The following is a 230,686-nucleotide window of genomic DNA, read 5'->3' on the forward strand; positions in this document are numbered from 1 at the left end:
CGGTAATCGCGGTGCTGCAGGCCATGGTGGTGCTGATTCTTCTGTTGGTTGGCCGGCAGGCGGAACTGGGCAGCGTTTACTATCTCGGCGTAATCGTCATGGCCTGCCTGTTTGTTTTCCAGCAGCACCTGGCCCGTTTCCGTGACCGGGAGGGCTGCTTCAAAGCCTTTCTGAACAACAACTGGGCGGGTTTTGCGGTGTTTCTGGGCCTACTGATCGACCGGGTCCTGGCGTGAGCTTGCCAACGCCCGGGCGCAACCTGTCATATACTTGTAACATGAGCCCGTTGTAATAGGACGCATCTTGATAGGGTCTGACACAGGTTAATGCTCATGACTGGAAAAACTGTCCTCATCGTTGATGACGAGGCGTCCATCAGAGAAATGATTGCTGTTGCTCTGGAAATGGCCGATTACAACTACCTGGAAGCGGCGGATGCGCGGGAGGCCCACTCCCTGATCGTCGACAAACAGCCCGACCTGATTCTGCTGGACTGGATGCTGCCCGGCACCAGTGGCGTCGAGCTCGCCCGTCGCCTTAAGAAAGAAGAGGCAACGTCGGAAATACCCATTATCATGCTGACGGCGAAGGTCGAGGAAGACAACAAGATCCAGGGCCTGGAAGTGGGCGCGGACGACTACATCACCAAACCGTTTTCACCCCGGGAACTGGTCGCCCGTCTGAAAGCGGTGCTGCGCCGCACCACGCCTCCCGGCGTTGAAACGCCGGTTGAAGTGGATGGACTGACCCTGGACCCCATAGGCCATCGCGTCACCACAACCCAGGGCGCCCTGAACATCGGCCCCACGGAATATCGCCTTTTACAGTTTTTCATGACGCACCAGGAAAGGGTCTACACCCGGTCGCAGCTGCTGGATCAGGTATGGGGTGGCAACGTTTATGTTGAGGAGCGCACCGTGGATGTCCACATCCGGCGATTGCGTAAAGCCCTTGGTGAGCAATATGATCACCTGATCCAGACCGTGCGTGGCACCGGCTACCGTTTTTCGACCCGCGCCGCCTGACCCACCCGCGCACGGCAGGCCTGTAGACGGCAAAACGGTTAACGAGTCTACGCAGTAAAAACTGCCAGAAACGGTTGGGAAAGCAATCAATGCAGCATAACTGGTCAAAGTACCTGCGGTGGATCATTGTTTTTATTCTGGGCGCAACCCTGGCCGGTCTGTTTTTTGGCCAGCCCCTTTATGGTCTGACCCTCGGGCTACTGATTTATATGGTCTGGACCCTGGTTCAGGCCAAGCGTCTGTACTTCTGGCTGCACAACCCCAGCGCCAGTGATGAGGCGCCCCAGAGCATTGGCCTCTGGGGCGATCTGTTCGATGGCCTGCACCGCCTGCACCAGAACCATCTCAAGGAAAGAGACCGACTTATGGCCCGGATAAACCGGGTGCAGGAATCTACCAACGCCATGCACGACGGCGTGGTCATGACCGATTCCAATGGCGCCATGGAGTGGTGGAACGGCTCGGCCGAGCATTTGCTGGGATTTCGCCAGAGCTCGGATCAGGGGCAGTACATCCAGAACCTGATCCGCAATCCGGCGTTCAAGGCCTACTTTGATGCCCGTGACTACCGCGAACCCCTGGAACTGAATTCCCCGGCCAAGCCCCATATCCGCCTGCAGATGCAATTCAGTCTGTTTGGCGATAACGACCGGTTGATTGTCGCCAAGGATGTTACCCGGCTGTATCACCTGGAACAGATGCGGCGGGATTTCGTGGGCAACGTATCACATGAGATGCGCACACCGCTGACCGTCATCAGTGGCTATCTCGAAACCCTGGTCGATCACGCCCAGGAACTGCCACCGAAATGGCGTCGGGCCATCAACACCATGGCCCAGCAGTCATCCCGCATGGAAGCGCTGATTACCGACCTGATTCTGTTGTCCAAGATCGAAACCGGCGAGCAGACCCTCAATGATTCGGTGACCGACGTTAACAGCATGATCCGCCAGATCTGTCACGATGCTGAGGTGCTCAGCGGCGACAAGAAACATGACTTCCGGGTCAGCGTCAGCGAGCGTCATTGGCTCAAAGGTGACGAAAGCCAGTTGCGAAGTGCCTTTTCAAACCTGATCTTCAATGCCGTCAAGTACACCCCGGCGGGCGGGACCATCACTGTCGACTGGAAAACCGATCGCGATGGGGCCCATCTGTCCGTCCGGGACACCGGTATCGGCATTGACCCCGTACACATACCGCGCCTCACCGAACGTTTCTACAGGGCCGACCCGAGCCGCCACCAGAAAACCGGTGGTACCGGCCTCGGTCTGGCCATTGTCAAACACGTACTGATCAACCACGACGGAAAGCTGGACATTCGCAGTCATATTGGCCAGGGCAGCGAGTTTATCTGTCATTTCCCCCGGGAACGGCTGACCGAAAAACAGCCTGCCCTCACAGCGCGATAACGGCGATTTAACGGCCTGCGCGGAAGCGGGCGATAAAGCGGGACAGGTCCTCGAGCTTGGTCGGGTCCTCATCCACAAAGCGGATGGTCACGCTGACAAAATCGGTGTCCTGACGCTTGTCCACGGCCTGAAGCTGATGAACGTAACCGTTCAGCCTGGCCATCTGCCCGTCCCCGACGTCGATGTCCACCACCGCCTGATCCAGAATACCGGGGAAGGACTGGTCGCGTTTGGCAATCACCCGCACTTCAGTCAGGTTAATGTCCCTGACCACTGATTTGAGTGTGCTCTCCGCAAACCGCACCGATGCCACGCTCGGCGAGGGTTTGCGGGCGGTGGCCTTGTCAGCCGCAGCGCTGGCCGCCTGCGTCAGCAGAGACGAACCGGAATCCGGTGCAGGGGACGCCAACGGCAACTCCTCCTCAGGGGGGCTTTCCCGTTTCCGGGTCAGCAAATCAGCGGACTCACGCAGGGCATCCACAGGGCTTTCCATTGACTTGCCGCCACGTGCCATGGCATCCCGCAACTGGCTGCCCATCACCTTGATGATCTTGTTGCTCAGGCCCTCCGGGCTGAAGGGTTTACCCAGGTACTCGGATACGCCACCTTTAACCGCCTCAACCACATGATCCTTGTCGCCACGGCTGGTAATCATGATAAACGGCACGCTGGCATACTGCGGCTGGGCCCTCATCCACTGCAGTAGTTCGATGCCGGACATCTCAGGCATTTCCCAGTCGCAGAGAATCAGATCGAAACGGTTTCTGGACATCAGCGACTGGGCACGGCGCCCGTTCTGAGCATCCGTCGTCTCAAAAACCGGGAAACGCTGCCGGATCGTTCGCTTGACCAGATCCCGGACAAAGCTGGCGTCATCAACAACCAGCGCCTTGAGCATTGCCATAGTGATGCCTTTCTGAAGTTCATCGGTCGGTGTGCTCAGACAACTATAGAACAAACCTCAATTATCGGCCTTTCTGGCGTTAAGGAACTGTCACATAAAACGCTGATTTCCGGTGTTTCACTGGCACCAAAACAGGCTACCATGGGGCTGGTGAAAAACACTCCATACCGAGGTTTCGCGTGCTCTCTCAAGCGCTCCAGATAGGTTCAGCAAAATCCAAACGCACCCCACTGATGGCCGCGGGCCTGATGCTTGTTGGTGCTCTGTCCTTCCCGGCCCAGGCCCAGACACCTGAAGAGTTTGCTCAGTGCGTTGCGCAACTGGGTAAGACCGCCATTGAGGCAGGCGTATCGGAACAGACCGCAAACCAGGTGGTCGCCGGCGTCGAGAAAATTGAGCGGGTCATCGAGCTGGACCGGCGGCAGCCGGAATTCACCACCACCTTCGAGGACTACCTCAACCGCCGGGTGAACCAGGACCGCATCGAGAAAGGTCGCGAGCTGCTGCAGACCCACCGGGACCTGCTGGACCGGGTTACCCGTGAAACCGGCGTTCCCGCGCCCTACCTGGTGGCGTTCTGGGGTCTGGAAACCAATTTTGGTTCCTACTTCGGCAAGATGTCCGTGCCCGACTCCCTGGCCACCCTTGCCTGTGACCAGCGGCGCAGCCGGTTCTTTACCGAGCAGTGGGTAGCCGCGCTGCAGATCATCGATGAAGGCGCCATACCAGTGGAACAGATGGAAGGTTCCTGGGCCGGTGCCATGGGCCATGTCCAGTTCATGCCAACGGTCTTCCTGAAGCATGCGGTTGACGCCGACGGCGACGGCCGCCGCGACCTCTGGAACAGCCTGCCTGATGCCATGATGTCTGCCGGCCATTTCCTCGAGTCCATGGGCTGGGACGGCGACTATCGCTGGGGCCGGGAGGTTCTGCTACCCGATAATTTCGACTATGAACTGTCTGACGGCCGCAAACTGCCACTGACCAAATGGCGGGAACTGGGCATCACCGATGCGTTTGGAAAGCCGCTGGCCCAGGAAAACATCAGGGCGTCACTGATTATCCCGACCGGGCATCGCGGCCCTGCTTTTCTGGTGTACCAGAATTTTGGTGTAATCATGGGCTGGAACCGCTCGGAGTTCTACGCCATCGCCGTTGGCCACCTGGCGGATCGTGTGGCTGGTGCCGGTGGGCTACAGGTGCCGCCACCGTCAGATTTGCCGGCCCTGTCGCGGCAACAGATTCTTGATCTGCAACAGGCGCTGGAAGACCAGGGTTTTGACCCCGGCCCGGTCGACGGAATACTGGGTTCTGGCACCCGTTCGGCAATTCGGGAGTTCCAGAAAGCCAATGACCTGGTTGCGGATGGTTACCCGGGCACCGAGGTTCTCAAGGCGGCAGGTATCGAAACCTGATCCAAACCCGGGCCTGCCCCCTATACCTGACCATTCCAGATGATTGAGGTCTCGCGGTTTTATGGATTCCATTACTCAGGCGGCGCTCGGGGCGTCGCTGGCAGGTGCCGTTGGCGGTAAAACCCTGGGCCGCTCGTCATTACTGATCGGTGCCGCCTTGGGCACACTGCCCGACCTGGACGTGGTCATCGACTACGGCACCGCCATTGCCAATTTTTCCCAACACCGGGGCTTCAGTCATTCCCTGCTGGTGCTGTTTCCACTGGCCATTCTTCTGGCCTGGCTGCTGAACCGCTGGCGTCCGGCTCTGGGTTATCAACGCTGGCTATTCCTGACCGGTCTGATCCTGATCACCCATCCACTGCTGGACGCTTTTACCACCTACGGGACCCAGATCTTCTGGCCCTTTGGCGAGCCGGTCGCTATCAGCAGTATTTTTATTATCGACCCGCTCTACACGCTTCCTCTGCTGGTGGGGATTCTGCTATTTGTGGTTCGCAACCATGCGACCCGGGCGGTAACAGTCGGCCTGGCTTTATCTACCCTATACCTGGGCTGGACCCTGGCGGCCCAGCAGATCATTTCCAGTCGCGTTGATCCGGCACTGGCCGAGGTTGGCCTGGAAGACGCTCCCCGGCTGGTCCAGCCAATGCCTTTCACCACAATGCTCTGGCGTATCACGGCCCAGAATGACGACCAGCGGGTGGAAATCATTACCGGCTTTCTGGATGACGATGCGCCCTTGCTGCCCGAGTTCTTCCCTCGCCGCCCCGACCTTGCAGCGGTTGGGCAGTCGACCCCTGAAGGCCAGCGCCTGGAATGGTTTACCGATGGTTTTACGGCCTACGGTCTGGACGGAAGAACGCTGACCGCTACCGACATCAGGCTGGGAATTCCTGGCGCCCACCCGTTCGTATTTACCCTGGGCAAATACGAAAATGGCACCCTGACAGCGGAACCCAGTGGCCGTCTGGACCGGCCGGAAATTCAGGGTGAGGCACTTGGTCTGCTATGGCAGCGCATCACGGGCCAGACCACCCGGCTCTGCCTGGCCAGCCTGAGCATTCCTGAACCCGGTGCAAGCTGCTCCTGATCATGCGACTGGATTATTTCATTGCCAACGCCACCAAACTGTCACGCAAGGATGCCAAACGCGCCATTGGCAAAGGCCAGGTTGAACTCAATGACCAGCCATGCCGCAAGGCCTCGGTGCAGGTAGAGGTCAAAGACCGGATAACGCTGGACGGCGTTGTGCTATCGCTGCCGGGGGAGCGCTATCTGATGCTGTTCAAGCCTGCCGGTGTCATAAGCGCGACCACCGACAGCCAACAGCCCACCGCCATTGACCTTCTTCCCGTCGAAAGCCGACGGGGCCTTCACATTGCCGGCCGCCTGGACCGGGACACCACCGGTCTCTTGCTGCTGACCACTGACGGCCAATGGTCGCATCGGGTTACCTCACCCCGCGCTGACTGCCACAAGGTCTATCGCGTTGGCCTTGGCGAACCCATAACCGAAACCGCCATTGAAATGCTGGAGGCCGGCGTTCAGCTCAGGGACGAGTCTTCAACCACGCGCCCCGCTGGCGTGAGGGTGGTTGCGGACCAGTTGATAGAACTGACCATCGGTGAAGGCAGGTACCATCAGGTGAAACGGATGCTGGCGGCCGTCGGCAATCATGTTGTGAGCCTGCACCGGATTCAGATCGGGGAGATTAAGCTGGACACTTCGTTGGCGCCGGGGGAATTCCGGGAACTGACGCCCGAGGAAAGAAACAGCGTCAGCTGATTGCCCCTTTCAGGCTCGCTCGAAACGCTTCGCCTTGAGATTCTTGCGCACGGCACCGGCTTCGAACACCTCACCGTTCATGGCAATGTAGACTCCTTCCGGCAGCAGGCTGACCGCCGCCCAGGCAAACCCCAGATTGAACACTGCATCGCTGCGGCGCATTCGCGCCGGCTGCATGGCGCCGAACAATACAATGGTCTTGCCGGCAATGCTTTTAAGAGCCTGGGCGGTCTCCGCCATAGTGTCGGTGCCATGGGTAATCAGAACGCGGTTAGCGCTGGTCTGGCTGACGGCTGCCGCGATCATCTCCCGGTCTTCATCGGTCATTTCCAGGCTGTCTTTGCGCAACAATTCCCGAAGGCTGTAGCCGTCATGAATATTGGCTTCGGCCAGCAATTCCGGCAGCAGGGAGTCACCGATTTCAAAATCACTGTTGGCATCGAAATAGATCTTATCAATGGTGCCGCCAGTGGTCAGAACGTGAATCATGGGTTGCCTCCGATTGGCCGCTCAATTCGAGGATACGGACGTTTCAGACTCAGCGTAAGCCTCGTTTTTCTGACGGGCGTAGTCCCTGGCAGCGGCGGCTACCGTACCGCTGTTGCCGGTACTGAGCCAGCGGCGGATTCGCCCGGCGTCGCCCATGGGTGAGCGGGTGCCCAGCGAGTCCAACAGTACCGTTACCAGTTGCCGACCCTCGAACTGATGAAGCATGACCAGGCAGCGACCGGCCTCGGAAAGGTAGCCGGTTTTGCTGATACCCACACCCCAGCTATCCCGGTGAACCAGAGCGTTGGTATTGCCGAAGGGTAACCGGTAACGGGGTTGACGAAAGCTCGCAGTAAAATAGCGGGTGGTGGAATAATTCCTGATTTCCGGATATTTGTTGGCCGCAACCACCAGCCGCACCAGATCGGCGGCCGATGCCTGATTGGCCACTGACAGTCCGGTCGGGTCCACAAACACCGTGCTCTCCATGCCCAGTTCTGCGGCTTTGTCATTCATCGCAGTGACAAAGCCGTCATAGCCCCCGGGGTAATGCCGGGCCAGGGTATAGGCAGCAAAGTTTTCGGAAGACATCAGCGCAATGCGCAGAATATCCCCTCGTTTGAGCTCTGATCCAACGCGAATGCGGGTATAGGCGTTCGCAGGGGCTGGAATGTGACGCTTGCGGAATTCCAGCCACTCATTGAGCGACTGGCCGGAGTCCATCACTACCAGAGCGGTCATCAGCTTGGTCACAGAGGCAATGGGCACCTGGCGATCGGCATTCTTGCCGAACAACAGCTTTTCACCGTCAGCGTAGGCGACCGCCGCATTGACGGATGCCAGCTGCAAACCGCCGGGTGCTTTCACTTCGTGAGCCTGGGCGGGCAGCCATGAATGGGCGATAAAAACCAGAACAACCAAACCAAACCGGAGCATCTACAAACCCTGAAATTGCGATCTGAACAAGGGCCTGCAGCCCCAACTTAATGTCTTACTATAGCAGCCTCGGGCACTGTGTGCGCCACCGCACAGTGCCCGCCGGATTACCACTTGTTCAGACTGGGCGGCGCGACTAGGGCTTATCGGTCACCGCGCCCTCAGACGCAGACCCCACCACACGGGCGTACTTTGCCAGAACGCCACGGGTAAAGCGCGGCGGCGGCGCCACCCAGGACTGACGACGACGCTCGAGCTCTTCTTCGGATACGTCTAGCTCGATGCGGTTGGCAACCGCATCGATGGTCACCGTATCGCCGTTCTCAACCAGCGCCAGCGGCCCACCATCCGCTGCTTCCGGGGTGATGTGTCCGACTACGAAACCATGGCTGCCACCGGAGAAACGTCCATCGGTAATCAGCGCCACATCATTGCCCAGACCCTTGCCCATAATGGCGGAGGTGGGGGTCAGCATTTCCCGCATACCGGGGCCGCCTTTCGGGCCTTCATAGCGGATAACCAGCACGTCGCCGGCAACAACAGTGCCATCCATGATCCGCTCCTGGGCTTCTTCCTCGGAGTGGAATACTCGCGCCCGACCAGTGAAGTGAGTGCCCTCTTTTCCGGTGATCTTGGCCACCGCGCCGGTCGGCGCCAGGTTGCCATAGAGAATCCGCAGATGGCTGTCTGCCTTGATCGGGTTATCAAAGGCATGAATGATGTCCTGACCTTCCGGATAAGGATCCACGCCTGCGAGGTTTTCCGCCATGGTCTGGCCTGTGACCGTCAGGCAGTCGCCGTGCAGCAGCCCACGATCCAGCAGCATCTTCATCAACGGCTGGATGCCACCAATCGCCACCAGTTCCGACATCATGTAGTGACCGCTGGGCCGCAGGTCCGCCAATACGGGCACCCGCTTGCCGATTTCCGTGAAGTCCTCCAGGGAGAGCTCCACTCCGATGGTGCTGGCCATGCCAAGCAAATGCAGCACGGCATTGGTTGAGCCCCCGAGGGCGATGACCACGGTAATGGCATTTTCGAAGGCCTTACGGGTCATGACATCGGATGGCTTGATGTCCTTTTCCAGCAGGTTGAGTACCGCAGCACCGGCGGCCCGGCAATCTGCAGCCTTGCTGTCGGAGATGGCGTTCTGAGCCGAACTGCCCGGCAGGCTCATACCCATGGCTTCAATGGCCGAGGCCATTGTGTTGGCAGTGTACATACCACCACAGGACCCCGGTCCGGGAATGGCCGTTTCTTCAATTTGCTTGACCTCGATCAGGTCCAGGTCACCCCGGGCGTGGGCGCCTACCGCTTCGAACACGGAAATAATGTCGGTGTGGTTCTCACCCGGCATGATGGTGCCGCCGTAAACAAACACTGATGGCCGATTCAGCCGCGCCAGCCCCATCATGCATCCCGGCATATTCTTGTCGCAGCCGCCAATCGCCACCAGGCCGTCAAAGCCTTCACAGCCGGCAACAGTCTCGATGGAGTCGGCGATGACTTCACGGGACACCAGGGAATATTTCATGCCCTCGGTGCCGTTGGCGATACCGTCAGACACGGTGATGGTGTTGAAGGTCAGGCTTTTGCCACCGGCATCGTCGGCACCGGCGGCCGACTCCTTCGCCAGTTTGTCGATGTGCATGTTGCAGGGGGTCAGGTTGCTCCAGGTAGAGGCAATACCAATCTGGGGCTTGCGGAAGTCTTCATCCGTAAAACCAACGGCGCGGAGCATGGCGCGGCTTGCGGATTTTCCCAGGCCGTCCACGACAGGCGCGGAATGTCGACGTCGTTTGTCGTCTGTCATGTTGTTTCTCCAGTTCACTGCAAGATGGAAAAACGGGCGATCTTTTCAGACCGCCCGCTCAAGATTCTATAGGAAGGATCGGGCGACATCGCCCTAGCCATTCTGGTAGACGGGGCCGAAGCCATAGTTCCACAGGATAACGGAACCGACCCGGGTAGACACCAGTATCACCAGTGCCACAGTCAGCAGGGCGCCGGAATACATCAATGCCTGATCCTTGGGAATACCCATAACAATGGGCAGGCCATCGAACATCAGCCAGGCGCCATAGCAGGCCGCAATCATGAAAATAATCACGTTGAACCAGGGGCTCGGGTAAAGCAGGGCGAAACCCGCCAGGAACAGCGGCGTACAGGAGTAGGATGCCAGTGCAATGCCGTTCGATGGCACCTGCTCTTCCCTGGCGCCATAGGTTTTTGCCATCCAGTTCACGGCATAGCCAAGCGCAAATACACCCACCAGGATTGCCAGGTAGGTCAGAATGCTCAATTGCATGGCGCTGATTTCAGTGAACTTGATCAGCCGGTCGTTACCGACCGTCCAGCCGAAATGAGAGGTAGAGATATAGGCGCAGATCGGGCCAATCGCCGCCAGAACAAAGACATAGGCAACGTAGAGCCTGCGGGGGGGTGCATGTTCCTTGCGAATCTCGGCCCACTCATTATCCGGGTTCTTAAATAATCCAAAGGCGTGATTCAGGAGCATTGCCAGATCCTCGTAAAGTCTTGTTGTGTTGTCTTGTTATACGACAACTATAACGAAATTGATGCGGGTAAACACCGGGTAGCGCAAAATTCTGTACGCTGATTGTGTGGAGTTGCACAAGCACCTCCTGAGCCCTGTAGGTATTGACTGCGCCATGAACCGCTGCCGATACAACGCCCATCATCTAGAGTATGTTAAACAGCGTCATGACCAACCGTGATCATTAAATGCATCGGTTAACAGAAACCGGGCGTAAATCAGCTTCATAACAGAAGAATCCACCAAAGGAGCGATAACTGATGAAGACCCATCAACATGCAATGGTAATCACCCCACTTTCTCTTGCCGCAGCCCTGACACTGGCAAGCGGACAGCTGTCTGCCGAGCTGAAAACGCAAACCATGGAATATCAGGTAAATGGCACCACCTTTACCGGCTACATGGCCTACGACGATGAAACCGAAGGCAAACGCCCCGGTGTCCTGGTCGTTCACGAGTGGTGGGGACACAACGAGTTTGCCCGTGAACAGGCAGAGCGTCTGGCAGAAGCCGGCTATACTGCTTTCGCCCTGGACATGTACGGTTCCGGCAAACTGGCTGAACATCCGGAAGACGCACAGGCGTTCATGAAAGAAGCCACCAAGGATATGGATCAAGTCAAGGCCCGGTTCATGGCCGCCAAAGAGCTGCTTCAGGCCCACGATACCGTGGACAGCAGCATGATTGCCGCTCAGGGTTACTGTTTTGGCGGCGCTGTGGTACTGAATATGGCCAGACTGGGTGTGGATCTGGACGCTGTTGTCAGCTATCACGGCGCCCTGGGCAGCCCGATCAAGGCAGAGCCGGGTAATGTTAAGCCGCGAATTCATGTATATACCGGCGGCGCCGACAAGATGGTGCCATCGGATCAGGTATCCGGGCTGGTCAAGGAAATGCAGGATGCTGAGGCAGATCTGACGCTGGTCAACTTCCCCGGCGTTCTTCACTCATTTACGAATCCGGGCGCCGACAAGGTAGCCGAGGAGTTCAATATGCCCATCGCCTATAACGAGGAAGCGGCGAATCGCTCCTGGGAAGGCACCATGCGGCTTTACCAGGAAGTGTTCAGCAACTGAGCCGGTAAAATCCGGGCATAAAAAAAGGCAGCCTTGGCTGCCTTTTCACGTTAACGACTATTTAACTGATAACAGTTAAATAGCAGTTACGTTTTCTGCCTGAGGACCTTTCTGGCCCTGGGTAACGGTGAACTCGACCTGCTGGCCTTCTGCCAGAGTCTTGAAACCGCTGCCCTGAATTGCGCTGTAGTGAACGAATACGTCCGGGCCGCCTTCACGAGTGATAAAGCCAAAACCTTTAGCTTCGTTGAAGAACTTAACAGTGCCGGTAGTAGTAGACATATCTTAAACTTCCTGAAATCAATCAATTATTCTGCCGCCAAACATCAGTATGATGGTTGATCAGCGTTTACGGAAAAACAGAAATCGCGGAATCAAAAACAGGACGTTCACTACTTACTGCGGAGATTCGTCTTGATCTGAATGCTTTACTAATCTTTCCTTCAAAACCGACTCTACTCCTGAACAGCTTTGTTGCCAAGTGTAATCTGAAAGTTTTTCATAAGTAGTGATACCAACGGCTTATCCCCTGAGGGCGCCAAAGGTGTAGATGCCCAATAGTGTCATGGCGATGGAGCCGACCACGTGGGCCATGATACCGGCCACAGCCATGCCCCACTTGCCATCCTGAAGGGCGGTGAGCATTTCCAGTGAGAAGGTCGAGAAGGTGGTCAATGCACCGCACATACCGGTGATGGCGAACAGCCGCCATTCCGGGCTGAGTGAGCTACCCTGGGCGAAATAGCCGATCAGCAGGCCAACCAGCCAGCCTCCGGAGAGGTTGGCGGCCAGGGTGCCATAGGGGATGACCTGAGAGCTGCTATTGAGCCACAGCCCCAGGGCCCACCTCAGGTTGGCGCCTATGACCGCTCCGGCGCTGACCGCCAGTACTGATAGCCACATTGTCTGACTTACCTCATCTACGGTGCATGCCGGCTGTTGTCATCCCTTTCCGGAAGACGCTTCAATTACATCCATGTACGCTTGGGTTCCGCCATCCATGGCTCCACACACTTCCGGAAAGGCATGACAACAGCCGGCTTTTAGCTTGTGAGTATGCCGTCAAAAAGCTCTTGAGTTAAGTCGCCGTCCTTCCCCGGAAACTCTATAGCCAAAAAAAGGGGCGCCAACCGGCGCCCCTGAGTTTCCAACCTTTCGCCTGCTATCAGGCCGGGTTGTGATTGATAACCGTGTCTTTATTGGCTGCAAACGCGTCGAACGGGAAGTCGTCGACGGTCAGCATTTCCAGCACCACTTCTTCGTACTGGCGCATGAAGTCTGCTTCTTCCTTGGAGAAAATGTCCGCCTTGAGGGCTTCCTCAAAGCGCTCTTCCGGATGCAGCGCTGTCATTGGCAGCTGGCCTTTGGCGTAGGCCTTGGTGACTTTGCGGTACAGCACCTCTGCCTTGTCGTAGTCCTTCAGCAAGCCGTTGTAGCGGGCCACCGGGTTTTCTTCGGTGCCCACTTCGTTGGTGGTCCAGATGCTGGACAGCAGCTTGGTGCGCACGGCGCTGTCGGTGGACACGGCCCGCGCCACGCTTCTGGCCAGGTCGTCGTGGGGCTTATCCCAGCGGCGGCCCAGGGGCATGGTGACCGCGCGAAGAACGACGGCCACGGCGCGGTTCGGCAAATTCTGCAGGAATTCGTCCAGTGCGTTTTCTGCGCGATGCAGCAGCACAGACAGGCTGTATTCCATCAGATCCCGCTCGCCGTCGACCGGCTGGGTTTCGTGCCAGTGTTTCAGCACCATGGACGCCAGATACATATTGGCAAGAATGTCGCCCAGACGGGCCGAGATCAGCTCGCGCATTTTCAGCTCGGACCCCAGGGTGGTCATGGCGGCGTCAGCGCACAGGCCGAAGGCCGCGCTGAGACGGGCCACGCCCTGGGCGTACTTGCGGGCAGCGCTGTCGAACGGTACGTCCGCCTTGCCGATGCCGAAGGCCAGGGTCAGAGCCCGGGCGGCATTGCCGAAGATCAGGCCGGCGTGGCCAAAGAAGGCTTCGTCGAACGCCTTGATGTCGTCGTTATCCTTCGCGGCCAGCTCTTTAAGCACGTACGGATGGCAGCGAATTGCACCCTGGCCGAAGATCATCAGGCTGCGGGTCATGATGTTGGCGCCCTCAACCGTGATGGATACTGCCGCACCGCTGTAGCCAATGCCCAGATAGTTACGGGGGCCCAGGGTCACGGTTTTACCGCCATGGACGTCCATGGAGTCGGTCAGAACACCGCGCTGCATTTCGGTCAGGTGATATTTCATGATGGCCGAGGGAACGGCGGGCTTTTCGCCCTTGTCGATCATGTTGGCAGTCTGGTTAACCGCGGCCTGGGCGATGTAGGTGCTGGAGGCAATGCGCGCCAGCGGCTCCTGTACGCCTTCCATATCCGCCACCGGGGTGTTGAACTGGCGACGGATGCGGGTGAAGCCACCGGCTGTGCCAGCGGAATAGGCCGCAGCACCGGCTGCGCCTGATGGCAGGGTGATACAGCGACCAACCGACAGACACTCAACCAGCATGCGCCAGCCCTGACCGGCCATTTCCTGACCGCCGATGATGTAATCCAGCGGAATGAACACGTCCTTGCCCTTGATCGGACCGTTCAGGAACGGGCTACCAATCGGACAATGACGACGGCCGATTTCCATACCCTTGGTATCGCGGGGAATCAGCGCGCAGGTTATGCCGTAATCCTTGGTATCGCCAAGCAGTCCATCGGGATCGAACATGCGGAAGGCCAGGCCAACAACCGTGGCGATCGGCGCCAGAGTGATCCAGCGTTTTTCGAAGTTCAGCTTGATGCCGACCGTTTCTTTGCCGTTGAACTTCTGCTTGCAGACAATACCCGTGTCCGGCAGCGAAGTGGCATCGGAGCCAGCACGTGGGCCAGTCAGGCCGAAGCAGGGAATCTCGCGACCATCGGCCAGACGCGGCAGATAGTGGTTTTTCTGCTCTTCCGTACCGTATTTGACCAGCAGTTCGCCCGGGCCGAGGGAGTTGGGAACGCCCACGGTCACCATCAAGGTTTCATTACAGGCCAGGCGCTGCAGAACCGCACTCTGGGCTTTCGCCGAGAAATGCAGGCCGCCATACTCTTCGGGAATGATCATACCGAAGAAGCCTTCTTTCTTCAGATATTCCCAGACCTCGGCGGGCAGGTCAGCGCGTTCAACCGCTACGTCCCAGGCGTTACACATGGAGACGGCTTTTACGCACTGGTTGTCGATGAACGCCTGCTCTTTTTCGCTCAGGCCGGTGTTGCGGTTGATCAGCAGGTTGTGCCAGTCAGGACGACCGGTGAAGAGCTCGCCATCCCAGCCAACAGTGCCTGCTTCCAGGGCCACTTTTTCGGTGTCCGATACTTTCGGCGCGACTTTCTTGAACATCGCGAAAATGCGCGGGGTCAGCCAGCTCTGGCGAAACCCTGGAAGGCCGGCGACGGCCGTCGCACCAGCGCCGGCAAGCAGAACAATTCCAAGAATGGCGGAAGCGAAAATCAGCGACAGCAAGCCGGTAATGCCCAGCAGGCCGATTACAGGCTTTGCCCCGGATTCGTTGCGCATCAGGGCCAGGAGCCCCACGACAGCAACCACAAGCAGAATAATCGTCATTATAAGCGCTCTCTGTTTTCAATAAACTGAATAGAAATGACAGTTAACAACTACGACTAAAGTACATGATCAGATGATGATTGAATACCAACCGTTTCACTTTCAGGCAGTTACAATCACGCGAATTCCCTCCAGCGACAGGCTGGCCTGACCAATCGCTGATCGGGCGGCGGCGAGCTGCTCACGGAAGAAGGTGATCTCTTCTTCCCGGATCGCGGGATTGACCTGTTTCATCGATTCCAGGCGCTGGATTTCAGGCTCAAGATGCTGGCGCAGACCCTCAAGGGCCGCGGCTTTCAGAGGTTCGAGATGCGGTTCCGCCAGGCGTTCGGCGTGGTCCACCATAGTTTCCACCTGGGGCCGTATCTGCGGCACGATGGATTGCGCCGTGCGGCGACGGATATTGGAGCACATGTCGTTCAGGCGATCATGGGGCAGGGTCGCGGACAGATCGCGGCCGTTCACATCAACCAGCAGGCGCACCGGCGACACCGGCAGGAAGCGTGACAGCTGAAGCGATTCCGGCGCCGGGCAGTGCACGGTGTAAAGCGCCTCAAGTAACAGAGTGCCCGCCGGAAGTGCCTTGACAGACATGGTGGCCAGTGCCGCCTTGCCAAGCCCGGAGCTGGTCACTGACTCCATGATGCCGCTGACCAGCGGATGCTCCCAGCTCATGAACGCCATATCTTCTCGCTCCAGCGCCTGCTGGCGGTTCCAGGTGACGGTCAGGCCATCCTCGGGAAGCTCGGTCACGTGGCCCGCCTGGTACTGTTCGCCAGGGCGGAGGATATCGGCGTGCTCTGAATGATCTTCAATGTCCACACCCAGAATGTCGCAGGCGTCCAGCATGTATTCCCGGACCGGATCGCCGGCTTCTTCCAACTCAATGGCCGCTATCAGTGTGCTGGCCACATCGGGGCGACAGGAGTTCAGTTCGATCAGCGCGTCGCGGCCGTTACGCAACAGTTCCCGCAACCGGTCCGCTTCGGCGCGGGAGGCAGAGATCAGGGATTCCAGCCCGGCGGCATCGCCACCGTCGATCACCTGCTGCCATTGCCCGGCAACTGCGTTCTGCACGGCAACGCCGACGGAACAGCTTTCAGCGAAGGCATTCAGCCCTTCATCAAACCAGCGGAACTGGGATGCCTGTGCGGTGCCCTCCAGGTAGGGAATGTGAATGTCGATGGTATCGGTCTGGCCGATACGGTCAAGACGGCCGATGCGCTGCTCCAGCAGATCCGGATTGGCAGGCAGATCAAACAGCACCAGATGATGGGCGAACTGGAAGTTGCGGCCTTCGCTGCCAATTTCGGAACAGATCAGGGCATGGGCGCCCTGCTCGTCGTCGGCAAAATAGGCGGCGGCCCGGTCCCGCTCCACCAGGCTGAGATGTTCATGGAAGGCAGTACTGCGGATACCGGCCCGCAGCTGCAGATAATGCTCCAGCGCCACGGCGGTGGAGGCATGGGCACAGATCACCACGACCTTGGCCGGTTTTAATCTGGTCAGCGTCTGTTCCAGCCAGGCTACCCTTGGGTCCTCCGCCAGCCATCGCTCCTCATCCACTCCGAACTCCGGCGACAGGGCATCGCGGCCGTGTCGGGCGTCGGGCTCATAGAGCGCAGGGCAAGGCAGCGGCACCGCGACCGGTTTGCGTTCCGGAAAGCCCTCAATGGCGGCGCGGGTATTGCGGAACAGCACCCGGCCGGTGCCATGACGATCAAGCAGGGCGTCGGTGATGGCCTGGACCGGGTCCGATTCGGACATCAAACGGTCAAGGTCATCTCCCAGCCAGCCCTGTAGAGACGATTGGGCAGCTTTGTCCAGGTCCGCGCCCTGTTCCCGCAAACGGGTGACGGCATTGTTGATGGCTTCGTACTGTTCTTCTTCCTTGCGGAAGGCTTCCAGATCGTGGAAGCGCGCCGGGTCCAGCAGTCGCAGGCGGGCAAAGTGACTGGCGATACCCACCTGTTCCGGCGTGGCCGTCAGCAGCAACAGGCCATTGCTGGCTGCGGAAAGCTGTTCAATCAGCCGGTATTCCGGGCTAGGCGCTTCTGGGCTCCAGGCCAGGTGGTGAGCTTCGTCGACCACCATCAGGTCCCAGCCAGCGTCCTGCGCATCCTGCTGGGCCTGTTCATTGCTCATCAGGAAATCGAGGCTGCACAGGGCGAGCTGTTCGGCCTCAAAGGGGTTGGCTGCTGCGTCATCGATTACATCTTCGTCGTCCTCCGGGAATTCAGCGAAGGCCGATTCTGCCTCGTAGCGGCCCTGATCGATGATCGAGAAGCGAAGATTGAACCGCCGCAGCATTTCCACCAGCCACTGGTGAATCAGCGAGTCAGGCACCACGACAAGTGCCCGCCGGGCGCGCTGGGTATGCAACTGGTAGTGCAGTATCAGCCCTGCTTCGATAGTCTTACCCAGGCCTACTTCATCCGCCAGCAGAACCCGAGGGGCGAAGCGGGTGGCCACTTCATGGGCAATGTAGATCTGGTGTGGCAGATGCTGGGTGCGGGCGCCGATCAGCCCCTGGGCGGCGGAGGCCCGCAGCCGGTCCTGGTGGCCAGCCGTGGCCATTCGCAGACGGAAGGCACCGTTGCGGTCGAACTGGCCGGCAAACAGCCGCTGATGTGGCGCCGAGAAATCCACCGCGCTGCTGAGCTTCACTTCGGAAATCCGCGCCAGGTCGTCACTGCCGTCATCGGCGTAGTACATCAGCACTCCGCCAAGGTCCTCCACAGCACGAACAGTAAAGCGCTCGCCGTCGAAGGTCTCTATCTCTTCACCGATCTGGTACATGATCCGAGAAAGCGGCGCATTATCGATAGCGTAGGTTCGCTCCTCATCAGCCGCGGGAAATCCCAGTGTAACCCTGCGCCCGGAAAGGTCCGTGACGATACCCAAACCAAGCGCGGTATCACTGTGGCTGACCCAACGCTGGCCGATAACGAATTCCGATGTATCCAAGAAGCCTCCAGAAGGTGGAATAATTTCAGACGTTCTGTACGTCAGACGGGCGATTTTCGCGCACCCAGAAAGCCGCAGCACCGCAGACCGCTGCAGGCACAACTATCAGGTTGAGTACCGGTACCATGGCTGCCAGGGCCACTGGCAGACCAAAACCAAGAGCCGACAGCCGGGATTCCCCCATCGACCGGCGCAGATCCGGAAAGCTGACCCGGTGGTTATCCGCAGGATAATCCACATACTGAAGCGCCATCATCCAGCTGTTGAAAACGAACCACAGCACAGCAGCAAGCAGGTTAACGACCGGAATCAGGCCGATGATAAACAGGCCCGCCGCCCTGGGCAGGTAATAGAGGATCTTGTGAACCTCCCGCATCAGCGACCGGGGAATGTCCCGGATAATCTGGGCCCAGCTGTCGTCTGTGTTGATTTCCTGGCCCGTAAGGTGCTTTTCGGTCAGCTCTGCCAGATAACCATAAAAGGGTGAACCGATCAGGTTGGCCACAATGACAAAACCATAAGCCAGCATCAGCAGGATCACCACGCCGTAGAGCAGCCAGAACAGCCAGTCCAGGCTTTGCAGCCACGCCCAGTCAGGCAGCCAGCTCATGGCAGCGGCGATCATTGCGGAGAAAAGCTCGGCCAGAAAGTAGAACAGGAGGCCGAATAACAGAATATTAATAATCAGAGGGATAACCACGAACAATCGCAGGCCAGGCTGCCGTATCAGCCGGAAGCCTTCCCCAAGATAACCCAGGCCGCGGAAAAAATTGCCTTTTACCATAGCTCGCAGCACCTCAGCTTCAATGACAGTAAGGGTTGCAGAGCATATCATGATGCAAACTCCACCACAGCCCGACAATTTTCATGGCTTTACTTAAAAACAGCCTTCGCGCGCTTTTGATGTATCAACCGTTTTGGCGGGCAATCCTGGTGCTTTCAGCAGTTGCGATCGTCTTCCTGGCCACCACCAGCGAGCCCTACCCGATTCCGTCAGCACCCAGCGACAAACTCAACCACATACTGGCCTTTATTCAACTGACGATTGTTACCCGGCTGGCGTGGCCCGAACTGTCACGGCTCTGGATCGCGCCGGGGATGATGCTGTTTGGCTTCGCCATTGAATTGACCCAGGCACAGCTGCCCTACCGTGATTTCTCCCTGCTGGACCTGGCCGCCGATGCCGTTGGCACGGCCATCGGCCTGTTACCCTGCGCCCTGCTTTTCAGCCGCAAAACCGCCTGAGAGCGACTGCTGATGCCGACAACACCGCTAGATTTGCGATATTCGCTATCCGCCTTGTGAGATATTTCCTACATTTGCGTAGGATTCTGAAGCTCTCTGGCGTACGAGCAGCCGCCAGAAACCGCCTGACGCCGCTCAACTCACTGTTTTAAAAGCCAGAATTCTAGAAACGAGAACGCGACACATCACAATGCCGAACTGGTTCACACGAATGACACTTAGCCATTGGTATAGTGAACACATCAAGGATGACAGGGAAAGGGACCACGCACTGGATGCACCCCTGCACTGGACGCGGGGAGAGGCAAGGACACAGGGACGCCTCGCTTAAGGGACACTAATTGGATTGTCGGCTCGGAGGCTGACTCCACGGACGGGTTACAGGAATTACGGATAACTTCGGCAACAGGGTGGTTGTCGACACCGCAGGGATGCGATGACCTGTTCCGGAAAGGGCAACTTCACAGTTGCCCTTTTTTTATGCCTTCACGGGCCGTCTGACGGTTATGCCAGATAGATTCTTACCTGGTTGAACTCCTCGAATTCGTGCAGGTCTGGCCAGGTCCGTGACTGCCGAATGGCCTGCTGGTGATAAGCACCGTTACCAAGATCCTTCAGCCGCGAATCTGCCAACAGTACCGCTGGCACTGCCTGGCGGAACACCTCAAGCAATGGACGATTGTCGGGGTCATAAAGCACATCTGCTGCGGTCAGCAGTTCAACGCCTGCAGGCCGTTGCCCCCAGTCATTACAGAGCGTCAGGTTCACCTTATTGAGCTCGGCATTTGCGGACGCGGCATCCAGGGCGGCAGGGTCGGTGTCACAGGCAATGGCTTCACTGGCACCCGCCATGGCAGCGGCGATTGCAACCACACCAGAACCTGAACCAAAGTCCAGAATTCGCTTGCCCCGAACCAGCTCGGGGTGTTCCAGAATGTAAGCGGCCAACACCTGGCCGCTGGCCCAACAGAATGACCAGTAGGCGGGCTGAGCCACGACCGCCTGGGCCTCGTCGTGGCTGATTGGCCCTTCCAGAACGGTCGGATCAAACAGATAGAGGGAAATGTCGGGGCAACCCGCCGGGCGTGTAACCGCCACTCTCCCGCGGCTCAGTGTTTGTGCAAGATGGGCATCAAGAACATCCGCAGACGCCATTAGTGTCTCCCGACTGGATTAACGACGACGCTAACCGAGCGCACTTATTCACGTCATTGTAGCCCGCCAAGACTGCTCAGGCATCCGCTTCAGGCAAGCCCTGTTGAGTTCCGTTATACTGTCGCCTCATTTTTACCGACGATATTCATCATGCGGTCCAGAGCCGACACCGACGATTACCTAGCGATATTCCTGAACGACAGCCCTTTGCTGGACGTGCGGGCGCCGGTGGAATTCCAGCGTGGCAGTTTCCCTACCGCCGTCAACGCACCCCTGATGAACGACGACGAGCGCCACGAGGTGGGCATCTGCTACAAGGAAAAAGGGCAGGATGCCGCCATTGAGCTGGGCCACCAACTGGTGTCCGGCGATCTGAAAAAGCAGCGCATTGCTGCCTGGCAACAGTTTGTACGCGAACACCCGGACGGCTACCTGTTCTGTTTTCGCGGTGGCCTGCGTTCGCGCCTGACCCAGCAGTGGATTCAGGAAGCCGGGCTTGATTACCCGCTGATCAAGGGCGGCTACAAGGCACTCAGGCGCTTCCTGATTGACCAGCTGGAAGAACGCATTGCCAGTTCGGAATTCAGGATTGTCAGCGGTCGAACCGGCACAGGCAAAACCCGAGTGCTAAACCAGCTTCCCAATCCCGTCGACCTTGAAGGCCTGGCTAACCATCGTGGCTCAAGCTTCGGGCGCGAAGTTACACCACAGCCAACCCAGATTGATTTTGAAAACCGCCTGGCCATCGCCATGCTCAAAGCCCACCACAAAGTGGGCGGCCCGGTTTATCTGGAGGACGAAAGCCGGCTTGTTGGCCGCTGCGCCCTGCCCCACACCCTGCGAGAGCGGATGTCGCAGGCACCCCTGCTGGTACTGGAACAGACCATGGCAGAACGGGTGAGGATCATCCGTGAGGATTACGTGGTGAAAATGGCCGCCGACTATGCCCGGCGTGATGGCGACGAAGCCGGGTGGCACAATTTCGAGGACTACCTGCTGAGCGCGCTGGACCGCATTCGCAAGCGCCTCGGCGGGGAGCGCCACCAGTCCCTGCGCCAGTCTATGCTCGGCGCCCTTGAGAACCAGCGCGCAACCGGTGACGTAGGTGGCCACGATCAGTGGATTCAGTCCCTGCTCGAGAACTACTATGACCCCATGTACGACTATCAGCTGGAACAGAAAGCTGGCCGGATTCTGGTCAGAGGCGGCCCGGATGTCATTCGTGAATTCGCCGCTTGATGCACTCAAGTCGCAAACTTCTGCTATAACCAATCGCAGACGAACTGTATTCAGAAGAAACATTTTCAGAAAAAAGGAGCGAACCGATGGAAGACCTTGTAGGCAACATTAACGTGCCGGAACTCTATGAACAGGCCAGTAGCCTGATCATGGCCTACGCCCCCAAGCTGCTTCTGGCCATTGTAACGCTCGTTGTCGGTCTCTGGCTGATCAACCGCATGATCGGTGTCATGGACAAGAAGCTGGGCGCGAAAGACCCGACCCTGAACAAGTTCCTGTGCGGACTGATCAGCGCAATCCTGAAAGTCATGCTGCTGATCTCGGTTGCCTCAATGATCGGCATCGAGACGACATCCTTCATTGCCGTTATTGGTGCCGCCGGCCTGGCCATTGGCCTGGCCCTGCAGGGCAGCCTGTCCAACTTCGCCGGAGGCGTGCTGATCCTGATTTTCAAGCCGTTCAAGGTGGGCGATACCATTGAAGCCCAGGGCTTCCTGGGTGCCGTTGCAGAAATCCAGATCCTCTACACCGTGGTGAACACCTTCGACAACCGTCGTATCGTTATTCCCAACGGCAGCCTGTCCAACGCCACCCTGGTCAACGTCAGCATCTACGATACCCGTCGCTGCGACATGACCTTCGGTATTCACTACGATGACGATATCGACAAGGCCAAAGCTATCCTCCAGCGCCTGTTCGATGAAGACGAGCGCTCGCTGAAAGACCCGGCGCCCCGCATCTGCGTTGGCAGCCTGGGCGACAACTCGGTCAACCTTATGTTCCGCGCCTGGGTACCAACCGATGATCTCTGGCCCTACTACTGGGATATGCATGAGAAGGTCAAGAAGGCCTTTGATGAGGCGGGCATCACCATTCCGTTCCCACAGCGGGATGTGCATGTCTACAACAAGGCGAGTGACTGAGCGCTCATTTACACAATCTGTTACTCGCATTCTCAAGAGCCTCAACTAAGCTGACCAATGATGGCGGTGGCAATTTCATGCATGCCACCGCCAGGTCATTGAAGCCAGTGGTTTCAATACCGCTGTCATTGCTGGTTAGAGGTCATCACTATGCCGGTACAGCAGTTGAAGAAGCATCTTGATAAGGCAGGCATTGAGTACATGTGCCTGTCCCACCCGCCCGCATTTACCGCCCAGGAACTTGCCCATCACGTAAAAATCGCCGGAGACCGTGTGGTCAAAACGGTGATCATCGAGCTGGACGGCAAAATGGCCATGCTGGTCATGCCGGCAACCTGGCGGATACGCTGGGACCGATTGACCCGGATACTGGACACGGATTTTGTTGACCTGGCCGACGAACAGGAATTCCAGGACCGCTTTCCCGACTGCGAAGTCGGCGCCATGCCACCCTTCGGCAACCTGTTTCACATGCCGGTTTACTGCGCCGAAGCCCTGACCAGGCAACCGGAACTGGCGTTTGCCGCCGGCACCCACACTGAATCCATTCACATGAAAACCCGTGATTTTCTTGAGCTGGTGCGGCCTATGGTGCTTGAGCAGGGGTTCGTGAAACCGGGCACCCAGAAGCCTGCCTGGCTGGCCCGCAAGCGCGCAACCGGCGGCGAAAGCCTGGCCGAGGGGCATGCCGCCAACCTGGCCGGATACTGAGCTGTCAACAGGCTAAAGCCTGCCTGGGGTCGTATTGTTTGTCTGAGCAGGTTCTTTGCGTAAACTGAGGACCTCAGACAGGATTCCTCTATGACTCAGGCATTTGATGTAGTAATTGTTGGCGCCGGCATGGTGGGTGCAGCCCTGGCCACCGGTCTCGGACGCAGTGGCTTCAAGGTAGCCCTGATTGATCAGGCAGAGCCGGCCACCTTCGATGCAGACCTGCCACCGGATATACGGGTATCCGCCATCAGCGCCGGTAGCGAACGCTACCTGGCAGAACTCGGCGCCTGGCCCGCCATCAAAGCGATGCGTACCACTGTCTATACCCGCCTTGCGGTATGGGACGAAACCCGCCACCCCCTGAGCAACCTTCTGCCGCGCAAACTGGCGGAGGTCACCTTTGATGCCTGTGCTCTCGGCGCAAGCCACCTCGGTCACATTGTCGAAAACGCCGTCACCCAGCGGGCGCTCTGGAACTCGGCCAGCAGCGAGCCCGGCGTTACCTGCTTCCCCGGCCGCACCCTGACGGCCCTGGACAACGGAGCCGAGGCGGCACAGGTAACGCTGGATAACCATGACATTCTGGATGGCCGGTTAATCGTAGGCGCTGACGGAGGCAACTCCGGAGTCAGGGCTCTTGCAGGCATAGGCGTTCGACGGGATCAATACCAGCAGCAGGCCATGGTGATTTCAGCCCGCTACCGTGGGCCAGTGAAAGACATTACCTGGCAGGGTTTCTACCCCAGCGGGCCCCGGGCATTTCTGCCGCTACACAGTGCTGATGGTGACCAATGCTGGGCATCGCTGGTGTGGTACGACTCGCCGGACACCCTCGCGCGACTCAAGGCCCTGAGTAACGAACAACTGCTGCAGGAAATCACCCGTGCTTTTCCGCAAGAGTTGCCCCCGCTGACCCACATTGAGGCAAAAGCCAGCTTCCCGATTGCCCGCCAGCATGCCAAACGCTACGTAAACCAGCGAGTGGTGCTGGTTGGCGATGCCGCCCACACCATCAACCCGCTGGCTGGCCAGGGCGTCAACCTTGGCTTTCAGGATGCCCGCTGCCTGCAGACCCAGCTACGGGAAGCGCAGCGGGCGGGCAAGGACCTGGCCGATCCTGGCTTACTCGCCGCCTATGAGCATCAGCGGCGCCCGGCCAATCGGCGGATGATGTTGGCCATGGATCTGTTCTACCACCTGTTCAGCAACCGCACTCCGCCGCTGCACCTGCTGCGGAATCTGGGCCTGGGCGCTGCCAGAGCCATGCCCTTTGCCCGCAACCAGGTTGCCCGTTACGCTATGGGCATCGACGACGAACTGCCACCCCTGGCCAGCCAGATAGCCCGGCGACGGCCAGGATTCAAGACTCTTTAAAGAACAGTCAGAACAAAAGGAAAGCCCATGTCCGGAACCATATTCACCAAAATCATTAACCGCGAAATTCCCGCGGACATTGTTTTTGAGGACGACATCAGCCTGGCGTTCCGGGACATTAACCCACAGGCTCCAGTGCACCTGCTGATCATTCCGAAAAAAGAAATCGCAACGATCAATGACGTTGAAGAAGGCGACCGCGAACTTGTCGGCCATTTATACTGGGTTGCCGCCAGACTGGCGAAAGAGATGGGCTTTGACGATGACGGCTACAGGGTGGTCATGAACTGCGGAGAGAACGCAGGGCAGACGGTATTTCACATCCATCTGCACCTGCTGGCGGGCAAACCCCTTGGCTGGCCGCCCTATACGGACCGGATGAAGCAGGGCTGAAATTTCAGCGCCCGACCACCTTTTCGGCTTCTTCCACCGGCGTGTGTCGGACATCCTCACCCTTGACCATGAAGATCACGTTCTCGGCAATATTGCAGGCGTGATCCCCGACTCGCTCAAGGGCGCGGAGAATCCACATCACCGACATACAACGGGAGATGTTGCGGGTATCTTCCATCATGAAAGTCAGCAAAGTGCGGGTGGCCGCCTGGTATTCCTCGTCTACCCGTTTGTCTTCTTTCATGATCCGCAGTGCCTGCTCCGAATCAAGACGGGCAAAAGCGTCCAGAGCATCGTGCAGCATGCCCAGCACATGATTGCCAATGTGCCGGACCTCGACATAGCCTCTTGGCGCCTGGCCTTCCTCTGACAGCTTGATGGCAAATTTGGCGATCTTTTTCGCTTCGTCACCGACCCGCTCCAGATCAGAGACCATTTTGATCACCGCTACCACCAGCCGCAGATCCCGGGCGGTGGGCTGGCGGCGGGCGAGAATCAGTGTGGCTTCCTCGTCCAGCTCGATTTCCATCTGGTCGACTTTCTTGTCGGTGGCCCGGACTTCATCCGCAAGATGGCCGTCGTTGTCCACCAGTGCATTGATCGCACGGTCGACCTGGGATTCCACCAGCCCGCCCATTTCCAGGAATTCACTCTTCAGAGCCATCAGCTCGTCGTTGAATTTGTGCGAAATGTGATCGCCGTAAACATCGTCCTTTTTATCTGGCATAGCTATATTCTCCAGTGTTCAACCGTACCGGCGTTAACCAAAACGACCGGTGATATAGGATTCAGTGAGCTCGTGCTGTGGCGACGTGAACACCTTGTTGGTTTCATTCACTTCAACCAGATGCCCCAGGTGGAAATAGGCTGTGCGGTGAGACACGCGAGCCGCCTGCTGCATGGAGTGAGTTACGATCACAATGGTGTAGCTTTCCGACATCTCGGCAATCAGTTCCTCAACCCTTGCGGTGGCGATCGGGTCCAGCGCTGAGCATGGCTCGTCCATCAGAATCACTTCCGGGCTGACAGCAATGGCGCGGGCGATACACAAGCGCTGCTGCTGGCCACCTGACATACCGGTTGCGGTGGCATCCAGACGGTCTTTGGCCTCTTCCCAGAGCCCGGCTTTGCGAAGGCTGTTCTCAACAATGTCATCCAGCTCTGATTTGCGGTTCGCCAGACCGTGAATCCGTGGCCCATAGGCGACGTTGTCGTAGATCGACTTCGGAAAAGGGTTGGGCTTCTGGAACACCATGCCCACTCGGGCTCGCAGTTCGACCACGTCGCGCTTGGGGTCATAGATGTCATGGTCATCCAGCGCCAGAGAACCTTTCACCCGGCAGATATCAATGCTGTCATTCATCCGGTTCAGGCATCTCAGGAAGGTCGACTTACCACACCCGGACGGACCAATGAATGCAATCACTTCATTACGCCCGATATCCAGGCTGATGTTCTTGATGGCACGCGCCTGGTCGTAGAACACTTCCACATTGCGAAGCTTGAATTTGGGATCATCGGAAAATGGCTTACCAACGGTTTTGCCTTCTTCAATGACCGTGTCTTCGGGCTTGTGCTCGGCTACCGAGGCAGCACGCGGCTCATCCTGGTTCTCGGCTTCTGCAGAAATACCGGAGTTCATCGTGTTCATATCATTCTCCTTACCAGCGACGCTCAAGCCGCTTGCGCAGCCAGATCGCCAGTGCGTTCATACTCATCATGAAGGTAAGCAGCACCATGATCCCGGCAGACGCCAGTTCCACGAAGCCCTGCTCAGAGCTGCTTGCCCAGAGGTAAATCTGTACCGGTAGCACGGTGGCCGAACTGAAAAAGCCGTCCGGAATATCCACGATAAACGCCACCATGCCAATCAGCAGCAGCGGTGCTGTTTCACCCAGCGCCTGCGCCATGCCGATGATTGAGCCGGTCAACATACCCGGCATCGCCAGCGGTATCACATGGTGCAGCACCACCTGCATCTTGGAGGCACCAACGCCCTCGGCGGCCTCACGGATAGACGGCGGTACACTTTTGATGGCAGCGCGGCTGGAAATGATTATGGTCGGCAGCGTCATCAACGCCAGCACCAGGCCACCCACTACCGGAACCGAACGGGGCATGCCAAACAGGCCAATAAAGACCGCCAGGCCCAGAAGACCGAAGATGATCGACGGCACCGCAGCCAGGTTATTGATGTTGACTTCGATAAAGTCGGTGATCTTGTTCTGGGGGGCGAATTCTTCCAGATAGACCGCCGCCGCAATGCCCACGGGAAACGATATGATCAGGGTCACCAGCATGGTCAGCAGGGAACCGACAATCGCCCCAAGAACACCCGCATTGGCAGGTTCCCTGGAATCCCCCCGGCTGAACAGAACATCGTTGAAGCTGGTATCAATCACGCCTTTTTCAACCAGTTCATCCACCCAGCGCTGCTGCTGTTCAGACAGCTTGATGGTGTAACGGGGGTTATCCGCATGTTTGACATACACCGACACCCGGTCGTGTGCCGGCAATTCGATGGTCTGCGTAGTGTTCAGCAAGTCTGGATTGTCGATCAAGAGATCACGGACCTCGCTGGCCGCATAGGTACCAAGCAGACTACCCAACGCGCGCCTGTCGCTCGCGCTGTCGGCCGTCGGGAAGTGTTCCTGCAGTGAGGCAATGATCGGCGCCATGAAATCGGCCATGGACCGCTGATCTTCATCGGTCGGATCATCGAGATACATCATCCCGGAATCGAGCGTCACATCCAAAGTAATCGTGGTTTTGATAAACCCTGTGTGTCCCTTGTTGATAATGTCTGCAAAAAGGGTGAACAGCGACGCCAGCGCAATGGAGATTGCCAACAGGCCGTACAGCCTGAAACGGCGCTCTTTGCGATACCGGCGCTTCAGCGAATTACGGACGATTTCCGCCTGAGAACGTTGATCAGTCATACTGTTCCCTATATTTGCGTACGATCTTAAGGGCAACCACGTTAAGCAGCAGCGTGACGATAAACAGCAGCATGCCCAGGGCAAATGCGGACAGCGTCTTGGCGCTGTCAAACTCCTGGTCGCCTACCAGCAGTGTCGCGATCTGCACGGTCACGGTGGTCACCGACTCCAGGGGGTTGGCAGTCAGGTTAGCGGCCAGGCCGGCGGCCATTACCACAATCATGGTTTCACCGATAGCGCGGGACGCCGCCAGCAGAATGCCGCCGATAATGCCCGGCAGGGCCGCCGGGAAGATCACCTTTTTCATGGTTTCCGACTGGGTGGCGCCGAGCGCCAGAGAGCCATCCCTCATGTTCTGGGGAACGGCATTGATCACATCGTCAGACAGTGAAGAGACAAACGGCACGATCATGATCCCCATCACCAGCCCTGCGGCCAGCGCACTCTGGGAAGACGCTTCAAGGCCCACCATTTCGGCGAGGTCACGGATAAACGGCGCAACGGTCAAAGCCGCGAAGAAACCGTAAACCACCGTGGGAATGCCTGCCAGAAGCTCAAGTATCGGCTTGATGGTCGAACGCATGCGCTTGCTGGCATATTCGGAGAGATAGATCGCCGACAGCAGGCCCACGGGCACGGCAACCAGCAATGCTATGGCGGAAATCAGGAGCGTACCGGTAAACAGCGGAATGACACCGAAAGCCCCCTCAGAGCCCACCTGATCGGCGCGCAGGGCCGTTTGTGGGCTCCAGCTGGTACTGAACAGGAATTCGGTAATCGGCACCCGGTCGAAGAATCGCAGGGTTTCCAGAATCACCGAGAAAACAATGCCCGCCGTGGTTAAAACCGCCAGGGCGGCACACACAAAGAAAATCCGCCGCAGGGTGGTTTCCACATTCTTCCGGGCGTTAATGTGGGGCGCAACACGGGTCCACGCAAAAGTGGCGCCCAGTACGGCGATCAGCACAACCAGAATTGCCTTGAAATTCTCGCTTCGGCTTTCGGTCGTCTCAAGCAGGGAGGCGGCACCAGCAATATGATCCGGCACAAAATCGGGGTTCAGGTTTCCCGCCGCGACGTTGCTGATCTGGGAAAGAATCAGGCTGGCCTGCCCCGGGGAGTCCGGCCAGGTATCCTGAGGCAGGGACGCAATCACAATACTCTGGATAACCTTGCCTTCAAATCCGGACCAAACGGCCAGCACGATCAACGCGGGAATCGCACACCAAAGCGCTGCGCGGGCCGCGTAATAAAAAGGTAGAGCCTTGAGATTCCGGATACCGCCAAGGGGCGCTGCCACAGCCCGGGATCGCATATAGGCGAGGCCATAGGCAACCAGGGTGAGAACCAGAACCAGTGGCAGAAGATTGGCCGTCTGCATAAAAGTCTCTGTTTTGATGGCTTTGATGAAACTGTGCGTCTATTTTGCCAGCTTGGCGCGCAAAAATATTCATGCGACTGCAATAAAGAAGCGCGAGCCTTCTGGCCCGCGCTCCTGTTTCGTCATCCATGACGTTCCTGACCGGAGATTAAAGCTCGTTACCAGTCATCGGTTCCAGGTCCTTGACACGCTTGGCCACCTGCATGCGCTGGTTGCGCGGCAGCGGGATCAGGCCTACGTCCGCCAGGTAACCGTTGTCACCCCAGGTGCCTTCGCTGGTGAACTCGGCCACGTATTCCTGGATGCCCGGTACAACACCTACGTGGGCGTGCTTGATGTAAAACCACAGTGAGCGGGCCACTGGATACTTGTCGCTGGAGATGTTCTCCGGAGTCGGCTCAACGCCGTTTACGGTAGCTGCCTGGATCTGGCCGCTGTTTTCCATCAGGAAGCTGTAACCGAAGATACCCAGAGTTTCCGGATCCTGGGCAAGACGCTGAACGATCAGGTTGTCGTTTTCACCAGCTTCAACAAAGGGACCGTCTTCGCGCATGCTGTGGCATACGGTTTCAAACTGATCTTCGTCCATATTTGCAATCATTTCGAACTGCTTGCAACCGCCTTCCATTGCCAGTTCAACAAAGGCGTCACGGGTGCCGGAAGTCGGGGGCGGGCCCATTACGCTGATTTCAAAATCTGGCAGGCTGGAATCGATGTCGCTCCAGTTCATGTAAGGGTTGGCAACCAGCTCGTTGCCGCCGTCAGGGTTGGGAACTTCCTTGGCCAGGGCCAGGAATACCTGCTCGAGGGTCAGGTCCAGCTTTTCCGCATCCTTGGAGTTGGCCATAACGATACCGTCAGCGCCGATGCGTACTTCCGTAATACCTTCAACGCCATTGGACTGGCAAAGCTCAAACTCGCTGGGCTTCATACGGCGCGAAGCGTTGGTGATGTCAGGGTGCTGGGTACCAACACCTTCACAGAACAGCTTCAGCCCGCCGCCGGAACCGGTAGATTCAAGCTTCGGGGTCGGAAAATCAGTGTTACGGCCAAAACGCTCGGCCACAACCGTCGCAAAAGGATAGACAGTAGAGGAACCGACAATATTGATGGTGTCGCGAGCCATGGCCGGTGTAGACACAGCAGCAATGCTGCCGGCCAGTGCCACGGTAGTGAGGGCTGTTTTAAGTCTGATCACGTTGTATCTCCATTCGTCACTTTGACTTTAATGTCGGGTTGCTTCACCGATGAGCAAACAATAAAGGCGTTTTGTGACAGCTTTGTGACAGCCCCTGAAATATACAACAGGTCAGCGAATTTTTCTTGCAGACGTCCGGAAGGGCGCTACCATGCGAGGACTAAAAACAATTCCAGAGCCACAAGGCAGTGCCCATGACAGCCCTTAATGATGACAACCCCGCGCCTCGCGGTGAACTGATTACCCAGATTGTTCCCCTGCCCTCAGACACCAACCCAAATGGCGACGTATTCGCCGGCTGGCTGGTTCGCCAGATGGATATTGCCGCCGCGACCCTGGCGGGACGGATATCCCAGGGCCGTAATGCCACCGTAGCCATGGACCGGATGGAGTTCCTGTCTCCTTTAAGAGTGGGCTCACAGGTAGGCTGCTACGGAGAGTTAAAAGAGGTCGGTCGCAGCTCGATGAAAATCAATGTGGAGGTCTGGACCCTGGACCGCACCGCAAAGTCCCCCCGCAAAGTAACCGAGGGCCTCTTTATCTATGTAGCCATTGATGAACATGGCCGTATCCGCGAGGTACCTGATCAGTAGCAGGTTCCGGGCGGAGACGCTGTCATAAAACCGTCATCGGATGGTCTTACGGTCGGGGTTGTATCTTCCCCGAACCGGATGGAGTCCGACGATGAACATGAACAAGCTTTCCGTACTTGCCTGCGCCGTCATGCTGGCACCTGTTTCAGCTCAAGCCTTCAGTCTCGATGACCGTTACCAGGATAAAGACGGCGACCTGATTGCTGATATTCCTGAAGATTCCGCCCAGCTGACAGATCCTTCTACCCTGATCTTCGCCTATACCCCCGTTGAAGACCCGGCGGTTTACCGGGAGGTCTGGTCAGAGTTCCTGGCCCACCTGTCAGATGCCACCGGCAAGAAAGTCCAGTTCTTCCCGGTGCAGTCCAACGCCGCCCAGATTGAAGCCATGCGCGCCGGGCGCCTGCACATTGCCGGGTTCAACACCGGGTCCAACCCACTGGCGGTTGCCTGCGCAGGCCTGCGCCCGTTTGCCATGATGGCGGCGGCCGATGGTTCCTTCGGCTATGAAATGGAAATCATCACCCACCCGGACTCTGGCATTGAAGAGGTTGAGGATATCCGCGGCGGTGAACTGGCGTTTACCTCCCAAACCTCGAACTCTGGTTTCAAGGCCCCGTCTGCCATTCTGAAAGCCGATTACGGCATGATCCCCGGTGAAGACTTCGAACCGGTCTTCTCTGGCAAGCATGACAACTCCATTCTGGGTGTTGCCAACCAGGACTACCCTGCTGCCGCCATCGCCAACTCGGTGCTTGCCCGCATGCTGGACCGTGATGTGGTGAGCCAGGACCAGATCGAAACCATCTACACATCACAGACGTTCCCGACCACCGCTTATGGCCTGGCGCACAATCTGAAACCTGAGCTACAGGAAGATATCCAGGAGGCCTTCTTCTCATTTGACTGGGAAGGCACGGCCCTGGAAGAAGAGTTCTCCAAGTCTGGCGAGGCCCAGTTCATTCCCATTACCTTCAAGGAGCACTGGGAAGTGATTCGCAAGATCGACGCGGCCAACGGCGTTGCCTATAACTGCCAGTAGTGGTGACTCTTGAACGTATTAAAGCTGGATAAGCTGTCCAAAACCTACGCCACCGGCGACACCGCCCTGAACCAGGTCAGTTTCGAAGTACCTGCAGGCCAGGTACTCGGCCTGATCGGGCCCTCCGGGGCGGGAAAATCCACGTTGATTCGCTGCATCAACCGGCTGGTTGAGCCCACTGCGGGCTCTATCACGCTGGGCGGGACGGATCTGGCGCAGCTCCAAGGCGCTGCCCTGCGCCGGGCCCGGCGGCGGATCGGCATGATTTTCCAGGAATACGCACTGGTTGAGCGCCTGACCGTGATGGAAAACGTGCTGTCGGGCCGTCTTGGCTATGTGTCGCTCTGGCGTTCTTTCCTGCGCCGCTATTCCCCAGACGATGTTTCCAAGGCGTTCTCGTTGCTGGAGCAGGTCGGCCTGTCCCAGCACTACAATAAACGGGCGGATGCCCTCTCCGGGGGCCAGCGCCAGCGAGTGGGCATTGCCCGGGCACTGGAGCAGGACCCGGAGCTGCTGCTGGTGGACGAACCCACCGCTTCGCTCGACCCCAAAACCTCCCGCCAGATCATGCGGCTGATTGGCGATGCCTGTCGGGAGCGGCACCTGCCCGCCATCATCAACATCCACGATGTGATGCTGGCACAGCAGTTCACCGACCGGATTATCGGCCTGCGCGCCGGCGAGGTTGTTTTTGATGGCCCGCCGTCCGGACTGACCGATGAGGTGCTGACCCGTATCTACGGTGACGAGGACTGGACCCGGATGCGAGGCGAGGAAGCCGGGGCTGACGAACCCCGGACCCCAGCCGTGGACCTGGCAGAGGGAATCTAGATGGACCAACCCTCTGTTCACCCCGTGACCTGGAAACGCCCGCCGGTTCTGTTCACCCACACCGGATGGCGACGGGCAATCTATGCCGGCGCCCTTATCTATCTGGTTCTTGCGATGCAGAGCATCGAGGTGGACTGGCAACGGGTCTATCTGGGCCTGGATCGCGGCTGGAAATTCGTGGAAGGCTTCCTGACCCCGGACTTTACCACTCGCTGGCGGGACATCAGCGAGGGGCTGATTGAGAGCCTGACCATGACGGTAACGTCCACGGTCGCGGGCATCCTGGTGTCTGTGCCAATTGGCATTGGGGCCGCCCGCAACCTTGCCCCGGCACCGGTCTACCTGTTCTGCCGCGGCATCATTACCCTGTCCCGCTCGTTTCAGGAAGTCATTATCGCCATCCTGCTGGTGGCCATGTTCGGTTTCGGGCCTTTTGCCGGCTTCCTGACACTGGCCTTCGCCAGTATCGGTTTTCTGTCAAAGCTGCTGGCGGAAGATATCGAGGCCTGTGACCGCAGCCAGATCGAGGCGATACGCGCCACCGGCGCCAGCTGGTGGCAAGTGGTCAACTACGCCGTCCAGCCCCAGGTGATGCCGCGGCTGGTGGGCCTTTCGCTGTATCGGCTGGACATCAATTTCCGGGAATCGGCGGTCATTGGTATCGTCGGCGCCGGAGGTATAGGTGCGACCCTGAACACGGCCATTGACCGCTATGAATACGACTCGGCAGGCGCGATTCTGATCATCATCATCGCCATCGTACTGGTCGTGGAATACTCCTCTTCCTACATCCGCAGGTGGGTACAGTGACCACCAACGCTCCCACACCCGTCTGGCATTACCGCACCCGCAAACAGACCCTTCTGGGCTGGCTGGGCTGGTTCTCGCTCGTCGCACTGACGGTCTTCTGCTGGCAGTTGATGAACGAGAACACCATCTGGGCCTTTGTCAGCGATGCGCCGGAACAGGCGGCGGACATTGGCGGGCGCATGTTTCCGCCGGCCTGGAGTTACATCGATCAGCTCTGGGAACCGCTGTGGGACACCATCAACATCGCCACCCTGGGCACCCTGATCGGCGTCGCGGTTGCGGTACCCGTGGCGTTTCTGGCGGCCAATAACACCACCCCAAGCCGGCGCTTCGTCCGCCCACTGGCGCTGCTGTTAATCGTCACCTCACGTTCCATCAATTCTTTGATCTGGGCCTTGCTGCTGGTTGCAGTGATCGGCCCCGGGCTGCTGGCAGGGGTGATTGCGATCGGCCTGCGCTCCATCGGTTTTATTGCCAAACTGCTTTATGAGGCGATTGAAGAGATCGACTTCAATCAGGTAGAGGCCGTGCGCGCGACGGGTGCCAGCGGGGCCCAGGTGATCGACTACGCCATAGTGCCGCAGATACTGCCGGCCTTCTGGGGCATCAGTGTGTTCCGCTGGGATATCAACATCCGCGAATCCACCATTCTTGGTCTGGTGGGCGCCGGCGGCCTGGGGATTCAGCTCAGCGCGTCACTGGCGACCCTGGCCTGGAATCAGGTGGCAATGATCTTTGTGGTGATTCTGGGCACGGTCATTGTTTCCGAGTGGGTATCGGCGCGGGTCCGTCAGGCGGTAATCTGACAGGATGAAAGACACCCACCCCACCTGTTTTGACGGTCTCACGCCAACGCCCACCTGGGCGTTTGAGCAGTACCAGCGCCTGCAATACCAGTTGCCATACGCCGAACCCAACCAGAATTCGCCTCAGCGAATAGAGTCCCTGGAACCCCTGACGTCGCAATTCGACGCGTTTGTATTTGACGCCTTTGGGGTATTGAATGCCGGCGCCGACGTTATTGTCGGGGCGCCCGAGCGACTTGCGTCTTTGCAGGCGAACGGCAAGCCGGTGCTGGTGCTGTCCAATGCGGCCACCGTCAGCCAGAAGAGCCTGACTGAAAAGTACCAGGAAATGGGCTTTGATCTGATCGAAGATCAGATCATCTCCAGCCGATGGCTGCTTGAGGATCATCTGGCCGGCAAACCGTCACCGGGTATTTGGGGCGTCATTGCCCCACCCCACTCTGGCAGCCAGTCCCTGCCTGGTATTGACCAGAAACCGGTAAGGCCGGGCATCAGCGACGAGGATCTGGATGCGTTTGATGGTTTTATCTTCATGAGCAGTGAAGACTGGACCGAAACCCTGCAGACACAGCTCACCGCGAGCCTCTGCCGCCGGCCACGGCCGCTGAGGGTGGCCAACCCGGACCTGGTAGCACCAAGGGGCGACAGCCTGACGCTGGAACCGGGTTACTTTGCTCACCAACTCCGCAGGTCGGCCCCGGTCCATCCAGAATTTTTCGGCAAACCCTACAGCTTGGCCTTTGACGCCGCACTTGGCCGGCTTGGCAATCCGCCCCCGCATCGTGTGCTGATGATCGGGGATACGCTACACACCGACATTCTCGGCGGCCGCGCCTCCGGCATGGCCACGCTTCTGATCTGCAACCACGGCTCACTGAAGGGAATGGACATCGACAGCTGCATCCGGCAATCTGGAATTTCACCAGATTTTATCGCCCCCTCGATCTGAATCACCAGCGGAGACTGGCAAACATGGCTGTCGCTGACTCACTCGAACTACTCAACGCGACACTCATCAACGCATCGATCGTGATTGTGGTGGTTCTGATCCATAACGAAGCATTGCTTCGCCTGAGCCATCAGCTATCTGGAATGCACCAGAGTCACCATTTTCGGCTGGTTACCGGTGTGTTGGGCATCCTGGCGATCCATACCCTGCAGGTCTGGATTTTCGCCCTTGCCTTTTACTTCATGCACCATTCAGAGGCCTGGGGGGAACTGTCCGGAAATTTCGGCGGCACCATGCTGGACTGTGTCTATTTCTCGTTCACCACCTTCACCACCCTGGGCTACGGCGATATCGAGGCTACCGGCGTACTTCGTTTCCTGACCGGCATTGAAGCCCTGACCGGCCTGGTGCTGATTACCTGGAGCGCCTCCTTCCTGTTTGTTGAAATGCAGCGTTATTGGCCTAGCCGCTGAGCCTGCCCAAAGCTAACGGTAGCGCCTCTGGTCCAATGTGGTCAGTCGATCCGGGTGAAACACCATCAGGCCGGTTACGAAAGCACCGTTGGCAAATCCCTCGGGAACCATGAACAGCGGCAGGTAGCGCAGATATTCATGGATCAGCTCGCCAAAGGTATAGACACCGCTGGCCCAGAGCATCAGGCACATAACCGTGCCGGCGGCGGCCACCGAAATACCGGCGCCAAAAAAGCCGCAAAAGAAGATATAGGCAAAGAAACTGCGGAAGTCCTTACCGCGCTCCCACAGCATGATCCAGTGGCTGACCAGCGCCGGAACCATCACGGTAATCAAACCGTTGGCGGCAAACATCATCAGGGGCTCGCGCCCGGTAATCACCGTGATCACCAGGGCCAGAAGGCCCGCCAGAACCGCCAGCCCCCACCCCAGCATCAACGTCACGACTGTGATACCAAAAATATGAATCGACAGGCCCGGAGACAGACCGGCCCGCAGGTGCCACAGAAATCCCAACACTACCGCAACGCCAAAAAATGTGTGTTGAAGCGTTTCGTCTTTCCGGAAGACTTTCCAGTCAATTGTCCGCCATGCCCGGGCCAGTACAGCCAGAAACAGCAGCAGCGTGATAATCCACTGGCTGGTGGATAACAGGTTTTCGGTCATGCCCATAAATCAGGAACCGCGTGAATGTGCCGATTTTACGGAGACAATTGCAAACGGGATGGAAAAAGCGCAGTTAAAGGCGAAAGGTTCCGGAAGCATCGGTAAGGCAGTCGCGCCCCGCCTGCTTGGACTGATAAAGCCGGTTATCGGCCAGTGAAATCATCGCATCCGGGGTTGGTTGGCCTTCGGCGAATTCTGCAACGCTGGCCATGCCAACGCTGACGGTGACATCGACAGGCTCGCCATTGAATATGAAAGTGTCGTTGCGCACGGTCTCAAGCATTCTGAGCACCAACTGACGAACATTACTTCGATCAACCGCATTGAATATAACGATGAATTCCTCGCCGCCAAAACGGGCCACAATGTCCATCGGTCGGGTTTTCTTCATTAGAATGCCGGCAAACTTCTGCAGCACATAATCACCACCCAGGTGTCCGATAGAATCGTTGATCCCCTTGAACTGATCAATATCAAACATCGCCAGGGTAAACTGCTCATCAAGCCGGCTGTTGCGGCCCAGCATTTCGCCCAGCCGCGGCATCAGATACCGGCGGTTATGCAGGCCGGTCAGAGGGTCCCGTATGGACTGATTGAGCAGCTCATCCTCAAGGCGGAAGCGATCCAGGGCGCCGGAAAGCAGGCCGGAAACAATAATCAGCAGGTCGGCCTGATCCTCCCTCCAGCAGCGCCTGCGCAGAGAGTCCACACCGAAGAACCCGGTCACCTTGCCGCGCACCCTGATGGGCACGCAGAACATCGAGCAAACGCCCTGGGTCTTGAGCAGTGATCTTTCTGGGGTCGCCTCGGATGGCAGTTGGTCGACATCTTCAATAAACACCACGCGATTGTCCGTCACCATGCTCCCAATCTGCTGATGCCACCAGTGAAAGTCCTCGATAGGCACCGCCTGCTGGTCGCCGATGATCGAGGCCACACCGTCCCCGCACCATTCGTGGGTGTTGTTCATGAACTGGTAATCGTCGGAGAACTCATAAAGATAAGCCCGATCCACCGCGAAAAACTCGCCGATACTTTTAAGGACTTCTTCGATGCACTGATCGATCGTGCCAAAGCCCAGATTAATAAATTCCGTGGACAGCCGGGCCATGAGTTTCTGGAAACCCGCCTGGAATGAAAATTCGGCCTCGCTCTCGCGCAGGTTCTGTTCCAGGTCCTTGTAGTGCTGGATATTGTGGAACTGGCCGTAGAAGACGGTACTGCCATCGGGCTGACGCTCTGGCCTGGCATGCACCTCAAACCATTGGTATTCACCGTTGATCAGCTTCAGGCGGGCGCGATATCGCCAGGGCACAAGAGTCTGGGCCGAGTCCTGAATGGTCTGCACCAGGTCACCGGCATCCTCCGGGTGAATGATGGAAAACACCGCATCGGCGGTTTCATTCAGGGTTGAGGAATCAACGCCGAAAAGGGCCAGAACCTGATGGCTAACAAAAGGATAGTGATGAGAACTGCCGTCGGCGCTGAGCCAGTAGGTAAACAGAACACCCGGCACGCCGGAGGCCAGTTTCTGGAAGAAGCCGTCGGACGATACAACCTGCTGTTCGCTATTGAAACTGGTGGTCATGGCCAACGCATCTCCCTGGGAAAGCATTTCCCGGTTTTACCCCATGAGTGTAGTCCACCAGCTCCAGCATTCGCCATTTCCAGGGCGTATCCGTTGACGCCTTACGCCTAGTCAGAACCCGGCTCTGCTTTCCCCTTGCCCAGCGACCAGAGCCCAAACACTGGCCCCGGAACAAGCAAAAGGGCCACCCAGACCCCCAAGTCGCTCCACAGCGCGCTGGTCAGCCAGATAGCGGGTAGGGTCAGGCCGAAACCGACAGCATTCATGACGGCCAGCGATGAGCCAACGGACTCGCGTGGTGCCGTGGCCGCCGCAAGCGCTGAGAACTGCGGCGAATCTGCCACCACCGCAACACCCCACACCAGCAACACCAGCACCAGAAGCCCCGGTGCCAGTCCACTGATTAACGGGTAGACAATGCAAAGAGCACCGGACGTCGTCAGCGCTAACCGGGCCACCCACTCGCTACCCCGGGTGCGACTGAACCAGCCGCCGCCGATACAACCGGCGGCGCCTATGCCGATAATGGCAAAAGCCAGCCAGGGCACAAGGTCCTGGGCTGAGCCCAGGCGGTCAAGTTCCCTGGCAGCCAGCAGCGGCACCAGGGTCCAGAAAGCGTAAAGCTCCCACATATGGCCGAAATAACCACCTGCCACAGCCCGGAACCGGGGCATTCGTAATGCCGCCAGACCCTGCCGGAGCGGCAAAGGCCCACTGCTTCTGGGCAGATGCGGGCCGTCACCAAGCGCCCACACCATAGCGCCGCCAAGCAGCGTTAATACTGACGCCGCCAGTAACGGCCATTCCCAGGGCAGGCCGAGCGTCGCGCCCCGCATCAGATGAGGCAGGGCGGTACCCAGTGTGAGCATACCCACCAGCCAGGCCAGGGCTGCACCGGAATGCCGAGGAGTCCAGGCAATCACCATCTTCATCCCCAGCGGGTAAATACCCGCAAGGCAGAGGCCAGTGGCAAACCTCAGCACAGAATCCAGGGGCGTCAGGTTGGCGGCGAAAACAAACGCTCCATTGACCAGCGCACCCAGAAGACATGCCACGGCAAAAATCCGGCTGGCGCCAAACCGGTCCGCCAGACCTGTCACCGCGATGGTCAGGGTACCGGTAATGAATCCCGCCTGTACGGCCAGCGTCAAGCGGCCCAGATCGGTTTCAGTCAGCCCCAGCTCTGCCGACAGCGAGAGCCAGATACCGTTTACGCTGAACCAGAGTGAGGTCCCGAACAACTGGGCCAGCACGATCACGGCCAGCGGATATCGCCGGAATAATTCAGTCATTTTTATTATCTTTGGGTGGCGGTATTGTCACCGAAGCGTAGCGCCCGGCCTCGTTTGCGGCAACATCAGCGACAGCAGCGCGGCCGCGGCCACCAGTGCAGACGAAATCCAGAGGCAGGCCGCCAGCCCGAAGGCCTGATAGACCCAGCCAGACAGCACCGTTCCCAGCAGCCGGCCCGCCGCATTCGACATATAGTAAAAGCCAACATCCAGCGACACCCCATCGCCCCTGGCATAGCTGACAATCAGATAGCTGTGCAGGGATGAGTTGATCGCGAACAGCACCCCAAACAACAACAGACCACCAATCACCACGATCTTTGGTGACAGGCCCACCACCAGCCCGGTAGCAATAGCGGCAGGGATCAATGCAAGCACTGCAGCCCAGATGACCGCTCGCTGCTTACCTTCGTTATTGCCGGTGATGCGGGGCGCAACGGTCTGAATGAAGCCGTAACCAATAACCCAACTGGCCATGAAACCGCCCACCTGCCAGTGGTCCCAGCCAAAGACCGTACTCAGGTAGACCGGCAGCGCCACCACGAACCACACGTCCCGGGCGCCGAACAGGAACATCCGAGCGGCAGAGAGCACGTTAATAGCGCGGCTTTTTGACAGAATCTCGCTGAATTTGGGCTTGGCTTTGCTTTTGCCAAGCTCCTGCTTGAGCAGGAACAGACTGGCCAGCCAGACAGCAGCCAGGGCCAGCCCCATGATGATAACGGCACCGGTAAAGCCTGCGGCCATCAGCAGCACGCCACCCAGGAAGAAACCCACACCCTTGAGCGTGTTTTTTGAGCCGGTAAGAATCGCCACCCACTTGTAGAGAGTGCCCTGCTGCTGATCCGGCACCAGCAGTTTGATGCCGCTTTTGGCGGACATCTTGTTCAAATCCTTGGCAATGCCGGACATCGCCTGCGCCGCCATCACCCAGGGCACCGTAAGCATGGCCGCCGGTACCGCCAGCATGGCCAGCGCTACAATCTGCAGGAAGAGCCCGATATTCATGGTTCGGTTCAGGCCCATGCGGGCGCCCAGGTAGCCACCCACCAGGTTGGTCACCACCCCGAAAAACTCATAGAAGATGAACAGCAGCGCAATTTCCAGCGGCGAATAACCCAGCTGATGGAAATGCAGCACCACCAGCATCCGCAGAGCGCCGTCGGTCAGGGTGAAGGCCCAGTAGTTGCCGGTAATGACCAGGTACTGTCGGATGGCGGGGCTCATATCAGGCAGAGCCCACCCGGCGCGCCAGTTCCGCGGTGCGGTTGGCGTAGCCCCATTCGTTGTCGTACCAGGCGTAGATTTTCACCTGGGTGCCGTTGACCACCATGGTGGACAGGGCATCCACGATGGATGAACGGGGGTCGGTCCGGTAATCAATGGATACCAGCGGGCGTTCTTCGTAGCCCAGAATGTCCTTAAGTTCGCCCTCGGACGCGTCTTTGAGTAACTGGTTTACGGTTTCGCGATCGGTGGGGGTTTCCACTTCAAATACGCAATCAGTCAGTGAAGCATTGGTCAGAGGCACCCGAACCGCGTGACCATCCAGCCGGCCTTTCAGCTCCGGAAAGATCTCAATGATTGCTGTGGCAGAGCCAGTACTGGTTGGAATCAGCGAACTGCCACAGGCCCGGGCCCGGCGCAGATCCTTGTGGGGCGCGTCGATGATGGTCTGGGTGTTGGTCAGGCTGTGGATGGTGGTGATGGAACCGTGCTTGATGCCCAGTTTCTCGTGAATCACCTTCACCACCGGCGCCAGACAGTTGGTGGTGCAGGACGCCGCCGTCACGATGCGGTCGTTGGCGGGATCAAAAATATCATCGTTCACGCCGACCACAATGTTCTTGGCGCCTTTTTCCTTTACCGGCGCGGTCACAACCACCCGCTTCACGCCCTGCTTCAGATAGGCCTGGAGCACTTCCACGGTCTTCATCTTGCCGCTGGCTTCAATCACTAGGTCGCAGCCGGACCAATCGGTTTCGCCGATGGTTTTATTGCGGGTGACCCGAATCGATTTGCCCTCAATGACAATATGATCGCCGTCTGCATCAGCCTCATGGTTCCAACGCCCGTGAATACTGTCGAAGTTCAGCAGATGCGCCAGGGTGTGGGCGTCCGCACCCGGGTCGTTAATGGCGACAAATTCCATCTCCGGCCACTGCCAGGCTGCACGCAGTGCCAGGCGCCCAATGCGGCCAAATCCGTTGATGCCGACTTTTATCCTGCTCATTGTTCACTCCTGTTTAATTTGAAAGTATTCCGATGGTACGCCGAGCAAGAGTAGAGGGCCTTTCAGAACCGTGCGGAGCCATGGATGGCGGAGCCCGAGCGTACACGGACGTATTTACAGCGTGTTCTGGAAGGCCCTCTACTCTTGCTCCGCCCCCTCAACTATCCGATAAACCGAATAACCGGCCTATCCGGCATTGCCGCCAGGCGCTCTAGTTCGGTGTTGATCCGGCCCTGACTGCCAGAGGCGGTTTCTTCTAGCACCCGCGACAACCACAGAGGTAAACGGGGATTCACCGAATAGTACGTCCACTGCCCATGGCGTTCGGCATCCAGCAGCCCGGCGTCTCGCAGGACCGCCAGGTGGCGGCTGGCCTTGGGTTGGGGAATATCCAATGCCGCCGTCAGTTCACAGACGCACAGTTTCTTTTTCTCCCGGATCAGCAACATCGCCGCCAGCCGCAGCTCGTCGCCCAGGGCCTTGAACACGGTCACCGGGTCGAAGCTTTCGGGCTTCAGGCCGGTTTCCTTGCGGTGGACCAGAGTAAACAGCCCGATACGCTCGCGGATTTCTTTCAACGTCAGTGCGAAGGTGGCGTGTCGGCCTGCAGGCACCGGATCCGGGAAATCCCAGGCAATCTGTTGGGCGGGCTGGCAAACGGTGCCGCACTCCTGTGACGCTTTTTCGCACAGGGTGATCACGTAATCCCAGTCCTCGCTTTCCAGGTCAGACAGGGATTTGCTGCTCAGGCCGTCGACCGGATAACCCGCTTCCTGAAGAACCTGGATGGCCATGGGGTGGGGTTTGTCCGGCTCAGTGCCGGCGCTGGCCACTTCAAATTGGTCACCGGCCATCTCCCGCAGCAATGCTTCAGCCATCAGCGACCTTGCGCTATTGGCGGTACAGACAAACAGAACCCGGCGTCTCATATCCAATTATCCGCATATTCGTTTTTTCGCATATTTATTTTAGTGCATAATAAGTCGATCAAAAACATGAGTAAAGCGACGGTTTCATTACAATGAGCATTCCAAACATCCCAGAAGACGAACTGCCCAACGTCAACGCCGAACAGTTCAACGCGCCGACGGCAGATCAGCTGTTCGCCGCAAGGCCATCGACCCATCCGCCGCGGATTCTGCTGCTGTACGGCTCCTTGCGGAAAAGATCCTTCAGCCGGCTCGCGGTGGAGGAGGCGGCCCGCCTGCTCGAGGCTATGGGTGCTGAAACCCGGGTATTCAGCCCCCGCGGCCTACCCCTGGCCGACGCTGAGGACGCGACTCATCCCAAGGTTCAGGAACTGCGGGAACTGGCCCAGTGGTCAGAAGGTATGGTGTGGTGCTCGCCGGAACGCCACGGTGCCATGACCGGGATCATGAAAACCCAGATCGACTGGATTCCCCTGTCCATCGGCGGCATGCGCCCGACCCAGGGCAAGACCCTGGCAGTGATGCAGGTGTGCGGCGGCTCGCAATCCTTCAATGCGGTGAACCAGCTGCGAGTGCTGGGCCGGTGGATGCGGATGGTGACCATCCCCAACCAGTCTTCAGTGCCCAAGGCGTTTCTGGAGTTTGACGACAATGACCGGATGAAGCCGTCGCCCTTCTACAACCGCATTGTGGATGTGATGGAAGAGCTGGTTAAATTCACCCTGCTGATAAGGGACCGCAGCGACTACCTGACGGACCGTTATTCTGAGCGGGTAGAAAGTGCTCAAGAGGTTTCAAAGCGGGTCAACCAGAAATCCATGTGAGAGATAACAGATTAGCAGCACAGAAATCACTGGGGACGAAGACACCCGTGAAGGCATGGATCTATTCAGCCGATACCTGTCTGTCTGGGTAGCCCTGGCCATAGTCGCCGGAATCGCTCTGGGCCAACTTGCCCCAGCCGTCCCCGAATCCCTGTCCCGCTTCGAATACGCCCAGGTATCTATCCCCATTGCCATTCTGATCTGGGCCATGGTCTTTGTCTGGAGCTACCTCACCAAAGGCGACGCCGCTTATACCCTGGTTCAGGTGTCCCTCAACGACCTGATCATGCTGTTTGCCTTCGCGCCGATTGTGGTATTCCTGCTTGGGGTCTCCGACATTCAGGTGCCCTGGAATACGGTCATCCTGTCGGTGGTGCTGTACATCGTTATTCCGCTGGCCGCAGGTTATCTGACCCGGCGCACCCTGATCGCCCGCCGGGGACAGGAATGGTTCGATAACGTATTCATGAAACGAATCGGTCCCGTCACGCCCGCTGCGCTGATCGTCACCCTTGTTCTGCTGTTCGCCTTCCAGGGCGAAGTAATCCTGCAGAACCCGCTTCACATTGCCCTGATCGCCGTGCCGCTGATTATCCAGACCGTGCTGATTTTCTTCATCGCCTACGGCTGGGCACGATTGTGGAAAGTACGCCACTGCATCGCCGCCCCCGGCGCCATGATCGGTGCCAGCAACTTCTTTGAGCTGGCGGTAGCAGCCGCCATTGCCCTGTTCGGCCTGCAATCTGGTGCGGCTTTGGCAACCGTGGTTGGGGTTCTGGTGGAAGTACCGCTAATGCTTGCCCTGGTGCGGATCGCCAACAAGACCAGGGACAGGTTCCCGGCCTGAACGATGCCCATTTCTGGCCGCATTGGCGATTGTTATCTAAGCTAACCAGATTCTACCAACACCAGACACTATCCAGAGAAGGTTCAGTAATGAGCGGTTCAGAAACCGATAGCAGCAGTACTTCTCAAACTCACGAGGCAAACAAAAAAAGGCACGAAAGTCCGAACATCAGCAACCGGGAGCGGGTGTTTGTGGTTGGTGGCTTCAACGTAATCCAGAAGCTACTGCTGGTCGTGACGGGGCTGCTGACGCTGGGCGCTGCCGGGGCAGAAATCCTGGGCGTTTATGAACGGGGCGTGATTGAGCTTGCCGATATCCTGTTGCTGTTCCTGTACACCGAAGTCGTCGCCATGGTGATCGTGTCCTACACCGGGCAGGGCTCGGTCTTTGTCTATCCGATTTTCATCGCCATGACCGCACTGGCCCGACTGATCGTGCTGCAGGGCAAGGATATGGACCCACAGAACATTCTGTTCGAGGCCGCGGCTATTGTGCTGCTGGCTCTGTCAGCCCTGATCATTTTGCGTTTGCCGAAGCACTAACGACCAACGTGTTGCGGCCTGCAACGCAGATTGGGGCGCAGGTTGGGAGGGATGGTTTAAAACTGTGCGGAGCCATGGATGGCGGAGCCCAAGCGTCACATGGATGTGCCGAAGGAGCGTGTTTTAAACCATCCCTCCCAACCTGTGCTCTCCCCCAAACTCAGCAGGCTTCAAGAGGAGCATAGGCCAGCACCAGCCACTTGGCGCCTTCATCAAAGTTTACCTGCACGCGCGTATGATGACCGTTGCCCTCGCTGTTCATGACGATACCCTCGCCAAACTTCGGGTGACGTACCCGTTGGCCCAGGCTGAATCCGGATTGCTGAGCGGAGTCCTCGCTGAACAGGCTTTCATTGGGGCGTGACACCATCGCCGGCCGACTGACCGTGTTACGCAAACGCACTTCCTGAATGCAGTCACCCGGTATTTCGCGAACGAAGCGGGATAACGCATGGAATTTTTCCTGGCCGTATAAACGGCGGGATTCCGCGTAAGTGAGCACCAGCTTCTGCATGGCACGGGTAATGCCTACGTAAGCCAGGCGGCGCTCTTCTTCCATCCGACCGGGCTCTTCCAGAGACATGCTGTGGGGGAACAGGCCCTCCTCCACTCCGGCCAGGAACACCAGCGGGAACTCCAAACCTTTGGCGGAGTGCAAGGTCATCAGTTGCACGCAGTCTTCGTTCACCTCAGCCTGGGCTTCACCGGCGTCCAGGGCGGCCTGAGCGATGAATTCTGACAGCGGATCAACGCCCTCCTCGGCTTCGAAATCCGATAATGCATTCACCAGCTCGTCCAGGTTTTCCGCCCGGGCCTGGCCCTTTTCGCCTTTTTCGTTGGCGTGGTATTCCCGCAGGCCGCTCAGCTCCAGGGTAGTTTTCATCAGACCGTGCAGGGTGGCGTCGTCTACCATGGCCGTCAGCTGTTCGATAATACTCATAAAGGACTGCAGGCCGGTTTTGGCGCGACCCTTGACCTGGCCGGCTTCCAGCAGCCGCTCTGCGGACTCCCACAACGAGATACTCTGTTCGGTAGCGTAGGCCCGCATATCCGCCAGGCTCTTTGCGCCAATACCGCGTGCGGGAATATTCACGACCCGCTCGAAGGCCGCGTCGTCCCGGCGGTAATGCACCAGGCGCAGATAGGCGATGGCGTTGCGGATTTCCTGACGGTCGTAGAAACGCAGGCCGCCGTAAACCCGGTAGGGAATGCCCTGGCGGATCAGGGATTCTTCCAGCACCCGGGACTGGGCGTTGGAACGGTACAGAATTGCGGACTCGCTGCGCAGGTTGCCTTCACTGACCCAGCTGCTGATGGTGTCGGCGATGTAGTTGGCTTCGTCCTGCTCATTGAAGGCCGCATACAGATTGATCGGCTCACCATCGGCGCCGTCACTCCACAACTCCTTGCCCAAACGGCCCTGATTGTTGGCGATCACCGAGTTGGCCGCTTTCAGGATCAGTTGGGTGGAGCGGTAGTTCTGCTCCAGCCTTACCAGTCGGGCATTGGGGAAATCCCGCTGGTACTCCTGAATATTTTCCACTTTGGCACCCCGCCAGCCGTAGATCGACTGGTCGTCGTCACCGACCACCGTCATCGGTACACGGTTCCCGGCCAGGAGCCGGAGCCAGGCGTATTGGATGGTATTGGTGTCCTGGAACTCGTCTACAAGAATCTGCTGGAAACGGCTCTGGTAATGCTTCAGCAGTTCCGGGCGATGCAGCCACAGTTCGTGGGAGCGCAGCAACAACTCACCAAAATCCACGAGGCCGCCCAGGTTGCAGAGCTTTTCGTACTGACGGTAGACCGTCAGCATGGTGCTGGTGAAATGATCACCGGGGTTTTCCTGGATGTGGTCCGCCCGTAGCCCTTCGTCTTTCTGTGCACTGATAAACCACTGGGCCTGCTTGGGCGGCCAGCGGCTTTCATCGATCTGCAGTTCCCGCATCACCCGCTTGATCAGGCGAAGCTGGTCGTCGCTGTCCAGCACCTGGAAGTTTTCCGGCAGGCCGGCATCCTTGTGATGGGCCCGTAGCAGCCGGTGGGCGATACCATGAAAGGTGCCGAACCAGAGGCCCCGGGCCGGAATATCCATCATCTGCTCGATGCGATAACGCATCTCTTTCGCGGCCTTGTTGGTAAAGGTGACCGCCAGGATGCCGGTGGGCGGCACATTATCGACCTGCATTAACCAGGCGATCCGGTGCACCAGCACCCGGGTTTTGCCGCTGCCTGCGCCTGCCAGCACCAGCAAATGGTCATTCTGGGCCGTGACCGCCTCGCGCTGGGCGTCATTCAGGGGGTCGATAATCGTGGATACATCCATGGGCAAAACCGCTGTGCTCGGGTGAATTGACTGAAAAATGGGCTGAAAATAAAGCCCCGACAGCCGCCGGATTATAACAGGGGAAAGCGCCGGCAGCAGGTTTGATAAAACGCTGGCAAGAGATTGCCAAAATACGAACCCGAGCCATTTTTTGCCGTTCGGGCTTGGGAAATTCCCGGCGACATCTGTATACTTCGTGTCGCATTGCACACACCGGGGCCGAAACCCGCCCTATTAAAGCCAGGATGGCGCACGATCAGTCGCGATCAGACATCAAGGAGATGATGTATGAAGTACTCCCTATTCCGTTTCAGAAAGTCCACCCCCGCCATTCTTCCGGTAACTCTGCTTGCCAGCTCTCTGTCCCTGCCTGCATTCAGCCAGGATCAGCAGCAGCGACTGGATCAGATGGAAGAACGCCTGAACACCATGCAGAAGCAGATGACCGAATCTGCTCTTGAAAAGGTCCGCTTCAACGGCTTTTTCAGCACCGGCTACACCCGCGCCACCAATGACGCAGGCTACGATGATGCCACCGAGCAATCCGACCTTCAGACCCTGAGCCTGTTCGGCCTGCAGGGCACCTTCGCCCTGGGCCGCAACACCGATGCGGTGCTTCAACTGGTTTCCCGGGGCAATGAAGACTGGGACACCGAGCTTGAGTGGGGCTACCTGCGCCACCAGTTTCGTACCGGCACCGAAGTCCGCGCCGGCAAGATGCGCCTGCCCCTGTTTATGGAATCGGAAACCCTGGAAATCGGCTATGGCCAGACCTGGGCCCGCCCGCCGGAAGCGGTTTACGACCCGGTACCGGTGCGCAGCTACCTGGGCGGCGATCTGGCCCACACCTTCAACTTTGACAGCTCGTCGCTCCAGACCCGCCTGTTTGCCGGCCATCTGGACGATGAAGCCGACTCGCTCGGCACCGTTGTAGACGTGGAGCTTCGCAACCTGAACGGTCTGACCGCCAACTGGACGAACTATCTGTGGACCTTCCGTGGCGTCTATGCCCGGGCAGAGTCGTCTGTGGGTTCAGTCGGCGGGCCGGTTGATCTGGGCCAGGATGAAAAAGCCGAGTTCATGGGCCTGGGGCTGTCCTACGATGACGGCGCCTGGCTGCTTATGTCCGAGCTGACCCGAATCGAAGTGGACGGCGAGTTCCAGGATACCGATTCCGCCTACATTACGGTCGGGCGACGCATCAGCGAGGTGACCCCTTACCTGACCGCTTCCTGGATCGAGAGCCAGGACAACTATGAACGCGACGGCACTCCCCTGGAAGTTCTTGACGTTCGCCGACAGGCCTACAGCCTGGGTTTTCGCTGGGACATGATGCCTTCGGTTGCGATGAAATTTGACTGGACCCACGCCCGCGGTTTCAGCAGCACAACCGGTGGACTGACCGGCAACCAGCAGAAGGTTCTGAATGGCAATCCGGGCGACGTGTCTGATACCACCGACCTGTACACCATCAGGCTGGACGCGGCATTTTAATCCGGACCCATTTGATCAGGAGCAAAAGGATGCGGATTCTCTCAAGAAAAGTGCCCGGGCGGCTGACTCTGGCGCTGGCGACATTGATGATGCTGAGCCCGATCGCCAGTGCCGAACTGGTGATCATCGTCCACCCCGGTGGGCCGGACAGCATCACCCGACAACAGGTGCGGGATATCTATCTTAATCGAAGTTCCCAGATGCCGGACGGCCAGCGGGCAGTGGCTTTTGAGCTGGCACCGGGCAACAGTATGCGGGATGAATTCAATGACCTGATTACTGAACGCTCGGATGCCTGGCTGAAGGCGTTCTGGTCCCGCCAGGTGTTAACGGGCAAGGGTCAGCCGCCGACCGAGATGTCCTCGGCCAGTGGCATGAAAAGCGTGGTGTCATCCACCCTGGGGGCCATCGGTTATCTCGATTCAACGCTGGTGGATGACAGCGTCAAGGTTGCGCTGACGCCGCAACCCTGACCCACAGCCGCCCTCAGAAACCCCTCGGGATAGTCTGGGCTTCGACAAACTCGAACAGACCTTCCAGGCCACCTTCACGACCGATACCGGACGCTTTCATGCCGCCAAACGGCGCTTCCGGTGTCGGGCCAGTGCCGGTGTTCCAGCCAACGTGCCCGAACCGCAGCCCCGCCGCTACACGCTGGGCACGGTCGGCGTCTGCCGTGAACACATAGGATGCAAGGCCAAATTCGGTATCGTTGCCGGCTTCGATCACTTCCTCTTCACCCCGGAAACTGGCCATGGGCACCAGCGGGCCGAAGGTTTCCTCGCGGGAGCAGGCCATGTCTCGGGTCACGCCCGAAATCACCGTGGGCGGGAAGAACAGGTGGCCGTCGCCAATGTCGCCGGGCTGCTTGCCCGCAACCAGGGTGCCGCCCTTCTGCAGGGCATCCTCAACATGGCGTTTGACCTTGTCAAAACCGGCCTTGTTGATCAGCGGCCCCAGGTCGACGTCTTCCGTCAGGCCATTGCCGACGGTCATGCGATTGACCCGCTCCGCCAGTTTTTCACTGAAGGCATCAACCACTTTTTCGTGAACAAAAATGCGGTTGGCGCAGACGCAGGTCTGGCCGCCGCCGCGGAATTTGTTGGCAATCAGGTTGTCGGCGGCCGCATCCAGATCGGCGTCGTCAAACACGATGAAAGGCGCGTTACCGCCCAGCTCCAGAGCCAACTTCTTCACCTGCTCGGAGGTATCAATCAGCAGTTTGCGGCCCACTTCGGTGGAACCGGTAAAGCTCAGCATCGGCACGTCCGGACTTTCGCACAGCACCTTACCGATGACGCTGGCCTTGCCCATCACCAGATTGACCATGCCATCGGGCATGTCGACGTACTTATCCATCAGCGCAAACAGGGCGATCATGGTCAGCGGTGTCTCACTGGCAGGCTTGATCACCGAAGGACAGCCAGCGGCCAGCGCAGCCGACAGCTTCTTGGCGATCATCCCGATTGGAAAGTTCCAGGGTGTGATCAGCCCGGCCACACCAATCGGACGGTAATGAACGGTCCAGGTGCAGTCTTTGGGCTTTTCCGCAATGGTGTGGGCGTCAAGCGCCTGAATATGCTTGGAGCAGTAGTCGAAGAAACCGGCCGCATAATCCACTTCGCCCTGGGCTTCCTTCAGCGGTTTACCGTGCTCCATGCACAGGATACGGCCCACTTCCTCTTTATTCGCCTTGAGCGCGTCACGGATATCTTCCAGCCATTTACGGCGGGTTTCGATGCTGTAAGGCTGGGTCAGGCGCAGGGCCGACTTTCCCGCCTTGATGGCGTCGTTGACTTCACCTTCAGACATGGACGCAACCCTGGCAACCACCTCGCCCGTGGCCGGGTTGTAAACGTCAAAAGTGTCTCCGACTGGTGCATCAGACCATCGACCGCCAATGTAGCCGGTCAGCTTGGGAAGGAGTGGTGACTCGATCATCTGGGCTTCTCTCCAATTTATGTTCTGAACGTGTCCAGAATCTTTGAATTCGCATTTGCGTCAATGTGAGATGTCTCTCATAGTGGATGCAGAAACTGCCACTGTAAAGTAAGGAAGAGCTGTTTTGATCTGCGCGCATGCGCCTCTATACTCGATTTTTCAACGCATTCAGGAGGCCTGAAGATGAAGGCATTTTTTCACCCCTCGCAAGACCAGCACCTTCCCAAAACCTACTTTACCCGGGGGCAGATGCGTCAGCCCCAGGAAGTCCCGGACCGTACCGGGCAGATGCTGGAAGGGCTGAAAGAACTGGGCATTCAGGTACTACAGCCAGCGGATCAGGGCGCCGCACCGATTTCGAAGGTTCATGACCTGGGCTACCTGCGGTTTCTGGAGTCTGCGCATCGTCGCTGGGCAGCCATGGGTGACTGGGGCGATGAAGTGATGTCGAACATTTTTGTGCGCTCACCGAACGCCACCAAAGGCATTCTGGCGGAAGCCGCGCGTTACCAGGCCGACGGCAGTTGCCCGATTGGCGAGAAAACCTGGGAGGCGGCCTACTGGTCAGCCCAGAGCGCCCTTGGCGCGGCTGACGCACTGATCGCCGGTGATCGCTCGTCCTACGCCGTATGCCGCCCACCGGGGCATCACGCCCGGAAAGACGCAGCCGGTGGCTTCTGCTACCTCAACAATGCCGCGATTGCCGCCGAACATCTGAAATCCCGCTACGGCCGGGTTGCCATTCTTGATACCGACATGCATCACGGTCAGGGCATCCAGGAAATCTTCTATGACCGCAGCGACGTGCTCTACGTATCGGTTCATGGCGACCCCACCAACTTCTATCCGGTAGTGGCGGGCTATGAAGAAGAACGCGGCGAGGGCGATGGCTATGGTTACAACATCAACCTGCCCATGCCCCACGGCTCGTCAGAGGAAGACTTTTTTGCCCGGCTAGATGAAGCACTGGCGGCGGTCCGGCTCTATCAGCCCGACGTGCTGATTCTGGCGCTGGGTTTTGATATCTACCACAACGACCCGCAGGCGAAAGTGTCGGTGAGTTCAGAAGGCTTCTGCCGTCTGGGCGCCCACGTGCGCACCACCGGGCTGCCAACCCTGGTCGTTCAGGAAGGTGGCTACGACATTGAGGCGCTGAGCAGAAACGTTCAGGAATTTTTCAAAGGCCTCAACGGCTGAGACTCAACAGGCCGGATGAACCCAACCACATCAGGAACATTTTCGCGAATGAGCGATTCCAAGATTAACGCCCTAGTGTCCCCAGAGGGGAGCCTTGAAATTCTCTCAACTTTTGAGGTCAATCGGCTCAAGGATAGGAGCGAGGGCGGGCTTTACCAGCTTTTCCGCCAATGCGCCCTGGCGGTACTGAACACCGGAGTGGAAACCGACGACTGTAAAACGCTTAACGAAGCTCATGCGGACTTTGATGTACGCCTGGTGCCCCAGCCACGGGGCCTCAAGCTGGAGCTGATCAATGCACCCGCCCACGCCTTTGTGGACGGGGAGATGCTCCGGGCCATGCGTGAACACCTGTTTTCAGTATTGCGGGATATTATCTACTCCTATTCGATCCCTCTGTCTGCGGCCGGCTTCAAGCGGGACGAACCAGAAGGCATCACCAACCTGGTGTTTCACATCCTGCGTAATGCCAGGGTACTCCAGGCGGGCCGCCGCCCGGACCTGGTGGTTTGCTGGGGCGGCCACTCAATCAATGAGCGGGAATACCAGTACAGCAAGGAAGTCGGCCACCAGCTCGGATTACGCGGCCTGAACATCTGCACCGGGTGTGGCCCGGGTGCCATGAAAGGCCCGATGAAGGGCGCCACCATCGGCCATGCCAAGCAGAGGGTAAAAGATGGCCGTTATATTGGCCTGACTGAGCCTGGCATCATCGGCGCCGAAGCGCCCAACCCTATTGTGAACGAACTGGTGATTCTTCCAGACATCGAGAAACGCCTGGAAGCTTTCCTGCGCACCGGGCATGGCGTGATCGTTTTTCCCGGCGGTGTGGGCACGGCAGAAGAAATTCTCTACCTGCTTGGCATTCTGCTACATCCGGAAAACGCAGACCTGCCCTTCCCGGTGGTGTTTACCGGGCAAGAAGAAAACGCAGAATACTTCGAAATGATTGACCAGTTCATCCGTAACGCACTGGGCGACGAAGCCGCCAGTAAATATGAAATCATCATTAACGACCCGGAGCGGGTGGCGCAAACCATGAAGCAGGGTATGCACGAAGTGGAAGTTTTCAGGCGCGCCAAGCAGGACGCCTACTACTTTAACTGGATGCTGAAAATCGACCCGGTGTTCCAGATGCCCTTCGAACCCACACACGAGCGTATGCGCAATCTGGAGCTGCATCGGGACCAGCCCGCCCACCTGGTAGCGGCCAATCTCAGAAAAGCGTTCAGTGGAATTGTGGCAGGAAATGTCAAAGAAAGCGGCATTCGGCAGGTTGAGGAATTCGGACCCTTCGAGATTTCCGGCGACCCGACTCTGCTTGAACCGCTGGGCGCCATGCTGACCGAGTTCGTAGCCCAGAACCGGATGAAGCTACCCGGTTCCGGAGCCTACGAGCCCAGCTATCGAATCACCGACCGCGAGGCCTGAGAGCAACAACGCTTTTGATCAGTTGCTACCACCGGCAGGAAGGCTGGCGTAAAAAGCGGCAAGGTTGGCGATCTCTTCATCGCTCAGCCCCGTGGCCTGGCTCTGCATGATGGTGGCCTGGCCACCACTGCGCTGCTTGTTCTTGTAAGCGTTCAGGGCAGACACCAGATATTGCTCGTTCTGGCCAGCCAGGTTGGGGTAACCCGGAATCTGAGCGATGCCATCTTTGCCATGACAGGCTGCGCATACAGCCGCCCGGGCTTTGCCCGCCTCGACATCCGCCGCCGCAGACAGAGCGGGAACGGAAGAACCCAGAACAAACAGACCAGCAATGGTGTAGCGTTTAAGACTCATTGGTTTTACCCTCTCATTGTTTTATTGGTGTCCGAAAAGACACGCTTTCTGGAACCGACACGATCGCACTGAAACCCGTGCCCTGACTTATAGCACAGCATGTCGCCCGGCGACATACAGGTACAAATACACTAATTGCCTATGTGATACGCCCCGCGCCTGATTTCATACCAACGCCCGTATCGCCATTTACATCGACCGGAGATCTGCCCATGTCCATTCAGGTTCAGGAACTTCCCTGCCAGGAGGGCTCTATCGGCCTGATCACCCTGAATTCGCCAAAGACCCTGAACGCGCTGTCCGGCGCCATGATTGATGACATCCAGCAAACCCTGGACGGCTGGGCGGAATCCCCTGACATCTGCATGGTGGTTCTCAAGGGTGCGGGCGAGCGGGGCTTCTGCGCCGGTGGCGATATCCGCGAACTGTACGATGCCCTCTCGGAAGGTCGCGACGGGGCTAAAGCGGCCGACTATTTTGTCCGGGAATACCGCCTTGATTTCAGCGTTCACCGGTTTCCCAAACCGGTTATCACCATCGCCCACGGTGCAGTCATGGGTGGCGGCCTGGGGCTGCTCACGGCCAGCCGCTATCGCCTGGTGCTACCAGATATCACCATGGCCATGCCGGAGATTACCATCGGCCTGTTCCCCGACGTGGGCGCCAGCTGGTTTCTGAACCGCCTGCCGGGGCGCCTGGGACTGTTCATGGGCCTTACCGGAGCGCGGCTGAACGCCTCCGACGTGATGCGGGTTGGGCTTGCCGACATGGTATTGAAACCCGAGCAGGCTGAAGACCTGCTCGCCCGGCTGCAGCAGGAGCGCTGGAGCGGTGATTCGGCGGTGGACGACAACCGCCTGTTCCGCCTGGTCAAACAGCTGGAACACCCGGACTACCGCGCACTGCCGGACAGTGAACTGGCCCGGCACGAGCAGACCATTGCGCAACTAAGCGCCGGCGAACAGCTGCCGGATATTGTGGAGCAATTGCTTGGCGCGGAAGAAAATTCGGACTGGTGGCAGGCCGCCATGAACAACCTTCGCGGCGGCTGCCCGGTCACGGCCTGGCTGGTCTGGAACCAGTTGAAGAAAGCTCAGCAGATGTCGCTGAAAGACATTTTCCGGATGGAGCTGACCATGGCGACTCGATGCACTCAGCGACCTGACCTGAAGGAAGGCATCCGGGCCCGGATCATTGACCGGGACCAGTCACCCCAGTGGTCATACGCGTCCGTGGCTGACGTACCGGCAGAGGTGGTTGAATCCCACTTTACGCCGGAGCTGGATGATAGCAACGATCCGATGGGGCTGGATTGAATCGAGGTTGAGCCGGGAAGGAAACCGCTCAGATCTCAGCGCCCGCCTGGATCAGCAGCATTTCCAGATCGCGTTTATGGCCAGCGCGGGCGAGGTCGAGCGCCGACCGACCATCTTCGTTTCGGTAATTCACATCGGCACCGGCAGCAACCAGCATCTCCGCGGTCAGAAGATCCCCGCCCTCCACAATCTGCATCAGCAGCGACCGTCCATCCTGGCTGACATTGACGTTGGCACCGGCGGCTAGCAGGACTTTCACCACCGTCAGATGGCCATTGCGGGCCGCCAGCATAACCGGCGTGGTGCCTTCCGCATCCCGGGCATTCACATCCGCGCCGGCCGACAGCAGCAGGCGAACTAGGCGGCGCTGGCCATCCGCAGCAGCAATCATCAGCGGGGTGTTGCCATCGGGATTCGCCCGATCCGGAGCAGCACCCTCGCTCAGCAGAAACCAGGCGATACGATCCTCCCCAGCCCGAACAGCCGCTTCCAGGGGCGTGCCCTTCTCGGTCAGCGTATTGAGGGAAGCGCCGGACTCGGCCAGGCTTTCAACTTCATCCTGGTCCCCACTGCTGACCGCCTGAATCATCGGGGTATCGGCAGCCTTTGCTTCGCTCTGGGCCAGGTTGGAAGGCTGCTTGCTGGCGCATCCGGCGAGGAAAACGCCGGTTAAAAAAATCAGCAGAACAGTTCGGAGTGTGGTGCCGGTTCCCTGGGCCATGATTCTCTGGTCTCTGTTAAAACGTGAAAACGCCTATTCTGTTCACCTGCTACCGTGAATTAAATCGAGCTGATCACAACTCAGGCCGGTTCTGTAAAAGTTTCTCCAGCAGGGCCCGCAAGCGGGCCTCACCTTCCTCACGGCCCAGACACAACCCATCGCGCCTGAGTTGCGACCATTCCCAACCCTGAAGCACCGCCCTTGCCCAAAGCTCAGCTTCGGCGTTGAGCATCAGCCACGCTGCCACACCGTCACTCATTGAAAGGTTGCGCAGCACCGGCAGAGTCAGATCAAAGCCGCGATAACCATGGGCAAAGCTCAACAGATCCCGGCGGTCATCCTCGTTCAGGGATTCCACTCCAGGCAGGCTGGCAGTCAGTTGCAGCAGCAGGCGTGGGTTCAGATCCCGCCAGTTATCCGGCACCAGCATCAGCCAGTGCCGCGCCAGACGCCGGCGCAGGTTCTCCACCAACTGCCGACCGGGCTCGGATGTGCCGCTCAGCATCTGCAGAGGCAATTCGCCGCTGCTGGCCTCCCGGGACAACCCCAGCCGAACCGGCATCAGCCCGCAGCCTTGCCAGAACGTCACCAGCTCGGGGTTGCCACCAAAACTCGTTCCCAGACCGTCCAGCCCCTGTGCTTCAGCATGGCCCTGCGCGGCCCGAACCAGTGAACGACCCACACCCTGCCGACGGGCACTGGCGTTAACGGCGATTCGCACAACCCGCAATAACCGCTGCCGGGCGGCATCCGCAAACCCGCTGTGAGACGCCAGGGACTGGGGCAGCAGATGACCGCGAACACGCCGCTGGCCCAGCATGACTTGATGCGCCAGCCCTTCATCCAGCCCACCTTCCACGGTGGCCCAGAGGACGCCAACCACCACCCCGTCGATGGTCGCTCGCCAGCTGACGGCGGCCGGATCATCCATCCACTGCCGCAGATCCGACGGCGTGGTGCGGTAATGGGCGTCCACCAGCAGGCCGAAACTCTGCTGCAACTCCGGATCACTGGCATCGGCCGGATACCAGCGCTCAATCACCACCTGGGGTTCACCGCCGGACGCATGTTCAGGCAGCTCAGGGGCCTCGGCATCAAGCAAAAACATCCGGCTGATCAACGGCTCCAGCGGATCCGATTCCGCCCAGCGAATCGGCGCCTGAAGCGACGCCTGCTTCCAGTGCGGCGTTTCGTTGTCCAGCACACCGCGAAACCGCACCGAAAACCCCCTCCCGGCGCCCTCGTAGCCATGCACCGTGGTCGCAAACACCACCCGCGGCCAGCCCAGCAGAATCTGCCGCAGGCGATAGGGCGGCACCGCGGCTGCCTCATCGACCATGATCACTTCCGCTTCCGGGCGCTGCTCCAGCAAATCATCAACCGACAGATACCGGACCCTGCCCTCACCGACCGCCGGTTCCGCATGGCGAAGCAGCGTCTCAACCGCCGCCGGTTCATTGGCTGTCACCACCACCTGCTGCCGACCCTCGGCAACCAGCCGGGCCGCCGCCATGCCCAAAGCCGCCGACTTGCCACGGCCACGGTCAGCGGTAATCACCAGCGGCCTGCGCCGCCGACCAAGCCCGGTTTTCACAATGCGTTCAACCAGACTGGTCTGCTCAGACGTTGTGCCCGGACGGAACGGAGGCTCTACCGGCTTCGGACCGGAGGGCAAGGGAGCAGACGGGTTTCCGGGCTGAACCCGCATAACGGACGAATCCTTGCCAAGCACCCTGGCCAGTCGCGCGAGAAACGGATGATCTCCCATTCCATCCAGCCCCAACCGCCGATAATCCGGATCCTCAAACCCGGACCAGTTAGCCAGCGGCGGCATCAACCAGAAAAACAGCCCACCGGCCGACAGCGTACCCGCCAGTGCAGCCAGCCCATCCGGCGGATTCCCCTGCCAGCCATCCCAGACCACACAGCTCAGGTCCTGCCCGAGCCAACGCCGGGCGTTTTTTGCGTGGATGGCAGTTATACCGTCAATGGCAGAAGCATCGTCGGTTCCGACCCAGACTCCAGGGGCGACCGAAAGCCCCGGAAGAACCGCGCGAAGCCAACCCCGCGAAGCCTCGCGGTCTCCCTCCAGCACCACCAGTCTTCGGTGACCAGCGCTTCGCAGGCGGTCCTGAAATTGCTGCCAGGCATCAATATCCGGCAGTTCCGTTTGATTCGTCAAAGCCTCAGCTCAGGTCCATGGAATGACGTTTAAGGTCTTCAAGCGTTGAATATTTCAGAGCAGAACGGTGAGTCGCTTTAAGCTTAACCCTCGGCGCACAACCTGCCTCAAAAGCCTCCTGCCAACGGGAGGCACAAAGACACCACGAGTCCCCGCCTTTCAGACCCTCAAAACCAAATTCAGGACGCGGTGTACTGAGGTCGTTACCTTTCGCTTTCGAGTACTCCAGAAATTCATCTGTCACGACAGCACACACAACGTGTGCACCCAGATCATCCGGCCCTGTGTTGCAACATCCATCCCGATAAAACCCGGTCTTCGGGTCAGTCCCGCAAACCTCAAGCTTTTCCCCGAGTACATTCACAGCTTCTGTCATCGTTGCCATAAAATCATTCTCCTGATTCTGATTGAGCGGATTTGGAGGGGGGCTTTCAAAAATGTGCGGAGCCATGGATGGCGGAGCCCAAGCGCCACATGAATGTGCCGCAAGGAGCGTGTTTTGAAAGCCCCCCTCCAAATTCGCCAGCACCCAACGAGCGGGCCAAACGAATTACTAGGCAAACGCAAGTATGTAGGAGCGCTATCTGAACCGCCAATTGCTCCGTACAATACCGCCATGCTGAATCCAACCCTAACATCTGCGCCAGACCAACTGCCGGACTTTCTGACCGACGAACAGCGCGCAATCATCACCGCCGGTTTCGAACACGCAGTAATCACCGCGGTAGCGGGCAGCGGCAAAACCTCAACACTGGCCTGGCGCATCCGCTATCTGCTTCAGCAAGGCCATGACCCTGACCGCCTGTTGGTGCTGATGTTCAACCGCAGTGCAAGAGTCGATTTCGAGCGAAAACTCAGGGAAATCACCAGAGACACCGGGCTGAGACTGCCGGAAATTCGCACCTACCACGCCATGGGATTCCGGCTCTACAAACGGTTCGTACGGGAAGGGTATCTCCCCGGCTTCGCCGAAAAAATACTCACCGACCAGGAAATCAGCTTCCAGGCCTGGCAGCTGACCCGGCGGCTGGCACCAGAAGACCTGACTGAAGAGATCAAACGCAACAAAAAAGACTTTGTCGAGACCGCCGTCAACTTTATCGACCTGGTAAAAACCACCCTGTCCCCCGCCGAGATCGTATTCGAAGAACTGGGCTACGCCGACAAGCACCGCTACCTGGTCGACCTGTTCCACAGCTTTGAGCAATGGCGTAAAAGCCAGAGCCGGATCAGTTACGCCGACATGCTGTACGAACCGGTCATGGCCATCCACCAGAACCCACCGCTGCAACGGCTGGTGGGCAACAAGATGGACATAATTCTGGTGGACGAATACCAGGACACCAACGAAATCCAGCATCTGCTGCTGCGCTATGTGGCCGGTGACCGGGCGCGGGTGACCGTGGTGGGCGACCCGGACCAGACCATTTACGAATTCCGCGGCGCCAAGCCCGAGTTCATACTTACCCGCTTCAGCCAGGAATTTGACCAGCCGCTGGAACAGACCCTGAGCTACACCTTCCGCTACGGCCATCAGGTGGCGTTACTGGCCAACCATCTGATTGGCCACAATACGGGGCGCAAGGACGTTCAGTGCCACTCGCACCCGACCACGCCGGACACAGGTATCACCCTGCATGAACAGGAAAATGACAGCGATAGCGTGGTGAATCTGCTCCAGCCAATGGACCACGCTGCCCTGTCCAATACCGCCATTCTGTTCCGGGTCTGGAGCCAGAGCGTGCCCATTGAGTTGAAGCTGCTGGCAAAACAGATTCCCTACCGCATTGATTCTGGTAAGGGCGCCCTGTTCAGCCGTGAGGTTCAGGCCATCACCAGCCTGCTTTTGGTGGTGTCCAATCGCCTGCAGAACCTGCCTGACGAGGACCGGCTGGATGTGGCCCGGCAACTGATGCGGTTTCCCCACGTCGGCCTGAAAGAGCCGGAGCTGGAACAGCTAGCCCGCTTCCTCTCCCGCTTTTCGGAAGGCTGGCATGAACGGTTGATGGCGCTGGACTTCGACGCCCTGGCGCCCATGGCGGGGCGTAAGCTGCGTATACTCGGCGAAGTCCTGGCGCAACTGAATGGCCACAAAGGCCCGGTATCAGACGTGATCAGCCGGTATGCGGAAGCTACGGAGCTGAACGAAGGCATTCGCAGCCTGGCGCTGACCCACGAATCCGCGGAAGAGCGGATCGAGACGGTTCAGGGTTTCAGAGCCTATCTCGCCTCGCTGAAAGTGGATGCCTCCGGGGCGCTGGATCATCTGAAAGCACTGAAACAGCAGGCGGGTGAGAACACCTCCGGCGGTGTGCTGCTGTCCACCATTCACCGCACCAAGGGTCTGGAATGGTCGACGGTGATCCTGCCGGGGCTACAGGAAAAATACCTGCCCTACAGCCCCCGATCGCGGGACGACGTCAACGCGTTTCTGGAAAGCGAGCGGCGGCTGTTATACGTGGCCATGACCCGGACCCGGCACCAGTTGCATCTGATCACCCGGCCCTTTAGTGGGCAGCCGCATCTTGACGGCGACCTTGGCCCCAGCCGGTTTGTGCATGAACTCTGCTATGAGCTTTCCCGGGAACTGGGGACCTGGCTCGAACAACGAACCGAAAACCGGACCCAGCTCGCTGTCACGGCGCCGCTGACCAAAACCGCAGAGCGCTACGCCGCCCACGAATCGGTCACACTGGAAGGCACCCACACGCCACTGGCAACTGCGAACCAGCCAGTCTGGACCCTGGAGCGGATCAACCATGCGGTTCTGGGGCCGGGCGTGGTGGTTGGTGAGGACCAGCAGTCCTTCGAGGTTCGATTTGATTCCGGCGATACGCTCAACTTCAGCAAGAAAAGCGCCCATCTGTATTTCAACGCTTTGTCCAGAGAGGCCTGAATACGCCCTTTCCGAAACTTCCGAGGTTTTTAACGGTCACAGTTTCGGCAAGTAAAAGCCCATCGCAACAAGAGGTTTGTGTGATGAAGTACCTTTTGGCGGTCGCAGGCCTCCTGTTTTTGCTACCAGGCTTTTCAGCCGCGGACATCTACCGCTGTGAATCGGCCGACGGGGTGCGCTACGCCGATGAGCCCTGTGGCGACCAGGCCGAGAAAATCAATGTGCAGGACAATCGCATCGGCGGCAGCTTCGGCCAGAATCTGCCGGAACAAGCCGAGCCTGACCCAGCCCCAGAACCCGAGCCGGAAACCGCCAACAACGAAACCGACACCTGCCGGTTTATCAACTCCACCGATCTGCGCCGCTACCTGATCCGCGAACAGGTGGTGAAAGGCATGACCAAAGATCACGTTCTCAGGGCATTTGGCCGCCCGCCGGAAACCTACCCCACGCCCCAGGAAACCTGGGTCTACCAGACCAAATACTACGGCGCCCTCTACGAGCTGACCTATGTGTATTTCAAGGACGGCTGCGTGGCGGACGTGGTTTACCGCAAGCCCTGATCAGCCCCGGTTCGCGCGGGTCGCGTCGATGAGCAGGTTTCTGGGGGTCAGGCTCCGCTGGCAGAAAGTGCCCAGCCGAACCGAATAGTCCTGTTCTTCCAGGAAAACGGCGTAATCCAGCACCAGCCACAACTCCAGAGGGCGACGGAACAGGTGCCGGACCAGTTCGTGACGCCGCACCTGCGCCAGACGCTGAATACCGTAGGCGTTCCAGGCGGCATAATCGGTATCGTCCGGAAGCGTCAGCCCTTTTTTATCAGCCGCCCAGCCACAGAACTGCCTGAAGTCTCCCTTTGCCACCCAACCAGGGTGGGACGGCACTGGCAGGTATTCATCCTGCTGGCGCAGTTGCCTCTGCAAGCCATCAAACCCCAATCGCCACTGGCTGAAGGTCTGAACCTGCTTTCGCACCCGGGCGGGAGCGGTCACCGTTTCTTCGACTGCTAGCTTGAGGTCGGCCCTGTTCACCTTCAGACAGTCATTCCATTGCCGGGCAAACCCGGAAAGCGGCTGATAATCTTCCCTGGCAGACAGATGAAAACAGCAGGGTGCAAGGCTTACCCTGGGCAGCGACTGTTGCGACGCCTGGATGATCAGCTGCCTATGCAGGTCGCCGCAGGCATGCAATGCAACGCCGTGTGCTCCGTCAGGCAAATCGAGGCCCTCTGCCATCACATCCTGACAATGAATGGTCAGCGCATCGCCGGCCCTCCGCGCCAGCCGGTTGCCATCTTCCACCAGTGCCGGATCCCACTCATAACCGGTGACCGGGGCTTCGGATAACGGCAGCAGCGTGCGGGACAGATGACCCTTGCCGCAGCACCAGTCCACAACCGGAGCATTCAACGGCTTTACGGCCGCTGCAAAGGCACCTGCTTGCAAGCGCTTGCGTCCGGGCATGTCCCGGGCCCTGACTTCTCGCAGGGTGCAGGCGCTGGCAGCGATCGCGTCAGTGAATTCCGGGAGCGCCGTCAGACACTCCAGCTCTGCCAGTGCGGGCAGCCAGTTCGCCAGGCTATGGGCCAGGACCACCGGGTCGTTTTCAAAACGCTGACACTCATCCCCGCTGAAGGCATCAACCTTCGCGGACAGTTCCGGCCAGCGTCGGGTCCAGACCGGGTTGGGCTCGGTAAAAGGCGTGGGCTGCCAGAATTCCCGGTGTGCCTGCAGCCAGTCATTCAACTGCCGCCAGTGGGCGTTGTATGAGTTGCAAGCCAACAGGGTCACTCCCGGAACCGGCCCGGCCTGAACGGATCCAGGCAGATGGCTGTGGGCTCACCATCAATCAGCTGCGCGATCACATCAGCGCTGCCTGCTGACAGGGTCCAGCCGAACGTGCCGTGGCCGGTGTTGAGAAACAGGTTATCCCGAGGGCCACGGCCAATAATCGCCGGGCCATCCGGCGTCATCGGGCGAAAGCCGGTCCAGGTTTCGGCGGCCATCAGGTCGGCACAGCCGGGAAAACGGGACTCCACGGATTTACGAATGGTGGCCAGCCGCGCCTCCGGAATGTCCCGGTTGAAGTCAGCCATTTCCACAAAGCCGGTGGCGCGCAGGCGGTCGCCCAGCCGGGTCGCGACCACTTTGAAGTTGTCGTCATGAACGGTGGAAACCGGCGCGCGATTGGGATCTTTCAATGGCACGGTCAAGCTGTAGCCCTTGACCGGATAGATTGGCAGCTTCAGGTTCAGGGGCTGAGTCAGGCTGTTCGACCAGCAGCCGGCACAGACGACCACTGCGTCCACGTCCAGAACCTGAGTGCTGCCAGCAGCATCACGGATGGCGATGCGGGTGACCCGTTGATCATCCGCCATCAGATGGGTGGTTTCGGTGTTATAGCGGAAGTTCACGCCATTGTCTTCGCAGGCTTTCGCCAACGCCCGGCTGAACAGATGGCAGTCGCCGGTGCCGTCAGTATCGTAGCTAAGTGCGCCATAGAGCGGGCCATTGCCGGTCATCCCGGGCTCGGCTTCACGAACCTGCTCCGGCGTGAGCAGGCGCGAGGCAATACCCAGCTCGTTCAGCAGTTTCTGGGTCTGTCGATAGTTCTCAAGGGCCTCCGGGGTGCTGGCCAGATGCAGCAGGCCCCGGTGGTTGCCGTCAAATTCCAGATCCACCTGCTGTTCCAGCTCCATGAAGCGCTCGCGGCTGTGCATACCCAGGCGCAGCATGGCGCGCTTGTTCAGACCGTAAAGCCCCGGCGACCAGGCGTAGCGCAGGGTTGAAAACATGAATCTGAGGGTGTCGAGGGACGGCGGCAAGGACATTTTCAGAGGGCCGTCCTGCTTCAGCAGCCAGGGAATGGCCCGCATTACCATGGCTGAATCAGCCCAGGGATAAACCACGCCGTAGGAGCGCTGGGCGGCATTGGCTTTGCTGGTTTCATTACCCGCCTGGCCATGACGCTCCAGCACGGTGACCTGATGGCCCCGACGATTCAGTTCCCAGGCGGTGGTCACACCGACCACGCCGCCACCGATAACGGCTATATGCATGATCAGGCAACTCCATTCTCAGCCAGCAGGCGCCGGTATTTTTCCAGAACGTCAGAGCGCTCCTTCGGATAGGCCGGCGCCATGGTTTTCAGGGTGTCGGCCAGTATGCCAGCCACAATTGCCCTGGCCTGGGGTTTGCGGTCACCGGGCACAATCAGCCAGGGCGCTTCATCCGTATGGGTGGCGGCGATGGCCTCTTCGGCATAGGCCTCGTACTCTCGTCGCTTCTCCCAGCCATCGATATCAGACTCATCAAATTTCCAGCGCTTTCTGGGTTTGTCCAGACGCATCAGCAGTCGCCTTCGATGTTCATCTTCGGAAAGATTCAGCCACACCTTTACCACAGTCGTGCCCTCTTCGATCAGATAGCGCTCGAAATTCCGGATCGACCGGTACCGGTTTTCCCAGTTGTAGCTGTTGGGGGCATGCAGCGGCCAGACCCTCTCGGCGATGACCGCTTCGTGGTGACTGCGATTGAATGCGACCATCTCCCCAAAGCCGGGCAGCAGGGGCGTCACCCGCCAGAGGAAATCATGCCGTTTTTCGGCGCCTTCAGGCCGCCCGAAAGACCAGGCGTGAAAACCCGCTGGGTCGGCATAGGTAGCCAGAGTGCGGATCAGACTGTCTTTGCCGCTGGTGTCCGGGCCCTGAACAATAAACAGCAGGGCTTTCTCACGGTTCGCCCATAATCGGCGCTGGTACTCACCGATGTCATTCAGACTGGATTCAAGCCCGGGTAGGCCTTCCTCGTTCGCCAGAAGGGTCGGATAGTCCTGGAAACGGGGCTTTGCCGGATCGAAATACCAACCCTTGCTCCGGTTTTCAGTGGCGTCGTTTTTATTCATCCAGAGCCCCTATTGAAGTGATGCAGGTCAATAATCGAACAAGCTGTTAAACTGCGGTGACAATGCTGTCAGAATAGCAGCCAATGCCATGGTTGCGATGGAGTCCAGAAGCCGATAATGAGCAAGAAACGTCGTGAAATTCCCGTTTTTGACCAACCAATCATCGAAACCCACTGCCACCTGGATTATCTAAAGGATCGCCCTCTTGAAGATACTCTGGCGGAAGCACAGAGAGTCAATATTGAGCGGGTAATCACCATTGCCGTGTCGCCGGAAAATCTGGCAACCGTGCGCGAACTGAGCCAGACCGCAAGCTGGGTCTACGGAACCCAGGGTGTGCATCCTCACGATGCCGAGAAATACTCGGACGCCGCCGAAGCCGAAATCCGCGCCCATGCCGGCGACGAAAAAATCGTGGCGGTCGGTGAGATCGGCCTGGATTACTTCTATGACAACGCCGACCGCGACGTGCAGCGCGAGGTCTTTCGCAGACAGTTACAGATTGCCTGCGATACCGACCGGCCTGTAGTGATTCATAGCCGTGATGCTGACGAAGACACCATCGAGATTCTCAAAGAATTCGAGGACAGCCTCAAACGCCGGGGGGTGATTCACAGCTTTACCTCTGGCCCGGGGCTGGCCCGCTATGCACTGGATCAGGGCTGGTGTCTTGGTTTTAACGGTATCACCACCTTCAACAAGGCCGAAAACGTGCGCGACATCGTGCGTATGGCGCCCATCGGGCAGATCCTGCTGGAAACCGATTCACCGTTTCTGACACCGGTGCCCTATCGGGGCCGGGAAAATGCCCCGTTCTACATTCCTTTTGTGGCGGAGAAGATCGCCGAGGTGAAAGAACTGCCTCTTCAGGACGTACTGGCAACAACCTATAACAACAGCCTGAGAACCTTTTTCCACGGACAATGATCAAGCGCATCCCCATTGGGGCACTGAAGGTCGGCATGTACATTGCCGACCTGAACAATGACTGGATTCCTCACAATACCCAGCGCAAACGGGGAGTGATCAGGACCGACGAAACCATTGATAAAATTCGGGCGATGGGCGTCAGCCATGTTTATATTGATGTTTCCAAAGGCCTTGATTCCCAGGACTCAGAGCCCGCCCACGAGGTTGATCAGCGCAATGAAAAGGCCCTGCACAGGGCCGGCGAACTGAGCCCCGGCGCCGACAAACGGGTGTCCGTAGCGGAAGAAATGGGCCTTGCCATGCAGGTCCATACCCAGGCTCAGGGCCTGGTGGGCAACCTGATGAACAGCGTGAAAATTGGCGGTGCCATTGATATTGCGCCCATCCATCAACTGGCTGACGAATTGCAGAACTCAGTATTCCGTAATGCCAACGCCCTGAGCTGCCTGGGGCGCATCCGCGAAAAAGACAACTATCTGCTGGAGCATTCGGTCAACCTCAGTGTGCTGATGTCGCTGTTTGGCAACTATCGCAAACTACCCGCGGATGCTTTGCACCAGACTATTGTGGGCGCCCTGCTGCACGATATTGGCAAGATACTCACCCCTGACGACATACTCCACAAGCCCGGCCGGCTCAGCCCCGAGGAATTCGAGGTGATGAAGGCCCATGCCCGGCATTCACGGGATATTCTGCGGTCAACCGAAGGCATTGGCGAACTGACCATCATGACGGCGGCAGAGCACCACGAACGGCTGGACGGCAGCGGCTACCCGGAGGGCCTGAAAGGCGAAGAGATTTCCGTCTACGGCCGGATGGTTGCCATCACCGACGTGTACGACGCCATTACCGCCGACCGGGTGTATCACCAAGGGCTTACCCCGACCCAGGGGCTGAAAAAACTGCTGGAGTGGAGCGGGGACCACCTGGACCCGGTGCTGGTGAAGGAATTCATCCGCTGCGTTGGCCTTTACCCCATCGGCTCACTGGTGCTGCTGGAAAGCGGAAAACTGGGCGTGGTAATCGAAACCAATGACGCGGACCAGCGCCTGCCGGTAGTCCGGGTAATGTATAGCACCAAATTCCGCATGCCGATCACTGTAGACAGGCTGGACCTGGCAAAGCCGGCCACCCAGGACCGGATCGTGCGCTCGGTAGACCCGGACGATTACAAAATTGATGTGAGGAAGTTCCTGGTCTGACTCTGCTAATCTGGTGACGACACTCTCTCACTACCCGGGGCATGTGGCTTCATCATGACGGCATCGGCTTTTGAAATACTCGGTGGTCTGGCGCTGTTTCTTCTGGCCATGGAGATGATGACTGACGGCCTGAAAAGCTTCGCAGGCCAGCAGCTGAAACACCTGCTTGGCCAGTGGACCCGCACCCCAGTACACGGGCTGGCGGCGGGGGTGCTGATCACCGGCGTGGTGCAGTCATCCAGTGCGGTAACAGTGGCCACCATCGGTTTTGTCAATGCCGGCCTGCTGAACCTGACCCAGTCCCTGGGCGTCGTCTTCGGTGCCAATGTTGGCACCACCATGACCGGATGGCTGGTCAGTTTCGTCGGCTTTGGCTTCCGCATTGAAGCCTTTGCCATGCCCATGCTGGCCCTGGGTGTTGCCCTCAAACTGGCGGCCACGTCCTCGCGCTATCGGGCCCTAGGCAAGGCCATCGCCGGTTTCGCGCTGTTTTTCCTCGGGCTGGCGCTGCTCAAGGAATCGCTGGACGGTTTAACGGCGGGGCTGGGCAGCGACGCTTTTTTTGCCCGGAATTATGGCCTTCCGGTTTTTATTCTCGGCGGTTTTCTCGCAACCCTGCTAACCCAGTCTTCCAGTGCCGCACTGGCCATGATTCTGACCGCCGCCGCAGGCAATCTCCTGACCCTGGAAAGCGCGGCGGCGGCCGTCATCGGTGCCAATCTTGGAACCACCTCCACCGCTGCCATCTCCGTACTCAAGGCAACTGCCAATGCCCGACGGCTGGCACTGGGGCATATTCTTTTCAATGCCGTGACCGGCCTGCTTGCCGTGATGATTCTTCCGGCGATGCTATGGCTCGTCGACTGGCTGGCGGATGCGCTGGAGCTTGAGGCCAACCCTGCCCTGTCGCTGGCCCTGTTCCATACGCTGTTCAACGTCCTGGGCGCAGTGCTGATGCTGCCGTTTACCCGCCAGCTGTCTCACTACCTGAGCAGACTGTTCCGTGGGCGGGAAGAAGACAACGCAGAGCCCCGTTACCTGGACAACACCCTGGTCACCACCCCCGATCTGGCACGGTCAGCAACACAGCTTGAGATGAAACGATTATTCGGCATGACGGCTATTCTGCTCAAGGCCAGCCTGGAGCAACCGGAACTTCCACCCGCCCAGCTGCGATCACAAGCAGAGGCCGCGCAGCGGCTCAACGATGCCATCATCGATTATATCTCCAGGGTGCGCACCGGCAGCATGAGTGAAGAGGCGGTGAGCACGCTGGCCACCAACGTTCGAACCTGTCGTTATCTGGCCGAGGCTGCCAGCCTTGCGCCGGACCTGTTGGCACTTCGCACCGACTACCGGACAGGCACGCCCGGTGCGCTGGTGTCTGGCATTGACCGTTACCTGGCCGCCGTTCGGGAACTGGTCAACAGCAGTGCCAACGAACAACCGCCAACAGACAGAACCGCTGATGAATACCAACGGCTGAAATCGGCCGTGCTTGCAATGATGGTTCAGCACACGCTGCCAGTAGCAACCGCCGACCAGTTGCTGGATGCGCTGAGCGCCGTGAAACGGTTGTGCGATCAGTGGAACAAAGCGGTGACTCTGTCCGCAAAGGTACCTTTCAGGCCGCCAGGGACAGAAACACCGCCATCAGCACCGGTGACAGAAACGAAAGAATGAACCCGGAAGCAATGGCCACAGGCACACAGGCCAGGCCACCGCTGCTGCGGATGACGGGCAGGGTAAAATCCATCGCCGTGGCGCCGCCATACCCAATGGCCATGGCGGGTCGTTTGCTGATCAGCAGCGGAATGATGGCAAGCGCTATGATTTCCCGGATGACGTCATTGAGAAACGCCACACCACCCCAGGCCGGACCCAGCGCATCACCAATCACGATCCCTGATAGTGAATACCAGCCAAAACCGGAAGCCAGCGCCAGCGACTGATACAGACCGGTATCCAGAACCGGCACCAGAACCAGGCCAGCAACCAGTGAGCTGACCGCCAGGGCCAGGGCAATGCCCAGTCCATGGCGATTGAACAGCAACCGGCGTAGAGACAGCCCGGCGTTACGCAGCTGCAACCCGATCAGTAACAGCAGCAGCATCAGCATGGCAGTCGCCAGATCCTCAGCCAGGGGCAGGTCCGGCAACAGCCAGTAGCCGGCGACAACTCCAGCCAGGACTGCCAGCAGCGGCTTCAGCCCTGCCAGAAACAGCCGACGATAACCCGAGGACACCGCCGGGGCAGACTGGTCCGGCGTCATAGGCTGGAACTGGTGCAACAGCCAGAGCCCTGCAAGATTGGCAACCAGCAGCACCAGCACCAGCAGCGACACCTGCACCGCCATACCGGCCAGTTGATCCGCCAGCCCGCTCATCTGGCCAAGACCCAGCCCCAGCAGGCCAAGTATGAAATACACCAGGCCTTCAACCAGGTAGTGAATCACCGTCATGGCCCGGCGATTTTCCAGGCGAAGGGCGAATCCTAAGAAGAGTGGCGCCAGAATCAGCAGCGCCCCGGTCAGCATGAACGCATCAGCCGACCATCAGTGCAGGATGTGGTCATTGCGGTCCTGAACCAGTACCCAGGGCGCTACCACCACAGCCCATAACTCCGAATCCTGTTCGTACCAGTGCCGGGCATGATCCGGGGTGACCTCGCCCACCTGGCCGGCGGACATCCACTGCTCAAATTGGACCTTGTTGTCCGCCGTCAGCTCAGCCGCAACGGCCAGCAGGTCCAGTGCCGGGGCTACCCGCACCACATGACCCCGGGCGAAGTAGGTTTGCAGGTCTCGCCATTTTATCTGCGAAGTTTCGAGATTGAGCTTGGCGAGGAGCTCTTCCCGGGACTCATCGGAAACCATAGGCTGAACCTTTCATACGAAATATGGGGGAAACCAGCTAAAGAAACCGCGCTAGCTTAACCGATGAATCGGGATGATCGCCAGATCTCCAGAATCTGCGACGCCAGGGTCATGGGGTCAAAAGGCTTGGGAATGACATCCACGGCGCCTTCGGCCAGATAACTGGCAATCTCGTCGGACTGGACTTTGGCCGTCATGAACACCGCTGGCGTTCCAGCAAAATCCGCAAGCTCGCGAATGCCCCGCAAGGTTTCAGGGCCATCCATACCGGGCATCATGACGTCCAGTATCACCAGCTGGGGTGCAAACTTTTCAATGGCTTCCAGAGCCTCGTGTCCGCTGGAGCATGTTTTCAGAGTAAAACCGCCCACCGATTCCAGGGCCACTTCGGCCACCGCCCGGATATCCTCTTCGTCCTCGACCAGCATGATCCGCTCCAGAGCTTCAACCTGCATCATCTTTGTCCTGTTCGTCAGATTCGGCAAATCCCAGACGGCGCATCAGCCGGCGGCACTGCTCAGTATTTTCCTCACCAGCGGCTTTCAACGCTGCCGCCCTCATGATCAACCGGTCTCTGGATACCGCGTCGCTCTGCAGAAGATAGATGGCGCCCACCAATTCACGCAGCGAGAGCGACAGGCGCCACTGGATTTTCACCCGGTTACCGAGGGTCTGGGACCAGCCACTCACCGCCTGGCGTATCTGGTCATCACTCAAGGATTCGCCGGATTCCAGATGCTGCTGGATCACTCGAAGCACCACCATTTCGCCAACCCGGCTTAAAAGCCCTGCGGTAAAATGCAGTTCGCCACGCTCGCCCAGTCTTGCCGCCAGCTGCTGAGCCTGAAGCGCTACCTGTTCGGCCTGCTGCTGATAGTCCCGGGCGAGTGTTTTCAATCGCCCATCCGGAAGCTGACCCGCCATGTCCATAGACAGCGCCAGCGCCTGGTTCAGTGCCATCGGCACGCCGATCGTTGTAATCGCATCTTTCAGGCTCTGAACCGGCTGGCCGGAACGTTTCAATGAGGAGCGGCTGGCCACGTCCAGCAGTTTTGCCGTAAGCGCAGCGTCCTGTTTCCAGCGCTCTGCAAGCTGCCCCGGCGTCAGGTCATCTTGGCGTTGAAACAGGGCCAGCACCGTTCCAGCGTCAACCGAACCCGACATCTGAACACCCGCTTCGGCCGCAGACGCCAACCGCTCCTCGAGCGTCGGCAGGCCGATATCGGTTACCGAGGCGGGATCAATGAGCTTTCCCAGCCGTTGATGAACCAGCTCAACAGTGAACGGTTTGCTGATATAGCTGTTGATGCCAAGATTGGCTGCGGCCAGAATCGACTCCCGATCGGCCCGGCCCGAAATCATGACCACCGGTACCGACTGACTTACACGCCTTACAGCCTTGATAAGGCTGAGCCCGGAACCATCGGGCAGGTTCCAGTCGGCAATAACCAGATCGGCAGCCGCTTTCTCCCAACAATCCAGTGCGTCTGATAACTGGCCTGCAAGCTGGATTTCCGCGCCCGCATAAAGACCAGACACAACAGTCTCGAGCAGATCCGCAATCAGCTCGTCATCTTCCAGGATCAGAACTTTCATTGGAAAGCCACTGTCACGCCATTTCTCCCGGACCGTTTACGTTCGTAAAGCGCCCTGTCGGCGGCTTCAATGGCCTCTTCCGGGTGACCGTAACTGGCCAGACTTGCCAGGCCTACGCTCAAGGAAACATTGAATTCACCGGACTTGCCCTCAAACGCGATTTTTGAAAAGTCTTTGCAGACGTCGTTCAAGAGCAGTTCAGCCTGGCCCATGGGGCAATCCGGAAGCACAACCATGAATTCCTCGCCACCATAACGGCCGATGACGTCGGTCTTCCGCAGGCGGCGCCGCAACAGGTTCGCAAGACCCTTGATCACGACGTCTCCCGCCCGGTGGCCATGGGAATCGTTCACCCGCTTGAAATGGTCGAGGTCGAGCATCGCAATTGCGGAATCGTAGCCCATGCGCTCGCAGCGGGCATGCTCACTTGCCGCCTCGGACTTAACCAGCGAATGTTTGAGCAACCCTGTCATGCTGTCACGGGACACCAGATTATTCAGCTGTTTGGCCCTGTAACAGCGAACGCGGATGGTCCTTAACAGAAAGGAATCCGACAAAGGTTTGGTCAGAAAATCGTCGCCACCCCGGGCCAGAGCTTCCAGCTGTCTCTCACGGTCGCTTTCTGCGGATAGATAAATGATTGGCAGACTGAGCCATTCGGGCTCAAACCTGAGCATGCGCGCCAGGGCCATGCCCGAGATGTCTTCCATTTGCAGGTCCATTAACAGAATATCGGGCCTGAACTCTGACAGCGCCGGTAACAACAGGCCTGGATCCCCGATGACCGTCTTTACCCGAATGCCTCCAGCGGATAACACGAGACTGTAATGCTCCATCAACTCTTGGTCATCATCAACAATCAACACCCGACCGCTCTCAGCGTCGGCCCGATCGGTAAGCAAATTGTCCAGATGGTTGGCAAACAGAGGCAAATTCAACGGTTCACAGAAGAAGGCATCGGCTCCCTCATTGGCCAGAGCGTAACGGTGACGATAACAGTCGGTGGCACCAATACAGACGATTGGCAGATCGGCGAAGGTCTCGTTGAGCCGGCCGCCTCCGGCGAGAAATACCTGATCTCGAACAATGACCAACGGCGGTGTCGGCGCAGAGCCCGCCTGCCACTGTTGTAGATCCTCGACCAGCTGTACCCGGTATCCATAAAGACCCAGGCCAGAGACAAGATTGTCAGCTTGCGCTGCATCGGGCTCAATCACCAGCACCAGAGGCTCGTTAGAGGCACTCTCGGGGGGCTTGGCAACAACCCGTGTGGTGGGCTCCCCTCCAGCGTCGAGAAAATCCTGCAAACTCTGCAAACGCTGGCCGAAGTCTCGGGCCATTTCGTCGTCCAAATTTGCCAGGCCCGAATCGGCGCCAGTTTTACAGAGATCGACAGCCGGTTTAACAAGCAGTTCAAGCCGTCGGGCTTCTTCGCCCAGACTGGAGAACCCGAAAGTGCCTGCAGAACCCGCCAGACGATGGAGGCTGTGATCGGCATGGGCCAATTGCTCACAATCGGCTGTCTGTGATGCCACAGCCTGACCGATGCTACAGAGCACCTCAAATTCGTGGACAGCCTTTTCTCTGAACCTTTGCCGCAGACCATCCAGTTTTGCGCTGACGTTACTGGTTATAACATCGGACATGGCAACTTTTTAGACACCCAATTTTACAAACTATTCACTAGCTTTCGGCTATTCTGCGATGAAAGCAACTTTTTTCTGTAAGCGCTATCGGGATACCCGGAATTGCAACGATTTTCGATCAGTGTCAGCAGCCGCCTGGCCATCATCAGCACCTGTTTCAGCCTGGCCATTGTGCTGGCCGTGGCAATGACCGCCTATCGGGCCCTGAGCCAGGACTTTGAAACCACCCTGATTGAACAACAAACTTACCAGGCAGAGCGCGTTTCCAGCCAGGTCAGCCAGAGCCTACAAATGCGCCTGTCCATGCTGGAAGCCTTCGGTACGTCACTCACAGATGGTGAAAACCTGCTATCCCAGAAACGTCTCGAACAGTTGCTCGGGCGCCAGTCTGCCCTAACTGCATTGTTTTCAAACGGCTTGTTGATTCTTGATAGACAGACCACTGCGATTGCCGAAGATACCTTTGTACCCAATCGAATCGGCACCAATTACGCCGACCGTGATCACTTTAAACAGGCCATAAGAACCCGGCAGCCGGTCATCAGCAAACCGATCATCGGGCGTACAACCGGGGTGCCGCTGCTATCGTTTGTCGCTCCCATCCAGAGCGATGCGGGTGATCTGCTGGGTTTTATATCCGGCAGTATTGATCTGAACGAAACCAACCTTATACCGCCTGACGCTTTGCGCATGAGCCGCCGCCAGAAAGCAGAGCTTCTGGTCATCGATACCCAGAACTTTCTGTACGTAGAGTCACCGGAACACAGGGCCATCGGCGATATTCAACCACTTCCGAACCCCGGTGAAAGCCCACTCATTGACGCCGCCATGTCAGGCCTTGGTCTTGGTGAAGTCACGGCGGAAAGCGGTGACCCGCTTATCTTCGCCACCAGCCATCTGGAGCGCCTGGGCTGGCTGTTTATCCGGGTGGTGCCCAAGGAGCTTGCCAAGGCTCCGGCCATCGACTCCTTCAACCGGTTTCTGGTCGCCAGCCTGCTGATCGTTTGCCTAATGGTTCCGCTGACGTACCTGGTCACCCATTCAGCCATGAGACCACTGGACCGCATGACACAGCGTATCCGCACCATGTCGTCGGCTGGCACCACATCGGCCCGGGTGGAGGAAACCGGGCCGCCGGAGGTTCGCAACCTGGCGCAGGCATTTAATCGTTTACAGGATGAACGTGATGCCACGATCCGGATGCAGGACGACTTTATCTCCAACGTCAGCCATGAACTGCGCACGCCCCTGACATCACTGAACGGCGCGCTCAAGCTGATCTCTTCCGGGACCCTGGGCAGCGTGCCGGATAAGGTCGCTGAGATGATCGCACGAGCCTTACGCAATGGTCAGCGCCTTCAACTGCTGATTTCCGATCTGCTCGATTTCAACAAACTCAACGCGGGTGAAATGCAACTGACCATGAAGGCCCAGCCCCTGGCGCCAATTGTCACGCAGGCAATTCATGAAAACCAGACCACGGCACAGGTGCGCAAAGTAACGCTCGTGGCACACTGTGATTCAGGGTTGAACATGGCGACCGACGCCCACCGGCTGCGACAGATTCTGGACAACTTCATCAGCAATGCCATTAAACACTCGCCCCCTGGGGGACAAGTCCGGTTGGAAGCTACCGAAAAAGAAGAAAACCGAATCCGGTTGACGGTCACCGACCAGGGCGACGGAGTACCGGAAAATTTCCACGCGCATTTGTTCCATCGCTTCTCACAAGCCGAAGCCGGCACGAAACGGGCCTCAAAAGGAACCGGTCTGGGGCTGGCCATCTGCCGCGAGCTGGCAACGCTAATGAACGGCCAGATCGGCGCCTACAACGATCACGGCGCACATTTCTGGGTAGAGTTCCCAGTCGAAAAGACCGGAGGATCGAAGGAATGAAAACACCGGATTGGCCTGCAAACGAATTAGACCGACAGTCAGCCGTCGATGCCACCAGACTTCTGGACACCCAGAGCGAGGAGCGCTTCGACCGTTTTACCCGAATGGCGACAGCTGCGCTTCGAACTCCGATTGCTCTGGTCACGCTGGTCGACCGGGATCGTCAGTGGTTCAAGTCGTGTGTGGGACTTGCGGTGGCAGAAACGCCAAGGGACATCTCGTTTTGCGGCCATGCAATCAATCAGTCCGAACTCCTCGTCGTTGAAGATACCCATGAGGACGACCGATTTCGCGACAACCCTCTGGTCACAGGCGATCCTTCCATTCGCTTTTACGCGGGCGCTCCCCTTCGCAACAGAAGCGGGTTCCGACTGGGCACCCTTTGTGTCATCGATCGCTCGCCAAGACGTTTTGACAAAGAAGAGCAGCGAATGCTGCGGGATATTGCCGACTGCATCGAGCTGGAGATTGAGAATCAGGAAGCATCCGAATACCTGACCGAGTTAAAAAAAAGCGAACGCCGGAGCCGCGCTGTTATTGAGGGCACGAGGATCGGCACCTGGCAGTGGAACGTTCAGACGGGCGACACCGTTTTTAATGAACGATGGGCCAATATCTGCGGTTACCGGCTGGAGGAGCTGGAACCCGTCAGCATTCAAACCTGGCTGGCCCTGGGCCATCCCGATGATCTTGCCGGGTCGGAGCACATGCTGAATGAACATTTCGCCGGACGCCTACCCGAGTATGACTTCCAATGTCGGATGCGACATAAAGACGGTCACTGGGTATGGGTGCACGACCGCGGCCAGGTAATGGAATGGACCGACAAAGGTGAGCCCCTGATGATGTTTGGCACCCATGCCGACATCACCAAAGAAAAAGAAAACCTGGAGCGGATTCAACAACAGAATTCGGCCTTCGGGATCCTGAACGAGCTGGCACTGGATCAGGAACCAGACGACGATATCCGCATTGGGAAAGCACTTCGGCTGGCGTCCGAGTTCCTGAAACTGCCCATAGCGATTGTCAGCGAGATCACCAGCCGGGTCTATTCCGTGCGTTATTTTATCGCGCCAGACGATTCCGGCCTGGCGCCGAACGTCAGCTTTCCTCTTGAGCACACCTATTGCTCATTGCTACTTCAGACACGCGAGAGCCTGGCCATCAACCACATGGCCGAATCCATCAATCGACACCACCCCTGCTACGATCATTTTGGCCTCGAAAGCTATGTTGCTGCCCCCATCTTTGTTCGGAATCAGCTTTTCGGCACGCTGAATTTCTCATCACCTGAGCCGCGTAAAACGCCGTTTACCGATACCGAAGTCACGTTCGTCACACTCCTCGCCCGCTGGGTCGCCGGTGTTCTTGAGCGTAAACAGAGTTTTCAGATGCTGACCAAACTGGTGGATCAGACCCCTGGCATGCTCTATCAATTTCAGCTCTGGCCGGATGGACGTTCTGCGTTTCCGTTTTCCAGCCCACACATCCGGGACATTTACGGCGTGGAGAGCCACGAAGTCCGGGAAGATGCGTCGGCAGCGTTTGACCAGATTCACCCCAATGATGTCGCTGATGTCGCGGCTAGCATCGACCACTCTGCAAAAACGCTGTCCATCTGGCAGGATCAATACCGGGTTCGGTCCCAACACTCGGCTGGTGAATGGCGCTGGGTCGAGGGCAAAGCAGTGCCTGAGCGCATGCCGGATGACAGCATCATCTGGCACGGATACATCGCGGATATCGACAATCAAAAACGGGTAGAACTGGCTTTGAAGGAAAGCGAGGCCCAACTGCGTCGCCTGTTCGAACTCTCGCCCATTGGTATCGCCCTGATCGACTACGAGTCAGGAACCTTTCTGGACGTAAACGATGCATTACTCAAACCTACCGGTTTCAACCGTCAGGCCCTGATGTCCCGGGGATTTCATGAGCTGTTGTCCGAAGAGTTCGACAACAGCCGCGGAGCGCTGATTGAAAACCTTGAACGGGACGAACGTTTCGGCCCCCTGGAGCTGCAGATCAGGAATTCAAAGGGCAGCGGTTTCCCCGCCCTTGTTCAGGGAGTTCGAATACGGGACAGTCACGGACGGCGCCTGGTCTGGACCCTGGTCGAGGATATTTCCGAGCGAAAAAAAGTGGACCGGATGAAGAACGAGTTCATTTCCACCGTCAGCCATGAACTGCGAACGCCGCTTACATCGATCACCGGGGGACTCGGCCTCATTGCCGGTGGCGCCTTTGGAAACCTGCCGGATAAAGTCGGCCAGATGGCGTCGATTGCCTACCGCAACGCCACTCATCTTAAGCACCTGGTAGACGACCTGTTGGATATGGAAAAACTGGTTTCAGGCAAGCTGGTGATGACTATCCAGCCAGAGCCGCCTCTGGCACTCATAGAGGAGTCGGTGGAAAAATTCAGCTACGCGAATGACCCGCAGATTTCAGTCAATATAAAAGACAGCGTCAAGGAAGCAAAAGTGAGGGCTGACCGGGTCCGGATAAATCAGGCTTTGACCAACTTACTGTCCAACGCCGTCAAGTTCTCGCCCAAAGGCGGCGTTGTTAAGGTGTCCGTTGAACCATGGGGGCAAAAGCTGCGCATTTCCGTCACTGACCAGGGGCCAGGTGTGCCTGAAGCCTTCAAACCACGGCTATTCGAGAAATTCGCGCAGGCCGACGGCTCGGCAACCCGCAGCAAGGGCGGGACTGGCCTGGGACTGGCCATTACCAGAGAAATCATGGCACAGATGGGCGGTGATGTCGGCTTCGAGTCAATTGAGGGCGCCGGTGCAACATTCTGGCTGGAGCTTCCCATCGAAAAAACCCGGTGAGCACGCCCACCGGGTTTCGGATGTGACGGCCAACATCAGGCCGACTTGAGCATCTCCCGCACCACATAGTGCAGAATGCCGCCGTGCTTGAAGTACACCGCCTCATTGGCGGTATCAATCCGTGATTTCAGATCACAGGTTTGGGTGGAGCCGTCCTTGTATTTCACGGTCATTTTCAGGGTCTGGCCGGTTTCGATTTCCCCGGACAGTCCTTCAATACTGATGGTTTCCTCACCGGTCAGCTTCAGGCTCTTGCGATCCGTTCCTTCGGGAAACTGCAGAGGCATTACGCCCATGCCAATCAGATTGGAGCGATGAATCCGCTCGTAGGATTCGGCCACCACAGCGCGTACACCCAGCAAGCGGGTGCCCTTTGCGGCCCAATCCCGACTTGAGCCGGTGCCGTATTCCTTGCCGGCAATAACCACCAGGGGCGTATTCTGCTCCTGGTACTTCATGGCTGCATCGTAGATCGGCATCTGTTCGCCAGTGGGCACGAATTTGGTGTAACCCCCTTCCACGCCGTCCAGCATTTCGTTCCTGATGCGCACGTTGGCAAAGGTGCCGCGCATCATCACTTCGTGGTTACCACGGCGGGAACCGTAGGAGTTGAAATCCTTGGGCTCGACACCGTTTTCCTGCAGGTACTTCCCTGCCGGAGAATCCGGCTTGAAGGAACCGGCCGGGGAGATATGGTCAGTGGTCACTGAATCCCCCAGCATCGCGAGAATATTCGCGTCCTTGATGTCCTCAATGGCGTCCGGCTCTTCCTTCAGGCCTTTGAAGAAAGGCGGATGCTGGATATACGTGGACTTGTCGGACCACTCGTACACCTTGCTTTCCGGCACCTTGATGGCCTGCCAGGTTTCATCGCCGTCGAACACCGCGGCGTATTCCTTGTGGAACATGTCGGTCTTGACCTTCTCGACCGCTTCGGCGATTTCCTGCTGGCTGGGCCAGAGGTCTTTCAGGTAGACCGGGTTGCCGTCTTTGTCCGTGCCCAGAGGATCCTTGGACAGGTCGATGCGGACGTTACCCGCCAGCGCAAAGGCCACCACCAGGGGCGGTGACGCCAGCCAGTTGGTTTTCACGTTGGGGTGCACCCGGCCCTCGAAGTTGCGGTTACCGGACAGCACCGAGGCGACCGTCAGGTTGCCATCGTTGATGGCTTTTTCCACCTCGTCCGGCAGGGGGCCGGAGTTACCGATGCAGGTGGTGCAGCCGTAGCCCACCAGGTTGAAGCCGAGCTTGTCCAGATCATCCTGGAAGCCGCCGACCCGCAAGTAATCCGTCACCACCTTGGAGCCGGGCGCCAGTGAGGTTTTGACCCAGGGTTTGGTGTTCAGACCCTTTGCCACCGCTTTCTGGGCAATCAGGCCGGCGGCCATCATCACGCTGGGATTGGAGGTGTTGGTGCAGGACGTAATCGCGGCGATCACCACTGCACCCGGGTCCAGCCGGGTTTTCTGGCCTTTCATTTCCAGCGGCTGGCTGGCGGCATGCTCGTAACTTTTTTCAATGCCGACCGCAGTCTGCCCGCCTTCTGATGACAGCTCGCCCTCTCTAGAGGTGGCCGGGCCTTCTGCGGTTTCCATCAACAGCTCGAATGAGGATTTCATATCCCGAAGTGCAACCCGGTCCTGAGGGCGCTTGGGCCCGGCAAGGCTGGCTTCCACATCATCCATATTCAGTTCCAGGGAATCGGTGTACACCGGTTCATGGCCGGGCTCGCGCCACAGGCCCTGGGCTTTGGCATAAGCCTCCACAAGCTCCAGCTGTTCTTCCTCACGGCCGGTCAGGCGCATGTAATCTATGGTCTGCTCGTCTACCGGGAAGAAGCCGCAAGTGGCGCCATACTCGGGCGCCATATTGGCCAGGGTCGCCCGATCAGCTACCGGCATTTCTTTCAGGCCGTCGCCGTAGAATTCAACAAACTTGCCCACCACGCCTTTCTTGCGCAGCATTTCGGTGACAGTGAGCACCAGATCGGTGGCGGTGATGCCTTCGCGCAGCTTGCCGGTCATCTTGAAGCCGACCACTTCGGGAATCAGCATTGAGACGGGCTGCCCCAACATGGCCGCTTCGGCCTCGATGCCGCCAACGCCCCAACCCAGAATGCCCAGGCCGTTGATCATGGTGGTGTGGGAGTCGGTGCCTACCAGGGTGTCCGGATAGGCGATGTTTTTGCCCTCGATTTCCTTCTGCCACACGGTTTTGCCCAGGTATTCCAGGTTCACCTGGTGACAGATGCCAGTACCTGGCGGCACCACGCGGAAGTTATCAAACGCCTGCTGGCCCCAGCGCAGGAACTCGTAGCGTTCCTCGTTGCGGTCCATCTCGATGTCGACGTTATCCCGGAACGAGCTGGGATCACCGTATTTGTCCACCATCACCGAGTGGTCAATCACCAGGTCCACCGGCGACAGCGGGTTGATCATGGCGGGGTCTTTGCCCGCTTCCTCCACCGCTGCGCGCATGGCGGCCAGATCAACCACGCCCGGCACACCAGTGAAATCCTGCATCAGTACCCGCGCCGGGCGGAACTGGATTTCGGTGTCCGAGCGCCGGTCTTTCATCCACTGCACCATGGCGTCGATGTGCTTGCGCTCGACGGTCGTGTCGTCTTCGTTGCGCAGCAGGTTTTCCATCAGAACTTTGAGTGAAAACGGCAGCCGGTTCAGATCACCCAGGGTTTCTGCAGCCTTTGGCAAGCTGTAGTAATGAAAAGTCTTACCACCAGCGTCGAGGCTGGACAAGGTACCGAGACTGTCTTTGCTGAGAGTGGGCTTCGACATGGGATGCCTCCTGTGATTTCTTCCGTTCCTACAACTATTGCACCGAATGATGAGAGTTCAACTACAGGCGGTGAATGTTCGTTATAGGTAGAATGAATGGCGGTCAGGCCTGGCGATCACCGTATAGCTGCGCATACAGACCCTGACGGGCAATGAGTTCGTCGTGATGCCCTTCTTCACTAATATACCCGTCTTCGAAAACATAGACACGGTCTGCCTGTTTTACCGCGCTCAGCCGGTGCGCAATAATCAGGGTTGTGCGCTGGCTCAGGAAGGCTTCCAGATCCTTGTGCAGCTGATATTCCGTTTCCGCGTCCAGGGCGGAAGTGGCTTCATCCAGAATCACCACCGACGGGTCCGACAGTACCATGCGCGCAATGGCCAGGCGCTGGCGCTGGCCGCCGGAGAGGCGCACGCCCTGTCGGCCGATCATGGTGTCCAGGCCATCCGGCATATCCGCGACGGTCTGGTCCAGTTGAGCAATCGCAAGAGCCTGCCAAAGGGCTTCGTCGCCCTTCTGACGGCCGAGCGTCAAATTCTGACGGACGGTGTCGTTGAACAGCGCGGGATGCTGAAGCACCGTGGCCACATGCTCCCGCAGGCAGGGCAAACCGATGCGCTGTACCGGCACGCCGCCGAGCAGTATCTCCCCCTGCTGGGGCGTGTAGAGCCCCAGAATCACCTGCACCAGCGTGGACTTGCCGCCGCCACTGGCGCCGACAACGGCAACTTTCTCGCCAGCCCTGACGTGCAGATCAATGCCGTTTAGCACCGATTCCTCGCCGTAGCTGAAATGGATATTCCGCAGTTCCAGATCCACCGTGTGCTTATCGCGAAACGGGTTTTCCAGGGCGGGATAGCGCGGTTCCTCTTTCAGGTCCAGCAGCCGGTTGATCCGGCCAAGCGCGGCGTTGGCGGCGAACCAGGCGTACTGCATATTCAGCATTTCCTGAACCGGCGTCAGCATGAACCAGAGATAGCCGAAAATGGCGAACATCATGCCGATGCTCAGATCACTGAGCAGCACCGTGACCATGGCCGCCGCCCGGAAGGTGTCTACCCCGAATTGAAACAGCGCAAAACTGGCCCGACTGGCCGCGTCGCTACGCCATTCGAACTGGACAGCATGATCACGCACTACCCGGGCCCGGGATACCAGGTGCTGGAGGTAATGGCCTTCCCGGTTGGCGGCGCGAAGCTGATGGATAGCATCGAGGGTTTCGGTCAGGTCGCCCTGGAAATCTTCATAGGCGCTGTTCTCCTGGCGTTTGAGCTCTTTTACCCGTTTGCTGATCAGCATGGTCAGGAAAATCACCAGTGGGTTGAACAGCAGTATCAGAAGCCCTAGTTGCCAGTGTACCCAGACCAGCACGCAGGCCGTGCCGGTGACGGTCAGGCTGGCGACAATGAAGCGGCTGATGGTGGTGCCCAGAAACTGGTCGATGGTGTCCAGATCGGTGATGAAGTGGCTGGTAATGCCACCGGAGCCCCGGGTTTCATATTCCGACATGGCAACCCGGCGAAGGCGCCCCAGTAGCCGGGATCGAATGCGGAACACCACGTCCTTGGAGATCTTTGAGAACTCCCGGGATTGCAGCACGTTGAAGCTGAGAGCCAGCAAACGCAGTAAAAACGCCGCAAGCACCATCAGGCTGATGTAGACAACAGGCGTGTGCCAGGCTTCGGGAAGAAACGCCTGCATGAAGGGCAGCACCGGGCCGGACTCATCCAGCAGCACTTCATCAACCAGTACCGGAAGCAACAGCGGAATCGGGACGCTGACAGCCGTCGCCAGGATCGCCAGCAGATTGGCCCTGACCAACCTTGGCTTGTGCTTAAGGGCCAGCGATAGAATACTTCGCCAGGTGTATGGCTGTTCTGTTTCGCCAGCAGCCTGGTCCCGGGGTCTGCTCTGTTCTGTTGCCTGTTCCAAACAGCCTCCTGTTCATAAAGTCAGGCGGAAAGATACGACGGCCATCCCGCAGCGGACCGCTGGTGGCTGGTGACCGGGCCTGCCATCTGCCATCATTGCAGTTCAGGACCCAAAGACCCATTCGAGCCGGACCCACTGTGAAACACGATTGCGATTACCACCCGGGCGACCCCGCAAAATGGCATTGCGGCGAGTGCCAGATCCACTTCTGTTCCCGCTGCATGCCCGATGCAGACCAGCGTAAACAGCACGCCCTGTGCCCGAAATGCAGTCGCGCCATGCGTTACCTTGGGGCGGCGACCGAAGCCGTACCTTTCTGGAACCGGATCGGCGCCTTTTTCCGATATCCGTTCCACACTGACCCGCTTCTGGTTATTGCCATCTGCACCCTGGTGCCACTACTGATCACCAACAGTATTGTAGGGCTGATTGTCTGGCTGGTGCTGGCCATTGCCCTGCTGAAATATACCTACGCGGTGATCAATCACACCGCTGAGGGGCATATGAAACCGCCCCCGGTGTCGGTTGCCTTCAGCGGCAGCGGCTTCGACATTGTCATTCTCCAGCTACTGGTCTTCATCCTGATGTTTGCGCTGGTCAGCGCCGCCATGATGGTCGGCGGGCCAGTGCTGATGCTGGTTGTTCTGGCGCTGGTGGTGCTCGCCCTGCCCGCGAGCGTCATGGTGCTGGCGATGGAGCATTCGGTGGCTGCCGCCGTCAACCCGATGAACCTTGCGGTGCTGATCTCCCGCATCGGCAGCCCTTATTTTCTGCTTTACGGCTATCTGATTCTGCTGTCCGTTGCTTCCGGCGCTGCCCAGGAATTTGCCTTCAACCACTTCGCACCGCAGATGGCCAACATCGTGGCAGGCTTCCTCAACAGTACCTTTACGCTGATGCTGTTTCACATGCTGGGCTATCTGTTATTCCAGTACCAGGAAGAGCTGGGCTTTGCCAGCGATCATCAGGATGAAGAAAGCGTGGCTGAGATGCAGGGACGGGACCGCACCCACCGGTTTGACGCTGATATCGACATGAACCTGAAAGACGGCAATTACGACCGGGTACAGTCGATGCTGAAGGAAAGCCTGAAACGTGACCCATCGAATGCTCACAGGCTGGAACAGCTTCACGCTCTGCTGAGCGCCCGCAACGACCAACAAGAGTTATACCGCTACCACCCGCGCCTGCTGACCATGCTGGCCGACCGGAACGATGGCGACACCATGGCCGGGCTGCTAACAACCCTTGAAAAAGTGGAGCCCGGTTTCCGGCTGGACGATCCCCAGCTTGCGGTACACTGCGCCCAAACACTCTACCATCGCGGCCAGTTCAAACCCGCGCTGAAACTGCTACAGGATTTCCACAAGCGCTTCCCGGAAAGCGAAAGCCTGCCACAGGCCTATCTGACTGCTGCCCAGGCCCTGGCCAATGGCCTTGGGCAATGGGAGAAGGCGACAGCGTTTCTGACCTTTGTCAAAAAACGATGCGGGAACCACCCGCTGCACGAACAGATTGATGTTTATCTTCAGCAGGCGCAGAACCGGGAGCCATTGAAAGGACCAAAAGCCTCGTTCAGCGTTGAATGATTCAACGTCAGACCCCGTTAGCCATCAACTGCCGGTAATGACGGGCTTTCGGGGTTACCTGGCGCTTCTCGAACTCCTCTGCCAGCAGTCGGCACGCTTCCCCCGCCAGGGCTTTGTCGCCAGCACTGCGAAGGCGCTCAAAAGCCCGTTCGGCAGATTTGAGGTCATCGTTCTTCAGGCAGGTAAACAGAACCCGGTTGTGGTCCTCAGGGTCCAGTGGGGCGTGGCTCTCACCTGCCTTCATGTATTCGGCCCACACTTCAATGGTGCGCTCCGGCTGGCGCCGGGTCAGTGATTCGTTCATCAGTTCCCGGGCGTAGTCGCGATAGGCCGGCAGGTCCGGGCGCAACCGGGACAGCTTGTAAAGGTGTTCCAGCAGTACCGTGCGGTCCGGGTAATGCGCCCGCAGCGCCTCGAACTGGCGCCGGGCCAGGTCAAATTCCATCCGGCCCAGGCTGGCCATGGCCTGGGCATAGCCGGTGGTGAAGCGTTCGTCCTGCTCGGTTTCCGCGGGTTCGTAAAATTCCTCTTTGACCTGCAGCCAGCTTCTGCCCAGTAGCCACACCAGCCCCGCGCCGGCCACCAGGCCACCGGCATGGGCCATATAGGCAATACCGGTAGCACCGGCAAACCAGTAGTCATAGATTTCCTTGCCCAGCCAGACCGGCAGCATGGCCAGCGCGGGGGCGCGGAAATAGTTGAAATACACCCCCACGAAGTAGAAAAACCGTATCTTCTGCAGACCGTAAATGGCGACATACATGCCCATCAGACCGGAGATCGAACCCGAAGCGCCTACCAGCGGCACCGCACTGCCCAGTGAGAAAGCGGTAAACACCAACCCGGAAACCGCACCGCAGAACAGGTAGGCCATCAGAAAACGGGCGCTGCCCAGCGCTTTTTCGACGGTAAAGCCCAGCAGGAACAGAAAAACCAGGTTACCGATCAGGTGCCCCCAGCCGCCATGCAGGAACTGGTAGGTGATCAGGGTGTACAGGGAGAGTTCAGCGGGAATCAGCCCCAACTGGTTGCTGCTCAACTGGTCAACGTACTGTTGCTGAATCTGGCTGCGCTGCTCGGTCCACGCCTGTCGCTGTGCTGGCGCCCAGATTACATCGCGGTTACTGAGAAGATACTGGTAAAACTCGGCATCAAAGAGCAGAGTGACCGCAATCCAGCCCTGTTCGTTCTGTTCCTGCAGGGCATTGAAGTCCTGCAATCTGGAAACCAGGTCGTCCTGGCCGTCCAGGCGGATCTTCCGTTGCAGGTAATCCTCGTAGGCCGGGGCTTCAAGGGACTGCAGATCGGCTTCAAGGTAAGCCTCGATTGCTTCGCCATACAGCCGCTCGTCGTCGCTCTGGTAAAACACGAACATCAGGAAGCAGGCAAGCATCAGCCCCAGGGTCATCCAGGGAGGGCGCTTCCAGTTAATGGCATTTTCAGCAGGGATCAGCAGCATGGGTTGTCACAATTCATCATTATTCGCCTCAGCAGAACAGCTTTTTACCACAGCATGGCCTGTTTTTCGCGGTGTAATAAATATGAAGCGAAAGCGTAAGAACATTGGGCGCTCCGACACACTAACCGGACAGACCCCATAATCTTTCGACCAATCGCTTATTGCGGTTGTCCCGGGCAGCACTAATGATGCCCGGGACAATAAGAAGAACAGCCTGAGTCTTAAAGGAATTTACCATGACTGTACTTGTACTTGATCACCCGGAACTGATGTCGCGAACCGGCTTTGCGGCGGGCATGGATATGCCAGCAAGCGAGTTACCTGATACCGGCACTGATAGCCTCCCGAAACGTCCGCATCGCCTGCGCTTTCATTACGGATTCAACCAGCACCGCCTGAACCCGGAAGATCAGGCTCTGCTCCGCCAGCATGCACTCTGGCTCAAGCACAACCCGGGGGCCTGTGTTCACATTCACGGCCACGCGGATGTGTTCGGTGTTGGGGAATACAACGAGTTTCTATCAAGACTCAGGGCCAGCAGCGCGGCCAAACTGATGTTGAACGAAGGCGCCAGGGAAAATCAGATTGTCATCAGCGGCTGGGGCAGCGAACGGCCACTGGCCAGGCCCGAAGACCACGCCGCCAACCGGCGCCTTGAACTGCAATACCTGAACATGGATATGGCACAGGCCCTGTAAAACGGGCCCGTACAGACTCTAGCCGTAAACCTGATAAACGTTCCAGATCAGTAAGACGGCCAGGACCACAATGGCGAGCCACGTCAGCAGAATGCCGACCATGCGCGCCATGTGGGGCCCGCCACGACCATTCACCATGCCGAATGCATGCAGCAGGCGCCCAACCACAAAGCCCAGACCCGTCCAATAGATCCAGGTGCCGGACACCCCATTCAATTCGGCTATTGCCAGCATGATCAGACCAGTGGGGGCGTATTCCACCAGATTGGCCTGGGCGCGGACCGCGGCCTGAAAATCAATATCCTCGCTCACCCCAAGCCCCTGTTTGAACTTCAGGCGGTAGCGGACAACAAGCAGGGAAAGAACCAGCAGCAACAGCCCGAGGGCCGCTGCAAATACAGCAGTAACAGGAACGATCATTATCAGGCCTTCTTGATAGCGCTCACCACAGCAAGCAGAAGTACCGCACCAACCGTCGCGGTTACCAACTCACCCACTGCGCCCTGCGCAGCCAGCCCGAGCAGGCGGAACACGAAACCGCCCAGAACAGAACCGACAATACCGATACCGATATTGGCCAGCACGCCAAAGCCCCGACCTTTCATGATCAGTCCCGCAAGCCAGCCTGCGACACCGCCAATAATCAGAAACAGAATCAGATTCATAGCCTTCCCCCTTGAGTGACCAGCAAAGACTGCCCGTTTTCAGACCCCGCATCAAGCTATTCAGCCCGCCCTTGCGTGTTATCGGGCGGCCGGAGAGATGGAGTCGATGGTTGCTGCCATGGCGTCATGGCATTCACGGATCAGCCGGGGAATGTCGTCGGCGGTGAGCCCGGCGGTCTCAACAGGCGGCAGCACGTGAATAGCAACGGGCTCCCGGCGACCGCTCCAGCCGATGGTTTTGTCCTGGTACTGGCTGACACACACCATGGTGATCGGAGCCCCGGCGGCTACCGCGGTATGAAAGGCGCCTTTTTTGAACGCCTGCAAACCGCGACCTCGGCTGCGGGTGCCTTCCGGAAAAACCCAGAGGCTCTTTCGTTCTTTACTGATGGCGTTAGCAGTCGCGCGCATAACAGCAACGGCCTTGTTGGAGCGGCTACGGTCAATAATGACATTACCACCAAGCCAGAAGACCTGGCCAAAAAAGGGCACCCAGATCAGCGCTTTCTTGCCAACCGTGACGGTACGTGGGGGCAACAGCCCTCCCAGCATGAACAGATCGTCATTGTGCTGATGGTTGGCAATGACCACGGTGGGCCTGTCCCGTGGAATATTCTCTCTGCCGGTGACCGTGCACTGCATCCCCAGCAGGGCACGGCCGACCCGGGATATGACCCACGCCAGATAACGATTGTTATCGGGGTTAAAGGGGCGCACAAGATAAAACAGGAGACCGAACAGGCAGATCACCAGAACGCTCAACCAGGCCAGAAATTTCCTCAGCAATCCCATTAGATTCTTTCCACCAGACTCTACCCTGCCGCAGTTTCAGGCGCACAAGTGTACGCAATTTTCAGCGTTCGACAACTGCCGCCACCAGCTCTTCAGGGACGGCCTTTGCCTCTACCACATAGCGTAGTGGGCCATTCGCCTCCAGGCCATTAAAGGGATAGCAGGTGACCAGAAGCAACGCATCCCTGGGCAGCGCACTGGTGTTGATCTGTTCAAAACGGCTGTCTACCACCCGGGTGTCGGTCACCCGGAAACGACGCCACTGCCCATCACGGCTCTGCAGTTCCAGTGAGCTGCCAGGGCCCAGATGTCTGAGATGGCTGAAATGCGTGTCCCGGTGACCGGCGATGACGGTTGGCCCGGCATTCATCTGGTCGCCAAACACCTGGCCAGGCCCGAAGGCCAGGCTTTCACCGTGGGCGCCGTCGAGCACGATCAGGGACTGCAGGCTATCGCTCTGGAAATTAAGCCGCGCTACAGGCCAGGTGTCCGCCCAGGGCCAGGGACGAACCTGCATCTGCCGCGCCTGGGTTTCGGCCCAGGCCAGTGCCAGCAGTTCCTGGGCGACCAGAGCCTTGAATGGAATCCACAGGCCAAACGCCAGAACGGTAAACGATAAAACGGTGACCAACAGACCAAGGTGTTTCATGGGCAAACCCTCCTCTTCAGCAGAGTGATGGCTGCGCCAAACACCAGCCCCAGAAGCCCCAGCGCCTGCAGGAGTGGCGCCACGGTGGCAGTTTGCGGGTAGCGCAGCATGCCCGCGTCGGAACCGGCAGGCAGCAAGGTGGGGACGTTGTCCGAGGCCAGCAACGAATCCACCGGCCTGGACGGCGTTTTATCCACCGCCAGAAAGCTGGTGTAGGGGGTTATTAACTGGTGCTGAATACCCAGGTCGGTCACCTTTTCTTTGGTCTGATCCTGGCCGTCTTCACTCTGATCCCTGCCCAGTGTGCGCGCATCCAGTAGGCCATCAATTTTCTGCCGGGCCCAAACCCGATGCAGCCCCTTGCCACTGGCCGCCTGTTCCAGATCGAGCGACTGCTGCCAGACACTGCCATTCGGCAGGCGCCCGGATACCCGCACTTCCCCCTGCGCGGCCTGGCCGCGAACCACCTGAATCATCGGCTCGCCGCGGAACAGATCGCCGATACGTTGAGGCTGTGCGCTCTGATTGGCGCCAGCGTCCGGCCAGTCCACCTGAATATCAGTGAGCACCGCCGACTGCATCTTGCCGAACAGCTCGTCCAGCGGCCGTTCGACGTCCGAGGTGCTGTTGATCGAGGTATAGGTGCCCCGGCCAAAACGGGCGGCTTCGCGCATGAAGTGCATATTGGGGGCAGACCCAATGCCCACGGTGAACAGCCGGGTGTCTCCCAGTTGCTGCTTGATGCGCTGGAACAGCGCTGACTCGTTACCAACCGATCCATCGGTGATGAACACCACCTGCCGCAGGCGCTGCACACCGTCGGCGGTTTCAGAACCGCGACGGTTCAGGGCGGCGTCCAGCGCTGGCGCCATTTCGGTGCCGCCATCCGCTGCCAGATTGCCCACATAGCGGCGGGCACGGGCCAGGTAGTTGCCGTCGGCAGGCACCGGGTCAATGAACAGGGAGGCGGTCTGGCTGTTGAACTGGATGACATTGAAGGTGTCGTCCGGACCCAGGGTTTCCAGCCCGCGTAGCAACGATTGGGTTGCCTGGCGTATGGATTCCCCCGCCATGGAGCCGGATGTGTCGATCACAAACACAAGCTCCCGAGCTACCTGCTGCTGGGTCTCCAGACCCGGAATCATCATCGCCATCAGATAGTTTTCCCCCTGCCACTGCTCCTGAAAGACTGCGGCAGAAGGGGCCATGCCCCGTGTCGGCGCCCAGCGCACGATCAGGTCACGGTCCATGCTGAAGTGCCCGTTTTCGGCTTTTACCTCCACGGTATTGCCATTCCAGGTGTTGGTCAGCCGATGACTGGGGCTGCTGACGCGGCTCACCGGCAGGCCGGCTCTGATACTCATGGACACGGTTGCCTGATGACTACCAGGCCCCAGATCCTGTGGCAATACCGTGTACGGACTGATTTGATCCGCGTCTGGTACGTCGGTGGTAGGCATTGCCCATCCGCTCTGCCAGCTTTTCGGGCCGTCGTGAACGATTTCACCCGGCATGTAACGTGGCGTGATGGTGGTGGGAATGCGCAGGTCGAATTCGCCGGACTGGTAGCGCACCGGTTGCTGATAGCTGAGCTCAATGGCTATGGATTCCCCCGGCGGAATGTTGGCGAGGTGGGTGGTAAACAGGTTGGGACGCTGCTGGTCCACCCGGGCCACTTTGCGGCCCTCACTCTTGGCCGTGTCATACTCTTTCTTGGCCACCGACTTTTCCCGGATTTCGCCGACAATGCGACGTTCACCGGAGGTCATAGTCATGCCGTAAACGCTGGCCTTTTCCGGCAGCGGGAAAACGTACACCGCTTCCCGCCATTGCTGGCTGGTGTTCTGGAAGGTCTGCTTCAGTTCTACATCCGCCACCAGGCCAGTCACTTTCACCTGATAGTCGGCATTCATCAGGGTCGCCGATTCCAGATGGCGACCCTGGTCGTCCACAAACCTCAGTTCGCCCGCGTTCTCACGACCAGACTCGGAAGCCTCCGCATAGAGTGGATGCACAAACAGCAACAGCAGCACCGCCAGCCAGAGCGAAATCCCCTCCATGATCCGGCGCGCATGCCTTGATGAAATCCCTGGTGCAGGTCTGGACCGTCCTGATAATGAGTATGTTGGCAACATGGATTCAGTTCCTTATTGAGCCAGAAAACGAATGCTCGGATGCAAGAGCGACTGTTTGCTATTTCAACGTCAGGAAAGGACCATCCGGTGCCAGAAACGGGCAGATTGCCCGATGAATAATGATGAATTGTGGCGAAGGGGCTGGTTGCCCTTGTTCTGGCACCGCACCGTGGTTAAATGGAGCCTGTCATCAAAAGAGGTCAGCCAGGGGTTATGAAACGTCATATCGTGCTAATCGAAGATGAACCGGCGATTCGGGAAAACTACCGGGATGCGTTCGAACGTCGGGGTTATCAGGTCTCCGCCTACGGCGACCGCAGCAGTGCCTACCAGGCCATGCGCACCCGGCTGCCGGATCTGGCCATTATCGATGTGGGCCTGGGCGACGAGCCGGAAGGTGGCTTTACCCTGTGTCAGGACCTGCGCCAGCTGTCCCCCACCCTGCCCATCATCTTCCTGACCGCCAGGGACAGCGACATCGATTCGGTACACGGGCTACGCCTGGGGGCTGACGATTACGTCACCAAGGACATGAGCCTGGACCACCTGTTGGCACGGGTGACCGCCCTGCTCCGGCGGGCCGACGCCTGGGCCGAGGCGCTGAAGCAGCCGGACGAAGTACTGAATCGTGGCCGCCTGACATTGAACGTGGACCGCATGACCGCCCACTGGGACAACCAGGCCATCGAACTGACCGTCACCGAATTCTGGATGCTGCATTCCCTGGTGCAGCACCCCGGCCATGTGCGCAGCCGTGACCAGCTGATGGACGCCGCCAGCACTGTGCTGGACGACAACACCGTGACTTCCCACATCAAGCGCATTCGCCGGAAATTCCAGGGCGTGGACAGTGATTTCGATGGCATTCACACCGCCTATGGCATGGGTTACCGCTGGAACGCCCATGAGGCCTGATTCGTGACCCTCAAGCGCCAGCTTTTTATCGCCAGCCTGCTGATGCTGATCATCCCCTGGGCAGGCCTGCAGTTTGTTCTGGAACTGGACACCGCCCTGCGCCAACAGGCAGCCACCGGGCTCGAGCAGCAGGCTGGCAAACTGGCCAACCTGATCGATAACCAGGCCAGCGTGCTGGACCGCCAACCGGCCCCCGGACCAGTGACCTATGCCCCGACCCTTAACCGCCCCCTGAATCTGGATGGCTTCGGTTATGACTGGCCCGACTATGACGAAGAGCATGACCACCAGCCCTGGCAGGGAACGGCAAGCCTACCCGGTGATGGCACCCTGAACTGGCGGGTGGCCGTGCAGGGTGGAAATCTTTACCTGCTGGTCCGCATTTACAACCGCAGACAGCATATTTACGACCCCTCACGGCCAGGCCGGCCTTTCGATGAGCTGCAGATTTTTCTGGAACAAGAGCAAGGCGTTATCGAACGGCGCCTGCCCAGCACCGGCCGGGGCAATGTAAACGCCCTTATTCCCGGCCTGGACGGCGAACGGGACTACCGTATCCGCGGAAAATGGGAATCTGCGAGCAACGATGGCCACCAGCTGGAACTGCTTCTGCCTCGCCCCGACCAGGGCGCTGTCTTTGGCTTTCGCCTGACCGGCCCAAAGAATATCGGGACCGACCAGGCAGGGGAGGCAAATCCGGTGTTGTATGAATACACTCATTCCCGGCTGATCAGCCGTATTGCCTCACTGGAACAGACACTTGAACAGTTGATTGCCCCCGGCCAGAACGCCTGGATTCTGGAACCGGAAGGCTGGGTAATCGCCCGGCAGACCCAGCCGCCCACCCGGGAGATTCCCGACTTTGACAGCCTGACACCAGTGCAGATTCTCGAGCGCATCAGCCTGAATGGCCTGCGGGCACTGGTCAGAGCCTACCAGCCTGACCCGGTTCTGATTCGCGACCAGGCGCGCCAGTTCGCGCCCGGTGACCTGCCCAGCCAGGGCCTGGTGCGACACGACAACGGCGACCTTTATCTGCTGGCGACCGAACGCCTGGCCAATGGCCGCACATTGGTGCTTGAAGAATCCCTGGACCAGATGCTGACGCTCTCCGGCAGCACCCTGGGCTCGGTGATCGCCCGCAGTTCGCTGCTGCTGGTAGGCCTGATGCTGGTGCTGCTTGGGTACGCCAGCTGGCTGTCCTGGCGCATTACCCGGCTGCAAAGAGCCGTCAGCGCCAGCATTGACGAAGACGGCCGCCTGCTGCGAACCCTGCCACCGGTCAAGGCCAAAGACGAGCTTGGCGACCTTTCACGCCAGTTCACCCACCTGACTGAACGGCTACATGGCTACACCCACTACCTGGAAAGCTTTTCCCAACGCCTGTCCCACGAACTTAAAACCCCAATCGCTGTGGTGCGCTCGTCCCTGGAAAACCTGAGCCAGAGCACCCGCGAGGAAGACCGGGACAACTACCTGGCCCGGGCAAAAGCCGCCACCGACCGCCTGAGCCAGATACTGCATGGCATGAGCGAGGCCGCTCGCCTGGAACAGAGCCTGGACCACGCGGAAAAAGAAGCCTTTGATCTGGCGGATGTGTGCGCCCAGACCACCCAGGCTTACCAGAGCCTGGCCCCGGATTTCCGGGTTTGTTACCAGGGCCCGCAGGAAGGCGTTCGCTACAATGGTTCACCGGAGCTGCTGGTGCAGTTGCTGGACAAGCTGGTGGATAACGCCCGGGACTTTACGCCGGAGAGCGGCCTGATCGAGGTCAGCCTGCGAAGGGATGGCAAATACCTTTTGCTGAGTGTGTTCAACGAAGGCTCGGCGCTGCCGGAAGAACTGGCCAAAGACATCTTCAGCCCATTCGTATCCGTTCGCTCCTCCAGCCACGAAGGCCATCTGGGCCAGGGACTGCTGATCGCCCGGCTGATTGCCGAGCATCACGGCGGCAGAATTCAGGCGGCGAATGAAAACGGCGGTGTGCGGTTCACGGTTGCCCTACCTGAGTCTTAAACCACAGGTCGTGTTTTCAGCAATGGCGTCAGCCGCTAAGGTTACCGTTACACGCTGCAAATCGCCCGCCGCGCCCCGAGGAAAGGACATTGAACCCGCCACCGCTCAAGCTCGATTTTCACCCGCTTAGGGAATCGCTGTATAACGAACTCCACGCCCGGCCTTTTCAGGTTCTGCCCTGCCCGTCACAGGTATCCCATCTTGCGGTGCTGACCACACCGGAGCAACGCAACGCGCAATTCCATCACTGGCAGGAACTGCACGCCCAGCTGGGCCAGCCCATTCCCCATCAGGATGACAGCTGCTTCGAGGCCACCTTCGGTGATCTGCGAATCCGCCGTGAACTGCACATGGAGTTTACCTCCTACACCTTCATCCATCTGGGTGCCTCACAAGGCCATCAGCCGTTCCAGCAGACCGGCCTGGCGGGCCTTCCGGAGGGCTGGCTTGAGCGGCTGACTGGCACCGTGGTGGCGGCCTTCCATCTGGACCTGCAACCGGTTAATGCCAGTCAGGAACCTGAGCCTGGCGCCATCCGCAGGCATTTTGACGGCGAGCGTCTGGTCGGCAGCCGGCCAGCAGAGGGCAAGGCCCAGGTCTGGAGCTCATTCAAGCTTCATGGGGACGGATTCGGGCGCTTCATGATCATCAACAGCGGCCTGTCTGACAGCCAGCTGGGGCGGCTGACCCAGCGTTTGATGGAACTGGAAACCTATCGCCTGATGTCACTGCTAGCCCTTCCGGAAGCCCGGGACATGACGCCGGACCTGAACGAGATGGACCACACCCTGGCAAGGATCACCGATTCACTGACGGACGACGCCACCGTGGACGAACAGAAAGTGCTTGCCCGTTTGACGGATATGGCTGCCCGCATCGAGGCTTTTCGAGCCCACTCCACCTTTCGTTTCTCCGCCACCCGGGCCTATCATCAACTGGTATTGGCGCGACTGGCCGTGCTGCGGGAAGACGAGCTGTCTGGCCATCTGACCATTCGGGAATTCATGAACCGCCGACTGACCCCCGCGGTGGAAACCTGCGAATCCGTCAGCGAGCGGCTGGACGACCTGTCCCGCCGGGTAGGTCGGGCATCCGACATGATGCGGGCCCGGGTGGAAGTGGCGATTCAGAGCCAGAACCAGCAGCTATTGGCGTCCATGAACCAGCGCTCGAAAGTGCAGTTGATGATGCAGCATACGGTGGAAAGTTTTTCAGTGGTGGTGATTTCCTACTATCTGATCGCCCTAATGCGCATGGCCATGGACGTGGCACAAGAGGCGGGCTTCGACTTCAACAAGCCCCTGCTGCTGGGGCTGGCAATTCCCACCACTCTGGGGCTGGTTTATCTAACGGTGCGATCCATCCGCCAGCGGTTTCTGAAACTTGCCGAACGGGACCAGGGGTGATCAGCTCCCGGTCACAAACCTAGCTGAAAGAACCCGCAAACTGACGATAGAACTGCTGGGCAGTACGCCCATTGCGAACCCCCTTGGCTGTGGCAAAGCGGACCGCCTCTTCATGTAGCTTGGCTCGATCACGGACATCGGGAAACAGGGAATCTACCGTCTGCAGATAGGTGTCCTGGGGAAAGGGATAGAACGACAGCTGCAACCCGAAACGGTCCGCCAGGGACACCTGCTCTTCAATGGCCTCGGCGGGATGCAGTTCGCCGTCCTTGACCTGGCTTTGCAGGTTATCGGACATGAATTCCGGCATCAGATGGCGGCGATTGGAGGTGGCATAGACCCGGACGTTCTCCGGCGGCAGTTCCAGCGAGCCTTCCAGAATACTTTTCAGCGCCTTGTAACCGGATTCACCCACATCAAAAGACAGGTCATCGCAGAAAATCACAAACCGAAACGGCAGGTCGCAGAGATCATCCACGATCTCCGGCAGCGTCACCAGGTCGTCCTTGTCCACCTCGATCATCCGCAGGCCCTGATCTTTATAGCGGTTCAGCAACGCCTTGATCAGCGACGATTTACCCGTGCCACGAGAGCCCCACAGCAGAGCATTATTGGAAGGCTGCCCGGCCAAGAAACGCTCGGTGTTTCGGGCCAGGGCATCCCGCTGGCGGTCAATGCCTTTCAGGCTGTCCCACTGCACCGGGTCAAGCCGGCGTATGGCCCGAAGGCCGAAACGATGACGACGCCAGACAGCTGCCGCAGTCGAGGCCCAGTTGATGGTTTCAGGTTCCGCCATGGCTTCAGCCCTCCGACTTCGTTGCCAGGAAAACCGTGTTGGTGGATTCCCTGTTCTGGAAAGGATTGTAGAAAGACACCACCCTGGCTTCCACATCCACGAACAGCTCCCGCAGGGTGTCCATAAAAGGCTCATCCGGCGGATCGTTGGACCACATGGCGAAGACCCCGCCGTCCTTAAGGAAACGGGCCATCCTGCCCAGGCTTTCGGTGGTATAAAAACTGGCGTTGGATTCGTTCAGCAGTGCACGGGGGGAGTGATCAATATCGAGAAGAATGGCGTCGAACAGGCGGCCCGGCGATTGCGTATCAAACCCGCCGCGTGACACCGCCAGATCAAAAAAACTGCCCAGCACATAGCGGCAGCGCGGGTCTGCGTTCAACACCTGGCCCAGGGGCACTTTTTCCTGCTCATGCCATTGAATCACCGCATCCAGAGCATCCACCACCAGCAGTTCATTCACCCGGTCATGGCGCAGCGCGGCGTCGGCGGTATAACCCAGGCCAAGGCCGCCCACCACCACATCCAGTGACTCGCCGGCAGCCCGCTCAATACCCAGGTCCGCCAGGGCGACTTCCGCATCCACGAACATACTGGACATCAGGAACTCATCGCCCAGCTTTACCTCGAAAATATCCCGGTCACCCAGGGCCGGAATACGACGGCGCCGGAGGGTAATTTCCCCCAGCGCCGACGGCTGGCTGTCAATCTGCTCGAACATCAGTCCCATGGGGTTTCTCCGAATTTGCGTTCGGGGAGTTTAGCATGGGACCCGCTGATCAGAACTGGAAGCGCACGCCTACGCGCCCGGTGTCGAAATCCGGGCCGTCATTGGAGATCTGGCCGTTGAAATCGTCCTCATCGATATCGACGTTGTAGCGGTTATATTCCGCGAAGGCCGTGAGCTGATGAGTTACCCGGAAATCAACGCCGGCACCGACGAAGGGATTAACCTCGTCATAAGTCTCGCTTTCGTTGAACGCATCCACATCGAACGATGAGGCAAAGGCGCCGGCTTTGGCATAAATGCCAAAGGTGTCCGTCAACGGAAGGCGTGCGCGCAGGCCAAGGGAGGTGCCTTTCAGCTTGCCATCGACATCGTCGTCACCGAAGTTGCCGAAATCGATGTACTCCGCTTCCAGGGCAAAGAACTCGTTGAACTGATAACCCAGGCCAAGGCCGTACAGGTCGTTGTCGTCATCGAATTCGCCGCCGTGGGATTTATAGCCACCGTAACTACCGCTGATATAGACGCCGGAGCTATCCCGGGACGTATTGTCCTGCGCCCAGACTACAGGGGCCGCAAACATGGCTGAAGCCAGAACCGAAGCACAGGCGATACCAGATTTGTAAGTCATAACATTCATCCTTGTAGGGTCGATCTACGGATCAACCGGCAAAGCTTTATGCCGATTACCTGTTATCAGGCTAACGGCATACAGGGATAATGTTCATTAAATGAGCAATACCATCTGGTCATGTGTTTTTCATGCCACTGTGATTCATTCACCAATACAAGAGTAACTTCTGGTTCAATCCGCTGTTCCAGCGCGTTTTTCTGATCCTCACGATGGCGTATAATTTCTTTCGGGCGAAACCATCGGAACCCCTGATCGCGACTACATCACCTAAGGACGGGTAATCACAATGGCAGTAGTAGGCATTGACCTTGGCACCACCAACAGTCTGGTGAGTGTCTGGCAGGACGGCGCAAGCCGTGTCATTCCAAATTCCCTCGGCGAGCTGCTGACCCCATCAGTAGTCAGCGTTGATGACCGCGACATGGTTCTGGTCGGCCGCGCGGCCAAGGATCGGCTGGTATCCCACCCGCAACTGACGGCCTCCCAGTTCAAACGACTGATGGGCACCCAGGAGAAAGTTACCCTGGGGCGCCGCACATTTTCGCCAGAAGAACTTTCCGCGCTGGTTCTCAAACAGCTAGTGGCCGACGCCGAAAATCACCTTGGAGAGACAGTCGACGAAGCCATCATCAGTGTGCCCGCCTATTTCAACAACAACCAGCGGACAGCCACCCTGCACGCTGCCCAGCTGGCGGGTCTGCATGTGGAGCGACTGATCAACGAACCCACCGCGGCCGCACTGGCCTACGGCATTCAGGAGGCCGAGGACGAACGCAACTTCATTGTAGTGGACCTGGGTGGCGGTACCCTGGATGTCTCCATTCTCGAAAAATTTGATGATCTGCTGGAAGTACATGCCACCAGCGGTGACAGCTTCCTGGGGGGCGAAGATTTCACTTTCGCAATGGTCGGCGCGGTTTGCGAAAAACTTTCCATGGATATGCAGGCACTGCCCCCCGAGGAGCGGGCCCACCTGTATCGCCTATGCGACCAGGCCAAAAAAGCGCTGGGGGACCAGCCAGCAGTGGAAATTGCGGCCAAGCTGGGAGGCGCAGAACACCGGGTCCATTTCAGCCGGGAAGATTTCAGCCAATGCTCCGCAGAACTTCTGGAGCGCATCCGGGCTCCGCTGGAACGCGCGGTAAAGGACTCTGGCATGAACCGGAGTGAATTCCACGACGTGATCCTGGTAGGCGGCGCATCACGGATGCCACTGGTAAAAAACTTCGTTGTTCGGCTATTCGGGCGAATACCTTCCGCTACCATCGACCCAGACCTGGTCGTGGCCATGGGCGCGGCGGTACAAGCCGCCCTGAAAGAACGCAACCAGGCCCTGAAGGACACCGTACTGACCGATGTCTGCCCTTTTTCCCTGGGCATCGAAACGGCCCAGAAGTCAGAACAGGGACATAGGGGAGGCTTCTTTGCCGTGCTTATTCCCCGTAACACGGTGGTTCCCGCCAGTCGTGTCGACACTTTCTGTACCACTGGTGATTACCAGACCTCTCTGAAAATCATGGTTTATCAAGGCGAACATCGACTGGTAAAGAACAACGTTCACATCGGCGAACTCAGTGTCCGGGTACCCCGGGCGCCGGCCGGAAAGGAAGCCGCGGATGTCCGGTTTACCTATAACATCAACGGTCTGCTTGAGGTGCAGGTCGACGTGGTAAGCACCGGGGTAAGGGAAACTCTCGTCATCCAGAATACCAGTAATAACCTGGGCGATGCCGAATTGACGCAGTTGCTCGAGAACATGCAAGCGCTCAAGTTCCACCCGCGGGAGGACAGTGCCAACATCGCCGTAATGAACGAAGCGGAGCGCATGTGGTCCGAGGCCCTTGGCGACGAGCGGGACTACATCGAGCAAATCGTTCGCTATCTGGAAAATGCCCTGGACTCCCAGGACCCTCAGCGCGCAGCGGAAGCCCGAAGCCTGGTCGCCGAAAAGCTGAACGAACTCAAGGCCCAGAAAGGACGATGGTAAATCCCTGGCAGCTACTGGGCGTCGAGCCCGGCAGTGATCGCAAAACCATCAAGCGGGCCTATACCCGACTGATCAAGGATGTTCATCCGGAGGAGCGTCCGGATGATTTCATGCAACTGCGTGAAGCCTATGAATGGGCGCTGAAAACACTGGAATCGCCGTCTACGCCAATGGTGTTTTCACCTGAGGATAAAACCGCCAGAACTGAGCCGCTGGATTTTTCCGGCTGGGGCAATGCATTCGATCATGAAACTGCGGATAACCGCGAAGCCTCTACTACCATCAGAGACTCCCGCCCGGAAAATGACCCCGGACCCGCTCCAAAAGCTGAGACCATTAACGATGACTTGGCTACCGAGGGTGACACGCGAAGTGCCTGGGACCAGCCACCGCCAATCCAGGTAGCGGATGACTTCGAGGATCGACAGCAGCAACTGAACCAGTTGATTCTCGCTATCTCACACCTGCTGGAGAACCTGGATCTGCGCAACAACCTGGCTCACTGGGAACCTTTGCTTACCGGGCCGGAGCTGGACGATTTCCAGTTAGCCTCGGCGGTCAGTCACTGGTTGCTCGCAGAAGTGGTTCGCATCCTGCAGTCCGGAAGTGACCAGTGCCCTCTGGAACCCGCACTGATCGCCCGACTCAACCACCGCTTTCACTGGCTTACCGATCACAGGAATATACCGATCTCTGATGACAAGGCATTCCGGCTGAGCCTGTTAATAGAAGCGGCCGATCAGCAGCTTGCGGGCACCCGCGCCCGGTTCGGGTGGCGCTGGCTAGCCCATACGCTGCTTTCACTTTCGGGGCGAATTTCGCGGATCGAATGCCTGCTTGGACTGGCAACCCTCCTGGGTGCCGTACTGATGACCGCAGCATTGAGCGGCGGCATGCCAGGCTCGGACGGAAACATAGTGACTCTGATGACGACAGCACTACTGATGCTCTACTGCCTCATCTGTCTGATGATCAAACGCACCAGGGATGTCGGCATCAACCCGGCGTTGGCCATCACGGTGGGTATAATCTTCCCGGCCGTCTGGATCTTCTACCTTCTGGGCGCCCCGAAGCACAACGAAAAAGTGAAAGACCCCCGCCTGAAATTCTCACCAGCCTACGAACGCGCCTATCGCGAGTACTTTGCGGCCCATCGAAAACGAGAACTGGTGGCAAGCCTGACCGAACGCTTTTCCCGCATACATTCAGGTGTTTACCTGACCATCGCCGTGCTTTGGATCGGCGGGTTCCTGTTACTAAAGGCCTGATCCCTCGCTGTTACCAGGTGCCGGTATTTTCCATGCTCGCCCAGGGTTCCAGTGGCGGCAACGACTCGCCTTTCTGCAGCAGTTCGATGGAAATGCCGTCCGGTGACCGGATAAAGGCCATATGCCCATCCCGGGGCGGGCGATTGATGGTGACGCCATTATCCCGCAAGTGCTGGCAAAGCCCATAAATGTCATCCACACGGTAGGCCAGATGTCCGAAATTGCGGCCGCCGGTATATTCTTCCGGATCCCAGTTGTGAGTCAGCTCGATCATCGGCGCCCTATCTTCTCTTGCACGCGCTTCGTCTTCCGCTGCAGCGAGAAAAACCAGGGTGAAACGACCCTTTTCGCTGTCTTTACGGCTGATTTCGACCATGCCCAGCAGGTCGCAGAAGAAGTGCAGGGTGTCGTCAAGGTTGCTGACGCGGATCATGGTGTGGAGGTATTGCATGGTGGTGCTCCTGTTGGTTGTCCCCCGCATGATACCAGCACCGACGCGGTTCTAGCCCCGAGCCAGCGTATGCTTTCAAATTCGAGGCATAGTGGCCTACAAAGCCTTTCCAGACTGATCTATGGCCGGTGAGACTGAACCTCGCCGAGTTACTGACAGACCAATCACCTTTTCCGGTACTTCCTCAAAATAAAGCTTGGCTGAAAAGCCCGCTCCTTTGAAACCGATAAACTGAATGTTTTCTCTTTCGGAAGCACCAAGTTTCTTAAGCGTTGATTCGAAGCCACAGTTTTCAAATCCGGCCCTCAGAACCGAATCGTAGTGAATTTTCACCTGCTCTGCTTCCTTCCTCGGCTCGGCACTGACAGGGGCGGTATTCACGAATCTAAAATCAGGTGACAAGACTATTTCGCGCAACAATGCGGCATCTGTGCTGTTCACTGTTGTATCTATCATATTCTCTAGATCTTTTTTGATCATGGTCTGAATACCTCAATACCTTCTCTAGGTCCGCGCAGAAGAATTTCCTGTTCGCCCCATTCATCTGGAGACCAATCCCAAGCCCACCTATCACTTTCACTGCGAGCAGGGGAAGGTATATCCGACGTGACTCTGTGTAGTTGATTTAGACCTGACTCCATCATTTGACTCACACCACAGTGAGCCTACCTTCGGAAGATGACCTTGCTGCCAGCATCTAATGTGCTGGACAGTGCCTAAAGAGAGACGCATTGGAGAAATCAATACCGAAAAACCAGTCGTTCCAACCATCAATCGATTCATCTGTCACACACACTACTGCTCCGCCAATTTCAGGGTGATTAGACAAATAGTAGAACTGGAAGCCTTCAGGAGGTGATAGCTCACATGATATTCTGCCTTCACCATCTAGAATCACCAGCTTGTTTGGAGACCCGTTAGCACCTGCAAGAACAAGTATGTTCCCGTTTTTAGACTCAACAATGGCTTGGTCTAGTCCGGGTATAGTCTTATTCCTAGTTTGGCCAAAACAGGACCAACTAATAGATTCTTTCTTCTTATCTACTACGAACTTTTCAATGGCTGGCATACAAATTTTCCAAGCTATTCAATCGTGTATGGAGGGTCAGGTCTTGCTTTTGTACTCTTTTGCAATCCGACTGACGCGTGAATAACTCAGCCCCAGATAGTCTCCAATTTCCTTTAGCGTATACCCGCCGCTGGCATAGGCTTCCGCGATCACGGCATTCCGGTTGTCGGTTTTGCCAAAATATGTTTTCAGAGGCAACGCCTCCGCGCGGCGTTGAGCCGCCGGGACTTCACTCAAGCGGTCCGGCTCGCCCAGATGTTCCAGCATGCGCTCGAAAAACTGATCACTCCCTAGATAGATCTGCCCCTTGAGGTCTTCCCAGGGTGAACTTTGGGAGCGGGCATTACTGACGAAGTCGACATAAGCTATCTGTGCCTGGCTTTTGATCACTCCGAATACCGAAAGCAGCCAGTCTGTGGACAGATAATCCAACGGAGGAATCTCGCCAGCTGTGGCCCGGTAACTACTCCACGGCCATTCAGATGGGGACGAAACCATGCCGGCCCTGACGGGGTTCAGAACAATGTAACGGGCGAGTTCCAGCAGATAAGTTTCCTTCTCAACCAAAATGGCCTTGTATCGCCCCTGAAAAACATGGCCCACCCGGGCATGGGCCTTGTTGAAACACTGAGTGTATACGCCGTTCAGTTGGCGCATGCCTTTAGAAAGATTGGCTTCGGGGGTTTCGATCAGCAGGTGGTAGTGGTTCCCCATCAGGCAATAGGCGTGACAGAGCCAGTTATATTTCTCACGGACGCCCCCCAGAATTTCAAGGAAGCGTTCACGGTCATCGGGTGTCTCGTAGATAGTTTCCCGGCGGTTACCTCGGGAGGTGATGTGGTAGAGTGCGCCTTCAAATTCGAGACGTAAGGTTCTGGCCATTCGTTGGCTCCTTGTCGGTTACGGGTTGAGAAAGCTCCTTTCTCTCAAGGTCAAAGGGCAAGACCTGACCCTGTTACTCACCGATCACCTTTTCCGGTATTTCCTCGAAATAGAACTTGGCTGAATAGCCAGCTCCTTTGAGACCGATAAACTGAATGGTTTCTCTGTCGGAAACACTAAGTTGCTCAAGCGTCGATTCGAAGCCCCAATTCTCAAATCCAGCATTCAGAACTGAGTCGTAGTGTATTCTCATCTGCTCAGCCTCCTGCTTCGGCTCGACACTGACAGGAGCTGCATTTACAAATCTAAAATCAGATGAAGACGTTATCTTATACAATAGCGCGCTATCTATTCTGATTTTACTAAAAAAATAAACACTCTCTAACTCTATCGACATAATATCCGGAAACCCTTATTGCCATTGGTCAAATTTAGCCATGCAATAACTTCGGAAAAGATTGCCGAGACAGAATCGAACTGAACACGGAGAGAAGCTTTAAATTTTCAAAAATACCCACCCATCGAGACTCCATTTCAGGCAAATACCATTACTATGCTCACCGTTCAGTTAACGTATTAAATATCAAACGAATCTCGCAAATATTTTAACCATTGCTTACTAGTATAGCCATCGACCTCATATTCATATTCACTTCCCATTGAAAAAATTTTTTCTTTATACTCGCTTTCAGACATATCAATATTTAGCAACTCGTCAATAGCCTCTTTAGCAGAAATAATTTTTTGGGGCGGCTCATTTTCCAGAATATATTCTATGACGCTTTTCTCTGACGAAAACTCCTCCTCCCAATCTTGATGAAAGTAGGCGCCTAATATTTGCTCAAGGTTATTAAAAAGATCTTTATTCATAATGTGGGAAACCCCGTAACGATTCGGTAACCTATGGACATCTTCGGATCACGTTCCAATACAACTCTTACGTTACTTGCAGTATCTGCAGCTGTGCTGCCTCTTTTCATAGAAATACCGACGGAATCCTCCAACGAATGATTTATAACAAGCCGGCGCTCATCCCCGTTAAGGAACCTTTCGACGCCCCTGTTATTTGCCTCTAGCGTCTGACCAACAGCTCTTTCCGCGGTAGTGCGATCCAAGAACGACGAGGCTCCGCTAATTCGTCTGTTCTGCTCAATTCTCGATAAAAGCTGCTGCTCTGAATGTCCGACATGTCGTTCCAGGAGATGACCTCCAGCCCTTTCATGACTCATGAGCCCTCCGCCCGGTACAATCGAACTATAATTCCCACCCGCTCCAGGGCAATCCCCTTTTACCGAAGACAACCCCAACGGATCCACCCACCCCGTCGGATTCGGAACATACTGGTAGTTATTCAACCCACCCGCAAGCCCAATCGGGTCCGGAGTCAGGAAGCGCCCTGTGTTGGGATTGTAGTACCGGTGGCGGTTGTAATGCAGGCCGGTTTCCGGGTCGTGGTATTGGCCCTGGAAGCGGATCGGGTTGTCGATCTCGTTGACCAGGGCGCGGACGACGTTGCCGTAGGCGCGGTAGGTCACCGACCAGACCAGGTCTCCCTTTTCATTGGTGAGTTCCTGGGGGGTGCCCAGATGATCCAGGTGGTAGTAGTAGATGCTGGCGTGTTCGGGGCCGTGGTCGTCTACCAGCGCCAGGGGCTTGAAGGTGTCGGGCTCGTAAATATAGGTGCGGTACTGATCGCCGGTTTCCTCGGCGATCAGGCGGTCGCCCTGCCAGAGGAATTCGGTTCGTGTCAGGCCGTTGGTTTTGGCAATGCGGCGGCCGAAAGCGTCGTATTCGTAGTGCCAGGTGCTGCCGTCCGGTTTGGTGACGCTGGCCAGTCTGTGTTCGCAGTTGTAGCTGTAGCGGGTGATCAGCTTCTGGTCCTTGCCCCGTCGTTCTTCGGTCAGGTTGCCGAATTCGTCGTATTCGTAGTGGCAGTCGCCGTGCATGCTGAGGCGGTTGCCTCGCACATTGGCGTTTTTGCCACTGGCCGGGCTCTGGCTTTGTTCCAGCAGGTTGCCGGCCGGGTCGTGGATCAGTTGTTCGTACAGGTCGCCACGCACGCCAACCAGCCGGTCCATGGGGTCGTAAACGTATTCCCGCAGGCCTTTGCGGCTATCCTGGATAGCTTTGAGGTTGCCGTTGGGATCGTACTGGTAATCCCGCTGGGCCGCGATGTCCTTGATGCGGCCCTGGTGCACCCGGTGCTGGGTCAGGCGGCCTTCGTCGTCGTAGACGTAGGCGCTCAGCAGGTCGCCCTGTTGCCGTTCCATTTCCTCGCCGGTGGCTGCCATTCGATGGCGGGTCAACGGCTGACCGTTCAGGTCGATGCCGGACAGCAGGCCGGCTTTGTCGTGCTGGTAGGCCAGCGCCTGGCCATCTGGCAGGACCATACCTCTCAGACGGTCCATGTCATCGTAACGATATTGCAGGGTTGCCCAACCCTGATGTTCGGTTTTCAACAATCCGAATTCGTCGTACTCGAACGCCAGTGGCCAGTGCCCGTCATCCACGGCGGTAAGCTTGCCGTCGGCGTTGTATCCGTACTGGATTTCGCGGCCGTCTGGGAGCACTTTTTTCAGTAACTGCCCGAGTTCGTCGCGCTCATAGGCCGTGGTTTGCAGGACATCGCTGGCAGTTCCGTACTCGGCCTTCTCGATCAGATGGCCGTTCAGGTCGTACTGGTAGGCGGTGCGATGGCCGTCAAAGGCAGTTTCCTGTTTGACCAGACCGTTCGGGTAATAATCAATGCGATACTCTTCACCCCGTTCATTCTCGATTTGGGTGAGCAGAAAGCGATGGTGATCATAACGGTAGCGCAGCTCGCTGCCGTCCGGATTGATGCGTCGGGTCAGCAGGTGCAGGTTGTTGCCGTATTCGTAGCGGGTTTCCCGACCCTTCTCGTCGACAAACCGCGTCACCTTGTTGTAGTGATTGTAGTGGTACTGCCGGCGCCGGTTACCGGAGAGAATTTCGTCGGTTACCCGCCCCAGGCCGTCGTACTGGTACCGGGTAATGGCACCACGGGCATCTTTCCTGGCCAATAGCTGGCCGAATTCGTCGTACCTGTATTGGTAGAAAGCGCCGGTGGGCGTGGTTTCCTCAATCAACTGGCCGCGGCTGTTCCAGCCCCATTTGTGGGTTCGTCCGTCTGGCAGGTGGACCTGGGTGAGCTGGCCCTGGGGGTTGTAGCTGTAAAGGGTTGCGCGCCCCTTTGGATCGGTCTCGCGGGAAAGGTCGCCGTGGCGGGTGTAATCAAATGCCCAGGTCTGACCATTGCGGTGGATTTCCGCGATGCGCCCTTTGCGATAGGTAAACAGGATGGGCTGTCCGTCCGGGCCAGTTTTACCCTGGAGGCGACCGTTCCTGTCGTACTGATATTCCGTGCGCGCACCCATGGGGTCTACGGTGGCTTGCAGGCGGCCTTTATCATCGTATTCGTTGATGTGTTTGGCGCCGTCCGGATCGATCTTTTCCTGCAGTTGGGCGCCGCCATCGTAATGCCAGATTTCCTTGCTGCCGTCGACGTAGCTGACGGTGCAGGTGTGATTCTCGTCATCCCATTCAAACCGGGTATCCACCTGGGCACTATCGCCCCATTGATGCACGCAACGCCCGCTTGGTGAGGCTTCGTCCCATTCAAGATAAAAGCTGTATCCACCGGCAAGCTGTCGGCTGGTCAGCATATGGTTGTCGTAGCCGTAGCGTTCGATGCCACCAACCGCATCTTCAGCGGCGATCAGGTCGTTGTGGCTGTCGTATTCAAAGCGGCGTTCGGTTCGCAGGGGCTGCCACTGGTAGCCGGTGTCTGTAAGCTCACGACGTAACAAGCTGACCGCCTTGAGACAGACGCCTTCAAAGTCAAACTTCAGGGCATTACCCGCATCGCTGACCAGCCGTTCAAGCTGGCCATGGAGATCGTAGCCGACCTGCAGCTGATTGCCGTAACGATCTGATATCTGCACCAGCAGGCCGCGATCACCCTCGCGACTGAAGTGGTAGCGGGGTGCTTTCTCGCCGGCGCACACCACAATCTGTTCGCCCTCTTTCCAGGCCGCTGTGCCAGCCTGGGAGTTGGTGCCGAAGGGAGCACTGTCGAGCTCCGGCAGACGGGTATTCTTGCCCTCGTGGTCGTGCCAGGTAATGCCGTCGCCATCAAAGCTCAGGCTGTGGTTCAGGCTGTGACGCCAGCCGTAACCCATGTCCAGACGCCTGTCACTGCTACCAGAGCGATACACCCGCTTGAATTCAAAGGGCAAGGGGCCGGCAAGGCGTGCGTCTACCAGCTCCAGTACCTCTTCACCCGTCACGGTGCTGATGGGGTCAGCGACGTTTTCCGTTGATTCGTTGTCCCGGGTAGCCCTGCCCTGGTCGGTGGTTGAAGGCGATGGCTCGTCACGAACGGGCGCGTTGCTGGTTTCACTGGTTGCAGCATGGTCACGGCCAGCAGATTGCAGGTTCACAACCTGATCGTCGTCGGCCATTTCACTGTAAACTGCATTGCGGCCCCGGACATCGGGCCCGGGCTGGGTGCTTGAGGCGTCCAGGGGACCAACCCCCGACATTTGCAGGGCCCGGTGGTTGGTGCCAATTTCTTTCATATACCGCTGGAATTCCCGGGCGAACTGGCCAAGGAACTCGCCGAGTATGTTCATGTTGGCACGGGCGTCGTCGGCAGTGTTCATGGCACCGGCGACGGCTTTACTGCCAATCCGGGCGCCATATTTGGCGGCCAGGCCGGCACCACCGGTAATGATCAGCCCCACAACCACATCAAACAGTATCTGCCCCACCAGGCCACCGGAGATCTCGGCAACCTGTGTCGGTGATAGCAACCGGAAGTACTGGCGAACGGTATACATCACCAGGAACAGGAAAACCTCGTCGTTCGCAACCAAACATGCTTTAAGGTAGGCGTCGTCGGCTTTTTTCAGGGTTTCCATCTGTTCCTGAAGGTCTTCGGGAAGGTTGCTGAAGTCGTAATCCTGAAGGCCACAGATCACATCGTAGATTCGGCGGATGTCGTCCAAAATGGATGTGAAGCCATCGGCAATGCCTTCCTGCAGTCGAGCGTAGACGGCAAGAGACTGCGCAGCGGAGTTCATGGACAGATAGCTGTCCCACTCCTGGCGAGCTCCGTTATTCCAGGTGTTCTCCAACAGTGAACAGCACTGGTCGATAAAGCCCTCGTAGGTGTTATAGAGAGCCTCCATTTCCGCTTGTGAGATATCGGGCGACATCAGCACCCTGTATTCCTTTCCAGGGGTAACCGGTACTTCCGCCAGGCCATTCTCATCCGTAGTGCCGCTGTGGATGGTGTCCCAACTATCGAATATCCAACCGGTATTTTCCTGGACCTGAAAACGCGTGGAAGGGATGGGAGTCTTGCTTACGTTCTCGTGGAAATGGGCAATCTTGATCTTGCGGGTTTCCTCACAGGGCGCAACGGTGGACGAGACAATCTCATCTTCGCTGGCACCCTCACGGTTGTTCTCGCCATTGACCTCAAGAACCTGTTCATGGCCCATGAAAATGGAAGAAAACCAGCCATCGCGCCACTCGTCATACGTTGCCGTGAGGGATTCCCGGAGTTCACGGGTGATGGCATTGATATCCGGAAGCGCGTCGGATGTCTGTTCCGAAGCCTGAAGAGCCGTCCGTGACTCGATCATTGATTCATCCTCAATCAGTATGTGCCCCGGGATGCCTCGTGCAGCAGGGCATGGTGTATGGTTTGTACGTGTTCAGGAGAGAGTTCGGTAACGGCCTCACCACTGGTCAGCCGCCGCAATTGACGCTCGACTTTCTGACGGGCAACAGGCCCCGGATATTGGATCAGGGGCGAGTGTTTTTTCTTGCCAAGGGCAGAAATGGTGTTGTCCACCAACCGGCTCCAGCAAAGAACAGCAATCTTTTTAAGGGTTTCAGCCGACAGGGAGAACCAGGGAAATTCCGGGGCTGGCGTTGCATTACCCGGCGTGCCTGGATGATTTATCACCTCGCCGTCCGGCAGAACGATGGATTGAGCAGGCCCCATCAGATTGGCGCGACAGGTATCTTCAACACCCGAGAGAAGGGCGCCAAGGTAGCGTGGGTCCCAGTAGCGGAAGAACACCTCCTTCCCATCCGGCAGCAGGATTTTCGTGAGGCTTCGAACATGCCCGAACACTTCGCCCAGTGTGGCATCACTGATAAGCCCCCACCCCCAATCGGCTGCATCGGTATCATCTACCCAATCCAGAAACCCACTTGTGTCAGTCACCTGGACGAGGAAGGGCATCACTTCGTGCCAACCCGCATATGGCGTACCCTGGAATAGAGGGACGGCCGTCAGGCCATCAGTCCCGTAGAAATGTCGTACCGGTTTTGCTTCACTGGTGCCACTGAGGACCAGGTACAGGGCACCCCGGTTGTCGAGTGCCTGGCTGGCGGCCTGCAACTGTTCCCGGAAACCAGACGGATCAGACATCACAGACCCCGTCCTGGCATTTCACACATTCCTCACAGAAAGGTGCATCCGACATGAGATTATTGAGTTGTGGCGTAGTGAGAGGCACTTCTGCGAGTCTTGCAGGTTCAACAGCTTCGTGCACCAACCCTTCCAGGTCCTGAGGCATACCCGGCATCATCACACCCTGCCCCGAACCACTACCCGGCGCTCCACCAGAGTTGATCTTTATGCCGGGCCCAGACAGCGTCACCCCACTCGGATCCAATTTCAACAAACTACCACCCGCAGAAATAGTCAGCTCAGCACCCGCATCCAGAACCACCTTATTACCTGCTTTGTGGTGGACTTCCGTACCGGCCTCGCTTAGCGTGCCGCTGCCGGATTTTTGGTGGAAAGTTCCGCCTATGTTCAGACTACAATCACCGCCGATAGACTCCCGCTTTTCACCACCCACCGTACTGTGCTGGTTGGCTTTGACGTGGCTGAAGTCGTTGTTCTCCACCGTGCGGTGGCTGTCGTTTTTGATGACTTCGGTGCGGTTGTTCTCCGTCAACAGGTCCAGGTCTTTCTGGGCGTGGACGTAGATCTGTTGTTTGTCCGCTTCGTCTTCAAATCTCAGTTCGTTACTGCCCTCGCCCTTGTGAGTCTGGGTTTTCAGGGTAGTGCGGGTTTTGTGTTCTGGCAGCGCATAGGGCGGCGTGTTGGTGGCGTGATAGGTTCTGCCCGTGATGATGGGCTGGTCCGGGTCGCCGTCCAGGAAGGAGACGATGACTTCGTGGCCGATTCTGGGTAGGGCCATGAATCCATACTGGCCGCCGGCCCAGCCCTGGCTGACCCGCAGCCAGGCGCTGCTGTGTTCGTCGTTTTTTGAATAACGATCCCAGGGGAATCTGACTTTGACTCGCCCGTGTTCATCGCAGTGAATCTCTTCCCCGTCCGGGCCAGTGACGATGGCGATCTGAGGGCCGTCCATAATTGGGCGGTTGATGGTGTTGGGGTTTGGCCGCCAGCTGCGGTCTGCCGGGATGGCCTGGAAGTCGTTGTGATAGGTGGTGGGGCCACTGCCCCCCTCTTCTTCCAGAGCCTGGGGCTGTTCGCCTTTGTGGGTAATGCTGGTGAACAGCCATTCCCGGTTCAGGGTGTCGTTGTCGTGTTCGGTGAGTTCGGTCTTGGCGCCGGGGGTGAAGTCCGGGCGGTTGCTTTTGCCGGTGGCGGTGCTGGCGTCGTTTCTAAGGCCATCCAACCTGGATTCGGTAAGCGGCTGGCCGCTGGCGTCGGCTTTGAATCGGCCGGGGTAATCGTAGTGTTGGTAGTCTTCCCGCTGGGCGTCCAGCTTATCGGCCTGGTGTTCGTGCATCAGGGCGTAGGCGGGGTTTTTGAAGGTGTAGTCCTTCATGGCCACGGAGGCGGCTCTGACCCGTTCCTGATAGCTGAACCGGAAGATGGCCGGTTGCTGGGTGCTGCCGCCGGCTTTGGCGTTGTATTCGGAATCTGGAAGCTTCGGGGCATCGCCGTGATGATCGGCGATGATCAGCTGGGGTTGTTCTTCGCCGTTGACGTCGCCGTGGCTGTATCGGTAATGCCAGCCTTCCTCACAAGCCAATCTTTCCAGAAACGAGAGATCGCTTTCCCGATGCTGGACGCAGTATTCCCGTTCTTCGGGAACCCTTTTCAGATCGAAGGTGGTGTCGATGATGCCCCGCTCTTCCAGCAGGGTTTTTACAATGGCGTCGGTGGTCTGGGTCTGGAAGATGCGGCTGTTGTGCATCAGGCCCAAACGCCACAGCGGCGGCTGGATGATGACTTCATAGCGGGTACGGCGGTGGCCGGTGTCGCCCCGGGCGAATTCGTTGACCACGCCGGTGAAGCGGCGCAAAGGTTCGCCGTGCTGCCAGACCACCAGGTCAACCGGTTGTTCCAGTACGTCAGACGCAGAAATGTCGGAAAAGGTACTGGCCAGGTCCAGCCGGCCGACAAACAGGCTCGACAGACTTTCGGTCAGCTCGAAGCCGACGACGCTGAAAAAATCCCGGGGGAGTCCGCCAATGGTGGCGGTGAACTGCAGTCCACTTGCCTGGGGCATGTCTTCGGTCCTTGAAGTTTGAAAAGCGAGCCGCCAGCAGAGCAACGTCCTGTTGACCGCCAGCGGCTCGCATTTTAATACAGACTGCGCGGTATCTGATACCCCGACAATAGCTGCTGTGTGAACGGGTTGGTATTACTGCCCGCATGCAAACGATAACGCATTTCGCCGTCATCCAGAGCGAAGCGCACATCTACCGCACTGCTGCTCACGCCGGTGATGTCCGCTTCGTCCAGCAGCCGGAACAGTGCCCAGGGGCCGTTCTCCGAAATACTTCTGGGCGAGCGGTTCACTTCCGTCGGCACCAGGGTGACGCGGCTTTCTACCGAATCCCGCAGTGTGTTCGGCCACACCAGCGGAATGCTCTGCCTTGGGCCATGGCTGAATTCCACCAACTGGCCGTCAACGTTCATTACGCTGCGTCGTTTATTGGAGGACAGGTGCAGCGGTTCAAGTGCGAACTCGACGTCCAGTGACCCGCTACGCGTAAAGAAGGCCCGCCGGATTTCTTCGGCTTGTTCCAGGGCCCGGACCACGTCCTTGCGCACAAGGCTTGCCCGCTGGGAACCGGCAATATGTTCCGGGTGATCTTCAAGAAACAGCTTGAGATTATCCGCGTAGAATCGGTCCAGAACACCCTCTGGTGCGAAGAAACGCTCGAAATCCTGCAGCGCCGCATCACGGCCAGCGCCCTGATTAAACGGATAATGGCGGGCCAGGCTTTGCTGGAACGGCTGGTAAACCTCCTGGTACCACTGGCGTTCCAGCTGTGCCACGGCCTGGTCAAGCACCACCCGCCAGCTTTCTGAAGCCAGTTTTTCCAGCATGCGATCAAGCGGAGCCGGCTGATTGGCGGCAACCCGCTGCAGGGTAAAGATCGGGTCTACCCCTTGCAGCCCCATCCGCGCCCTGGCCGCTGACAGTGCTGCTTTGCCGCGATCCGGCGATTCCTGGATATTGCGCATATAGATATGGAGACTCTCGACCACCTCCATCACCTGATCCAGCTGGCTGGGCTCGTCTCCCTCACGTTCCAGCAGTTCGTTCAGGTCGGTAAACTGCCGCTCAATGTTCTGGATCATCTGGAAGTGCGCAGACTGCTCCATTACCTTTCTCGCTGCTTCCGCGGACTCTGATCCACCCGGAATCAGCCGGGTGTTGGTGGTGACGTTGGCCAACAACTGGTTCAGGGGTTCGTGCCCGCTGGTAAGGCTCTCCAGCACACGAACGCCATGGTTAAGATCGCTGAAGCTCTGGATGTCCAGGCGGCTCAGGGCTTCACGCCAGCGGGTGGCGTACTGCTCGGCGTAAATCAGTTGCAGCTCGGTCCGCAGGCGGGCTTCGTCTATCTCGCTGAAATCCACGTCCGAACGGCGGCCCAGAACCCAGGCGTCGATCAACGCCAGTTCGGTCACAGAATCCGATTTGCGCAGGAACCAGGAGTCCATGCCTTCGCGGGTCAGCAGGGATGGAATCCGCACCGGGTCCTGCTCCGGCATTACCTCTTCACCCAGAGGATCGCCGTATTCATCAAGCCGGACAAACACGGTGCTGAATGCAGGCCCGGATTCCCGGGCAAGGTCCAGGGGCGAGCGGAAATTCTGCGCCGCCTCGATTTCCAGGTCACGGTAGACCCGCTCTGGAGTTGCAATGCTCCCCAGCTCCTGCTGGGCCCATTGGACACTGCCCCGGAATGGCGCCAGTGCCATATCTGCGGTGGAGTCTCCATTCTGCACCCTGGCATTCAGGTCGGTGTGGGCCAGAGCGTAATCCAGATGGCTGACCAGCCGCTGCTGTAGATCCCGCTGGGCGGGAAAAGCATTCTGCCAGTAGTCCTGCATATAGCTGCGAACAATATCGGAACGGCGACCGCTGGCGTCGTAGAGCATGCGCAGCACCCGCAGATGATCCAGGCGCTCGGAACTCAGGTCCGGGGCTTCGCCCATTTCTTCCATCACGCCCAGCATCAACGCGGGCATGAACTGGTAGGCCAGAATATCAAGATAGGACTTCTCCACTTCCGGACCCACTTTATGGCCCTGGTATAGCCCCATGTCCGCAATCATTGCGGGTTCGCTGCGGTAGTCGCCGAACGCCAGGGTTGCTTCCCGTAGCTGGTCCAACGGCTCCAGCAGGCTGCGGCCGGTGGTATCCGGCTCGTAGCCGGTGGGGCGCCAGTTGCGGATAAAACTTTCCACACCGGTTTCCACAGCCTGAGCCGCGTTGGCGTTCTTGATGAAATAGTGCTGCCAACCGGCTGTCATACCGATACCAGACGCCACCGCCACCACGGCAGCCACGGCAAGTCCGCGACGACGACGGGCCGTGACCTTGCGGTTGTCTCCAGCCAGGCCGGCTTCGCGGTAAATCACCTTCGGGAACAGCGTCCCGGCAAACAGGCTGGACGACTGGCCGCCGCGCTGGGCCGGCTGGATCGGCTCGGCCAGGCCGTAGTTGTCCGCAGCTGCGGATACAAAGGCATCTTCCGGAACGCCTTCCTGGACCACAGAGGTGAAATAGGCACCGCGCACCAGAGCGGGAGTAGAAAAGGCATCCGCCGACAGCATATCCGCCAGGAATCGCTCCAGCGCCGGTTTCAGGCCCGCCAGCTGGCGAGTGAAAGAATAGGCCGCCGCTCGTTCCTCGGCATCGCGAGTGGCCGCCAGCACATCGGGAAGCCGATCATTCAAGCGCTCCACCATGGTGGTGAAGGTTGCCTCGAATTCTGTCAGCCAATCGTCCGGGTCCTGCTGACCTTCCATGTTGAAGGTGCAGCCGAGTGGATCTTCCTTTTCCGCTTTGCTCAGGGTTTTGGCAAAGGGTGCAAAACCGTACATCAGGTCCAGCTTGGTGAAGGTAATGTATACCGGCAACCGGGAACCCAGTTGCTCCATCAGCTCCCGCAGGCGGGTACGCAGCAGAATGGCCTGCGCCTGGCGCTGGGCAGTCGTGCCTTTGCAGAAGCGGGCCAGGTCCACGGTCAGCACCACGCCGTTCAGCGGGCGTTGGGGGCGATTCTTTTCCAGCCAGCCCAGGAAATGATTCCACAGGCGCTGCTGGATTTCGCTGCCGGCACTGCCCTTGCCGGCATCCTGGCTCAGCAGTTCACCGTCCGGATCGATCAGTACGCCATTGTCGCCAACCCACCATTCAAAGCCATAGGGATTGCGCTCGGTGCGGGCGTTACGGGTAACGTTGGTGAGGGTATAGGTCTGGCCTGAACGCTGGATCAGGCTGCTTTTGCCCGCATCTTCCAGGCCCATCACCAGATACCAGGGCAGCCTGTAGACGCCTTTGCGCCCGGGCAGATTTTTCTTCAGTTCTGCCAACCGCTTGTCCAGCAGTCGCTGCTGGCGGCGCTCCAGCGGCAGGATGGGGTCTTCCTCTTCCTGCTTTTCTTCGGCCTTTTCGGCATTGACCTTCCCCAGTTTGCGGGCCAGAACCATGCCCCAGATCATGGCGACCAGCAGCACCACACCCAGGGTGACCAGCGCCCGCATCTGCCAGGCTGCCAGCGGATATTCTCCACCGATTTCCAGGCGTGGGCCCAGCCACCAGGTGGCAACCAGCAGCACAACTACCCCCAATGCAAGGGTGATAGGCGCGGCACTGCGCAGATAAGGCAAAATCCGGCGTCCGATGAGTAGGGCGTGTCTCCACATGGTGTCCATTCCTGTCAGATAATTCGTGTTTGTCAGGCCAGCCGGTCCAGGCGGGCAATAAGTCCGGGTTCCCAGTCGTTCAGCTGCATGTCGCGGGTCTGTTCCCTCAGATCCTGAACCTGCTGCCTGGCCAGGCTTTTCATGCCGCTGTCTTTCATCAATTGGCTGCTCATCAGGCGCCAGTAGAAGCGGTCCCGGGGTTCCCGGGCGCTCTCAAGTCCTTCTTCCAACAACTGCATGGCCGGGGCCAGACCTTTCTGTTCCAGGGCGCCTTTGGCGTCTTCGTAGGCGCTTTCCCAGGGGCTGGCGCCACCGCCTACACCACCTTTCGCCGGGCCGCTGAACAGCCAGTCGGCGGCGGCCTTGGGCAGAAAGGGGGTGCCATCGTTGAAGGTGGTATCCGCCAGTTCCGGTAATCGATCCACGAATGCCTTTACCTGCTGGCGAATGCCCTCGGCGCAATCGTGATGCCCCAGAGCACTGGCCACCTGGGCGCTGAGCCAGTGGCCTTCCAGCCAGAACGGGCTGACCGACAGGCTCTGTTCAACGCGCTGCCAAAGGGCTTTATCCGGCGCCTTGTCCAGGGCTTCGCGATAATCTGCCACCCGGTCAGCGCTGACCGCGGCCAGGTCGGTTTTCACGCCATCGCGGGTCGGCGGCACCGAGGTAATGCTCTGCCACAGGGCGTAACGCCGAAGCTGGTAACCCAGGGGTTCCGACGGCGTCAGTTCCGTCAGCAGGTCCGCCACTTTAAGCAGGCTCTGGCGCATGGCCCTCTCGTTGGACGAGTCCAGTGTCAGGCTGCCGAGGGAAACCGCTCCGGCACTGCTGCCCTGGTTCTGGTTTTCCTGGCTCTGACTGGTCGCAGCCGATGTAGATTCCTGAGCTGGCGAGGCCGAAGGCTTGGGGGCCTCGGCGGGCGACGGCAGTTTTTCCACCGCCCGGCGAAGGCTGAACAGGCCGTCGTCGGGTAATTCGCGTTCTTTCGCCTGCTGATCCAGTTTCGTCAGCAGCGCCAGACAATAGTCCCGACCGTCACCCACGCCCGGGTCAAAGGACACGGTGTTGATTTCTTTCAGGGACCGCTGGAGCATCTGATTGAAAAGCATCTTGCGCGCGCGTTTGCCCTTGTCGCCGGGATACGGCCAGGCGTCATCCCACCAGGCATCAAGCACCTGATTCAATAGATACAGTGACAGCGCAAACCGTTCACCGTCCCCACCCCGTTGCAGGCAGATCAACAGGAACCCCAGCACTTTCAGGTCCTTGCTGGTATCCGCCAGCAGGCGCAAAGACTCACTTTCCACCTTCGACCACTCAACCCCGGTGTGGGCCAGGGAGCCCACCTTCATGATCTCGTTTTCCAGGTACTCCATGGTGGCGTCTTCAGCCAGGCTATCGCCTGCCGGATGCTCACCGGGAAGCTTTGCCAGTACCGGCTCTACGTAAGGATGCTGCTCTACTGCTTGCATGATGAATCCCTTACCAGCCGCAGGCTTCGCGCAGCGGCCTGAGTGTGCTGCCAAAATCGGTCAGGTCGAACACCAGTCCGTCGATACGGCTGTTGGACGACGCCACGGTGACATCACTGGCTTTCGACATATCCAGAATCGTGCGGATCGCCGGTAGGCCACGGCCACCGCTAACCACATAGCCGTTATCCCGCACCCGCCACTTCTGTTTGCCCTGCCCGAAATCCAGGGTCAGCGGCTCATCGTCAATATCTTCCGGCAGCATCACGGTCAGCTCAGTGATGTTGTTGTGGCACTGAATGGCCAACAGCGGGCGCGGGGGCGCGGAACCCAATGCGCTGAGCGTCATCAGGTGCCCGGAGATCTGGCCGGTGTTGCGGTAGATCGGGCCGTCGTCGGGGCGACGGCGCTGTTCCTGGGCGAACGCCTGGCGCCAGCGCTCCGGCTGCTGGCCGCTGAAATCCTCGGCAAAAGCCACGGTAATGGGCGTGCCGAAGACATCATCAAAACAGGCCAGTCTTTCAAGCCTCTGGGCTTCGGCGGTGCAATCCCGGGCGTCTGAAAGCTGCCCGCTGGTGTCGGCCTGAACCGATGCAGTCCCGACAACGGCCAGGAACACAGCACCTGCGACCCAACTTAGATGACAACTTTGAATGAACGGATTCATACTTCTGTTACCTGATACTTCAAACATTTATGGGCCAGGGTGCGTTTGGGCAGGCCCAGACTGTCGGCCGCCTGCGCGCGGTTGCCGCCGTACTGGCGCAAACGCTCCCGGATGATGGCTGCTTCGTAGGCCTGGGACGCCGCCCGCAGGTCAAACACTTCCTCAGCCGTTGGAATGCCTGCCAGGCCGTCGGCCAGCGCCGGTTCGCCGAAGCAGCTTTCCTGGGTCGGAAACAGTTCGTCCAGCCGCAGCACTTCCGGCTGGATGTCGTCACCCACCGGCGTTTGCAGGCAGGCAAATTCAACGATATTTCTGAGTTCACGGGCGTTACCGGGGAAACTGTAGCCGGCAAGCAGTTTCAGTGCATGGCTGCTGATACCCATGGGTCCAGCGCCTTCGCGGGCGGTGTATTCCCGGATAAAATGCCGGCACAGGGGCTCCAGGTCGTCCGGACGATCCCGCAGTGGCAGCACCCGCAGCGGGAACTGGCTGAGGCGGAAGAACAGGTCCCGGCGGAAGCGACCGTCTTCGATGCATTCGTTCAGCGGCTGATGGGTAGCCGCAACCAGGCGGAAATCGGAATGCTGTTCCTGCTGGGCTCCCAATGGCCGGAAGCGGCGGCTTTCCAGAACCCGCAGCAGTTTTGACTGCAGTGCCATGGGCATATCGCCGATTTCGTCCAGAAACAGGGTGCCGCCATTGGCCTGGGCCAGCAGGCCCTCTTTGGCACGGTCGGCGCCGGAAAACGCACCTTTGGTGTGGCCGAAGAGTTCACTTTCCAGCAGGGTATCCGGGATGGCGGCGCAATTGACCACCACCATGGGTCCGTTTTTGCGGTCGGAGAACTGGTGGATGCCCTGGGCCACGATGTCTTTGCCGCAGCCGGTTTCACCCTGCACCAGAACCGAAAGCTGGCTGCCGGCGGCGCGGACGATCTGTGAGCGCAGGTCGGTCATGGCCATGGAGTTGCCCACCAGGGTTTCCGACAGCTGTTCACAGCTCTGGCGCATGGATTCGGCGTCGTGCAGGTTGTCCAGTGATCGCTTGAGCAATCGGCGCTGCCAGACCTGATCGCTGCTTCTTAGCTGGCTGACCCATTGGTGGGACAATAGGGTCAACAGACCGCGATACAGGGGCTGGGCGGTGATGCCTTCCCATTCGGGCTCTTCGTTGCACAGCACCAGGATGCCCAGGGTGCGGCCGTCTTCACCTTTAATAGGTTCCAGCCAGAATGATCTCGGGCGGTTGCTGGCGTCGACCATGGCCTGGAAGCCTTCATGGTCCAGGCGGTAGCTGGCGGCCCGTGACAGTTCCCGGGCTTTGCCTTGCTGAATCAGGTGCGCAAAGGGGTGGCTGAAGTCGCCGCAGTCGAATTCGCCCTGTTCGCCCAGTGCGGCACAGTGGAGGGTTCGGCCGCTGAGGTCGAGTTCCAGTGACCAGCAGCGGGTGAGGCCGAAGGTGTTCTGCAGTTGCCGCGAGGCGACATTCAGCAGGGTTGGCAGGTTGTCCTGCCGGAGCAGTTCAACCGCCAGGTCTATGCCGGTGTGCAACTCCGTTTGCATCCGTCCCATTTTTCCTTTCCCTGTAAGGTTTTTTTGGAGTTCGCCAACCGCGCATCCTGCGGGGTGGTTATCCAAAACACGCTGTGAATACATCCCTGTACGCTCTGCTCCGCCATCCATGGCTCCGCAAGGTTTTGGATAACCACCCCGCAGGCTACGCTCCGTTTCAGTTGTCCTCAGACAACAACCCCAGTGAATCTGTTTTCATCAACACCAAGCGTGACTTTTGCCACCGGCTCCCGTGCTGCCAGCTTCTCCAGCAGCGCCAGCGATACCGGCGGCAACAGCTCACCTTCGATAATCGATTCCAGCATCCGTGCACCGTTTTCGCTTCGGGTTGCACGGCTGCGGATGGCTTCGACCAGGCCTTCTTCCAGTTCAACCTCTGCCTGGTAACGCTCACCAATCTGGGTAGCCAGACGGTCGAGTTTGTCGGCGACGATGCGGTTGAGAGTTTCCTCGCCCAGCGGCAGGTAAGGTACCACTTCCATTCGAGCCAGCAGGGCCGGTTTGAAGAAGTCGGCGAGTTCCGGGTACAGGGCTTCTTCGATTTTCTCCGGCTCGTCCGCATTTTTCACGATGGTCTGGTAGCCCAGATTCGAGGTGAGGAAGAAGACGACGTTTTTGCAGTCGATCAACCGGCCTTCACCATCTGCCAGTTCGCCTTTGTCGAAGGCCTGGTAGAAGAGGTTGAGGACTTCCGGGTGGGCTTTTTCGACTTCGTCGAGCAGCACCACCGAATAAGGCTTCTGGCGGATGGCTTCGGTGAGGATGCCGCCTTCGCCGAATCCGACGTAGCCAGGGGGCGAACCGATCAGGCGGGAGACGGTGTGCTTTTCCTGGTATTCGGACATGTTAATGGTGGTCAGGAACTGGCGGCCGCCGTAGAGCAGTTCAGCCAGTTGTACGACCGTTTCCGTTTTACCGACGCCGCTCGGGCCTGCCAGCAGGAAGGCGCCCATGGGGCGGCCGGGGCGGCGCAGGTCAGCGCGGGCGGTGAGCAGGTGCTGGTGCAAGGCCTGAATGGCGGTGTCCTGGCCTTTGATGTGTTGGTACAGGTAGGCCGGCAGATGGGTGACTTTTTCCAGCTCGTCGGCGGTCATGCGGTTGACCGGGATGCCGGTCCAGTCGGCGATGACTTCGGCGATCTGGCGAGCATCTACCCGGGCGTGGACCAGGGGTTCGTCGGCCTGCAGTTCTGTCAGTTCCTGTTCAATGGCAGCGGCCTCGCTTTTCAGGTCCGGGGTTTCCTCGGCGGTTTCCGGCCCCTCTTCAACGGTCGTTTCTGCGTCACCAGCGTCGGCAACATCGTCCGCTAGCAGCTGTTGGCGGATTTCGACCAGTCGTGCGACCAGCTGGCGTTGGTCTTCCCAACGCTGCTCAAGGTTGGCAGCTTCGGTTCCCAGAATTTCCAGGCGCTCGACCAGTTCCGCTTCGCGGGTCAGATCCACGGTCTGGCCCAGGGTATGTTCCCGGGTCATCAGTTCCTGTTCCATGGCGAGCTGGTGCAGTTCGCTGCGCACGTGGCTCAGGCGGCGGGGTGGCGTGCTGAGGTTCAGGCTGACCCGGGCGCAGGCGGTGTCCAGTACGTCGATGGCCTTGTCCGGTAGTTGGCGACCGGCCAGGTAGCGGGCGGACATTTCGGCAGCGGCCTTCAGGGCGCTGTCGGCGATCAGGACCTGGTGGGACTGTTCATAAACCGTGCGCAGGCCACGCAGGATATGAACCGCCTGCTCTGGACTCGGTTCGTCCAGCGCCACGGGCTGGAAGCGACGGCTCAGGGCCGGGTCTTTTTCGAAGTATTTCTTGTACTCGCGCCAGGTGGTCGCCGCGATAGTGCGCAGTTCGCCGCGGGCCAGGGCGGGCTTGAGCAGGTTGGCGGCGTCAGAGCCGCCTTCACTGTTGCCAGCGCCGATCATTGTGTGGGCTTCGTCGATAAACAGGATGATGGGCGTGGGCGAGCTTTTCACCGCTTCGATCACGCCTTTCAGGCGCTTCTCGAACTCGCCTTTGACTGACGCACCTGCCTGCAGGGCGCCCATGTCCAGGGTCCAGAGTTCTACTTTGGCCAGGCGCTCCGGTACGTCACCGTTGACGATGCGCTGGGCCAGGCCTTCGACCACGGCGCTTTTGCCTACGCCGGCATCGCCCACCACAATCGGGTTGTTCTTGCGGCGACGGCAGAGAATGTCGATCATCTGGTCGATTTCCGCGTCCCGGCAGACTACCGGGTCGAGTTTCTTGTCCCGGGCCCGTTGGGTAAAGTCGGTGGCGTAGCGCTTCAGCGGGTCCATATCCACCTGGACCTGGGCGCCTTCCGCCGGGCCGTCTTCGGCTCGGGGCTGTTCAACAGAGCCTTTGGTCATCCGGTCAAACTGACGGCGAAGCTGCTCGCGGTTGATGTCTTTCAGGCGCTGGCTGACTTCTGGCATCAGGTAACGGTCTGCATTCAGCAGCAGTGCCAGCAGGATGGCGCCGGAACGGAGGTTGGTGTGGCCCAGTTCGGTGGAGGCGACCAGCCAGGCGTCCTGCAGCAGATCAATCAGCAGCGGCGAGAAAGACGGATAGGGTTCGGCCGTCTGGCGCTCGCCGTTGAGGCTGTCACCGATCACCGGCTGCAGCGTCAGGTGATCCACCTCGGTGTTTTCCAGAATCTGGCGGACGTCGGAAAACGGCGTGTCCAGCAATTTGAACAGCAGGTGCGCGGGTGTAATTTCCGCGCCCTGGCGGCTGATGCACAGCGCCGCTGAGCTTTCCAGGCCCTGGCGGCAAATCTCGTTTAGGCGCCCGATAAGCGCCGGTAGTTCTACCCGAATCACAGTGATCTCCTTATTTCGGGAGTTGTTCCAGTACGCTGAGCACATCCCTGATGCGTTCGTTCAGCGCCACGTTATAGAGCCAGTAAACACCGCCCATGGCCGCCAGAAACAGACCGCCGATACTCCATAGCGGCAGGCCGGTTCTAAGGCGGTTACGCGCCGGGGCGACATTGTCCAGGGCGCTGGCCAGGGGCTGCGGTTCCTGGTCCGCCCGCAATGAGCGGATCTGTTCATTAAGGCCGCGAATGATCTGCTCGTATTCGTCCCGGCCGTTGTCCATGACCTTGTAGCGGCCTTCAAAACCCAGGCACAGGCACAAGTGGATGAATTCCAGCATGTCGCGATAACGTTCCGGCTCCTGCTCCATGCGGGAGGTAATCGCGAAGACTTTTTCGCCGCCCCAGGTTTCATTGTGAAAACGGGACAACAGCGAGTGCTGGGACCAGATGCTGTGGGCGCCCCAGTCGGTGCCCAGAACGGCTTCATCAATAAAGGCGCAAAGCACGTAGCGATAGGCCACCACGGTGGGGCGCTCATAGCCCTGCTCCACCAGTTCCCGATCGATGGCGGCCACTTCGTCCACCACCTGCTGGTAAAGCTGTTCAACACCCCGAAAATCCGCCAGCCGACGGACACGAATGACCAGCCCAAGCAGCGGCGTGGCGGCATCGATCAGCCGGTTGTCTTCCAGCCCGCGCAGCTGGAATTGCTCATCCCCCAATCCGGACTCCTGATCCATATCGGGGTTCCGGGAATCGGCGAACAACAGGTCATCAAATGCACTGTCGCCGCTTTCCCGGGCGCCGTCTCTTGAGCCGTTAGAGGGTGAATCCATCACCGGTGCATTGGCCATGTTTTAGCTCCTGATTGCCCAGAACTGCATTTCCATACCCGGGAAGCTGCCCGCCACGTGGAAGGCAAAGCCGCTGGCGTTGTCCAGCATCTGCCAGGCCTGGCTCTGATCGTCCAGCCGGAAGTACACAAACCCGGCGTGATAAGGCAGCTGACGCGGTGCCACCGGCAGTGGCGTCAGTGGTACACCGGGCAGTTGCAGGCTGATGAGGTCGCGAATCTTCTCCACCGACGCCACCTTGCATTGCTGGGTAAACTGTTTGCGCAGATCGTCCAGCGGCATGTCTGCCTTCACCGCCAGGATGAATTCCGCCTGCCCGATCAGCTGAGCGTCCTGGATTGGCGCAACGGTCAGGCCGTACTGGCGCTGCTGCAGCTGGATGGCCAGGGCGCGCGGTTCCAGAACCGTGCTCAGGGACTGTCGCAGCACCTGCATCAGCGGAGTAAAGCTGTCTTCCGGCAGGTCGTGGTCGTAAGCCGTGAATTCCTGAGGCAGCCGGTTTTCATCGGTAAACGTCACCAGTTCCCCGCAAAGCTCCAGCAGGGCTTCGTAGAGCCGTTCCGGATGAAGCTGGCGCAGCCGGGCCAGATGCATAAATTTCGGGTGTGCCCGGTTCAGCATCTGCAGCAGCATGAAATCGGCAACGTCTGCCACCCCACCCTGGCCGGGGGCGCCCACACGCTCGGCGATGTTCTTGGCGCGTTCACGCATCAGGCCGGCCATCTCGCCCACAAAACGCTGAAGGCGTGGCGCGGCGCGAACGCTGAGCATGGTGGGCACGAAGTTCGGGTCCATCACCAGACTACCGTCCGGGCGTTTTTCCAGGATCCGGCCGATGGCCAGGGCGGCGTAGGCGCTGCGATCGTCCCGTTCCAGCATCAGGCGCGGGGCAACCCGGGCCACATCAATGGCGTGGGAATCGCCGTCGATGGAGTGCAGGTCGCGGACTTCCGAACTCTGGGCCCGAAAGCGCCCGGCAATCGCGGCTTCCGGCCACTCCACTTCCGCCAGGCTTTCGCTGCCCAGTGGCAGAGCCAAGTAAACCACCTGGTTCGCCACCGAGGCGTCGGTGATTTCCAGCGGCTCCGGCATAACGTCGTCTTCCGGCAGGCAGAAGCGGGTGCCGTCGGGAAACAGGCCGCTAGCCCGGACCAGGCCGACCCGCCCGAAACTCAGGTATTCGGCGTTCAGTTGCAGGTCGCTGAAGCCATACAGGAAGTCAGAGACCGCCAGGGCTCGCTCGTTGATCTGGTGTTCCAGGTAACGCTGTTGTTGCTGGAAGTGCTGCGGCTTGATAAACAGCCCGTCACTCCAGACGACTCGGTTGGTTGCAGACATCAGGATTCATCCGACCTTCTGAGTTGAACTTCACGATCGCGCAGGTTGACCAGCAGGTGGTAACGACCGCCCATGGGATCCACTTTCACCACCTTCTTCCACTGGGAAAGGTTGGGATAGGCGTAGAAAGCGATGACACCGATGAAGCGGGTTTCCTCGTCAATGTCGAAGGGTTCGATAAACTTGAACTGGCCGGGCACCAGGGTGTAATCGCTGTGGTCGATGTAGTTGCGACCCAGGGAGGGTTCCAACTCGCCCAGCAGCTGATCAAAATCCGCCGCCATCAGGCGGGAGCTGTCCCGCATCTCGATGATCTGGAAAGCGATCGGTGTTGGGGCCAGGGATTCATTCGGATTCACATCCGGCTCCGCCACCATGGTCAGGTCGACGCGGCTGGGCAGGTCTTCCGCATAGCCCACGGGGATATCCGGATCCCACATGACTTTCGCGGTTTTGGTGACCGCGTTGTAGGGCGTGCTACAGCCCGCCAGAAAAAGGACGGCAACCAGCAAATTCCATTTGCAGTACTTCATGACAGATCTTCCCTCTGTAATTGGCGCAGTTGTTGGTCGTAGGCCTGTTCAAAGACCTCCTGAAAAAGGCGTTCAAATCCCTGCTGACGGCTGGAACTCAACTCCTCGTAATAGTGTTGGTACATTTCCCAGGCCCAGTTGCCCTCCGGCTCGTCGGTTTTCAGCCCACGGCGGTAACCGTGGAAGCGGCGCAGCAGCGCCTGGGGTGAAAAAGCGTGCAGGATGGCATTGAGCCCTTCCCTGATGGCGACCTGGGTTGCCATCTGGTGGTGGTGCAGGCTCTGCAGGCTCTCACTGACCGCGGCAGGGGCCGACAGATGCACCGGGCTGCGCTGGCTGGCGAATAGGGTCTGGACGGTGTCGCCATAGTCGCCGCCCAGGCGCAGTGGATTGTCCTCGATAGGCTGCAGGCGGGTGCGCAGGGCCTGATGGCGGCTGTCCTCCCCCTGATGCAACGCCAGCAGGCCTTCCACCGTTGCTTTTAACGTCTGCCCGGCTTCTTCCAGAAAAAGCCGCAGGTCATCACTGTTCTCAAACGACAGATGGCTGTCCATACCGCGCATGAGCGGCGCGCCACTGATGTGGTTGCGGCTCTGGTCAGGTGCTTCCGACTCGACCTGTCTGGTTCTGTTTTCCGACATCCTGTCTTTTCCTCCCTGGCGGATTGGCAGCCCGATAGCCACATCCCGGTTTTCACGATATTCATCCGTGACCGTTGTGGTCACGCCTGCACTCCTATCAGGCCGGGGCTCTTCCCACGCCAACATCGGGTCTTCGCTGACGGCCTCTCCCGGTGCAGGCCTGAATTCTTGCATGGGTTCGTCACCGAAAAACTGTGCTTCGCGGCGTTCAGCCCGGACCAGATCGCCTTCATCCACATCCACCAATGACGAGTCTTCAGTGTCTTCGCCAAATTCGGCGGCCGCCTGGCGCTGATCAAACACCTCAGCCTTGAGCTGATAGCGCCCGATGGTGATCAGGTCGCCACTTTTCAGCCGAGCCCTGCGGCCGCGACCTACCGGCTGGGTGCCACTGTTGATATAAGTGCGGCCGCTGCGGTCAATCAGGCAGAAAACACCGTCCATAAAGCGCACTTCCGCATGGCCCTGAGCGGCGCCAGTGCGATGGGAGGACAGCCGCCAGGTGTCGCTTTCGGCGCTGCCAATGGAGCCACCGGACACCCCGAAGACGTGTTCACGGCTCGCACCACTGGCAACCTGGGTGGGGTTGCTGACCACCAGTTTCAGGTTGCGATCTGTTTGATGTTCCATATCCTCAAATCCTTGTTAGCGGCGAATCTGCAGGCGAACCGCCGGCAGCTCACTGGCCTTGTCCGGCGTTACAAACGAGTTCCAGCCCAGCCGGATGTCGTTCCCCAGTTCCATGGGTCGGATGTCCTTTTCCCGCATCTGCAGTTCCAGGTCGTAGGCCAACTGTTCCCGGGTAACAAACTCAACCAGCTTCACCAGGCGTTCGTGTTCCTCTCCATCCGGCAGAAACTCTGCGAACCGCTTGCGATCCAGGTTGCGGATGCGCAGCACGAACTTGCCGCTGCGATCCCGGATGGCGGAACCCACAAGAGTGTCATTCCCCAGGCTGCCGTTGGCCTGCCCCAGCCGGGTCTGCTGATCACTGGGAATCTGCACCTTGCGCAGTACCCACTGTTCAATTTCCACGCTGTCGAGATCAAAGCAGTGACCGATGATGCCGCTGACCACTTCCGGCGAGCGGCTGCGGCCCGCCATCAGCCCGGCGTAAGCCAGCATCTTTGACCAGTTGACCGGCGTTGCCTGGCGCAGCTTCGGATCACTCAGGCCCACCAGGGCAAAAATGTGATCGGAAAAGCCGTCCGAGGCTTCCGGGCGGAATCGCACGTAGTAGCGGTATTTGCGCCAGGCCCGGTGAAACAGGGTCACCAGGCGGTGATTGAAGAAATCCAGAAAATGCCGACGCACGCCCAGATTCTGCCCCGCTTCCCATGCAAGATCTTCCAGGTAGTAACCCGGCAGCGGCGACTGGGCGCCGTGCAGGCCAAGAAAGCTGACTTCGAGCTGATAAGGCGCGTGTTCGTGTTCCGGCGACGCCGCCGACACCACATCGCTGCCCGGAAAGCCCAGCCCGGCAGAGGCGGAAAACCGGATACGCTCCTGTTGGGGCTGCTCGTCCTGAGCCCGCTCCAGATCGTCACCGTGGTGCCGGTGGATCAGGTCCACCAGCTGGAAAAAGTTGTAGCGCCGTGCATTGCCCAGTACGGGTTGCAGTTCGGCTACATCAGAGGCTGCTGGCCTTGCTGTAACGTCCATGTGTACCGTTCCTGGTTGTCTTCGTTCACCACTTCCAGGTGGTGAAATGCGTTAATACTGGCGTAAAGCGCAAAGAACTGGCTGAGCACCGTGCCAAACATATACAGGTCGCCTTCCGAGGCGAACGACTGCTGATCCAGCTTCATCACCGAACGGATGCCCCTTACCGGCAGGCCACGGATCATTCGGTCCACCGGGTTGGTTTCAATGTCGAGAATGCCGGAAAGACGCTTCCGGGAAATTCGCTCGGCCTGGCGATCGACCAGCGCCCGGAAGTCATAAACCCGCAGCACGGTTCTCAGAGCGTCCACGTCCAGCAGCGACAGATAATTCAGGGACAGGTTGGAAATCAGTGTCCACAGCAGGCTGCCGTCTAACGTTGGGCGCAGTGTTTGCGTCGGCCGGGTGATGTTGCTGAAAGATGCAAACGCCGGGGTGCTTTCTGTCGCCATGGAGATTTCACCCACGGCCAGCTGATGTGGCAACTGGCGGTTGGTGCAGGTCAGGGTCAGTGACACCGCTTCCTGGCGATTCATGCATTCGGACTCGTCGCCGCGTACAAACGAAATATAGTGATCGAAACCATCCCCGCGCACGCTGTCACGGGCCTTGACCCGGTAATAAAGCGCCTTTCGCCCACGCTCCCGCTCCACTTCGTGCTGGAAGCTTTCAAACGCAGTGTAGATACGCGGCTCGCCCAGCCCGCTGCGACCTTCCAGCCAGCCTTCCACCTGCTCAATGTTGAACACTTCATAGTGCTCCGGTGATCGACTGGAGGGCGCGATCCGGTATTCGGTCTGGCGGCCGTTCAGATCAACCGGATCGGCTTCGTGGCTGAACAGATTGATGGCCGGGGTGCAGTAAAGCTGGAAATTCTCGGCGCGGATTTTCACATCCGGCGGCAGAATCCGGCTGAAATGGAAACGCAGGCTGATTTCATCGGCCTGGACTGCTGGCAGCCTGGGGGCCAGGCCCTGTAGATCTACAAACCGGAAGGCTTCAGGGAAGCTCAGATATTCCTGCAGAATCCGGTAACCGGGATAGGCGTTTTTCGGATACGGCAGCAGTGCTTCGTCGCTGGCAAATCCGACCGGCTGCAGCAGGCTCGATGGAATGGTGTAGGTTGCATCACCAACGGTCAGTTCGACTTTCTGCAGGTAGTGGTTCAGCCACAGGTACAGGGTTTCGCCAATATGGTTTTCACCGCCTAAATAGAAGCGCAGATTTTCCAGACCTATGACGTTCAAGGGCTGATCTGTGTGCAGCGCCAGGTCGACGGTGACGGAAGACACTTCACGGGAATGCTCGGCGTGGGCGTCGGCCACGGTCAGTGGCAAGACGTCAACGGCTCGGCAGGTGCGGAACCGGCACTGGGTCTGGCGGCTGGCGTCGCCCAGGGGGCGGCTTTTGATTTCGGTGTGGCGTTCGACCCGCTGGCGTTCACTGATGGCGTGAAGCTGGGGATCGAAGCGCATGATGGTGCAGCTGGGTACTGGCCTTAAATAGTTGGGCCACAGCATGTTGAGCAGCGAATGGGTCAGTTCCGGAAACTCGTCCTCGACCTTCTCGCGGAGCTTGCCTGTGAGAAAAGCGAAGCCTTCCAGCAGCCGTTCAACGTCCGGGTCGGTGCTTTGCTCAGAGAGAAAACGGGTCAGCTGAGGATGCGCATCGGCAAACTCCCGGCCCTGCAATCTGAGAAAACTGAGTTCGTCCCTGTAAAACCGATTCAACTTCATAGAACTACTACACCAAGTTCGATTGCGGGCCTGATATTTCCCGCTGACTCCGAGCTCAGGTCAGGTGTGGCTCCCAAAAGACGCTCCTTCGGCCCATCCTTGGGGCGCTTGGGCTCCGCCATCCTTGGCTCCGCACACTTTTGGGAGCCACACCTGCCCTGACCTCTCATCCTTGTCCGATAGCTACTTCCTTTGAATTCACATCACCCGGTAGTAGCGCTTGTCATCCAATAACAAATCAATGGTCGTTTTATCGTCTTCCGAACCCACCCTCAGGTAGACCGTTACCTGGAACCGAAGCTGCAATGGGTCCGGCCCCTGGGGCATGGCCATTACGTCGACCCGGCTCACTCTGGGTTCGAATTTCTCAATACACTGCCGAATGGCGCCTCGAATGCGGATGCTCAGGTCGTGGGTACCCAGGGTGGCGTCGTTGAAGTCCACCAGGCCAAGGTCTGGTACGCTCTGGCTGTTGCCCGGATGGGCATTCAGCAGGCGTACCAGGTGGCGTTTGATGGAATCCACCACATGGGTGACTTCTCCCATGCTCTGCCCCGCTGGCTCGGCAGCCTGTTCCAGTCGTTCGAACAGGCTGCCGCCCGGAACCTGAACACCGTCTGCGCCGGTGTTCATGGACATGGATTAATCCTTGTCCAGTCGGCCAACCAGTGACAGTTCGAAGTTCGCACCCATGTACTTGAAGTGCGGACGAACCGCCAGTGATACCTGGTACCAGCCCGGATCGCCTTCCACGTCGGAAACGGTGACCTTGGCGGCGCGCAGGGGGCGACGGCTGCGGACGTCGGCCGGGGGGTTTTCCTGGTCGGCGACGTACTGGCGGATCCAGGTGTTGAGCTCGCGCTCAAGGTCCTGGCGCTCTTTCCAGGAGCCGATCTGTTCGCGCTGCAGCACTTTGATGTAGTGCGCCAGGCGGTTCACGATCATCATGTAAGGCAGTTGTGTACCCAGCTTATAGTTGGTTTCCGCTTCCTTGCCTTCCTTGGTGTTCGGGAACTGCTTGGGCTTCTGTACCGAGTTGGCGGAGAAGAAGGCGGCGTTGTCGCTGCCTTTGCGCATGGTCAGGGCGATGAAGCCTTCGTCGGCCATTTCGTATTCGCGACGGTCGGTGATCAGCACCTCGGTCGGAATCTTGGCTTCCAGCTGGCCGAAGGATTCAAAGGTGTGAACCGGCAGGTCTTCTACCGAACCACCGCTCTGCGGGCCAATGATGTTCGGGCACCAGCGGTACTTGGCGAAGCTTTCGGTCAGGCGCGTGGCTAGGAGATAGGCGGTGTTGCCCCACAGGTAATGCTCGTGGTCGCCAGACACATCTTCCTTGTAGTTGAAGCTGCGCACCGGGTTTTCCGTGGGGTCGTAAGGCACCCGCAGCAGGAAGCGTGGTGAGGTCAGGCCCAGATAGCGGGCGTCTTCCGACTCGCGCAGGGAACGCCACTTGGCATATTTCGGGCCTTCGAAAACGGCTTTCAGTTCCTTGATGGCTGGCAGTTCCTGGTAGCTGTCAACGCCGAAGAAAGAGGGCGCAACCGAGGACAGGAAAGGCGCGTGGGCCATGGCGCCGACAGACGACACATACTGCAGCAGCTTCATGTCTGGGGTGGACGGTGTGAAGGCGTAGTTGCCGACGACCGCGCCGACAGGTTCACCGCCAAACTGGCCGTATTCGGTGGAGTAAATGTGCTGGTAGAAACCGGTCTGGGTGACGTCCGGTGCGAACTCGAAGTCTTCCAGCAGTTCGGTCTTGGTGGCGTGCAGAATGTCCACCTTGATGTTCTCGCGGAAGTCGGTGCGATCCACCATCAGCTTCAGGCCGCGCCAGGAGGATTCCAGTTCCTGCAGCTTGGGCGCGTGCAGGATTTCATCCATCTGGGCGCTGATCTTGCGATCCAGCTCGACCACCATCTGGTCGACCAGTGCCTTGTTGACCGGCTGGCCTTTCTCGTCGCTTTTCAGCAGGTTGGAGATAAACGTTGCGACGCCGCGGCGGGCAACATCGTAGCCTTCATCAGCGGGCGCCATGCGGCTGTTGGCCATGACCTGGTCCAACAACGATCCCTCGGCGACAGCTTCGGTAGCAGCAGATTGCTGCTCAGCAGTATCAGACATACCACATCCCTTCAGTACGTTTTAAACACAATGTGAAAGCTGCCAGTGTTGGCAGAATTCAGACAAAAGTTCAGATAAAAGTTCGGCTCAAAAGTCCGGATTATTCGCCGCTTTCGTCCGTGGCCAGCTCAAGCTCCTGAAGGAGTTTGTCGCGGGCATCGTCGTTGTCCAGCAGTTCCTGCAGCTTGGACCGGAACGACGGCACATTACCCAGCGGGCCCTTGAGGGCAACCAGCGCTTCACGAAGCTCGATCAGCTTCTTGAGCTCTGGAACCTGACGGGAAATGCTGTCCGGAGAGAAGTCATCCAGGGTCTGGAATTCAAGATTGACCGGCAGTTCGTCGGCTTCGTCTTCCAGCTTGTTGGTGACCGTAGTGGAAAGCGTCAGACCGGCTTCTGACATGACAGAACGGAAGTTGTTCTTGTCAACAGAAATGGCCTTACGTTCTTCGATGGGGGTTTCTTCGGGTTGTCCCTTGAAGTCGCCGACGACGAACATCTTCAGCGGCAGTTCAGTTTCTGCCTGCTGGTCACCGGTGGCGGGGACGTATTTGATATTGATGCGCTCTTTAGGCGCGACGGAACCGTCTTTTGACGACATGCGCTTGCTCCCTGTGCTCCATTTGCAAACATTCTTGTTTGCCGTGATACATTCCTTTGTACGCACCCTCCCGGCACGTGACCCCCGAAACTCTACACATGAATTTATCGTCACTCAAGCAAAGAATGGCCAGCGGCGGGCAAAAAAAGACCCGAGGCAAGAAATTGCCAACCCATCGACATTCTGACCGTTTTGGCGTCAGCAGCGAGTCCCGCTATACTCCCCCTGGACTTTACCTCTCCTAATCTCATTCAAGGAACCCGACATGAGCGACCTGAAAAGCCAGTTTGAAGAAGCCGTAAACTACATCCAGAACGCCGAAGGCGATTTTCAGCCGTCCAATGAAATGAAGCTGGAATTCTATGCCCTGTACAAGCAGGCAACGGCTGGCGACGTTAGTGGCAAGCGCCCGGGCATGATGGATTTTGTGAACCGCGCCAAATACGACGCCTGGGAAAAGGTGAAAGGTACGTCTTCCGAGCAAGCCATGCAGCAGTACATCGATAAGCTGGAAGCGCTGAAGTAAGTCGTCCGCCGAAAGCACGCCCCGCAGCCCGGCCAACCGGGCTGTTTACAATTTTCAGAAACGTAACTTTGTGGTCGTAAAACGTTTGTCATAAGATGCGCGCATCATAACAACAACAAACGACATGGAAGGTTATTGCTGATGGAAATTTCCCAGGCGCTGGAGCATTCCCAGCCCGGCCTCGTTAAACGCCTGACCACGGCTACCCGCCAGCACCAGCTCAATTACCGCTCGGAACAGACCTACCTTCACTGGATATCACGCTTCGTGCTGTTTCACGATCTGACAGACCCCGCCCTGCTGAAAGCGGATGATCGCCGGCTCTATCTTGACTACCTGACCGCACAGGTTAAGGTTTCCCGGGCAAGGCTGAACCAGGCAACCCAGGCGCTGGCATTTCTGTACTCAGAAGTACTGACAACGCCGGAGACACCGGCCGCTGCCTGAAATTCCCCTAGCGAGTCGTGGTGGTGGAACTGAACGATTCGTAAGTCCGGTTGGACTGAGGCTGAGGCACGATCTGGTACTGATTGCCCCAGGTCTGTCCAGGTATCTGCCGGGGATTGCTGAAATTGAATTCCACCGGGATTTCGCTTCGCCCAAGGTCTGTTCGCCTGTCCCTGGGCTGCAGGGCCAGTGGATCAAGGTAGAAATCCTTATCCGTCCGTGGCCGCACCGCTACGCCTTCAGCCGGCGCTTCCAGGCCACCTTCGATGACGGTACTGGCAAGCGAATCTTCTTCCAGCGACCGGAAAGGAATGGTGTCGATGGTGGTGCGCTCTTCGTAACTGAAGGCACCGCCCTCAACGGTGGTTTTGCTGGTCTGTGCAAATACCAGTGGTGACAACGCTGCAACGGCTGCCAGCCCAATTGTTTTAACGACTGTTTCGATTTCGCCCATGACACTTGCCTTATTATTCACTGTCTTGCCTGAACATCCACAATCTGCCTGTGTACGGCATCGCGTCAGGTTGACAATTTTTGATCAGTCTAGCGTCAATGGCAGGTAAAAACCCGGTCAACCGTCAGAATTGTGACATTCCTCACTTGTCTGACGACAGGGGCTCATAGCGGATGTCGGTGATTATGGTCTGGGTGAAGCCATCAGGAGTACGGACGCTGACTTCGTCATCCACCCGTTTGCCCAGCAGCGCCCTTGCCATGGGCGCGTCTATGCTCAGGTAACCCCGTGACAGATCAAACTCATCCGGGCCCACCAGACGATACCTGTGGGTCGAGCCATCATCATTTTCAATCGTGACCCAGGCTCCGAAGAACACCCGGCTGCGGTCGTCCGGCAGGCGATCGACCACCGTCAGTTCATCGAGACGCTTGCTGAGAAACCTGACCCTGCGGTCAATTTCCCTTAGCTGTTTCTTGCCATAGATGTATTCGGCGTTTTCCGAACGATCCCCCAGCGCAGCTGCTTCACGCACCGCCTGCGTCACTTCTGGCCGCTTTTTTTTCCACAGGAAGCGCAGCTCCTCCCGCAGGGCCTGTTCACCTTCGGCAGTGATATACCGTGTCCTGGCCATAACGTGCCCCCAATCTGGAAATAAAACACCCGGAACTAAAACCTTCAGACATAAAAAAACCCCGTAAATACGGGGTACAAAGCTAGCGCTGTGCTGGAGGAAGACGCAAGGGAAATCTCCCTCGCTGTCCATGGTTCCTATTATGCACAGACCATCTTAACTCCAGGTGGCCCTGGGATTACGTTTTGGTCAGAGCCCGGATTAGGTTGTGCACTCTAAGGTTCCAACGTAAATTCGTGCCAATAACACAGGTTTTGAAATCATTTGAAATGGGGATGGGAACAACAATGAACACACAAAAACTCATGGATTCAGCCCTTAACGGCCTTGACCGTATCGGCTTCCAGCTGGACCAGTATGGTATTACCGGCAAGCTGAACCGTCACAACCTGGCCGCTTTTATCATGCTTGAACAGAAGCACCTTGAAGGCGAGTGGGACAGCATTCAGGCGAGGTTTGATCGCCGGCGCTCACAGGTTGAAGGCGTTCTGACCGCCATCGAAACCCGCACTGACCCGCTGATCCGGCCCTTGATAAGCCGCATCAATCAGTTCCGCGGCGTATCCGGCAACTGATCAGCGTTACAGACTCCGAAGTTCGCCCGGTGACGTTGACTCACCGGGCTCTCCTGCCTGAAGCGTCTGAGTATCTTTGAGGCGCTTCCGACCCGGCGTGTATGCAGGCATGCTGATCGTTACCTTCAGACCCGGACATTCTGGGTCATCAAAATGATCACTCAACCTGATGACACCCTGATGGATTTCCGCCACGGCGCTCACCAGACTTAACCCGAGACCGTTACCCGGCAACGACCGGCTCTTACCGACCCGGTAGAAACGCTGGAATACCTGATCCTTTTCGCTGTCCGGTATGCCAATCCCGCTGTCGCCGACCTCGAAAATGGCATCATCACCCTCTTTGCGAACCTCTACCCTGATCAGACCATGCTCCGGCGTGTATTTGATGGCGTTATCGATGAGGTTGCTGACCATCTGGAACAGGAGATCACGGTCGCCCTCAATCGACACACTGCTGTCGACTGACTGTTCAAACTGCTGATCCTTGTCTTCCGCCAGCGCCTCGTAAAGCTCACAGGCATCGGTGACCAGTTCTCCCAGCGATACCGGCTTCATGTCCGCCGCGTTGCCACGGGTTTCCAGCCGGGCGATGCGAAGCAACGCGTTGAAGGTCGCCAGAAGCTGGTCTGCCTCTGCAACCGCACGGGCGGCCTGGTCCCGGGCTTCATCGTTATCCACCGACATCAAAGTGTTTTCAAGCTGGTTGCGCAGCCGGGTAAGCGGGGTTCTCAGGTCATGGGCAATGCTGTCAGATACATGCCGGATGCCTTCCATCAGATACACAATCCGGTCCAGCATCTGGTTGAGGTTTTCCGCCAGCTGATCAAAATCGTCGTCGGTACCGCGGGTCGGAATTCGTAATGACAGGTGGCCGTTCATGATTCGGCGGGAGGTGTTATTGATCACCTCGATTCGCCTTGTGGTACTGCGGCTCATCAGGAACCCGCCCAGAAGCGCCAGTGCCAGGGTAATGCCCATACCCCAGTTTATCGCGCCCTCGATCAGCCGTTTCAGATTGGTAAGTTCATCAACGTCCCGCCCCACCAGCAGACGCAGGCCCCCCTGAACTTCAAAAATCCGGGCACGGGCCAACCGCTCAGGGCCGGTCCAGCCTACGGAGTCGTCCAACGTGAAATTGATCCAGCCGCTCTCAGATCGGGATCCCTGGGGCCAGGTTTCGATGTTGCCGGCCAGCTTGAGGAAATCATCGGTGGTCAGCAGGTAAATGGATTTGGCGTTGGGATCACGGGCAACCCGTTCACGGATGATTGAAATCAACCCGTTTATGCCGCTGCCACGGTACTGCTCGGCAAGCCCGGCGATCTCCGCCTCAATGGTCTCGTCGGTCTGGGCCGTCATGAAACCGGCCGTGCGCCAGTATATAAACGCCAGCAGCAGAAACACCGAGGTGGCAAACACCACCATGTAAAGCAGTGCCAGCTGGAATGAGGAAGTGCGAAGCTGGCTAAGCAGTTTCACGAAGCATGTACCCGGCGCCCCGGATGGTCTGCAACAGAGGCGTGTCGAATTCCTTGTCGATCTTGGCCCGCAGGCGGCTGATGTGCACATCAATCACATTGGTCTGCGGATCAAAATGATAATCCCAGACCTTTTCCAACAGCATGGTACGGGTGACCACCTGCCCGGCGTTGCGCATCAGGTATTCCAGTAGCCGGAATTCCCGGGGCTGGACATCGATGTTCTGCCCGGCACGTTTGACGGTGCGGGCCAGCAGGTCCATCTCCAGATCGGCCACATGCAGCACCGTCTCGGTCTCCGCCGACTGGCGGTTACGGCGAACCAGCGACTCGATACGGGCCAGAAGCTCGGTGAACGAAAACGGCTTGGTCAGGTAATCATCACCGCCACCACGAAGGCCTTCCACCCGGTCGTCGACATCACCCAGGGCGCTGAGGATCAGCACAGGCACCTGGTTGCCGGTGGCCCGCACGGTCTTGATGATGGCCAGGCCGTCCATACCGGGCAGCATCCGATCCACAATCATGATGTCGTAGTCTTCACTGGCGGCCATCATCATGCCGTCTTTGCCATCGGCCGCATGATCCACCACAAAGTCCGACTCTTTCAGACCCTTGATAAGGTAATTTGCCACATCTTGATCGTCTTCAATGACCAGCGCTTTCACCGGTAAACCTCCTGATTAGCGGTTTTCATTAACAGCTAGGGTACGAGTATGCCAGAACCGCGGCCAGTTACGATCTTGTAAGAGGGTGTCGCCATAGACGACGGTCACGCCAGATTCCGGAACCAGTCCAGGCTCTCCGACGTGGTGCCGGCCGGCCGATACTCTGCCCCGACCCAGCCCTGATACCCCATCCGGTCCAGCGCCTCGAACGCCCTGGTGAAATTGATCTCACCGGTACCGGGCTGGTTTCGCCCCGGATTATCAGCAATCTGCACGTGGGCGATCCAGGGCAGCAGGCACTCCATGGTGCGAATCAGATCCCCTTCCATGACCTGCATATGGTAAACATCGTACTGCAGCCTGACGTTGTCCGCCTCAATGCTCTCGATTACCTGCATGACCCGGGCGGAGGTATCCAGGAAAAAGCCGGGCATATCCACCCGCGAATTGATGGCTTCCAGGCAGAGGGTCATACCAGCACCAGCCAGTTTTTGCGCCGCGTATTCAACATTCCCCAACAGCGTGGTCCAGGCCTGATCTTCATTCAATCCAGCGGGGAGGAGCCCGGCCAGGCAGTTAACCTGCGTGCAGCTCAGGACCCCGGCGTAACGGATCGCCTGGTCTACCCCGGCCCTGAACTCTTCAACGCGATCCGGCAGACAGGCAATGCCCCGCTCACCCGCATCCCAGTCACCCGGCGGCAGATTGAACAGCACCTGGGTCAGGTTATTCGCATCCAGAATCTGCTTCAGCTGTTCCGGTTCATAAGCGTAGGGAAAAAGATATTCCACACCACGGAAACCCGCTTCGCTGGCCAGCTGGAAACGGTCGAGGAAATCGACCTCGTTGAACAACATCGACAGATTGGCAGCAAACGCAGGCATTGTTATCCCTTCTTCCGAGGATTGACGGACGAGCCCAGCAGCGCGCCGTTCATGTGTTCCAGCTCCAGCAACAGCCCACTATGGTCCGCTTCACTGTGGCCGTTGGCAATCAGACTCTGGTATTCATTGTGAGTCTGCTGCGCCAGCGGCAACGTCAGCCCCTCCGCCCGGGCCTCGTCCAGAATCATCCGCATGTCCTTCAACTGAATTCGCGATGGGGCGCCCGGTGCAAAATTCCGGTCAATCATCCGCTGGCCATGAAGCTCCAGAATCCGACTACCGGCAAAGCCTCCCATCAACGCTTCCCGAACCGCCGCCGGGTCCGCCCCACCCTTGGCCGCCAACAGCAGCGCCTCGGACACCGCGCCAATGGTAATCCCCACAATCGCCTGATTGGCCAGCTTCGCTAACTGGCCGCTACCCACCGGACCAATCCGGGTACATTTGCCCAGCGCATCGAAAACCGGCCGAACCCGTTCAATGTCCGCCTCCGCGCCGCCAGCCATAATACTCAACGTCGCCTGTTCCGCCCCCACGGTGCCGCCAGACACCGGCGCATCCACATAACCCGCGCCCTGCTTCTGCGCCATTCCGGCATGGCGACGAGCCAGGGAAGGCTGAACGGAGCTCATATCAACGTAAACCGCTCCCGCTTTCAGGGCGACGATGCCGCCCTGCTCAACCATGACCCGTTCCACCACATCGCCGTTCTCCAACATCGTGATTACCACATCGGCATCACGAACGGCGTTTTCAGGGGAATCGGCAATGGTTGCCTGATCTTTGAACGGAGCGCACTTACCGGCCGTCCTGTTCCACAAAGTCACGGTGAAGCCGGCGTCCAGAAGATTTCGGACCATGGGCGCTCCCATAAGCCCAATCCCGAGAAACGCGATATGCAGTTCTTTCGCAGTCATAATTCGAGCCTCTAACTCCAAAGCCAGAAGAAGTGAGTGGGCAGGCGCTTCCAAAACCGTGCGGAGCCATGGATGGCGGAGCCCGAGCGTACAGGGACGTATTTATAGCGTGTTTTGGAAGCGCCTGCCCACTCACTTCCGCCCGCCAAGGTTCGAGAGAAGCGAACTACACAAACAAAAACGCCACCGACCCGACTTGGGTGGTGGCGTTTTGACAATGCCAGGACTATCCGCTGAATCAGGCGGCTTCAGTTTCCGCCATCATCGCTGTGCGAATCTTCTTCATGGCGTTTTTCTCAAGCTGACGAATCCGCTCAGCCGAAACCCCATATCGATCCGCCAGCTCATGAAGCGTCGACTTACCATCAGACAACCAGCGCTCCCGAAGAATATCCTGGCTGCGCTCATCCAGCTGGCCAAGTGCTTCCATCAGCCGACCGTTAGAGTCATCTGTCCAGTCAGCCTGCTCAAGCTGCGTCGCCGGATTGCTGCGGTGGTCTTCCAGGAAATAGGCGGGTGCCTGATAGGCGTTATCGTCATCATCATCCTGCGGACCATCAAACGCCGTATCATGGGAAGACAGACGACCCTCCATTTCACGGACCACCTTCGGCTCCACCCCAAGATCGGCAGCAACCGCATTCACCTCATCGTGGCTGAGCCAAGCCAGGCGCTTCTTCTGGCTGCGCAGGTTGAAAAACAGTTTACGCTGGGCCTTGGTGGTGGCCACTTTCACAATGCGCCAGTTGCGCAGGATAAACTCGTGGATCTCGGCCTTGATCCAGTGCACCGCAAAAGACACCAGCCGCACACCGTATTCAGGGTTGAAGCGCTTGACCGCCTTCATCAGGCCCACATTGCCTTCCTGAATCAGGTCCGCCTGGTTCAGGCCGTAACCGGCATAGCTGCGGGCGATGTGAATCACAAACCGGAGGTGCGACAGCACCAGCTCTCTGGCTGCGTCTACATCACCTTCGTAATGCAACCGCTCGGAAAGCTTACGCTCCTCTTCAACCGAAAGAACCGGAATACGGGCCGCCGCCTGAATGTAGGATTCAAGGTTGGCGCCTGGGACTAGTCTGTCGAGAACCTGTAAGTTCGTGCTCATTTTTTCCCTCCGGACATGACGGCCATTAAATATAACAACTAAATCTTAGACCGCCAAGATCTGATAAAGTTCCCGAAAGCCAGGATAAACGCTTTTAAATCAGCGGCCTGGAACTTCAGGGTTGCACCCGCTTATCTTTTCAAATTACGCCTCAACGATCTGAATTGACAATACGGTATTGCCGAGATGGAAGATCACCCGCCCGCGATCTCGCCGGGCTCGATATCGTCAAGATGGCGCTTTACGGCCACCCAGGCGCCCAACCACCCTAACAGCATCGCGGCGATTATCAACGCGATAATGCCGTCGAAGGTCAGCCCACTGAGCGAGAAATCACTGCGGTAAAGGCCGGCAAGCCGCTCCACTGGCCCGCTGAGCCACCACAAGGATAACTGGAGCAGTAGCCAGGCAACCACACCACCGCCCAGACCAAACCAGGCACCGGTGTAAAGAAAAGGCCGACGAACGAAAGCGTCCGTGCCCCCTACCAGCTTTGCCACCAGGATTTCATCCCGACGGTTCTCGATCGATAACCGAACCGTATTGCCGATAACCAGAACCACGGCCGCAGCCAACAGTAGCGCCAGCGCCCAGACTGCACGGCCCAGCAGTTCGGTCATGGCGTTCAGCCGCTGTAGCCAGCCCAGATCTACCTGTACCTGCTCCACGCCGTCCATGCCTTCCACCAGTGCCAGCAACGTCTGAACACCGTCCGCTGTTCGGGAACCATCGCTGGGGGTAACCAGAAGTGTGTGGGGAAGGGGGTTACCGTCCAGATAATCCAAAGCATCCTCCAGGCCAGACGACGCCCGGAATTCATCCAGAGCAGTATCACGGTCAATCAGCTCTACCTCCGCTACCCGACTGTCCCCAGCAACCGTCTGTTTCAGAGTTTGCGCCTGTTCCAGCGTAACCTCTTCGGCCAGATAGGCGGTGACCCGTGCCGAGCTTTCCCAGCCAGCGCTGACACCCTGGAGGCTGGTCAGAAGCAGCATCAGTGCTACCGGCAGTGCCAGTGCCACGCCCATGACCGTCCATGTCATCAAACTCGCCACAGGGGCTTGCCAGAGCCGGCGGGCACTGTCCCGGGCCACCTTGCGATGATGCCCGAAATAGCTGCTGGCCTGCTGGGCCAGCGGGGACCGTGTGGTTCTGGCCCCTCTGCTTCTGGTATCGCTTTCCCTGGATGGGTCTTTCCGCCGATTCTGGGCGTCAGCCATGCAAACCCCCTGCGCCTGCCACCAGACGACCCTGATCAAGGGTGAGGGTTCGTCGACCCAGATCATTAATCAGACCAATGTCGTGAGTGGCAATCAGAACGGTCACACCAACCTGACTGAATTCCGCAAACAGACCCATGATGTCGGCGGAAAGCTGGGGGTCGAGGTTACCGGTGGGCTCGTCCGCCAGCAGAACCGGTGGCTTGTTTACCACGGCCCGGGCAATGCCGACCCGTTGCTGCTCACCGCCGGATAACTGCAGGGGGTTCATTTTCTCTTTGCTGAGCAAGCCCACCTTATCCAGCGCCGCCCGCACCCGGCGGCCGATATCCCGCGCCGATGTACCCATGACTTCAAGCGGCATGGCCACATTATCGAACACGGAGCGGTCGAAAAGCAGCTGATGGTTCTGGAAGACCACGCCAATATGACGGCGAATATAAGGCACCTGACGTCGGGGCAGGCGGTTAAGCACCTGCCCGCCGACGACGACTTCACCGGCACTGGGGCGCTCCATCACCATGATGAGCTTGAGCAGCGTGCTCTTGCCGGCACCGGAATGGCCGGTCAGAAAGGCCAGTTCACCCCGATCCAGGCCAAAGTTCACCTGCCTCAGCGCGGTATGGTCGCTGTCATAACGTTTGGTGACCTGCCGGAATTCAATCATGAAGGCTTATGTCTCGGAGGTTTCATCGAACAATGCGTCAACAAAGGTCCGCGCGTCAAAGCTGCGCAGGTCATCCACCTGTTCACCCACCCCGATGTAACGGATGGGCAACTGCAATTGCCGTGCTATGGCGAACACAATGCCACCCTTGGCGGTACCATCCAGCTTGGTCAGGGTAATGCCGCTGACCCCTACCGCCTCCTGGAACACCTGGGCCTGGCTCAAGGCATTCTGGCCAGTGCCCGCGTCCAGTACCAGCATGACTTCATGAGGAGCGGTGTCGTCGAGCTTTTTCATCACCCGGACTACCTTTTCCAGCTCACTCATCAGATTATCCTTATTCTGCAGACGCCCGGCGGTATCGGCGATCACCACGTCAATACCACGGGACTGGGCAGACTGAACCGCATCGTAAATGACCGAGGCGCTGTCAGCCCCGGTATGCTGCGCGATGACCGGCACCTTGTTGCGCTCTCCCCAGACCTGCAGTTGCTCCACGGCGGCCGCCCGAAAAGTATCACCCGCTGCCAGCATTACTGACTTACCGTCCCGCTGGAAAAGCTTGGTCAGCTTGCCAATGGTGGTGGTTTTGCCAACGCCGTTAACGCCCACCATCAGAATGACATAGGGCTTCTTGCCAACGTTGATATCCAGCGGCTTGGTAACATCCGCCAGCAGATCGTACAATTGATCCCGCAGCGCCTTCCGCAGGGCCTCGCCATTCTTGAGCTGGTTCCGTTCCAGCTTGTCGGTCAGCGATTCAATGATTTCCGTGGTGGCAGTTACGCCAACGTCTGCCATCAACAGCGTAGTTTCGATCTCTTCCAGAAGGTCAGCGTCAATTTTCTTACCGCCGGAGAAGAGACCGGAAAAGCCACCGGTCAGATTTGCCCGGGTCTTTCCGAGCCCGCTACGGATACGTTCGAATACGCTGACCTGCGGTTCAGGCTCTGACTCTGGCGCCTCGGGTTCTGCCTTTGCTGGCGCAGCCTCGGCAACCGCATCCGGGGTTTCCGGGGCGGGGCCGGTTTGCGGCGTTGCGCCGGGCTGGGGCTCGGGTTTTTTCTGGGGAACGGCTTTGGGGCGGGGCCGCGGACGATTGCCCACCAGATCCGCTACAAACACAAGAACCAGAAGGGCCAGTAGCCCGATGGAGATCCATTCTGCCGTCATAGTCATACCGTTGATCGTAGAATTCGCAGGATAAAAGAAAGGCGGTATTCTAGCAGACTGTCCGCTGGAAGTGACGGATCATCCGAAGCCTCGTAACATGCAGACCACGCAACCGCCTTTGCAACCAACTCCCCGGAACAGACCCTACGTATGGCCCGAAAATCCACAACCCGTCCGCCCGCTGGCGGCGAACTCAGAATCATCGGCGGTGACTGGCGCAGCCGTAAGCTGCGATTCCCCGATGCAGGCGGCGTTCGTCCGACTCCGGCACGCACCCGTGAAACCCTCTTCAACTGGCTGGCCAGCCAGCTACCGGGTAGCCGCTGCCTTGACCTTTTCAGCGGCTCCGGTGCCCTTGGCCTGGAGGCGATGTCCCGGGGTGCCGCGTCAGCAACCCTGGTCGAACACAATCAGGCGCTGGTGGAGGCCCTGCGAAAGAATCTGAGCCTGTTAAAAGCGGATAACGGCCGGGTGGTTTTGCAGCCAGTCGAGCAGTTTCTGGCCCAGCAGGCAACGGCGCCGTTCGACCTTGTGTTCATGGACCCGCCGTTCCGCCAGGGCTGGCTGGAACGCCTGTTGCCGCTTCTTGCAGAAAACGCCTGGGTGGCAGAGAGGGGCTGGGTCTACGTCGAACACGAAAGCGAATTGGCAAGCCCTACACCACCAACCGGCTGGCAATTACACCGCGCCAAATCCGCCGGCCAGGTAACTTACTGTCTTTATCAGACTGGCACAAAAAACCCCGCCTGATCCAGCGGGGTTGGTTGGTCACTGCCAGGCCTGAGCCCGCGCTGACGGGTCAGGCAGAAGGCCGCAGGGAATAAGCGCGCAGGTGCGCGGCAAAGTCCTCAAGGTAGCGGATGCCGCTGGCTTCGGCCTCGCGGCACCACTGCATCAGCGCCTGCAGCTTTTCCTGCGGCTTAACGCCCCGGCGACGCCAGAGCTCCTGCAGTTCATGACTCATCTGATAGATCGTGCGCAGGGCCTGGTTGCTGTCCAGCGCCGTTTCCAGATGCTCTTTGTCTGCCGGTTTGATCAGCGTGATCTCGCGGGACAGCAACCGTTTGATGGTGCGGTAGCGAGGACGGATTTCGACGTCCATCAGAGCTTTCTGCTGGCGCAACACAGGCTCCATAACCCGCTTACGATACTGGCGCATGATGTCAAAGCGGTTGTTGGCAATGGCCTGAACTGTTTCAACATCCACTTCCTGCTTGCCTGGCACATAGTGGGCAATCGGGCGATAACCCTTGGGGGTGGCGAGACCCAATGCCTGGAACAGCCGGATATAACCCCAGCCAATATCCACTTCGTACCAGCGCCGGGAAAGTTTCGACGAATTTGGATAGGTGTGATGATTGTTGTGCAACTCTTCGCCACCAATCAAAAGCCCCAGCGGCCAGATATTCCGGGCATTGTCTGCGCATTCAAAGTTGCGGTAGCCCATAAAGTGACCAAGGCCGTTGACGACGCCTGCCGCCCAGACCGGAATCCACATCATCTGCACCGCCCAGATCCAAATACCGTTGACACCGAACAGCATCAGGTCGATGGCGGCCATCAGGCCGATCCCCAGTGTCTGGTGACGACTGTATACATTGCGCTCTACCCAGTCTTCAGGGGTGCGCTGCCCATAACGTTGCAGGGTCTCATCCGTGCCCGCACCAGCATAGAGCTCCGCACCCTCGAACAGCACCTTGCGGATGCCCAGAACCACCGGACTATGGGGGTCTTCATCGGTTTCGCATTTGGCGTGGTGTTTGCGATGAATCGCCGTCCACTGCTTGGTATTGGTGGCCGTCGTCAGCCACAGCCAGAACCGGAAAAAATGCGCCAGCACCGGGTGCAGATCCAGGGAGTTATGCGCAGAATGGCGATGGAGATAGAGTGTCACGCTGATGATGGTGATGTGCGTCAATACCAGAGCAACCAGAATCAGCTGAATTACTGAAAGGTCCAGAAGACCGTTGTACCACATGTAAGGTTTCCTCGTTCGAAATCATCGGGTTGGCCAGAATCTGCCGGTAAAGCGGAGGGCCAGAACCGAGTGCAATCACTTTAGCGTACAGTTGTTCACCATAACAACCGTATTTGGGTGTGGTTTGGTGTCTGATTGCATTAACCTGTGTCCATCTATGACTTTTTCGGAGCCCGCCCTTGCCTGAGTTACCTGAAGTTGAAACAACCCGCCGTGGCATAGCGCCCCACTGCGAACACCAGGTGATTGCCAGAGTCATCGTCCGGGACGGACGGCTACGTTGGCCGGTTCCGGACAACCTGCCAGCACTGATAGAAGGTGCCACCATTACCGAAGTCGACCGGCGAGCGAAGTATCTGCTGATACGGGTATCAGGCACGGCGGCAACCGGAACGCTGATTGTCCACCTTGGCATGTCCGGCAGTCTGCGGGTGATCACCGACGCCAGTGAACCGCTGATCCATGACCATATCGAACTCTGGTTACAAAACGGTGTAAGGCTCCGGTTTAACGACCCCAGACGGTTCGGTTGCTGGCTCTGGTCGGAAACCCCTGACAGTCACCGTTTGCTCGCCAGCCTCGGCCCGGAACCACTGGCGCCTGAATTCAACGGCGCTCTGCTGTACCGGCTTTCCCGTGGCAAACAGACGCCGGTGAAATCCTTCATTATGGATAACCGCATTGTGGTTGGCGCTGGCAACATTTACGCCAATGAAGCCCTGTTCAAGGCCGGCATCCACCCCAGGCGGGCCGCCGGGCGCATAAGTCTCAGCCGCTACCACCGGCTGGCAGAGGCCATCAAAGAAACCCTGTCTGCCGCCATATTGATGGGGGGCACAACGCTCAGGGATTTTGTGAATAGTGATGGCAAACCCGGCTATTTTGCCCAATCCCTGCTGGTGTATGGGCGCGGTGGCGAGCCCTGCCGCGAGTGCGGCAAAGCGCTAAAAGAGATCCGGATGAATCAGCGCACCACAGTGTATTGCGGCCACTGTCAACGCTAGAGAAATAATGCAACAGAAAAATCGTTTGAAAATACGTAAATATGATTCATAGTTAACAGAGTATTTATGGTCCTCAGCTAGACTGTAGAATCATGGGCAGGCCATCAGGAAAACGCCGTCCACCTGCATAGCTTGGCGACAAACGGCCGCGGATAGACCGATATAGGGCCGACATATTCAGGAGATAATGTAATGAGCGGTAAAATTTCCCACTTCGTGATCACCGCCCTGGCGGTTTGCATGTTGGCGTTCTCCTCTGCCGGGCATGCCCAGGCGATTGATGAAAGCCCGAGCGCGCTGGCCATGACCGGTGACGCACTCTTCGCCCGGCCCGCTCTGTTTGCAACCACCGTGGTTGGCAGTGTCGTTTACGTGGTTTCATTACCCTTCTCCCTGCTTGGCGGAAACGCTGCAGAAGCCGGTGAAACGCTGGTCATGGGGCCAGCCAAAGCGACGTTCGTCCGGTGCCTCGGCTGCACCCGCATCGGTCGCAAGCCAGAAACCGTTGAACAGACCTCCGGTAACTGATCCGTAAAATCCCCGGTTGCCATCCGGCACGATCTTCGGCAGCCTGAAGTTTCATCAACTTCAGGCTGTCTGCGTTTATGGTGAACTGGCATTTTCTGGAAACCGTGTTCCTGGATATGGATGGAACACTGCTGGACCTTCATTTTGACAATCATTTCTGGCTGGAACACCTGCCCAGGCGATACGCCGAACACAACAACCTAAGCCCCAGGCAGGCACACGACCTGATCGTGCCGATGATCATGGCTGAACGCGGCTCGCTGAACTGGTATTGCACCGACTACTGGAGCAACCGGCTGGCTCTGGACATTACCGGGCTCAAAGCGGAAGTGGGAGAACGTATTGGTTACCGCCCCCACGTCACCGACTTTCTCGAAGCACTGCGCGGCAAAGGTCTGCGCTCGGTCATTGTCACCAATTGTCACCCGGACCCGCTAAACCTGAAACTTGAACGCACCGGGCTTGCGAGCCGGGTCGACGGCATCATTTCCAGTCATGAACTTGGCAAACCCAAGGAAGACCCCTCATTCTGGGCGGATCTGGCGAAACGTGAGCCCTACCGATGCGAATCCACGCTGATGGTGGATGACAGCTTCCCGGTTCTCGAGAGCGCCCGCAACGCCGGCATCGGACAGTGCCTTGCGATACTGGCACCGGACAGCCAGAAATCGCCGAACCAGCGCCACCCGGATTTTCCCTCCATCCATCATTTTGATGAAGTCACACCGGCGCTGCTGCAGAGTGAACCTCTGCCATACAGAGCCTGAGACCGCTATACTGTTGGTAAACAATGCCCGCCCATTAATCAGGTGAGGAGACATGACGGCAACCACCGCTGATCAGGATCGTGTGCGACTGGACAAATGGCTCTGGGCTGCCAGGTTCTATAAAACCCGCAACCTGGCCAAGCAGGCCATTGAAGGTGGCAAGGTTCACTACAACGGCCAGCGCGCCAAACCGGGAAAACTGGTAGAAACCGAAGCAACCATTACCCTGCGGCTTGGCTGGCAGGAGCGCATTGTGGTGATTGATAACATAAGCGACCGCCGGCGCAGCGCCCCGGAAGCACAGACGCTGTACCACGAAACCGAAGACAGCGTGAAACGCCGTGAAGATCTGGCCTGGCAGCGCAAGACCATGCAGGCGGCCCAACTGCCCCCGGCCCGCCGACCGTCAAAGAAGGATCGCCGGGACATTCAGCGCTTCCGCGAACAGAACGGGCTCTAACCTGCCGTTTCATCACTATCTATTCTTTATGTTCAAGCTCAGGAGACACACATGGCATCCGGGGACCAGTTCCAGCGATTTCTGTTTGAAGACAGCCAGGTGCGCGGCGCCTGGGTGAGATTGAACAAAAGCTACACCGAGATTGGCAGCCAGGCGCCCTACCCGGATTCAGTCCGACGCATGCTGGGTGAGTCTCTGGTGGCCAGCGTACTGATGAGCAGTACCCTCAAATTTGAAGGCTCCCTGTCGCTTCAGGCCCAGGGTGACGGCCCGGTAAAAACGCTGCTGGCAGAATGCAGCAATGACCGGTTCATCCGCGGAATCGCGCGCTTTGACGAGCACGCCGTGACCGAAGATGGGCTTCATTCACTGCTGGGCGGCGGCCACATGGCTATTACCATCACTCCCGATCAGGGCCAGCGTTATCAGGGATTGGTGCCGCGGGAAGAGCCGGACCTGGCAGGCTGCCTGAAAGACTATTTTGAACGCTCAGAACAGATTCCCACCAGTTTCTTTCTGTTTGCGGATGAACACGGCAGCGCCGGGCTGATGCTCCAGAAGCTGCCAGGCAACACCGAGCAGGATGAGGACCTCTGGGACCGCCTGAATCATCTGGCCAGCACCGTGGAAGCGGAAGAGCTGCTTAACCTGGACAGCGAAACCCTGCTTCACCGGCTGTTTCACGAAGAGACTGTGCGTCTGTTCGATGCCGAGCCGGTCGCCTTCCGCTGCAGCTGTTCCGCCGAGCGCACACTGGCTGCTCTGGAATCTATTGGTAAGGAAGAATGCTACAGCATCCTCGACGAACAGGGCGCGATCGAAATGGACTGCCAGTTCTGTCACGCTCACTATCGCTTTGATAGAAACGACATTGATCACCTTTTCACCGGCCATACGTTACACTAACCGCCACTACAGCTTGCTGAAAAGCCCGAAAGCCAGTCCCAGAGCGGCTTTCAGCGTAGTCGTTTTTTACCGGCGCCTCTGGCATAATAGCGCGCCTGACTGACCACGAGTACACCCCGAGGGCGAGGTTGAAGTGAGTAATAGCTATCAAGATCTGAGTGCAGCACCCCTGGTTGAGCTGGCACTTGAAAGAGGCGAAGGCAAGCTGGCGGTAAATGGCTCACTGGTTGTGGAAACCGGCGAACGCACCGGCCGCTCTCCGATGGACCGCTTCATTGTCAAAGAGCCCAGTACGTCAGACGACATCCACTGGGGTCCGATCAATCGCCCTTTCGATGCCGATAACTTTGACGCCCTCTGGGATCGGGTGGAAGCTTACATTGCTGAAAAGGAAAGCTTTGTATCCCACGTCCACGTTGGCTCTGACCCTGAACATTACCTGCCGGTCAAGATGACCACCGAAACCGCCTGGCAGAATCTCTTTGGCCGCAACCTGTTTATTGTGCCGGAAAGTTACAACCCGGCAGACAAACAGGAATGGCAGATTCTGAACGCCGCCAACTTCGAGTGCGTACCCGAACGGGACGGCACCAACAGCGATGGCTGCGTCATCATCAACTTTGCCAAGCGCAAGGTGTTGCTGGCTGGCATGCACTACGCTGGCGAAATGAAAAAAGCGATGTTCTCTGTCCAGAACTTCCTGCTGCCAGAGAAAGACGTTCTGCCCATGCACTGCTCGGCTAACGTCGGTGAAGACGGCGAAACCTGCCTGTTCTTTGGCCTGTCCGGTACCGGCAAGACCACCCTGTCTGCCGACCCGGACCGTTTCCTGATCGGTGACGATGAGCACGGCTGGGGCCCGGGCACGGTCTTCAACATCGAAGGCGGCTGCTACGCCAAGTGCATTGACCTGAGCCAAAAGAACGAGCCCATTATCTGGGACGCAATCCGCTTTGGTGCCATTGTTGAAAACGTTGTGGTTGATCCTGAAACCCGCGAACCCGACTACACCGACGTATCCCTGACCGAGAACTCCCGCGTGGCCTATCCCCTGGAGCACGTTGAAAAACGGGTTCTGGAAAACCGCGCCGGTGAACCTTCGCATATTGTATTCCTGACCTGTGACATGACGGGCGTTCTGCCTCCTGTGTCGATTCTCAGCAAGGAAGCCGCCGCCTACCATTTCCTGAGTGGCTACACAGCGCTTGTCGGTTCTACCGAAATGGGATCCTCTTCCAAGCTGAAAGCGACTTTCTCAACCTGCTTCGGTGCACCCTTCTTCCCGCGACCGGCTGGCGTTTACGCCGAACTGTTGATGAAGCGCATGGATGAGTTCGGAAGCAAGGTCTTCCTGGTCAATACCGGCTGGACCGGCGGCCCCTATGGCGTTGGCGAGCGCTTCAGCATTCCCACAACCCGTGGTGTGATTGCCGCCATCCAGAATGGCGACCTGGACGACACTGAAACCGAACACCTGCCCACACTGAACCTGGAGGTACCCAAGTCAGTGCCCGGCGTCGACAGCAACCTCCTGAACCCGCGTAACACCTGGGCCAGCGAAGCGGACTACGATGCCAAAGCGGCGGAGCTGATTGGTCAGTTTGTTGAAAACTTCAAGAAGTTTGATGTGTCCGATGCCATTGTAGCAGCAGGCCCGAAAGCCTCCTGAACAACCGGTCCCGGAAAACCGGAAAGCGCCCTGCCTTAATCGGCACGGCGCTTTTTTTATGCCGTCATGAATCAGTCGATAGCCGGGCACTGAATGGTCGGGCAGACAAAATCTGAATTCTCGGGCGGAGTCGGCAGATCAGATGCAAAAGTGTCGGGTTTCAGCCGGTTGGCGCAGGCCAGAGCCTCTGCTGACTGACTGGCACAACCCGAACGTGCCAGTGCATGGGCCAGATTGTTCCAGCCGGGCGCCAGACCTGGAAAGCTTGCCACCGTTTCCAGATAATACCCGGCCGCTTCTGTCCAGCGTTCCTGACTGTAGGCAATATTGCCCATACCCAGCTTCGGGGCAGGCTCATCGGGCCAGCGGGAAACGGAAGCCTGATATGCGGCAAAAGCCGCAGCCTGCTGCCCCGTCAACTCCAGATCACTGGCCGCTTCGAGATAAGGCAACGCCTGGGCAGTGGCAGGAAAATCACCCGGCGGCAGGATCACTGCAGCCCAGCGCTCTGCCCGCTCCCAGGTGCGATAGAACACACTCAGGGGCTGTCGGTTGGCGCGGCGGGTGTCAGTGTGCAGGATCAGGTCTTCTTCGGTGGGGTCGTAGCCTACCACAACGGCAAAATGCCACTGCGGGAACCAGTCGAAGCCCAGATTCTGCATCACCAGAACCGGGTGACCGGCATCGACCTCTGCCACTATATCCGCCAGTTTCCTGTCCAACGGGTACACCAGCATGCCGTACTGGCGCGCCGCGGCAACCAGCTCCACCTTCAGACTGCCTTCACGCTCGGGCAGATACACTCTGGGCACCAGATCGTCGGCTGTCACCGCAATATCCTGGCTGGCAAGCATGGTCGCGAGGGCGGCGGGGCCGCATTGATAGCGTTCCTGTGGGAAGAAGGGCACATCAAGCTGAACCAGGGGTTCACCCGCGTCGCCACCCGCCGTTTCCGGCCAGGGCGGCACACTCGCACAGCCAGCAAACAGGGCAACAAGGGTGCCCGCAAGCACCCTGGGCAACGCTATCACTGAAGTGCTAGCGAATGCAGTTGATAAAGCTGAAGATATTGGTAGCGCACAGCAGGTCCGTTACGATAAACACCAGCAGGAACAGCACGATGATGCCTACCACGTCCTGGCCGACCGGCGCCTCTGCCAGCTGTTCGTTAAAATCCGCCAGCTCCGACGGCGTCAGGCTCTGGATGCGGTTTTCCACTTCGGACTGGTCCACACCCATGGTACTGAGCGCTTCTTTCACTTCGTCACGCTCAAGCATGCTCATCAGTGACTGGCGGTCCACCTCTGCCCTTTGCTCAGTCAATACATCGCCGGTACCAACCACACCCGCAACTGCCGTGGTTGACCAGGTAGTCGCAAGTCCCATCGCAAGAATCATGAACAGGGAAATCTGACGCAGGTAGGTTCTGATTGAATGCATGGCGCGTTCTCCTTAAAAACGTTGTTTTTGGATAACTGAACTTTTGCACAGTATCAGAGAACACGAATAACATCTCTTAAGGTTCCGTAAATAGCCTGACCAGACCGACGCTGGCAATGCAGGTTTCCGCCTTTCGGTGCAGATCCGGTACTATCATTGATAAACCGGTTTGTAATCAGGGAATGGAGACGCAACTTGGATGGCTTTCTGCTGCTGATATTGGTTTCACTGGGAGTCATCATCCCGGTCGGTTCAGTGCTCGGTACCCTGGCGTTCATTCATCGCAACCGTCAGCAGGCCCGCATCGACAGGCTGGAACGGGAACTGGCTGACCTGCAATATTATCTGAGAGCCTCTGACAGCGCAGACCCGGCGTCAGCAACGCCATCCGTCCAGCCGCAGACAACAAGTTCCAAAGAAGAATCCGGTTTTTCCGCCCAAGCCTCGACCAGAGCCGAAAGAACCCGTTCGGTTCTGGCCCGCAGAATTCGGGAAAACTGGATGGTCTGGCTAGGTGGACTCAGTGTCGGGCTGGCCGGCATTTTCATGGTCAGCCACTCCATTTCAATTGGCCTTATTGGTCCCACGCAGCAGTTTGTCATGGCGTTGATGACTGGTGTCGCACTGCACCTGGGGTCGGAGTATCTGCGGCGCCGTAGCCGGGGCACAGACCAGGTGTTTGCAGCTCTGGCAGGCGGCGGCAGCATTACGGTCTACGCTGCCCTGCTGGCGGGCGTGCATCATTTCCAACTGATTGGCCCAGTTACCGCTCTGACCCTGCTAGCCATAACCTCCCTTGTCACAATGGCGCTGGCGCTGGTTCACGGTCCTGTCCTGGCCGTCATGGGGCTCAGCGGGGCTTATCTGGTTCCGATTCTGGTCGGCGGGGAAGGCGGAAACATCCCCTTCCTGCTGGGGTACAGTTTCGTCATCACACTCAGCTCGCTGTCACTGATGCGTTATGTGTTCAGGCCCTGGCTCTGGCACACCACCCTGGCAGGGGCCTCACTCTGGTGGTGGCTCAGCGCGGCGGCAGGGCCGTCAGAAGCAGCCGTGGCCTGGTACCTAACGGCACTTTTACTCGCGTTCGGCGGCCTTGCTCCATCACACGGGCTCAAGCGCGCCCGACACCGGGAAGCGCTACTCATGCTCCTTGCTGTCTGGGGCGTATCGGTTGCCCGCCAGCCGGAACAGGCGCCGTTTTTCTGGAGCTGGCTGCTGATAATCCCGGCCGCCATTCTTTTGCCCCAGAGTCGACGCCAGTTCTGGTATTTGCCCTGGGTGGCGGTTCTGTCCAGTGCCGCCGGCTGGCTGGTCTACCGCATCGATAGCCTGGCGGTCAGACCGGATTTGCAAGGGTTCGTGACCGGATGTGAAGCAGGGTTTATCAGCTATCTGATCGCGGCTACGCTCCTGGCAACCGGTCTGTCACTCTGGCAATGGCGGCAACAGGGTGACCGGCGGCGCTGGGTTTCCCTGTGCCTACTGACGCCACTGGTATGGCTCACCCTTGGCTGGCTGTTACTCCACGGCCATGGGACTTCAGGCAGCTGGGCCGTCTGGACCCTCCTGTTGGGTGCTCTTTATGGCCTGACTGCATGGCAGATCGAGCGTCGCGGTGAAGGGCGCATCGCCGTGGTTTTCGCGATTCTCGCCGCTCACACCAGTTATTCGCTAGCCGTTGTCATGTGGCTGCGTGACGCATCCCTGACCCTCGCCCTGTCGGCACAGTTCATCAGCCTGGCCTGGCTGGCGCGCCGTTATCAGATGCCTGAACTCTACTGGCTACTAAAAATTGCCCTGGCCCTAGTGGTAGCGCGGCTGACGCTCAACCCCTGGATTGCAGACTATGAAACCGGCTCTCACTGGTCATTCTGGACCTATGGTGGCGCCCTGGTCTGCGCGGTCGTCGCCAGCCGTCTTACCCTTCGGGATCATGCCATGCGGCCCTGGCTGGAAGCTGCCAGCCTGCACCTGCTGGTTCTTTTCCTGGGTATTGAGCTGCGCTACTGGCTATACGACGGCGACATATTCGCGCGGCGTTTCACTATGACTGAGGCCACGCTCAACACCCTGCTATGGGGTGCTCTCAGCATCACTTATATGATTCGCTCCCGAGCGAGCGAATCCCTGGCACGGCTGTATCGCTGGTTTGCACGCGCTCTGCTGGTAATGGCCGGGCTCAGTTACCTGTCGCTGATGATCTACCACAACCCCTGGTGGGGACAGCATTCAGTGGGCGACACCCCGGTGTTCAATCTGCTGCTACTGGCCTATGGCGCACCGGTGCTGCTGGCTGTTGCGCTCAGCAGGTCCCCGCAACTGGTGCCGTCTCATTGGTCGCGGATCGTCGCTGGCGTGGGGTTCGGCCTGTTTACCCTGCTGGAAATCCGTCATCTCTGGCAGGGCTCGGAAATGGCCCTGACCCAGGGCATGTCTGAGGGTGAACTGTATACCTATTCCGGTGTCGGCCTGCTTTACGCCATAGGTGCAGTCGTCTTCGGAGCCAGTAAAGCAAAGACGCTTCTCTACAAAGCCGGCATGGTGTTGCTCGGCCTGGTCACTGCCAAAATTTTTCTGGTTGATATGGCTGGGTTACAGGGGCTCTGGCGGGTAGCGGCCTTCATGGGCCTGGGGCTGGCGCTGCTCGGTCTGGCTTGGATGCACCGCCGGATTGCCGGCCCGGGCGGCGCCATCAGCGCCAGTACCTGATAACCTGGCCACTCAGCTGATGCGTCGGTTTTTCTTACAGGTACAGTTTATAGAAGGCGCCCATAAAACCCTTACTTACTGTTCTACCGTACTTTTTGCAATAACGGCCCATGACTTGCAGAAAACTGATCAATACCTGATCAATTTCTTAATGAAGGGACGTCGTAATGTCAGTAATCAGTCGCTTTACCGCAATCAGCCTGCTTGGCGCCAGCCTGGCAATTGCTGCGCCAGCCAGTGCTAATCTTATCCAGAATGGCAGCTTTGAGAATCCAGATATCCCGACCGGTACCTGGGATGCATTTGACTCAACTGGCGTTACCGGCTGGGCAGGAGACAGAATAGAGATCTGGGACAACTACAACGGCGTCAATGCGTATCATGAAAGCCAATTTGCCGAGCTTAATGCAGACCCTTCAGACCCTGACGGCTTTTTTAGCATATTTCAGAGTTTTTCCACTGTCGATGGACAATGGTATGATCTGAGCTTTGCTTACCGCGCACGTCAGTCGGATACCGAGGAGTTTAAAGTAGGCGCTGCCGGTATTGAATGGTCGCTCACCGATCACACCACCGGAGCATGGAGCCTGTTCAACGGAAGCTTCGAGGCAACATCGGCTACAACAACATTGATGTTCACCTCTGTTATTCCAGCCTCAGGCACGATCGGCAACTTTATTGATGACGTAAGAGTAACGGCATCAGTGCCAGAGCCAGGCACCCTGGCACTTCTGGCCCTGGGACTCGCCGGGCTTGGTCTGCGCCGCCGGAAATAAGCTTACCCTGCAGTGAATAGACCGTGTAAAGAAAAGGCCTGCAAATGCAGGCCTTTTTCGTGGCGACTGATCACTGGTCGTCCCGACGCTCCTGCTCTTCCTCAGCTTCCAGCTCGGCTTGCCGCTTACGGATTTTCTCGCGCTTCTCAGCGCTGAGCGGCATGTTGGCCGAATCCCTCAGCATCAGCAGACTGCCGGCGACCAGGGCAACCGCAAGCAGTATGAAAACCCAACCAATCATTGGCATGGCGCACCTCAGCTGTAGAAAATCAGCGGAACGAATGCAACCAGTATCAGCGATATACCCATGGCAATCAAAGGCATTATGATTCGTTCATGCCGCTGATAGTAACTGCCGCCTTCATTTTGCGCTGCCAGTACCTCGGCCTCACCCACCACCTGCCGGGTCAGCAAGTGGTTCAACGCCACCGGCGGGCTGAGATAACCAAGTTCGAAGGCTACCAGGGTAACCATCCAGAAGTGGACCGGATGAATGCCACTTGCGTAGGCCACACTGGCAACGGTGGCGGAAACCAGTATGATCGCCCCGAATGCGTCCATGATCATTCCCAATAGGACCAGGATGACCACCATCAGCATCATGGCAGCCCAGGCGCTATCGAAAGCCTGGGGGAAGATTTCCATCAGATGGGAGCGTTCGATCACGCCACCGATGCTCACCGAAAGCCCCAATAGCAGCAGCAGGGCACCGATTTCAGCGGTTGTGTCGTTAGTTGCCGATCTGACACTGTGCTCCAGACCCTGATGGTTTACCCCGGTTTGTGCTCTGGCCTTTTTGCTGCCCAAGCTGAAGTGCTCATACACCAGAATCGCCAGCATGATAACCGGCAGCAACCTTGGCGCTGAGAACTCGTCCATGGACACATCCAGAGCCAGCCGGTAAAACAGAACCACGGCGCTAATCACCAGAACATAGGGAACCAGTTGTTTAAGCGCAGAGAACATGGGCGCCAGTGCCTCTGACGCCGGCGCCAGATTGAAATTGCTCTGACGATTGACCGTAAGGGCGACACCGCTGAACATCACAGCCGTCAGCACGAATACCCAGATACCCCACCCAAACAGCTCGTCCGTGGTGACTTCCCGGTTGAGATAGGCGATCACCACAACCAGAAGGCAGGGCCTGAGAACCACACCCAGAGAACCGGACATGGCGGTGGCGGCAAGGGCCAGGTGCCTGCGAGCCCCTGCGGCCCGTAACTCGCTGTAGATCACCGCACCAGCGGCGATGACAAAAATGCCGGACGCCCCAGTGTAGGCCGTCGGCACCGCTGCAACCAGAACGGCCACCACCGCCAGCATTTCAGGCGGCATTCGCCAGGGGCGGAAGACATTGAATACCAGGGTTGCCAGCCGGGTCTGCTTCAACATCATGCCGACCCAGACATAAAGCCCGACGTTCAGGAACATGTCCGACAGCGCCATCATGTTGCCCAGGTAAATGCCAATACCCGATGCGTGGCCAATCAGCGCAAAATAACTGCCGGAAATCAGACACATGACCGTGTACAGAGGCACAGCCAGAAAGGCCTTGTTCAGGTTGCCGCCGTCCTGAAGATCCTGTGGCGGGCGCATCAGGCGAAACAGGCTGGCCAACGTCAGCGCCGCGAAGCCGATTACCCAAAGGTTATGAAGCATAAGGTCCGCGGTCGAAATCGATGATTCTGCGGCAACACTGGACTGCCTGAACATCAGGCTTGAGCCCAGCAGCATGGCATTGGCGACCGTCTGCAGGGTGTGGGAAACCCGGTAATCCAGACGGGTTTCCATGGCCCGCATGGCAATATGGTGGCGGGTGAGCGTCGCCGTGACCGCGCACAACATCACCAGAATCAGCAGGATGAACCGCTGCGACTCCAGGCCGATGGCAATCATATCGGCTATGAAAAGTTCAATGGTTCGGTAAAGCTCCAGCCCCGGAGTGACTTTGCCCTGCAAGTTTTCAAAGGATTCGTAGCTCTGGCGACAGTTTTCCACAGAGCGTTCGATCGACAGGCGAACCTCGTCCGGATCCACTTCCGCCTCACCCAGCAACGCCGCCATCGGGTCCTGATCGGAGGCGTCTTCTGCCAGTTTTTCCGCAACCGCTGCATCTATATCAACATTGGGGTCGCAGGTCGGCTGCACCGGATCGACTCTGAGTTTGTAGTAACCGCTCCAGAGCTGCTCGCCGCCACGCAGCATCTGATTGTGGATGTCGCTGCTGGTGGAAAACAGCACCACCGCCAGCAACAACAGACACGCCGGAAGAGACGAGAACCACTCACGGCCATTACGACGAAAACCACCCTGGAACATAACAGCTCACTCAGAAACGTTTGATTTAAAGCAGACCATCAAGGTCCATGGTTTCGACCGTTTTCTTCCGGTCGTCCCAGAAGGTTCCAAGCTTGCCCATAGGCGTGCGGTGGCCGGTGTTTTCCATCCACAGGCGGTCTGAGATGGCGACGATCATCTGGGTGGCCATGGCATCGACCATCTGCCACTGCTCGTTTGGCGGGGTCTCATCAATGGCTTCGGCGTGGCTGCGGATAACAGAGCGCAGGCGCTCATCGTTGCCCTTGTTCTGGGCAGCAATGGCGTGGAACACATGACTGATGCGGACGCCGGCGTCTTCACCCTGCTGGTCAGCGATATCAAGCCGCACGAACGGATCTTCGCCATCCGGCTGTGCCCCCGGAATCATCGCCCAGACGGTAGCGCGCAGGGCCATGGGAGCGCCCCACCACTTCTCGTTGTCCAGACACTGGGTGGCACGGGCAACGGTGGACCCGATATTTTTCGGAACCCCGATGGAGGACGTGGACTGGATTTCTGCGTTCAGAGCCTGCAGACCGGACAGCAGACCTGCCAGGTAGATAAATTCGCCCAGGTCGTCTTCAAACCCAGGACATTCCCCGGCGACCGGCTCGCCGTAGAAGGCGTTGTGGCGTTTCCAGGCCTGAAAATATCGGGTCGCTGCCAGCGACAGCGCCCGTTTCTGCTGGATAATGGCGTCCTGGGCGCGGTCGGCTTCCAGGCTTTTCATGGCCGCAAGACTGTCCAGCTCGTGCTCCCTTGCCCGCTCTTCAGCGCAACCACCGGCTGACAGGTACAGCATTATCGCCAGTTGATCAGGCTCCGCCGTCACTCGCCCGAAGGACATCAACAGCGGCGCCGTGGCCTCACTCATGGCGCAGCCCATGGCGAGGTCGCGGCTTTCAAGCAGATAAGGCACGGTATGGTCACGGGAAAACCCCTGCATGACGTCACCGGTGGTTTTGTACATCATGTTGTCGACCGCGCTGCATCCGGTCAGCAGAATGCCAACCACTGCCATGGTCAACAGTTTCCGGAATCCTTCCGTCCTGATTCCGCACTGGCTCAGGGTTTGCTGATCAGACCTCATATCGCTGTACCTTTTTCTGACTGTGATGCACTTGCCCAGGTGCATACCGGTTTGGGCTGACTTGTTACCGTTTGTAACTGACCGGGCATTATCCCCGACACAGGCCCGGTTTTATGAGACCCGCGCCGCAAACACGGGCAACCGGTTAAATTCCGTTAAGGTCGGCGTTTGCGTAAACCACTGAGAACCGCTATAGCTTTCAACTGCTGACACGCGCCCTGTGCCAGCGCTGCTAACCACTTCAAGGAGACATCTATGCGCAAACCTGAACTTGCGACGGCCGTTGCCGACCAGACCGGACTCACCCGGGACAAAGCCAGCGAAGTGATTACCGCGTTTACGGATCAGGTCTCGGCGGCCGCCGCCCGTGGTGAGGACATCACACTGATTGGTTTTGGCACTTTCACTGTTCGCCATCGTGAGGCCAGAGACGGCCGCAACCCGCAGACAGGCGCAAGCATTCGCATCCCGGCGAGCAAAACCGTGGGGTTCAAGGCAGGAAAAGCGCTGAAAGATTCTCTCCGCTGAGACAGAGGGAGTGGCGAGGGCTTTTGAGCCCTCGCCGGTAATCTCAATTCATTGTCAGGAGGCACACTCGGAACGTGAGCCATCGACCCGGCATCGGATAGCCTTCATCAGCTGAATCGCCCGCTCATCGAAAATGCCGTCTTCCGTCAGCGACAGACGTACCGACTGAAGCATTCTGTCGTATTCCGCCAACCGCTCCTGGGGCAGGCTCAGCCACACATCAGCGGGGATTTCGGACTCGGCTGTGGCGATAATCTCGTAGGCTTCATCGAGTTTGCTCATGGCCTGTTCGCGAATGAAACTGCTGGTTTCATCCGGGAACCGATCCCGGTGAATGATGATCTGGAAATTCATGTAACCCAGCGCATACTTGACCACAGCGCCGTTCGGGTTCACGCCTTTGTAAAGTTCCATGGGCTGATAGGCAACCGCGGGCGCATAGGCCAGATCAACGCTGCCATTGTTGAATTTACCTGCAAAATTGGCGGAATTCGCGCCCACCACTGACGCCCCTACGTGACGCACCATCCGCACGGAAGCAGCATCATAGTCGAGGGTTGCAATACGTTTGCCCTGCAGCTTTTCTACCGAATTGATAGTCCGGTCGCGGGTGTGCAGATAAATGGCACCGGCAGGCAATACGCCGGCGACTTCGTAGGCGCCATCAATCATGAAACTGCGCGCCTTCGGCTGGCTCAGAGTGTTGTAGAGCAGCCGCATTTCCTCCTCACCCGGCACTGCACCGATGGCCTCCAGGCTGCCGGTGAATTTGTTGAATTCTCTTGCGCGGGTACCGGTCAAAAGAACACCGTCGCACTGGCCGGCTTTGAAATCCTCGGCCGCCACTTTTTCATCCGTGTAGGCGCGTAGGTCAAAGTTGATGCCCTGCTTCATGGCGACGGGCTTGAAAGTCTTGGCAATGGCGAACAGTGGTCCATTGGCGCCAACCGGGTCAAAAACGCAGAAGCTGCGGTCCAGCATTTCCTGCTGGGAGTGGGCAAAAGGGGAAAGGATCAGGCTGATACAGAACGCGACGGCCGCAGCGGCCTTTCGCGTGAGATTGAATGATTTCAAGGGACGACTCCTGCATTGTTATCGTGGTACCGACACATCCATGTGTGCGTCGATTACCCAGTGATTTCGCAGCCGACATTAGGCTGAATGATGCAAGAATACGTTGGCACAGGTGGCACTATTCAAGGGCTTAGCGCCAAAAAGTAACAAAATGTGACAGGCTCGACAGGGCCAGGGTAACCCTTGCCACACTTCTGGCCTTGCTCACTGGCCAAGGCTGGCTAAGACGACCAGGCAGTGGCGCCGTTACAAAGAGTCAGGCGCACGACCCCGGGCAGGGTCTGCGAGGGCAGGGATCTGGGGGGAAACGGATGATGCAGGCCCGCTGAACAGAGAGTTTTCGCAGACGGGGTCCAAACAGCCGCCGGATCAAACACGCAAAGATCGGCCGGGGCCTGGGGTTCCAGCCTTGCAGTCCGGCCGATAACGGATGCCGGGCCTTCCGTCAGCGCCCTGAGTAACTGCTGTTGCGACAGCTCGCCGCGGGCAACCAACATCAGCCCCATGGACAGGACCGTCTCGATGGTGGACAGGCCCGGCTCGGTGGCCGCCAGCGGTGCCTGTTTTGCAGCAGAATCGTGGGGCAAGTGCTGACTGGTAATGGCGTCAATGACCCCTTCCCGCACACCGGCCAGCAGTGCCTGGCGGTCAGTCTCGCTGCGCAGCGGCGGACGAACGTGGTAACGGCTGTCAAAGCCGGACAGCGCCTCATCGGTAAACAACAGCTGGTGCATTGCCACGTCCGCCGTCACAGCAACACCTCGACGCCGGGCCTCCACCAGCATTTCCACGCTGCGGGCACAGGATAGCTGGCTCAGATGCAGGCGTACGCCGGTTTCCTCTGCCAGTAGCAGCATCTCCATCACCGAGGCCGTTTCTGCCACTTCCGGAATACCCAGCAGGCCGAGCCGTGAGGTAACCAGGCCGTCATGTGCATAACCATCGGCCGCCAGGGCATGATTTTCCGGGCTGAACATAACCGTCAGCCCGAAGGTCTGTGCGTACGCCATGCAACGGCGCAGCACCCGGGCATTGCGGACCGGGCGGCTGCCATTACCCATGGCGACACAACCGGCACCCGAGAGCCCGGCAAGATCACTGAGAAGATCCCCTTCCAGGCCCCGGGTAATGGCCCCGATCGGCAGAATTCTGACCGCCGAGCGCTTGGCGGCGACATCCAGAATCAGATTGGTCACCGCTCCGGAATCGTTGACCGGCGACGTTTCCGGCGACGCACACAGGGTGGTGAAACCGCCGTGGGCAGCAGCCCGGCTTTCAGAGGCAATATTGCCCTTCTGGCCATTGCCCGGTTCCCGCAGGTTGCAGCACAGATCCACGAAGCCAGGGCTTATCAGGCAACCGTTGATATCGATGGTCGTATCCGCCTGCGAACGAGCGCCCGGGGCTGCCAGCTCAGCAATTTCTCCGTTGCGGATCAGCACCGTGGCTGGCTCGCCAGTACTTGCCAGGCGACCGCCAACCAGGGCCAGGCTCGGTGATGACTGCTCGGTGGTCACGTTCACAGGACTTTCCTTTCTAATGACTGTCGGTTTCGGTCGGCCATCTGCCCACCCATGGCCATAGACATGACTGCCATGCGGATGGCAATGCCGTTGGTGACCTGATCGAGGATCACGGACTGGGGGCCATCAGCCACCGCTGACTCGATTTCGACGCCCCGGTTTATCGGGCCAGGGTGCATCACAATGCAGTCCGGATGGGCCAGCGCCAGTTTCTCCCGGCTGAGCCCGTAAAGGCGATAGAACTCACGCTCGCTGGGCAATAGTGCGCCTTCCATGCGCTCCTTCTGCAAGCGGAGCATGATCACCACGTCCAGGTCTTTCATGCCGCGGGTCATGTCATATTCCACGGTACAGCCCAGGGCCTCGACGCTCCTGGGCAGAAGCGTGGCCGGCGCAATCACCCGCACCTCGGCTGCTCCCAGTTCCTGCAGGGCGCGAATCTGCGAGCGGGCCACACGGGAGTGCAGTATGTCCCCGACAATCGCCACTTTCAGACCCTCAAACCGGCCCTTGTGCTGGCGAATGGTCAGCATGTCCAGCATCGCCTGGGTCGGATGCGCGTGGCGGCCGTCCCCGGCGTTGATGATGGCCACTCCCGGGGTCACACTTTCGGCAATGAAGTGAGGTGCTCCGCTCTGGGAATGACGCACCACAAACATGTCGCTGGCCATGGCTTCCAGGTTCAGCAGGGTGTCTGAAAGCGACTCGCCTTTTGAGGTGGCGGAGGTATTAATATCGAGATTGAGCACGTCTGCGGACAGGCGTTTCGCGGCCAGCTCGAAGGTGCTTCGGGTACGGGTGCTGGATTCGAAGAACAGGTTGACCACCGTGCGTCCACGCAACAGAGGCACCTTTTTTATGCTGCGCTCGCCTACCTCTATGAAAGAATCCGCGGTATCAAGAATGTCGGTCAGCAAGGCCCGGTCGAGGCCATCCAGCGTCAGGAAGTGGCGCAACTGGCCTTCCTCGGTCAGTTGCAAAGATGTTGTCGATGTATCCTGTGCGGTCATGAGTCGCCTGCCGGGTTGCGTTATGGTCGGTTTATTCGCTGGTTTCCCTGAGTTCAAGGCGCAAGGGGGCCGGCCCGCGCAACTTCACTCGCTGATTCGGCGCCATCGACACCACCTGGCCGGTCACATCCGGCTGGATCGGCAGTTCCCGCTTACCCAGATCCATCAGCACCGCAAGAATGATACTGGCGGGGCGCCCGTAATCGAAAATCTCGTTCATCGCTGCCCGGATGGTCCGACCGCTCATCAGCACATCATCGATTAGTACAATATCCCGCCCTTCGGTATCAAAGGGCAGACTTGAGGGCTTGACGCGAGGGTTCAGACCAAGACGACTGAAGTCGTCCCGGTAGAAAGAGATATCAAGCTCCCCCAACGGACCCGACAGGCCCAGGCGCTGGTTCAGCTGCTCGGCAAGCCAGACACCGCCGGTGCGAATGCCCACCATTACCGGGTCGGTCACACCACGACGCGCCAGGGTCTGGCGAAGGTCTGCTTCCATCTGTTGCAGGAGCTGTTCTACATCAGGCAATTGGATCATTGGGGCTCTCGGGTTGCCGCGAATGACGGCTGTTGATTGAACCAGGTCTCAAGAATCAGCACGGCCGCCCGGTCATCGACGCCATTCCGGCCGAAGTCGCGGCTGCCACCCTGCGCCATCACCTCGCCCTTGGCCTCAAAGCTGGTCAGGCGCTCATCTACCATTTCCACCGCCAGATGAAATCGGCCGTGTAGTCGCTTACCAAACTTCCGCGCCCGTGCGCACATGTCGTTTTCGGTATCATCCATGTTCAGCGGCAGACCAACCACAATAAGGTCCGGCCGCCACTCTTTTAGCAGAGCTTCAATGCTGCGCCAGTCGGGCACGCCATCGTTGGCCGGCAACATGGCCACGGTCTGACCGGTACCCAGCATTTCCTGCCCGCTGGCGACACCGATCCGACGGGTACCGAAATCGAAAGCCATGACTCTTCGCCGGCCCACATCAGGCATGACCGACGGACTCACTGAGCTGATTGATATCGATACCGATGGTTTTCAGCACGGCCTCATATCTTTGCTCAGCCGTGGTCCTGAACAGAAGGTCCGGTGACGCCGGGCAGTTAAGCCAGGAATTACTGGCCAGTTCCTGTTCCAGCTGCCCCTCACTCCAGCCAGCGTACCCCAGACAGACCAGATACTCGGACGGCCCGGCACTGTTGCCTATATCTGCCAGCACATCCCGGGAGGTGGTCATCCAGATGTCCCTGGTGACTTCGGCGGTGTTCTGCCAGCTCCGGTCAGGCGTATGAAGTACAAAACCGCGCTCTGGCTGGACCGGACCGCCGCTGTATACCGGTACGTCCAGCTCACCGCCTTCCATATCCAGCTGTTCCAGAATTTCACCCAGGTGGATATCCAGGGGCTGATTGACCATCAGGCCGAGGGCGCCGTCATCAGAGTGCTCGCAGAGATAAATCACGGCACCGTGGAATCTCGGGTCCTGCAGATAGGGAGAGGCCACCAGAAAGTGGTTTCGAAGACTGTTGGGTGATGCCTTGGATGCTGTCATCCGGAGCTCAACCCCTGCTGGCCAAACACCCAGGTGCGAATAATCTCGAGCTCATCCACGTCCTCCTTCAGCGAATCAGGAAACGGTGCAAAAGGCGCGGCCATTCTGACAATGCGGATAGCCGCGTCGTCCAGAACCGTGCTGCCAGAAGACTCAAGAATGGCCAACTCTTTAACGGTGCCATCCTTACGCAGCGATACCAGAATTCTGGCGTTACCGTAAATATTGGCACGCCGTGCCTCAGATGGGTAGTTGATGTTGCCCACCCGAACCACTTTATCGACCCAGTTACGAACATAGGCTGCATTGGTGGATTTGAGGGTAGATGCCGCCGTTACCCGCATGATTCGGGGCTTTCTGGCGTAGGCCTGACGCTGCTGATCGAAACGGGCTTCCAGGCTGGCGATTTCCAGGCTGCGCTCCATCAGGCTCTTCTTTTCACGAACTGGCAAGGGCTCTTCCGGGACCGGCTCGGCGACTTCCGGCTCAGGTGCACTTCGATCACTGGCAGATTCGGTGCTGACGACCGACTGTTGCTGCTGCGGCGTCGCCCGGGTCTGCGATGGCGGTTCCGGCTGCACCGGCTGAATCTCATTCTGGCTGACATCGGACGGCTGGGGTGACGTCATTTCAACCGGCTCTTCTTCCGTGCCACTGCCCTGCTGATTGGTCTCAGCCAGAAAATCGGCCTTTTCAGGCTCGGCCTCGTCATCGGCCTGTGACAGGGTAATTTCCATGGTCTGGGCGGAGGACCTTGGCGGTTCCGGGGCAAAGGTAATACCGAGCACGATGATCGCATGCAAAGCCAGCGCTATGAAAAGCGTAAACGAAAACCGATCGAAGTCGCTGACCTGAACTGCCATTCTTGCCTGTTACCCTCTGTTCGAAAGTCGCCGTTCGATGGCATCCATCAGCAGGCCTGATATATCGATCCCGAAAGCCGCGTCCAGTTCCCGGATGCAGGTCGGACTGGTGACGTTGATTTCGGTCAGGAAATCGCCGATGACATCGATGCCGACAAAGATCAGCCCCTTTTTTTTCAGCACCGGCGCAACCCGGTCGCAGATGGCGCGATCCCTTGCAGTAAGCTCCCGACCTTCGCCCCGACCGCCGGCGGCCAGATTACCGCGATTCTCCCCGGCTGAAGGGATCCTTGCAAGGGCATAGGGAACGGGCTCGCCATCAATCAGCAGAATGCGCTTGTCGCCCTGCTTTATTTCAGGCACGTATTTCTGGGCCATGGCCTGATGGGCGCCCTTATTGGTCAGGGTCTCGATAATGACACCCAGATTGGCGTCGCCTTCTTTCACCCGGAATATCGAGCTTCCACCCATGCCGTCTACCGGCTTCATGATGACGTCTTTATGTTCGGCGTAAAATTCACGCAGGCGCTCGGAGGAGCGGGTAACAATAAGCGGAGGAGTCAGGTCCTCGAACTGGGTGGCAAACAGCTTTTCATTACAGTCCCGCAGGGTCGATGCCGGGTTCACCACCAGGGCGCCCTGCTGTTCGGCAGCTTCCAGTATGTAAGTGGCCATCAGGAACTCACGGTCCACGGGCGGGTCCTGGCGCATCAGTATGACGTCCAGGTCGCCCAGTGCTCGATCCCTGGATTCGCCGTAATCAAACCAGTCATCCGGGTCCATTCTGACAGTCAGGTCACGGGTCCTCGCACGGGCCTGGGCGCCTTTTAGATACAGATCAGGAAGTTCCATATATTCAATGGCCCAGCCCCGTTTCTGGGCCGCCACCAGCATGGCCAGAGAGCTGTCTTTCTTGAAGTGAATCTTCTCGATGGGGTCCATTACGATACCAAGCCGGACTGTCATATTGCCTCATCTGATCAAAGGTGAAAAACCGGAACCGCTATGCAAAGCGACCAGTGGAATAAGTGCTATGCTGTGAATACCGATGGTATTGTACCCGCGCAAGTACATTTGGTCACAAAGTTATACTTTTTATCCGGGCACCAATACTCTATAAATAAGCGGGGCTTATGGAACAACGTTGATGATTGTGTTAAAAAGCCCGGTCGAAAAATAACGATACGCAGAGCGCAAGGCTGTTGGATAATGGATGACAACTTCGAAAATCTGAAGATCATGGTGATCGACGACAGCAAAACCATTCGTCGGACCGCAGAAACCCTTTTAAAGAAAGTGGGTTGCGAAGTCATTACCGCAACCGATGGTTTTGACGCTCTGGCCAAGATTGCCGATTCCCAGCCTAACATTATCTTCGTGGACATCATGATGCCCCGGCTGGACGGCTATCAGACCTGTGCGCTGATCAAGAACAACTCCTCCTTCAAAAAGACCCCGGTTATCATGCTTTCCAGCAAAGACGGTCTTTTTGACAAAGCCAAGGGGCGCATTGTCGGGTCTGACCAGTACCTGACCAAGCCGTTCAGTAAGGACGAGCTTCTGAATACCATTCGCCAGTACGTTCCCGCTGCGGAACAGTAACCCAGCTCCAGCATTGAACTATTGAGGACACCATGGCCCGCATTCTGATTGTTGACGATTCGCCGACCGAGGTTAAAAAAATCTCGAGCATTCTTGAAAAGCACAAGCATGAAGTACTCACCGCAGACAATGGTGCCGACGGCGTTGCAAAAGCCCGGGCCGAAACACCCGATCTGGTCCTGATGGACGTGGTCATGCCTGGTCTCAATGGCTTTCAGGCCACCCGCCAGCTGACACGCGCTCCCGAAACCGCTTCAATTCCGGTGGTCATTGTAACCACAAAGGACCAGGAAACAGACCGTGTCTGGGGTACTCGTCAAGGCGCCAAGGGTTACCTTGTAAAACCCGTCAATGAAGATGACCTGATCAAAACCATCAACAGCCTGATTGGCTGATCCTTAACCGTGGAGTGAGCATGTCCGCCCAGGCCGCCCCTTTTGCCGTTCTGACGGATATCGCCCGGCGCAGCCGTTCCCTCGCGGCCGGTCTGCCCGAGCAGCAGCAAGCCGTCGAACTCTGGAATGGAATCGGCTTCGTTCTGGCCGGTGAGCGTTATGTGGCGCCCATGGGCGAAGTCATCGAGATTCTTCACGTCCCCCGCTATACCCATATACCGGGGGTTCGTTCTTTTATGCTTGGGGCCGCGAACGTTCGCGGCCGACTCCTGCCATTGATCGATCTCGCCGGTTTTTTCGACGTCCCCAGATCCTCCCGCAGCCATCGTGAACGCCGGGTGCTGGTAGTTGAGCAGGGTGACGTATTCAGCGGCCTGGTAGTAGACAGCGTGTCAGGGATGCAGTATTTCGCCGTCGACAGTCATGTGGCCTCGCCACAGGGTGTGCCGGCAAGCGTTCAGCCGTTTGTAAGCGGCGGTTATGAGCGTAACGAGGAAGTCTGGAAAGTGTTCTCCGCAGCCGATCTGCTCGGAGACGAACGTTTTCTGGATGTCGCGCAATGGTAAGGGTGGTCAGAGCTGCAGGTATTCCTTGCGACTTGCCGAACGCCCGCAGAGCAAGACTTACCACTATCTAGATTAAGAAGAGGCCGGGAGCCAGACAATGAAAAATAGAGCCGGAAAACTCAGTATGGGACAGGGAGGCAACAAGCTCGTTGCCGGCCTGATCGCCGCGCTGATTGCATTGACCGTCCTGCTCGTCGCAGTACTGTTCATCCTCAACCGTGACAGTCAGCACGATCAGCAATACATCGCTCACGCTGCGGAACTGCGGGTTCTGTCGCAGGAAATTGCGAAGAACGCCACAGAAGCGGCGGGCGGTACCGACTCTGCCTTTGACGCCCTGAGGCGCTCCCGCGACGAGTTCGACCGACTCTGGGGCTATATCGTGGACGGCAACCCGGCGACCGGCCTGCCACCGAGTGACCTTGCCCAGGACAGCGGCGTACAGGAAACATGGCAGACCGTTCGCGACAACGCCGACAGCATTCTGTCCACCCGCGACGCGGTACTGGGGCTTCACGAAGTGGCCCGGACACTGAACGAAACCATTCCCCAGCTGCAGGTGGAATACGACGACATCGTTCAGATTCTTCTCGAAAACGACGCCCCGGCAGAACAGATCCAGCTGGCCCAGCGCCAGTCCCTGCTGGCAGAGCGTATTGTGCGTTCGGTCAACAACGTACTGTCCGGTGATGAAGACGCCGTTATCGCCGCTGACCGCTTCGGTCGCGACGCCAGCCTGTTTGGCCGGGTTCTGGACGGCCAGGTCAATGGCAACCCTGCCATGGGCATCACCCAGGTTACCGACGTTGATGCCGTCTACGGCCTTGAGGCCGTCGGCGAACTTTTCGAATTCGTGTCCCAGAACGTAGACGCCATCCTTGAAGCCTCTCCCGACCTCTTCAAGGTGCGTACTGCCGCCAGCGACATCTTTGCCAATTCACAGGTCCTGCTGGACGAACTCTCCAGCCTGGCCGAAGGCTTTACCAACCAGGCCGGCTCCCGCTTCATCAGCCCGACCCTGGCCTTCATCATTCTGGCCGCCATGGTGGGTATTGTCGTGATGATCGGCGTGGTGCTCTACCGCGAAGCCCAGGAGCGCCTGGCCACGACTCAGGAACAGAACGAGCAGAACCAGAACGCGATCCTGCGACTGCTGGACGAACTGGCCGACCTGGCCGATGGTGACCTGACCACTGAGGCCACGGTAACCGAGGACTTCACCGGCGCCATCGCCGACTCCATCAACTACGCGATCGACCAGATGCGCGGACTGGTACAGGCGATTCGTGGTACGGCGGTACGGGTGGCATCAGCCGCCCAGGAAACCCAGGCCACGGCCATGCACCTGGCGGATGCTTCCGAGCACCAGGCCCAGGAAATTGCCGGCGCCTCCGCCGCGGTTAACGAGATGGCGGTGTCCATCGACCAGGTATCTTCCAACGCTGCTGAATCCTCCGCGGTTGCGGAGCGGTCGGTTGCGATCGCCAAGAAAGGCGCGGAAGTGGTACAGAACACCATCCGCGGCATGGACAACATCCGTGAGCAGATCCAGGAAACCTCCAAACGTATCAAGCGTCTGGGTGAGTCTTCCCAGGAAATCGGCGACATCGTATCGTTGATCAACGACATCGCCGACCAGACCAACATCCTGTCCCTGAACGCCGCCATCCAGGCCTCCATGGCCGGTGACGCGGGCCGGGGCTTCGCGGTGGTTGCGGACGAAGTTCAGCGTCTGGCGGAACGCTCCTCTGCGGCAACCAAGCAGATTGAAGCGCTGGTTAAGACGATCCAGTCGGACACCAACGAAGCCGTTATCTCCATGGAACACACCACCGCCGAGGTGGTCCGTGGTGCCCGCCTGGCCCAGGACGCCGGTATTGCCCTCGAGGAAATCGAGAACGTATCCATGTCCCTGGCGGAACTGATCCAGAACATCTCCAACGCCGCTCGCCAGCAGTCGTCGTCGGCGGCACACATTTCCAACACCATGAACGTCATCCAGGAAATCACCTCGCAGACGTCCTCCGGTACCAACGCGACGGCGAAGTCTATCGGTAATCTTGCCGAAATGGCGTCTGAACTGCGGTCTTCGGTTGCCGGCTTCACCCTGCCGGAAGAAGACGACAACGCTGACATGGAAGAAGAGGAAGACGACGACGTTCCGGTGGTTAGCTAACGTTCGCGCTGAGGCTGCCTGCAGTTTATGGCTGAAACCCGCAACGACCTGACAACCGCCGATGGCATCTGGACACTGCGCACACTTCCAGGCATGGACGAAGCGCAGTTCAGCCAGTGGCAGGCACTGCTGGAACACAGAACCGGCATGACGCTGTCGGAGGGCCGCAAATCGTTTCTCGAAACCAACCTCGGGATTCGCATGCGGGAAATCGGCTGCAGCAGCTACCAGGCCTACTACGAGAAAATCGTATCCGGCCCGGAAGCCATCAGGGAGTGGGCAACGCTGGTAGACCGGCTGACCGTTCAGGAAACCCGTTTCTTCCGGGACCCGGACGCCTTCCGCCTGGTGTCGGATTACGTCATGACCCGGCCCAGAGAAGCGCTCAAAAAGAGGCCTCTGGAGGCTTGGAGCGTTGGATCCTCGACCGGGGAAGAGCCTTACACCCTGGCCATGGTGCTCAACGAATGCATGGAGGCGCTGGCGCTGAAACCCCTGTTTGGCGTGACCGGGTCAGACATCAGCAAGCCGGCCATCGACAAGGCTCAGTCCGGCCTCTTCAGTGCCAGAAAGCTGATGGGCATGGACGATGCCATGAAAAACCGGTACTTCCACCCGGCGCAGAGGAATACCGTTGAAATTGTTGAGAGCATCCGGGAGCGCGTGTGTTTTACGCGGTTGAATGTGCTTGATCTCAAGCATGCCCCGATGCATGGAATGAACATTATCTTCTGCCAGAATCTGCTGATTTACTTCCGGCGCTGGCGCCGAAGAGAGATAGTAAAACGGCTTGCAGAAAGGCTGGCGCCCGGGGGGTTGCTGGTGCTGGGGCAAGGGGAGTTGACCGACTGGCAGCCCCCTGGTTTACAGAGGGTACCCTCGGAACATGTGCTGGCGTGGATAAAGCGCCAGCCTGACGAAGAATAACCGGAGTGGTTATGGGCAATCACCATGACAGCATCGCCCTGGACTGGGTTCGTGGCGAAATACAGGACACGCTGACCCAGAGCCAGCAGGCCTTGGAAGCGTACGTCGATAATCGGGACGACACAGCGCGGCTGCGCTTTTGCCTGAACTATCTCCACCAGGTTCACGGTACTCTGCAGATGGTTGAGCTTTATGGCGCAGCCCTGCTAACCGAAGAAATGGAAAAGCTCACCCAGGCCATCCTCAACGAAACCGTCACCAATCTTGATGATGCGGTGGAAGTATTGATGCAGGCCATTCTCCAGCTGCCGCAATACCTTGAGCACCTGGCCAGCAGCCAGGACGATTTTCCGCTGGTACTGCTGCCCCTGCTGAACGACCTCCGGGCGGCCCGTGGCGAAACCCTGCTGTCTGACACCTCCCTGTTCAAGCCCGACCTTTCCCGGGCACGCAAGGGTGCTCCGGCGAATGTCTCCCAGCGTCTGCAAGACCCCAAAGTCCTGGGCCACGTCCGCAAACTGCGCCAGATGTTCCAGTTCGCCCTTGCCGGCGTGATCCGCGAGGCGGACCTGGACGCCCACTTCGAATACATGCAGAAAGTTATTGAGCGCCTGGTCCGGCTATGCAAGAACACGCCGCGGGGCGAACTCTGGAAAGCCGCAGGGGCGTTCGTGGAAACCCTTCAGGGCCATGTCAACCCGGTCAACGCGGCGGTCAAATCGCTTCTGCGTGAGCTGGACGCGGAAATCCGCAGGCTTACCGACGAGCACGTGGATATTCTCCAGCAGCCGGCGCCGGAAGCGCTGCTGAAACACCTGCTTTACTATGTCGCTCGCGCCCGGGACCTGGACACCGAAAAGGTCAGCGAACTGCGCGAAAGCTATCGCCTTGCCCAGGCGCTACCATCGGATGACGACGTTGATGCGGCCAAAGACCGCGTATCCGGCCCTGGCCGGGACGCCATCCATTCGGTTGTCAGCGCGCTCAACGAAGAGCTGGCCAAACTGAAAGACCAGCTGGACCTGTTTGTGCGCTCGGACCTGCGCCAGAACGACGAACTGGATGAGTTGCTACCGGGCCTGCGGCAGGTTGCCAATACCCTTGCCGTGCTGGGGCTTGGCATTCCGCGCAAGGTGGTCACCGAACAGATTGAGCTGGTAGAAAAACTCTCTGGCCAACAGGATGCCGTCGACGACGGTACCCTGATGGATATCGCCGGCGCCCTGCTATACGTCGAGGCCAGCCTGGCCGGCCTCGACAGCGAGCGCCAGCGCAACCGGGGCGGTAACCAGGAAGAACCGGACACCATCAATCTTGGCTCCCGGGAACTGGGTGAAGCCAGCAGTGCGCTCCTGCGGGAATCCCGCAACACCCTGGAGCAGGTGAAATCGGCCATCGTCAATTTCATCGCCTCACAGTGGGAAACCGGCGAAATCGAACACGTCCCCGGCCTGCTTCACAGCATCCGTGGCGGCCTGGCGCTGATTCCCCTGGACCGCGTGGCCGATATGCTGGCCTCGGCCGAACGCTACGTCACTGACGTGCTTCTTGGCGGCAAACAGATCCCCGACTGGAAGCAACTGGACACCCTGGCCGACGCAGTCACCAGCATCGAGTATTACCTGGAGCGTCTGGCCGACGGCATTGGTGAAAACGATAGCGTTCTGGCACTGGCCGAATCCAGCTTCCGGGAACTCGGTTTCCCTGTTGGAGAGGACCCGACCTGGGAGCACCCTGCCGACATCGAGGATCTGCCAACCATCAGCGCGGCGCCAGCGGAATCCGGCAGTGCGCCAGCGAAAAGCTCTGACCAGGAACTGCTGGATGACGAAATTCTCGGCATTTTTATCGAAGAAGCCGAAGAAGTTCTGGAAACAATCAATGAATTTTACCCCCGCTTGCGCCAGGCTTCCGATGATCGGGAAGCGCTGACGGAAGTTCGCCGGGCCTTCCACACCCTCAAAGGTAGTGGCCGGCTGGTGGGAGCTACCAGCCTGGCAGAGCTGGCCTGGTCGGTTGAAAACCTGCTTAACCGGGTCATCGACCAGACCCTGCGGGCCACCGACGATATGTTCAACCTGATTGATCAGGTGAACGCCCGGATACCATCGCTGATCAGTGAGTTCCGTGATGGCGAATCCGCCGGTGATGTTCAGCCGCTGATTGAACAGGCCGAAGCGCTTTCCACGACCCGCAAAACCGACGGCGAAGGCACTGCCCTGCACGCCAGCGAGGAAACGCCTGAAGCCGTCGAGGAAAAACCCGAGCCGGCTGCAGACGACAGCGATAACCTGATCGACGACGAAATCCTCGAGATATTTATCGAGGAAGCGGGTGAAGTGCTCGACACCATTCGCGAATACCTGCCAGCACTGCTGCGCCACCACGAAGACCGCACCGCCCTGTCAGAAGTCCGTCGCGCCTTTCACACCCTCAAAGGCAGCGGCCGAATGGTTGGCGCACTGGTTGTGGGCGAGCTCGCCTGGTCGGTTGAAAACATGCTCAATCGCGTGATTGATGGCAGTATCTTCATGAACGACGACATCGCCAGCCTTCTGGACGATGTCACCGCTACCCTGCCAGCACTGGTTGAAGACTTCGAGAAACAACGGCCACCATCTGAAGACACCAGCATTCTGGAAGCCCGTGCCAATGCCCTGGCAAACGGCGAGATTCCCGACACCACCGCAATGCCTGATTCCGAGGCTGACGACACCGTCGCAGAACCACTGGTGGATGACCTAGATAGCGCACCGCCACTGGCATCCGATACCGAAGAACCCGTTGACCCAGTGCTGCTGGAAATATTTGAGAGCGAAACCGAAACCCATCTGCAGACCTTGAGGGACTTCCTGGACGCCGCAGGGGACAAATCCAGCGTTGCCTACTCCGATGATCTCTCGAGGGCCCTGCATACGTTGAAAGGCAGCGCTCACACGGCGGGCATCGCTCCTATCGCGGCGGTGATCACGCCCCTTGAGCGATTTGTCAAAGAAGCCCGGGCACAGAACAAACGCGCCGACCGGGATGTCATTGAACAAATTGAAGAGGTGTGCACTTTCCTTACCCAGGGTCTTCGCCAGATCGCAGAGAACCCTCAGGCCGAGCTTCCCGGAACAGATGCCTTCCTCAAGCGGCTGGACGCGATATCATCTTCCACCCTGCGCAACCGAGCGGCAGAGGCCAGCGAAACTGAATCCCATACCAGCCCGCAGCTGGTGCAGCTGTTCCTGAGCGAAGGCCTGGATATCCTGCTGGATGCTGACCGGATTCTCGACGAATGGGCCTCTGACCCGGAACAGACCCAGCCACGGGACGTACTCAGAGACGAGCTGAACCGGCTCACCGAAGGCGCCAACGCAGCCAGGCTCAAAGACGTTGCGGACCTGTCCGAAGCCATTCGCCAGGCCTACGAGCGCACCGCGTCCAACGCCATCAGCCCCGATGAAGACTACTTCTTTGTTGTGCGGGCGGCTCACGAGCACCTGATCAATATGATGGACCAGGTAGCCGCCGGGCTGGCCACCGAAGCCAGCCAGCCGCTGATTGACGATCTCGCATCGCTGGCCACCGAAGACGCCTCGGAGCCGGAACCCGAAACGCCCAGTGCCTTTGACGAGGAATTTACGGACGATCTGGAAGAGATTGACCGCAGCCTTGATGACGATGTCGACGGCGCCGAAGATCCGGCCACAGAAGGCGAACAGGCAGAAGACGAAACACCACCCCTGCCGGAAACCGACGAGAAAATGGACGACGAGCTGGCGGCCATTTTCCTGGAAGAAGCCCGGGATCTGATCGACAGCACCGCCGACTCGCTGCATTCCTGGAGTGAAAGCACCGGCAATAATGAGCTTCTGCGCCTGTTACAGCGTGACCTGCACACCTTGAAAGGCGGTGCCAGGCTTGCCGATATAACGTCCATCGGCGACCTGTCCCACGAGCTGGAAAACCTGTTCGAAGGCCTTACCGAAAACCGGCTGGCTGTCACTGACTCTTTGTCAGAGCTGCTATTCCGTTGCCACGACCGCCTTGCGGGTATGGTCGATGCGCTGGAGCAACAGGAAACACCCAGACCGGCCCCGGATCTGATTAGTGAAATACACGCTTACATGGACAGCGCCACCGGGACACGCCCGGTTACGGACGTCAGTGGTCAGTCTGATCACACCGGTGACGACGACCCGCTGCCCGTGCCTGAACTGGAAGAACCGGAAACAGAACCAGCACCAGAACAGAATCAGCCGGAAGAAGAGGAACTGGCGCCAACAGATCTGTCCCATCTGGACCCTGAGCTGCTGGGCATTTTCCTGGAAGAAGCCTACGACCTGATCAATTCTACCGGCAGCCTGCTGCACAGCTGGACAGAAGACCCCTCCAACAGAGGTGTCGCGGCCGAGCTTCAGAGGGATGTCCACACCCTAAAGGGTGGCGCGCGGATGGCCGGTGTAGATGCCATCGGCGATCTGACCCACGTTCTGGAAGACCTGTTCGAAAAGGTAGCGGAAGGCCAGCTTGACGCCAGTGAGGAAATGAATGACCTGCTGTTTGCCTGCCACGACCGGCTGGCGAGAATGGTCGAGGAAGTTGCCACCGAAAAGCCCTGTCCGCCCGCCAACGATCTGGTCGCGAAGGTAAAAGCCATCCTCGCAGGGGAGCCACTGGACAGCGGGCCGACCGAAGCCGACAAACGGCAGCCGGACGATTTACCGGAACCGCAGCAGAGCGAGCCGTCTCTGGCCGATGCCATACCCAACGCCTCGGATGATGATCTGGTCGGCATCTTCCTGGACGAAGGCCTGGAAATTCATGAAGCCATCGGTGAATGTCTGGCCCAGTGGCGGGATGAGCCTGACGAGCTGCAGGGCGTTTCCCAGCTTCAGCAGGAACTGCATACCCTGAAAGGTGGTGCTCGCCTGTCTGATGTCGACCCGATTGCCGAACTGGCTGAAGCCTGGTCCGACGCCCTCGATCCGCTGATTGCCGGTGGTGGCAACCAACCTGGCCTGCTGGAGCTGAGTGGCAGAGCCCAGGAATCACTGCGCGCGATGCTGACCAGCCTGGAAGATGGCAACAAGCCTGAAGGCGACAGGGATCTCATCCGCGCGTTTGAACAGGCCCACCAGGAGACCGCGCCGGATCAGGCGTCGGAGCCTGCTACAACGCAGGCCAATGAAGACGAATCGGTCGATGCCGAAGTTCTGGAAATTTTCCTGGAAGAGGCCGGCGAGATTCTCGACCAGCTTGAGCAACTGCTGAGCGACTGGCACAAAGAACCCGCGAACCACCATTTCAATCAGGAAGCCCAGCGTGCGCTGCATACCCTGAAGGGCGGCGCGCGGCTGTCACAGCTGTCTGTTCTGGGCGACAAGGCCCACGAAATGGAAACCCGCCTGATTGACCTGGGCGGCAACAAACCAGCCGAGCAGGACTGGCAGGCGATCACCGCCGATCACGACGGCATTATTGCCCTGGTGAATGAGATCCGTCAGCGCTTTGAAAAAACCGGTAGCGTGCCGGCCCAGATCCAGACGCCTGCGACCGAAGCACCAGCGACCGAGGCCAAGAAACCGAAAGCCAAAAAAGGTGACACCAAAAAGGCAGAGAAAGCACAGGCGCCGGCCCCTGAACCGCAGCCCAAACCGGCCATACAGAAAAAGTCGCCGGCGAAAGAGCAAGGCGGTCAAGCCGCCCAACGGGCACCACAGGAAAATATCCGGGTATCTGCGCCCTTGCTGGATGAGCTGGTTAACCTGGCCGGTGAAACCAGTATTACCCGTGGCCGGCTTGAGCAGCAGACCAGTGACTTCAGCCATAACCTGGTTGAAATGGCCGCCACCATCGAGCGCCTGCGCGAGCAGCTGCGCCGCATGGAAATCGAAACCGAAACCCAGATCCTGTTCCGGGCCGAGAAAGAGCATGGGCCGGATTATGGCGACGACTTCGACCCACTGGAAATGGACCGCTATTCCGCGATCCAGCAGCTGTCCCGGGCACTGACAGAATCTTCATCTGACCTTGCCGATCTCCGGGAAACCCTGTCGGATCGCGTCCGGGATACGGAAACCCTGCTGGTCCAGCAATCGCGGATTAACACGGAACTGCAGGAAGGTCTGATGAAGACCCGAATGATTCCGTTCGCCTCCATGGTGCCCAGACTGCGCCGGATTGTTCGTCAGATCAGTGGCGAACTGGCCAAGAAAGTGGAGTTTGACGTTCGTAACGCCGAAGGCGAAATGGACCGCAACATTCTGGAGCGCATGATCGCGCCTCTGGAACACATGCTCCGTAATGCCCTCGACCACGGCATTGAAAAGCCGGCTGACCGCAAGAAAGCCGGCAAACCTGAAACCGGTGAAGTTACCCTGTCCCTGACCCGCGAAGGCGGTGACGTGGTGCTGCGGATGATTGATGACGGCGCCGGTATTCCCGCCAGCGTCATCCGCGAAAAGGCGATCAGCCAGGGCCTGCTGGACCGGAACGAGGAGCTCAGCGAGCGGGAAATCCTGCAATTCATACTTCAGCCCGGCTTCTCCACCGCCCAACAGGTCACCCAGATTTCCGGACGGGGCGTTGGGATGGACGTCGTCGCCAGCGAAATCAAGCAGCTGGGTGGCAGCCTGGACATTGATTCCACCCTTGGCAAAGGGACTGTCTTCACTGTTCGCCTGCCGTTCACGGTATCGGTCAACCGGGCACTGATGGTCTCTACCGGCGAAGACTTCTACGCCATCCCGCTGAATACCATCGAAGGTATTGTGCGGGTCAGCACCTATGAGCTGGAAGAGTATTACAAGCCGGATGCGCCGCTTTACGAGTACGCGGGCCAGGAATACCGCCTGCAGTACCTGGGCAGCCTGCTGAACAGTGATCACCATCCGAAGCTTCAGGGCCAGGCCCTGCCGCTGCCGGTGATTCTGGTTCGCGGCGCGGAGCAGCCAATGGCGCTTCAGGTCGATAGCCTGATGGGTAGCCGCGAAATCGTGGTTAAATCCCTGGGGCCACAGTTTGGCACCGTCCGTGGTGTATCAGGTGCAACCATCCTGGGTGACGGCAACGTGGTGGTGATCCTCGATCTGCCGGCAATGATCCGTTCCGACATCCTGTCAGAGCGTCAGCGCCTGGCCAGCCTGGAAAATGCCAAGGAGGCCAGCCGCAAGGCGGTTCAGGTAACCACGGTGATGGTGGTAGACGATTCGGTCACGGTACGGAAGGTCACCTCACGCCTGCTGGAGCGCAACGGCATGGAAGTGATCACCGCGAAAGATGGCCTGGATGCCGTGGCCCAGCTTCAGGACCACAAGCCGGATATTATCCTGCTGGATATCGAGATGCCGCGGATGGACGGCTTCGAAGTGGCGAGCTTCGTCAGGCACGACGAAAACCTGAAGGATACGCCCATCTGCATGATCACCTCTCGGACTGGCGAAAAGCATCGTGAACGGGCGCTGTCCATTGGTGTCAACGAGTACCTCGGCAAACCCTTCCAGGAAACCGAGCTGCTCGAAACCATCAGTCGGCTGACCGGTAATCAGTGATGCCCGGGGCGTCAGAACGACCGCAAGTCGGCATTGTTTCTGACATCGTCCTGCAGCGTCACCGTTTGCAGGAAGCAGCGTCCAGGTTTTGCCTGGACGTCTGTTTTTCCGGAGATCCGGACCGTTTGCTTGCCCAGCCGGGTTTTCCGGATGCCTGCCTATGGCTGGTGACACTGGAAGACGAGGCCGATCATCCTGCCCTGTTTGACCATCTTCTGGAAAATACCGACGTGCCTGTGTTGTTCGGGTTGGACCCGGCGCCAAAACCCGGATTCACCGAGTACTTCCGCTGGGAAAGACGGCTGCTTGATAAGCTTGAGCAGTCGCTGGGCCACCTCGAAAAATTCGATTCGGCAGACGCCATAGAAGAGCTGGCCCAGGAGTCACCCAAAGCGGCCGGAGCACCGGCTCTGCCCCACTGGATTACGCCTGCACCCGCTGGCTCAGTGGCCGAGCAGGTGTGGATACTGGGTGCGTCCCTTGGCGGGCCGGCAGCAGTTAAAACTTTTCTTGATAATCTGCCGGCAGGTCTGCCCGTTGGGTTCGTCTATGCCCAGCACATTGACAACAACTTCACCGATGTCCTGACCCGGGTACTGGGCCGTCACGCCCATTATCAATTGCGGAAAGCGGAAACCGGCTACCGGATCCGCAATGGCGATGTGGTGTTGATGCCGGTAGAGCATGAATGGACCCTGGACGACGAGGGCGCGCTGACAGAACGCAGCAGCCCCTGGCCCGGCCCCTATGGACCGTCCATTGATCAGGTGTTACTGAATATTGGTGACCATTACGGTTCCCGATGCAACGCCATTTTCTTCTCCGGCATGGGAAACGATGGAGCCATTGCCGCCCCCTTGCTGAAAGCCTATGGTAGTCGTATCTGGGTGCAGGAGAGTTCCAGCTGCGGCAACAGCTCCATGCCCGACTCTGTGGCCGCCACCGGCTGTACCGGATTCTGCGGCACACCCGAACAACTGGCCCGGGAACTGGTGAAAACAATTGAAGAGTCCTGCCTGCTGAAAGGTCGGCAGAAACGGGATTCCGCCTGAGGAAAAGTGCAATGAACGACAGTACCGATACCCTTTCCTGCGTCATGATTCCGATGAACGGCAGGCAGCTGTTACTGCCTAACGTGTCCATCGCCGAAGTGGTGGACTTTGCCGGCACTGAGGCACCGGCCGGCGGCCCGGAATGGCTGGCTGGCAAACTGGAGTGGCGAGGCCTGGACCTACCGATCATTTCCTATGATGCGGCAAACGGCGGCGCAGCCATCGCCACCGCTGGCAGTCGTGGGCGGATCGTTGTGCTCAATACCATCGGTGACCACCACGACCGGGTTCCCTTCATGGCACTGGTGACCCAGGGCATCCCCAGCCAGACTCGCCTTACTGAAGATCAGGTCAAGCGCCTTGATGGAGACACCGGCTCGGCGGATCTGATGCAGGTGGATGTCGACGGTGAAACCGCCTATATCCCCGACCTGGGATTTCTCGAGTCTCTGGCTATTGAGGCTTCACAGAACTGAAACAGGTCCCTGGCACTGGCGGAGAGGAATGTTATAATGTTTCAAATTCGCCAGGATTACCCTCATGTCTGTCAGTGCTCTTCCCTACCGCCAGCACAACCACGATGCCTGCATTGCTGATGCACTGGCCGACGCCCGGGCCATCTGCCAGCGCCAGAATGCGCGGCTGACCGCTACCCGGGAACGGGTTCTGGAACTGATCTGGCAATCCCACCGTCCCCTGGGCGCCTACGATGTCCTCGCCATGCTGGCACAGGACGGACATAACGCGGCGCCACCCACGGTTTACCGGGCCCTGGACTTCCTTCAGCAATATGGTCTGGTTCACCGTATCGCCTCACTGAACGCCTTTATCGGCTGCACCCACGCAGGCACACGGCACCAGGGCATGTTCCTGATCTGCCAACAGTGCGGCAACGTGCTTGAACTGTCAGCACCGGATGTCTCTGACGCCATTGAAGGTGCCGCCGCTGATGTCCATTTTCGCCCGGACAGTGTCGCGGTTGAAGTCTCAGGCTACTGTCCCCGGTGCGTGGACCACAAAGATGAATGATTCCCTGGCAAGCCTGCAACAACTGACTGTTGCCTTCGATAAACGTGTGGTGGTTGACCGGGTCGACCTGACCGTCAGCCGGGGGGATATTATCACCGTCATCGGTCCCAATGGCGCCGGCAAAACTACCTTGATCAAGGCGATTCTGGGGCTCCAGAAAGCCACGCGGGGGTCCATCGTCCTGAAACCCGGCCTGACTCTCGGCTATGTGCCCCAGTACCTTAGCCTCGAACCCACTCTGCCGTTAAGTGTGCGGCGATTCATGTTACTCAGCGGGCAAAAACTGACGGCCTGTCGGGAAGCGCTGGCCAAGACCGGGGTGGCACACCTGCTGGATGCCTCAGTGCATCATCTGTCCGGCGGTGAAAAGCAGCGGCTGCTACTGGCGCGGGCACTGGCACGGAAACCTGATCTTCTGGTGCTGGACGAACCAGCCCAGGGCGTGGATATCAACGGCCAGGCGGCCCTGTACGATCTGATCCGCAATCTGCGGGACGAACTTAACTGCGGTGTGCTGATGGTATCCCATGACCTGCATCTGGTGATGGCTGCCACCGACAAGGTGATCTGCCTGAACCAGCACATCTGCTGCAGCGGCTACCCGGCGGACATTTCCCACGACCCGGCGTTTATAGAAACCTTTGGTCAGCCCGTAGCCGAGAGCCTGGCGGTCTACCACCATCGCCACAATCACAGCCATGACCTGCACGGCGATGTGGTGGACAGGGGCCACCACAAACATCACAGCCATGCGACCGATGACAGTCATCAAGGGTGCGATCATGCCCATCATTGATGCCTTGCTGGATGATTTTTTCTGGCGCGCACTGATTGGTGGCCTTGGCGTTGCCCTGGTGGCAGGCCCGTTGGGCTGCTTTGTGGTCTGGCGGCGAATGGCCTATTTCGGCGACACCCTTGCCCACTCGGCGTTGCTGGGTATTGCCCTGAGCTTCCTGATCAGTGTGCCGCTGAACCTGGGTGTTATTGTCACCTGCGTTGTTCTATCACTGGTGCTGGTGGTATTCCAGCGCAGCCGTGCCCTGGCCACCGACACCCTGCTGGGTATTCTGGCGCACAGTGCGCTGGCGATCGGCCTGGTGGCCCTGAGCTTTATGCCGGATGTCCGGTTCGACCTGACTGGCCTGCTATTCGGCGATCTGCTGGCCATGAGCCGCACTGACCTGCTTTGGATATACGGTGGTGCTCTCGTCATTCTGGGCCTGCTTGCGGTTTTCTGGCGCGGCCTGTTGATGAGCACCATTCACGAGGAGCTGGCGCGGGTCGAGGGCTTATCGGTAGAAACCCTGCGGCTGGTACTGATGCTGATGTTTTCCATCGTGATTGCGGTGGCCATGAAGATTGTCGGCGTGCTGCTGATCACCGCCCTGCTGATCATTCCCGCGGCCACTGCGCGGCGGCTGGCGGGCAACCCTGAACACATGGTGGCACTGGCGATCGGTTTCGGATGCGTGGCGGTGACAGGGGGGCTGTCCATGTCGTGGTTCCTCGATACACCGGCGGGGCCGTCCGTGGTGGTCACCGCCTTCTGTGCTTTTTTGCTGGTCTACGGCAGCGCCCGGCGGGCCCCCGCATAAAACCTGACCTTTAAACAGACAGTTCTTCAACCACCGCCTCTGGTTTACAGTTGAACCAGAAAATTCCACCACATCGGAGGCGGTAATGGATGACCACACGGATGCACCGGCGTCGCCTAACACCCTGTCGCGACCATTGTTTACGCTGACTGGGCCACCACTGCTTATTATTCTTGCCGGCCTGCTGATGACCGCCATCGCCGCTCAGTCGCTGGGCCAGTACGCCCGGGAGCATTCGAAGAGGATGACCGAGGCCCAGCACAGCGCCATCGTCAACGCCGCTCACGCTGCACTAGCTTCGGCACCCGGCCCGGCCGGTTTTGATTCAGGGTTTGTCGACCAGATCCCAAACCAGATGTCGGTTCGCATTGACGCACTGGAACAGCACACCAATTCGACGGTTTTCGAAGTCAATACAGGCAAGCCAAGGGCCCAAGACCATACCCTGCGATCGAGTCTTTCCCAGCCTTCGGGGCAATGGCTGATCACCTCGATTCCTGACCGGGCCGTATTCGAACAGTCCGTTCGTGAATCGGCCATCGTAACCTGGGTTTCCGGCACAATGCTGAGCCTTTTCGGAGCCTTCGTCTGTTTGATGGTGGGTTTGCGCTGGTTTAAACAACTGCAGGTCTCGTCCGCCATCCGTCGCGAGCAAGAGGCCCAGAACCAGCACCTGAGCAACCTGCAGACCGAAAAAAGAATCCTCAGAAAAGCATTGAACGATAGCGAGCAGCGCAGCCGGGACCTGGTGTCGCTGTCTGGCGCCATTGTCTGCGAGCTTGATGAACAGGGGAAGGCAGGGTTCGTGTCCACCGGCGTTGTCGACGTACTCGGCTTTGCTCCGGCAGACCTGACGGACGTTGAGGTCAATCAGCTGATTGCGGATAGCGACCGGGAGATTTTCGACCAGACCCTGAATGCCGCCCGTCAGACCCGCCAGCTACAACAGGCAGAACTGAACCTGACCAATGCTGAGCATCAACGGATTCCGGTGACCCTGAGGGTTCTGCCCCTGCATGACACCCTGCATGGTTTCAGCGGCTTCCGCCTGAGCATGCATCCCACACCGGTTTAGCGTAAAAGGCACTAAAGCGGCCGCAACACCTCGTGCAGTCGCCCGGAATCCACCAGTTCCATAAACTCGTCGCCGAGCTGGTCACTGGCAGCAATCGCCTGTCGCCAGACTTTTTCCCGCCCGGCGTCATCACCCGCGTATCGCTCAAAATCCTTACGGTCCGGAAGCTTCCTGCCAGGCAGCGAATCAAGGTATTCCCGTGATGGCGACACCAGCAGCACGTCCTGCAGCCTGGTGGCATCGCCCCGGCGCCAGGGCAGGGATTTATCAAACCAGCCGGGCACCACACGATCGGTGAAATGGGGATAAAGGATCACGCCCGGCTGGTCATAGGGCAGATCAAGGTGGTAATCCAGTAGACCGCCATCGCGGTAGAGCCCATCGGGGGCGCCGGGGATGTTACGCACACCGGACATCACCATGGGAATCGAGGCGGACGCCAGGAGTGCCGGCATCAGATTGTCACGGCTGAGAGGCACTTCATGACTGGGGAAATCCACCAGTTTCGACACGGGCACCCTGGCCCGACCATCGTGAATAATACCGCGCTCCATAAACCGGCCCAGATGCCTTCGGCTGACCATGTTGGCGCTGATCGCATTCATCAGTCCCAGACTCAGCCGGCCTTTTGTGTCGTGCTCAAGCATGCCCCGGCTGCGGACCACCACAATACTGAGGCGATAGAAAGGATGGTTCAGAATCCGGTCTTCACAACCGGCCAGCAGTTCTTCCAGAAACAGCGTACTTTTACGACTGACTTCCGCCATGCTGACGCCTTTGGCAAAACGTTGGGCGGTGTAAAGTTCTGCCAACCTTGCCAGCTGGGCCCTGGGGTCGTCGGTTGACGCCACCGCAGCAAACCGCCAGCTACCAATAGACGAGCCGATCAGCGATCGCGGCTGCTGTGCCCGCGGCAAAAAATCACCAAAAATGGCCTTATCCAGCCCTGAAATACCCAGCGCCTTCGGCCCGCCGGCAGCGCCGGGAATAACGTGAACATCTGCGGCGGACAAAGGCTGGCTTTTCAGCCGTTCGAACGCGCGGCGCCCGGCGCGGAACGTCAAGGCTGGGGCTCTGGTGTGTACAGCGGTCATGGAAGCTCCTTATCAATGCCGTTACAGTTTAGCGAACTGGCTTCAGCCGGGCCACAGTGCCAGCCGGCGCCCGCCCGAACTGGGTCTGTCATCTTCCAGAGACCATGCTAGACTCGAATAAAGCCTGATCAGGGAAGCGGGCGACGACTCTAAGGGAGCGGGAACGGGCTGTGAATCCTCTTGCGGTTGCTGAAAAGCTGGACACGAATCCGACGCTGACGGTGCTCGGTTTCAAGCACCAGATCGTCTACCACCTTCACTTCTGGGCTTTTGTAGCGGTTGTTCCGCTAGTGCTGGTGCAATGGCGACAGAACCACCCCCTGCTGGCATCGCTGCTGGTCCTTTTCTGCCTCAATGCAGTGGCCGTGATCGCGTTTCTGAAATTCCGCGGCCACTATTTCCTCAAGGGGCGACTGTTCCCGATTCTAGCGGTTATCTGCGCTATCTACTCTACAGCCATCAACGGCCATGCCGGTCTGTACTGGGCTTACCCCGCGGCCGCGGCGTTATTTTTCCTGCTGCCACTGCGGGAAGCGACGGCCTTTAACATTCTGTTTGTGGTTGGTATGTCGGTGGTGTCATTCGTCAAGTTTCCGGAAGCGGACTTCTGGCGAATTACTTTCTCCCTGGGGCTGACCTGCCTGTTTGTAATGATCTTTGCCTGGCTGGTTGGCCGCCTGCAGACAGAATTGACCCGGCTGGCAACCACAGACCCGCTTACCGGGTGCCTCAATCGCTCACAGCTGGCAGATGTTCTGAATGTGCAGATCCAGATGCGTGAGCGCTACGAGCGCGTATGCAGCATCATTCTGATGGACCTGGATTACTTCAAGCTGATTAACGACCGCTGGGGCCACCTGGCCGGGGACCTGGTCTTACAGGAGCTTCCCAGGCGCATCCTGCGGCGACTTCGGGAGAGCGACCAGCTGTTCCGGGTCGGCGGTGAGGAATTCATGATTGTTCTGCCGGAAACCCGCCAGAAAGACGCCGACCAGCTGGCCCACGAACTTCTGACCAGCATCAGCGCGACGCCCTTCTGTGAGGACATCAAGGTTACAGCCAGCGCCAGTGTTGCAGAAGTCGGGAAAGGCGAAACCTGGTCAGTCTGGCTGAACCGTGCGGATCAGGCGCTTTATCTGGCAAAGGACCGGGGGCGAAACCAGGTCGTCAGCGCTGCCAGACCGGGGGAAGAGATGCCCGCCGAAACCGCAACTGAAGGCCCACTTCCGGGTCAGTGATGCTGTTTCCAGAATTCACGCCAGGCCCGGTACACTTCACCGGCACTTTCAAAATGCGGGTAGTGCCCGACATTTCTCAGGCTGACTACATCCGGTTCGGTAATCAGTTCCCGATAGCGCCTGGCCATGGCAGCGCCCGATACCGGGTCGGCAACGCCAGAGATCAGTCTGAGCGGCTGAGTCGCGTTCTGCAGTGCGCCCACCCACCGATTGCGGTGGCAGCGCCGTTCTTCCATGAAGTGAATCAGCCGGTGCAGGATGCCGCGGCCGTTGTTGTAGGTCAGCAAATACCAGAAATCGTCAAGGTCATTCTTTTCGGGCGGCCGACCAGGTGAAAACAGGCGGGTGAAACTGCGCTCGAACGTACGGCGGGTTAGCCCAAGGCTGATCAGGCCACCCAGCGGGCTATGCAGTAGTTTCTGGATCAAAAGAGGATTGTGGACTTCCGGAAACAGGGCACCGTTAAGGAAACACACCTGCTGAATGTGAAAAGGCAGCAAGCCCTCCTGTTCCCTGGCCAGCAGTTCCTGGGCAACGCTGCTGCCATAATCGTGAGCAAACAGACTGACGGATTTCAGCCCAAGGCCGGTAATCCAGCCTTCAAAAAGGTCCGCCTGATCTTCAATGCTGTAATCGTACAATGGCGGCTTGTCGGAAAATCCGAAGCCCAGCATATCCAGCGTCAGAACCTGATGATGCTGAGCCAGCATAGGCCAGAGACGGTTCCAGTCCCAGCTTGCGGTGGGAAAACCGTGCAGAAGAACAAGTGGATCACCCTGCCCGGCCATTCGGCTGAAAATGGCATAGCCACCGTAGGAAAACCATTTCCCCTGCTGCTGCCAATGCTCCAGATTCTCGTTTCCCGCACCCGGCGCGCGCTCGCCAGACGCGTCCGGCATGACCTGTTCCATTTGGAATTCCCGAAACCAACCCTGTTCCTGAACTCTAAAGGAAAGCAGCACCGGCTGCCAGAACTCAGGTAGCAAACTGCGAACAGTCGCGATAACAGTGCTTGCCCCTGACAGTGGTCTTTTGCAACCAGCTGTTCGTATTTTGCTTGTAGTGAGGGTAATGGGGAACTGTACAGAGTGGAGCAGCGGACCGAATTCCCTTAAGCTCTCGTCACTGAATGACACAACAACACCGGAAAACACTATGACCAACAAGCTTGACGACCTTGCCAGCCATTACCAGCAGATCATTGCGGGCATTGGCGAAGATCCCCATAGAGAGGGTCTTCAGGACACACCCGTCAGAGCCGCCAAAGCCATGCAGTTTCTTACCCATGGCTACCAGCAGAATCTTGAAACACTGGTAAACGGGGCGGTGTTCGAGTCCACCATGGATGAGATGGTGGTGATCAAGGATATCGAGCTGTACAGCATGTGTGAGCATCATCTTCTGCCGTTTATCGGCAAGTGCCATATTGCCTACCTGCCCCAGGGCAAGGTGCTGGGCCTTTCAAAGTTTGCCCGTATTGTGGATATGTATGCCAGGCGATATCAGATTCAGGAAAATCTGACCCGTCAGATCGCTGAAGCGATTGAGTCGGTCACTGGCGCCAAGGGCGTCGCGGTGGTTATCGAAGCTAAGCACATGTGCATGATGATGCGGGGCGTTGAAAAGCAGAACTCCAGTATGAAGACATCCATGATGCTGGGCCAGTTCCGCAAGTCCCAAGCCACGCGGACTGAATTCCTGACTCTGATTCGCGACCACTGAAACCGCCAGGAGCTGCTTGAATGACTGACTTCAGAACAACCCACGAAGCCACGGTGCAGATCAAGGATCTGCTGCTTCGGGCCTACATCGGCATCAAGGATGAAGAAATCAATAACCAGCAGGATGTGGTGATCAATGTGCGTCTGACCTACGATGCCACTGATGCGATTAATCTGAACGAAATCAGCGCGGCCCTTAATTATCGTACCATCACCAAACAGATCATCGCCCACGTGGACGGTAACCGCTTTGCCCTGCTTGAGCGCATGACTCACGAGGTGCTCACCATTGTTATGGAGCATCAGCCCGTTACCTGGGCCCGGGTAGAAATCGACAAACCCCACGCACTGCGCTATTCGGAGTCTGTTTCCATCAGCCTTCAGGCCAGCCGGTAACCTCTGCCGGCTGTCTCGCCCCGAACTCTTCTGGCATACTCACCGGCATTGACGGTCGGCTTTATCTCATGGCTCCTTCAGGCTGTCGCTGAAAGCACGGATTCAGCAGAGGGTGCTAGAGATCGATCTTTAAGCCCAACTTCCGGTTACCATAGGCAGTAACCCCGACTGTTTTCGCAATCAACCGGAGCATTCTGTGCCCAGACCTGTGTCAACGCTCACCCTGATCGCCAGGGCATTATTGCATCCGGGCTTTCCTGCGCTGACTTTCATAGTGTTTCTGGCTATTGCCATGGGCTTGCAATATGGCATAAAAAAGCAGGACCGCCAGAGCCTCCAGCATAGCCTGGATAATCAGGCCCAACTGATTGCACAGCGGCTTGAGCGGGATTTCCTGATTCATGTTGAAGCGATCCAGCGTATGGCAGAAAGGCGGGAAGCCAACCCTTCCCTGAACCAGGCGCTATGGTCAGCTGATGCCCGCAACTACCTTGAAGATTTTGGCGTGTATCAGGCGATTGAGTGGATTGATTCGGATTACGTCATCCGCTGGCTCGAACCGCTGAACGATAACGAAACGGTTGTTGGTTATAACGTCGCTTTCTCACCTGAACGCCTTGCAGCCCTCCAGGAGGCCAAGGCCACCGGCAACCTGGATCTTTCCGGGATTATCGACCTGAAACAGGGCAGCAAAGGCCTGGTAATCTATGCGCCCGTGGGCCGCGGGGCCTCCAATAACGGCTTCATCGCCGGTGTTTTCCGGATGGACGTGCTGGCCAGTGAACTGTTGGCACCGGATTCCGCCGACCCTCTGCAGATCAATATTCTGAACGGTGGCAGGCTGGTTTATGAACTCAACGCCGGTATCAATGCCGATCAGCGATTCTCCAGTGAAGCCAAAGTCAGCCTTCCCACCCTTGACTGGTCATTGTTGATCACTCCATCAAGCCGATGGGTCAGGAGTCAGCTCAGCGACTGGCCCCGGGTGACCTTTCTGGTCATGCTCGCCATGGGTATTCTCACCAGCCTTTCGACACTGCTGGTTCAATTGATTCTCAAGCGTAATCAGGCGTTGCTGAAAACCCGCATGGAACTGGACGAAGAGATCAGCCAGCGTCAGGCCGTGCAGCAGGACCTGCAGCGCCTGGAAACCACCGACACCCTGACCGGCCTGGCCAATCGCCGTTTCTTTATGGAAGATCTGGCCCACACCCTGAGTATGGCGGATCGTCAGATGCGCCAGGTAGCCCTGATCCTGATCGATCTGGACCGGTTCCAGACCCTGAATGATTCGTTAGGCCATCAATTTGGGGACGAACTTCTGATCAAGGTGTCCGAACGTCTGAACAACCTCAGCGACGAGCGTGTTTTCATCGGTTATTCCGGCGGCGATGAATTCATGATCTGCCAGCAACACGTCGAAAACGTGGATGATGTCATTTTCCTGCTGGGTCAGATAAAACAGTGCTTCGCAGAAGAGTTTGAGGTGCAGGGCCAGCGCCATGGCATCACCGCCACCATGGGTGTGGCCGTGTACCCCCAGAGCGGTCTGGATGCCGACACACTATTGCGAAACGCCGACATTGCCCTGTACCGCGCCAAGGACCAGGGCCGCAATACCTATCAGTTCTACACCGAGGGCATGCAGGACCGTGAGGTTAGCCGCCTGGAGCTGGACAAGGACATCAGCCAGGCGCTGGCAAAGGACGAATTTGTTCTTTACTACCAGCCTCAGCTGGACCTGCGTGACTCTTCCATCAAAAGTGTGGAAGCACTGATTCGGTGGCAGCATCCCCGCAGGGGGCTGGTGCAGCCGATGGATTTTATTCCCCTGGCGGAAGAAAGCGGGCGCATCACCGACATCGGGCACTGGGTGGTCATGGCCGCCTGCAAACAACTGGCTGCCTGGCGTGACACGCCCTTTGCCCACCTTCGTATCGCCGTGAATCTGTCCGGCCGGGAGCTGGACGACGAACACATTGTGGATCATATCCAGTCGTCCCTGGAGGCCAACGGCGTGCCTCCAGACCGGCTGGAGGTGGAACTGACGGAAGAGGTCTTCATCCAGAACATTGAACACAACATGAACCAGCTTACCCGCCTGCATCATCTAGGTGTGCACCTTGCGATTGATGATTTCGGCGTTGGCTATTCTTCCCTGGGCTATCTGCGGAATTTCCCGGTTGATCTGCTGAAAATAGACCGTTCGTTCATTACTGATGTGATGGAGCGCCATGATGACGCAGTGATTACCCGGGCGGTGATCAATCTGGCCCATAACCTGGGCATCGAGGTGGTGGCCGAGGGTGTTGAAACCGCTGAACAGCTGCGGTTCCTGAAAAATCACCGCTGCGATCTGATCCAGGGCTACTTTATCAGCCGGCCGGTGCCTGCTGACGAACTTGAGAAAGCTCTGCGCAGTGGCAAGCTGGAATATGAGGTTCCGGTCGGCAGCTGATTGAAATAGGCGCTGTGAATCACCACTATTCCGGTATCAGTTTTCGAGGTGCCGATTCATGAGTTCAAATTATCTGACGTCAGAGCAGGATGGCCGGTTGCGGCGGTGGGAATCCCTGAACAAGGGCTATTTCATTTTTGCGTTTTTTGCCCTGATTGTGATTCTGGTTTTCAGCAGTCAGTTGGGACTTTCCAGCGGCGAAAGTTGGGGGCCTTTGGGTGTTCTGATTGCGGCGCTGGTGACGCCTATCATTATTCTGCAGATGCGCCTGGCCTGCCCGGCCTGTGGGCAGAAGATTGGCTGGCAAGCGAAGCTGATGGCCCCGGACCAATGCAAAGCCTGCGGCACCTTCCTTCGCGCGAAAGATTCCTCTTCCTGAAAAAAACCTTTGACCTGTGAGTAGCTCACAGGTTTTAGGCTATCCTTATAGATAGTTCCAGCATTCACGACTGGGTGCCATTCGTGGATGGCGAGAACTGACTTCCGAAACACGCTGTAAATACGTCCCTGTACGCTTGGGCTCCGCCATCCATGGCTCCGCACAGTTTCGGAAGTCAGTTCTCGCCACCCACTTGTTCAACTTGATGGGTAACGGGGCTGATTCATGAAAGTCAAAGAACTTGCTGTGGGAGCGGGGGTTAACCCGGATACGGTCCGATTCTATACCCGGGAAGGGCTGCTAAAACCAACCCGGAACCCGGACAACAACTACCAGCAGTACGATGCTGAAGATCTACGGCGGCTGCGGTTTGCCCGCAAAGCACGGCAGCTGGGGTTTTCCCTACCCGAGATTCGTCAGATTCTGGAGCAGGCTGACGATCACTATTCGCCCTGCCCGATGGTTCGGGATGTGTTCCAGCAGCGCCTTGCAGAAGTGGAGCGTGAAATTGCCGAGTTGCAGCAGCTTCGCAAGCGGATGACGGCGGCGCTGTCCGCCTGGCAGGAGATGCCGGATGGTACGCCAGACGGCCACACCATCTGCAGATTGATTGAACGCTGGGACGATACGGTTCCAGACACAGGTAACAAGGGGTGATACTCCATGAGTGAGAACACTGAACTAGAACCCGCGCTGTCGATTTCAGGTGCGTCCTGTCAGGGCTGTGCGCGCAAGATCAGCCGGGCGCTCGAGCCGTTGACGGGCAGTGCCGACCTGGTCGGCGTGGATCTGGAGAAACAGACGGTCTCCCTGCCCGATGGCATAAACGCGAATGAGGCGGCCCGTGTCGTGACCGAGGCAGGTTACCCTGCGGTCCCGATTGCGGAGTCGTCCGTTAGCGAGTCGCCTTCACATGCCAGTCATGAACACGCGGATCATCACACGCACGGGGAACCTGGGCACAAGTCCCAAAAAGCCAAACCCACGAGCAACGGGGGCGGCGATCAGATCCATCTGACGGTAACCGGCGCCACCTGTGCGTCCTGTGTGAATACCATTGAGAAAGCCCTGAAGTCGGTGGATGGCGTGACCGGAGCCCACATGAATCTGGCGGACAATACCGCCACGGCTACCGGGCATGCAGACCCGCAGACGCTGATCAAAGCGGTAGAAAGCTCCGGTTACGGCGCCAGTGTGATCGAGGATCCGGACGCGGCGGACGAGCAGAAGGAGGCAGAAGACCGCAAGCAGTACAAGTCCCTGCTGGTGAAGATGGCCATCAGTCTGGGGCTAGGTCTGGGTCTGATGATCTGGGGCATGGGCTTTGGCTCGATGATGGTGACTGAAGACAACCAGATGACCTGGTTGATTTTGGGCGCTATCACTCTGGTGGTGATGGCTGCGACCGGCGGTCACTTCTTCACCGGCGCCTGGAAGGCGTTCCGTCATCACAATGCCAATATGGACACACTGATTGCTCTGGGTACGGGTACCGCCTGGCTCTATTCCATCGTCGTGGCCAGCATTCCGTATGCGCTGCCGGAAATGGCGCAGCATGTGTATTTTGAGGCGTCAGCGATGATCATCGGCCTGATCAATCTGGGTCAGGCGCTGGAGCTTCGTGCCAAGGGCAAGACGTCGGAAGCGGTGCGCCGGCTGCTGGATCTGCGGGCCAAGACGGCGCGGATCATTCGCGATGGCGAGGAACAGGACCTGCCGGTTGAGCAGGTCCAGGTTGGCGACCAGATCCGAGTGCGCCCCGGTGAGAGCGTGCCGGTAGACGGAGAAATCATCGAGGGCAGCACCCGTATTGATGAAAGTATGCTCACTGGCGAACCCATGCCGGTCAGCAAGGGCGAAGGCGACGAGGTGTCTGCCGGCACCCTGAATACCCACGGGTCGATCATTTACCAGGCGACTCGAGTGGGCAGCGATACGGCGTTGGCCCAGATCATCCGTCTGGTGAAGAAAGCCCAGGGCTCGAAGCCTGCGATCGGGCGACTGGCGGACAAGATTTCATCGGTATTCGTGCCGACCGTCATGCTGATCGCTGTGGTGGCTGCTCTGGTCTGGTACAACGTCGGGCCGGAACCGGCGGTGGTGCATATGATGGTGGCCGCCACCACGGTGCTAATCATCGCCTGCCCTTGCGCTCTGGGCCTGGCTACGCCCATGTCAGTCATGGTCGGTGTTGGTAAAGCCGCAGAATACGGCGCGCTGATCCGCCAGGGCGATGCCCTGCAGACCGCCGGCAAGCTGGACCTGGTGATTCTGGATAAAACCGGCACCATCACCGAGGGCCACCCGGCTGTAACCCGTTTCCATGCCATCGATGGCGATTCCAACCGTTTGCTGGCTGTGGCTGCCGGGGTGGAGCAGCATTCGGAACACCCACTGGCTGAAGCCATTATGGCGAAAGCCAAAGCCGAAAATGCCAGCCCGGAACAAGTGACCGGTTTCAAAGCCCTCAACGGCAAAGGCGTGACCGGTAGACTGGGCGGCCAGACGGTGCGCCTGGGCAATCGCCGCTGGATCGAAAAAGAGGGCATCGAACTGGCCGGGCTTCAGGAAGAAGCGGATGCCATTACCTCCGAAGCTGGCACTCCGCTGTTTCTGGCCCTGGGCAATAAGGCTCTGGGGGTGATCGGGGTGGCGGATGCGGTCAAACCGGACTCCGAGGCCGCCATCCGCCGCCTGCACGACGCCGGCATACGGGTAATGATGGTGACCGGCGATATAGACGCCACCGCCAAAGCCATTGCCCGGAAAACTGGCATTGATGACTATCGAGCCGAAGTGCTGCCGGAGGACAAGTCCACCATTGTCAGTGAAATGCGCGGCAAGGGTTTCACCGTAGCCATGGTGGGCGACGGCATCAACGATGCCCCGGCACTGGCCGCGGCAGATGTGGGCTTTGCCATTGGCACCGGCACAGATGTCGCCATTGAAAGCGCTGGTATCACCCTGATGCGGGGTTCATTGCACGGTGTTGCGGATGCCATTGAGATATCTCGCGCAACGGTTCGTAATATTCATCAGAACCTTTTTGGGGCGTTCATCTATAACACGCTGGGAATTCCGGTGGCCGCCGGCCTGCTGTATCCGATCTGGGGCATACTGATGAGCCCTATCATTGCCGGTGCCGCCATGTCAGCATCGTCGGTCACGGTGGTCACCAACGCAAACCGGTTGCGGCTGTTCAGAACCAGCAGCCGTGCTGATCACACCACCAGCAAGGAGGGAACCCAATGAGCACATTTCTGGTCAATGCTGGAGGACTGACCCTGATGGCCGCCATCGTCTGGTGGTTCTGGCTCTCGCCCTCTGACGCCAATGGATCAAAACAGGATCATAGCCATCATCACTGAGGTAATATCATGAAGAGACACATGCTGGCCCTTGGCCTGGTCGCCACGTTTACCCTGAATGGCCAATTGCAGGCAGATGAAGCCCTGCAGGACATTCATGTCTACAAATCGCCCACCTGCGGTTGTTGTACTGACTGGGTCGATCACCTGAAAGCCAATGGTTTCAATGTGGAAGTCACTGAAACCAACAACCTGAATCCTATCAAGCAGGATGCCGGGCTGAACCCATCACTGGCCAGCTGTCACACCGCCTTTGTCGGCGATTATGTGATCGAGGGCCATGTGCCGGCCAACGACATTCACCGGTTGATCTCCGAATCACCGGATGCGAGAGGGTTGGCCGTACCAGGTATGCCGGTTGGTTCTCCGGGAATGGAAATGGGCGACCGCAAGGACCATTACCAGGTGCTGATGTTCAACGAAAGCGGCCAGACACGGGTCTTCTCGGAACATAACTAGCCTGACCTGTCGCCTTTGCCCCCGCTGACTGTCCCGGTCACTGGCTGTGACCGGGACATTAACCCCGTGTAACGGGTCTGACTCGTACCGCCATAACCGGTATACTCCGGCGCATCATTCAATTTTTATCCAGTCAGGTTCCGTTCATGCTCAATGCCGACGCCCTAAACCAGTTGCGCCAGCTGAAATCCGATATTGAAGAACACAAGGTGGTGTACCCCGGTACCGTTAAAGCCACCAACGGGCGCTTCGGATTTGTAGCACTGGACGATGGGCGGGACGTGTTCCTGCCGCCGGAAGAAATGCAGAAAGTGCTGCCCGGCGACCGGGTGAACATTACCGTGCAGGAAGGCGACAAGGGCAAAACCCAGGGCCTGGTAGACGAACTGCTGCAATCAAAACTCGATACCTTTGTCGGCCGCTACATCATCCGCGGAAAAGGCCACTTTGTCGCCCCTGAAACCCCGGGCATAAACCGGTGGATTTTCATCCCGCCCCAGGAACGCCAGAACGCCGAGCCTGATGACTTTATCTACTGCAGGATTCATCGCCACCCGATCAAGGATGGCAAAGGCCAGGCAAAAATCCTGAAAGTGCTTGGCAAAGCCGGAGACACCGGCATAGAGCGGGCCCTGACCCTGGCCACCTTTGACCTTCCGGACACCTGGCCGGATGCGGTTCAGAAACAGGCCGAAACACTGGATGAAAGCGCCATTAACGCGCTCAAGGCGGACCGCGAGGACCGTACGGATCAGCCCTATGTAACCATCGACAGCCCTGGCACCCAGGATATGGACGACGCACTGCTGGCCGAACCCAACGCCACCGGCTGGAAGCTGTCTATTGCCATTGCCGACCCCACCGCGCTGATTGAACCGGGCTCACCCGCAGAACAGGAAGCCTTCCGTCGGGCCACGGCGATCTACTTCCCCGGCGAGCCCCTGCCCATGCTGCCAGACAGCCTGAGCACTCGCCTGTGTTCGCTGATGCCGGACGTCGACCGGCTGGCACTGGTCTGCGACCTGCAGGTCAACAACGATGGCAGCCTGGGTGATTACGACTTCCACCTGGCGACCATCAAATCCCAGGGCAAACTCAGCTACGAGCTGGTGTCCAATTTCATCGACGGCCGCATCGACGATGACATCAAGGCTCTGCCGGATGCCATCACCAACAGCCTTGACCAGCTACATCAGGCGGCCACGGCGCTGCGAAAATGGCGGGCAGAACATGCACTGCTCAGCGCTGACCGGCCTGAATTCCGCTTGCGCCTGGATGAAAACCGCCGGGTACGCCTGATTGAACCTTCGGTACAGAATGAAGCCCACCGCCTGGTGGAAGAATGCATGGTGGCGGCAAACCGCTGTGCCGCGGACTTTCTGGGCAAGCAGACCAGGGGGCTGTTTATCCAGCACCCCGGGCTTCGTGAGGACCGGGTGGATAATATCAGGTCATTGCTGGAAGGTTATGCGCCGCAGCTAGGCGGGCTGGCAGTCCATCAGGCAGATGGTTTTCGGGACCTGATGAAACAGGCCGACGGGCTTGAGGCCGAGGTACCGGTGAAAACCATTATTTCCCGGCAACTGGCCCGGGCAGAGTTGTCGTTTACCCCGGCCCCCCACCAGGGAATGGGCCTGAGCGCCTACACCACCTTTACCTCGCCGCTGCGAAAGTACACCGATTTTCACGTTCACCGGCTGATCAAATCGGTACTCTGGAACACGCCGATGTCAGAGCTGGATGACGCTCGGCTGGAAGAACTTCAGCGGACACAGCTGCACGCCCGGCAGGCCGCCAACAGCCTGGAAAGCTGGCTTAAATCCGACTTTGCCAGAACCCTGGGCGAAGGCGAATTCACCGGAACCATCAGCCGCACCACGCCTGCCGGCTTCTTCGTACGCCTGGACTGCAATGGGCTGGAGGGGTTTGTCAGCTGCAAAACCCTGGACGGCAAATTCAGCTTTGACCCGGTCACCCTACGCCTGACCCACAACAAGAACGGTCGCATTTTCCAGCTCGACCAGCCAGTGACCGTCTGTTTTGCCGGTGTAGACGATGAGCGCAAACAGATCCTGCTCGCTCTGAAAGAATCCGCTTGATAATCTGCGCCTGAGCCACCACCGTAGATGATATAGGCAGGATTATTCCGGAGGTGGCCAGAATGCCCATCAGCCCTGACGAGTTTCTGAAAAAATACGGCTTCGACAAAGACGATGAAGAGCGCGACCACAGCCTGCGACACAACGCCATGGAGCACGCAAAACATCTGCGTCGGCCGCACGCGGGCACACCTCACGACTGGGAAGAGTGGGAGCGCTTCAAACAGGAGCACCCTGACGAGGTGGAGGATGACGAGCAGAGCGACAAGGATTAGCGCTCTGCAAGCATCTCGGACAGCCTTTCATCCTTGGCCCGCCACTGCTCTGCCAACCAGTTCTTCACGTTCTTGCGATGCTCGGAATCCGTTGCGTAATCCCGCCCTTTGAGATGATCCGGGATTCTCACGGTATCAATTTCCATCTTCACTTCCCGGGTTCTGCCACACAGAAAATCCCAGAAACTGGGTGCACCGCCGGGATAGGCGATGGTCACGTCCACCAGGGTTTCAATGGTGTCCCCCATGGCATCCAGCACAAAAGCGGCACCGCCAGCCTTGGGCGTCAGCAGGTGAGTGTACTTTGATTTCTGCTGGTGGTGCTTGGCCTGGGTAAAGCGCGTGCCTTCCACGAAATTCATGATGCTGACGGGCGTGTAGCGGAATTTCTCGCAGGCTCTGCGGGTGGCTTTCAGATCTTCACCACGCTTTTCCGGATGCTTGATCAGGTATTCACGGCTGTATCGCTTCATGAACGGGAAATCCAGCCCCCACCAGGCCAGGCCGATCACCGGCACCCAGATCAGCTGCTGCTTCAGGAAGAACTTCAGAAACGGCGCCCGGCGGTTAAACACCCGCTGCATGGCAAAAATATCCACCCAGCTCTGGTGGTTACTGAGCACCAGATACCAGCTTTCCCGCTTCAGTTTCTCGTCGCCGTGCACCGTCCACTTGGTGTTATGGGTCAGCCTCATCCAGCCGGTGTTGCAGGCCACCCAGGATTCGGAAATCCAGATAATCAGGCGGGTACACAGCACCCGGAAGCCTTGATGGGGAATGATCAGCTTGAACACAGCCGGGATGTACAGCAGCACACACCAGAAGACGGTATTCAGCCCCAGCAGAACCGAATTGATGACACCAATAACCGTGGCGGGCAAAAAACTGAGCATGGGGATCCTGTTATTCTGTTTGTTTCGATGGCCGGATTTGACCGGTTTGCCAATGGCATTGGACGATTGTGCCATAGGTAAAGCCGTTAGGCTGCTCTACCATCGTCGGCCTGAAATTCCCGTCCACCCTTAAGCCTGCAGATCCACTATGCCCAACCTGTTCAAAAACGCCTATGACCGGATCTTTAACGCCGCCAGCATGGTGCAGGCAGGTAAAACCCCGTTTGAAGTGCTGCACAACGATGGCCTGGTCAGCCTGCGCTACTATCCGCCGCTGACCGAAACCACCATCGAACTGGACGACCTGACCATCCCCGTGGAACCAACCCGCCATAAAACCCCGGTTGTGATCGTTCCGCCGCTGGCGGTGAACATGCTGATCTACGACCTGTTCCCCCAGCGCAGCCTGGTGAGATTCCTGCGGGCCAAGGGCTTCGAAGTCTACCTGATCGATTGGGGCATCCCCACCCGCGAACACAGCCACTATAACCTCCACACCTACGTCGCCGAACTGCTGCCTGCCGCCCTGAACCGGGTGCGGGAACACAGTGGCGAACAGGAACTGACCCTGCACGGCTGGAGCCTGGGCGGCATGTTCACCCTGTTCTACTCCGCGCTCAGCCGCGACCAGCACATCCGCAACGCCATAGTCTTGGGATCCCCCATCGACAGCCACGCCTCCGGCGTTCTGGGGCTGATCTACCAGGGCTTCTCCGGCGCCGCCGATTTCGTCCAGAAACGTACCGGCTTCCGACTCCACGACATGAAACCGGACTGGTTCCACAGCCCCGGCTGGGCCAACACCATCGCCTTCAAACTCACCAACCCCATCGGCAGCTTCAAAGGCTACTGGGAACTGCTGGTCAAACTCGGCGACCGCGACTTCGTCGCCGATCATGCGACAACGTCTGCCTTCCTGGACCGAATGGTCGCCTACCCCGGCGGTATCGTTCAGGACGCAGTGGTAAGACTCTGGATCGCCAACCAGCCCTCCACCGGCAAAATCCAGATCGGCGACGACGTCGCCCGACTCGACAACATCAACGCCAGCCTGTTCGCCATCGCCGGCGAAACCGACACCCTGGCCATGCCGGATGCGGTCGGGAAAATCCAGCAGCATATCCGGTCAGAAGATGTGACGTTTCGCGTAGTGCCGGGCGGGCATATGGGGATACTGGCGGGCAGTAAAGCGCCCAAGGCAAGTTGGCTGGAACTTGCTGAGTGGTTGGCCGAGCGTTCGGACTAACATTACCTATGGATCAGTCTTTTCTGGATACCACTTGAGGAGCCGGGGTGGCTGGGGTGTCGGGGTTGTTCAAACTGTGCGGAGCCATGGATGGCGGAGCCCAAGCGCCCCAGGGATGGGCCGAAGGAGCGTGTTTGAACAACCCCGGCACCTCAGCCACATGCTCGGTGTTTACAAACTTGAGAGCACGGCAGGAAGTTCCGAAAGCCTGTTTATAGTAGCGTTAGGCTCAATACCCCAGTCCTCGAACACCTTATGAGGATCCCGCCGCACCCAGATCGCCATCAAACCGGCAGACCGCGCCCCAATCACATCCCAGGCATTACTCGACACCAGACACAACGGCTGATCCATGGCCCCCGTCGCCCGGCGTGCATAAGCGTAAACCGCCGGATCCGGCTTGAAACTCCTGATGTCATCCACCGACACCAGCCCATCAAACAGCGGCAGCAGATTATTGTGCCCCAGCACCTTCTTGAGCGCCGCAGGCGTACCATTGGAGAACGCAAACATCAGGTAATTGCCCTCCAGCGCCCGCAGGGATGGCAAAGCATCCTCAAACGCGGGCAGTTGAAGATAGGCAGCCATCAACTCATCCTCGCGCTTTTTGGTCAGGGTCAGACCATGACTGGCCATTGAATAACGAAGCGCCTGACGGGTACACACACCGAAATCCTCATAAGCGCGCATCAGCCCCTTTCGGAACGAAAACTCCAGCTGTTTCTCACGCCACTGGGCACTGACGGACCGAGCCGCATCGCGGGCATCAGACGCCAACAGCTCTGACATACCCATCGGGTCGACCAGGGTGCCGTATACATCAAAAGCCAGGTAGGGCTGCATTGCTCATCTCCTTGTTATCATCCAGTCGGTATCGATCAATCGTACCTAATGGCTCCTGACTTTTTGAATAGTCATTCAATCCATTGGGAAAAGCGATCCATGCTTAAAACCCTGCTCACCATTTTTGTCGCCACCGCGCTTGGACTCTTATCCGCCTGTTCCACAAGGCCAGCGCTGTATCAACCCTCAGACACCAGGCTTGCCCCCGGCAACCCTGAGGATTTTGACGGGTACCTGGCAAACACCCGGCGTTATCTGGAAGAGAATCTGGTGGCGCTTCCGGGCTTCTCACGGCGGGATCAGGTGGACTGGAACATGCCCTTCCGGTCAATGCCGCCGGAAAAATGCCGCACCGGGCCGACACAGCCGACACGGGGAATTCTGCTGGTGCACGGCCTGAGCGACTCGCCGTTTGTGTTCAGGGATTTTGCCAGAGTGCTGGCAAAAGACTGTGTCCAAGTCCGCACTGTGCTGCTTCAGGGCCATGGCACCCGACCCGGCGACATGACCAGGGCCGAGGCAGACGTCTGGCGTGAACAGGTCAGAAACCACTTCAATGCCCTGGCCAGGGACGTGGATATACCTATGATCGGCGGGTTTTCACTGGGCGGCGCCCTGGCAACGGAACTGGCTCTTTCCAGTGCGGATCCCAAACCTGCAGGACTGGTTGCCATAGCTCCCGCCTGGGAGCTCAATGGCCTGAAAAACTACCTGTGGCTGGCCAGCACCGCCAACCTGTTCGTGGATTTCGTCGAGCAGGAGCCCGAGCTGAATCCAGTGAAATACGAGTCTTTCAGCATCAACGCGGCCGTTCAGCTGGCGGACGTTCTGGACAATCTGAGGCACCGGTTCGAACAGGCCCCGGCTTTCGATATGCCCCTGTTTCTGGTCGCCACGGAAGCGGATTCGGTCATCAACCTGCCCTACCTCATCGACAGCTTCAACACCCGATTCCGTAACCCGGACAACCAAATGCTGGTGTTCCGGGACCAGCGACGGAGCTGGCCCTATGCGCCGAACCCGCAAATTATGTTATTCGACAGCTACCGGCCGGATCTGAATATTCTGGAGTTCTCTCACCAGTCACTCCCAGCCTCACCGGACAACGAGCTCTACGGGCTGGGCCAACCGCTGCAAAGATGCCTGGAGCCAAACCTGATGAGCCTGAAAGCGTGTCGGGCGCTGGCAAAGGATGAGCTCTGGTTCAGCGCATGGACTGACCAGAAGCAACCGGTACCCACCAGCCGGTTGACCTACAACCCGGAGTTCGACCGGGTGGCCAAGCAGCTCTCCGGTTTTATCCGCGAGCGGGACATTCCCTGATTTCACGATTCATTGCGTGAAAAAACATCCGAAATGGACTAAACAGAGTAGGTTGTATCCATCAACCATGTCTGTAATCAGAGGAGCACACAATGGCGCAGGTCACTCGCGGCGGCAATCCCATTCAGGTAAGCGGCACTTTCCCCCAACCCGGCGATCAGGCACCGGCATTTACCCTGACTAATCAGAGTCTAGAAGAGGTCACCCTGGACGAATGGGCAGGCAAGCGTAAGGTTCTGAACATTGTTCCAAGCCTGGACACTCCCACCTGCGCGACGTCTACCCGCAAATTCAATGAAAAGGCCAGCGGCCTGGACAACACGGTTGTGCTGGTGGTGGCTGCGGATCTTCCCATGGCCATGGGCCGTTTCTGCGGCGCCGAAGGTCTGGAAAACGTTATTACCCTGTCGACCTTCCGCAACTACAGCTTCCAGCAGGATTACGGTGTGGCAATCCAGGACGGCCCACTGGCAGGTCTCTGTGCCCGCGCGGTGGTGGTGCTTGATGAGAACAACAAGGTTATCCACAGCCAGCTTGTTGACGACATCAAGAACGAGCCTGATTACGACGCGGCCCTGGGCGCGCTGTAAGGGGCTTGTCCGCAAACCCTGCCACTTCCGATAAGAGCCTGGGCCGTCATCTGTTTGCGATGACCTGGCCCATGCTGTTTGGTGTCCTCTCGCTGATGACCTTTCAGCTGGTGGACAGTGCCTTTATCGGCCAGCTGGGGCGCGACCCGCTGGCCGCCCTGGGTTTTACCCTGCCCATGCAGCAGTTGATCATCGGGCTGCAGGTCGGCCTTGGCATCGCTACTACCGCCATCATTTCCCGAACCCTGGGGGAAGGTGACCTGCTACGGGCAGAGCGCCTGGGCGGTCTTGTAGTCATTATTGGCGCGGCCATGGTTCTGGTGCTGTGCCTCGGGCTCTGGTCATTCCAATCCCTGATCATGACCCTGCTCGGTGCGGAAGACAGCCTGCTACCGCTGATACGCAGTTACTGGATGCCCTGGCTGCTGTCCGCCTGGACCGGCGCCATGCTGTATTTTGGCTATAGCGTTTGCCGGTCCCACGGCGACACGAAGCTGCCGGGCTATCTGATGGTGGCCACCAGTCTGCTGAACCTGGCGCTGGACCCGCTTTTCATTTTTGTTTTCGGCTGGGGCCTGCCGGGCGCTGCCTGGGCCACGGTGACGTCGTTTGCCCTGGGTTGCCTGTTGATCTTCCCCAAACTGTTCAGGGCCCAATGGCTCCGGTTCGATATCACCCAACTGGCGCTGGCCAAAGCGGTACGTCAGCTCGGCGGCATCATGGCCCCGGCGATGGTCAGCCAGTTGATGCCGCCGGCTTCAGCCATGGCCGCCACGGCAATCGTTGCCGGCTTTGGCTCGGCGGCGGTGGCCGCCTGGGGCCTGGGCACACGGCTGGAGTTTTTCTCGATTGTGGTGGTGCTGGCTCTGACCATGTCGATGCCGCCGATGATCGGCCGCCTGCTGGGCGAGGGCAATATCGAACAGATTCGCCGGCTGATCCGCATTGCCGTGCGCTTTGTGGTAGCCCTGCACCTGGTCATCGGCCTGCTCTGGGCGCTTACGTCCGGGCTGGCGTCGGAGCTGTTCAGCAGTGACAAGGCGGTCAGTGATGTGCTGGGCAGCTATCTGGTGATGGTGCCGCTGAGCTACAGCGGCCTGGGTGTCTGTATTCTGATGGTGTCCGTGTGCAACGCGCTAGGTATGGCCATGCGCGGGCTGCTGGTATCTACCCTGCGACTGTTCGCCTGCTTCCTGCCGTTTTTATGGGTGGGCGCGCAACTGGGCGGCATCAATGGCCTGATGGCCGGCGCCCTGATCGGCAACCTTCTGGCAGGGGGCATGGCCTACCTGTTCTATCGTCGGGGCGTTCGCCTGCTGGTCGCCAGACGCTGATCAGTCGGCACTGAAACGCGCCCGGAAGCTATCCGGCATGGGCACCACCGACTTGCGCTGGTAATTGAAGAAGACAAACCCGTATTTGGCCATGGCCACCGGTTGCCCGCTTTCGGCCTTGGTGACCCGGAAGACGAAATCACCGCCGTATTTGTTGAAATCCATCAGGCCCACTTCAAACCGCAGCATTTCCGGGAAGAAGGACTCGGACTGGTACATGGTGGCCAGGTCGGTCACGATGATCCCCACGCCATCATGGCCCGCTTCCTGAATGCCATAATTCACCAGAAACTGGGCCCTGGCTTCGGAAAGCATGGAGATAAGTGCATCATTGCCCAAATGGTTGGCGCCATTGATATCGGTAATACGCACTGGCATCCGGGTTTCAAAGTAAAAAACGTTATCCGGGAATGAGAGCTTGATGCGAGCCAAGGGAGGAATCCTGCGTGTTAGTAGCATTTGGTCGGATGGCCAATGATACCCGGTTGCCCGTATACCTTCATCCAGAGACATCGCCTCAGATATTGTTTATCTTGCATTTTCATTGGCAGCATCACCCGTTGCCCGAGAAAAGAGGTTGGGAGGCTACTGTCAAAACTGTGCGGAGCCAGGGATGGCGGAGCCCAAGCGCCCCAGGGATGGGCCGAAGGAGCGTGTTTTGACAGTAGCCTCCCAACCTCTTTTATGCACCCAGAGCCTGACAAAAAATACGGATTCATCATGGATATTCGCCCTGCTGCAACGTTGGTTTTGACACGGGATACCGCTGAAGGTCTGCAGGTCCTGCTTCTCCAGCGCACCTGGGAGGCCGTGTTTCTGCCCGGATTCTATGTGTTTCCTGGAGGCGGGGTTGATGAGACCGAAGCCCTGGGGCGTGAGCATGCGCTCGGGCCCGAAGACGCCGAAATCAGCCAGATTATGAGTCTGGACGAGGGTGGTGCTGACTTTATGCTGGCGGCGGTGCGGGAATGTTTTGAGGAGGCGGGGGTTCTGCTGGCGCGAACGGATACTGGTCAGTTGGTCCCGGCAGATCACCCGGTTCACCAGGACCGCGAGGCCCTGTTTCAGGGTGAGATTTCCTTTGCCGACCTGTGCCACAAGCACGGCCTGACCATTCCGCTGGACCAGTTGGCCTATCTGGGTCACTGGACCACACCGCCCGGGCCACCCCGGCGGTTTGATACCCGGTTTTTCATTACCCCCGCGCCGAATGGCCAGATCGCTCATCACGATGGCATCGAAACCATTGATCACGTCTGGCTAACGCCGGCTCAGGCGCTGGATGATCATCGCGCCGGGCGTCGCCTGTTAGGGCTTCCCACCCTTCAGACCCTGCGGATGTTGAGTGACTTTGACTCCACCGAAGCGGCCATGCGCTATGCCCACGCTAACCCGCCGGCACCAACACCCAGCAAGCCCTGGCCGGCCCTGAAGAAGGGCAAGACCGTCGAGCTTGAACCCGGTGCACCGGCCTTTGATGAGGCCCGCAAGCTGGACCCGGAAGGCGAAGGCTCGACCCGCGCCGAGATTATTCCGGGGCAGCCGGTGGAAATTGCCGCCGGGGTTATCCGGCTGACGGCGCCCAATCCTGGGATGATGACCGGGCCGGGCACCAACACCTATATTCTGGGCAGGGAACGCTTCACGGTGCTGGATCCGGGCCCGGACAATCAGGCCCACATTGAAAAGATTCTGGAGCTAACCGGCGGCGTGATTGATCAGGTGGTGGTAACCCACACCCATCTGGACCACTCACCGGCCGTTGCGACACTGAAAGCTAAAACCGGATGCCGAGTGTTTGGCCTGCCGGCGCCGGAAGGCCCGGGACAGGACCAGACTTTCTACGCGGACGATGAACCGGAAGACGGTGACCTGATTGTCACGGAGGCGGGCATTCTCAAAACCATCCATACCCCGGGCCATGCCTCCAATCATCAGTGTTTTCTGCTGCTGGATCAGCAACTGCTGTTTTCGGGCGATCACATCATGCAGGGCTCGACGGTGGTGATCAATCCGCCGGACGGCGACATGAAGGCCTACATTGAGTCGCTTTACGAACTGCTGGCGGAGCCGGTGCAGTTTATCGCCCCGGCCCACGGTTTTCTGATGGGCCAGCCTGGCGTGGTGATCGATTACCTGATCACCCATAGGCTGGCGCGGGAACACAAGATCGAGCGGGCGCTCCAACAGGCAGGGCCTGCCGACCTGAAGACCATCACGGCGAAAGCCTACGATGACGTACCCGATGCCCTGCACGGGGTGGCATCCAGGTCGGCGCTGGCCCATCTGCTGAAACTGCAGGCCGAGGGCAAAGCCACGATCCAGGATCAGAGCTGGGCCGCTATTTCTTCGCGCTGATCCAGACGGCGTGGACGTTTGCCAATGCCAACCTGAAGAAATACGCCCAGGGGCGGTAGCAAAATCGCAATCAGAACTCGTATAGGGTCCATACAGTGCACTCCCTATCAGGCCTGAAATGAATACAGTACCGTAACTGGTAATCTGTCACCTGAATCTTTAAAACATTGTGCGGAAATACACAAAGACTTCATGAAAACGGCATTAAATTTCAGAGATCTACCCAGAACTCAGAGATCCATCTGAAAAAACTACAAGGGGATATTCAACAGATATTATGGGTTACCAATGGCTCAGGGTTCCGCGTCCGGCGGGTATTATCATCGCGCTCTTCTGCAGTTCGGTCATGCTCCCGGTGGCCTACGCTGAGCAGACCGCAACGACCGCCAAGCAGAAAATCATTGTTTCAGCGCTGCCGGAAGACGAAAGCGTGGAAGACGTTGAGAATTCCGAACCCCTTGAAACCACCGACGTTATCCCTGAAGTACCTGCCGAACCCGAAACCCCGGAAGCAGCGCCAACGGTTGAGGAAATCGTCAAGCCTCAGCAGAGCCAACCCGAGCCGGAAGCCACCAGCCTGGAACTGCTGGGCACAGAGGTACCCCCAGGTACCGCAACCCGGCTGTCCTGGTCACCCGCTATCCAGATTGCCGGGCTGTCTCAGCCAACACCCGTGCTGGTCGTTAATGGTGCCAAACCCGGCCCGAATCTGTGCCTGACCGGCGCGGTGCATGGTGATGAACTGAACGGCATCGAGATTATCCGCCGTGCGGTCTACGATCTGGAGCCGGATAAACTGTCCGGGCGGGTAATCGGCATTCCCATCGTCAATCTGCCGGGTTTTCAGCAGGGCAGCCGCTATCTGCCTGATCGCCGTGACCTGAACCGTCACTTCCCCGGCAGCACCGACGGCAGCCTGGCGGACCGGATCGCCCATTCGCTGTTTTTCAGCATCATCCGCCACTGCGACATGCTGGTGGATATTCACACCGGCTCTCTTAAACGCACCAACCTGCCCCAACTGAGAGCCGACATGAACAATCCGGAAGTCGCTCGTTTCACCCGCGGGTTTGACGGCATGGCCGTTGTACATAGCACCGGTGCACCGGGCATGCTGAGATTTGCGGCCGTGGCCGCCGGCATCCGCACGGTTACCATGGAGGCCGGCGAATCACTGCGAATCCAGGAAAACCAGATCAAGGCCGGTGTTAACAGCCTGACCAGCCTGATGGACAAGGAAGGCATGATTTCAAGGATGTTTGTCTGGGGTGAGCCTGAACCGGTTTACTACGACTCGGAATGGATCCGCGCGGAACACGGCGGCATTCTGTTCAGTGAGGTCGCCCTGGGCGATAAGGTGACCGTCGGCGAGATCCTTGGCTATGTGTCAGACCCGATTACCAACGAGCAGCACCCGATCCGCGCCGGAAGCGATGGGCGGATTATTGGCATGGCGGTGGATCAGGTCGTGATGGCAGGGTTTGCTGCCTACCACGTTGGTACAGAGGCAGAGGTGCCCGCAGAGTAGTATCCTGTCCCGCTCCTGAAATTCCTCAGGGCCGGACAACAGGAGTCTGAGTGCCTTCAGCAACCCCAAAATCCTTATGGCTGGCTTACGCCGGGCTGGTTCTGACCCCGCTGTTCTGGGCTGGCAACGCTGTGCTCGCCAAGGGTGTGGTGGACCAGATTCCACCCATGTCCATGTCTTTCTGGCGCTGGATTATTGCCCTGGCCATTCTACTGCCCTTCGGGTTACCGGGGGTTCTTCGCCAGAAGGCGGTCATCCGCCAGCACTGGCTGTCAATCCTGGCACTGGCCACGTTCAGCGTAGGCGCCTTCAACTCCCTGTTGTACCTGGCGGCCGTGACCACCTCCGCCATCAATATCGCCCTGATCAATGCCACCATTCCAATCATGGTGGCCCTGTTGGCCTGGCTATTGTTAGGTGATCGCACCCGTCCGCTGCAGGCGCTGGGCATAGGGCTGGCGATTGTGGGGATTGCCACCGTGGTGGCTAGGGGCGATCTATCGGTTCTGACTGGCCTGCAGGCGCAGCCCGGCGACCTGATCATGGTGCTGGCGGTATCCAGCTGGGGCCTGTTCTCGGTACTGCTTCGGCGACAGGCTGTGCCGTTACCGCCCCTGACCTTTCTGACGGTGCAGATTGCCACTGGCGCGCTGGTGATTCTGCCGTTCTACCTGGTGGATGTGATGTTCATTTCCGGCGGGTTCGAGCTGACCCGCACGACGGCCATACCGATGATGTATTTTGCGATCTTCCCCGGCATTCTGGCCTACGCCTTCTGGAACCACGGGGTACACAGAATAGGCCCGTCAAAGGCCGCCATTTTCATGTATCTGACACCGGTCTTCGCGTCCTTGCTGGCGGGAATCTTCCTGGGCGAGCGCCTGGGCCCGTCCCATCTGGTTGGCGGCGCGCTGATTCTGGTTGGGCTGGTGCTGGCGACCCGCTCGCGGAAAGTGAACTAGCGATTCTCAAGCGCCACCCGGATCTTGTCCAGGGCGGTTTCAAGGGTACCCTTGGGGCAGGCAAGGTTGAGGCGCATAAAGCCACTGCCCTGCTGGCCGAAAGTAATCCCGGGGTTCAGGCCCACCCCGGCGTCTTCAACGAAAAACGCCTTGAGCTGCGAATCACTCATGCCCAGTTCACGACAGTCCAGCCAGACCAGATAACAACCTTCTGGCTCGATCGCGGTGATTCCGGGCAGATCGGCGTTTACGGTTCGAACGACAAAATCGCGGTTCTGCTGAAGGTAGGCCAGAAGCTCGTCCAGCCAGAGGCTGCCGTGGCGGTAGCCGGCCTCAAAGCCGGTCATGCTGAACGGGTTGCATTGCAGCATGTGCATGGAATCGAAGACAGTTTTCAGCGCCGCCCGGTGTTCCGGGTTGGGTACCACCAGCGCTGACAGACCAAGCCCCGGAAGATTAAAGGTTTTGCTGGGTGCAAGCGTCGTTATCAGCGAATCACCCTCGTTGATCAGACGGCCCAGCATCTGGTGCGGCGTTTTGTCCGGGAACACCAGGTCACAATGGATTTCGTCCGACACCACCATCAGCGAATGACGCTGGGCAATATCCAGTACGGCGCTCAGTTCATCACGGCTCCAGACCCGGCCAACCGGGTTGTGGGGCGAACACAGCAACAGAATCTTTGCGTCCTCGCGGGCAGCGCAGGCGTCCAGATGGCCCAGGTCCATCCGGTAGGTACCATCGTCTTCCACCAGTGGATTTTCAATGACCTGGCGACCGGTTTTCCGGATCGCGTCGAAAAACGGCGGATACACCGGCGGCTGAATGATGATGCCATCACCCGGGGACGAAAACGCCATGGCTGCGGCATGCAGCGAGGGCACAACCCCGGGCACCAGCAATATCCAGTCCCGATCAATCCGCCACTGGTGGCGAGCTTCGTACCAGCGGATCATGGCCTCGTAAACGCTGTCCGGATACAGGGTGTAGCCGTAGGCAGGGTGCCGGGCCCTCTGTTCTAGCGCTTCCACCACGGCATCCGGCGCCGCAAAATCCATATCTGCAACCCATAGCGGAATCACATCATGACGGCCAAACACCGCCTGTCGCGCATCGTATTTCACGGCGCCGGTGTTTTCGCGCGAGATCGGTTGGTCGAATTTGCTGGACACAGATTACCTCCGCGAGACTGGTCTTGTTTTATTGGCGGCTATTCTGTGGTGCATTCGCTATTGGTCGCAAGTATTAGCGGTTTTACTTGCCCGGCCGGGCCATTACTTGCGAACCTAACGGTTTGGTTGCGCTGATTACACAATCAGCGCCCTCGTGCCGTCCCGGCGCTTTAAAGTGGCTACACGGGAGCCCTCAATGATTGCCCAGATTCTTTCCACAATGCTGCCGGTTTTCCTGATCGCCGGCTGTGGCGCACTCTATGGCCGGTATCGCACACCCGATATTCAGGGCCTGAACGTGCTGAACATGGAACTGTTCGTGCCCATGCTGGTGTTCGCGGTGCTGGCCGACAAGCAGGCGCCGTTACAGGATTACGCGGGCCTGGCGTTGGGTGCAACGGTGGTGGTTCTGGGGTCAGGCATTATTCTGTATCCACTGGCCCGGGTTCTGAAACTGAACCTTAAAACCTTCCTGCCGCCGATGATGTTCAACAACAGCGGCAATATGGGCATTCCATTGTTGGTACTGGCCTTTGGCGAGCAGGCATTGCCCGCCGCGATCGTGTTGTTTATCGTCGAAATGCTGCTGCACTTTTCCTTCGGGCTGCACATGCTCGACCCCAACACCTCGATTCTGAAGCGCCTGCGGCTGCCGATTGTGTTTGCAAGCATTGCCGGCCTGGCCGTGAACTTCAGCGGCGTTGCCCTGCCGGGCTGGCTGCTGGAAACCCTGAATATGCTGGGCGGGGTGTGCATTCCGCTGATGCTGTTTGCGCTGGGGGTAAGAATGCTGGAAGTGGATTTCAGCGACTGGAAACTGGGACTTCTGGGCGCCATTGCCTGCCCCGCCAGTGGCCTGATTCTGGCCTGGCCGATGATTATCGTGCTGGACCTGCCCGGACTTCAGGTCGCGTCCCTCTGGGTGTTCGCGGCCCTGCCGTCTGCGGTTCTCAATTATATGGTGGCTGAGCAGTACCAGCAGGAACCCCACAAGGTGGCGTCACTGGTCCTGATCAGTAATCTGGGCAGCCTGGTGGTGATGCCCATTGTGCTGGGACTGGTGTTTGCGGCGGGCTACGTTTAACGGCCCTGGCCGATCAGCCTTTGAGCCGGAACACACTCACCCGCGAGCGCAGCTGACCGGCCAGAACGGCCAGATCGCGGCTGGCGCCAGCGACCTGCTCTGAGCCAGCCGAGGTTTCCACGGTGGCATCGTGAATGCGGCTGATGTTCCGGTTCACTTCTTCGGCAACAGAGCTTTGCTCTTCAGATGCACTGGCGATCTGCGCGTTCATATCGTTAATCGCCCCCACTTCTTCGCGAATGCGGTCCAGCGCCGTTTCCGCCTCGCTGGTCTTGTCCACCGTGGTACGGGCAAGCTCGCGGCTGCTTTCCATCACCGATGCGGCCTCGCTGGCACCGGCCTGAAGGTTACCAATCATTTCCTGAATTTCACGGGTTGAATCCTGGGTCCGTGAGGCCAGTGACCGAACTTCATCCGCAACCACCGCAAAACCGCGGCCATGGGTTCCAGCACGGGCCGCCTCAATGGCCGCATTCAGCGCCAGCAGGTTGGTCTGCTCAGCGATGGCATTGATCACAACCACGATTTTTTCAATGTTGGCACTGTCGTTGGAGACCCGTTCAACAGTCCGTGCGGCTTTTTCCAGAGTGTCCGCCAGCTGGGCGATGGACGTGGTGGTTTCCTTGACGACGCGATTGCCGCTTTCTACCTCGGCATCGGCCTTTTGCGTGGCCGTTGCGGCGTTGGCCGCAAATCCGGCGACTTCATTCACTGTCGCTGCCATCTGATTGACCGCTGTAGCCATCTGCTCGGCCTCACTGGCCTGTATGCGAATCTGCTGGCTGTTGTTGTCGGACGTGCTTTCCAGCTCAGCGGACGAATTGGTCATTTCCTCGGCGGCGACGCGAACTTCCCAGATGATGTTAGCGAGCCGCTCAATGGTGCCCTGCAGAGCGCCCATCACACTGTTCGGGTAGTCGGTACGAATATCCTGGTTCAGGTCACCATCGGCCAGCCGCCGTATGGCGCCAGCAACCTCTTCCGGCTCACCGCCAAGCACCCGCTTGAGCCTGCGAATGATGGTCCATGCCACCAGGGCACTCAGCAGCACGGCAATGCCGGTAATGGTCAGAATAAGCGTGTTGAAATTACTGGCGGTGTCTCTTACCGCCGTCACGTCACCGGCAATCAGATCTTCCTGGTGGTTGATGAACGCGTTAATCCGATCAAGCCACTCGCTGTAAGCCCCGGATACATCTTCCAGCAAAAAATTCCTGGAGCCCTGAATGTCGCCAGCCAGGCGACGTTCCAACAACTCGTCGGTTAATCCTAGCGCCCGGCGCTGTATTTCTTTTATCGCTGCCAGCAGCTGTTTTTCCTGGGCAGTGGCGCCCTGATCCCGGAACATGGCATCCATCGGCCCTGCAGATTGCTGATAAAAGCTTTTCAATTCCTCGATGTCATTCAGGTGTTTCTGCAACTCCCGGTCGTTTTCCACCAGCACTGCATCACGAATGGCGATGGCTCTGTCATGAACACTACCCCGGAAATTGATGGCATACCTTTGCTTCACTGAGGCGCCATCCCCCACTTCCGTCAGGGTCCGGTCAATGAAACCTACCCGGTTGTTGCCTATCAGGCTGACCACTATCATCAGCGACAGAATCAGGCCAAAACCCAGGGTGAGGCGTTTCGCCACAGTAAGATGACCCAGCATACACAGACTCCAGAAATTGATTCACTGGGCAGGGTATTCACTGAATTCCGCAATTCAGATCAGCCAGCACTCCAGAAACATCCCTTTGTTGACAACAATTTTCATTGGAGTAACGAACAGTTACATCGCTACCCGGTTCCCCTTGCAACTACCGTGACTTTGGCCGATGGTTAAAGACTGAACTGACTCACATGCAATTCTGATAGGGAGGTCTACCCATGAGTGTTCTTCTGCTGCTTCTCAGTGCCCTGGTGCTGATCTACCTGGGCATTGGCGGTACCACCGCTGCCGGCGTGCTTGTTATCGCCACCCTAATCGGGCTGTTTCAGGACGGCTGGCACCTTGTCAGTCTCCTGTTTGGTGGCGGCCTGCTGGCGCTGAGCCTGGTTTTGCTGATGCCGGGCGAATTCCGCCGCAACAAGCTGAGTGCGCCATTGCTAGGCTGGGTTCGGGGGCGCCTGCCCCAACTGTCTTCCACAGAAGAAGAAGCCCTGCGCTCGGGCACCGTGGACTGGGACGGCGAGCTGTTTTCAGGTCAACCGGAATGGTCGAAGCTGCTTGACGCCAAGCCGGCGCACCTGAGCAGCGAGGAACAGGCGTTTCTGGATGGCCCGGTGGAAACGCTTTGCGGCATGCTGGATGACTGGAAGATCACCCATGAAGAGTACGACCTGCCACCGAAGGTCTGGAAATTCATCCGCGAAAACGGTTTTTTCGGGCTGATGATCCCGGAGGAACAGGGCGGCAAGGGCTTTTCCCACACCGCCCACTCTGAAATCGTCATGAAAATTTCCACCCGCAGCGTATCCACCGCGGTCACCGTGATGGTACCCAACTCCCTGGGCCCCGGCGAACTGCTTATGGAGTACGGTACCGACGCCCAGAAGGCATTTTATCTACCCAGACTGGCCGGCGGCGAAGAAATCCCCTGTTTTGCCCTGACCTCTCCGGTCGCCGGATCTGACGCCGGCGCCATTCCAGACAAGGGCATTGTCTGCAAGGGTCAGTGGAACGGCGAAGAAGTACTGGGTCTGAAAGTCACCTGGAACAAGCGCTATATTACCCTGGCACCAGTGGCCACCCTGATCGGCCTCGCCATCAAGGTGTATGACCCGGACAAACTGCTAGGCGACAACGACGACATAGGCGTGACCTGCGTCATGGTCCCAAAGGATCTGGAAGGGGTAAACTCCGGCGCCCGCCATTTGCCGATGAATACCGTATTCATGAACGGGCCTACCTGGGGCAACGATGTGTTCATCCCCATGGACCAGGTCATCGGTGGCCAGGACAAGCTGGGCAAGGGCTGGAAAATGCTGCTGGAGTGCCTGTCTATAGGCCGCTCGATCTCGCTGCCCGCTCTCGGTACCGGCGCTGGCAAGGTTGCCAGCCTGGCAACCGGTTCCTATGCCCTGACCCGTGAGCAGTTCGGCCGTTCTATTAGCCAGTTCGAAGGCGTACAGGAAGCCCTGGAACCCATTGCCGGCTACACCTACATGATGGACGCTGCCCGCCTGCTGACCGCCGGCATGCTAGACCGGGGCGTTCGGCCCTCCGTGCCCTCTGCGCTGCTGAAATACCGCAATACGGACCTGATGCGCAAAGTCATCAACCATTCCATGGATGTGGTCGCAGGCCGTGGTGTCATCACCGGCCCCCGCAACTTCCTGGCCCGGGCCTATCAGGCGGTGCCCATTGGTATTACGGTGGAAGGCGCCAACATTCTGACCCGAAGCCTGATGGTGTTCGGCCAGGGCGCCATTCGCTGTCACCCGTTCATTGTGGAAGAAATCGCAGCGGCGGGGATGGAAGACAAAAAAGCGGCCGTTGAGAAGTTCGACGGTATCTTCTATCGCCATATTGCTCACACCACGCGGAACGCCCTGCGGTCCTTCGTGCTAGCGCTGACCGGTGGTTTTCTGGAACCGGTCCCACGCCAGGGCAACATCCAGTCTTCGTACCGCCAGCTGGCCCGCTTCTCCGCCGCCTTCGCACTGATGACCGATGTCACCCTGCTTTCCGTCGGGGGCGGTCTGAAGGCCCGCCAGAGGCTGTCCGGGCGAATGGCGGATTGCCTGGTGCATCTTTACTACGCCACGGCGGTGATCAAGCAGTGGCACGAGGAAGGCTACCCGGACGACCAGCGCCCGCTGGTGGACTGGTGCCTGCAGACCTGCCTGCGAGATCTCAAAGTCTCGATGCGTGAACTGGTCATCAACTTCCCGGTGCCGCTGCTGCGCTGGCCGCTGCGGCTTCTGGTATTCCCGCTGGGCGCGACCGGCCTTAACGGCCCGGACGACATCCTGGGTACCACGGTGGCCAACAGCATTGTCAAAGACACGCCACTGCGCCAGCGCATCAGCCGGGGAGCCTATGTAAACACCGATCCGGAAGATTCCCTGGGCCGGGTGCTGAACGCCTACCGGCTGGCCAATGAGACCAAGGATATGCGCGATCGCCTCCATGACGCCATGCGCAACCGCGACGAAGACGAGCTTGGCGGCATTGACCTGTTGATGGGCCACCAGCGCAAGGAGCTTGTGGACTGGGCCTGTGAGCAGGGCGTGGTGAAAAAGGAGGAGCGCGCAAAACTACTGGAAGCACTCGAAGCGCTTTATGACGTCATTCGCGTGGATGCCTTTGATGCCGACGGACTGAAGTCGCTGTCCCGCTGCGCCAAGGGCAAGCGTAAAGTCGTCGAACGCCCGCCAAGAGAAGAGGAATAATTCCAGCCAGCCGCATCCGATGACAGGATGCGGCTGGAATCCCAGATTATTCTGATACGCCCCACTTCTTTGCTACCTTCCTGCCCGACTGACAAGCCACCATTGTCTGCGCCTTTAAGTGTGATTGGCACATTCAATGGTTCAAGGCATGGGAAATCCTTTTTTTCGAAAACTTTAAGTTATAAAATAAAAGATCAATATTTCATTTTAGAATATAAAGATATTCCGGCAGGCTATATGAAACTGAACTTCAGTCAGGTCACCAAATCCTTCGGCGATCTGAACGTGATCAAACAGTTTGACACCAGCATCGCGGACGGCGAGATCGTAGCGTTGGTGGGTCCCTCTGGTTGCGGCAAATCAACGCTGTTGCACATGCTTGCCGGTCTGCAGCAACCTTCATCCGGTAGCCTTACGGCAGATGGCGACTCTGTTGCCGAACCATCCCCGGAGCGCACGCTGGTCTTCCAGGAACACGCGCTCTATCCCTGGATGACCCTGCGCGACAACGTGTCACTGGCGCTGGAATTTCAGGACCAGCCCCGCAAGGAATCCCTGGTGGAAGCCGAAAAGTGGCTGGCCCGGGTGCAGCTGTCAGGTTTTGAAGATTACTACCCTCACCAGGTGTCTGGCGGTATGCGCCAGCGCTGCGCCCTGGCCCGGGCTTTTATTGCCCGCCCCAAAGTCCTGCTGCTGGATGAACCTTTCGGGGCGCTGGACGCGCTGACCCGGATGACCCTGCAAAGCGTACTGAAAGACCTCATTGAAGAAGAACGGCCCACCGTGGTTCTGGTCACCCACGATGTGGACGAAGCACTTTACCTGGCGGACCGGGTGATGGTCTTCAGCCAGCGCCCGGCGACCGTCCTCAAGGAAGTCGAGCTGGGCCACATTCCCAAGACCCACGACCTGTCTGCATTTGCCGATGTCCGCCGGGAAGTTCTGAACCTGCTGGGCATAGACACCGAACAACACGAACCCAAAGATTACCAAGGAGAAATGGCATGAACCGTTCTTTACTGGCTGCCCTGTTTGCCTTCGTGCTGGGCCTGGCTGTAATCAGCCCGGCCACCGCAGCAGAAGAATTCCGCGTTGGCTACGTCCGGGTTATGGACGATGCCCAGGCCATGCTGGCTTATGAGGCGGGTCTCTATGAAAAATATGGCCTGGACGCCCAGCTGATTGAGTTCACCTCCGGCACCGACCTGATCAAGGGCATTGTCGGGGGCCAGCTGGATATTGGCGTGCTGGGCTTCTCTAACGCCTTCACCTGGGCCTCTCGCGGCGCAGACCTGAAGATCGTGGGCGGCGCTCAGCGTGGCTACCACTCCATTCTTGTGCGCGAAGACGCCAACATCGATCAGGTGTCGGATCTGCGGGGTAAAAGCCTCGCCTCCCAGAAGCAGGGCAGTACCGCCGATATCGTCCTCAAGGGCGTGACTCTGGCAGACGCCGGGCTGGCACCCGCCGACCTGAACATCCTCGGGGTAGCCCCCGCAGTGGCGGTGCAGTCACTGGTGGGCGGCCGGGTCAATGCCGCCTTCTTGTTCGAGCCCTATGCCAGCATCGCCCAGCTGGTGGCGCCGGTGAAAGAAATCTACGAAGTGGGCTCAGTATGGCCCTTCCCCTGCATGGTGGTGATCACCTCCGGAGACACCCTGAAGAACCGCAAAGAGCTGGTCTGGGCCGCCATGGATGCCCAGCGTGACGCCATCGACATGCTGGAAAACGAGCCTGAGAAAGCCGCACCCTACATCACCGACTACTTCATCAAGGAAGCCAGCGTGAAGTCCCTGAATCAGGGCGAAGTTCCGGCACAGCAGGTGATTTCAACGGCGATTCAGACCAACGACTTCAGCGCCAAGCTGACCGACGGCGACATCAGCCGTATGCGGGAGCTGGCGGCGATCATGCAACAGCAGGGCATACTGCCGGCGGACAAAGACTTTGACGTTGACGGCCTGCTCGACCTGGCCTGGCAAGAGGCACGTGGACTCTAATCATGGCTGACCGCTCTTCCTCCGGCGTAGCCAGTAAACGGGCCTACGTCGCGGCGATTCTGATCATCATGTTGTTCTGGCAGGTGGCCGCCTGGTTCCTGCCGGACTTCCTGATGCCCGACGTGCCCACGGCACTGATAAGGCTGTGGGAAGAGCTGAACAGCAGCGAGTTCTACGAGGGTCTCGGCAACAGCATGACCCGGCTGGGCGCCGGCTACGGTTCCGCGCTCTTCTTCGGCATCATTCTGGGACTGGTGGGCGGCACCCTGAACGCGGTGCGCAGCACCCTCAAGGCCGCCATCATCATTCTACAGTCGATCCCATCCATTGCCTGGGTGCCGCTGTTCCTGATCCTGATGGGTTTCGGCAACCTGCCGATTATCGTGGTGGTGGCCATTGGCGCCTTCTTCCCAACCGCCCTCAGCGTGATGAACGCCACTGAAAGCGTGGAAAAGGTCCACATTTCGGCGGCCCGGGTGATGGGTGCGTCCAAGCTGCAGATGCTCAAGCGGGTCTACTTTCCCGCGGTAACTCCCGAGTTGATTACCGGCGCCCAGCTTGCCTTCGGCAACGCCTGGCGAGCGCTGATCTCCGCCGAGATGATCGTCGGCTTCAGCGCTGGCCTGGGCAAATCCCTGGCCTATTCCGGCGAGATTGCCGACATGACCGGTGTGATGACCAACATACTGGTGATTGCAGTGCTGGCCGCGGTAATCGACCAGGTGATCCTGGAACGCATCAAGCATCGCCTGCTGCGCTACCAGTACCTCTAAGCACTGCATCTGAACCATACCTCTGAAACCAACGCCAGGGCGCCCGCAGGCGCCCACGGCTACTGACCCAGAATGTCGATGATCTCGCGGGTGTCCTTAATGATGGTGTAGACCTGATCCTCCACCTCTATCTCCTGACGGTTATCCCCCAAATCGCGAACCTCCCCATAGGGCAGCAGCGCCGGATCAAAGCGGTCGCCAGTTCGATAATTCAGCTTTTTCTGCCAGCCTGGAGGCAGCGGCTCCCCCCGTTCAATCTTCTTCTGCAGTCCCGGCGGCAGCTGGTCACCCTGCTTGGCCATGACCGGTGTCGTCGCCACAAGGGCAGCGGCAAGCAAAGTGGTGATCAAAATGGTTTTCATCGGTTACTTCTCCTGATTATCCGTCGATGGATCCCGGCTCGGACCCGGTTGTTTATCTTCATTCATTGCGCAGGCCACCGAGGATGGCCTCGTCCACCAGCCAGCGACGCAGCATCTGAATCCCACGCTCGTGGCGGCGACTGGTTTTCCAGGCAAAATAGAAGGTGTCCCCGGTCATCACCGCATGACCCGGCAGACGCACAAAGTCCCCCGAATCCTTGCGCGTGCTGAGCATGTAATCGTTGGTCAGGGCGATGCCCTGATGAAATCGGGCCGCCTCCAGAGCCAGCAGCATATGGCTGAAATGCTGCAGCCGGGCGTCAGCAGGAATCGTCTGGTTCACCGTGCCATACCAAGCCTCCCAGTCGCCCGCGGCCTTGTCAAAAATGCTATGGGTGGACAGCAGCGGGAACCCGGACACATGTTCCGGCGTCAACGCCGGCGTATCCGCCCCGGGAGCCTGAGCGTCCCATCCCAGCTCCCGCCGCATCCGCTGCCAGTAATCCTGGCTGCACACCGGAAACAGGCGCTCGGTGTAAAGCAGCTCATAGCTGAAGGCCGCCGACGCCGGCTTGATGGTGATGAAACAGTCCGCCACCCGGTCCGACAGCACCGGGCTCTCGCTGCTCATCTCCAGCGCCAGTTCCAACTGCGGATACTGCCGCTGTAGATCCGGCAGCCGCGGCACCAACCAGCGCACCGCAAAGGAGCTGAACACCGACAGCCGCAGGCGCGCTCCCTCGTGGCCCAGTAACTGCTCACTGACCCGCTCGATCTGCAGCAGCGCCGTGCCAATACCATCCAGATACTGCCGCCCCTCATCGGTCAACGTCAGTGTGCGACCACTACGCCAGAACAGCTTCTCCCCCAGATAGGTTTCCAGCTGCTTGATCTGATGACTGATCGCACTCTGGCTCACCGCCAGTTCCTCGGCAGCCAGCGAAAAGCTGTTCAATCGGGCAACGGCTTCGAATACGGGGAGCGCTTTCAGGGGTGGGAGCCTCATTATCTATTTTTCTACTACCTAGTGATTAAAGATCATTTTATCGGATATTAGCACGCGCATAGAATGCCTGCTTCAAGCCCGGGTGTGGTCGCCCTGGGTATTGCCTCTTTCAAAACACGCTCCTTACGGCCCATCCCTGGGGCGCTCGGGCTCCGCCATCCATGGCTCCGCACAGTTTTGAAAGAGGCAATACCCAGGGCTCTGCAATCTTCGGGTGATGGCGATCGAATAAGACAGGATATTAGGAGGTAAAACATGTCAGGAAGAACCGTCAACAGTGCAATTCTGCTACTGGTCATTGGTAATGCGATGGCCATTATTTCTGATGTGTTTATCAAGCTGATGGAGCCAGGCGCGCCGATATTCCAGTTTGCTTTTGTTCGCTGCGTCATCACCCTGTTGCTACTGCTGCCCCTGGCAGGCCAGCTCAACCGTAAACACCTTTTTACCGGCTTCAAGATCCACGCCGTGCGTTCACACGTTCATCTGGCTGGTTTGCTTTGCATGGTCGTAGCGCTGGGCAACTTGCCATTGGCTACCGCCAATGCTGTGTTCTACGCCGCACCTATCCTGGTCATGGTGCTGTCTACCATTGTATTCCGGGAAAAACTCACGCTCCTGAGCGTGTTTGCGGTATTCAGCGGCTTCGCCGGCATTGTTGTGATCCTCCGCCCGGTGGAATTCAACTGGGCGGCCATCGCAGCACTGGCAGCCGCCCTGACCCTGGCCATCAACGCAGTCATGGTGCGCAAGCTGCCAAAAGAACAGACCACCGTGCACAAACTGTTGCTGAACTACCTACTGATCATCCCCGCCGCCGGTGCGCTGGCCATCTGGGAAGGCGCCGAGTGGGACAGCGGCATCCTGATCAGTGCCGGCGGCTCGGCTCTGTTTATCCTGGGGTATAACATCACCGTGCTATTGGCCTACAAACAGGTGGATGCCAACCAGGTCACCAGCGCTGAATACACCGGCCTGATCTGGGCGGTTGCTATTGGCTGGATCTGGTTTGCGGAAGTGCCGGACCTGTGGTTCCTGGCTGGCAGTACCATGATCGTGGTGCCTTTGATACTTATCGGCCTCAGTCACCGGCGCCGCTTGCAGGCGCCGGCCAGGGGCTTTAACGGGTCGGATCAGCGGGACAGGTCAATCATGATCTGACCGCTGCTGATGGAAGGGCCACCGTCTGAACCCAGCACGCCGTTGTAGCGAAAGCGGTAACGGTAGCCGTCATCATGATCACGGTAGTGACGGTGCTTGTACCAATGGTGTTTGTCCCATTGGCGCTTGTGGCCATGATAGCGATGCTTTCGATGGTGCCATTTGTCCTTTTTCCAGCTGCGCTTCCAGTGCTTGTCACCACCATGGTGGTCCCGCCAGCCGTGGCCTTTGCGATCATGCCCGCGGTTTTTATAGCCGCCACGGTAATGGTCATCATGGTACCGCGATGTCAGGAACTTTTTATGATGGGGGCCGTCCCGGTCCGCGCCACCAACCTTGGTGAAAGTGCCCTGACGATAGTCGGATTCGGCGATTGCCGGTGTCGCGCCCAACAGGAACGCCAGTATAAAACTGCCTATCAGAAACTGTTTCATGATTTTGCTCCCGATCTTTACGGGTTCTGTCAAACCCGCTGAAATCACACTGGCAGGTGGTTCACCTGTGTGCCTTGATTTCAGAATACGGAATCACAGCGGGATGTCAGCGCTGGCAGGCCAGCTTTGCAGTTCCTTTACACATCAAGGGTAAGGCTTGACAGAAACCGTGCTGACAGGACGTTGAAAAGGCGCCTTATCGCAGGTGAGATTCTATTTCGAGGACATGGGAATCCTCATCGCCCAGGCTGCGCAGGGCTTCCGCGAGATTCAGAAGGTAATCCCGGTTAGGGCCACTGGGGCCGGATGACCGGGCAATCTGCTGCGCGATATCGGCCGCCGGTGCCGGCCCCAGGAAGGCCGCATTGTCTTCAGTGGCGATGTAGACCAATCCGTCTTCAACACTGCCGTCGTCGAACGTCATTGGCGTGGTGAAGCGCAGATAGCCATTTTTCTCTCTGACATCCAGGTGTTCAAAAACGTCCGGGGACACACGATACGCCATTCCCTTGCAACGCACTCCCGGTTGCTGAATCAGCGTCACCACCCGGCCGGGCGCTTCCGGGGTACCACGATGATCGTGGGAGCCCTGCCAGAAACGTCTCGCCCACCCTTCGATGGTCGCCGGGCGCTTTTCGAGGAAGGGGAAATCCACTTTGTAGATCAGGGAGCCATAGCCGAACAACCAGACGGAGGAGATGCCATCGAATTGCTGGCGACTGCGGTTCTGTTCCACGGTATCAAATGACATTTGTGCAGGGTTCCTTTGTCACTAAAGCTGGCCTTATCGAGGCTGGCTGGAATCATCAGGCAGCAGACGTGGAAGCGATAAATCCGGCAATCCCCGTCAGCACCATTTCCGCGGCCATGGCAGAGAGTATAAGCCCGCTGACTTTCGACAGAATGTTCAGCCCGGTATTACCCAGGGCCGTTTCCAGGTAACCGGACAGGTGAAGCAGCATCGCCATGATAAACAGCGCCGAAACCAGCCCCAGTAGACCTCCGGCGACTTCAGGCACACTGTTCAATTCAGCACCGTAGACCAGTATAGCGCCGATGGTCGCCGGGCCGATCATCACCGGTATGGCCAGGGGCACCACGGCAATGTCGTCACGGTCCTCATCCGGCAGCCCGGTGGCGTGGCTGCGGGTTCCGTTAGTGACCAGGCTGATGGCGGTCAGGAACAGAAGGCTGCCGGCGCCAATCCGGAACGAATTCAGGGTGATACCGATAGCGCTGAACAATAGCGGGCCGACGAAAAACAGAACCAGCCCCAGAATCAGCGCCGATACGGAGGAGCGCCGGATGATCGAACGTTTTTCAGCGACCGGCAGCCCGCGGGTCAGCGCCAGAAACATGGTCACCACAAAGAACGGGGCCAGCAGGAACACGAAACGTATGGAACTGCTGACAAACGTACTGAAAAACACTTCAAACATACGGAAATAAACCTCTGCTAGCGTTTTACGCTGGGCTTACGGGGCTTTCGGGTTTTGCGAGCCCCAACAGGCCGGGCAGGCTTTCCCGATCGGGGCGGTTTGCCCGGCGGTTTACCCGATTTTCGAGCCGGTTTTTTCCCCGCAGGCTTTTTCGTTTCGCTGCGGATATCCGGGCTAACCTCCGATGACGAGTCCTTGATCCTATCAAACAGGGTTTTCAGCTCCGCCTTACCCAGATCCCGCCATTGTCCGACCGGCAGCCCTTTCAGACTCACGTTCATGATTCGCACCCGCTCCAGCTTCTTCACTTCAAAGCCGAAAAATTCGCACATGCGGCGAATCTGGCGGTTCAGGCCCTGGACCAGGATGATGCGGAACACGAATTTGGAGACTTTTTCGACCTGGCAGGGTTTGGTCACCGTACCCAGAATCGGCACGCCAGAACCCATGCCTTTGACGAATTCGGCGGTCACCGGGCGGTCGACGGTCACCAGGTATTCTTTCTCGTGATTATTCCCCGCCCGCAGGATCTTGTTGACCAGATCGCCGTCGCTGGTCATGAAAATCAGGCCCTGGGAGTCCTTGTCCAGCCGGCCAATGGGAAAAATCCGCTCGCTGTGCCCCACGAAATCCTGGATATTGCGGCGCTCGGCGGGATCAGTGGTGCTGACCACACCCACCGGCTTGTTGAGGGCGATAAATACCAGGTCGCGCTTGTCACGAGGCTGCACCTTGCGTCCGCCGACCGTGACCTTGTCGCCGTCAAAGACCTGATCACCCACCTGGGCATTTTTTCCGTTGATGGTCACCTGCCCGTTCTCGATGAAACGATCCGCCTCGCGCCGTGAACAGATACCGCTCTCGCTGATGTATTTGTTAAGGCGGGTGGAGGCTCTGTCGGACATGGATTCCCTGCGAATCGGAAAAGGCTTGGCGGGTTTAGCGGATAGCGCTGACGAACACCCAGTTGGTGCCTACGTTATCACAAACAATGATGTCGGCATTGATGACCGTGCACAGGGACAGGTCCCGGGGCAGTTCGTCGTGGTAACGAGCCTTCACGCCGAGGGTTTTCTTGTCCTGCTTCAGCAGGGTGAAGGTCTGCTCCATGCGCCGGGCAAAATCCACACCGGCGTCTTCCAGGGTATGAAAGGCGTTGTGGAAGGCGGTGAAGCTCATGGTGTTGGCACCCAGGCCGAGATCTACCATCTTGGGGATGTACTGGTCATAGGCATCAGACAGATATTGCCGGACGGTTTCTTCATTGTTGCGATTGCCCTGGAAAGAGCTCAGCCCCAGACGGTTCTCCGGTGCCAGAACCCCCTCTTTCAGCTGACTGTTGGGCAGGTTTGCCGCCAGGTCAAATCGGCCATGTGGGCAGGTGATTCGCTGGTTCTCAAGGCGACAATCGGCCAGGCGCCCCCTGGGCTGAGGCTCGGGTTGAGAATCACGGTCAGGATCGTTACGTTCAGAAGATGCCGGTTCTGGCGCTGCCTGTTGCTGTTGAGGCTGTGTAGACGTGCCGCTGACTTCCGGCACCTCAAGCCCCAAGCGCTGCGCGGGGCGGCGAAGCAGCAGCGCCTGAACGCTGGGGTCGTTACGCCTGAAATCCGTGGGCGACGGAAGCCCAGCACCGCCGCCCTCTTCAATTACCTGGCAGTAAAGCCTCTCCAGATCGGATCCTGCAGCTTGCATGCAGGCATCATCCGCCGCGAGTGCAGGGTGAGCAGCGCCAGCGGTTAATGCGCACAGCAATAGAAAAGGCGCGCGTCTAGTCATCATCCCGCTGCCCAAGCGCCACCCGTGCCATCAGATCTTCCACCCGGCGAATGGTTTCGGCATCGCCCTTCTTGCCCGTTAGAACCACCTGGGAACCAATGGTGGCTACATACATCAGCAGGGACAGGTCGCGAATTCGCTGTGGGTCCTGGCTCAAGCGCTGGTAAAGCTCGCAGTTCTGATCAATCCGCGCTTCGTCGACCTGGTTGACCAGATCAGCTGCATAGTCATTGCGGCGGGCGAAATCCCGTACTGCCAGTTCCACCTGCAGCCGACGAATGTTGCGGGACGCATCCGTCAACAGCAATTCCAGAATCTGCCGCAGCTCGGTTTCTACGTCACCGCCCCTGGGCTTCCAGTACTGCAGTTCATGAAGGCGGCGATCCCGCCAGCGGTTCAGGAAGCTGACTACCAGGTCCTCATGGTCCTTGAAATGCCAGTAGAAACTGCCGCGGGTCACCCCCAGCTTTTTCGACAGGGTCAGCACCCGCAGATTGCCAAAACCGCCGGCGGCCACTTCACCAGCAGCGGCGTCCAGCCAGTCATCACGTGTGAGCTGGCTTTTGTCTCTCGCTGGCTGCTTGGTGTTTGTCATGAATCACGTACTTCCTGAAGCGGTCGGGTTGGTGCCTTTTTCCGTGGCTGTTCCGGGTCTGAAAGAAGCGCCATCTTACCAGACGACCGCCTTTCAAAACCGTTGACGGTGCACAGAACATACATTAGTGTATGGACCAACAATACACCAGTGTATGGAGATTTCAACACAGGTCTCCATACCACCGATCAACCCGATTCCAGATCAGGGAGCTGCCCAATGAGTACCGCCCACTACGACGTCAACGGCAACATCGCCGTTATCCGACTCGACAACCCGCCGGTCAACGGCCTTGGCCTGGAACTGCGCCGGGGCATTGTTAACGGCATCCAGAAAGCCGAAGCCGATGACGCCGTCAAAGCCGTTGTACTGATCGGTTCCGACCGTGCCTTCTCCGGCGGAGCCGACATCAGCGAATTCGGCACCGACAAGGCCATGGCCGAGCCGATCCTGACCACCGTGATCAACTATGTGGAAAGCAGCCGCAAGCCGGTGATCGCGGCTATAAGCGGTGCCTGCATGGGCGGCGGTCTGGAACTGGCCCTTGGCTGCCACTACCGCATTGCCAAGCCGGACGCGCAGATCGCCCTGCCGGAAGTGAAACTGGGCTTGCTACCCGGTGCCGGTGGTACCCAGCGCCTACCGCGCGTGATCGGTGCCGAGCACGCGGTCAACATGATCGTCTCCGGCAGCGTTGTGCCCGCCAAGCAGTTCAAGGGCAGCGCGCTGTTTGACGAGATCGTCGACGGCGAACTGTTGGACGCCGCCATCGCCTACGCCACCAAGGTTGTCAGCGAAAACCTGCCGCTGAAAAAAGTGCGTGACCTGAAAGCCAAGCACCCGAATCCGGAAGGCTTCTTCATGTTCACCCAGAACACCGTCGGCGCCATGGCCAAGAACTACCCGGCCCCGCTGAAGTGTGTTGAAGCCGTGAAGGCAGCGGTAACCATGCCGTTTGACAAAGGCATGGAAGTGGAGCGCGAAGCGTTTGTTAATCTGATGCAGACCCCGGAATCCCGAGCCCTGCGCCACGCGTTTTTCTCCGAGCGCCTGACCAGCAAGATTGCTGACGTGCCCTCCGATACGCCGGTTCGCGACATCAAGACCGTCGGCGTGATTGGCGGCGGCACCATGGGTACCGGCATCAGTATCAACTTCCTCAACGCCGGTATCCCGGTGACGATTGTCGAGATGAAGCAGGAAGGCCTGGACCGGGGTGTTGAAGCCATTCGCAAAGTCTACGAAGGCCGGGTGAAGAAAGGCCGCATGAGCGAGGACGACGCCAAGGCCAAAATGGCACTGCTCACTCCTTCTCTGAGCTATGACGACCTGAGCAACGTGGACCTGGTGATCGAGGCCGTGTTCGAGGAAATGGGCGTCAAACAGTCCGTATTCGAGAAGCTGGACGAGGTGTGCAAGCCCGGCGCCATCCTGGCTTCCAACACCTCCACTCTGGACCTGAACAAGATCGCCAGCTTCACCAAGCGCCCGGAAGACGTGATCGGCCTGCACTTCTTCAGCCCCGCCAACATCATGAAGCTGCTGGAAGTCGTTCGCGGTGACAAGACCGCCAAGGACGTACTGGCAACCGCCATGAAACTGGCCAAGGCGATCAAGAAGACCGCTGTGGTCTCCGGCGTCTGTGACGGCTTCATCGGCAACCGCATGATCAACCAGTACCAGCGAGAAGCCCTGCTGATGCTGGAAGAAGGCGCCAGCGTGCAGCAGATCGACAAGGCCATTGAGAAGTTCGGCTTTGCCATGGGCCCGCTGCGCATGGCCGACCTGGCCGGCGGCGACATCGGCTGGGCCATCCGCAAACGCCAGTATGAAGAAAACCCGAACATGGTGAAGATGGTGCTCGCCGACCGCATCTGTGAAATGGGCCGCTACGGCCAGAAAACCGGCGCCGGTTTCTACCGTTACGAGCCGGGTAACCGCAACGCCCTGCACGACCCGGAAGTGGACAAGGTGGTGGACGAAGTCCGCGCCGAGCTGGGCATTACCCCGCGCAAGATCAGCAACCAGGAAATCCTTGAGCGCTGTGTGTATGCGCTGGTCAACGAAGGCGCGCAGATTCTGGACGAAGGCATCGCCCAGCGCGCGTCCGACATCGACATGGTGTACCTGACCGGTTACGGCTTCCCCGTGTTCCGCGGCGGCCCCATGCATTACGCCGAAGAAGTCGGGCTGCCCAACGTGGTTCGCGCCATGCAGGCCTTTACCGAAGATCGCCACACCCAGCCAGGTTTCTGGGAGCCCGCAGCGCTGCTGGCCAAGCGCGCTGAGGAAGGCAAGGGTTTCGATAGCAAATAACGGGTAAACCAATTAAATCGGGGCGCCCTGATAGAAGGCGCTCCGAGCTCAGGAGAATGAATTATGTCCAATGATGTCGTCATCGTATCCACTGCCCGCACGCCCCTGGCCAAATCCTGGCGCGGCGGCCTGAACATGACCCACGGCGCTACCCTGGCTGGTCACGCCATCCAGCACGCGGTAGAGCGTTCCAAAGTCGACCCCAACGAAATCGAAGACGTACTGATGGGCTGCGCCCTGCCGGAAGGTTCCACCGGTAACGACGTCGCCCGTATGGGTGCGATTCGCGCGGGCCTGCCGGTATCCGTAGCAGGCGCTACCATCAACCGCTTCTGCTCGTCCGGACTGCAGGCCATCGCCATGGCGGCGCAGCACATTGCCGTTGACCGGGTACCGGTGATGGTCGCTGGTGGTGTTGAATCCATCTCCACCGTCCAGGCCAACGTGAACCAGAACTACTTCATGGAACCCTGGCTGGCGAAGAACAAGCCGGAGCTCTACTGGTCCATGCTGGACACCGCTGAAACCGTCGCCAAGCGCTACGGCATCAAGAAAGAAGACATGGACGAATACGGCGTACGCAGCCAGAACCTGGCGGATCAGGCGCGTCAGGACGGCAAATTCGACGACGAAATCGTACCCATCACCACCACCATGGGCGTGGCTGACAAGGCCACCGGCCAGCTGTCCAGCCAGGAAATCACCGTCAGCCAGGACGAAGGCATCCGCCCGGACACCAACCTGGAGGGCGTCAGCAAGATCCGCTCTGCCAAAGAAGGCGGTGTGGTTACCGCCGGCAACGCCAGTCAGTTCTCTGACGGCGCTTCTGCCTGCGTTCTGATGGACAGCAAAATCGCTGAACAGCGCAACGCCACTCCACTCGGCATCTTCCGTGGCTTTGCCGTTGCCGGTTGTGAGCCCGACGAAATGGGCATCGGCCCGGTCTTCGCGGTACCCAAGCTGTTGAAGCGTGCCGGCCTGACCGTCGACGACATCGGCCTGTGGGAACTCAACGAAGCTTTCGCCGTCCAGGTCCTCTACTGCCAGCGCAAACTGGGCATCCCGATGGACCGCCTGAACGTCAACGGCGGCGCCATCGCAGTCGGCCACCCATACGGCACCACCGGCTCGCGCCTGGTCGGCCACGCCCTGATCGAAGGCAAACGCCGCGGTGTTAAATACGTCGTCGTTACTATGTGCGTCGGTACCGGTATGGGGGCTGCCGGGTTGTTTGAGGTGGCCTAAAGCTCTGTTTGCCTACTGCTTGGGTGGAGGCACCTGTTGGGTAGGGGGCTCCAAAACGCGCTCCTTCGGCACGTCCATGTGACGCTCGAGCTCCGCCATCCATGGCTCCGCACGGTTTTGGAGCCCCCTACCCAACAGCCGCCCATAGCTTAGTGCAATGGCCGACAGGTGCAGCGTTAGAACGCTGTGCCAAAACCGAGAAACTGAATTTATTCAAGCAGGCACGAAAAGACTCGAAGCGCCAGCCAGATATCACCGTTCAAAACTGTGCGGAGCCAGGGATGGCGGAGCCCAAGCGTCACATGGACGTGCCGAAGGAGCGTGTTTTGAACGGTGATATCTGGCCGGCGCCGCTCTCAAACTTGAAGACGCGCTATCCCAAACTCATAGGCGGCTCCGAAACAAGGAGCCAAAAACCTCAGCCAACAGAAGAGGTGCTCCATGGATCTGAATTACACACCAGAACAAGAGGCCTTCCGCGCCGAAGTTCAACAGTTTCTTGATGAAAACCTGCCAGACGACATCCGCGAACGGGTACAGAAACGCCTGCGCCCCGACAAAGCCATGACCGAGCGCTGGCAGAAAATTCTGTTTGATAAGGGCTGGGGCGCTTCCACCTGGCCGGAAGAATTCGGTGGCACTGGCTGGGACCCGATTCAGCAGATCATCTTCGAGGAAGAATGCGCCCTCGCCGGTGCACCCCGCCAGTTGGACTTCGGGCTGCGCATGGTTGCGCCCGTGATCATGACGTTTGGCAACGACGAGCAGAAGCAGCGCTTCCTGCCGGGCATTCTCAGCGGTGAAGACTGGTGGTGCCAGGGTTACTCAGAACCCGGCGCCGGTTCCGATCTAGCTTCATTGCGCACCAGCGCCAAACTCGAAGGCGACCACTACATCGTCAACGGCCAGAAAACCTGGACCACCCTGGGCCAGCACGCCGACTGGATCTTCTGCCTCGTGCGCACCAGCAACGAAGGCAAGCCGCAGCAGGGCATCTCCTTCCTGCTGATCGACATGAACACCCCGGGCATTGATGTGAAGCCCATCATCATGCTGGATGGTGAACACGAGATTAACGAAGTCTACTTTGACAACGTCAAGGTCCCCGCCGAAAACCTGATCGGCGAAGAGAACCAGGGCTGGACCTACGCCAAGTTTCTGCTGGGCCATGAGCGCACCGGTCTGGCCAACGTCGGCCAGTGGAAAGCCACCATGAAGCGGCTAAAGGAAGTGGCGCGACAGGAACAGGATGGCCAGCGGCCGTTGATCGAGAACACCCGCTTCCGCGATCGCCTGGCACAGCTGGACGCAGAACTTCGCGCCCTGGAGTTGACCGTTCTTCGTGTGCTGACCGACAAGCGCGGCCCCGGGCCGCAGGCGTCGATCCTGAAAATCCGTGGCACCGAAATCGGCCAGCAGTTGTTTGAAATGCTGATGGAAGCCGGCGGCCAGGATGCCATTGCCCACATACCAGAGGCCCTGGAGCTGGACTACAAAGGCCCGCGGGCCGGATCGATGGAAGCCACCCCGGCGGCGGGCGATTACTTCAACATGCGCAAGCTGTCGATCTTTGGCGGATCCAACGAGATCCAGCGCAATATCATCGCCCAACTCGTGCTTGGTCTTTAAAGAGCCATCAGCTGACAGAATTTGGAGAGACATCCCGATGAACTTTGACCTGACCGAAGAACAGCAGATGCTGAACGATTCCCTCCGTCGCTTCGTGGCCAACGAATACAGCTTTGAAAAGCGCGGGGAAATCATTAAATCCGGAAAAGGCACAGATCCGGCCACCTGGTCCGCCTTTGCAGAGATGGGCCTGCTGGGCTTTACCTTCCCGGAAGACTATGACGGCCTGGGCGGCAATGCCGTCGACACCCTCGTAGTGATGGAAAACTTCGGCCGCGGCCTGGTGGTGGAACCCTACCTGGCCACCGTGGTGCTGGCCGGAGGGCTGGTGCGGGACCTGGGTAACGATGCCCAGAAAGCCGATGTGCTGCCTGCCATTACCATGGGCGAACGGCTGATGGCCTTTGCCCACAGCGAACCCGGTGCCCGCTATAACCTCGAGCACGTTCACACCACCGCCCGCAAAGACGGCGACCACTTCCTGATCAGTGGCCACAAAACGGCTGTGCTTCATGGCGGCCAGGCCAACCAGCTGATCGTCTCTGCCCGCACCAGCGGCACCGCTACCGACAAACAGGGGCTGTCCCTGTTCATCGTGGACGCGGATTCCAAGGGAGTGAAGGTCGACGACTTTGCCACCCACGATGGCCATCGCATTGCCGACATCAGCTTCTCCAATGTCACCGTCAGTGCCGACAACCTGCTGGGTGAGATTGATAACGCCTTCCCCCACATCGAAAAGGCGATTGATCTGGGCATTGCCGCAGTCTGTGCCGAAGCGGTGGGCGCCATGGAAGCCATGAACGCGGCAACGCTGGAATATATCAAGACCCGCAAGCAGTTCGGTGTGCCCATCGGCAAATTCCAGGTGCTTCAGCACCGGATGGCGGATATGTTTATCCAGACCGAACAATCGAAAACCATGGCCATTCTGGCTGCGACCGAAGCCGACTCCGATGACCGTGCCAGCCGCCGGGAAGCCATCTCCATGGCGAAGACCCTGGTCGGCCAGGGCGCCCGTTATGTGGCCCAGGAAGGGGTTCAGTTGCACGGTGGTATGGGTGTGACCGAAGAAATGTTTGCCGCGCACCTGTTCAAGCGCCTGACGCTGATCAACCTGCTGTTCGGCGATGCCGACCACCACCTGGCACAAGTCAGCGACGGCCTGCTGGCCGCCAGCGCCTGAGCCTAGAAGGAAACCGCTATGAGCGTTAAACAGTTACTCGACCTGACCGGCAAAGTCGCCTTCATCACCGGCGGCTCCCGCGGCCTGGGCCTGCAGATGGCCGAGGCCCTGGGCGAGCTGGGTGCCAGCATTGCCATCAGCGCCCGCAAACAGCATGAACTGGATGCGGCCAAAGAACACCTGGAAGGGCTGGGCGTGACAGTCGTCACCGTTGCCGCCGACCTGGGCAAGCTGGAAGGTATTCCGGACGTGGTGGATCAGGTGGTCAGCCAGCTTGGCGACATCGACATACTGGTCAACAACGCCGGCGCCACCTGGGGTGCGCCAGCCGAGGACTATCCGCCGGAAGGCTGGATGAAGGTGATGAACCTGAACGTCAACGCCAGCTTCTTCCTGACCCAGACCGTCGGCAAGCGCTGCATGATCCCGCGCAAGACCGGCAAGGTGATCAACATTGCCTCCATCGCGGGCCTGTCCGGCAACCCGGAAGGCATGAACACCATTGCCTACAACACCAGCAAAGGCGCCATGGTGAACTTCACCCGCGCACTGGCGTCCGAGTGGGGGCGTTACAACATCAACGTCAACGCCCTCTGCCCCGGCTTCTTCCCATCGAAGATGTCCCAGGGACTGCTGGATGCCCAGGGTGAGACCATGCTGCAGCGTATTCCTTTGAACCGGTTTGGTGGTGAAGAGGACCTGAAAGGTGCCGCCGTGCTGATGGCCTCGGAAGCTGGCCGTCACATTACCGGGCAGTGCCTGGCAGTAGACGGCGGAACGCTGGTGAGTTGAGCCGGATCATCTGGGCAGCCTGATGGTATCACTGAGCAAGGATGCGTTTGTTGCTCATAACCCTCTTCCGTTGCCCTGCTCTTTCAGACAAATGGCCAGAGCCCCTTTGTCTGAGATGTCCAGCTTCTCATACACCCTTGAAAGGTGTGTTCTTACCGTAGCTGGGGCAATACCTAATAATTTCGCCACTTCTTTGTGGCTTTTCCCCATGGCGTACGCCCAGGCAATTTCGGTTTCCCGTGGGCTGAGCGACAGGCAGGGCATCATTCCAGCCCGAACAAGCAGGCGGTTATAGAAACGCTCCGCATTCAGGGCCAGACCGTTACCTCGATAATGCCCGGTTTCCCAGAGAGCTACGTTGACCGCTTCCGGAAGTACAGTGCCTGCCTTCTTACCCCACTCATTGACCAGCAGAGCTTTGAATTCCGGTAATGAGGCATGTAGAAGACCGTGTTGATCGATAAATGCTGCCGGGGTCTGGTTGGAGCGCAGGTGGTGCATGTCATTATGGCGAGCGGCAAGGAAAAAGTGCTGGGTCACCAGATTCTTGAACACGACTTCCTGTTCCGTGAATGCCTTTCTCTGGCTATCCCGTGCCAGAATAACAAATATATGCAGCCCGGTATGACGGTCGACTTCCATGGTGGCAATCATCTGCCGGGCCTCATAAAGCCCCCAATGGTCACTGTAAGCGCGGCTTTCGCGAAAGTCAGGGACCTCCTCGGCCGACCAGGTTTTGCCTGTGTTGCCAATTACCAAATTGGCAAAAGGATCTTCGTGCTTAACGGTTTCCCAGGTTTCGAACAGGTTATCCGTCTGATTCAGAATCGTCGAAGTATGTAATTCACGGCTCCTTCCATCACCAGCGCCCCAGACCGCAAAGTCG

204 protein-coding genes and 2 pseudogenes (2 of these 206 running past the window's edge) are annotated in these 230,686 nt (G+C 58.4%); 95 read left to right on the forward strand and 111 right to left on the reverse strand.

Going from position 1 to position 230,686, the window contains the following annotated elements; all coding sequences use genetic code 11:
* The 3 genes from ubiA to phoR all read left to right on the forward strand — a co-directional run.
* Nucleotides 1-236, forward strand: partial view of a 4-hydroxybenzoate octaprenyltransferase gene (gene ubiA / locus E5Q11_RS13605; protein WP_135803995.1) — the final stretch only. The gene continues 646 nt to the left of window position 1, outside the view; only the last 236 of its 882 coding nucleotides appear in the window; the start codon falls outside the window, past its left edge; the stop codon is at nt 234-236.
* 96 nt (nt 237-332) lie between these two features.
* Complete coding sequence (gene phoB / locus E5Q11_RS13610; protein WP_135803996.1) at nt 333-1,025, forward strand: phosphate regulon transcriptional regulator PhoB; 693 nt, start codon at nt 333-335, stop codon at nt 1,023-1,025.
* A gap of 89 nt (nt 1,026-1,114) precedes the next feature.
* Nucleotides 1,115-2,434: a phosphate regulon sensor histidine kinase PhoR gene (phoR, locus tag E5Q11_RS13615; protein ID WP_135803997.1), complete on the forward strand. Its 1,320-nt coding sequence runs from the start codon at nt 1,115-1,117 to the stop codon at nt 2,432-2,434.
* A gap of 7 nt (nt 2,435-2,441) precedes the next feature.
* Here phoR and E5Q11_RS13620 read toward each other — a convergent pair whose 3' ends face one another.
* Entirely contained in the window at nt 2,442-3,338 is an 897-nt protein-coding gene (locus E5Q11_RS13620) for a response regulator (RefSeq protein WP_135803998.1), read from the reverse strand.
* A 248-nt stretch (nt 3,339-3,586) separates the two neighbouring features.
* Here E5Q11_RS13620 and E5Q11_RS13625 point away from each other — a divergent pair, with 248 nt between their 5' ends.
* From E5Q11_RS13625 to E5Q11_RS13635, 3 genes are all read left to right on the forward strand, one after another.
* Entirely contained in the window at nt 3,587-4,753 is a 1,167-nt protein-coding gene (locus E5Q11_RS13625; protein ID WP_225314932.1) for a lytic murein transglycosylase, read from the forward strand.
* Between the two features lie 61 nt (nt 4,754-4,814).
* Entirely contained in the window at nt 4,815-5,846 is a 1,032-nt protein-coding gene (locus E5Q11_RS13630; protein WP_135803999.1) for a metal-dependent hydrolase, read from the forward strand.
* Between the two features lie 2 nt (nt 5,847-5,848).
* On the forward strand, nt 5,849-6,541 hold the full coding sequence (locus E5Q11_RS13635; RefSeq protein WP_135804000.1) for a pseudouridine synthase: 693 nt from the start codon (nt 5,849-5,851) through the stop codon (nt 6,539-6,541).
* A gap of 9 nt (nt 6,542-6,550) precedes the next feature.
* Here the strand turns inward: E5Q11_RS13635 and E5Q11_RS13640 are convergent, their stop codons facing one another.
* From E5Q11_RS13640 to E5Q11_RS13655, 4 genes are all read right to left on the reverse strand, one after another.
* Nucleotides 6,551-7,030: an asparaginase domain-containing protein gene (locus tag E5Q11_RS13640; protein ID WP_135804001.1), complete on the reverse strand. Its 480-nt coding sequence runs from the start codon at nt 7,028-7,030 to the stop codon at nt 6,551-6,553.
* 21 nt (nt 7,031-7,051) lie between these two features.
* Nucleotides 7,052-7,966, reverse strand: coding sequence for a D-alanyl-D-alanine endopeptidase (gene pbpG / locus E5Q11_RS13645; protein WP_135804002.1), 915 nt, complete (start codon nt 7,964-7,966; stop codon nt 7,052-7,054).
* 136 nt (nt 7,967-8,102) lie between these two features.
* The gene (gene ilvD, locus E5Q11_RS13650) at nt 8,103-9,779 is read right to left on the reverse strand and encodes a dihydroxy-acid dehydratase (RefSeq protein ID WP_135804003.1); all 1,677 of its coding nucleotides are present in this window, start codon (nt 9,777-9,779) and stop codon (nt 8,103-8,105) included.
* Nucleotides 9,780-9,872: 93 nt separating this feature from the next.
* Nucleotides 9,873-10,484 (reverse strand): Yip1 family protein, encoded by a 612-nt coding sequence (locus E5Q11_RS13655; RefSeq protein WP_135804004.1) that lies wholly within the window; start codon nt 10,482-10,484, stop codon nt 9,873-9,875.
* A 299-nt stretch (nt 10,485-10,783) separates the two neighbouring features.
* Here E5Q11_RS13655 and E5Q11_RS13660 point away from each other — a divergent pair, with 299 nt between their 5' ends.
* The gene (locus tag E5Q11_RS13660) at nt 10,784-11,599 is read left to right on the forward strand and encodes a dienelactone hydrolase family protein (RefSeq protein ID WP_135804005.1); all 816 of its coding nucleotides are present in this window, start codon (nt 10,784-10,786) and stop codon (nt 11,597-11,599) included.
* 75 nt (nt 11,600-11,674) lie between these two features.
* On the opposite strand, the gene E5Q11_RS13665 is transcribed toward E5Q11_RS13660, so the two are convergent.
* The 5 genes from E5Q11_RS13665 to cysZ form a co-directional block, all read right to left on the reverse strand.
* Nucleotides 11,675-11,881 carry a cold-shock protein gene (locus E5Q11_RS13665; protein WP_007154967.1) on the reverse strand — a complete coding sequence of 69 codons (207 nt, stop codon included), beginning with the start codon at nt 11,879-11,881 and terminating at the stop codon, nt 11,675-11,677.
* A 240-nt stretch (nt 11,882-12,121) separates the two neighbouring features.
* Complete coding sequence (crcB, locus tag E5Q11_RS13670; RefSeq protein WP_135804006.1) at nt 12,122-12,502, reverse strand: fluoride efflux transporter CrcB; 381 nt, start codon at nt 12,500-12,502, stop codon at nt 12,122-12,124.
* Nucleotides 12,503-12,764: 262 nt separating this feature from the next.
* Nucleotides 12,765-15,212 carry an acyl-CoA dehydrogenase gene (locus E5Q11_RS13675; RefSeq protein WP_191964433.1) on the reverse strand — a complete coding sequence of 816 codons (2,448 nt, stop codon included), beginning with the start codon at nt 15,210-15,212 and terminating at the stop codon, nt 12,765-12,767.
* Nucleotides 15,213-15,314: 102 nt separating this feature from the next.
* Nucleotides 15,315-18,179 carry an RNA polymerase-associated protein RapA gene (rapA, locus tag E5Q11_RS13680; RefSeq protein ID WP_135804008.1) on the reverse strand — a complete coding sequence of 955 codons (2,865 nt, stop codon included), beginning with the start codon at nt 18,177-18,179 and terminating at the stop codon, nt 15,315-15,317.
* A 25-nt stretch (nt 18,180-18,204) separates the two neighbouring features.
* Entirely contained in the window at nt 18,205-18,963 is a 759-nt protein-coding gene (gene cysZ / locus E5Q11_RS13685; RefSeq protein WP_135804009.1) for a sulfate transporter CysZ, read from the reverse strand.
* Nucleotides 18,964-19,112: 149 nt separating this feature from the next.
* On the opposite strand from cysZ, the gene E5Q11_RS13690 reads away from it, so the two are divergent.
* Complete coding sequence (locus E5Q11_RS13690) at nt 19,113-19,424, forward strand: VanZ family protein (RefSeq protein WP_225314906.1); 312 nt, start codon at nt 19,113-19,115, stop codon at nt 19,422-19,424.
* A gap of 504 nt (nt 19,425-19,928) precedes the next feature.
* Here the strand turns inward: E5Q11_RS13690 and E5Q11_RS13695 are convergent.
* The gene (locus E5Q11_RS13695) at nt 19,929-20,579 is read right to left on the reverse strand and encodes a class I SAM-dependent methyltransferase (protein ID WP_135804011.1); all 651 of its coding nucleotides are present in this window, start codon (nt 20,577-20,579) and stop codon (nt 19,929-19,931) included.
* 150 nt (nt 20,580-20,729) lie between these two features.
* Here E5Q11_RS13695 and mnmH point away from each other — a divergent pair, with 150 nt between their 5' ends.
* From mnmH to E5Q11_RS13720, 5 genes are all read left to right on the forward strand, one after another.
* On the forward strand, nt 20,730-21,818 hold the full coding sequence (mnmH, locus tag E5Q11_RS13700; protein ID WP_135804012.1) for a tRNA 2-selenouridine(34) synthase MnmH: 1,089 nt from the start codon (nt 20,730-20,732) through the stop codon (nt 21,816-21,818).
* An 86-nt stretch (nt 21,819-21,904) separates the two neighbouring features.
* Nucleotides 21,905-22,741, forward strand: coding sequence for a mechanosensitive ion channel family protein (locus tag E5Q11_RS13705; RefSeq protein ID WP_135804013.1), 837 nt, complete (start codon nt 21,905-21,907; stop codon nt 22,739-22,741).
* 150 nt (nt 22,742-22,891) lie between these two features.
* Nucleotides 22,892-23,452 carry an aminoacyl-tRNA deacylase gene (locus E5Q11_RS13710; protein ID WP_135804014.1) on the forward strand — a complete coding sequence of 187 codons (561 nt, stop codon included), beginning with the start codon at nt 22,892-22,894 and terminating at the stop codon, nt 23,450-23,452.
* 90 nt (nt 23,453-23,542) lie between these two features.
* Complete coding sequence (locus tag E5Q11_RS13715) at nt 23,543-24,829, forward strand: FAD-dependent monooxygenase (RefSeq protein WP_135804015.1); 1,287 nt, start codon at nt 23,543-23,545, stop codon at nt 24,827-24,829.
* Between the two features lie 27 nt (nt 24,830-24,856).
* Entirely contained in the window at nt 24,857-25,222 is a 366-nt protein-coding gene (locus E5Q11_RS13720; protein WP_135804016.1) for a histidine triad nucleotide-binding protein, read from the forward strand.
* A gap of 4 nt (nt 25,223-25,226) precedes the next feature.
* Here E5Q11_RS13720 and phoU read toward each other — a convergent pair whose 3' ends face one another.
* From phoU to E5Q11_RS13745, 5 genes are all read right to left on the reverse strand, one after another.
* On the reverse strand, nt 25,227-25,949 hold the full coding sequence (phoU, locus tag E5Q11_RS13725; RefSeq protein ID WP_135804017.1) for a phosphate signaling complex protein PhoU: 723 nt from the start codon (nt 25,947-25,949) through the stop codon (nt 25,227-25,229).
* A gap of 33 nt (nt 25,950-25,982) precedes the next feature.
* A complete protein-coding gene (pstB, locus tag E5Q11_RS13730; RefSeq protein WP_135804018.1) occupies nt 25,983-26,873 on the reverse strand; it encodes a phosphate ABC transporter ATP-binding protein PstB in 891 nt (296 codons plus the stop codon).
* Between the two features lie 10 nt (nt 26,874-26,883).
* Nucleotides 26,884-28,161, reverse strand: a complete 1,278-nt coding sequence (gene pstA, locus E5Q11_RS13735) for a phosphate ABC transporter permease PstA (RefSeq protein ID WP_135804019.1) — start codon at nt 28,159-28,161, stop codon at nt 26,884-26,886.
* Entirely contained in the window at nt 28,154-29,542 is a 1,389-nt protein-coding gene (gene pstC / locus E5Q11_RS13740; protein WP_135804020.1) for a phosphate ABC transporter permease subunit PstC, read from the reverse strand. Before pstC ends, pstA begins: the two co-directional genes overlap by 8 nt.
* A gap of 148 nt (nt 29,543-29,690) precedes the next feature.
* Nucleotides 29,691-30,740: a substrate-binding domain-containing protein gene (locus E5Q11_RS13745; protein WP_135804021.1), complete on the reverse strand. Its 1,050-nt coding sequence runs from the start codon at nt 30,738-30,740 to the stop codon at nt 29,691-29,693.
* A 194-nt stretch (nt 30,741-30,934) separates the two neighbouring features.
* Here E5Q11_RS13745 and E5Q11_RS13750 point away from each other — a divergent pair, with 194 nt between their 5' ends.
* The 7 genes from E5Q11_RS13750 to E5Q11_RS13780 all read left to right on the forward strand — a co-directional run bounded on the left by E5Q11_RS13750 (nt 30,935) and on the right by E5Q11_RS13780 (nt 36,244).
* A complete protein-coding gene (locus tag E5Q11_RS13750; RefSeq protein WP_135804022.1) occupies nt 30,935-31,333 on the forward strand; it encodes an acyl-CoA thioesterase in 399 nt (132 codons plus the stop codon).
* A gap of 91 nt (nt 31,334-31,424) precedes the next feature.
* Complete coding sequence (gene phnD, locus E5Q11_RS13755) at nt 31,425-32,375, forward strand: phosphate/phosphite/phosphonate ABC transporter substrate-binding protein (RefSeq protein ID WP_225314907.1); 951 nt, start codon at nt 31,425-31,427, stop codon at nt 32,373-32,375.
* A 9-nt stretch (nt 32,376-32,384) separates the two neighbouring features.
* The gene (gene phnC, locus E5Q11_RS13760) at nt 32,385-33,206 is read left to right on the forward strand and encodes a phosphonate ABC transporter ATP-binding protein (RefSeq protein WP_135804023.1); all 822 of its coding nucleotides are present in this window, start codon (nt 32,385-32,387) and stop codon (nt 33,204-33,206) included.
* On the forward strand, nt 33,207-34,016 hold the full coding sequence (phnE, locus tag E5Q11_RS13765) for a phosphonate ABC transporter, permease protein PhnE (RefSeq protein ID WP_135804024.1): 810 nt from the start codon (nt 33,207-33,209) through the stop codon (nt 34,014-34,016).
* Entirely contained in the window at nt 34,013-34,822 is an 810-nt protein-coding gene (gene phnE, locus E5Q11_RS13770) for a phosphonate ABC transporter, permease protein PhnE (RefSeq protein ID WP_135804025.1), read from the forward strand. The genes phnE (E5Q11_RS13765) and phnE (E5Q11_RS13770) overlap by 4 nt, the downstream gene beginning before the upstream one ends.
* A gap of 4 nt (nt 34,823-34,826) precedes the next feature.
* Nucleotides 34,827-35,771, forward strand: coding sequence for an HAD-IIA family hydrolase (locus E5Q11_RS13775; protein ID WP_135804026.1), 945 nt, complete (start codon nt 34,827-34,829; stop codon nt 35,769-35,771).
* A 23-nt stretch (nt 35,772-35,794) separates the two neighbouring features.
* A complete protein-coding gene (locus tag E5Q11_RS13780) occupies nt 35,795-36,244 on the forward strand; it encodes a potassium channel family protein (protein ID WP_135804027.1) in 450 nt (149 codons plus the stop codon).
* Nucleotides 36,245-36,256: 12 nt separating this feature from the next.
* Here the strand turns inward: E5Q11_RS13780 and E5Q11_RS13785 are convergent, their stop codons facing one another.
* The 6 genes from E5Q11_RS13785 to E5Q11_RS13810 form a co-directional block, all read right to left on the reverse strand.
* Complete coding sequence (locus tag E5Q11_RS13785) at nt 36,257-36,916, reverse strand: energy-coupling factor ABC transporter permease (RefSeq protein WP_135804028.1); 660 nt, start codon at nt 36,914-36,916, stop codon at nt 36,257-36,259.
* 67 nt (nt 36,917-36,983) lie between these two features.
* Nucleotides 36,984-38,498, reverse strand: coding sequence for a diguanylate cyclase (locus E5Q11_RS13790; RefSeq protein WP_135804029.1), 1,515 nt, complete (start codon nt 38,496-38,498; stop codon nt 36,984-36,986).
* A 107-nt stretch (nt 38,499-38,605) separates the two neighbouring features.
* On the reverse strand, nt 38,606-39,790 hold the full coding sequence (locus E5Q11_RS13795; RefSeq protein ID WP_135804030.1) for an MFS transporter: 1,185 nt from the start codon (nt 39,788-39,790) through the stop codon (nt 38,606-38,608).
* A gap of 27 nt (nt 39,791-39,817) precedes the next feature.
* Nucleotides 39,818-41,017: an organoarsenical effux MFS transporter ArsJ gene (arsJ, locus tag E5Q11_RS13800; RefSeq protein ID WP_135804031.1), complete on the reverse strand. Its 1,200-nt coding sequence runs from the start codon at nt 41,015-41,017 to the stop codon at nt 39,818-39,820.
* Nucleotide 41,018: 1 nt separating this feature from the next.
* Complete coding sequence (locus tag E5Q11_RS13805; RefSeq protein WP_135804032.1) at nt 41,019-42,023, reverse strand: ArsJ-associated glyceraldehyde-3-phosphate dehydrogenase; 1,005 nt, start codon at nt 42,021-42,023, stop codon at nt 41,019-41,021.
* A gap of 161 nt (nt 42,024-42,184) precedes the next feature.
* Nucleotides 42,185-42,952, reverse strand: a complete 768-nt coding sequence (locus tag E5Q11_RS13810; RefSeq protein WP_135804033.1) for a metalloregulator ArsR/SmtB family transcription factor — start codon at nt 42,950-42,952, stop codon at nt 42,185-42,187.
* A 107-nt stretch (nt 42,953-43,059) separates the two neighbouring features.
* On the opposite strand from E5Q11_RS13810, the gene arsH reads away from it, so the two are divergent.
* The 3 genes from arsH to E5Q11_RS13825 all read left to right on the forward strand — a co-directional run bounded on the left by arsH (nt 43,060) and on the right by E5Q11_RS13825 (nt 45,165).
* Nucleotides 43,060-43,776, forward strand: a complete 717-nt coding sequence (gene arsH / locus E5Q11_RS13815) for an arsenical resistance protein ArsH (RefSeq protein WP_135804220.1) — start codon at nt 43,060-43,062, stop codon at nt 43,774-43,776.
* Between the two features lie 55 nt (nt 43,777-43,831).
* On the forward strand, nt 43,832-44,623 hold the full coding sequence (locus E5Q11_RS13820; protein ID WP_135804034.1) for an arsenic resistance protein: 792 nt from the start codon (nt 43,832-43,834) through the stop codon (nt 44,621-44,623).
* Nucleotides 44,624-44,712: 89 nt separating this feature from the next.
* Nucleotides 44,713-45,165: a phosphate-starvation-inducible PsiE family protein gene (locus tag E5Q11_RS13825; RefSeq protein ID WP_135804035.1), complete on the forward strand. Its 453-nt coding sequence runs from the start codon at nt 44,713-44,715 to the stop codon at nt 45,163-45,165.
* 160 nt (nt 45,166-45,325) lie between these two features.
* Here the strand turns inward: E5Q11_RS13825 and uvrD are convergent, their stop codons facing one another.
* The gene (uvrD, locus tag E5Q11_RS13830; protein WP_135804036.1) at nt 45,326-47,491 is read right to left on the reverse strand and encodes a DNA helicase II; all 2,166 of its coding nucleotides are present in this window, start codon (nt 47,489-47,491) and stop codon (nt 45,326-45,328) included.
* Between the two features lie 288 nt (nt 47,492-47,779).
* Here uvrD and E5Q11_RS13835 point away from each other — a divergent pair, with 288 nt between their 5' ends.
* The gene (locus E5Q11_RS13835; protein WP_225314908.1) at nt 47,780-48,985 is read left to right on the forward strand and encodes a hypothetical protein; all 1,206 of its coding nucleotides are present in this window, start codon (nt 47,780-47,782) and stop codon (nt 48,983-48,985) included.
* 29 nt (nt 48,986-49,014) lie between these two features.
* On the forward strand, nt 49,015-49,458 hold the full coding sequence (locus E5Q11_RS13840; protein WP_135804037.1) for a type 2 periplasmic-binding domain-containing protein: 444 nt from the start codon (nt 49,015-49,017) through the stop codon (nt 49,456-49,458).
* 13 nt (nt 49,459-49,471) lie between these two features.
* Here E5Q11_RS13840 and E5Q11_RS13845 read toward each other — a convergent pair whose 3' ends face one another.
* Nucleotides 49,472-50,926 carry an NAD-dependent succinate-semialdehyde dehydrogenase gene (locus E5Q11_RS13845; RefSeq protein WP_135804038.1) on the reverse strand — a complete coding sequence of 485 codons (1,455 nt, stop codon included), beginning with the start codon at nt 50,924-50,926 and terminating at the stop codon, nt 49,472-49,474.
* A 183-nt stretch (nt 50,927-51,109) separates the two neighbouring features.
* On the opposite strand from E5Q11_RS13845, the gene E5Q11_RS13850 reads away from it, so the two are divergent.
* Together E5Q11_RS13850 and ppnN are read left to right on the forward strand one after the other, a co-directional pair.
* The gene (locus E5Q11_RS13850) at nt 51,110-52,123 is read left to right on the forward strand and encodes a histone deacetylase family protein (protein ID WP_135804039.1); all 1,014 of its coding nucleotides are present in this window, start codon (nt 51,110-51,112) and stop codon (nt 52,121-52,123) included.
* Nucleotides 52,124-52,171: 48 nt separating this feature from the next.
* Nucleotides 52,172-53,554, forward strand: coding sequence for a nucleotide 5'-monophosphate nucleosidase PpnN (ppnN, locus tag E5Q11_RS13855; RefSeq protein WP_135804040.1), 1,383 nt, complete (start codon nt 52,172-52,174; stop codon nt 53,552-53,554).
* Between the two features lie 18 nt (nt 53,555-53,572).
* Here ppnN and E5Q11_RS13860 read toward each other — a convergent pair whose 3' ends face one another.
* Nucleotides 53,573-53,908 (reverse strand): c-type cytochrome, encoded by a 336-nt coding sequence (locus tag E5Q11_RS13860; RefSeq protein ID WP_135804041.1) that lies wholly within the window; start codon nt 53,906-53,908, stop codon nt 53,573-53,575.
* A gap of 212 nt (nt 53,909-54,120) precedes the next feature.
* Here E5Q11_RS13860 and E5Q11_RS13865 point away from each other — a divergent pair, with 212 nt between their 5' ends.
* On the forward strand, nt 54,121-55,224 hold the full coding sequence (locus tag E5Q11_RS13865) for an enoyl-CoA hydratase/isomerase family protein (RefSeq protein ID WP_135804042.1): 1,104 nt from the start codon (nt 54,121-54,123) through the stop codon (nt 55,222-55,224).
* Between the two features lie 28 nt (nt 55,225-55,252).
* Here the strand turns inward: E5Q11_RS13865 and E5Q11_RS13870 are convergent, their stop codons facing one another.
* From E5Q11_RS13870 to E5Q11_RS13880, 3 genes are all read right to left on the reverse strand, one after another.
* A complete protein-coding gene (locus tag E5Q11_RS13870; RefSeq protein ID WP_135804043.1) occupies nt 55,253-55,945 on the reverse strand; it encodes an ankyrin repeat domain-containing protein in 693 nt (230 codons plus the stop codon).
* 73 nt (nt 55,946-56,018) lie between these two features.
* Nucleotides 56,019-58,127: a tRNA(Met) cytidine acetyltransferase TmcA gene (locus tag E5Q11_RS13875; RefSeq protein WP_135804044.1), complete on the reverse strand. Its 2,109-nt coding sequence runs from the start codon at nt 58,125-58,127 to the stop codon at nt 56,019-56,021.
* A gap of 4 nt (nt 58,128-58,131) precedes the next feature.
* On the reverse strand, nt 58,132-58,512 hold the full coding sequence (locus E5Q11_RS13880) for a DUF2237 family protein (protein WP_225314909.1): 381 nt from the start codon (nt 58,510-58,512) through the stop codon (nt 58,132-58,134).
* Nucleotides 58,513-58,743: 231 nt separating this feature from the next.
* Here E5Q11_RS13880 and E5Q11_RS13885 point away from each other — a divergent pair, with 231 nt between their 5' ends.
* Both E5Q11_RS13885 and E5Q11_RS13890 read left to right on the forward strand, forming a co-directional pair.
* Complete coding sequence (locus E5Q11_RS13885) at nt 58,744-61,023, forward strand: ATP-dependent helicase (protein ID WP_135804045.1); 2,280 nt, start codon at nt 58,744-58,746, stop codon at nt 61,021-61,023.
* An 83-nt stretch (nt 61,024-61,106) separates the two neighbouring features.
* Nucleotides 61,107-61,586: a DUF4124 domain-containing protein gene (locus E5Q11_RS13890; protein WP_135804046.1), complete on the forward strand. Its 480-nt coding sequence runs from the start codon at nt 61,107-61,109 to the stop codon at nt 61,584-61,586.
* Here the strand turns inward: E5Q11_RS13890 and E5Q11_RS13895 are convergent, their stop codons facing one another.
* Genes E5Q11_RS13895 through E5Q11_RS13905 form a run of 3 tightly spaced genes read right to left on the reverse strand, consistent with a single transcriptional unit; the run spans nt 61,587 to nt 64,926 of the window.
* Nucleotides 61,587-62,804, reverse strand: coding sequence for a methyltransferase (locus tag E5Q11_RS13895; RefSeq protein ID WP_225314910.1), 1,218 nt, complete (start codon nt 62,802-62,804; stop codon nt 61,587-61,589).
* Between the two features lie 5 nt (nt 62,805-62,809).
* Entirely contained in the window at nt 62,810-64,081 is a 1,272-nt protein-coding gene (locus E5Q11_RS13900) for a D-amino acid dehydrogenase (protein WP_135804047.1), read from the reverse strand.
* 2 nt (nt 64,082-64,083) lie between these two features.
* Nucleotides 64,084-64,926, reverse strand: coding sequence for a polyphosphate kinase 2 family protein (locus E5Q11_RS13905; RefSeq protein WP_135804048.1), 843 nt, complete (start codon nt 64,924-64,926; stop codon nt 64,084-64,086).
* 117 nt (nt 64,927-65,043) lie between these two features.
* On the opposite strand from E5Q11_RS13905, the gene E5Q11_RS13910 reads away from it, so the two are divergent.
* Genes E5Q11_RS13910 through E5Q11_RS13920 form a run of 3 tightly spaced genes read left to right on the forward strand, consistent with a single transcriptional unit; the run spans nt 65,044 to nt 68,741 of the window.
* The gene (locus tag E5Q11_RS13910; protein WP_135804049.1) at nt 65,044-65,853 is read left to right on the forward strand and encodes a TatD family hydrolase; all 810 of its coding nucleotides are present in this window, start codon (nt 65,044-65,046) and stop codon (nt 65,851-65,853) included.
* Nucleotides 65,850-67,058 (forward strand): HD-GYP domain-containing protein, encoded by a 1,209-nt coding sequence (locus E5Q11_RS13915; protein ID WP_135804050.1) that lies wholly within the window; start codon nt 65,850-65,852, stop codon nt 67,056-67,058. The genes E5Q11_RS13910 and E5Q11_RS13915 overlap by 4 nt, the downstream gene beginning before the upstream one ends.
* Nucleotides 67,059-67,112: 54 nt before the next feature.
* The gene (locus E5Q11_RS13920; protein ID WP_135804051.1) at nt 67,113-68,741 is read left to right on the forward strand and encodes a Na/Pi cotransporter family protein; all 1,629 of its coding nucleotides are present in this window, start codon (nt 67,113-67,115) and stop codon (nt 68,739-68,741) included.
* On the opposite strand, the gene E5Q11_RS13925 is transcribed toward E5Q11_RS13920, so the two are convergent.
* Genes E5Q11_RS13925 through E5Q11_RS13945 form a run of 5 tightly spaced genes read right to left on the reverse strand, consistent with a single transcriptional unit; the run spans nt 68,683 to nt 73,175 of the window.
* On the reverse strand, nt 68,683-69,594 hold the full coding sequence (locus tag E5Q11_RS13925; RefSeq protein WP_135804052.1) for a LysO family transporter: 912 nt from the start codon (nt 69,592-69,594) through the stop codon (nt 68,683-68,685). The two genes, E5Q11_RS13920 and E5Q11_RS13925, sit on opposite strands and share 59 nt — an antisense overlap.
* 18 nt (nt 69,595-69,612) lie before the next feature.
* The gene (locus tag E5Q11_RS13930) at nt 69,613-69,933 is read right to left on the reverse strand and encodes a DUF2288 domain-containing protein (protein ID WP_135804053.1); all 321 of its coding nucleotides are present in this window, start codon (nt 69,931-69,933) and stop codon (nt 69,613-69,615) included.
* A 56-nt stretch (nt 69,934-69,989) separates the two neighbouring features.
* Nucleotides 69,990-70,388: a response regulator gene (locus E5Q11_RS13935; protein ID WP_135804224.1), complete on the reverse strand. Its 399-nt coding sequence runs from the start codon at nt 70,386-70,388 to the stop codon at nt 69,990-69,992.
* Nucleotides 70,378-71,529, reverse strand: coding sequence for a response regulator (locus tag E5Q11_RS13940; RefSeq protein ID WP_135804054.1), 1,152 nt, complete (start codon nt 71,527-71,529; stop codon nt 70,378-70,380). The genes E5Q11_RS13935 and E5Q11_RS13940 overlap by 11 nt, the downstream gene beginning before the upstream one ends.
* Nucleotides 71,526-73,175, reverse strand: a complete 1,650-nt coding sequence (locus E5Q11_RS13945) for a diguanylate cyclase (protein ID WP_135804055.1) — start codon at nt 73,173-73,175, stop codon at nt 71,526-71,528. Before E5Q11_RS13945 ends, E5Q11_RS13940 begins: the two co-directional genes overlap by 4 nt.
* A 102-nt stretch (nt 73,176-73,277) precedes the next feature.
* Between E5Q11_RS13945 and E5Q11_RS13950 the strand changes: the two genes are divergently transcribed.
* Both E5Q11_RS13950 and E5Q11_RS13955 read left to right on the forward strand, forming a co-directional pair.
* Nucleotides 73,278-75,071 (forward strand): sensor histidine kinase, encoded by a 1,794-nt coding sequence (locus E5Q11_RS13950; RefSeq protein WP_225314911.1) that lies wholly within the window; start codon nt 73,278-73,280, stop codon nt 75,069-75,071.
* Nucleotides 75,068-77,905, forward strand: coding sequence for a PAS domain S-box protein (locus E5Q11_RS13955; protein ID WP_135804056.1), 2,838 nt, complete (start codon nt 75,068-75,070; stop codon nt 77,903-77,905). The genes E5Q11_RS13950 and E5Q11_RS13955 overlap by 4 nt, the downstream gene beginning before the upstream one ends.
* Nucleotides 77,906-77,940: 35 nt before the next feature.
* On the opposite strand, the gene acnA is transcribed toward E5Q11_RS13955, so the two are convergent.
* Nucleotides 77,941-80,700 (reverse strand): aconitate hydratase AcnA, encoded by a 2,760-nt coding sequence (gene acnA / locus E5Q11_RS13960; RefSeq protein ID WP_135804057.1) that lies wholly within the window; start codon nt 80,698-80,700, stop codon nt 77,941-77,943.
* 103 nt (nt 80,701-80,803) lie between these two features.
* Entirely contained in the window at nt 80,804-82,555 is a 1,752-nt protein-coding gene (locus tag E5Q11_RS13965) for an ABC transporter ATP-binding protein (protein ID WP_225314933.1), read from the reverse strand.
* A gap of 215 nt (nt 82,556-82,770) precedes the next feature.
* On the opposite strand from E5Q11_RS13965, the gene E5Q11_RS13970 reads away from it, so the two are divergent.
* A complete protein-coding gene (locus tag E5Q11_RS13970; protein WP_168215665.1) occupies nt 82,771-84,222 on the forward strand; it encodes a B-box zinc finger protein in 1,452 nt (483 codons plus the stop codon).
* A 7-nt stretch (nt 84,223-84,229) separates the two neighbouring features.
* On the opposite strand, the gene E5Q11_RS13975 is transcribed toward E5Q11_RS13970, so the two are convergent.
* Complete coding sequence (locus tag E5Q11_RS13975; protein WP_135804059.1) at nt 84,230-85,681, reverse strand: rhomboid family intramembrane serine protease; 1,452 nt, start codon at nt 85,679-85,681, stop codon at nt 84,230-84,232.
* Between the two features lie 236 nt (nt 85,682-85,917).
* Between E5Q11_RS13975 and E5Q11_RS13980 the strand changes: the two genes are divergently transcribed.
* A complete protein-coding gene (locus E5Q11_RS13980; RefSeq protein ID WP_135804060.1) occupies nt 85,918-86,379 on the forward strand; it encodes an OmpA family protein in 462 nt (153 codons plus the stop codon).
* 18 nt (nt 86,380-86,397) lie between these two features.
* Here the strand turns inward: E5Q11_RS13980 and E5Q11_RS13985 are convergent, their stop codons facing one another.
* From E5Q11_RS13985 to E5Q11_RS14005, 5 genes are all read right to left on the reverse strand, one after another.
* Nucleotides 86,398-86,799, reverse strand: coding sequence for an MAPEG family protein (locus E5Q11_RS13985; protein ID WP_135804061.1), 402 nt, complete (start codon nt 86,797-86,799; stop codon nt 86,398-86,400).
* A 2-nt stretch (nt 86,800-86,801) separates the two neighbouring features.
* A complete protein-coding gene (locus E5Q11_RS13990) occupies nt 86,802-87,044 on the reverse strand; it encodes a GlsB/YeaQ/YmgE family stress response membrane protein (protein ID WP_135804062.1) in 243 nt (80 codons plus the stop codon).
* Between the two features lie 78 nt (nt 87,045-87,122).
* The gene (locus E5Q11_RS13995; protein WP_135804063.1) at nt 87,123-87,836 is read right to left on the reverse strand and encodes a lysophospholipid acyltransferase family protein; all 714 of its coding nucleotides are present in this window, start codon (nt 87,834-87,836) and stop codon (nt 87,123-87,125) included.
* A 61-nt stretch (nt 87,837-87,897) separates the two neighbouring features.
* Nucleotides 87,898-88,485 (reverse strand): class GN sortase, encoded by a 588-nt coding sequence (locus tag E5Q11_RS14000; protein WP_135804064.1) that lies wholly within the window; start codon nt 88,483-88,485, stop codon nt 87,898-87,900.
* A complete protein-coding gene (locus E5Q11_RS14005; protein WP_135804065.1) occupies nt 88,482-90,545 on the reverse strand; it encodes a marine proteobacterial sortase target protein in 2,064 nt (687 codons plus the stop codon). Before E5Q11_RS14005 ends, E5Q11_RS14000 begins: the two co-directional genes overlap by 4 nt.
* A 288-nt stretch (nt 90,546-90,833) precedes the next feature.
* Between E5Q11_RS14005 and pdsR the strand changes: the two genes are divergently transcribed.
* From pdsR to E5Q11_RS14020, 3 genes are all read left to right on the forward strand, one after another.
* Nucleotides 90,834-91,535 carry a proteobacterial dedicated sortase system response regulator gene (gene pdsR / locus E5Q11_RS14010; protein WP_135804066.1) on the forward strand — a complete coding sequence of 234 codons (702 nt, stop codon included), beginning with the start codon at nt 90,834-90,836 and terminating at the stop codon, nt 91,533-91,535.
* Nucleotides 91,536-91,538: 3 nt separating this feature from the next.
* The gene (locus E5Q11_RS14015; protein ID WP_135804067.1) at nt 91,539-93,551 is read left to right on the forward strand and encodes an ATP-binding protein; all 2,013 of its coding nucleotides are present in this window, start codon (nt 91,539-91,541) and stop codon (nt 93,549-93,551) included.
* Nucleotides 93,552-93,640: 89 nt separating this feature from the next.
* Complete coding sequence (locus E5Q11_RS14020; protein ID WP_135804068.1) at nt 93,641-94,957, forward strand: DUF3422 family protein; 1,317 nt, start codon at nt 93,641-93,643, stop codon at nt 94,955-94,957.
* Between the two features lie 19 nt (nt 94,958-94,976).
* Here E5Q11_RS14020 and E5Q11_RS14025 read toward each other — a convergent pair whose 3' ends face one another.
* The 3 genes from E5Q11_RS14025 to E5Q11_RS14035 are packed head-to-tail and all read right to left on the reverse strand — an operon-like array spanning nt 94,977 to nt 97,111.
* Nucleotides 94,977-95,753, reverse strand: coding sequence for an ATP-binding protein (locus E5Q11_RS14025; protein ID WP_135804069.1), 777 nt, complete (start codon nt 95,751-95,753; stop codon nt 94,977-94,979).
* 4 nt (nt 95,754-95,757) lie between these two features.
* Nucleotides 95,758-96,483: a polyamine aminopropyltransferase gene (locus tag E5Q11_RS14030; RefSeq protein WP_135804070.1), complete on the reverse strand. Its 726-nt coding sequence runs from the start codon at nt 96,481-96,483 to the stop codon at nt 95,758-95,760.
* A gap of 49 nt (nt 96,484-96,532) precedes the next feature.
* A complete protein-coding gene (locus E5Q11_RS14035) occupies nt 96,533-97,111 on the reverse strand; it encodes an outer membrane protein (protein ID WP_135804071.1) in 579 nt (192 codons plus the stop codon).
* Between the two features lie 289 nt (nt 97,112-97,400).
* Between E5Q11_RS14035 and E5Q11_RS14040 the strand changes: the two genes are divergently transcribed.
* Both E5Q11_RS14040 and E5Q11_RS14045 read left to right on the forward strand, forming a co-directional pair.
* Nucleotides 97,401-99,101 carry a molecular chaperone HscC gene (locus E5Q11_RS14040; protein ID WP_135804072.1) on the forward strand — a complete coding sequence of 567 codons (1,701 nt, stop codon included), beginning with the start codon at nt 97,401-97,403 and terminating at the stop codon, nt 99,099-99,101.
* Entirely contained in the window at nt 99,095-100,369 is a 1,275-nt protein-coding gene (locus tag E5Q11_RS14045; protein ID WP_135804073.1) for a J domain-containing protein, read from the forward strand. Before E5Q11_RS14040 ends, E5Q11_RS14045 begins: the two co-directional genes overlap by 7 nt.
* 10 nt (nt 100,370-100,379) lie before the next feature.
* On the opposite strand, the gene E5Q11_RS14050 is transcribed toward E5Q11_RS14045, so the two are convergent.
* From E5Q11_RS14050 to tssB, 23 genes are all read right to left on the reverse strand, one after another.
* A complete protein-coding gene (locus tag E5Q11_RS14050; RefSeq protein ID WP_135804074.1) occupies nt 100,380-100,820 on the reverse strand; it encodes a VOC family protein in 441 nt (146 codons plus the stop codon).
* 96 nt (nt 100,821-100,916) lie between these two features.
* Complete coding sequence (locus E5Q11_RS14055; RefSeq protein ID WP_135804075.1) at nt 100,917-101,300, reverse strand: hypothetical protein; 384 nt, start codon at nt 101,298-101,300, stop codon at nt 100,917-100,919.
* A 217-nt stretch (nt 101,301-101,517) separates the two neighbouring features.
* Complete coding sequence (locus E5Q11_RS14060; RefSeq protein WP_135804076.1) at nt 101,518-101,889, reverse strand: hypothetical protein; 372 nt, start codon at nt 101,887-101,889, stop codon at nt 101,518-101,520.
* 36 nt (nt 101,890-101,925) lie between these two features.
* A complete protein-coding gene (locus E5Q11_RS14065; RefSeq protein ID WP_135804077.1) occupies nt 101,926-102,771 on the reverse strand; it encodes an REP-associated tyrosine transposase in 846 nt (281 codons plus the stop codon).
* 73 nt (nt 102,772-102,844) lie between these two features.
* On the reverse strand, nt 102,845-103,024 hold the full coding sequence (locus tag E5Q11_RS14070; protein ID WP_135804078.1) for a hypothetical protein: 180 nt from the start codon (nt 103,022-103,024) through the stop codon (nt 102,845-102,847).
* Nucleotides 103,025-103,347: 323 nt separating this feature from the next.
* Nucleotides 103,348-103,641: a contact-dependent growth inhibition system immunity protein gene (locus E5Q11_RS14075; RefSeq protein ID WP_135804079.1), complete on the reverse strand. Its 294-nt coding sequence runs from the start codon at nt 103,639-103,641 to the stop codon at nt 103,348-103,350.
* A complete protein-coding gene (locus tag E5Q11_RS14080; RefSeq protein ID WP_168215666.1) occupies nt 103,638-108,440 on the reverse strand; it encodes an RNase A-like domain-containing protein in 4,803 nt (1,600 codons plus the stop codon). The genes E5Q11_RS14075 and E5Q11_RS14080 overlap by 4 nt, the downstream gene beginning before the upstream one ends.
* A 14-nt stretch (nt 108,441-108,454) precedes the next feature.
* Nucleotides 108,455-109,237, reverse strand: coding sequence for a DUF4123 domain-containing protein (locus tag E5Q11_RS14085; protein WP_135804080.1), 783 nt, complete (start codon nt 109,235-109,237; stop codon nt 108,455-108,457).
* Entirely contained in the window at nt 109,230-111,302 is a 2,073-nt protein-coding gene (locus E5Q11_RS14090) for a type VI secretion system Vgr family protein (RefSeq protein WP_135804081.1), read from the reverse strand. Before E5Q11_RS14090 ends, E5Q11_RS14085 begins: the two co-directional genes overlap by 8 nt.
* A 74-nt stretch (nt 111,303-111,376) precedes the next feature.
* Complete coding sequence (tssM, locus tag E5Q11_RS14095; RefSeq protein WP_168215667.1) at nt 111,377-114,973, reverse strand: type VI secretion system membrane subunit TssM; 3,597 nt, start codon at nt 114,971-114,973, stop codon at nt 111,377-111,379.
* 23 nt (nt 114,974-114,996) lie between these two features.
* Nucleotides 114,997-116,436 (reverse strand): type VI secretion system protein TssA, encoded by a 1,440-nt coding sequence (tssA, locus tag E5Q11_RS14100; protein ID WP_135804083.1) that lies wholly within the window; start codon nt 116,434-116,436, stop codon nt 114,997-114,999.
* Between the two features lie 10 nt (nt 116,437-116,446).
* Nucleotides 116,447-117,055, reverse strand: coding sequence for a type VI secretion system-associated protein VasI (vasI, locus tag E5Q11_RS14105; RefSeq protein ID WP_225314912.1), 609 nt, complete (start codon nt 117,053-117,055; stop codon nt 116,447-116,449).
* 44 nt (nt 117,056-117,099) lie between these two features.
* Nucleotides 117,100-118,665 carry a sigma-54 interaction domain-containing protein gene (locus E5Q11_RS14110; protein ID WP_135804085.1) on the reverse strand — a complete coding sequence of 522 codons (1,566 nt, stop codon included), beginning with the start codon at nt 118,663-118,665 and terminating at the stop codon, nt 117,100-117,102.
* A gap of 176 nt (nt 118,666-118,841) precedes the next feature.
* Complete coding sequence (gene tssH / locus E5Q11_RS14115) at nt 118,842-121,484, reverse strand: type VI secretion system ATPase TssH (protein WP_191964434.1); 2,643 nt, start codon at nt 121,482-121,484, stop codon at nt 118,842-118,844.
* A gap of 10 nt (nt 121,485-121,494) precedes the next feature.
* Nucleotides 121,495-122,337, reverse strand: coding sequence for a type IVB secretion system protein IcmH/DotU (gene icmH, locus E5Q11_RS14120; protein ID WP_135804087.1), 843 nt, complete (start codon nt 122,335-122,337; stop codon nt 121,495-121,497).
* Between the two features lie 3 nt (nt 122,338-122,340).
* Nucleotides 122,341-123,675 carry a type VI secretion system baseplate subunit TssK gene (gene tssK / locus E5Q11_RS14125; RefSeq protein ID WP_135804088.1) on the reverse strand — a complete coding sequence of 445 codons (1,335 nt, stop codon included), beginning with the start codon at nt 123,673-123,675 and terminating at the stop codon, nt 122,341-122,343.
* Nucleotides 123,675-124,208, reverse strand: a complete 534-nt coding sequence (gene tssJ, locus E5Q11_RS14130; RefSeq protein ID WP_135804089.1) for a type VI secretion system lipoprotein TssJ — start codon at nt 124,206-124,208, stop codon at nt 123,675-123,677. The genes tssK and tssJ overlap by 1 nt, the downstream gene beginning before the upstream one ends.
* Complete coding sequence (gene tagH / locus E5Q11_RS14135) at nt 124,205-125,479, reverse strand: type VI secretion system-associated FHA domain protein TagH (RefSeq protein ID WP_135804090.1); 1,275 nt, start codon at nt 125,477-125,479, stop codon at nt 124,205-124,207. The genes tssJ and tagH overlap by 4 nt, the downstream gene beginning before the upstream one ends.
* 15 nt (nt 125,480-125,494) lie before the next feature.
* Nucleotides 125,495-126,511 (reverse strand): type VI secretion system baseplate subunit TssG, encoded by a 1,017-nt coding sequence (tssG, locus tag E5Q11_RS14140; protein WP_135804091.1) that lies wholly within the window; start codon nt 126,509-126,511, stop codon nt 125,495-125,497.
* Nucleotides 126,475-128,247 (reverse strand): type VI secretion system baseplate subunit TssF, encoded by a 1,773-nt coding sequence (gene tssF, locus E5Q11_RS14145; RefSeq protein WP_135804092.1) that lies wholly within the window; start codon nt 128,245-128,247, stop codon nt 126,475-126,477. Before tssF ends, tssG begins: the two co-directional genes overlap by 37 nt.
* Before the next feature lie 198 nt (nt 128,248-128,445).
* Nucleotides 128,446-128,886, reverse strand: coding sequence for a type VI secretion system baseplate subunit TssE (gene tssE, locus E5Q11_RS14150; RefSeq protein WP_135804093.1), 441 nt, complete (start codon nt 128,884-128,886; stop codon nt 128,446-128,448).
* A gap of 3 nt (nt 128,887-128,889) precedes the next feature.
* Nucleotides 128,890-130,371: a type VI secretion system contractile sheath large subunit gene (gene tssC, locus E5Q11_RS14155; RefSeq protein WP_135804094.1), complete on the reverse strand. Its 1,482-nt coding sequence runs from the start codon at nt 130,369-130,371 to the stop codon at nt 128,890-128,892.
* A gap of 100 nt (nt 130,372-130,471) precedes the next feature.
* Nucleotides 130,472-130,972, reverse strand: coding sequence for a type VI secretion system contractile sheath small subunit (gene tssB / locus E5Q11_RS14160; RefSeq protein ID WP_135804095.1), 501 nt, complete (start codon nt 130,970-130,972; stop codon nt 130,472-130,474).
* 265 nt (nt 130,973-131,237) lie between these two features.
* Between tssB and E5Q11_RS14165 the strand changes: the two genes are divergently transcribed.
* Both E5Q11_RS14165 and E5Q11_RS14170 read left to right on the forward strand, forming a co-directional pair.
* Nucleotides 131,238-131,498 carry an acyl-CoA-binding protein gene (locus E5Q11_RS14165; RefSeq protein ID WP_135804096.1) on the forward strand — a complete coding sequence of 87 codons (261 nt, stop codon included), beginning with the start codon at nt 131,238-131,240 and terminating at the stop codon, nt 131,496-131,498.
* Nucleotides 131,499-131,639: 141 nt separating this feature from the next.
* Nucleotides 131,640-131,945, forward strand: a complete 306-nt coding sequence (locus E5Q11_RS14170) for a phage integrase N-terminal SAM-like domain-containing protein (RefSeq protein ID WP_135804097.1) — start codon at nt 131,640-131,642, stop codon at nt 131,943-131,945.
* A gap of 7 nt (nt 131,946-131,952) precedes the next feature.
* On the opposite strand, the gene E5Q11_RS14175 is transcribed toward E5Q11_RS14170, so the two are convergent.
* Complete coding sequence (locus tag E5Q11_RS14175) at nt 131,953-132,399, reverse strand: hypothetical protein (RefSeq protein ID WP_191964435.1); 447 nt, start codon at nt 132,397-132,399, stop codon at nt 131,953-131,955.
* Between the two features lie 142 nt (nt 132,400-132,541).
* A complete protein-coding gene (gene greB, locus E5Q11_RS14180) occupies nt 132,542-133,033 on the reverse strand; it encodes a transcription elongation factor GreB (protein WP_135804099.1) in 492 nt (163 codons plus the stop codon).
* A 287-nt stretch (nt 133,034-133,320) separates the two neighbouring features.
* Between greB and E5Q11_RS14185 the strand changes: the two genes are divergently transcribed.
* Nucleotides 133,321-133,608: a hypothetical protein gene (locus E5Q11_RS14185; protein WP_135804100.1), complete on the forward strand. Its 288-nt coding sequence runs from the start codon at nt 133,321-133,323 to the stop codon at nt 133,606-133,608.
* Between the two features lie 6 nt (nt 133,609-133,614).
* Here the strand turns inward: E5Q11_RS14185 and E5Q11_RS14190 are convergent, their stop codons facing one another.
* The 8 genes from E5Q11_RS14190 to ftsY form a co-directional block, all read right to left on the reverse strand.
* Nucleotides 133,615-135,090 (reverse strand): HAMP domain-containing sensor histidine kinase, encoded by a 1,476-nt coding sequence (locus tag E5Q11_RS14190; protein ID WP_135804101.1) that lies wholly within the window; start codon nt 135,088-135,090, stop codon nt 133,615-133,617.
* Complete coding sequence (locus tag E5Q11_RS14195) at nt 135,077-135,757, reverse strand: winged helix-turn-helix domain-containing protein (RefSeq protein WP_135804102.1); 681 nt, start codon at nt 135,755-135,757, stop codon at nt 135,077-135,079. Before E5Q11_RS14195 ends, E5Q11_RS14190 begins: the two co-directional genes overlap by 14 nt.
* Before the next feature lie 104 nt (nt 135,758-135,861).
* The gene (gene hyi, locus E5Q11_RS14200; RefSeq protein WP_135804103.1) at nt 135,862-136,641 is read right to left on the reverse strand and encodes a hydroxypyruvate isomerase; all 780 of its coding nucleotides are present in this window, start codon (nt 136,639-136,641) and stop codon (nt 135,862-135,864) included.
* Between the two features lie 2 nt (nt 136,642-136,643).
* Complete coding sequence (locus tag E5Q11_RS14205; protein ID WP_135804104.1) at nt 136,644-137,558, reverse strand: NAD(P)-dependent oxidoreductase; 915 nt, start codon at nt 137,556-137,558, stop codon at nt 136,644-136,646.
* A gap of 238 nt (nt 137,559-137,796) precedes the next feature.
* The gene (gene rpoH / locus E5Q11_RS14210) at nt 137,797-138,666 is read right to left on the reverse strand and encodes an RNA polymerase sigma factor RpoH (protein ID WP_135804105.1); all 870 of its coding nucleotides are present in this window, start codon (nt 138,664-138,666) and stop codon (nt 137,797-137,799) included.
* A gap of 194 nt (nt 138,667-138,860) precedes the next feature.
* Nucleotides 138,861-139,886 carry a permease-like cell division protein FtsX gene (gene ftsX / locus E5Q11_RS14215; RefSeq protein WP_135804106.1) on the reverse strand — a complete coding sequence of 342 codons (1,026 nt, stop codon included), beginning with the start codon at nt 139,884-139,886 and terminating at the stop codon, nt 138,861-138,863.
* Nucleotides 139,879-140,553: a cell division ATP-binding protein FtsE gene (ftsE, locus tag E5Q11_RS14220; RefSeq protein ID WP_135804107.1), complete on the reverse strand. Its 675-nt coding sequence runs from the start codon at nt 140,551-140,553 to the stop codon at nt 139,879-139,881. The genes ftsX and ftsE overlap by 8 nt, the downstream gene beginning before the upstream one ends.
* Nucleotides 140,554-140,559: 6 nt before the next feature.
* On the reverse strand, nt 140,560-141,726 hold the full coding sequence (ftsY, locus tag E5Q11_RS14225; protein ID WP_135804108.1) for a signal recognition particle-docking protein FtsY: 1,167 nt from the start codon (nt 141,724-141,726) through the stop codon (nt 140,560-140,562).
* A 150-nt stretch (nt 141,727-141,876) separates the two neighbouring features.
* Between ftsY and rsmD the strand changes: the two genes are divergently transcribed.
* The gene (gene rsmD, locus E5Q11_RS14230) at nt 141,877-142,476 is read left to right on the forward strand and encodes a 16S rRNA (guanine(966)-N(2))-methyltransferase RsmD (RefSeq protein WP_135804109.1); all 600 of its coding nucleotides are present in this window, start codon (nt 141,877-141,879) and stop codon (nt 142,474-142,476) included.
* Between the two features lie 49 nt (nt 142,477-142,525).
* Here the strand turns inward: rsmD and E5Q11_RS14235 are convergent, their stop codons facing one another.
* Nucleotides 142,526-143,704 carry a DesA family fatty acid desaturase gene (locus E5Q11_RS14235; RefSeq protein ID WP_135804110.1) on the reverse strand — a complete coding sequence of 393 codons (1,179 nt, stop codon included), beginning with the start codon at nt 143,702-143,704 and terminating at the stop codon, nt 142,526-142,528.
* 179 nt (nt 143,705-143,883) lie between these two features.
* On the opposite strand from E5Q11_RS14235, the gene mutM reads away from it, so the two are divergent.
* The 6 genes from mutM (at nt 143,884) to E5Q11_RS14265 (ending at nt 149,038) form a co-directional block, all read left to right on the forward strand.
* The gene (gene mutM / locus E5Q11_RS14240) at nt 143,884-144,708 is read left to right on the forward strand and encodes a bifunctional DNA-formamidopyrimidine glycosylase/DNA-(apurinic or apyrimidinic site) lyase (protein WP_135804111.1); all 825 of its coding nucleotides are present in this window, start codon (nt 143,884-143,886) and stop codon (nt 144,706-144,708) included.
* A gap of 192 nt (nt 144,709-144,900) precedes the next feature.
* Nucleotides 144,901-145,236 carry a hypothetical protein gene (locus E5Q11_RS14245; RefSeq protein ID WP_135804112.1) on the forward strand — a complete coding sequence of 112 codons (336 nt, stop codon included), beginning with the start codon at nt 144,901-144,903 and terminating at the stop codon, nt 145,234-145,236.
* A 77-nt stretch (nt 145,237-145,313) separates the two neighbouring features.
* Nucleotides 145,314-146,003 carry a GMP/IMP nucleotidase gene (gene yrfG / locus E5Q11_RS14250; protein ID WP_135804113.1) on the forward strand — a complete coding sequence of 230 codons (690 nt, stop codon included), beginning with the start codon at nt 145,314-145,316 and terminating at the stop codon, nt 146,001-146,003.
* A gap of 52 nt (nt 146,004-146,055) precedes the next feature.
* Entirely contained in the window at nt 146,056-146,463 is a 408-nt protein-coding gene (gene hslR / locus E5Q11_RS14255) for a ribosome-associated heat shock protein Hsp15 (protein WP_135804114.1), read from the forward strand.
* Between the two features lie 51 nt (nt 146,464-146,514).
* Nucleotides 146,515-147,369 carry an Hsp33 family molecular chaperone HslO gene (gene hslO / locus E5Q11_RS14260; RefSeq protein ID WP_135804115.1) on the forward strand — a complete coding sequence of 285 codons (855 nt, stop codon included), beginning with the start codon at nt 146,515-146,517 and terminating at the stop codon, nt 147,367-147,369.
* Nucleotides 147,370-147,502: 133 nt separating this feature from the next.
* Nucleotides 147,503-149,038 (forward strand): phosphoenolpyruvate carboxykinase, encoded by a 1,536-nt coding sequence (locus tag E5Q11_RS14265; protein ID WP_135804116.1) that lies wholly within the window; start codon nt 147,503-147,505, stop codon nt 149,036-149,038.
* 71 nt (nt 149,039-149,109) lie between these two features.
* Here E5Q11_RS14265 and E5Q11_RS14270 read toward each other — a convergent pair whose 3' ends face one another.
* Complete coding sequence (locus tag E5Q11_RS14270; RefSeq protein WP_135804117.1) at nt 149,110-150,069, reverse strand: PA2778 family cysteine peptidase; 960 nt, start codon at nt 150,067-150,069, stop codon at nt 149,110-149,112.
* A gap of 7 nt (nt 150,070-150,076) precedes the next feature.
* Nucleotides 150,077-150,478, reverse strand: coding sequence for a PA2779 family protein (locus E5Q11_RS14275; protein WP_135804118.1), 402 nt, complete (start codon nt 150,476-150,478; stop codon nt 150,077-150,079).
* Between the two features lie 195 nt (nt 150,479-150,673).
* Between E5Q11_RS14275 and E5Q11_RS14280 the strand changes: the two genes are divergently transcribed.
* Together E5Q11_RS14280 and E5Q11_RS14285 are read left to right on the forward strand one after the other, a co-directional pair.
* The gene (locus tag E5Q11_RS14280) at nt 150,674-153,190 is read left to right on the forward strand and encodes a DUF2339 domain-containing protein (RefSeq protein WP_135804119.1); all 2,517 of its coding nucleotides are present in this window, start codon (nt 150,674-150,676) and stop codon (nt 153,188-153,190) included.
* 167 nt (nt 153,191-153,357) lie between these two features.
* Entirely contained in the window at nt 153,358-153,966 is a 609-nt protein-coding gene (locus tag E5Q11_RS14285) for a PEP-CTERM sorting domain-containing protein (RefSeq protein WP_135804120.1), read from the forward strand.
* Nucleotides 153,967-154,036: 70 nt separating this feature from the next.
* Here E5Q11_RS14285 and E5Q11_RS14290 read toward each other — a convergent pair whose 3' ends face one another.
* The 3 genes from E5Q11_RS14290 to E5Q11_RS14300 are packed head-to-tail and all read right to left on the reverse strand — an operon-like array spanning nt 154,037 to nt 157,375.
* On the reverse strand, nt 154,037-154,207 hold the full coding sequence (locus E5Q11_RS14290; protein WP_225314913.1) for a DUF2897 family protein: 171 nt from the start codon (nt 154,205-154,207) through the stop codon (nt 154,037-154,039).
* 14 nt (nt 154,208-154,221) lie between these two features.
* The gene (locus tag E5Q11_RS14295; RefSeq protein ID WP_135804122.1) at nt 154,222-156,285 is read right to left on the reverse strand and encodes a TRAP transporter large permease subunit; all 2,064 of its coding nucleotides are present in this window, start codon (nt 156,283-156,285) and stop codon (nt 154,222-154,224) included.
* Between the two features lie 25 nt (nt 156,286-156,310).
* Nucleotides 156,311-157,375 carry a hypothetical protein gene (locus tag E5Q11_RS14300; protein WP_318527257.1) on the reverse strand — a complete coding sequence of 355 codons (1,065 nt, stop codon included), beginning with the start codon at nt 157,373-157,375 and terminating at the stop codon, nt 156,311-156,313.
* A 246-nt stretch (nt 157,376-157,621) separates the two neighbouring features.
* Between E5Q11_RS14300 and E5Q11_RS14305 the strand changes: the two are divergent.
* Nucleotides 157,622-157,903: pseudogene (locus tag E5Q11_RS14305) on the forward strand (HU family DNA-binding protein); the annotation flags it as partial.
* Nucleotides 157,904-157,957: 54 nt separating this feature from the next.
* Here E5Q11_RS14305 and E5Q11_RS14310 read toward each other — a convergent pair.
* The 8 genes from E5Q11_RS14310 to gshB form a co-directional block, all read right to left on the reverse strand.
* The gene (locus tag E5Q11_RS14310; protein ID WP_404802761.1) at nt 157,958-158,884 is read right to left on the reverse strand and encodes a putative solute-binding protein; all 927 of its coding nucleotides are present in this window, start codon (nt 158,882-158,884) and stop codon (nt 157,958-157,960) included.
* Between the two features lie 314 nt (nt 158,885-159,198).
* Nucleotides 159,199-160,500: a dihydroorotase gene (locus E5Q11_RS14315; protein WP_135804125.1), complete on the reverse strand. Its 1,302-nt coding sequence runs from the start codon at nt 160,498-160,500 to the stop codon at nt 159,199-159,201.
* Entirely contained in the window at nt 160,497-161,510 is a 1,014-nt protein-coding gene (locus E5Q11_RS14320) for an aspartate carbamoyltransferase catalytic subunit (protein WP_135804126.1), read from the reverse strand. Before E5Q11_RS14320 ends, E5Q11_RS14315 begins: the two co-directional genes overlap by 4 nt.
* 31 nt (nt 161,511-161,541) lie before the next feature.
* Nucleotides 161,542-162,051, reverse strand: coding sequence for a bifunctional pyr operon transcriptional regulator/uracil phosphoribosyltransferase PyrR (gene pyrR / locus E5Q11_RS14325; protein WP_135804127.1), 510 nt, complete (start codon nt 162,049-162,051; stop codon nt 161,542-161,544).
* Nucleotides 162,048-162,503 carry a Holliday junction resolvase RuvX gene (ruvX, locus tag E5Q11_RS14330; RefSeq protein WP_135804128.1) on the reverse strand — a complete coding sequence of 152 codons (456 nt, stop codon included), beginning with the start codon at nt 162,501-162,503 and terminating at the stop codon, nt 162,048-162,050. Before ruvX ends, pyrR begins: the two co-directional genes overlap by 4 nt.
* Entirely contained in the window at nt 162,496-163,062 is a 567-nt protein-coding gene (locus tag E5Q11_RS14335; RefSeq protein WP_135804129.1) for a YqgE/AlgH family protein, read from the reverse strand. Before E5Q11_RS14335 ends, ruvX begins: the two co-directional genes overlap by 8 nt.
* Complete coding sequence (locus tag E5Q11_RS14340; protein WP_135804130.1) at nt 163,059-163,925, reverse strand: energy transducer TonB; 867 nt, start codon at nt 163,923-163,925, stop codon at nt 163,059-163,061. The genes E5Q11_RS14335 and E5Q11_RS14340 overlap by 4 nt, the downstream gene beginning before the upstream one ends.
* A 9-nt stretch (nt 163,926-163,934) precedes the next feature.
* On the reverse strand, nt 163,935-164,891 hold the full coding sequence (gshB, locus tag E5Q11_RS14345; protein ID WP_135804131.1) for a glutathione synthase: 957 nt from the start codon (nt 164,889-164,891) through the stop codon (nt 163,935-163,937).
* A 243-nt stretch (nt 164,892-165,134) separates the two neighbouring features.
* Here gshB and pilG point away from each other — a divergent pair, with 243 nt between their 5' ends.
* The 12 genes from pilG to E5Q11_RS14405 all read left to right on the forward strand — a co-directional run bounded on the left by pilG (nt 165,135) and on the right by E5Q11_RS14405 (nt 181,880).
* Entirely contained in the window at nt 165,135-165,527 is a 393-nt protein-coding gene (gene pilG / locus E5Q11_RS14350) for a twitching motility response regulator PilG (RefSeq protein ID WP_135804132.1), read from the forward strand.
* A gap of 32 nt (nt 165,528-165,559) precedes the next feature.
* Nucleotides 165,560-165,922, forward strand: coding sequence for a twitching motility response regulator PilH (gene pilH / locus E5Q11_RS14355; protein ID WP_135804133.1), 363 nt, complete (start codon nt 165,560-165,562; stop codon nt 165,920-165,922).
* Between the two features lie 20 nt (nt 165,923-165,942).
* Nucleotides 165,943-166,488 (forward strand): chemotaxis protein CheW, encoded by a 546-nt coding sequence (locus E5Q11_RS14360; protein ID WP_135804134.1) that lies wholly within the window; start codon nt 165,943-165,945, stop codon nt 166,486-166,488.
* Nucleotides 166,489-166,585: 97 nt separating this feature from the next.
* A complete protein-coding gene (locus E5Q11_RS14365; protein WP_168215668.1) occupies nt 166,586-168,664 on the forward strand; it encodes a methyl-accepting chemotaxis protein in 2,079 nt (692 codons plus the stop codon).
* 27 nt (nt 168,665-168,691) lie between these two features.
* On the forward strand, nt 168,692-169,591 hold the full coding sequence (locus E5Q11_RS14370; protein WP_135804135.1) for a CheR family methyltransferase: 900 nt from the start codon (nt 168,692-168,694) through the stop codon (nt 169,589-169,591).
* Between the two features lie 11 nt (nt 169,592-169,602).
* On the forward strand, nt 169,603-177,129 hold the full coding sequence (locus E5Q11_RS14375) for an Hpt domain-containing protein (protein WP_135804136.1): 7,527 nt from the start codon (nt 169,603-169,605) through the stop codon (nt 177,127-177,129).
* Complete coding sequence (locus E5Q11_RS14380; RefSeq protein ID WP_135804137.1) at nt 177,129-178,181, forward strand: chemotaxis protein CheB; 1,053 nt, start codon at nt 177,129-177,131, stop codon at nt 178,179-178,181. The genes E5Q11_RS14375 and E5Q11_RS14380 overlap by 1 nt, the downstream gene beginning before the upstream one ends.
* An 11-nt stretch (nt 178,182-178,192) precedes the next feature.
* Nucleotides 178,193-178,657, forward strand: coding sequence for a chemotaxis protein CheW (locus tag E5Q11_RS14385; protein ID WP_135804138.1), 465 nt, complete (start codon nt 178,193-178,195; stop codon nt 178,655-178,657).
* A gap of 64 nt (nt 178,658-178,721) precedes the next feature.
* Nucleotides 178,722-179,210: a Fur family transcriptional regulator gene (locus E5Q11_RS14390; protein ID WP_135804139.1), complete on the forward strand. Its 489-nt coding sequence runs from the start codon at nt 178,722-178,724 to the stop codon at nt 179,208-179,210.
* Complete coding sequence (gene znuC / locus E5Q11_RS14395) at nt 179,203-180,006, forward strand: zinc ABC transporter ATP-binding protein ZnuC (protein WP_135804140.1); 804 nt, start codon at nt 179,203-179,205, stop codon at nt 180,004-180,006. The genes E5Q11_RS14390 and znuC overlap by 8 nt, the downstream gene beginning before the upstream one ends.
* On the forward strand, nt 179,993-180,805 hold the full coding sequence (locus tag E5Q11_RS14400; RefSeq protein WP_135804141.1) for a metal ABC transporter permease: 813 nt from the start codon (nt 179,993-179,995) through the stop codon (nt 180,803-180,805). Before znuC ends, E5Q11_RS14400 begins: the two co-directional genes overlap by 14 nt.
* 85 nt (nt 180,806-180,890) lie before the next feature.
* On the forward strand, nt 180,891-181,880 hold the full coding sequence (locus E5Q11_RS14405; RefSeq protein ID WP_135804142.1) for a PAS domain-containing protein: 990 nt from the start codon (nt 180,891-180,893) through the stop codon (nt 181,878-181,880).
* A gap of 11 nt (nt 181,881-181,891) precedes the next feature.
* On the opposite strand, the gene E5Q11_RS14410 is transcribed toward E5Q11_RS14405, so the two are convergent.
* Entirely contained in the window at nt 181,892-182,974 is a 1,083-nt protein-coding gene (locus tag E5Q11_RS14410) for a patatin-like phospholipase family protein (protein ID WP_135804143.1), read from the reverse strand.
* 170 nt (nt 182,975-183,144) lie between these two features.
* On the opposite strand from E5Q11_RS14410, the gene E5Q11_RS14415 reads away from it, so the two are divergent.
* The gene (locus tag E5Q11_RS14415) at nt 183,145-184,212 is read left to right on the forward strand and encodes a GGDEF domain-containing protein (protein ID WP_135804144.1); all 1,068 of its coding nucleotides are present in this window, start codon (nt 183,145-183,147) and stop codon (nt 184,210-184,212) included.
* Here E5Q11_RS14415 and E5Q11_RS14420 read toward each other — a convergent pair.
* Complete coding sequence (locus E5Q11_RS14420) at nt 184,206-185,123, reverse strand: alpha/beta fold hydrolase (protein WP_135804145.1); 918 nt, start codon at nt 185,121-185,123, stop codon at nt 184,206-184,208. The genes E5Q11_RS14415 and E5Q11_RS14420 overlap by 7 nt on opposite strands.
* 244 nt (nt 185,124-185,367) lie before the next feature.
* Between E5Q11_RS14420 and folE the strand changes: the two genes are divergently transcribed.
* The 9 genes from folE to E5Q11_RS14465 all read left to right on the forward strand — a co-directional run bounded on the left by folE (nt 185,368) and on the right by E5Q11_RS14465 (nt 195,367).
* The gene (gene folE, locus E5Q11_RS14425) at nt 185,368-185,934 is read left to right on the forward strand and encodes a GTP cyclohydrolase I FolE (RefSeq protein WP_135804146.1); all 567 of its coding nucleotides are present in this window, start codon (nt 185,368-185,370) and stop codon (nt 185,932-185,934) included.
* Between the two features lie 20 nt (nt 185,935-185,954).
* On the forward strand, nt 185,955-186,329 hold the full coding sequence (folX, locus tag E5Q11_RS14430) for a dihydroneopterin triphosphate 2'-epimerase (RefSeq protein ID WP_135804147.1): 375 nt from the start codon (nt 185,955-185,957) through the stop codon (nt 186,327-186,329).
* Nucleotides 186,330-186,525: 196 nt separating this feature from the next.
* Nucleotides 186,526-188,787 (forward strand): bifunctional diguanylate cyclase/phosphodiesterase, encoded by a 2,262-nt coding sequence (locus E5Q11_RS14435; RefSeq protein ID WP_135804148.1) that lies wholly within the window; start codon nt 186,526-186,528, stop codon nt 188,785-188,787.
* A gap of 58 nt (nt 188,788-188,845) precedes the next feature.
* On the forward strand, nt 188,846-189,166 hold the full coding sequence (locus tag E5Q11_RS14440) for a hypothetical protein (RefSeq protein WP_135804149.1): 321 nt from the start codon (nt 188,846-188,848) through the stop codon (nt 189,164-189,166).
* A 225-nt stretch (nt 189,167-189,391) separates the two neighbouring features.
* A complete protein-coding gene (locus E5Q11_RS14445; protein ID WP_135804150.1) occupies nt 189,392-189,823 on the forward strand; it encodes a MerR family transcriptional regulator in 432 nt (143 codons plus the stop codon).
* 6 nt (nt 189,824-189,829) lie between these two features.
* Nucleotides 189,830-192,418 (forward strand): heavy metal translocating P-type ATPase, encoded by a 2,589-nt coding sequence (locus E5Q11_RS14450; protein ID WP_135804151.1) that lies wholly within the window; start codon nt 189,830-189,832, stop codon nt 192,416-192,418.
* Between the two features lie 125 nt (nt 192,419-192,543).
* Nucleotides 192,544-192,993 carry a DUF411 domain-containing protein gene (locus E5Q11_RS14455; RefSeq protein ID WP_135804152.1) on the forward strand — a complete coding sequence of 150 codons (450 nt, stop codon included), beginning with the start codon at nt 192,544-192,546 and terminating at the stop codon, nt 192,991-192,993.
* 146 nt (nt 192,994-193,139) lie between these two features.
* Nucleotides 193,140-195,092, forward strand: coding sequence for a ribonuclease R family protein (locus E5Q11_RS14460; RefSeq protein ID WP_135804153.1), 1,953 nt, complete (start codon nt 193,140-193,142; stop codon nt 195,090-195,092).
* A 62-nt stretch (nt 195,093-195,154) separates the two neighbouring features.
* Complete coding sequence (locus E5Q11_RS14465; protein WP_135804154.1) at nt 195,155-195,367, forward strand: hypothetical protein; 213 nt, start codon at nt 195,155-195,157, stop codon at nt 195,365-195,367.
* Here E5Q11_RS14465 and E5Q11_RS14470 read toward each other — a convergent pair.
* A complete protein-coding gene (locus E5Q11_RS14470; RefSeq protein ID WP_135804229.1) occupies nt 195,364-196,260 on the reverse strand; it encodes an acyltransferase in 897 nt (298 codons plus the stop codon). The genes E5Q11_RS14465 and E5Q11_RS14470 overlap by 4 nt on opposite strands.
* Nucleotides 196,261-196,408: 148 nt before the next feature.
* On the opposite strand from E5Q11_RS14470, the gene E5Q11_RS14475 reads away from it, so the two are divergent.
* On the forward strand, nt 196,409-197,506 hold the full coding sequence (locus E5Q11_RS14475) for an alpha/beta fold hydrolase (protein ID WP_135804155.1): 1,098 nt from the start codon (nt 196,409-196,411) through the stop codon (nt 197,504-197,506).
* Between the two features lie 171 nt (nt 197,507-197,677).
* Here E5Q11_RS14475 and E5Q11_RS14480 read toward each other — a convergent pair whose 3' ends face one another.
* On the reverse strand, nt 197,678-198,349 hold the full coding sequence (locus tag E5Q11_RS14480; protein WP_135804156.1) for a haloacid dehalogenase type II: 672 nt from the start codon (nt 198,347-198,349) through the stop codon (nt 197,678-197,680).
* Nucleotides 198,350-198,448: 99 nt separating this feature from the next.
* On the opposite strand from E5Q11_RS14480, the gene E5Q11_RS14485 reads away from it, so the two are divergent.
* From E5Q11_RS14485 to E5Q11_RS14495, 3 genes are all read left to right on the forward strand, one after another.
* Nucleotides 198,449-199,672: an alpha/beta hydrolase gene (locus E5Q11_RS14485; protein ID WP_135804157.1), complete on the forward strand. Its 1,224-nt coding sequence runs from the start codon at nt 198,449-198,451 to the stop codon at nt 199,670-199,672.
* A 92-nt stretch (nt 199,673-199,764) separates the two neighbouring features.
* On the forward strand, nt 199,765-200,262 hold the full coding sequence (gene tpx / locus E5Q11_RS14490; protein WP_135804158.1) for a thiol peroxidase: 498 nt from the start codon (nt 199,765-199,767) through the stop codon (nt 200,260-200,262).
* 59 nt (nt 200,263-200,321) lie between these two features.
* Nucleotides 200,322-201,596 carry an MATE family efflux transporter gene (locus E5Q11_RS14495; protein WP_191964444.1) on the forward strand — a complete coding sequence of 425 codons (1,275 nt, stop codon included), beginning with the start codon at nt 200,322-200,324 and terminating at the stop codon, nt 201,594-201,596.
* Here the strand turns inward: E5Q11_RS14495 and E5Q11_RS14500 are convergent, their stop codons facing one another.
* Entirely contained in the window at nt 201,597-202,028 is a 432-nt protein-coding gene (locus E5Q11_RS14500) for a thioesterase family protein (RefSeq protein WP_135804160.1), read from the reverse strand.
* A 288-nt stretch (nt 202,029-202,316) separates the two neighbouring features.
* Here E5Q11_RS14500 and E5Q11_RS14505 point away from each other — a divergent pair, with 288 nt between their 5' ends.
* Nucleotides 202,317-203,954: an MBL fold metallo-hydrolase gene (locus tag E5Q11_RS14505; protein WP_135804161.1), complete on the forward strand. Its 1,638-nt coding sequence runs from the start codon at nt 202,317-202,319 to the stop codon at nt 203,952-203,954.
* 20 nt (nt 203,955-203,974) lie between these two features.
* Here E5Q11_RS14505 and E5Q11_RS18015 read toward each other — a convergent pair.
* A pseudogene (locus E5Q11_RS18015) lies at nt 203,975-204,046 on the reverse strand (YqaE/Pmp3 family membrane protein); the annotation flags it as partial.
* Between the two features lie 185 nt (nt 204,047-204,231).
* Here E5Q11_RS18015 and E5Q11_RS14515 point away from each other — a divergent pair.
* Together E5Q11_RS14515 and E5Q11_RS14520 are read left to right on the forward strand one after the other, a co-directional pair.
* The gene (locus E5Q11_RS14515; protein ID WP_135804163.1) at nt 204,232-205,482 is read left to right on the forward strand and encodes a succinylglutamate desuccinylase/aspartoacylase family protein; all 1,251 of its coding nucleotides are present in this window, start codon (nt 204,232-204,234) and stop codon (nt 205,480-205,482) included.
* Nucleotides 205,483-205,532: 50 nt separating this feature from the next.
* Nucleotides 205,533-206,444, forward strand: coding sequence for a DMT family transporter (locus tag E5Q11_RS14520; RefSeq protein ID WP_135804164.1), 912 nt, complete (start codon nt 205,533-205,535; stop codon nt 206,442-206,444).
* On the opposite strand, the gene E5Q11_RS14525 is transcribed toward E5Q11_RS14520, so the two are convergent.
* A complete protein-coding gene (locus E5Q11_RS14525) occupies nt 206,441-207,616 on the reverse strand; it encodes a MalY/PatB family protein (protein WP_135804165.1) in 1,176 nt (391 codons plus the stop codon). The genes E5Q11_RS14520 and E5Q11_RS14525 overlap by 4 nt on opposite strands.
* Before the next feature lie 196 nt (nt 207,617-207,812).
* Here E5Q11_RS14525 and E5Q11_RS14530 point away from each other — a divergent pair, with 196 nt between their 5' ends.
* Nucleotides 207,813-208,700 carry an AEC family transporter gene (locus tag E5Q11_RS14530; RefSeq protein ID WP_135804166.1) on the forward strand — a complete coding sequence of 296 codons (888 nt, stop codon included), beginning with the start codon at nt 207,813-207,815 and terminating at the stop codon, nt 208,698-208,700.
* A 13-nt stretch (nt 208,701-208,713) separates the two neighbouring features.
* Here E5Q11_RS14530 and E5Q11_RS14535 read toward each other — a convergent pair whose 3' ends face one another.
* Nucleotides 208,714-210,357, reverse strand: a complete 1,644-nt coding sequence (locus E5Q11_RS14535) for a methyl-accepting chemotaxis protein (RefSeq protein WP_135804167.1) — start codon at nt 210,355-210,357, stop codon at nt 208,714-208,716.
* Between the two features lie 218 nt (nt 210,358-210,575).
* On the opposite strand from E5Q11_RS14535, the gene E5Q11_RS14540 reads away from it, so the two are divergent.
* The 4 genes from E5Q11_RS14540 (at nt 210,576) to E5Q11_RS14555 (ending at nt 215,856) form a co-directional block, all read left to right on the forward strand.
* Nucleotides 210,576-213,083 carry an acyl-CoA dehydrogenase gene (locus E5Q11_RS14540; protein ID WP_135804168.1) on the forward strand — a complete coding sequence of 836 codons (2,508 nt, stop codon included), beginning with the start codon at nt 210,576-210,578 and terminating at the stop codon, nt 213,081-213,083.
* Between the two features lie 237 nt (nt 213,084-213,320).
* Entirely contained in the window at nt 213,321-214,091 is a 771-nt protein-coding gene (locus tag E5Q11_RS14545) for an ABC transporter ATP-binding protein (RefSeq protein WP_135804169.1), read from the forward strand.
* Complete coding sequence (locus E5Q11_RS14550; protein WP_135804170.1) at nt 214,088-215,083, forward strand: ABC transporter substrate-binding protein; 996 nt, start codon at nt 214,088-214,090, stop codon at nt 215,081-215,083. The genes E5Q11_RS14545 and E5Q11_RS14550 overlap by 4 nt, the downstream gene beginning before the upstream one ends.
* Before the next feature lie 2 nt (nt 215,084-215,085).
* Complete coding sequence (locus E5Q11_RS14555) at nt 215,086-215,856, forward strand: ABC transporter permease (protein ID WP_135804171.1); 771 nt, start codon at nt 215,086-215,088, stop codon at nt 215,854-215,856.
* A 59-nt stretch (nt 215,857-215,915) separates the two neighbouring features.
* Here the strand turns inward: E5Q11_RS14555 and E5Q11_RS14560 are convergent, their stop codons facing one another.
* Both E5Q11_RS14560 and E5Q11_RS14565 read right to left on the reverse strand, forming a co-directional pair.
* On the reverse strand, nt 215,916-216,218 hold the full coding sequence (locus E5Q11_RS14560) for a hypothetical protein (protein ID WP_135804172.1): 303 nt from the start codon (nt 216,216-216,218) through the stop codon (nt 215,916-215,918).
* 58 nt (nt 216,219-216,276) lie between these two features.
* The gene (locus E5Q11_RS14565) at nt 216,277-217,224 is read right to left on the reverse strand and encodes a LysR family transcriptional regulator (protein WP_135804173.1); all 948 of its coding nucleotides are present in this window, start codon (nt 217,222-217,224) and stop codon (nt 216,277-216,279) included.
* 255 nt (nt 217,225-217,479) lie between these two features.
* Here E5Q11_RS14565 and E5Q11_RS14570 point away from each other — a divergent pair, with 255 nt between their 5' ends.
* Nucleotides 217,480-218,385: a DMT family transporter gene (locus E5Q11_RS14570; RefSeq protein WP_135804174.1), complete on the forward strand. Its 906-nt coding sequence runs from the start codon at nt 217,480-217,482 to the stop codon at nt 218,383-218,385.
* Here the strand turns inward: E5Q11_RS14570 and E5Q11_RS14575 are convergent.
* From E5Q11_RS14575 to E5Q11_RS14600, 6 genes are all read right to left on the reverse strand, one after another.
* Entirely contained in the window at nt 218,358-218,819 is a 462-nt protein-coding gene (locus E5Q11_RS14575) for a hypothetical protein (RefSeq protein ID WP_135804175.1), read from the reverse strand. The genes E5Q11_RS14570 and E5Q11_RS14575 overlap by 28 nt on opposite strands.
* 196 nt (nt 218,820-219,015) lie before the next feature.
* A complete protein-coding gene (locus E5Q11_RS14580) occupies nt 219,016-219,570 on the reverse strand; it encodes a gamma-glutamylcyclotransferase (protein ID WP_135804176.1) in 555 nt (184 codons plus the stop codon).
* A gap of 55 nt (nt 219,571-219,625) precedes the next feature.
* The gene (locus tag E5Q11_RS14585) at nt 219,626-220,258 is read right to left on the reverse strand and encodes a MarC family protein (RefSeq protein WP_135804177.1); all 633 of its coding nucleotides are present in this window, start codon (nt 220,256-220,258) and stop codon (nt 219,626-219,628) included.
* Nucleotides 220,259-220,275: 17 nt separating this feature from the next.
* Nucleotides 220,276-221,163, reverse strand: a complete 888-nt coding sequence (rluF, locus tag E5Q11_RS14590) for a 23S rRNA pseudouridine(2604) synthase RluF (protein ID WP_135804178.1) — start codon at nt 221,161-221,163, stop codon at nt 220,276-220,278.
* Between the two features lie 34 nt (nt 221,164-221,197).
* Nucleotides 221,198-221,953: a hypothetical protein gene (locus E5Q11_RS14595; RefSeq protein WP_135804179.1), complete on the reverse strand. Its 756-nt coding sequence runs from the start codon at nt 221,951-221,953 to the stop codon at nt 221,198-221,200.
* A 76-nt stretch (nt 221,954-222,029) separates the two neighbouring features.
* Nucleotides 222,030-222,632 (reverse strand): TetR/AcrR family transcriptional regulator, encoded by a 603-nt coding sequence (locus E5Q11_RS14600; protein WP_135804180.1) that lies wholly within the window; start codon nt 222,630-222,632, stop codon nt 222,030-222,032.
* A 219-nt stretch (nt 222,633-222,851) separates the two neighbouring features.
* On the opposite strand from E5Q11_RS14600, the gene E5Q11_RS14605 reads away from it, so the two are divergent.
* The 5 genes from E5Q11_RS14605 to E5Q11_RS14625 all read left to right on the forward strand — a co-directional run bounded on the left by E5Q11_RS14605 (nt 222,852) and on the right by E5Q11_RS14625 (nt 229,800).
* Nucleotides 222,852-224,948 (forward strand): 3-hydroxyacyl-CoA dehydrogenase NAD-binding domain-containing protein, encoded by a 2,097-nt coding sequence (locus E5Q11_RS14605; RefSeq protein WP_135804181.1) that lies wholly within the window; start codon nt 222,852-222,854, stop codon nt 224,946-224,948.
* A 63-nt stretch (nt 224,949-225,011) separates the two neighbouring features.
* On the forward strand, nt 225,012-226,193 hold the full coding sequence (locus tag E5Q11_RS14610) for an acetyl-CoA C-acyltransferase (RefSeq protein WP_135804182.1): 1,182 nt from the start codon (nt 225,012-225,014) through the stop codon (nt 226,191-226,193).
* Nucleotides 226,194-226,634: 441 nt separating this feature from the next.
* Nucleotides 226,635-227,822: an acyl-CoA dehydrogenase family protein gene (locus E5Q11_RS14615; RefSeq protein WP_135804183.1), complete on the forward strand. Its 1,188-nt coding sequence runs from the start codon at nt 226,635-226,637 to the stop codon at nt 227,820-227,822.
* A 37-nt stretch (nt 227,823-227,859) separates the two neighbouring features.
* Nucleotides 227,860-229,008 (forward strand): acyl-CoA dehydrogenase family protein, encoded by a 1,149-nt coding sequence (locus E5Q11_RS14620; protein WP_135804184.1) that lies wholly within the window; start codon nt 227,860-227,862, stop codon nt 229,006-229,008.
* A gap of 18 nt (nt 229,009-229,026) precedes the next feature.
* A complete protein-coding gene (locus tag E5Q11_RS14625; RefSeq protein ID WP_135804185.1) occupies nt 229,027-229,800 on the forward strand; it encodes an SDR family oxidoreductase in 774 nt (257 codons plus the stop codon).
* A gap of 54 nt (nt 229,801-229,854) precedes the next feature.
* Here E5Q11_RS14625 and E5Q11_RS14630 read toward each other — a convergent pair whose 3' ends face one another.
* Nucleotides 229,855-230,686: the 3' portion of a helix-turn-helix transcriptional regulator gene (locus E5Q11_RS14630; protein WP_210426332.1), read on the reverse strand. It continues 101 nt past the right edge of the window; the window shows 832 of its 933 coding nt (coding positions 102-933); the start codon falls outside the window, past its right edge — the gene reads right to left on this strand; the stop codon is at nt 229,855-229,857.

Origin of the sequence: Marinobacter confluentis (genome assembly GCF_004785685.1) — a bacterium.
Classification (GTDB): domain Bacteria; phylum Pseudomonadota; class Gammaproteobacteria; order Pseudomonadales; family Oleiphilaceae; genus Marinobacter; species Marinobacter confluentis.

Coding starts and splice junctions, on each gene's coding strand:
- phoB (WP_135803996.1), top strand. CDS start 333: ATGACTGGAAAAACTGTCCTCATCGTTGATGACGAGGCGTCCATCAGA.
- phoR (WP_135803997.1), top strand. CDS start 1,115: ATGCAGCATAACTGGTCAAAGTACCTGCGGTGGATCATTGTTTTTATT.
- E5Q11_RS13620 (WP_135803998.1), bottom strand. CDS start 3,338: ATGGCAATGCTCAAGGCGCTGGTTGTTGATGACGCCAGCTTTGTCCGG.
- E5Q11_RS13625 (WP_225314932.1), top strand. CDS start 3,587: ATGCTTGTTGGTGCTCTGTCCTTCCCGGCCCAGGCCCAGACACCTGAA.
- E5Q11_RS13630 (WP_135803999.1), top strand. CDS start 4,815: ATGGATTCCATTACTCAGGCGGCGCTCGGGGCGTCGCTGGCAGGTGCC.
- E5Q11_RS13635 (WP_135804000.1), top strand. CDS start 5,849: ATGCGACTGGATTATTTCATTGCCAACGCCACCAAACTGTCACGCAAG.
- E5Q11_RS13640 (WP_135804001.1), bottom strand. CDS start 7,030: ATGATTCACGTTCTGACCACTGGCGGCACCATTGATAAGATCTATTTC.
- pbpG (WP_135804002.1), bottom strand. CDS start 7,966: ATGCTCCGGTTTGGTTTGGTTGTTCTGGTTTTTATCGCCCATTCATGG.
- ilvD (WP_135804003.1), bottom strand. CDS start 9,779: ATGACAGACGACAAACGACGTCGACATTCCGCGCCTGTCGTGGACGGC.
- E5Q11_RS13655 (WP_135804004.1), bottom strand. CDS start 10,484: ATGCTCCTGAATCACGCCTTTGGATTATTTAAGAACCCGGATAATGAG.
- E5Q11_RS13660 (WP_135804005.1), top strand. CDS start 10,784: ATGAAGACCCATCAACATGCAATGGTAATCACCCCACTTTCTCTTGCC.
- E5Q11_RS13665 (WP_007154967.1), bottom strand. CDS start 11,881: ATGTCTACTACTACCGGCACTGTTAAGTTCTTCAACGAAGCTAAAGGT.
- crcB (WP_135804006.1), bottom strand. CDS start 12,502: ATGTGGCTATCAGTACTGGCGGTCAGCGCCGGAGCGGTCATAGGCGCC.
- E5Q11_RS13675 (WP_191964433.1), bottom strand. CDS start 15,212: ATGACGATTATTCTGCTTGTGGTTGCTGTCGTGGGGCTCCTGGCCCTG.
- cysZ (WP_135804009.1), bottom strand. CDS start 18,963: ATGGTAAAAGGCAATTTTTTCCGCGGCCTGGGTTATCTTGGGGAAGGC.
- E5Q11_RS13695 (WP_135804011.1), bottom strand. CDS start 20,579: ATGGCGTCTGCGGATGTTCTTGATGCCCATCTTGCACAAACACTGAGC.
- mnmH (WP_135804012.1), top strand. CDS start 20,730: ATGCGGTCCAGAGCCGACACCGACGATTACCTAGCGATATTCCTGAAC.
- E5Q11_RS13705 (WP_135804013.1), top strand. CDS start 21,905: ATGGAAGACCTTGTAGGCAACATTAACGTGCCGGAACTCTATGAACAG.
- E5Q11_RS13710 (WP_135804014.1), top strand. CDS start 22,892: ATGCCGGTACAGCAGTTGAAGAAGCATCTTGATAAGGCAGGCATTGAG.
- E5Q11_RS13715 (WP_135804015.1), top strand. CDS start 23,543: ATGACTCAGGCATTTGATGTAGTAATTGTTGGCGCCGGCATGGTGGGT.
- E5Q11_RS13720 (WP_135804016.1), top strand. CDS start 24,857: ATGTCCGGAACCATATTCACCAAAATCATTAACCGCGAAATTCCCGCG.
- phoU (WP_135804017.1), bottom strand. CDS start 25,949: ATGCCAGATAAAAAGGACGATGTTTACGGCGATCACATTTCGCACAAA.
- pstB (WP_135804018.1), bottom strand. CDS start 26,873: ATGAACACGATGAACTCCGGTATTTCTGCAGAAGCCGAGAACCAGGAT.
- pstA (WP_135804019.1), bottom strand. CDS start 28,161: ATGACTGATCAACGTTCTCAGGCGGAAATCGTCCGTAATTCGCTGAAG.
- pstC (WP_135804020.1), bottom strand. CDS start 29,542: ATGCAGACGGCCAATCTTCTGCCACTGGTTCTGGTTCTCACCCTGGTT.
- E5Q11_RS13750 (WP_135804022.1), top strand. CDS start 30,935: ATGACAGCCCTTAATGATGACAACCCCGCGCCTCGCGGTGAACTGATT.
- phnD (WP_225314907.1), top strand. CDS start 31,425: ATGAACATGAACAAGCTTTCCGTACTTGCCTGCGCCGTCATGCTGGCA.
- phnE (WP_135804024.1), top strand. CDS start 33,207: ATGGACCAACCCTCTGTTCACCCCGTGACCTGGAAACGCCCGCCGGTT.
- E5Q11_RS13775 (WP_135804026.1), top strand. CDS start 34,827: ATGAAAGACACCCACCCCACCTGTTTTGACGGTCTCACGCCAACGCCC.
- E5Q11_RS13780 (WP_135804027.1), top strand. CDS start 35,795: ATGGCTGTCGCTGACTCACTCGAACTACTCAACGCGACACTCATCAAC.
- E5Q11_RS13785 (WP_135804028.1), bottom strand. CDS start 36,916: ATGGGCATGACCGAAAACCTGTTATCCACCAGCCAGTGGATTATCACG.
- E5Q11_RS13790 (WP_135804029.1), bottom strand. CDS start 38,498: ATGACCACCAGTTTCAATAGCGAACAGCAGGTTGTATCGTCCGACGGC.
- E5Q11_RS13795 (WP_135804030.1), bottom strand. CDS start 39,790: ATGACTGAATTATTCCGGCGATATCCGCTGGCCGTGATCGTGCTGGCC.
- arsJ (WP_135804031.1), bottom strand. CDS start 41,017: ATGAGCCCCGCCATCCGACAGTACCTGGTCATTACCGGCAACTACTGG.
- E5Q11_RS13805 (WP_135804032.1), bottom strand. CDS start 42,023: ATGAGCAGGATAAAAGTCGGCATCAACGGATTTGGCCGCATTGGGCGC.
- E5Q11_RS13810 (WP_135804033.1), bottom strand. CDS start 42,952: ATGAGACGCCGGGTTCTGTTTGTCTGTACCGCCAATAGCGCAAGGTCG.
- E5Q11_RS13820 (WP_135804034.1), top strand. CDS start 43,832: ATGGATCTATTCAGCCGATACCTGTCTGTCTGGGTAGCCCTGGCCATA.
- E5Q11_RS13825 (WP_135804035.1), top strand. CDS start 44,713: ATGAGCGGTTCAGAAACCGATAGCAGCAGTACTTCTCAAACTCACGAG.
- uvrD (WP_135804036.1), bottom strand. CDS start 47,491: ATGGATGTATCCACGATTATCGACCCCCTGAATGACGCCCAGCGCGAG.
- E5Q11_RS13835 (WP_225314908.1), top strand. CDS start 47,780: ATGAAGTACTCCCTATTCCGTTTCAGAAAGTCCACCCCCGCCATTCTT.
- E5Q11_RS13840 (WP_135804037.1), top strand. CDS start 49,015: ATGCGGATTCTCTCAAGAAAAGTGCCCGGGCGGCTGACTCTGGCGCTG.
- E5Q11_RS13845 (WP_135804038.1), bottom strand. CDS start 50,926: ATGATCGAGTCACCACTCCTTCCCAAGCTGACCGGCTACATTGGCGGT.
- E5Q11_RS13850 (WP_135804039.1), top strand. CDS start 51,110: ATGAAGGCATTTTTTCACCCCTCGCAAGACCAGCACCTTCCCAAAACC.
- ppnN (WP_135804040.1), top strand. CDS start 52,172: ATGAGCGATTCCAAGATTAACGCCCTAGTGTCCCCAGAGGGGAGCCTT.
- E5Q11_RS13860 (WP_135804041.1), bottom strand. CDS start 53,908: ATGAGTCTTAAACGCTACACCATTGCTGGTCTGTTTGTTCTGGGTTCT.
- E5Q11_RS13865 (WP_135804042.1), top strand. CDS start 54,121: ATGTCCATTCAGGTTCAGGAACTTCCCTGCCAGGAGGGCTCTATCGGC.
- E5Q11_RS13870 (WP_135804043.1), bottom strand. CDS start 55,945: ATGGCCCAGGGAACCGGCACCACACTCCGAACTGTTCTGCTGATTTTT.
- E5Q11_RS13880 (WP_225314909.1), bottom strand. CDS start 58,512: ATGGCAACGATGACAGAAGCTGTGAATGTACTCGGGGAAAAGCTTGAG.
- E5Q11_RS13885 (WP_135804045.1), top strand. CDS start 58,744: ATGCTGAATCCAACCCTAACATCTGCGCCAGACCAACTGCCGGACTTT.
- E5Q11_RS13890 (WP_135804046.1), top strand. CDS start 61,107: ATGAAGTACCTTTTGGCGGTCGCAGGCCTCCTGTTTTTGCTACCAGGC.
- E5Q11_RS13900 (WP_135804047.1), bottom strand. CDS start 64,081: ATGCATATAGCCGTTATCGGTGGCGGCGTGGTCGGTGTGACCACCGCC.
- E5Q11_RS13905 (WP_135804048.1), bottom strand. CDS start 64,926: ATGAATAAAAACGACGCCACTGAAAACCGGAGCAAGGGTTGGTATTTC.
- E5Q11_RS13910 (WP_135804049.1), top strand. CDS start 65,044: ATGAGCAAGAAACGTCGTGAAATTCCCGTTTTTGACCAACCAATCATC.
- E5Q11_RS13915 (WP_135804050.1), top strand. CDS start 65,850: ATGATCAAGCGCATCCCCATTGGGGCACTGAAGGTCGGCATGTACATT.
- E5Q11_RS13920 (WP_135804051.1), top strand. CDS start 67,113: ATGACGGCATCGGCTTTTGAAATACTCGGTGGTCTGGCGCTGTTTCTT.
- E5Q11_RS13925 (WP_135804052.1), bottom strand. CDS start 69,594: ATGCTGACCGGGGCGCTGCTGATTCTGGCGCCACTCTTCTTAGGATTC.
- E5Q11_RS13930 (WP_135804053.1), bottom strand. CDS start 69,933: ATGGTTTCCGATGAGTCCCGGGAAGAGCTCCTCGCCAAGCTCAATCTC.
- E5Q11_RS13935 (WP_135804224.1), bottom strand. CDS start 70,388: ATGCAGGTTGAAGCTCTGGAGCGGATCATGCTGGTCGAGGACGAAGAG.
- E5Q11_RS13940 (WP_135804054.1), bottom strand. CDS start 71,529: ATGAAAGTTCTGATCCTGGAAGATGACGAGCTGATTGCGGATCTGCTC.
- E5Q11_RS13945 (WP_135804055.1), bottom strand. CDS start 73,175: ATGTCCGATGTTATAACCAGTAACGTCAGCGCAAAACTGGATGGTCTG.
- E5Q11_RS13955 (WP_135804056.1), top strand. CDS start 75,068: ATGAAAACACCGGATTGGCCTGCAAACGAATTAGACCGACAGTCAGCC.
- acnA (WP_135804057.1), bottom strand. CDS start 80,700: ATGTCGAAGCCCACTCTCAGCAAAGACAGTCTCGGTACCTTGTCCAGC.
- E5Q11_RS13975 (WP_135804059.1), bottom strand. CDS start 85,681: ATGCTGCTGATCCCTGCTGAAAATGCCATTAACTGGAAGCGCCCTCCC.
- E5Q11_RS13980 (WP_135804060.1), top strand. CDS start 85,918: ATGACTGTACTTGTACTTGATCACCCGGAACTGATGTCGCGAACCGGC.
- E5Q11_RS13985 (WP_135804061.1), bottom strand. CDS start 86,799: ATGATCGTTCCTGTTACTGCTGTATTTGCAGCGGCCCTCGGGCTGTTG.
- E5Q11_RS13990 (WP_135804062.1), bottom strand. CDS start 87,044: ATGAATCTGATTCTGTTTCTGATTATTGGCGGTGTCGCAGGCTGGCTT.
- E5Q11_RS13995 (WP_135804063.1), bottom strand. CDS start 87,836: ATGGGATTGCTGAGGAAATTTCTGGCCTGGTTGAGCGTTCTGGTGATC.
- E5Q11_RS14000 (WP_135804064.1), bottom strand. CDS start 88,485: ATGAAACACCTTGGTCTGTTGGTCACCGTTTTATCGTTTACCGTTCTG.
- E5Q11_RS14005 (WP_135804065.1), bottom strand. CDS start 90,545: ATGGAGGGGATTTCGCTCTGGCTGGCGGTGCTGCTGTTGCTGTTTGTG.
- pdsR (WP_135804066.1), top strand. CDS start 90,834: ATGAAACGTCATATCGTGCTAATCGAAGATGAACCGGCGATTCGGGAA.
- E5Q11_RS14025 (WP_135804069.1), bottom strand. CDS start 95,753: ATGGCGGAACCTGAAACCATCAACTGGGCCTCGACTGCGGCAGCTGTC.
- E5Q11_RS14030 (WP_135804070.1), bottom strand. CDS start 96,483: ATGGGACTGATGTTCGAGCAGATTGACAGCCAGCCGTCGGCGCTGGGG.
- E5Q11_RS14035 (WP_135804071.1), bottom strand. CDS start 97,111: ATGACTTACAAATCTGGTATCGCCTGTGCTTCGGTTCTGGCTTCAGCC.
- E5Q11_RS14040 (WP_135804072.1), top strand. CDS start 97,401: ATGGCAGTAGTAGGCATTGACCTTGGCACCACCAACAGTCTGGTGAGT.
- E5Q11_RS14045 (WP_135804073.1), top strand. CDS start 99,095: ATGGTAAATCCCTGGCAGCTACTGGGCGTCGAGCCCGGCAGTGATCGC.
- E5Q11_RS14050 (WP_135804074.1), bottom strand. CDS start 100,820: ATGCAATACCTCCACACCATGATCCGCGTCAGCAACCTTGACGACACC.
- E5Q11_RS14055 (WP_135804075.1), bottom strand. CDS start 101,300: ATGATCAAAAAAGATCTAGAGAATATGATAGATACAACAGTGAACAGC.
- E5Q11_RS14060 (WP_135804076.1), bottom strand. CDS start 101,889: ATGCCAGCCATTGAAAAGTTCGTAGTAGATAAGAAGAAAGAATCTATT.
- E5Q11_RS14065 (WP_135804077.1), bottom strand. CDS start 102,771: ATGGCCAGAACCTTACGTCTCGAATTTGAAGGCGCACTCTACCACATC.
- E5Q11_RS14070 (WP_135804078.1), bottom strand. CDS start 103,024: ATGAGAATACACTACGACTCAGTTCTGAATGCTGGATTTGAGAATTGG.
- E5Q11_RS14075 (WP_135804079.1), bottom strand. CDS start 103,641: ATGAATAAAGATCTTTTTAATAACCTTGAGCAAATATTAGGCGCCTAC.
- E5Q11_RS14080 (WP_168215666.1), bottom strand. CDS start 108,440: ATGATCGAGTCACGGACGGCTCTTCAGGCTTCGGAACAGACATCCGAC.
- E5Q11_RS14085 (WP_135804080.1), bottom strand. CDS start 109,237: ATGTCTGATCCGTCTGGTTTCCGGGAACAGTTGCAGGCCGCCAGCCAG.
- E5Q11_RS14090 (WP_135804081.1), bottom strand. CDS start 111,302: ATGCCCCAGGCAAGTGGACTGCAGTTCACCGCCACCATTGGCGGACTC.
- tssM (WP_168215667.1), bottom strand. CDS start 114,973: ATGGACACCATGTGGAGACACGCCCTACTCATCGGACGCCGGATTTTG.
- tssA (WP_135804083.1), bottom strand. CDS start 116,436: ATGCAAGCAGTAGAGCAGCATCCTTACGTAGAGCCGGTACTGGCAAAG.
- E5Q11_RS14110 (WP_135804085.1), bottom strand. CDS start 118,665: ATGCAAACGGAGTTGCACACCGGCATAGACCTGGCGGTTGAACTGCTC.
- icmH (WP_135804087.1), bottom strand. CDS start 122,337: ATGGCCAATGCACCGGTGATGGATTCACCCTCTAACGGCTCAAGAGAC.
- tssK (WP_135804088.1), bottom strand. CDS start 123,675: ATGTCTGCAACCAACCGAGTCGTCTGGAGTGACGGGCTGTTTATCAAG.
- tssJ (WP_135804089.1), bottom strand. CDS start 124,208: ATGAAGTACTGCAAATGGAATTTGCTGGTTGCCGTCCTTTTTCTGGCG.
- tagH (WP_135804090.1), bottom strand. CDS start 125,479: ATGGAACATCAAACAGATCGCAACCTGAAACTGGTGGTCAGCAACCCC.
- tssG (WP_135804091.1), bottom strand. CDS start 126,511: ATGGACGTTACAGCAAGGCCAGCAGCCTCTGATGTAGCCGAACTGCAA.
- tssF (WP_135804092.1), bottom strand. CDS start 128,247: ATGAAGTTGAATCGGTTTTACAGGGACGAACTCAGTTTTCTCAGATTG.
- tssE (WP_135804093.1), bottom strand. CDS start 128,886: ATGTCCATGAACACCGGCGCAGACGGTGTTCAGGTTCCGGGCGGCAGC.
- tssC (WP_135804094.1), bottom strand. CDS start 130,371: ATGTCTGATACTGCTGAGCAGCAATCTGCTGCTACCGAAGCTGTCGCC.
- tssB (WP_135804095.1), bottom strand. CDS start 130,972: ATGTCGTCAAAAGACGGTTCCGTCGCGCCTAAAGAGCGCATCAATATC.
- E5Q11_RS14165 (WP_135804096.1), top strand. CDS start 131,238: ATGAGCGACCTGAAAAGCCAGTTTGAAGAAGCCGTAAACTACATCCAG.
- E5Q11_RS14170 (WP_135804097.1), top strand. CDS start 131,640: ATGGAAATTTCCCAGGCGCTGGAGCATTCCCAGCCCGGCCTCGTTAAA.
- E5Q11_RS14175 (WP_191964435.1), bottom strand. CDS start 132,399: ATGGGCGAAATCGAAACAGTCGTTAAAACAATTGGGCTGGCAGCCGTT.
- greB (WP_135804099.1), bottom strand. CDS start 133,033: ATGGCCAGGACACGGTATATCACTGCCGAAGGTGAACAGGCCCTGCGG.
- E5Q11_RS14185 (WP_135804100.1), top strand. CDS start 133,321: ATGAACACACAAAAACTCATGGATTCAGCCCTTAACGGCCTTGACCGT.
- hyi (WP_135804103.1), bottom strand. CDS start 136,641: ATGCCTGCGTTTGCTGCCAATCTGTCGATGTTGTTCAACGAGGTCGAT.
- E5Q11_RS14205 (WP_135804104.1), bottom strand. CDS start 137,558: ATGACTGCGAAAGAACTGCATATCGCGTTTCTCGGGATTGGGCTTATG.
- rpoH (WP_135804105.1), bottom strand. CDS start 138,666: ATGAGCACGAACTTACAGGTTCTCGACAGACTAGTCCCAGGCGCCAAC.
- ftsX (WP_135804106.1), bottom strand. CDS start 139,886: ATGGCTGACGCCCAGAATCGGCGGAAAGACCCATCCAGGGAAAGCGAT.
- ftsE (WP_135804107.1), bottom strand. CDS start 140,553: ATGATTGAATTCCGGCAGGTCACCAAACGTTATGACAGCGACCATACC.
- ftsY (WP_135804108.1), bottom strand. CDS start 141,726: ATGACGGCAGAATGGATCTCCATCGGGCTACTGGCCCTTCTGGTTCTT.
- rsmD (WP_135804109.1), top strand. CDS start 141,877: ATGGCCCGAAAATCCACAACCCGTCCGCCCGCTGGCGGCGAACTCAGA.
- E5Q11_RS14235 (WP_135804110.1), bottom strand. CDS start 143,704: ATGTGGTACAACGGTCTTCTGGACCTTTCAGTAATTCAGCTGATTCTG.
- E5Q11_RS14245 (WP_135804112.1), top strand. CDS start 144,901: ATGAGCGGTAAAATTTCCCACTTCGTGATCACCGCCCTGGCGGTTTGC.
- yrfG (WP_135804113.1), top strand. CDS start 145,314: ATGGTGAACTGGCATTTTCTGGAAACCGTGTTCCTGGATATGGATGGA.
- hslR (WP_135804114.1), top strand. CDS start 146,056: ATGACGGCAACCACCGCTGATCAGGATCGTGTGCGACTGGACAAATGG.
- hslO (WP_135804115.1), top strand. CDS start 146,515: ATGGCATCCGGGGACCAGTTCCAGCGATTTCTGTTTGAAGACAGCCAG.
- E5Q11_RS14275 (WP_135804118.1), bottom strand. CDS start 150,478: ATGCATTCAATCAGAACCTACCTGCGTCAGATTTCCCTGTTCATGATT.
- E5Q11_RS14285 (WP_135804120.1), top strand. CDS start 153,358: ATGTCAGTAATCAGTCGCTTTACCGCAATCAGCCTGCTTGGCGCCAGC.
- E5Q11_RS14290 (WP_225314913.1), bottom strand. CDS start 154,207: ATGATTGGTTGGGTTTTCATACTGCTTGCGGTTGCCCTGGTCGCCGGC.
- E5Q11_RS14295 (WP_135804122.1), bottom strand. CDS start 156,285: ATGTTCCAGGGTGGTTTTCGTCGTAATGGCCGTGAGTGGTTCTCGTCT.
- E5Q11_RS14300 (WP_318527257.1), bottom strand. CDS start 157,375: ATGAGGTCTGATCAGCAAACCCTGAGCCAGTGCGGAATCAGGACGGAA.
- E5Q11_RS14310 (WP_404802761.1), bottom strand. CDS start 158,884: ATGCTGGACCGCAGCTTCTGCGTTTTTGACCCGGTTGGCGCCAATGGA.
- E5Q11_RS14320 (WP_135804126.1), bottom strand. CDS start 161,510: ATGACCGCACAGGATACATCGACAACATCTTTGCAACTGACCGAGGAA.
- pyrR (WP_135804127.1), bottom strand. CDS start 162,051: ATGATCCAATTGCCTGATGTAGAACAGCTCCTGCAACAGATGGAAGCA.
- ruvX (WP_135804128.1), bottom strand. CDS start 162,503: ATGCCTGATGTGGGCCGGCGAAGAGTCATGGCTTTCGATTTCGGTACC.
- E5Q11_RS14335 (WP_135804129.1), bottom strand. CDS start 163,062: ATGACAGCATCCAAGGCATCACCCAACAGTCTTCGAAACCACTTTCTG.
- E5Q11_RS14340 (WP_135804130.1), bottom strand. CDS start 163,925: ATGGCAGTTCAGGTCAGCGACTTCGATCGGTTTTCGTTTACGCTTTTC.
- gshB (WP_135804131.1), bottom strand. CDS start 164,891: ATGACAGTCCGGCTTGGTATCGTAATGGACCCCATCGAGAAGATTCAC.
- pilG (WP_135804132.1), top strand. CDS start 165,135: ATGGATGACAACTTCGAAAATCTGAAGATCATGGTGATCGACGACAGC.
- pilH (WP_135804133.1), top strand. CDS start 165,560: ATGGCCCGCATTCTGATTGTTGACGATTCGCCGACCGAGGTTAAAAAA.
- E5Q11_RS14360 (WP_135804134.1), top strand. CDS start 165,943: ATGTCCGCCCAGGCCGCCCCTTTTGCCGTTCTGACGGATATCGCCCGG.
- E5Q11_RS14365 (WP_168215668.1), top strand. CDS start 166,586: ATGAAAAATAGAGCCGGAAAACTCAGTATGGGACAGGGAGGCAACAAG.
- E5Q11_RS14370 (WP_135804135.1), top strand. CDS start 168,692: ATGGCTGAAACCCGCAACGACCTGACAACCGCCGATGGCATCTGGACA.
- E5Q11_RS14375 (WP_135804136.1), top strand. CDS start 169,603: ATGGGCAATCACCATGACAGCATCGCCCTGGACTGGGTTCGTGGCGAA.
- E5Q11_RS14380 (WP_135804137.1), top strand. CDS start 177,129: ATGCCCGGGGCGTCAGAACGACCGCAAGTCGGCATTGTTTCTGACATC.
- E5Q11_RS14385 (WP_135804138.1), top strand. CDS start 178,193: ATGAACGACAGTACCGATACCCTTTCCTGCGTCATGATTCCGATGAAC.
- E5Q11_RS14390 (WP_135804139.1), top strand. CDS start 178,722: ATGTCTGTCAGTGCTCTTCCCTACCGCCAGCACAACCACGATGCCTGC.
- znuC (WP_135804140.1), top strand. CDS start 179,203: ATGAATGATTCCCTGGCAAGCCTGCAACAACTGACTGTTGCCTTCGAT.
- E5Q11_RS14400 (WP_135804141.1), top strand. CDS start 179,993: ATGCCCATCATTGATGCCTTGCTGGATGATTTTTTCTGGCGCGCACTG.
- E5Q11_RS14405 (WP_135804142.1), top strand. CDS start 180,891: ATGGATGACCACACGGATGCACCGGCGTCGCCTAACACCCTGTCGCGA.
- E5Q11_RS14410 (WP_135804143.1), bottom strand. CDS start 182,974: ATGACCGCTGTACACACCAGAGCCCCAGCCTTGACGTTCCGCGCCGGG.
- E5Q11_RS14420 (WP_135804145.1), bottom strand. CDS start 185,123: ATGGAACAGGTCATGCCGGACGCGTCTGGCGAGCGCGCGCCGGGTGCG.
- folE (WP_135804146.1), top strand. CDS start 185,368: ATGACCAACAAGCTTGACGACCTTGCCAGCCATTACCAGCAGATCATT.
- folX (WP_135804147.1), top strand. CDS start 185,955: ATGACTGACTTCAGAACAACCCACGAAGCCACGGTGCAGATCAAGGAT.
- E5Q11_RS14440 (WP_135804149.1), top strand. CDS start 188,846: ATGAGTTCAAATTATCTGACGTCAGAGCAGGATGGCCGGTTGCGGCGG.
- E5Q11_RS14445 (WP_135804150.1), top strand. CDS start 189,392: ATGAAAGTCAAAGAACTTGCTGTGGGAGCGGGGGTTAACCCGGATACG.
- E5Q11_RS14450 (WP_135804151.1), top strand. CDS start 189,830: ATGAGTGAGAACACTGAACTAGAACCCGCGCTGTCGATTTCAGGTGCG.
- E5Q11_RS14455 (WP_135804152.1), top strand. CDS start 192,544: ATGAAGAGACACATGCTGGCCCTTGGCCTGGTCGCCACGTTTACCCTG.
- E5Q11_RS14460 (WP_135804153.1), top strand. CDS start 193,140: ATGCTCAATGCCGACGCCCTAAACCAGTTGCGCCAGCTGAAATCCGAT.
- E5Q11_RS14465 (WP_135804154.1), top strand. CDS start 195,155: ATGCCCATCAGCCCTGACGAGTTTCTGAAAAAATACGGCTTCGACAAA.
- E5Q11_RS14470 (WP_135804229.1), bottom strand. CDS start 196,260: ATGCTCAGTTTTTTGCCCGCCACGGTTATTGGTGTCATCAATTCGGTT.
- E5Q11_RS14475 (WP_135804155.1), top strand. CDS start 196,409: ATGCCCAACCTGTTCAAAAACGCCTATGACCGGATCTTTAACGCCGCC.
- E5Q11_RS14480 (WP_135804156.1), bottom strand. CDS start 198,349: ATGCAGCCCTACCTGGCTTTTGATGTATACGGCACCCTGGTCGACCCG.
- E5Q11_RS14485 (WP_135804157.1), top strand. CDS start 198,449: ATGCTTAAAACCCTGCTCACCATTTTTGTCGCCACCGCGCTTGGACTC.
- tpx (WP_135804158.1), top strand. CDS start 199,765: ATGGCGCAGGTCACTCGCGGCGGCAATCCCATTCAGGTAAGCGGCACT.
- E5Q11_RS14495 (WP_191964444.1), top strand. CDS start 200,322: ATGACCTGGCCCATGCTGTTTGGTGTCCTCTCGCTGATGACCTTTCAG.
- E5Q11_RS14505 (WP_135804161.1), top strand. CDS start 202,317: ATGGATATTCGCCCTGCTGCAACGTTGGTTTTGACACGGGATACCGCT.
- E5Q11_RS14515 (WP_135804163.1), top strand. CDS start 204,232: ATGGGTTACCAATGGCTCAGGGTTCCGCGTCCGGCGGGTATTATCATC.
- E5Q11_RS14530 (WP_135804166.1), top strand. CDS start 207,813: ATGATTGCCCAGATTCTTTCCACAATGCTGCCGGTTTTCCTGATCGCC.
- E5Q11_RS14535 (WP_135804167.1), bottom strand. CDS start 210,357: ATGCTGGGTCATCTTACTGTGGCGAAACGCCTCACCCTGGGTTTTGGC.
- E5Q11_RS14540 (WP_135804168.1), top strand. CDS start 210,576: ATGAGTGTTCTTCTGCTGCTTCTCAGTGCCCTGGTGCTGATCTACCTG.
- E5Q11_RS14545 (WP_135804169.1), top strand. CDS start 213,321: ATGAAACTGAACTTCAGTCAGGTCACCAAATCCTTCGGCGATCTGAAC.
- E5Q11_RS14550 (WP_135804170.1), top strand. CDS start 214,088: ATGAACCGTTCTTTACTGGCTGCCCTGTTTGCCTTCGTGCTGGGCCTG.
- E5Q11_RS14555 (WP_135804171.1), top strand. CDS start 215,086: ATGGCTGACCGCTCTTCCTCCGGCGTAGCCAGTAAACGGGCCTACGTC.
- E5Q11_RS14560 (WP_135804172.1), bottom strand. CDS start 216,218: ATGAAAACCATTTTGATCACCACTTTGCTTGCCGCTGCCCTTGTGGCG.
- E5Q11_RS14565 (WP_135804173.1), bottom strand. CDS start 217,224: ATGAGGCTCCCACCCCTGAAAGCGCTCCCCGTATTCGAAGCCGTTGCC.
- E5Q11_RS14570 (WP_135804174.1), top strand. CDS start 217,480: ATGTCAGGAAGAACCGTCAACAGTGCAATTCTGCTACTGGTCATTGGT.
- E5Q11_RS14575 (WP_135804175.1), bottom strand. CDS start 218,819: ATGAAACAGTTTCTGATAGGCAGTTTTATACTGGCGTTCCTGTTGGGC.
- E5Q11_RS14580 (WP_135804176.1), bottom strand. CDS start 219,570: ATGTCATTTGATACCGTGGAACAGAACCGCAGTCGCCAGCAATTCGAT.
- E5Q11_RS14585 (WP_135804177.1), bottom strand. CDS start 220,258: ATGTTTGAAGTGTTTTTCAGTACGTTTGTCAGCAGTTCCATACGTTTC.
- rluF (WP_135804178.1), bottom strand. CDS start 221,163: ATGTCCGACAGAGCCTCCACCCGCCTTAACAAATACATCAGCGAGAGC.
- E5Q11_RS14595 (WP_135804179.1), bottom strand. CDS start 221,953: ATGCAAGCTGCAGGATCCGATCTGGAGAGGCTTTACTGCCAGGTAATT.
- E5Q11_RS14600 (WP_135804180.1), bottom strand. CDS start 222,632: ATGACAAACACCAAGCAGCCAGCGAGAGACAAAAGCCAGCTCACACGT.
- E5Q11_RS14605 (WP_135804181.1), top strand. CDS start 222,852: ATGAGTACCGCCCACTACGACGTCAACGGCAACATCGCCGTTATCCGA.
- E5Q11_RS14610 (WP_135804182.1), top strand. CDS start 225,012: ATGTCCAATGATGTCGTCATCGTATCCACTGCCCGCACGCCCCTGGCC.
- E5Q11_RS14615 (WP_135804183.1), top strand. CDS start 226,635: ATGGATCTGAATTACACACCAGAACAAGAGGCCTTCCGCGCCGAAGTT.
- E5Q11_RS14620 (WP_135804184.1), top strand. CDS start 227,860: ATGAACTTTGACCTGACCGAAGAACAGCAGATGCTGAACGATTCCCTC.
- E5Q11_RS14625 (WP_135804185.1), top strand. CDS start 229,027: ATGAGCGTTAAACAGTTACTCGACCTGACCGGCAAAGTCGCCTTCATC.